The 230,686-nt window shown below is 66.6% G+C and carries 194 protein-coding genes and 9 pseudogenes (1 of these 203 running past the window's edge); 123 read left to right on the top strand and 80 right to left on the bottom strand.

All coding sequences use genetic code 11. The annotated features are described in order from the left end of the window. The 3 genes in view from ACZ6DL_RS20265 to ACZ6DL_RS20255 are tightly spaced (at most 4 nt apart) and all read right to left on the bottom strand, a layout consistent with a single transcriptional unit that may run on beyond the window. Positions 1–160, bottom strand: partial view of a winged helix-turn-helix transcriptional regulator gene (locus ACZ6DL_RS20265; protein WP_466053101.1) — the start only. It extends 527 nt beyond the left edge of the window; only the first 160 of its 687 coding nucleotides appear in the window; the start codon lies at positions 158–160; the stop codon falls past the left edge of the window. Between the two features lie 4 nt (positions 161–164). Further along, positions 165–860, bottom strand: a complete 696-nt coding sequence (locus ACZ6DL_RS20260) for an alpha/beta fold hydrolase (RefSeq protein ID WP_466053100.1) — start codon at positions 858–860, stop codon at positions 165–167. Beyond that, positions 857–1,801 (bottom strand): LLM class flavin-dependent oxidoreductase, encoded by a 945-nt coding sequence (locus ACZ6DL_RS20255; RefSeq protein ID WP_466053099.1) that lies wholly within the window; start codon positions 1,799–1,801, stop codon positions 857–859. The genes ACZ6DL_RS20260 and ACZ6DL_RS20255 overlap by 4 nt, the downstream gene beginning before the upstream one ends. A 100-nt stretch (positions 1,802–1,901) precedes the next feature. On the opposite strand from ACZ6DL_RS20255, the gene ACZ6DL_RS20250 reads away from it, so the two are divergent. Continuing rightward, entirely contained in the window at positions 1,902–2,330 is a 429-nt protein-coding gene (locus ACZ6DL_RS20250) for an organic hydroperoxide resistance protein (protein WP_466053098.1), read from the top strand. A gap of 186 nt (positions 2,331–2,516) precedes the next feature. Here ACZ6DL_RS20250 and ACZ6DL_RS20245 read toward each other — a convergent pair whose 3' ends face one another. Next, a complete protein-coding gene (locus tag ACZ6DL_RS20245) occupies positions 2,517–3,029 on the bottom strand; it encodes a hypothetical protein (protein ID WP_466053096.1) in 513 nt (170 codons plus the stop codon). 499 nt (positions 3,030–3,528) lie between these two features. Continuing rightward, positions 3,529–4,155, bottom strand: coding sequence for a hypothetical protein (locus tag ACZ6DL_RS20240; protein WP_466053095.1), 627 nt, complete (start codon positions 4,153–4,155; stop codon positions 3,529–3,531). A gap of 831 nt (positions 4,156–4,986) precedes the next feature. On the opposite strand from ACZ6DL_RS20240, the gene ACZ6DL_RS20235 reads away from it, so the two are divergent. The 5 genes from ACZ6DL_RS20235 (at position 4,987) to ACZ6DL_RS20215 (ending at position 9,033) form a co-directional block, all read left to right on the top strand. After that, positions 4,987–6,171, top strand: coding sequence for an NAD(P)/FAD-dependent oxidoreductase (locus tag ACZ6DL_RS20235; RefSeq protein WP_466053094.1), 1,185 nt, complete (start codon positions 4,987–4,989; stop codon positions 6,169–6,171). Then, positions 6,168–7,064, top strand: a complete 897-nt coding sequence (locus ACZ6DL_RS20230; protein ID WP_466053092.1) for an RNA polymerase sigma-70 factor — start codon at positions 6,168–6,170, stop codon at positions 7,062–7,064. Before ACZ6DL_RS20235 ends, ACZ6DL_RS20230 begins: the two co-directional genes overlap by 4 nt. Before the next feature lie 245 nt (positions 7,065–7,309). Next, a complete protein-coding gene (locus tag ACZ6DL_RS20225; protein WP_466053090.1) occupies positions 7,310–7,696 on the top strand; it encodes a hypothetical protein in 387 nt (128 codons plus the stop codon). A 65-nt stretch (positions 7,697–7,761) separates the two neighbouring features. Next, entirely contained in the window at positions 7,762–8,034 is a 273-nt protein-coding gene (locus ACZ6DL_RS20220) for a winged helix-turn-helix transcriptional regulator (RefSeq protein WP_466053088.1), read from the top strand. Between the two features lie 135 nt (positions 8,035–8,169). Next, positions 8,170–9,033, top strand: coding sequence for a class I SAM-dependent methyltransferase (locus ACZ6DL_RS20215; RefSeq protein ID WP_466053087.1), 864 nt, complete (start codon positions 8,170–8,172; stop codon positions 9,031–9,033). A 454-nt stretch (positions 9,034–9,487) separates the two neighbouring features. Here the strand turns inward: ACZ6DL_RS20215 and ACZ6DL_RS20210 are convergent, their stop codons facing one another. Beyond that, the gene (locus tag ACZ6DL_RS20210) at positions 9,488–10,153 is read right to left on the bottom strand and encodes a YdcF family protein (protein WP_466053085.1); all 666 of its coding nucleotides are present in this window, start codon (positions 10,151–10,153) and stop codon (positions 9,488–9,490) included. A gap of 407 nt (positions 10,154–10,560) precedes the next feature. Between ACZ6DL_RS20210 and ACZ6DL_RS20205 the strand changes: the two are divergent. The 3 genes and pseudogenes from ACZ6DL_RS20205 to ACZ6DL_RS20195 form a co-directional block, all read left to right on the top strand. After that, positions 10,561–10,716, top strand: a pseudogene (locus ACZ6DL_RS20205) (zinc finger domain-containing protein); the annotation flags it as partial. Between the two features lie 187 nt (positions 10,717–10,903). Beyond that, positions 10,904–11,056 (top strand): annotated as a pseudogene (locus ACZ6DL_RS20200) (recombinase family protein); the annotation flags it as partial. 89 nt (positions 11,057–11,145) lie between these two features. Continuing rightward, positions 11,146–11,433 carry a hypothetical protein gene (locus tag ACZ6DL_RS20195; protein ID WP_466053287.1) on the top strand — a complete coding sequence of 96 codons (288 nt, stop codon included), beginning with the start codon at positions 11,146–11,148 and terminating at the stop codon, positions 11,431–11,433. A gap of 45 nt (positions 11,434–11,478) precedes the next feature. Here ACZ6DL_RS20195 and ACZ6DL_RS20190 read toward each other — a convergent pair whose 3' ends face one another. From ACZ6DL_RS20190 to ACZ6DL_RS20180, 3 genes are all read right to left on the bottom strand, one after another. Continuing rightward, positions 11,479–11,661, bottom strand: a complete 183-nt coding sequence (locus ACZ6DL_RS20190; protein ID WP_466053084.1) for a hypothetical protein — start codon at positions 11,659–11,661, stop codon at positions 11,479–11,481. A gap of 55 nt (positions 11,662–11,716) precedes the next feature. Further along, positions 11,717–13,960: an Imm49 family immunity protein gene (locus ACZ6DL_RS20185; protein ID WP_466053082.1), complete on the bottom strand. Its 2,244-nt coding sequence runs from the start codon at positions 13,958–13,960 to the stop codon at positions 11,717–11,719. A 245-nt stretch (positions 13,961–14,205) separates the two neighbouring features. Next, positions 14,206–14,814 carry a DUF4158 domain-containing protein gene (locus ACZ6DL_RS20180; protein ID WP_466053080.1) on the bottom strand — a complete coding sequence of 203 codons (609 nt, stop codon included), beginning with the start codon at positions 14,812–14,814 and terminating at the stop codon, positions 14,206–14,208. Between the two features lie 303 nt (positions 14,815–15,117). On the opposite strand from ACZ6DL_RS20180, the gene ACZ6DL_RS20175 reads away from it, so the two are divergent. Continuing rightward, on the top strand, positions 15,118–15,540 hold the full coding sequence (locus ACZ6DL_RS20175; RefSeq protein ID WP_466053079.1) for a DUF6924 domain-containing protein: 423 nt from the start codon (positions 15,118–15,120) through the stop codon (positions 15,538–15,540). Positions 15,541–15,691: 151 nt separating this feature from the next. Here the strand turns inward: ACZ6DL_RS20175 and ACZ6DL_RS20170 are convergent, their stop codons facing one another. Next, positions 15,692–16,201: a MarR family winged helix-turn-helix transcriptional regulator gene (locus ACZ6DL_RS20170; RefSeq protein ID WP_466053077.1), complete on the bottom strand. Its 510-nt coding sequence runs from the start codon at positions 16,199–16,201 to the stop codon at positions 15,692–15,694. An 86-nt stretch (positions 16,202–16,287) separates the two neighbouring features. Here ACZ6DL_RS20170 and ACZ6DL_RS20165 point away from each other — a divergent pair, with 86 nt between their 5' ends. Next, the gene (locus tag ACZ6DL_RS20165) at positions 16,288–16,659 is read left to right on the top strand and encodes a VOC family protein (RefSeq protein WP_466053076.1); all 372 of its coding nucleotides are present in this window, start codon (positions 16,288–16,290) and stop codon (positions 16,657–16,659) included. Between the two features lie 47 nt (positions 16,660–16,706). Here the strand turns inward: ACZ6DL_RS20165 and ACZ6DL_RS20160 are convergent, their stop codons facing one another. Further along, the gene (locus ACZ6DL_RS20160; protein ID WP_466053074.1) at positions 16,707–17,834 is read right to left on the bottom strand and encodes an NADH:flavin oxidoreductase; all 1,128 of its coding nucleotides are present in this window, start codon (positions 17,832–17,834) and stop codon (positions 16,707–16,709) included. A 109-nt stretch (positions 17,835–17,943) separates the two neighbouring features. On the opposite strand from ACZ6DL_RS20160, the gene ACZ6DL_RS20155 reads away from it, so the two are divergent. Continuing rightward, complete coding sequence (locus ACZ6DL_RS20155; RefSeq protein WP_466053072.1) at positions 17,944–18,438, top strand: MarR family winged helix-turn-helix transcriptional regulator; 495 nt, start codon at positions 17,944–17,946, stop codon at positions 18,436–18,438. A 106-nt stretch (positions 18,439–18,544) separates the two neighbouring features. Here the strand turns inward: ACZ6DL_RS20155 and ACZ6DL_RS20150 are convergent, their stop codons facing one another. After that, the gene (locus ACZ6DL_RS20150; protein ID WP_466053070.1) at positions 18,545–19,567 is read right to left on the bottom strand and encodes a DUF6492 family protein; all 1,023 of its coding nucleotides are present in this window, start codon (positions 19,565–19,567) and stop codon (positions 18,545–18,547) included. Positions 19,568–20,360: 793 nt separating this feature from the next. Between ACZ6DL_RS20150 and ACZ6DL_RS20145 the strand changes: the two genes are divergently transcribed. The 8 genes from ACZ6DL_RS20145 to ACZ6DL_RS20110 all read left to right on the top strand — a co-directional run bounded on the left by ACZ6DL_RS20145 (position 20,361) and on the right by ACZ6DL_RS20110 (position 28,449). Continuing rightward, entirely contained in the window at positions 20,361–21,245 is an 885-nt protein-coding gene (locus tag ACZ6DL_RS20145; protein WP_466053069.1) for a hypothetical protein, read from the top strand. A gap of 365 nt (positions 21,246–21,610) precedes the next feature. Then, the gene (locus tag ACZ6DL_RS20140; RefSeq protein ID WP_466053067.1) at positions 21,611–21,973 is read left to right on the top strand and encodes a hypothetical protein; all 363 of its coding nucleotides are present in this window, start codon (positions 21,611–21,613) and stop codon (positions 21,971–21,973) included. 976 nt (positions 21,974–22,949) lie between these two features. Next, entirely contained in the window at positions 22,950–24,029 is a 1,080-nt protein-coding gene (locus ACZ6DL_RS20135) for a glycosyltransferase (protein WP_466053065.1), read from the top strand. Between the two features lie 124 nt (positions 24,030–24,153). Beyond that, on the top strand, positions 24,154–25,158 hold the full coding sequence (locus tag ACZ6DL_RS20130; RefSeq protein WP_466053064.1) for a phytoene/squalene synthase family protein: 1,005 nt from the start codon (positions 24,154–24,156) through the stop codon (positions 25,156–25,158). Positions 25,159–25,167: 9 nt separating this feature from the next. Continuing rightward, the gene (locus ACZ6DL_RS20125) at positions 25,168–25,521 is read left to right on the top strand and encodes a lycopene cyclase domain-containing protein (protein WP_466053062.1); all 354 of its coding nucleotides are present in this window, start codon (positions 25,168–25,170) and stop codon (positions 25,519–25,521) included. After that, complete coding sequence (locus ACZ6DL_RS20120; protein ID WP_466053060.1) at positions 25,518–25,850, top strand: lycopene cyclase domain-containing protein; 333 nt, start codon at positions 25,518–25,520, stop codon at positions 25,848–25,850. Before ACZ6DL_RS20125 ends, ACZ6DL_RS20120 begins: the two co-directional genes overlap by 4 nt. Continuing rightward, on the top strand, positions 25,847–27,442 hold the full coding sequence (locus tag ACZ6DL_RS20115; RefSeq protein WP_466053058.1) for an FAD-dependent oxidoreductase: 1,596 nt from the start codon (positions 25,847–25,849) through the stop codon (positions 27,440–27,442). The genes ACZ6DL_RS20120 and ACZ6DL_RS20115 overlap by 4 nt, the downstream gene beginning before the upstream one ends. Continuing rightward, positions 27,439–28,449, top strand: coding sequence for a DUF5914 domain-containing protein (locus tag ACZ6DL_RS20110; protein WP_466053056.1), 1,011 nt, complete (start codon positions 27,439–27,441; stop codon positions 28,447–28,449). The genes ACZ6DL_RS20115 and ACZ6DL_RS20110 overlap by 4 nt, the downstream gene beginning before the upstream one ends. Positions 28,450–28,697: 248 nt before the next feature. On the opposite strand, the gene ACZ6DL_RS20105 is transcribed toward ACZ6DL_RS20110, so the two are convergent. Continuing rightward, positions 28,698–29,891: a PucR family transcriptional regulator gene (locus ACZ6DL_RS20105; protein WP_466053055.1), complete on the bottom strand. Its 1,194-nt coding sequence runs from the start codon at positions 29,889–29,891 to the stop codon at positions 28,698–28,700. 164 nt (positions 29,892–30,055) lie between these two features. Between ACZ6DL_RS20105 and ACZ6DL_RS20100 the strand changes: the two genes are divergently transcribed. Then, positions 30,056–30,904 carry an alpha/beta fold hydrolase gene (locus tag ACZ6DL_RS20100; RefSeq protein WP_466053054.1) on the top strand — a complete coding sequence of 283 codons (849 nt, stop codon included), beginning with the start codon at positions 30,056–30,058 and terminating at the stop codon, positions 30,902–30,904. Positions 30,905–31,024: 120 nt separating this feature from the next. Here ACZ6DL_RS20100 and ACZ6DL_RS20095 read toward each other — a convergent pair whose 3' ends face one another. After that, complete coding sequence (locus ACZ6DL_RS20095) at positions 31,025–31,489, bottom strand: hypothetical protein (protein ID WP_466053053.1); 465 nt, start codon at positions 31,487–31,489, stop codon at positions 31,025–31,027. A 102-nt stretch (positions 31,490–31,591) separates the two neighbouring features. Here ACZ6DL_RS20095 and ACZ6DL_RS20090 point away from each other — a divergent pair, with 102 nt between their 5' ends. Then, a complete protein-coding gene (locus ACZ6DL_RS20090; RefSeq protein ID WP_466053051.1) occupies positions 31,592–32,161 on the top strand; it encodes a hemerythrin domain-containing protein in 570 nt (189 codons plus the stop codon). Between the two features lie 110 nt (positions 32,162–32,271). Here ACZ6DL_RS20090 and ACZ6DL_RS20085 read toward each other — a convergent pair whose 3' ends face one another. Together ACZ6DL_RS20085 and ACZ6DL_RS20080 are read right to left on the bottom strand one after the other, a co-directional pair. Next, positions 32,272–33,402 (bottom strand): FAD-dependent oxidoreductase, encoded by a 1,131-nt coding sequence (locus tag ACZ6DL_RS20085; protein ID WP_466053049.1) that lies wholly within the window; start codon positions 33,400–33,402, stop codon positions 32,272–32,274. A 100-nt stretch (positions 33,403–33,502) separates the two neighbouring features. After that, positions 33,503–34,558, bottom strand: coding sequence for an alpha/beta fold hydrolase (locus ACZ6DL_RS20080; RefSeq protein ID WP_466053047.1), 1,056 nt, complete (start codon positions 34,556–34,558; stop codon positions 33,503–33,505). Positions 34,559–35,026: 468 nt separating this feature from the next. Here ACZ6DL_RS20080 and ACZ6DL_RS20075 point away from each other — a divergent pair, with 468 nt between their 5' ends. After that, positions 35,027–35,503: an SRPBCC family protein gene (locus ACZ6DL_RS20075; RefSeq protein WP_466053045.1), complete on the top strand. Its 477-nt coding sequence runs from the start codon at positions 35,027–35,029 to the stop codon at positions 35,501–35,503. Positions 35,504–35,578: 75 nt separating this feature from the next. Here ACZ6DL_RS20075 and ACZ6DL_RS20070 read toward each other — a convergent pair whose 3' ends face one another. After that, a complete protein-coding gene (locus tag ACZ6DL_RS20070) occupies positions 35,579–35,782 on the bottom strand; it encodes a hypothetical protein (RefSeq protein WP_466053043.1) in 204 nt (67 codons plus the stop codon). 163 nt (positions 35,783–35,945) lie between these two features. Here ACZ6DL_RS20070 and ACZ6DL_RS20065 point away from each other — a divergent pair, with 163 nt between their 5' ends. Further along, entirely contained in the window at positions 35,946–36,386 is a 441-nt protein-coding gene (locus ACZ6DL_RS20065; RefSeq protein WP_466053041.1) for a hypothetical protein, read from the top strand. Positions 36,387–36,839: 453 nt separating this feature from the next. Here the strand turns inward: ACZ6DL_RS20065 and ACZ6DL_RS20060 are convergent, their stop codons facing one another. Next, on the bottom strand, positions 36,840–38,264 hold the full coding sequence (locus ACZ6DL_RS20060; RefSeq protein WP_466053281.1) for an ice-binding family protein: 1,425 nt from the start codon (positions 38,262–38,264) through the stop codon (positions 36,840–36,842). Next, positions 38,265–38,453 (bottom strand): annotated as a pseudogene (locus ACZ6DL_RS20055) (IPT/TIG domain-containing protein); the annotation flags it as partial. A 1,283-nt stretch (positions 38,454–39,736) separates the two neighbouring features. Here ACZ6DL_RS20055 and ACZ6DL_RS20050 point away from each other — a divergent pair. Continuing rightward, positions 39,737–39,898 (top strand): hypothetical protein, encoded by a 162-nt coding sequence (locus ACZ6DL_RS20050; RefSeq protein WP_466053039.1) that lies wholly within the window; start codon positions 39,737–39,739, stop codon positions 39,896–39,898. Between the two features lie 315 nt (positions 39,899–40,213). On the opposite strand, the gene bla is transcribed toward ACZ6DL_RS20050, so the two are convergent. After that, positions 40,214–41,128, bottom strand: a complete 915-nt coding sequence (gene bla / locus ACZ6DL_RS20045; RefSeq protein ID WP_466053279.1) for a class A beta-lactamase — start codon at positions 41,126–41,128, stop codon at positions 40,214–40,216. A 179-nt stretch (positions 41,129–41,307) separates the two neighbouring features. Between bla and ACZ6DL_RS20040 the strand changes: the two genes are divergently transcribed. The 6 genes from ACZ6DL_RS20040 (at position 41,308) to ACZ6DL_RS20015 (ending at position 48,481) form a co-directional block, all read left to right on the top strand. Next, complete coding sequence (locus ACZ6DL_RS20040) at positions 41,308–42,183, top strand: LysR family transcriptional regulator (RefSeq protein ID WP_466053037.1); 876 nt, start codon at positions 41,308–41,310, stop codon at positions 42,181–42,183. Beyond that, entirely contained in the window at positions 42,180–43,079 is a 900-nt protein-coding gene (locus ACZ6DL_RS20035) for a serine hydrolase (protein WP_466053035.1), read from the top strand. The genes ACZ6DL_RS20040 and ACZ6DL_RS20035 overlap by 4 nt, the downstream gene beginning before the upstream one ends. A gap of 609 nt (positions 43,080–43,688) precedes the next feature. After that, positions 43,689–45,080: an aminotransferase class V-fold PLP-dependent enzyme gene (locus tag ACZ6DL_RS20030; protein WP_466053033.1), complete on the top strand. Its 1,392-nt coding sequence runs from the start codon at positions 43,689–43,691 to the stop codon at positions 45,078–45,080. Between the two features lie 383 nt (positions 45,081–45,463). Further along, positions 45,464–46,177, top strand: coding sequence for a lysophospholipid acyltransferase family protein (locus tag ACZ6DL_RS20025; protein WP_466053277.1), 714 nt, complete (start codon positions 45,464–45,466; stop codon positions 46,175–46,177). Then, on the top strand, positions 46,174–46,959 hold the full coding sequence (locus tag ACZ6DL_RS20020) for a PIG-L deacetylase family protein (RefSeq protein WP_466053031.1): 786 nt from the start codon (positions 46,174–46,176) through the stop codon (positions 46,957–46,959). The genes ACZ6DL_RS20025 and ACZ6DL_RS20020 overlap by 4 nt, the downstream gene beginning before the upstream one ends. After that, positions 46,841–48,481, top strand: coding sequence for a CocE/NonD family hydrolase (locus tag ACZ6DL_RS20015; protein WP_466053029.1), 1,641 nt, complete (start codon positions 46,841–46,843; stop codon positions 48,479–48,481). The genes ACZ6DL_RS20020 and ACZ6DL_RS20015 overlap by 119 nt, the downstream gene beginning before the upstream one ends. On the opposite strand, the gene ACZ6DL_RS20010 is transcribed toward ACZ6DL_RS20015, so the two are convergent. Continuing rightward, positions 48,456–49,325 (bottom strand): hypothetical protein, encoded by an 870-nt coding sequence (locus ACZ6DL_RS20010; protein WP_466053027.1) that lies wholly within the window; start codon positions 49,323–49,325, stop codon positions 48,456–48,458. The genes ACZ6DL_RS20015 and ACZ6DL_RS20010 overlap by 26 nt on opposite strands. After that, complete coding sequence (locus tag ACZ6DL_RS20005) at positions 49,322–50,404, bottom strand: glycosyltransferase family 4 protein (protein ID WP_466053276.1); 1,083 nt, start codon at positions 50,402–50,404, stop codon at positions 49,322–49,324. The genes ACZ6DL_RS20010 and ACZ6DL_RS20005 overlap by 4 nt, the downstream gene beginning before the upstream one ends. A 109-nt stretch (positions 50,405–50,513) precedes the next feature. On the opposite strand from ACZ6DL_RS20005, the gene ACZ6DL_RS20000 reads away from it, so the two are divergent. Continuing rightward, a complete protein-coding gene (locus ACZ6DL_RS20000) occupies positions 50,514–51,494 on the top strand; it encodes an alpha/beta fold hydrolase (RefSeq protein ID WP_466053025.1) in 981 nt (326 codons plus the stop codon). 381 nt (positions 51,495–51,875) lie between these two features. Here the strand turns inward: ACZ6DL_RS20000 and ACZ6DL_RS19995 are convergent, their stop codons facing one another. The 3 genes from ACZ6DL_RS19995 to ACZ6DL_RS19985 form a co-directional block, all read right to left on the bottom strand. Continuing rightward, positions 51,876–52,223, bottom strand: coding sequence for a DoxX family protein (locus ACZ6DL_RS19995; RefSeq protein WP_466053023.1), 348 nt, complete (start codon positions 52,221–52,223; stop codon positions 51,876–51,878). Positions 52,224–52,505: 282 nt separating this feature from the next. After that, positions 52,506–53,120 carry an HAD domain-containing protein gene (locus ACZ6DL_RS19990; protein WP_466053021.1) on the bottom strand — a complete coding sequence of 205 codons (615 nt, stop codon included), beginning with the start codon at positions 53,118–53,120 and terminating at the stop codon, positions 52,506–52,508. Beyond that, the gene (locus ACZ6DL_RS19985; RefSeq protein WP_466053020.1) at positions 53,111–53,881 is read right to left on the bottom strand and encodes a hypothetical protein; all 771 of its coding nucleotides are present in this window, start codon (positions 53,879–53,881) and stop codon (positions 53,111–53,113) included. The genes ACZ6DL_RS19990 and ACZ6DL_RS19985 overlap by 10 nt, the downstream gene beginning before the upstream one ends. Positions 53,882–53,914: 33 nt before the next feature. Between ACZ6DL_RS19985 and ACZ6DL_RS19980 the strand changes: the two genes are divergently transcribed. Continuing rightward, entirely contained in the window at positions 53,915–54,355 is a 441-nt protein-coding gene (locus tag ACZ6DL_RS19980) for a hypothetical protein (RefSeq protein WP_466053018.1), read from the top strand. Positions 54,356–54,449: 94 nt separating this feature from the next. Here ACZ6DL_RS19980 and ACZ6DL_RS19975 read toward each other — a convergent pair whose 3' ends face one another. Next, a complete protein-coding gene (locus ACZ6DL_RS19975; RefSeq protein WP_466053016.1) occupies positions 54,450–55,022 on the bottom strand; it encodes a TetR/AcrR family transcriptional regulator in 573 nt (190 codons plus the stop codon). A gap of 282 nt (positions 55,023–55,304) precedes the next feature. Between ACZ6DL_RS19975 and ACZ6DL_RS19970 the strand changes: the two genes are divergently transcribed. Both ACZ6DL_RS19970 and ACZ6DL_RS19965 read left to right on the top strand, forming a co-directional pair. Beyond that, complete coding sequence (locus ACZ6DL_RS19970; RefSeq protein WP_466053014.1) at positions 55,305–56,255, top strand: DUF3626 domain-containing protein; 951 nt, start codon at positions 55,305–55,307, stop codon at positions 56,253–56,255. A 65-nt stretch (positions 56,256–56,320) separates the two neighbouring features. Further along, positions 56,321–56,725 (top strand): hypothetical protein, encoded by a 405-nt coding sequence (locus tag ACZ6DL_RS19965; RefSeq protein ID WP_466053012.1) that lies wholly within the window; start codon positions 56,321–56,323, stop codon positions 56,723–56,725. Positions 56,726–56,813: 88 nt separating this feature from the next. On the opposite strand, the gene ACZ6DL_RS19960 is transcribed toward ACZ6DL_RS19965, so the two are convergent. From ACZ6DL_RS19960 to ACZ6DL_RS19950, 3 genes are all read right to left on the bottom strand, one after another. Beyond that, entirely contained in the window at positions 56,814–58,175 is a 1,362-nt protein-coding gene (locus tag ACZ6DL_RS19960) for a DUF4328 domain-containing protein (protein WP_466053010.1), read from the bottom strand. 254 nt (positions 58,176–58,429) lie between these two features. Further along, positions 58,430–59,113, bottom strand: a complete 684-nt coding sequence (locus ACZ6DL_RS19955; protein WP_466053008.1) for a hypothetical protein — start codon at positions 59,111–59,113, stop codon at positions 58,430–58,432. Further along, positions 59,113–60,039: a hypothetical protein gene (locus ACZ6DL_RS19950; RefSeq protein ID WP_466053006.1), complete on the bottom strand. Its 927-nt coding sequence runs from the start codon at positions 60,037–60,039 to the stop codon at positions 59,113–59,115. The genes ACZ6DL_RS19955 and ACZ6DL_RS19950 overlap by 1 nt, the downstream gene beginning before the upstream one ends. 89 nt (positions 60,040–60,128) lie before the next feature. Between ACZ6DL_RS19950 and ACZ6DL_RS19945 the strand changes: the two genes are divergently transcribed. The 3 genes from ACZ6DL_RS19945 (at position 60,129) to ACZ6DL_RS19935 (ending at position 61,648) form a co-directional block, all read left to right on the top strand. Beyond that, on the top strand, positions 60,129–60,581 hold the full coding sequence (locus ACZ6DL_RS19945; RefSeq protein ID WP_466053004.1) for an Rv0361 family membrane protein: 453 nt from the start codon (positions 60,129–60,131) through the stop codon (positions 60,579–60,581). Further along, a complete protein-coding gene (locus tag ACZ6DL_RS19940; RefSeq protein ID WP_466053002.1) occupies positions 60,542–60,964 on the top strand; it encodes a hypothetical protein in 423 nt (140 codons plus the stop codon). The genes ACZ6DL_RS19945 and ACZ6DL_RS19940 overlap by 40 nt, the downstream gene beginning before the upstream one ends. Positions 60,965–61,282: 318 nt before the next feature. Continuing rightward, the gene (locus ACZ6DL_RS19935) at positions 61,283–61,648 is read left to right on the top strand and encodes an HPF/RaiA family ribosome-associated protein (RefSeq protein WP_393237582.1); all 366 of its coding nucleotides are present in this window, start codon (positions 61,283–61,285) and stop codon (positions 61,646–61,648) included. A 301-nt stretch (positions 61,649–61,949) separates the two neighbouring features. On the opposite strand, the gene ACZ6DL_RS19930 is transcribed toward ACZ6DL_RS19935, so the two are convergent. Further along, on the bottom strand, positions 61,950–63,191 hold the full coding sequence (locus ACZ6DL_RS19930; RefSeq protein WP_466053000.1) for an epoxide hydrolase family protein: 1,242 nt from the start codon (positions 63,189–63,191) through the stop codon (positions 61,950–61,952). Between the two features lie 85 nt (positions 63,192–63,276). Here ACZ6DL_RS19930 and ACZ6DL_RS19925 point away from each other — a divergent pair, with 85 nt between their 5' ends. Further along, a complete protein-coding gene (locus tag ACZ6DL_RS19925) occupies positions 63,277–63,714 on the top strand; it encodes a MarR family winged helix-turn-helix transcriptional regulator (protein ID WP_393237576.1) in 438 nt (145 codons plus the stop codon). 434 nt (positions 63,715–64,148) lie between these two features. Here ACZ6DL_RS19925 and ACZ6DL_RS19920 read toward each other — a convergent pair whose 3' ends face one another. Next, positions 64,149–65,321 carry an MFS transporter gene (locus ACZ6DL_RS19920; RefSeq protein ID WP_466052998.1) on the bottom strand — a complete coding sequence of 391 codons (1,173 nt, stop codon included), beginning with the start codon at positions 65,319–65,321 and terminating at the stop codon, positions 64,149–64,151. A 62-nt stretch (positions 65,322–65,383) separates the two neighbouring features. After that, positions 65,384–66,169, bottom strand: coding sequence for an SDR family oxidoreductase (locus tag ACZ6DL_RS19915; RefSeq protein ID WP_466052996.1), 786 nt, complete (start codon positions 66,167–66,169; stop codon positions 65,384–65,386). Positions 66,170–66,232: 63 nt separating this feature from the next. Here ACZ6DL_RS19915 and ACZ6DL_RS19910 point away from each other — a divergent pair, with 63 nt between their 5' ends. The 5 genes from ACZ6DL_RS19910 (at position 66,233) to ACZ6DL_RS19890 (ending at position 90,123) form a co-directional block, all read left to right on the top strand. After that, on the top strand, positions 66,233–67,198 hold the full coding sequence (locus tag ACZ6DL_RS19910; RefSeq protein WP_466052994.1) for a helix-turn-helix transcriptional regulator: 966 nt from the start codon (positions 66,233–66,235) through the stop codon (positions 67,196–67,198). A gap of 574 nt (positions 67,199–67,772) precedes the next feature. Then, the gene (locus ACZ6DL_RS19905) at positions 67,773–69,173 is read left to right on the top strand and encodes a hypothetical protein (protein WP_466052993.1); all 1,401 of its coding nucleotides are present in this window, start codon (positions 67,773–67,775) and stop codon (positions 69,171–69,173) included. Between the two features lie 976 nt (positions 69,174–70,149). Continuing rightward, positions 70,150–70,800 (top strand): hypothetical protein, encoded by a 651-nt coding sequence (locus ACZ6DL_RS19900; RefSeq protein ID WP_466052991.1) that lies wholly within the window; start codon positions 70,150–70,152, stop codon positions 70,798–70,800. Positions 70,801–70,809: 9 nt separating this feature from the next. Next, positions 70,810–86,895 carry a helix-turn-helix domain-containing protein gene (locus ACZ6DL_RS19895; protein WP_466052989.1) on the top strand — a complete coding sequence of 5,362 codons (16,086 nt, stop codon included), beginning with the start codon at positions 70,810–70,812 and terminating at the stop codon, positions 86,893–86,895. A gap of 210 nt (positions 86,896–87,105) precedes the next feature. Further along, positions 87,106–90,123 (top strand): Tn3 family transposase, encoded by a 3,018-nt coding sequence (locus ACZ6DL_RS19890; RefSeq protein ID WP_466052987.1) that lies wholly within the window; start codon positions 87,106–87,108, stop codon positions 90,121–90,123. 146 nt (positions 90,124–90,269) lie between these two features. On the opposite strand, the gene ACZ6DL_RS19885 is transcribed toward ACZ6DL_RS19890, so the two are convergent. Further along, positions 90,270–90,914 carry a class I SAM-dependent DNA methyltransferase gene (locus tag ACZ6DL_RS19885; protein ID WP_466052985.1) on the bottom strand — a complete coding sequence of 215 codons (645 nt, stop codon included), beginning with the start codon at positions 90,912–90,914 and terminating at the stop codon, positions 90,270–90,272. A gap of 345 nt (positions 90,915–91,259) precedes the next feature. On the opposite strand from ACZ6DL_RS19885, the gene ACZ6DL_RS19880 reads away from it, so the two are divergent. Continuing rightward, positions 91,260–92,171: a recombinase family protein gene (locus ACZ6DL_RS19880; RefSeq protein ID WP_466052983.1), complete on the top strand. Its 912-nt coding sequence runs from the start codon at positions 91,260–91,262 to the stop codon at positions 92,169–92,171. A 229-nt stretch (positions 92,172–92,400) separates the two neighbouring features. After that, complete coding sequence (locus ACZ6DL_RS19875) at positions 92,401–92,817, top strand: SRPBCC family protein (RefSeq protein ID WP_466052981.1); 417 nt, start codon at positions 92,401–92,403, stop codon at positions 92,815–92,817. A gap of 140 nt (positions 92,818–92,957) precedes the next feature. Here the strand turns inward: ACZ6DL_RS19875 and ACZ6DL_RS19870 are convergent, their stop codons facing one another. Both ACZ6DL_RS19870 and ACZ6DL_RS19865 read right to left on the bottom strand, forming a co-directional pair. Next, the gene (locus ACZ6DL_RS19870) at positions 92,958–95,687 is read right to left on the bottom strand and encodes an outer membrane protein assembly factor BamB family protein (protein ID WP_466052979.1); all 2,730 of its coding nucleotides are present in this window, start codon (positions 95,685–95,687) and stop codon (positions 92,958–92,960) included. 323 nt (positions 95,688–96,010) lie between these two features. Then, entirely contained in the window at positions 96,011–97,390 is a 1,380-nt protein-coding gene (locus tag ACZ6DL_RS19865; RefSeq protein WP_466052977.1) for a DEAD/DEAH box helicase, read from the bottom strand. 397 nt (positions 97,391–97,787) lie between these two features. Here ACZ6DL_RS19865 and ACZ6DL_RS19860 point away from each other — a divergent pair, with 397 nt between their 5' ends. Both ACZ6DL_RS19860 and ACZ6DL_RS19855 read left to right on the top strand, forming a co-directional pair. After that, a complete protein-coding gene (locus tag ACZ6DL_RS19860; protein ID WP_466052975.1) occupies positions 97,788–98,345 on the top strand; it encodes a TetR/AcrR family transcriptional regulator in 558 nt (185 codons plus the stop codon). A 65-nt stretch (positions 98,346–98,410) separates the two neighbouring features. After that, entirely contained in the window at positions 98,411–99,301 is an 891-nt protein-coding gene (locus ACZ6DL_RS19855) for an alpha/beta hydrolase (RefSeq protein WP_466052974.1), read from the top strand. Between the two features lie 124 nt (positions 99,302–99,425). Here the strand turns inward: ACZ6DL_RS19855 and ACZ6DL_RS19850 are convergent, their stop codons facing one another. From ACZ6DL_RS19850 to ACZ6DL_RS19835, 4 genes are read right to left on the bottom strand one after another with little or no spacing between them, the layout of a single operon-like run. Further along, positions 99,426–99,683 carry an HPr family phosphocarrier protein gene (locus ACZ6DL_RS19850; RefSeq protein WP_466052973.1) on the bottom strand — a complete coding sequence of 86 codons (258 nt, stop codon included), beginning with the start codon at positions 99,681–99,683 and terminating at the stop codon, positions 99,426–99,428. A gap of 21 nt (positions 99,684–99,704) precedes the next feature. Next, on the bottom strand, positions 99,705–101,729 hold the full coding sequence (locus ACZ6DL_RS19845) for a PTS fructose transporter subunit IIABC (protein WP_466052971.1): 2,025 nt from the start codon (positions 101,727–101,729) through the stop codon (positions 99,705–99,707). 11 nt (positions 101,730–101,740) lie between these two features. After that, a complete protein-coding gene (gene pfkB, locus ACZ6DL_RS19840) occupies positions 101,741–102,691 on the bottom strand; it encodes a 1-phosphofructokinase (RefSeq protein WP_466052969.1) in 951 nt (316 codons plus the stop codon). After that, the gene (locus ACZ6DL_RS19835; protein ID WP_063051310.1) at positions 102,688–103,455 is read right to left on the bottom strand and encodes a DeoR/GlpR family DNA-binding transcription regulator; all 768 of its coding nucleotides are present in this window, start codon (positions 103,453–103,455) and stop codon (positions 102,688–102,690) included. The genes pfkB and ACZ6DL_RS19835 overlap by 4 nt, the downstream gene beginning before the upstream one ends. A gap of 145 nt (positions 103,456–103,600) precedes the next feature. Here ACZ6DL_RS19835 and ACZ6DL_RS19830 point away from each other — a divergent pair, with 145 nt between their 5' ends. Next, entirely contained in the window at positions 103,601–105,301 is a 1,701-nt protein-coding gene (locus ACZ6DL_RS19830; protein ID WP_466052967.1) for a putative PEP-binding protein, read from the top strand. A gap of 170 nt (positions 105,302–105,471) precedes the next feature. On the opposite strand, the gene ACZ6DL_RS19825 is transcribed toward ACZ6DL_RS19830, so the two are convergent. Next, positions 105,472–106,032, bottom strand: coding sequence for a TetR family transcriptional regulator (locus ACZ6DL_RS19825; protein WP_466052966.1), 561 nt, complete (start codon positions 106,030–106,032; stop codon positions 105,472–105,474). A gap of 181 nt (positions 106,033–106,213) precedes the next feature. On the opposite strand from ACZ6DL_RS19825, the gene ACZ6DL_RS19820 reads away from it, so the two are divergent. Then, positions 106,214–107,443, top strand: a complete 1,230-nt coding sequence (locus ACZ6DL_RS19820; RefSeq protein WP_466052964.1) for an alpha/beta fold hydrolase — start codon at positions 106,214–106,216, stop codon at positions 107,441–107,443. Positions 107,444–107,696: 253 nt separating this feature from the next. Here ACZ6DL_RS19820 and ACZ6DL_RS19815 read toward each other — a convergent pair whose 3' ends face one another. Beyond that, entirely contained in the window at positions 107,697–108,587 is an 891-nt protein-coding gene (locus ACZ6DL_RS19815; RefSeq protein WP_466052962.1) for a LysR family transcriptional regulator, read from the bottom strand. Positions 108,588–108,712: 125 nt separating this feature from the next. Here ACZ6DL_RS19815 and ACZ6DL_RS19810 point away from each other — a divergent pair, with 125 nt between their 5' ends. The 4 genes from ACZ6DL_RS19810 (at position 108,713) to ACZ6DL_RS19795 (ending at position 111,920) form a co-directional block, all read left to right on the top strand. Beyond that, the gene (locus ACZ6DL_RS19810) at positions 108,713–108,937 is read left to right on the top strand and encodes a nuclear transport factor 2 family protein (RefSeq protein WP_466052960.1); all 225 of its coding nucleotides are present in this window, start codon (positions 108,713–108,715) and stop codon (positions 108,935–108,937) included. A gap of 95 nt (positions 108,938–109,032) precedes the next feature. Beyond that, positions 109,033–110,217, top strand: a complete 1,185-nt coding sequence (locus tag ACZ6DL_RS19805; RefSeq protein WP_466052958.1) for an NAD(P)/FAD-dependent oxidoreductase — start codon at positions 109,033–109,035, stop codon at positions 110,215–110,217. A 122-nt stretch (positions 110,218–110,339) separates the two neighbouring features. Beyond that, positions 110,340–111,326, top strand: coding sequence for a sigma factor-like helix-turn-helix DNA-binding protein (locus ACZ6DL_RS19800; protein ID WP_466052957.1), 987 nt, complete (start codon positions 110,340–110,342; stop codon positions 111,324–111,326). Positions 111,327–111,371: 45 nt separating this feature from the next. After that, complete coding sequence (locus ACZ6DL_RS19795) at positions 111,372–111,920, top strand: hypothetical protein (RefSeq protein WP_466052955.1); 549 nt, start codon at positions 111,372–111,374, stop codon at positions 111,918–111,920. Between the two features lie 446 nt (positions 111,921–112,366). Here ACZ6DL_RS19795 and ACZ6DL_RS19790 read toward each other — a convergent pair whose 3' ends face one another. Further along, positions 112,367–112,729 (bottom strand): cupin domain-containing protein, encoded by a 363-nt coding sequence (locus ACZ6DL_RS19790; RefSeq protein ID WP_466052954.1) that lies wholly within the window; start codon positions 112,727–112,729, stop codon positions 112,367–112,369. A gap of 331 nt (positions 112,730–113,060) precedes the next feature. Next, complete coding sequence (locus tag ACZ6DL_RS19785) at positions 113,061–114,302, bottom strand: lipase family protein (protein ID WP_466052953.1); 1,242 nt, start codon at positions 114,300–114,302, stop codon at positions 113,061–113,063. Between the two features lie 233 nt (positions 114,303–114,535). On the opposite strand from ACZ6DL_RS19785, the gene ACZ6DL_RS19780 reads away from it, so the two are divergent. The 3 genes from ACZ6DL_RS19780 (at position 114,536) to ACZ6DL_RS19770 (ending at position 116,324) form a co-directional block, all read left to right on the top strand. Further along, entirely contained in the window at positions 114,536–114,727 is a 192-nt protein-coding gene (locus ACZ6DL_RS19780) for a hypothetical protein (RefSeq protein ID WP_466052951.1), read from the top strand. A gap of 331 nt (positions 114,728–115,058) precedes the next feature. Continuing rightward, entirely contained in the window at positions 115,059–115,328 is a 270-nt protein-coding gene (locus ACZ6DL_RS19775; protein ID WP_466052949.1) for a hypothetical protein, read from the top strand. Positions 115,329–115,517: 189 nt separating this feature from the next. Continuing rightward, positions 115,518–116,324 (top strand): DUF6624 domain-containing protein, encoded by an 807-nt coding sequence (locus tag ACZ6DL_RS19770; RefSeq protein ID WP_466052947.1) that lies wholly within the window; start codon positions 115,518–115,520, stop codon positions 116,322–116,324. Between the two features lie 605 nt (positions 116,325–116,929). On the opposite strand, the gene ACZ6DL_RS19765 is transcribed toward ACZ6DL_RS19770, so the two are convergent. The 12 genes from ACZ6DL_RS19765 to ACZ6DL_RS19710 all read right to left on the bottom strand — a co-directional run bounded on the left by ACZ6DL_RS19765 (position 116,930) and on the right by ACZ6DL_RS19710 (position 130,022). Further along, positions 116,930–117,958 carry a hypothetical protein gene (locus tag ACZ6DL_RS19765; RefSeq protein ID WP_466052945.1) on the bottom strand — a complete coding sequence of 343 codons (1,029 nt, stop codon included), beginning with the start codon at positions 117,956–117,958 and terminating at the stop codon, positions 116,930–116,932. A 362-nt stretch (positions 117,959–118,320) separates the two neighbouring features. Continuing rightward, a complete protein-coding gene (locus tag ACZ6DL_RS19760; protein WP_466052943.1) occupies positions 118,321–119,676 on the bottom strand; it encodes a carotenoid oxygenase family protein in 1,356 nt (451 codons plus the stop codon). Between the two features lie 151 nt (positions 119,677–119,827). Then, a complete protein-coding gene (locus ACZ6DL_RS19755) occupies positions 119,828–120,046 on the bottom strand; it encodes a MerR family DNA-binding protein (protein WP_466053274.1) in 219 nt (72 codons plus the stop codon). A gap of 110 nt (positions 120,047–120,156) precedes the next feature. Next, positions 120,157–121,410: a glycosyltransferase gene (locus ACZ6DL_RS19750; protein WP_466052942.1), complete on the bottom strand. Its 1,254-nt coding sequence runs from the start codon at positions 121,408–121,410 to the stop codon at positions 120,157–120,159. Between the two features lie 134 nt (positions 121,411–121,544). Beyond that, positions 121,545–122,549, bottom strand: a complete 1,005-nt coding sequence (locus tag ACZ6DL_RS19745) for a zinc-dependent alcohol dehydrogenase (RefSeq protein ID WP_466053272.1) — start codon at positions 122,547–122,549, stop codon at positions 121,545–121,547. Between the two features lie 91 nt (positions 122,550–122,640). Beyond that, the gene (locus ACZ6DL_RS19740; protein WP_466052941.1) at positions 122,641–123,435 is read right to left on the bottom strand and encodes a sugar phosphate isomerase/epimerase family protein; all 795 of its coding nucleotides are present in this window, start codon (positions 123,433–123,435) and stop codon (positions 122,641–122,643) included. Further along, entirely contained in the window at positions 123,432–124,553 is a 1,122-nt protein-coding gene (locus ACZ6DL_RS19735; RefSeq protein ID WP_466052939.1) for an alcohol dehydrogenase catalytic domain-containing protein, read from the bottom strand. Before ACZ6DL_RS19735 ends, ACZ6DL_RS19740 begins: the two co-directional genes overlap by 4 nt. Further along, positions 124,550–125,527 (bottom strand): ROK family protein, encoded by a 978-nt coding sequence (locus ACZ6DL_RS19730; RefSeq protein WP_466053270.1) that lies wholly within the window; start codon positions 125,525–125,527, stop codon positions 124,550–124,552. The genes ACZ6DL_RS19735 and ACZ6DL_RS19730 overlap by 4 nt, the downstream gene beginning before the upstream one ends. Positions 125,528–125,535: 8 nt before the next feature. After that, on the bottom strand, positions 125,536–126,195 hold the full coding sequence (locus tag ACZ6DL_RS19725; protein WP_466052937.1) for an HAD-IA family hydrolase: 660 nt from the start codon (positions 126,193–126,195) through the stop codon (positions 125,536–125,538). A gap of 17 nt (positions 126,196–126,212) precedes the next feature. After that, positions 126,213–126,947: an SDR family NAD(P)-dependent oxidoreductase gene (locus ACZ6DL_RS19720; RefSeq protein ID WP_466052936.1), complete on the bottom strand. Its 735-nt coding sequence runs from the start codon at positions 126,945–126,947 to the stop codon at positions 126,213–126,215. Then, a complete protein-coding gene (locus tag ACZ6DL_RS19715) occupies positions 126,940–128,118 on the bottom strand; it encodes a sedoheptulose 7-phosphate cyclase (protein WP_466052934.1) in 1,179 nt (392 codons plus the stop codon). Before ACZ6DL_RS19715 ends, ACZ6DL_RS19720 begins: the two co-directional genes overlap by 8 nt. 911 nt (positions 128,119–129,029) lie before the next feature. Further along, the gene (locus ACZ6DL_RS19710) at positions 129,030–130,022 is read right to left on the bottom strand and encodes a helix-turn-helix transcriptional regulator (protein WP_466052933.1); all 993 of its coding nucleotides are present in this window, start codon (positions 130,020–130,022) and stop codon (positions 129,030–129,032) included. A 94-nt stretch (positions 130,023–130,116) separates the two neighbouring features. Between ACZ6DL_RS19710 and ACZ6DL_RS19705 the strand changes: the two genes are divergently transcribed. The 12 genes and pseudogenes from ACZ6DL_RS19705 (at position 130,117) to ACZ6DL_RS19650 (ending at position 142,766) form a co-directional block, all read left to right on the top strand. Beyond that, positions 130,117–131,343 carry an FAD-dependent oxidoreductase gene (locus ACZ6DL_RS19705; protein ID WP_466052931.1) on the top strand — a complete coding sequence of 409 codons (1,227 nt, stop codon included), beginning with the start codon at positions 130,117–130,119 and terminating at the stop codon, positions 131,341–131,343. Between the two features lie 463 nt (positions 131,344–131,806). Beyond that, entirely contained in the window at positions 131,807–132,253 is a 447-nt protein-coding gene (locus ACZ6DL_RS19700) for a DUF6294 family protein (RefSeq protein ID WP_466052929.1), read from the top strand. A gap of 876 nt (positions 132,254–133,129) precedes the next feature. Beyond that, positions 133,130–133,622, top strand: a pseudogene (locus ACZ6DL_RS19695) (YflT domain-containing protein); the annotation flags it as partial. 7 nt (positions 133,623–133,629) lie between these two features. Further along, the gene (gene dnaK, locus ACZ6DL_RS19690; protein ID WP_466052928.1) at positions 133,630–135,513 is read left to right on the top strand and encodes a molecular chaperone DnaK; all 1,884 of its coding nucleotides are present in this window, start codon (positions 133,630–133,632) and stop codon (positions 135,511–135,513) included. An 8-nt stretch (positions 135,514–135,521) separates the two neighbouring features. Next, positions 135,522–136,037: a nucleotide exchange factor GrpE gene (locus ACZ6DL_RS19685; protein WP_466052927.1), complete on the top strand. Its 516-nt coding sequence runs from the start codon at positions 135,522–135,524 to the stop codon at positions 136,035–136,037. Between the two features lie 6 nt (positions 136,038–136,043). Beyond that, positions 136,044–136,949 (top strand): DnaJ C-terminal domain-containing protein, encoded by a 906-nt coding sequence (locus tag ACZ6DL_RS19680; RefSeq protein ID WP_466052926.1) that lies wholly within the window; start codon positions 136,044–136,046, stop codon positions 136,947–136,949. Beyond that, a pseudogene (locus ACZ6DL_RS19675) lies at positions 136,946–137,274 on the top strand (chaperone modulator CbpM). Before ACZ6DL_RS19680 ends, ACZ6DL_RS19675 begins: the two are co-directional and overlap by 4 nt. After that, the gene (gene clpB, locus ACZ6DL_RS19670; RefSeq protein ID WP_466052925.1) at positions 137,256–139,889 is read left to right on the top strand and encodes an ATP-dependent chaperone ClpB; all 2,634 of its coding nucleotides are present in this window, start codon (positions 137,256–137,258) and stop codon (positions 139,887–139,889) included. Before ACZ6DL_RS19675 ends, clpB begins: the two are co-directional and overlap by 19 nt. Before the next feature lie 14 nt (positions 139,890–139,903). After that, a complete protein-coding gene (trxA, locus tag ACZ6DL_RS19665; protein WP_466052924.1) occupies positions 139,904–140,356 on the top strand; it encodes a thioredoxin in 453 nt (150 codons plus the stop codon). After that, entirely contained in the window at positions 140,353–140,619 is a 267-nt protein-coding gene (locus ACZ6DL_RS19660; protein WP_466052922.1) for a ubiquitin carboxyl-terminal hydrolase 14, read from the top strand. Before trxA ends, ACZ6DL_RS19660 begins: the two co-directional genes overlap by 4 nt. Then, complete coding sequence (locus ACZ6DL_RS19655) at positions 140,597–142,312, top strand: FAD-dependent oxidoreductase (RefSeq protein WP_466052920.1); 1,716 nt, start codon at positions 140,597–140,599, stop codon at positions 142,310–142,312. The genes ACZ6DL_RS19660 and ACZ6DL_RS19655 overlap by 23 nt, the downstream gene beginning before the upstream one ends. 13 nt (positions 142,313–142,325) lie before the next feature. Beyond that, entirely contained in the window at positions 142,326–142,766 is a 441-nt protein-coding gene (locus ACZ6DL_RS19650) for a DUF1931 family protein (protein ID WP_466053269.1), read from the top strand. Positions 142,767–142,857: 91 nt separating this feature from the next. Here ACZ6DL_RS19650 and ACZ6DL_RS19645 read toward each other — a convergent pair whose 3' ends face one another. Next, positions 142,858–143,118 carry a hypothetical protein gene (locus tag ACZ6DL_RS19645; protein WP_466052918.1) on the bottom strand — a complete coding sequence of 87 codons (261 nt, stop codon included), beginning with the start codon at positions 143,116–143,118 and terminating at the stop codon, positions 142,858–142,860. Further along, positions 143,115–143,360, bottom strand: a pseudogene (locus ACZ6DL_RS19640) (polymorphic toxin type 37 domain-containing protein); the annotation flags it as partial. The pseudogene ACZ6DL_RS19640 and the gene ACZ6DL_RS19645, both read right to left, overlap by 4 nt. Before the next feature lie 263 nt (positions 143,361–143,623). On the opposite strand from ACZ6DL_RS19640, the gene ACZ6DL_RS19635 reads away from it, so the two are divergent. Further along, positions 143,624–144,517, top strand: a complete 894-nt coding sequence (locus ACZ6DL_RS19635; protein ID WP_466052916.1) for an SDR family NAD(P)-dependent oxidoreductase — start codon at positions 143,624–143,626, stop codon at positions 144,515–144,517. Positions 144,518–144,621: 104 nt separating this feature from the next. Further along, positions 144,622–144,861: a hypothetical protein gene (locus ACZ6DL_RS19630; protein ID WP_466052914.1), complete on the top strand. Its 240-nt coding sequence runs from the start codon at positions 144,622–144,624 to the stop codon at positions 144,859–144,861. A gap of 352 nt (positions 144,862–145,213) precedes the next feature. On the opposite strand, the gene rbsD is transcribed toward ACZ6DL_RS19630, so the two are convergent. From rbsD to ACZ6DL_RS19605, 5 genes are read right to left on the bottom strand one after another with little or no spacing between them, the layout of a single operon-like run. After that, on the bottom strand, positions 145,214–145,600 hold the full coding sequence (gene rbsD, locus ACZ6DL_RS19625) for a D-ribose pyranase (protein WP_393242029.1): 387 nt from the start codon (positions 145,598–145,600) through the stop codon (positions 145,214–145,216). A 25-nt stretch (positions 145,601–145,625) separates the two neighbouring features. Next, positions 145,626–146,570, bottom strand: a complete 945-nt coding sequence (locus ACZ6DL_RS19620) for a ribokinase (RefSeq protein WP_466052912.1) — start codon at positions 146,568–146,570, stop codon at positions 145,626–145,628. Next, positions 146,567–147,337: an ATP-binding cassette domain-containing protein gene (locus tag ACZ6DL_RS19615; protein WP_466052911.1), complete on the bottom strand. Its 771-nt coding sequence runs from the start codon at positions 147,335–147,337 to the stop codon at positions 146,567–146,569. The genes ACZ6DL_RS19620 and ACZ6DL_RS19615 overlap by 4 nt, the downstream gene beginning before the upstream one ends. 9 nt (positions 147,338–147,346) lie before the next feature. Then, the gene (locus tag ACZ6DL_RS19610; RefSeq protein ID WP_466052909.1) at positions 147,347–148,315 is read right to left on the bottom strand and encodes an ABC transporter permease; all 969 of its coding nucleotides are present in this window, start codon (positions 148,313–148,315) and stop codon (positions 147,347–147,349) included. Further along, entirely contained in the window at positions 148,312–149,307 is a 996-nt protein-coding gene (locus ACZ6DL_RS19605) for a sugar ABC transporter substrate-binding protein (RefSeq protein ID WP_466052907.1), read from the bottom strand. Before ACZ6DL_RS19605 ends, ACZ6DL_RS19610 begins: the two co-directional genes overlap by 4 nt. Before the next feature lie 166 nt (positions 149,308–149,473). Between ACZ6DL_RS19605 and ACZ6DL_RS19600 the strand changes: the two genes are divergently transcribed. From ACZ6DL_RS19600 to ACZ6DL_RS19580, 5 genes and pseudogenes are all read left to right on the top strand, one after another. Beyond that, complete coding sequence (locus tag ACZ6DL_RS19600; RefSeq protein WP_466052905.1) at positions 149,474–150,478, top strand: LacI family DNA-binding transcriptional regulator; 1,005 nt, start codon at positions 149,474–149,476, stop codon at positions 150,476–150,478. 214 nt (positions 150,479–150,692) lie between these two features. Beyond that, positions 150,693–150,812 (top strand): annotated as a pseudogene (locus ACZ6DL_RS19595) (RNA polymerase sigma factor SigF); the annotation flags it as partial. Between the two features lie 288 nt (positions 150,813–151,100). Further along, the gene (locus ACZ6DL_RS19590) at positions 151,101–151,514 is read left to right on the top strand and encodes a hypothetical protein (RefSeq protein ID WP_466052904.1); all 414 of its coding nucleotides are present in this window, start codon (positions 151,101–151,103) and stop codon (positions 151,512–151,514) included. Next, positions 151,511–151,648 (top strand): hypothetical protein, encoded by a 138-nt coding sequence (locus ACZ6DL_RS19585; protein WP_466052902.1) that lies wholly within the window; start codon positions 151,511–151,513, stop codon positions 151,646–151,648. The genes ACZ6DL_RS19590 and ACZ6DL_RS19585 overlap by 4 nt, the downstream gene beginning before the upstream one ends. Before the next feature lie 269 nt (positions 151,649–151,917). Continuing rightward, positions 151,918–152,658 carry a TetR/AcrR family transcriptional regulator C-terminal domain-containing protein gene (locus ACZ6DL_RS19580; protein WP_466052900.1) on the top strand — a complete coding sequence of 247 codons (741 nt, stop codon included), beginning with the start codon at positions 151,918–151,920 and terminating at the stop codon, positions 152,656–152,658. Between the two features lie 127 nt (positions 152,659–152,785). On the opposite strand, the gene ACZ6DL_RS19575 is transcribed toward ACZ6DL_RS19580, so the two are convergent. Then, positions 152,786–153,424: a TetR/AcrR family transcriptional regulator C-terminal domain-containing protein gene (locus ACZ6DL_RS19575; protein WP_466052898.1), complete on the bottom strand. Its 639-nt coding sequence runs from the start codon at positions 153,422–153,424 to the stop codon at positions 152,786–152,788. 163 nt (positions 153,425–153,587) lie between these two features. Here ACZ6DL_RS19575 and ACZ6DL_RS19570 point away from each other — a divergent pair, with 163 nt between their 5' ends. Together ACZ6DL_RS19570 and ACZ6DL_RS19565 are read left to right on the top strand one after the other, a co-directional pair. Next, a complete protein-coding gene (locus ACZ6DL_RS19570) occupies positions 153,588–153,833 on the top strand; it encodes a hypothetical protein (RefSeq protein ID WP_466052896.1) in 246 nt (81 codons plus the stop codon). A gap of 179 nt (positions 153,834–154,012) precedes the next feature. After that, a complete protein-coding gene (locus tag ACZ6DL_RS19565; protein WP_466052894.1) occupies positions 154,013–154,333 on the top strand; it encodes a HEAT repeat domain-containing protein in 321 nt (106 codons plus the stop codon). A 254-nt stretch (positions 154,334–154,587) separates the two neighbouring features. Here the strand turns inward: ACZ6DL_RS19565 and ACZ6DL_RS19560 are convergent, their stop codons facing one another. Further along, positions 154,588–155,406 carry an alpha/beta fold hydrolase gene (locus ACZ6DL_RS19560; protein WP_466052893.1) on the bottom strand — a complete coding sequence of 273 codons (819 nt, stop codon included), beginning with the start codon at positions 155,404–155,406 and terminating at the stop codon, positions 154,588–154,590. Between the two features lie 291 nt (positions 155,407–155,697). Between ACZ6DL_RS19560 and ACZ6DL_RS19555 the strand changes: the two genes are divergently transcribed. After that, positions 155,698–156,309, top strand: coding sequence for an AraC family transcriptional regulator (locus ACZ6DL_RS19555; protein WP_466052892.1), 612 nt, complete (start codon positions 155,698–155,700; stop codon positions 156,307–156,309). 559 nt (positions 156,310–156,868) lie between these two features. On the opposite strand, the gene ACZ6DL_RS19550 is transcribed toward ACZ6DL_RS19555, so the two are convergent. Both ACZ6DL_RS19550 and ACZ6DL_RS19545 read right to left on the bottom strand, forming a co-directional pair. Continuing rightward, positions 156,869–157,657 carry an oxidoreductase gene (locus ACZ6DL_RS19550; RefSeq protein WP_466052891.1) on the bottom strand — a complete coding sequence of 263 codons (789 nt, stop codon included), beginning with the start codon at positions 157,655–157,657 and terminating at the stop codon, positions 156,869–156,871. Positions 157,658–157,893: 236 nt separating this feature from the next. Continuing rightward, a complete protein-coding gene (locus ACZ6DL_RS19545; protein WP_466052889.1) occupies positions 157,894–160,128 on the bottom strand; it encodes a trehalose-6-phosphate synthase in 2,235 nt (744 codons plus the stop codon). A 17-nt stretch (positions 160,129–160,145) separates the two neighbouring features. Here ACZ6DL_RS19545 and ACZ6DL_RS19540 point away from each other — a divergent pair, with 17 nt between their 5' ends. Both ACZ6DL_RS19540 and ACZ6DL_RS19535 read left to right on the top strand, forming a co-directional pair. Then, positions 160,146–161,102 carry a carbohydrate kinase family protein gene (locus tag ACZ6DL_RS19540; protein WP_466052887.1) on the top strand — a complete coding sequence of 319 codons (957 nt, stop codon included), beginning with the start codon at positions 160,146–160,148 and terminating at the stop codon, positions 161,100–161,102. 649 nt (positions 161,103–161,751) lie between these two features. Then, entirely contained in the window at positions 161,752–162,546 is a 795-nt protein-coding gene (locus ACZ6DL_RS19535; protein ID WP_466052886.1) for an antibiotic biosynthesis monooxygenase family protein, read from the top strand. A gap of 293 nt (positions 162,547–162,839) precedes the next feature. Here the strand turns inward: ACZ6DL_RS19535 and ACZ6DL_RS19530 are convergent, their stop codons facing one another. Both ACZ6DL_RS19530 and ACZ6DL_RS19525 read right to left on the bottom strand, forming a co-directional pair. Continuing rightward, positions 162,840–163,394 (bottom strand): pyridoxamine 5'-phosphate oxidase family protein, encoded by a 555-nt coding sequence (locus ACZ6DL_RS19530; protein ID WP_466052884.1) that lies wholly within the window; start codon positions 163,392–163,394, stop codon positions 162,840–162,842. A gap of 153 nt (positions 163,395–163,547) precedes the next feature. Continuing rightward, positions 163,548–164,336 carry an IclR family transcriptional regulator gene (locus ACZ6DL_RS19525; protein WP_466052882.1) on the bottom strand — a complete coding sequence of 263 codons (789 nt, stop codon included), beginning with the start codon at positions 164,334–164,336 and terminating at the stop codon, positions 163,548–163,550. Positions 164,337–164,472: 136 nt separating this feature from the next. Between ACZ6DL_RS19525 and ACZ6DL_RS19520 the strand changes: the two genes are divergently transcribed. Beyond that, positions 164,473–165,180 (top strand): class II aldolase/adducin family protein, encoded by a 708-nt coding sequence (locus tag ACZ6DL_RS19520; RefSeq protein ID WP_466052880.1) that lies wholly within the window; start codon positions 164,473–164,475, stop codon positions 165,178–165,180. Here the strand turns inward: ACZ6DL_RS19520 and ACZ6DL_RS19515 are convergent. After that, positions 165,169–165,624 (bottom strand): MarR family winged helix-turn-helix transcriptional regulator, encoded by a 456-nt coding sequence (locus ACZ6DL_RS19515; protein WP_466052878.1) that lies wholly within the window; start codon positions 165,622–165,624, stop codon positions 165,169–165,171. The genes ACZ6DL_RS19520 and ACZ6DL_RS19515 overlap by 12 nt on opposite strands. A 102-nt stretch (positions 165,625–165,726) precedes the next feature. Between ACZ6DL_RS19515 and ACZ6DL_RS19510 the strand changes: the two genes are divergently transcribed. Genes ACZ6DL_RS19510 through ACZ6DL_RS19495 form a run of 4 tightly spaced genes read left to right on the top strand, consistent with a single transcriptional unit; the run spans position 165,727 to position 170,015 of the window. Continuing rightward, positions 165,727–166,563 carry an aldehyde dehydrogenase family protein gene (locus tag ACZ6DL_RS19510; protein ID WP_466052876.1) on the top strand — a complete coding sequence of 279 codons (837 nt, stop codon included), beginning with the start codon at positions 165,727–165,729 and terminating at the stop codon, positions 166,561–166,563. 42 nt (positions 166,564–166,605) lie between these two features. Continuing rightward, positions 166,606–168,174 (top strand): bifunctional 3-(3-hydroxy-phenyl)propionate/3-hydroxycinnamic acid hydroxylase MhpA, encoded by a 1,569-nt coding sequence (mhpA, locus tag ACZ6DL_RS19505; protein ID WP_466052875.1) that lies wholly within the window; start codon positions 166,606–166,608, stop codon positions 168,172–168,174. A 33-nt stretch (positions 168,175–168,207) separates the two neighbouring features. Further along, positions 168,208–169,080 (top strand): fumarylacetoacetate hydrolase family protein, encoded by an 873-nt coding sequence (locus ACZ6DL_RS19500; protein ID WP_466052873.1) that lies wholly within the window; start codon positions 168,208–168,210, stop codon positions 169,078–169,080. Between the two features lie 8 nt (positions 169,081–169,088). Beyond that, complete coding sequence (locus tag ACZ6DL_RS19495) at positions 169,089–170,015, top strand: VOC family protein (RefSeq protein WP_466052871.1); 927 nt, start codon at positions 169,089–169,091, stop codon at positions 170,013–170,015. 132 nt (positions 170,016–170,147) lie between these two features. Here the strand turns inward: ACZ6DL_RS19495 and ACZ6DL_RS19490 are convergent, their stop codons facing one another. Beyond that, entirely contained in the window at positions 170,148–170,417 is a 270-nt protein-coding gene (locus ACZ6DL_RS19490) for a hypothetical protein (protein WP_466052869.1), read from the bottom strand. 401 nt (positions 170,418–170,818) lie between these two features. On the opposite strand from ACZ6DL_RS19490, the gene ACZ6DL_RS19485 reads away from it, so the two are divergent. The 28 genes and pseudogenes from ACZ6DL_RS19485 to ACZ6DL_RS19350 all read left to right on the top strand — a co-directional run bounded on the left by ACZ6DL_RS19485 (position 170,819) and on the right by ACZ6DL_RS19350 (position 205,355). Continuing rightward, a complete protein-coding gene (locus tag ACZ6DL_RS19485) occupies positions 170,819–172,480 on the top strand; it encodes a bifunctional 3-(3-hydroxy-phenyl)propionate/3-hydroxycinnamic acid hydroxylase (protein WP_466052867.1) in 1,662 nt (553 codons plus the stop codon). After that, positions 172,473–173,399, top strand: coding sequence for a VOC family protein (locus ACZ6DL_RS19480; protein ID WP_466052865.1), 927 nt, complete (start codon positions 172,473–172,475; stop codon positions 173,397–173,399). The genes ACZ6DL_RS19485 and ACZ6DL_RS19480 overlap by 8 nt, the downstream gene beginning before the upstream one ends. A gap of 1 nt (position 173,400) precedes the next feature. After that, entirely contained in the window at positions 173,401–174,234 is an 834-nt protein-coding gene (locus tag ACZ6DL_RS19475; protein WP_466052864.1) for a fumarylacetoacetate hydrolase family protein, read from the top strand. Continuing rightward, positions 174,231–175,202 (top strand): TAXI family TRAP transporter solute-binding subunit, encoded by a 972-nt coding sequence (locus ACZ6DL_RS19470; protein ID WP_466052862.1) that lies wholly within the window; start codon positions 174,231–174,233, stop codon positions 175,200–175,202. The genes ACZ6DL_RS19475 and ACZ6DL_RS19470 overlap by 4 nt, the downstream gene beginning before the upstream one ends. A 20-nt stretch (positions 175,203–175,222) precedes the next feature. Further along, on the top strand, positions 175,223–176,221 hold the full coding sequence (locus ACZ6DL_RS19465; protein ID WP_466052860.1) for a hypothetical protein: 999 nt from the start codon (positions 175,223–175,225) through the stop codon (positions 176,219–176,221). Beyond that, positions 176,218–177,315 (top strand): alcohol dehydrogenase catalytic domain-containing protein, encoded by a 1,098-nt coding sequence (locus ACZ6DL_RS19460; protein ID WP_466052858.1) that lies wholly within the window; start codon positions 176,218–176,220, stop codon positions 177,313–177,315. Before ACZ6DL_RS19465 ends, ACZ6DL_RS19460 begins: the two co-directional genes overlap by 4 nt. A gap of 30 nt (positions 177,316–177,345) precedes the next feature. Continuing rightward, positions 177,346–178,020, top strand: a complete 675-nt coding sequence (locus ACZ6DL_RS19455) for an MBL fold metallo-hydrolase (protein WP_466052857.1) — start codon at positions 177,346–177,348, stop codon at positions 178,018–178,020. A gap of 238 nt (positions 178,021–178,258) precedes the next feature. After that, on the top strand, positions 178,259–178,396 hold the full coding sequence (locus tag ACZ6DL_RS19450; protein WP_466052855.1) for a hypothetical protein: 138 nt from the start codon (positions 178,259–178,261) through the stop codon (positions 178,394–178,396). A 1,337-nt stretch (positions 178,397–179,733) separates the two neighbouring features. Then, a complete protein-coding gene (locus tag ACZ6DL_RS19445; RefSeq protein ID WP_466052853.1) occupies positions 179,734–180,003 on the top strand; it encodes an acyl carrier protein in 270 nt (89 codons plus the stop codon). Next, positions 180,000–185,915, top strand: coding sequence for an aminotransferase class III-fold pyridoxal phosphate-dependent enzyme (locus ACZ6DL_RS19440; protein ID WP_466052851.1), 5,916 nt, complete (start codon positions 180,000–180,002; stop codon positions 185,913–185,915). Before ACZ6DL_RS19445 ends, ACZ6DL_RS19440 begins: the two co-directional genes overlap by 4 nt. Then, positions 185,912–186,769: a nucleoside/nucleotide kinase family protein gene (locus ACZ6DL_RS19435; RefSeq protein ID WP_466052849.1), complete on the top strand. Its 858-nt coding sequence runs from the start codon at positions 185,912–185,914 to the stop codon at positions 186,767–186,769. The genes ACZ6DL_RS19440 and ACZ6DL_RS19435 overlap by 4 nt, the downstream gene beginning before the upstream one ends. Further along, positions 186,766–187,020 (top strand): acyl carrier protein, encoded by a 255-nt coding sequence (locus ACZ6DL_RS19430; RefSeq protein WP_357962707.1) that lies wholly within the window; start codon positions 186,766–186,768, stop codon positions 187,018–187,020. The genes ACZ6DL_RS19435 and ACZ6DL_RS19430 overlap by 4 nt, the downstream gene beginning before the upstream one ends. Beyond that, entirely contained in the window at positions 187,017–188,765 is a 1,749-nt protein-coding gene (locus ACZ6DL_RS19425) for an AMP-binding protein (protein ID WP_466052846.1), read from the top strand. The genes ACZ6DL_RS19430 and ACZ6DL_RS19425 overlap by 4 nt, the downstream gene beginning before the upstream one ends. Further along, positions 188,762–190,171: a cytochrome P450 gene (locus ACZ6DL_RS19420; protein WP_466052844.1), complete on the top strand. Its 1,410-nt coding sequence runs from the start codon at positions 188,762–188,764 to the stop codon at positions 190,169–190,171. The genes ACZ6DL_RS19425 and ACZ6DL_RS19420 overlap by 4 nt, the downstream gene beginning before the upstream one ends. Continuing rightward, a complete protein-coding gene (locus ACZ6DL_RS19415; RefSeq protein ID WP_466052842.1) occupies positions 190,168–192,915 on the top strand; it encodes a PEP/pyruvate-binding domain-containing protein in 2,748 nt (915 codons plus the stop codon). Before ACZ6DL_RS19420 ends, ACZ6DL_RS19415 begins: the two co-directional genes overlap by 4 nt. Then, positions 192,912–194,204 (top strand): aminotransferase class I/II-fold pyridoxal phosphate-dependent enzyme, encoded by a 1,293-nt coding sequence (locus tag ACZ6DL_RS19410; RefSeq protein ID WP_466052840.1) that lies wholly within the window; start codon positions 192,912–192,914, stop codon positions 194,202–194,204. The genes ACZ6DL_RS19415 and ACZ6DL_RS19410 overlap by 4 nt, the downstream gene beginning before the upstream one ends. A 1-nt stretch (position 194,205) precedes the next feature. Next, positions 194,206–195,612, top strand: coding sequence for a nucleotidyltransferase domain-containing protein (locus ACZ6DL_RS19405; RefSeq protein ID WP_466052838.1), 1,407 nt, complete (start codon positions 194,206–194,208; stop codon positions 195,610–195,612). Next, positions 195,609–196,343 (top strand): HAD family hydrolase, encoded by a 735-nt coding sequence (locus ACZ6DL_RS19400; protein WP_466052836.1) that lies wholly within the window; start codon positions 195,609–195,611, stop codon positions 196,341–196,343. The genes ACZ6DL_RS19405 and ACZ6DL_RS19400 overlap by 4 nt, the downstream gene beginning before the upstream one ends. Next, entirely contained in the window at positions 196,328–197,269 is a 942-nt protein-coding gene (locus ACZ6DL_RS19395; protein WP_466052834.1) for a diacylglycerol/lipid kinase family protein, read from the top strand. The genes ACZ6DL_RS19400 and ACZ6DL_RS19395 overlap by 16 nt, the downstream gene beginning before the upstream one ends. Next, complete coding sequence (locus tag ACZ6DL_RS19390) at positions 197,266–198,063, top strand: SDR family NAD(P)-dependent oxidoreductase (RefSeq protein ID WP_466052832.1); 798 nt, start codon at positions 197,266–197,268, stop codon at positions 198,061–198,063. The genes ACZ6DL_RS19395 and ACZ6DL_RS19390 overlap by 4 nt, the downstream gene beginning before the upstream one ends. 192 nt (positions 198,064–198,255) lie before the next feature. Then, positions 198,256–199,509 carry a lipase family protein gene (locus ACZ6DL_RS19385; protein WP_466052830.1) on the top strand — a complete coding sequence of 418 codons (1,254 nt, stop codon included), beginning with the start codon at positions 198,256–198,258 and terminating at the stop codon, positions 199,507–199,509. Positions 199,510–199,917: 408 nt separating this feature from the next. Continuing rightward, a complete protein-coding gene (locus ACZ6DL_RS19380; protein WP_466052828.1) occupies positions 199,918–200,484 on the top strand; it encodes a DUF8020 domain-containing protein in 567 nt (188 codons plus the stop codon). A 222-nt stretch (positions 200,485–200,706) separates the two neighbouring features. Then, positions 200,707–201,369 (top strand): YcnI family copper-binding membrane protein, encoded by a 663-nt coding sequence (locus ACZ6DL_RS19375; protein WP_466052826.1) that lies wholly within the window; start codon positions 200,707–200,709, stop codon positions 201,367–201,369. Between the two features lie 238 nt (positions 201,370–201,607). Beyond that, the gene (locus ACZ6DL_RS19370) at positions 201,608–202,051 is read left to right on the top strand and encodes a hypothetical protein (protein WP_466052824.1); all 444 of its coding nucleotides are present in this window, start codon (positions 201,608–201,610) and stop codon (positions 202,049–202,051) included. 388 nt (positions 202,052–202,439) lie between these two features. Then, a pseudogene (gene sigC / locus ACZ6DL_RS19365) lies at positions 202,440–202,973 on the top strand (RNA polymerase sigma factor SigC); the annotation flags it as partial. Positions 202,974–203,098: 125 nt separating this feature from the next. Further along, positions 203,099–203,734 carry an ATP-binding cassette domain-containing protein gene (locus ACZ6DL_RS19360; protein ID WP_466052822.1) on the top strand — a complete coding sequence of 212 codons (636 nt, stop codon included), beginning with the start codon at positions 203,099–203,101 and terminating at the stop codon, positions 203,732–203,734. Positions 203,735–203,748: 14 nt separating this feature from the next. Continuing rightward, positions 203,749–204,573 (top strand): metal ABC transporter permease, encoded by an 825-nt coding sequence (locus ACZ6DL_RS19355; RefSeq protein WP_466052820.1) that lies wholly within the window; start codon positions 203,749–203,751, stop codon positions 204,571–204,573. Continuing rightward, positions 204,552–205,355 (top strand): metal ABC transporter solute-binding protein, Zn/Mn family, encoded by an 804-nt coding sequence (locus ACZ6DL_RS19350; protein WP_466052818.1) that lies wholly within the window; start codon positions 204,552–204,554, stop codon positions 205,353–205,355. The genes ACZ6DL_RS19355 and ACZ6DL_RS19350 overlap by 22 nt, the downstream gene beginning before the upstream one ends. 56 nt (positions 205,356–205,411) lie before the next feature. On the opposite strand, the gene ACZ6DL_RS19345 is transcribed toward ACZ6DL_RS19350, so the two are convergent. Beyond that, the gene (locus tag ACZ6DL_RS19345; protein ID WP_466052816.1) at positions 205,412–207,049 is read right to left on the bottom strand and encodes a class I adenylate-forming enzyme family protein; all 1,638 of its coding nucleotides are present in this window, start codon (positions 207,047–207,049) and stop codon (positions 205,412–205,414) included. Then, positions 207,046–208,845 carry a CoA transferase gene (locus ACZ6DL_RS19340; protein WP_466052814.1) on the bottom strand — a complete coding sequence of 600 codons (1,800 nt, stop codon included), beginning with the start codon at positions 208,843–208,845 and terminating at the stop codon, positions 207,046–207,048. Before ACZ6DL_RS19340 ends, ACZ6DL_RS19345 begins: the two co-directional genes overlap by 4 nt. A 123-nt stretch (positions 208,846–208,968) precedes the next feature. Here ACZ6DL_RS19340 and ACZ6DL_RS19335 point away from each other — a divergent pair, with 123 nt between their 5' ends. Continuing rightward, positions 208,969–210,144, top strand: a complete 1,176-nt coding sequence (locus tag ACZ6DL_RS19335) for an acyl-CoA dehydrogenase family protein (RefSeq protein WP_466052813.1) — start codon at positions 208,969–208,971, stop codon at positions 210,142–210,144. A 7-nt stretch (positions 210,145–210,151) separates the two neighbouring features. On the opposite strand, the gene ACZ6DL_RS19330 is transcribed toward ACZ6DL_RS19335, so the two are convergent. Next, positions 210,152–211,204: a hypothetical protein gene (locus ACZ6DL_RS19330; RefSeq protein ID WP_466052811.1), complete on the bottom strand. Its 1,053-nt coding sequence runs from the start codon at positions 211,202–211,204 to the stop codon at positions 210,152–210,154. 109 nt (positions 211,205–211,313) lie between these two features. Further along, entirely contained in the window at positions 211,314–212,540 is a 1,227-nt protein-coding gene (locus ACZ6DL_RS19325) for an MFS transporter (RefSeq protein WP_466052809.1), read from the bottom strand. A gap of 240 nt (positions 212,541–212,780) precedes the next feature. Here ACZ6DL_RS19325 and ACZ6DL_RS19320 point away from each other — a divergent pair, with 240 nt between their 5' ends. Beyond that, positions 212,781–214,739 carry a cytochrome c oxidase assembly protein gene (locus ACZ6DL_RS19320; protein WP_466052807.1) on the top strand — a complete coding sequence of 653 codons (1,959 nt, stop codon included), beginning with the start codon at positions 212,781–212,783 and terminating at the stop codon, positions 214,737–214,739. 43 nt (positions 214,740–214,782) lie between these two features. Here the strand turns inward: ACZ6DL_RS19320 and ACZ6DL_RS19315 are convergent, their stop codons facing one another. Together ACZ6DL_RS19315 and ACZ6DL_RS19310 are read right to left on the bottom strand one after the other, a co-directional pair. After that, positions 214,783–217,041 (bottom strand): heavy metal translocating P-type ATPase, encoded by a 2,259-nt coding sequence (locus tag ACZ6DL_RS19315; RefSeq protein WP_466052805.1) that lies wholly within the window; start codon positions 217,039–217,041, stop codon positions 214,783–214,785. A 14-nt stretch (positions 217,042–217,055) separates the two neighbouring features. Then, a complete protein-coding gene (locus tag ACZ6DL_RS19310; protein WP_466052803.1) occupies positions 217,056–217,814 on the bottom strand; it encodes a zf-HC2 domain-containing protein in 759 nt (252 codons plus the stop codon). A gap of 2,049 nt (positions 217,815–219,863) precedes the next feature. Between ACZ6DL_RS19310 and ACZ6DL_RS19305 the strand changes: the two genes are divergently transcribed. The 4 genes and pseudogenes from ACZ6DL_RS19305 to ACZ6DL_RS19290 all read left to right on the top strand — a co-directional run. Further along, positions 219,864–220,142 (top strand): helix-turn-helix transcriptional regulator, encoded by a 279-nt coding sequence (locus tag ACZ6DL_RS19305; protein WP_466052801.1) that lies wholly within the window; start codon positions 219,864–219,866, stop codon positions 220,140–220,142. Further along, positions 220,139–220,675: a hypothetical protein gene (locus tag ACZ6DL_RS19300; RefSeq protein ID WP_466052799.1), complete on the top strand. Its 537-nt coding sequence runs from the start codon at positions 220,139–220,141 to the stop codon at positions 220,673–220,675. Before ACZ6DL_RS19305 ends, ACZ6DL_RS19300 begins: the two co-directional genes overlap by 4 nt. Beyond that, complete coding sequence (locus ACZ6DL_RS19295) at positions 220,675–221,343, top strand: GOLPH3/VPS74 family protein (protein ID WP_466052798.1); 669 nt, start codon at positions 220,675–220,677, stop codon at positions 221,341–221,343. The genes ACZ6DL_RS19300 and ACZ6DL_RS19295 overlap by 1 nt, the downstream gene beginning before the upstream one ends. A 280-nt stretch (positions 221,344–221,623) precedes the next feature. After that, positions 221,624–221,869 (top strand): annotated as a pseudogene (locus tag ACZ6DL_RS19290) (IS110 family transposase); the annotation flags it as partial. Positions 221,870–222,403: 534 nt separating this feature from the next. Here ACZ6DL_RS19290 and ACZ6DL_RS19285 read toward each other — a convergent pair. From ACZ6DL_RS19285 to ACZ6DL_RS19270, 4 genes are all read right to left on the bottom strand, one after another. After that, a complete protein-coding gene (locus ACZ6DL_RS19285; protein ID WP_466053267.1) occupies positions 222,404–222,742 on the bottom strand; it encodes a hypothetical protein in 339 nt (112 codons plus the stop codon). A 263-nt stretch (positions 222,743–223,005) separates the two neighbouring features. Further along, the gene (locus ACZ6DL_RS19280) at positions 223,006–224,487 is read right to left on the bottom strand and encodes a serine hydrolase domain-containing protein (protein WP_466052796.1); all 1,482 of its coding nucleotides are present in this window, start codon (positions 224,485–224,487) and stop codon (positions 223,006–223,008) included. Between the two features lie 251 nt (positions 224,488–224,738). Further along, a complete protein-coding gene (locus tag ACZ6DL_RS19275) occupies positions 224,739–224,963 on the bottom strand; it encodes a hypothetical protein (protein WP_466052794.1) in 225 nt (74 codons plus the stop codon). Further along, positions 224,947–229,125 (bottom strand): DUF4062 domain-containing protein, encoded by a 4,179-nt coding sequence (locus ACZ6DL_RS19270; protein WP_466052792.1) that lies wholly within the window; start codon positions 229,123–229,125, stop codon positions 224,947–224,949. The genes ACZ6DL_RS19275 and ACZ6DL_RS19270 overlap by 17 nt, the downstream gene beginning before the upstream one ends. Before the next feature lie 204 nt (positions 229,126–229,329). On the opposite strand from ACZ6DL_RS19270, the gene ACZ6DL_RS19265 reads away from it, so the two are divergent. The 3 genes from ACZ6DL_RS19265 to ACZ6DL_RS19255 all read left to right on the top strand — a co-directional run bounded on the left by ACZ6DL_RS19265 (position 229,330) and on the right by ACZ6DL_RS19255 (position 230,538). Further along, a complete protein-coding gene (locus ACZ6DL_RS19265) occupies positions 229,330–229,569 on the top strand; it encodes a hypothetical protein (RefSeq protein WP_466052790.1) in 240 nt (79 codons plus the stop codon). Next, positions 229,566–229,727 carry a hypothetical protein gene (locus ACZ6DL_RS19260; protein ID WP_466052788.1) on the top strand — a complete coding sequence of 54 codons (162 nt, stop codon included), beginning with the start codon at positions 229,566–229,568 and terminating at the stop codon, positions 229,725–229,727. Before ACZ6DL_RS19265 ends, ACZ6DL_RS19260 begins: the two co-directional genes overlap by 4 nt. A gap of 502 nt (positions 229,728–230,229) precedes the next feature. After that, positions 230,230–230,538, top strand: coding sequence for a DUF6802 family protein (locus tag ACZ6DL_RS19255; protein WP_466052787.1), 309 nt, complete (start codon positions 230,230–230,232; stop codon positions 230,536–230,538). The last annotated feature ends 148 nt before the right edge of the window (positions 230,539–230,686 follow it).

Genomic DNA, 230,686 nt, shown 5'->3' with positions numbered 1-230,686 from the left:
CGAGTAGGCCGGTGCCGAGGCCGCGCAGACTGGCCTGGAGATCGCCGAATCGTTTGGGGCCCGTCAGCAGCTCGCGGATCAGCAGCAGGGTCCAGCGCTCGCCGACGAGGTCGAGGGTGCGCGCGGTCGCGCAGTACTGGTTGTAGGTTCGCTGGTCCACTTCCTCACTCTAGACTTCGTGCTTCCGGATTATGAACGAGCTCGAGAAGCATTCGCGCGAGCGGTTCAGGATGGGTGAGCATCACATTGTGCGGGCCGTCCAACGCGAACGTCGGGTAGCCGAGGGCCGCGCCGAATTGTTCGAACGGGTAGGTCTGTGGCCTGCAGTAGATGGCGGTGCCGGGAATCCGATCGACCGCACCGCTGAGATCGGTGCCCTCGGTGAACGTACGCAACGACTGGGGGAGCAGGCGAGCAGCCAGCCGGTCCGCGTGGTCGGTGTCGACGATGCCGAACGCCGCCGGGGGTGGAGCCGGGATCTGCCATCCGTCTCCCCGCGCCTCGGCCGCCGCACGGATGGTCTGCACGAACGGGCCGGGGGCAAGGCTGAACATGCTGGCGCCGTCTGTACCCGCCCAGCCGTCCACGAGGACGATGTGACCGACGGCATCGGGCCGCAGGTCGGCCGCCTCCCGGACGACCAGGCCCGAGTAACTGTGTCCGACCAGCACAAGCTCGTCATCCGGTGCTGCGTCCAGGGTGGCGGCGACGATGGCGGCGTGATCGTGTAGACCGTAATCCCCGACCGAGCTGAGATCCGGGGTGAGAGTGTGCGCCCCGGCGGCGCGCAGCATCGGGGCGACACGCTCCCAGGCCCACGGGCCGTGCCAGGCGCCGTGGACGAGAACGAAGGTGGTCACAGTGAATGCTCCTTACGAAGGAGGGGCAGCACCTGGTCGGCGAATTCCTCCAGGCCCTCGTCGTGGTCGTCGGTGGCCAGGCGGATGACCAGATGGCGTGCGCCGGCCGCGACGTAGCCGGACAACCAGTCCGCGGCTTGACGTGCGGTCCCGGCGAATACCGCCTGGATCGATGCGATGAACTCGAGGGGCGCGTTGTAGTACCGCTCGATACTGGTCCGCAGGCGTTCGCGCGCCTTGTCCTGGTCCTCGTCCAGGCAAAGCGTCGCGTACAAGGCGGGGGTGACCGAGCGCGCTGCCGTCCGCTCGATAAGTGCCCGCTCGGTCGCGTAGGTCCTTGCCTCGGTGGGGTAGGGCAGCCAGCCGTCGGCGTGGCGGGCTACGCGCCGCAGCACCGGTCCTCCGCTGCCTGCCAGCCATATCGGCGGTCCGTCCGGGCGCGTCGGTGGAGGTGCCAGCCGAACGTCTTCGAAGGTGAAGTGCTTGCCGCGGTAAGACACCGCTGTGCCCGACCAGAGTCGCCGCATGATGTCGATCGACTCCTGCATACGGCCGATGCGGCGGGCGAATTCGATACCGAGCGCGGCGAATTGGGCCTCGGTGTTCGGGCTGGGAAACCCGCCGCCCATGCCCGCGACCAACCGCCCGTTCGATAGCCGGTCGAGTGTGGCGAGTTGGTGTGCCAGCAGGATCGGATGGCGCAGCGCTGGAAGCAGTACCGCGGTGCCGAGCGTGACCCGCTCGGTGGCCTGGGCGACGGCGGCCAGCAACAGCAGCGGATCCGCGCGCGGCCTGGTCACTGGACTCTCGCCCGCCCACGCCGAGTCCAGTCCCAGCTCTTCAGCCCGGCGGGCTTGCGCGACAAGCCGTCCTGGTTCGTGTTCGCCTCGCACAGTCTGATCGCGTGTCGGCATCAGATAGCCGATCTCGAGCCGCGCCATGTCACCTCCTGATCGTCGTGAGGTTCATGAGCTTAGCTATTGACTTCCTGTTTTTGAAGTGCGAAGTTCATAAAACAGTAGCAGTGAAAGGAGAGTGTTGATGACAAAGGTGCTTTACCGGGCGCAGGCACGTGTGGCCGGAGGCCGGAATGGTCACGGGCGCACGTCCGACGGACAGCTGGATCTCGATCTGCGCCAACCGAAGGAATTGGGTGGTGACGGTGCGGGTACGAATCCGGAGCAGCTCTTCGCGATCGGGTACGCCGCATGCTTCGGAACCACGCTCGCACTCGTCGGGCAGCGCAGCGAACTCCGCGCCGACGACGCGGAAATCGACTCTTCGGTCGCCTTGATCCCGACCGACGGCGGCCGATTCGAACTCGGCGTCGAGCTGCGGATCTCGCTGCCGTCGGTCACCGGCGAGCAGGCGGTCGGACTGGTAGAGACGGCCCACCAGGTCTGCCCCTACTCCAACGCCACGCGCGGCAATATCGACGTGACACTGGTGGTCAATGGCACCCGGCTGTGACATCGGCCCCGCTCGATTTTCGACGAGGGGAGCGGCGCTCGACCGCTGATGCCTCGTCCTGAGCGGGGATGGGTTCGGCTCGACCCGGAAGTCGAGCCCCGGCCGGCGTCCAGCCGCTGACCGACGACGACAGCGACGCCCTCAGAGTTGTGCCGCAGCCGATCAGACCTTCGGAGTATGCGGTGGTTACTTCTTCCTCAGTCCGTCCAGGGCCTGCTGGGCTTGGTTTCTGGCGATCGCGCCGAGTTCGTCCAGGTTTACCGAGGGCTCGCCGTGCTGGCGCAGGATGGGGATTCGTACTCGCACCGAGACGTTGCTGTCCTGCACGCCGACGACGTAGTCCATTCCATTGGTGTAGCTGGAATCCGATACAGCGGTGTGCCAGTAGCCCTGGGCGCCGATTCCGGTGATCTCGCCGGAACCTGCCCCGGACCCGGTAGTGGTGTCCTGGCGTTTCCAGTCGTTATAAGCGGGTGCGGCTCCGGCCGTTGTGAACTCGACGCGGAGGTCGATGGCCGCTTGATTCCAGTGGACACCGTCGCTCGCGAGGCTCTTGTAGCTGAATTGACATGACAGGCGGCCGGTGTCATAGGCGCTCGGCTGGGTTTCGTGGTGGTAGGGCGGCTGGTCCGGTGTGGACGACCACTTGTGCACAGGGGCAGGGTCGACCAAATCGCACGCATCGGCGATCCCGTTCATCGAATAGATTCCCGGTTCCGGTTCCGCACGCGGAGTAGTCGTGGCGGTAGATGATGTCACCGGCGCTCCGGCGGGCCCCTGGACAGCGGAGGACCGACTGCCACTGTCGCCGTCGGCGATGGTAATGCCGATCACCACACCGGCGCCCAGCGCAGCCACCGACGCCACGACACCGGCGGCGATCAGGCCTGGCTTACGATGACCGGCAGGCGAGGACGGGCCCTGCGGAACCGGTGGCTGATATCCCTGGCCAGGTGGGCCGGATTCGGTGTCGGGGCGTGTCCAGTCGCCGCTCGACAAGTGTGGTTGCCGCGCACTGATATCGGAGTCGTCCGGAATGGGGTGGCCGGGTGTGTGCCGCGGGTCTGTCATCTCTCGCAGCCCTTCGATTCCTCGACGCGCTCCCCGTCGAGACTCCTCAACTCAGCGCCGATCGTACTTTGCCGGTGGCCGTGTAGTCACCCGACCGTCCTCGTCGGCCCGTTCGATTCGATGGTTGCTAGTTCTGTCGCAGTCCGGCCAGCACCTTGCGGGCTTGGGATCTGGCGACCGAATCGAGTTCGTCTCTGTCCACCACCGGGGAGTTCTTCTCGCGCGAGAGGTCGATCTCCACCCGCACCGCGACACCGCCGTCCCACACGCACATCACGTATTCGGCGTCCACGATGCCACCGAAGTTGTCGGCTTCGAACTGCCAGTAACCTTGGGTGCCGATGCCGGTGAACTCCCCGGATGTCACCACCGATCCGTCATCGGCGAGGTCGGCGGTGCTGCGTTTCCAGTGGTCGTACGTTCGCGAAGCCGAACCGTCCATGACGTCGGCCCGGACCCTGACCGCCGCGGTGTTCATCGGAAAGGTGTCGTCGGTCGAATTGCCATAGTTGATGTTGCAATTCAGGATGCCGAAGTTGCCGGACGACGCAGTTTCCTCATGTTCGGGAGCGCCGAGCGGCGCGGAGGCCCACCTGGTCAATGGCGTGCGATCGACAAGGTCGCACGCATTGGTGATGGCCTTCATCGAATAGGTCGCCGGTCCCGGCGGCGCAGTGGCCGAGGCACCGGCGGGAACGGTATCGCTGTCTCGATCACGCACGGCGACACCGATCACCACCCCGATCGCCAGCACCATCGCTCCTAGCCCGGCAACACCGGCAACAACCAACGCCGGCTTGCGGCGACCCGCGCGCTGCGTCGGATCCGCCTGTGGCAAAGGTTGTTGCGGCGGCCAGTGCCCCCGCCCGGCGTGCTGGTGCCCGACGACCGGCTGACCGGAGGGCGAAGCCGCCATGTGAGAGTGGACGCCCGAATCCGGAACCGGCAGGCCATCTGTCGCCGAATCCGGTGGCCGTGGAACGGAATCGGCGTTGCCCGCCCCCACCTGATCACCCGAATCGTACGGAGCACCAGTCATTCCCGTAGCCCCTCCGGTCCTGGACGGACCCCCGCCACGTCGTCGAGTCGGCCCTGATCGTAGCTGTTCGATCGAAACCGGTCGAATACGCCTACTGCCGCGTCCAGAATGGTGATGCCGTAACTGCCCGGCGCTGTTCCCGCGGGCCCCCAGTCGAAGTCGATTCAACGCTATGCGTTTCACCGTGCCCACTCGTGTTGATGATGGCGGCACGCCTGCTGACTAAATGTTCGCTCTTTCCGAAAGGGCCCCATCTGGCCGAGCGTGACAGCTGGTCCCGGGTGATCGAGGCGGCCATCGAGGCCCTTCCGGGGGTGGTCGACGCGTCACTTGCGTTCCAGTACAGCCCGAACGGCCCCAACTCGTACTACACACCGGTTTGGGTTGCGGTGGGTGCGGTAGGTGCTCGGCTTGGCTGCCGATGAGGTTGGTCGGTGTGCTCGAGGTCGGGTTGGGGGTTCGTACCGGATAAGGTGGTCGCGGATGAAGTGGTGCACGTCACACGGGTCCGTGTCATGTCTCGGCGATCCGTGGTGTCTCGAGGGCATGACCCAAGAAGGAACCCTCCACAGCGTCGTCGTCATCGGTGGCGGCTACGCCGGAACACTCGCGGCCAACCGTCTGCGGATGCGCACCGATACCACCGTCACGCTGGTCAATCCCCGCCCGGAGTTCGTCGATCGAGTCCGGCTGCATCAGTTCGTCGCCGGGACCGGCGACGCGACGATCGACTACGCCACGCTGCTCGGCGAGGGCATCCGGTTGGTCGTCGACAGCGCCACGCGCATTGACATCGCCGCCCGTACTGTGCGGCTGGCGTCGGGTCGTACGCTGGACTACGACCATGTCATCTACGCTGCCGGCAGCACCGCGGCGATACCAGCCGTGCCCGGTGCGGCCGAGTTCGCTTTCCCCATCGCCGAATTCGAGTCCGCGCAGCGGCTGCGCGCCAAACTCGACGAACTGCCCCTCGATGCTCCGATCACGGTGGTCGGTGGCGGGCCGACCGGCATCGAGACGGCCGCCGAACTGGCCGAACAGAAACGCACGGTCACGCTGGTTTGCGGCGGAACCCTGAATCGGTCATTGAGCCCGCGCGGTCGCCGGTACGTCACCAAGTGGCTGTCCCGGCACGGTGTCGCCGTGCTCGAAACCGGCCGGGTGAGCGAGGTCGGGCCGGATGCGGTCGTCTTGACCGGCGGTGCGGTGCGTGCGAGCGCACTCACCATCTGGACCGCGGGTTTCGGCGTCCCAGGATTGGCCGCCGCGAGCGGGCTCCGAACCGACACACTCGGCAGGCTGCTCACCGATGAGACGCTGACCAGCATCGACGACGACCGCATCGTCGCAACCGGCGACGCCGCCGCACCCTCGGGCCAACCGCTGCGGATGAGCGGCCAGGGTGCCGGGCCGCTCGGGGCGCAGGCCGCCGACACCGTGCTGAGCCACATCGCGGCCACCAAACCCGCAGTGATCGACCTGGCCCTCACCGGGACGTGCATCAGCCTCGGCCGTAGTGTCGGCGTCCGGCAGCTCGCCCGCAAGGATGACTCCGCAGTGAACCTCTACATCGGCGGCCGCGCTGGCGCCAGGATCAAGGAGCTGACCTGCAAGATCGGGGTCGGGAAGATCCGCCGCGAGGCCCGCGAGCCGGGTTCGTTGCGCTGGCCCAAGGGCGGCCCGCGACCCGCACAGCCCAACTCCGCCGCACCGGAAGTCACCTCCGCATGACGACCGACGAGCATGCCGAACGATTTACCCTGCTGCGGCCGCTGCTGTTCACGATCGTCTACGAAATCCTCGGCTCGGCGACCGAGTCCGACGACGTGCTGCAGGACAGCTACTTGCGGTGGTCCCAGGTGGACCTGGCGACGATACGCGACACCAGGTCGTATTTGGCACGGCTGGTGACCCGCCAGGCGCTCAACGCGGTGCGCGCCGGCGCGCGCCGGCGTGAGAACTACATCGGGCCGTGGCTGCCCGAACCGCTGCTCCTCGACGAGAAGGACGCCTCGGCGGATCTGATACTCGCCGAATCGGTGTCGATGGCGATGCTCGTGCTGCTGGAAACACTGAGTCCCGACGAGCGTGCGGTCTTCGTGCTGCGGGAGGTATTCGGCTTCGACTACGACGAAATCGCCGCGACGTTAGGCAAATCCGTGATGACGGTGCGCCAGGTGGCCCACCGCGCCCGCTCCCACGTGCACGCGCGACGCAAACGTTTCGAGCCGGTCGACGCGGCCGAGCTCGCGCAGATCACCCAGCAGTTCATGACAGCGGCGACCACCGGCGACACGCAAGGCCTGCTCACGCTGCTCGCTCCCGACGCCACCTGGACCGCCGACAGTGGCGGCAAGGTCACCGCGGCGCGCCGACCGGTGGTTGGCGCAGAGAAAGTGGCCGCGGCCCTCGTCAACATCTTCCACAGGAGGCGACGGACGTCGGACATGCGGATCGAGATGGTCAACTACAACAACACGCCCGCGATGGTCGCCTACAGCGGCGGCCATCTGGAAGGGGTCTTCCTGATCGAGATCCTCGACGGCAAGATCGCCAACGTCTACGCCATCCGTAACCCCGACAAACTCGCCACCGTCGCGGTTCCGCGCCGGATCAGCCGGTAGTCGACCCGCCGCTGTGAAGTGACCCGCGTGGGCGGGTGAAGGTACCTCGGCGCCGCTCTCGATCTCGTCGGTGGAGTCGCTCTGGCAATTCTGCGAACGCCACAGCGTGATCTGGCGGCGTGGATCGAGAGCCCCACCCACCAGGTGCTGGTGGCACTGGCCACCGTTGAAGCGCTAGCCCTGCAAACGCCGAGTCCCGAGCGAATGAGGTGGCCCCTGAGCGAGAGTGCCTCTAAAATAGAGGCATGCATGAAAGTTTGGTTCTTCCCAGCTGGCGCAGTGGCGACATGAAGCGGGTCACGAGTCTGTTGTGCACGGACTCGACGTTCTCCAGTCCAGTCGCCGACTACCGCGGACGCGCGGACGTGGCGCACATGCTGGGGTTGATCGCGACAGTTCTGGAAGGAGTGGAACAGACCGGTAGGTGGGGTGGCGAGCGGGATCGCTTGTTCGCGTTCACCGCTCGGGTGGACGGCCACGAGCTGCAGGGCATTTTGCGCGAAGAGTTCGCCACCGCAGGTGGGCTCGAACACGTGACGCTGTTGTTGCGGCCCTATCGCGTGCTGCGCACGGCAATCGCGAAAATGGCGCAGCAGCTGAAGGTTTCGCCGTTGACCGGGCAATCGGCATAGTGGTGGAACCCACGGCTCCGCGCCCGGGGCGTCCGGTTCGAGGGTCGACGTCCGGGCGTCCGATCATGGCCCTGTTCGACCTGATCGGGCGGCGGTGGATGTTGCGGATCATGTGGGAACTCGACCGAGCCGATCATCCTCCGACCTTCCGGGAGCTGCGCACGGCATGCGGCGACATCTCGTCCAGTGTGCTTACCCGGCGGCTGCGCGAGCTCGTCGAAGCGCGCATCGTCGAACACATCACCGGTTACGCGCTGACACCGCTCGGCCGCGGGCTCGTCCGCCATCTCGAACCCGTCACAGAGTGGGCGGAAACCTGGGCGGAGCAACTCCATTGATACTGCCGTACCGCCTGGAAACTTCGACCACGGCGTACGCGGGGACCAAACGGATCGTGCTTGCGTGCTCCTTTGCGGTGTGAGCGTGAGTGAGTTCATAGAGCAAGCGCCACATTCGCAAGTAGGTTCTGGAATATGGACAACGACGGACCCAGCCGGACAGCGCTCATCACCGCGTACGCCCGCGCCTACCACCAGATCGCTGACCGCCCACAGATCTTCACCGACCCCCTGGCGGCCCGTCTGCTCGGCGTCACCGCAGAGGAACTGGCCGAACTGGGCACGCCCACAACCGATCACCTCGGTGGCGCGGTCAGCGATCGGCACCGCCGACTGTTTTTCGCCGCACGCGCGCGCCTCGCCGAGGACGCCGTGGCCACGGCCATCGCCGCTGGAGTGCGGCAGGTCGTGATCCTCGGCGCAGGCCTGGACACCTTCGCCTATCGCAATCCGCTCCCGGACGTGCGCGTCTTCGAGGTCGACCACCCCGCCACCCAAGCGTGGAAACACGAACGCCTTACTACCGCCGGAATCGACCGCCCTGAGACGTTGACCTTCGTGCCGGTCGATTTCGAAACCCACACGCTGGCAGAAGGATTGGAATCCACCGGATTCAAACGGACGGACCCGGCCGTATTCGTGTGGCTCGGCGTCGTCTTCTATCTGACTCCGAACGCCGCCCACGCCACACTCGAATACATCGCCGGTCAGGCCCGGCCGGTCGAGGTGGTCTTCGACTACCTGCAGCCCGCGGACAGTGACGAGGGCCGTGCGCACCAGCAAGCCCGTGCCGATCGGCTGGCCGGCGTCGGCGAACCCGTGTTGAGCTACTTCACGCCCGACGACATCGCCGCACAGCTGCGCGCCCTCGGCTTCACCGACCTCGAAGACCACTCCGCCCACGACCTCGTCACCCGCTACCTCGACGGATCCGAAGGATTCGGAGGCGAACCGCCCCGCGCACTACGCGCGATCCGCATACTGCGCGCGGGCCGCTGAGGATGCCCGCCACGTCGACCAGCACCACATTCGTCGCGACGGCCAGCATCTCCGGCATCAGCGTCTGAACTGCATTGCGTCGAGTCACGGTCCGCGGTCAGAGCCCCCGCCCTGTCCGCACAACGTCCCTCGCCGGTAACAGATAACGAATGGCGACAATGGATTTCGCGCGACTGCCCACGACAATCAGAATGCCGGTGCCGCGTCGAGCTACGGTACGTAATCCGGAAGGCAGGTCGAATGCGTCAAGCCACTCGAGTGGCTCGCGCAGCCGTTCACCGCAGAAGGTGCGCGACGAAACCCTCGCGCAGCGCAGTCATCTGACCGGAGCCACACAACTCATCGACGCCGGTCAAGCCCATGCTCGGCTTGCCGATAGTGCGCTGCGGATCGCCCGGGTCTCCTGAACGCAGCGGGTATCGACCAGGAGGATCCGGCGAGGCGGGGTGTCCGGCTACTGAGCCGGCAGCAGCCGGCCGGTGAAGCCGGCGTCGACGAGCCTGGTGTAAGCCGCCATCACATCGGTAGGTACGTCCTGCTCGATGGCACGTCCCTGCTGCGGGTAGACCCAGATGCGCTGGGTGTCTCCCACCAGCCCGGTGATCACCCGGTCGACGTCGCCGATGCTGTCGATGTACTCCGGCAGGGGCATGGGCTGTGATCCACAGATCACGTCGAGCTCGGGCCACTGCTTACGGCAGATTGCGTAGCTTCGCCGCTGTTGATAGGGGCGGGAAATCAGCATCGCGGAGGTGATCGCTATCCCGCGGTCGGCTAGGAGCGCTCGGGTCAATCCGATGTTGTCGGGTGTGTGCCTCGCCGCGGGTTCGACCAGAATCGCCGAGTCGGGGACACCGAGGCGAAGGGCGTGCTCGCGGAAGTGCACAGCTTCACCGCGGGGAAAACGTTCGACAGTGGTCGGTGCGTTCGCGCCGGTGAACACGATGAGAGGAAACATGCCTCGGTGGTAGAGGTGCGCGGCGTAGGTGGCTACGCCCGGGTCGTGTCCGCCGAGACCGATTCCGACGTCGACGGGGCGTACCGGGTGGTCCATCTGGTTGTAGCGCCACAACGTTTCCACGTCGGCGCGCAACTCCTCGGGCAAGGTCGTTGCAGGCATGGGTGCGTGTCCTCAGGGTGGATGGACCGTAAGGTCTGGCGTGTGACCGCGACCTGACGACTGTAGGTGAGGATCAATGTGGCCGGGCGCATTCATGCGCGAAGTAGCCGACGTCGCGGCCGGGACGTCGGCCCTCGACGCGTGATCTTGTAAAAAACAGCGGTAGCGAACCTGGTGTCCGGTCCCCCTTCCGGGACAACGGTCGGCATGGAGGGAGTCCCGGTCTGTGTTTCCGGGGTTCCCTCGGCGCCACGAGGCGGGGATGTCGCCGGGTGTCTCGCATAAATGACCGGATGTGCGAGTTCTGAGAATCGATCGGATCGACGGGAGTTCCCCCAGGTCGAGATTCGCAAAACATCTCTCATATCCCGCGTGTTCTGCGACTACATTTTTGCGAGAGTTCTGGAGTGCAATTGACTCCCGAGCAGGCCGCGACGGCGGTCGAGCGCCATCGGTGCCCGAGGTGCGACGCCCCGGCAGGCAGCGCGTGCCGAACACGCGCCGGCAAGGTCGCCGCCGCCGAGTACCACGCTCCACGGTTCATTCTGGTGCCCGCGGTGCGCGAGGATCTGGCGGTGCCCTCCCCGCCCGATCGGCGGCCGGGCTCGGTGTGGAAACCGGGTCCGGCGGTGGAGCCCGCGGCACCGATCGCGACGGCCGCGCCGATCCGCATCGGGTACGCCCGCTGCTCGACCGCGCAGCAGGATCTTCAGATCCAGCTCGACGCGCTCGGGGGCGAACTGTCGCAGCGTGTTCTCCGAGAAGATCTCCAGCCGGATCAAGCACCGGCCCGAGTTCGACAAGGCGCTGACGTTGGCGCGCGACATCAAGGCGGCCGCGCCGGATCAGGCGGTGATCCTGTCCGTGCACGAACTCAAGCGCCCGGCCCGCAACGCCGCCGAGTTGATGGAGCTGGCGGCGACACTGGACACCGGCGGCATCCAATTGGAGTTGCTGACCGGGCCGATGGCCGGGATCTACGACCCAACGGCATGGGCGCGATGCTGTTCGCGGTCCTGGCAGTGGCCGCCCAACTCGACCGCAACTACATCCGGGAGAAGACCCTCGAGGGACAGCAGGCCGCCGCCGCGAAGGGCAACCACGTCGGGCGGCCGAAGGTCATCGACGACGACGTGCTGATCCTGGCCCGCGCGCTCAAGGACAAAGGCGTGCCGATGAACGCGATCACCGGGCGTCTGCGGATCAAGACCGGCAAGAACGCTGGCGAGCATCCCTCGGTCGCATCGCTCTACCGTGCCCTGGCCGACGCTGCGCGCTGACCGTGTCCGAGCCTGGGGTTGCCCTGCATGTCGAGCATTCGCAACTCAGGTAAGCCGTTCGAAGATCTGACGGAGCAGACCGGGCTCGCGGTTGTCGAGCGCGATCTGGTGCAGCAGAAACAGCACCGCCATCTCGCCATTCGGGATCAACTGGTCCAGGAACGGACGACCGACGAACATGTTGTCTACGTCGGGATCACCGGGGCAGTAGCACCATTGCGCGCGCATCGCCGGTCGCAATACCTCGCCGAGGTACCAGCTCGATGCCGTAACTTCGCCAGTGCTACCGGGACCCCCCATTCATGTCGCTGGGCCAGCCAGCAAACTCCCAGAAGCCGTCGACGCCGAGACGGAGCGCAGGGAGCGGGTTGCCGTCATCGTCGTGCGTCGAGTTGGGGTAGCGGATGATGTCGTCGGCGAGGGGGAGTGTCCACGCACGATCGAGAAGGGCTGGCGGGAGGTAGTCCGAGGCAACGGTGAGCGGTAGACCGCGATCGGTAGCGAAGCAGGCCAGTGCGAGCAGATGCCAGGCGACGAAACCGGCTGATATCGGGCTTCTTTCGTTCGTTCCCGAGAAGCTTCTGTACTGCCACAGGGCGTCGAGAAACGCGGTGTTGAACTCAGTTGCCGTACCACTGACGGCAGCCTGTAGCGCCTGGATCGCTGGAGCCGCGCAGAGGGTAGCGTACTCGTCGCCCGCCGCCTTGGCGGCACTCTGGGCTGCGTGCAAGGTGTCGTGGACTGCCGGGGCGCCGCAGTGGATTTGTTGCCACGCCAGCCCCCACAGGCTCGCGTAGTCATTCGTCTCAGCGAGCGGGTAGCCGGGGCGGTCTGCACTGCCCAGCAGAAACATCAGCAGCCGTGGGTTGCGTGTGACAACGCTGATCCACAGGGCGGACAGAAAATCCGAGGCCGGCAACAGTGGTGACGTGCCGCCCGTAGCCGGGATCTGGTATACGTCGTCATCGATGATCATCGAGACGTAGCCAGCACCTACTGGCTGGCGCGCCGACTGTAACCGGGCCACCAACGCGTTGGCGGCCGAGTCGGCGTGGGAACGGACAATTCCCGAGCCTTCACCGAAATCGCCGCGGCTGAAATACCCTGCGAGACCTAGGAAATGGGGGGCGATGTCCTGCAAGGCGGTGAGCGGGCTGTCGGTCAGGCGCTCAGCCAGAATGGTTCGGGCGGTCAGCTCAGAATCGACCACTTGGCGGTACACAATATCGGTGACAATATCGCTGGTATCGACGAAACCGTCGTAGTCGGTTGTCGAGGTCATGTGGTCCCTCAATGTCGCAACGCTCCGCGGGTCCCGATCCATCGATTCGGTCGTCACAGCCGCCTCGGAAAGGCGGGACCATGTAACGTGGTCGGGCCAGTCGACTGCACGGTATCGAGTCGGGCGAAACCCCGGGATCGGCGTGATGCCGGTGATCTCCACCGCAGCCTGGAACGGAACCATGAGTGTTTGTTGCATTTCCTCGCATGCGAATGCGAGGTAATCCGCCTCGGGCAGCGACGTGTGTACCCCTTCGCCCCACACCGTCACCATCTGTGGCGAACTATCCTCCTTCTGTTGCCGCATCATGATGTCGGCGACAAAGAGAGACGCAGACTCGTCATCGTCGAAGTCCCCGTCCACCACGTCGGAGTTGTATTTCTGCTGCAGCCAGTCGCGCTGCGCTTCGTATCGGTTGTAGGCCAGCAGGGTCCGGGCTCGGTCGACGGCGGGCGGCAACGGTCCGGTGATCGCCCGATCCAGTGGGACCACCATCCCGTTGTCGTCGACTGTGTAGGCCTGCGGTGACAGGGGACGGGCCGCGTCACGGACTTCCTGCTCCACGGTCTGATACAGATGCTCGAGCAGTTCCGGATCACCTGGAGCGACGATCAACGACGTGTAATCCGGAATGAACGCCACCGGCCGATGCCGGTACCTGCGGGTACACGCCGCCAGCCAGCCCGGAACCAGCAGCCACGACGGGAGATAGCTCGGGTCGTCGACGACGATACGGACTATGGCACCCTCGTCGAACTCGGTGGTGATGACCGTTTCAGCGAGATTCTGCCGCGCGGCCTCGAACACCTCCTCCTCGCCCACGCCCCATTCGACCAGTTGCTGTTGTGCCGGGAGTGTGATCCGGCCCGGCTCGTCGATTGCCACCATCTCGTCGATGAACGGAAACGCCGGCCTCTGCAACCGGGAATCGGAATCTTCGAGCATGTGCGTGCAGGGCCGCAGAACAGGTCGCAACAGCGGACGGACCTGGTCCCAGCTCGACAGGGCCAGAGCTGGAGCGAGCATCGCGGTGACGAACCGCTCCACCTCAACCTGTCGTTCCTCGGCAGTGAAATCCCGCACCTGCTGGAAGATGTTGCTCAGATTGAGCACCATGCCGTCGTTGTATCGGATGACGAACTCATCCGAGTCATACGCCACTGCACTGGCGCCGACCTTCATCATCTCCTGATAGACCTGCAACGCGAACTGCCGTTGCGCAGTCTGCTCCGAGGGTATCGACATCCACACCTGCCTTCACGCCACATCCACTGACCCACCCCAGAAACGAATCCCCACCCCGTCGGGGCGAACATTCCGCGCTAGCATCCCAGCACGACCTCACGCATCCACCTTTCCACCTCTGGAAACCGACTGGCGGGGCGGGGCCCAAGAAGTCGACAGTTGGACATGCGACCTCACCAGTCCGGAACGACGACCTCGCCGAGGCCCATCGCGGGGGACTGTGGATCTAACGGCTCCTCTCCGTGTCAAGCCTCGATGAGTAGAGAGGTACCAACTTGTTGAATCGGAGCCGGAGTTCGTGGCCTGCAGCCATGATCTTCAGGCTGCGGTCGGGGTCGCTCGGCAAACACCTGTCGGCTGCTGGGGGCCTGCAGCAGCACCCCGCGGTGACGAAGCCACGCCAGAGCACCATCGAAAATGGTGTTGCGGCCATCGCCCGTCGTCCAAGCCCGCCGATCCACATACAGCCTCAGCAGCTCCCGGAAATCGGCGTAGTCACCCCAACCATCGACCCGGGCGATCTCCCACCGATGCTCCAACCGGGCCTGATCCCGCCGCACGTACGTCTTCACGCACGACACATCCGCGATCCCGAGCTGCTCGGCCAGATACTCCACCACGACCAACGGAACATAGATCGGATCCGCCAGGAACGTGCCAAGAAAACGCACTGTCGTCAACTGCAACGCAAAACCCAAGCGCGAGCTGGCATCTCGCCTCTTCGCGATCAGCTTCCGGTCCGCGTCGTCAAGGACGAAGAACCGCTCCAGCTCCTCCTCCGACGGAGGACCACCGAACCTGCCGTACAGCGCGACCTGCCGAGCAGTCAGGAAGCTATCCTCATTCAACGACACGAATCATCGACATACGCAAACCATCCGTGATCACATGCGTATGCGATCCGACCCGAACAGGTTCCGCTACCGCTGTTTTCTACAAGATCACGCGTCGAGGGCCACGTCGCGGACCGAGAGGTCTGGGTGAGGCTCCGACGGCGAGACTGGCAGCACCCGGCGAAATCCGTTCGCTCACCTTCTCCGGGGATGCGCAGAACCTCATCGTCACCGGCAGCTCTGGAACGGTGCAGACCTGGCGGATATTCACCCGCGGCGGCTGACAGCGTTGGTGTTCGGCTGCCGTAGTGCACAATCGGGCGTATGACACGATCTCTGCCCGAGGGCGAATCGCTTCTGGTGCGTACGGACTTCACCGACGACGTGGCGTGGGCCCAAACCCTCGCGGCGGTCATCGCGTCCTACGACGAAGACACGATGACGGAGCTGACGCCCGTCGACGACGTGTCCTTCGACGGGCTGACACTCGCCGACCTGGCTGATCTGGTCGATGGCCGGACCTATGTGTTCCTCGCCGACGCCACCACGATGACCGCCCCCGAGCATCCACTGCTGGCGGTCGATACCAGCGACGCGGAGGTCCAAGGGGACGGCAACCCGGTGTTCCGGATCGCGCCGATCGCGATGGCCGAGGTCGAGGTCAACTTCTTGCTCGCCAATATGGACTTCGAGGACTTCGCGAACGGCGTCGGCGACGACGGTGTTTTCCGCGGCTTCGATCGGTGAACGCGGCAGGCTTCATGGCCGGCCACCGCGAAGATATGGATGGACGACTGCTCTGGCGGGGTTGGCCGGAAAAGAACATCAGGTGCGAATGCGCGGTGTCGCACTAGGGACTGTCTCCCAACGGATTTCGTAGCAGGGGTGTGGCGGGCGCTCACCGGATCGTTTCGTCGGCGAGGCGTTGCAGGTAGCCGGCGAATTGGCGGCGGTCGTGTTCGTTCCATGTCGCGGTGAGCTGGTCGAAGCATCGGCGTTGCCAGTCGTGGGACGCGGCCAGCAACTCGTGCCCGCTGTTGGTGAGTTGCACGACGACTCGACGGCGGTCGTACGCTGAGCCCTCGCGCGCGAGGTATCCGGCCGCGGCGGCGTCGCGCACCATGCGGCTGGCGCCGGAGTGGTCGAGGCCGAGGTGTTCGGCGACATCGGTGACGGTAGTTTCCGCGCCGGTCCGTCGCGCGGTGGCGACAGCTTCCACGACCTGGATGTGCTGCACCCGCCACCGGTCATCGTCCGGTGCCGGGCTGGAGCGGGTGAATGCCTGGTTGCTCCAGCGGCGTGACCAGAAGCGGACCAGCCGAAACAGTGCCGGACCGCCATCGACGGCAGGGCCGGAGCCGTCTTCTGCGCGGCCGGCTGGGGTGTTTCGAGTGTGACGTGTGCCCACCCTCGACATTGTATGCGATACGCACCTATATTTGCGTGCGTATCGCATACAACGGATCTTCTGGTCCCACTACGCAGGAGGTGGCGATGTCCATCGTTCTCAATCACACGATCGTCCCGGCGACAGACAAGCATTCCGCAGCAACGTTTTTCGCCGAGCTTCTGGGGCTGTCGGTATCGGCTCCGAGCGGCCCGTTCGTGCCGGTGCGAGTCAACGACGATCTGACATTCGACTTCGTCGACCGTGGGCGGGTCGAGCCCGGCCATTACGCCTTCCTCGTCGATGACGACACCTTGGACGCCGTGCTGGGGCGGCTGGCGACCTGGCCCGCAGTCGAGTACGGCCCCGGCCCTGAACGCGGGTGGGACCGGCAGGTCAATCACCTGGCAGGTGGCCGCGGGGTCTATGTTCGCGACCCCGACGGTCACAGCTACGAGTTGTTCACCGCTGTTCCATGAACCCACACCATCCACTGCCGGCGGACCATCCGTAGGTACTCACTCGGCTAGCTCAGTGTCTTCAGTGCCGCCGCGTCATACGGCTTCAGCTCGCCGATCCGCCCCGCCAGGACCTTGGAGGCCCACTCCGGGTCCTGGAGCAGGGCGCGACCGACGGCGACCAAGTCGAATTCTTCGCGCTCCAGGCGATCGAGGAGGTTGTCGATGTTGCCGAGTTCGGCGCCCTCGCCGGTGAACGCGCGGAGGAAGTCGCCGTCGAGGCCGACCGAGCCGACGGTGATGGTGGGCTTGCCGGTGAGCTTTTTGGTCCAACCTGCCAGGTTCAGCTCGGAGCCGTCGAACTCCGGGAGCCAGTAGCGACGGGTGGAGGCGTGAAAGGCGTCTACGCCGGCTGCGGCGAGCGGAGCAAGGATCGCCTCCAGCTCCCGCGGGGTCTTGGCGAGCCGCGCGTGGTAGGCCTCCTGCTTCCACTGCGAGTAACGGAAGAGCACAGGGAAGCCGGGCGAGACGGCGGCACGCACCGCGGCCACGACCTCGGCGGCGAACCGTGTGCGGGCCGCGGTGTCGCCGCCGTAGACATCGTTGCGGCGGTTGGTTCGCGCCCACAGGAACTGGTCGAGGAGATAGCCGTGCGCACCGTGCAGTTCGACGCCGTCGAAGCCGATGCGCTCGGCGTCCGCGGCGGCCTCGGCAAAGGCGCCGATGACGTCGTCCAGGTCACCCTGGGTCATCGCCTTACCGACGCCCTCGGTGCCGTCGAGGCGAATACCGGAGGGGCCCACGGCGGGCGCATCGGGGTAGGGTGCGTCGCCCTGGTTGCGGACCATGCCGATGTGCCATAGCTGCGGCATGATCGTGCCGCCTGCCGCGTGTACGTCCTCGGCGACCTTCGCCCACCCCGCCAACTGCTCTTCGCCGTGGAACCGTGGCACCCGATCACTCTGCCCGGCGGACTCGTGGCCGACGTAGGTGCCCTCGGTGATGATCAGGCCCACGCCGGCGGCGGCGCGGCGGGCGTAGTACGACCGCACGTCGTCACCGGGAACGCCGTCGGGGGAGAACATGCGCGTCATCGGCGCCATCACGATGCGGTTGGGGACGGTCAGGCCGTTCAGCGCGACGGGTCGGGACAGGATCTCGGCTGTGCGAGAGGCGTCGGACGCGGTGACGATCACTGGCTACTCCTTAGGGGTACGACTGCGATGGTTGAGAACTTCAAGCAATGGCAACACGCTAGGGGTAGATATTTGAGATAGTCAAGTTTCTGCGGATAGGCTGGCTGTCATGGCAGAAGCTTCCCGCGTCGATACGGCCCAGCTGATGGAGCTGCTCTCGGTGTCGCTCGGCGTCTACTACGGCGACTTCACCGTCGCGGCGGCGAGTGAGAACCTGACGGCGAGCCAGGGCAAGGCGCTGACCGTGCTGCGCCGGGGGCCCGTCGCGATGCGCGCTTTGGCCGAGACCTTGGCCTGCGACGCCTCCAACGTGACCGGGATCATCAACCGGCTGGAGAAACGTGGCCTCGTGCGACGGGAGACCAGCGAATCCGACCGGCGCGTCACCAATCTCGTCATCACGTCCGAGGGCGAGCAGGTAACCGACACGATCCGGTCGAAAATGCGCGCCACCCAAGACGGCCTGAACAGGCTCGGCGACCAGGACCGGGCCTGTCTGTACGCACTACTGGAACGGATTTTCGTGTCCCGGCCGGTCACCCGATCGGACTCACCTACGCCGGTCGCAGATCACCGCTGCCCAGCAGTCCCTCCGCCCCGGTGATCTCCAGCCTGTTCGCCGTTTGTCCCCGGGCGAGGTCTTCATGAGCCGGACCGGAGCGCGTCGGCAGCCGGAAAGATACTCCCGCCACGAGGCGACCATAAGTACTTCACCTGAGACCTGCGGTTCGACCCAGACGCTCGGCGCCGCTCAGGGATCGAGTTGCGGGGGCGATGTAGAGCACACCTTGGTCGAGGTCGAGCATCAGCGGCCCTGAGGTTGCTTGCAGTTTTCTGCGTAACTGATCGGGGATGTAGTCCATGGTGGCGATTCGATTGCGGTAGTTGAGGAAACTGTGGCATCCGATCGCCTTGACTCCCGCTCGGTGGATGCTGGCCACAGCGTCCGGCAGTGTCCACAAGGCTTGTTCGGCCGGCTGGATGATATCGATGGCGTCGAGGTGCCGCGACCGGATCTGCCCCCCGAAGAATCTCGCTGCGAAGTGGCGGTAGAGCACATACTCCGAAGCACCGGTCCACTTCTCGTGCTCTATCGTCGCCAGGAATGCCTCCCAGAACGGTCTCTCGTGCTGATCCTCGACTCGCCGCATCAGGTCCGCGAGTATCTGCCTGTCGAACACCATGTGATGCTGCATCCCGCTGTAGGGGTCGACCGGCCGCCACTCGGCAAGTAGCCGAGTCGAGGCGGTGATCGCGGAGTGGCGGTCGGGGATCGCGTGCCGACGGGTGTCGAGGCGCCATTGCAGCGGGTATCCGAATGCCAGACAGGATTTGCCATCGTTTTCGACGAACACGACATCGTCGACGATCGCGTAGTCCGCATCGAGCACGAGGAGGTGTCGGCCTGTGCTCGGCAGGATGCGGAAGCAGTGCAGTTTGAGCAGCTGCTGGAAATACCACGACGAATTGCGGTGATGGCCACCCGATCTGCGTAGGGTCGCCTCGATGGCGGCCGGTGTCGGCGAGACCGCTTCCTCATCGATCCACTGCACCACGTGCTCGGTCCGCACCTGTGCGAGCAGTCGCGCGGACCCGACGATGTTCACCGATCGGATCGGATTACGACAGTGTGCCCTCAACCCGGTGATACAGGCGTCGAGGCTGAGCAGGTCCTTGGTCGCTACCGGGATCATGACGTCGATTTCCGGTAGGCGCGCAGTGTCGGTGGCCACGTTCACACTCCGTAGGCTGGGGCGGCACTGGTAACCATAGCCAGGATTCGCGCTCGGAAAGCGCCGGAACTCCAGCGTTTTCATCGCTGGCAGTCAGGGATGGCTATTCCTGCGCCTGGACCGCTTCGATGACACGATTCGACGGTTGATTCGGGATTCGACCCAGACAGTGACATGAAAACGACCGGCAGGAAGAACTTCGCGGTCGGCGGAGTGACCTCGGCGGACGTAGTCGCTGAGGTGAGGCCTCGAGCAGCATGATTCCCGGCGAACTCGGCCCACTTCGCGGGCTCGGTCGCGGGCTCGGTGTAGGTAGGATCCTCGGTGATGACGGGAGTTGGATGACCGAGGTTCACGATCGGAGCCAACCGGCAACCCGGCATTTCACAGAACTTCCCACGCGTCGTCGTCGCACACCGATGGCACTCGATGCCACTGCTCCGACACCCCAACCACTCGTGCGGGATGGAGGACCTCGGAAACTGCTCGGCGACAACGAAAGTGACGATCGGCTCGCTCGCCGGTACCGAGGCGGCGTTGCCCGCGGCTCTGCTGCGCGGCAGGCGGATCCGGATCAGCGGTAGCGGCGCGGGCTCGGTTTCGAAGGCCGCGATGATCGCCGAGCTTCCCGAGGTCCTTGTTCCTCATATTTCTCTACATCGCGGCTCGGCCAGTGGCAGCAGGTTCGTACGAGAACGCGTGGGCGGGCGGGGCGCAGGAGGGCGACCGCAGCGACCGGAGCTGACGTCAGAGACAGAGCTGCCGGACAAGCGTGGCTCATTAGGCTGGCTGGGTGGAGTTCACAACGGATTTGGAGCGTGGTGGGTGGCTGCTGGCGCGCGTCGGCGAACACGGGGTCGGCGGCGTCGCTGGTACCGGCTTCGAGGCTTATGCCCGAATCCTGCACCCGGTCGAGGCGACCCACCGCGACGTCACGGTCACCGACGAGTGGGGCAGTCCCGAGATCGTGGAGGAGGCGATGTGGCCGTGGGCCGAGGTCGCCGCGCGCAACGGCAGAGTGATGCATCCGCTGGTGCAGTGGCGCAACCTCACCGATGGTGAGGACGAAGCGGCGATGTCGTTCGATGACGGCTGGAGAGTCGGCCAGACTGTCGAGGGGTGGTTCGACCCGAGCCTGCTGGCCGCGCTCACTGTCCACCTTCGCGCGGCCACCGAGGCACCGGAAGAGGTGACGGCCGGAATATGGAATGGATTCGGCGAGCTGAACACATCCTCGGGTGCGGTGTTCGTCGCGTCCACCGACGGTGATCCGCAGAACCTCGAGCGCGCGCGAACTCGAATCGACGCCGAGCTGGCTGCCTCTGTCGCGCCGCAGGTCAGACGGGCGGTCGAGGCAGGGCCTTTCCTCCAGTGGCCGGGACGCGACTTCATGCTGTTCGACACCAGTCTCTCCGAACTCGCCGACCCCAGCTGGGTACACGCCGCGGGCCTGGGATGGACGACCGACTTCCCCGGAGTGACGCCCCAACTGCTCTGGCCCGCCGACCACGCATGGGTGGTAGCCAGCGAGATCGACTTCGACTCCACGATCGTCGCCGGCTCACGGGCTCTGATCGACGCGGTTGTGGCCGACGATCGTTTCGAGGCCTTCGAGATCGCCGAGGAATCGGATCTGAGCTGGGACGGCGACACGATCAACCCCGCGCCGAAGGACTGAGATGTCGGCGAGAGCTCGACCAGGGCGTGCAACCGAGGTCCACGACGAGCTCGCGAACAGGGCGGCAGCACTCATGGCCTGGTCGTAGAGGTCACGTTCGGCCGGGACGGGGGCTAGGCCTGCAGCGTTGCCTGCGCAAGGCGGGCGTGACACGCGTGAACTGTGGTAACGGGTACCCGGGCGGGTGCGACCGTAGTGTCGGCCGCTGTCACGAGCGTGGCCCTGCGGTCATCGTGACAGCGCCCGGAGGGCGTAGAGACCCTGGAGCCCCGCCACTGCATTGTTGGGCAAGTCCCTGGGTGTCGCCTCCGGGTGTCTCCTGACACCGTGGCACCGGGTTCTGCCCATTTCAAATGGAGGACAACATGCGCGAAAGGAATGGCATCGCCGTTTTCGAGGTCGGGGAAGACCACCCGGATCATCCGGCGTTTCGCGAGCTGCGCAGCATCTCGCTAGGTGACGTCCGGTTCCCATTCGGCTTTTTCATTGTCGACGAGGACGGACAACGATACGTTCGGCCGGCAACAGAAGAAGAGCGCAAAGAACTTCTCTTCAAAGTGTTCCCCGACGGGCCGAGCGAAACTGTTCTCGACTCGAACTTCTGCTATCTCCACGACGGCAAGTGCGTTGCTCACCTGTGTGCCCAAATAGAGCCCCCGTCGCGTTGTTTCAGAGGCTACGACGAGTCCAGACGACAGTACGGCTGCTGGTGTGAATCTATCTGGTGACAGTCGAACGTTTCTGCGTCAGAACATCGGGCCACCGAGAACGCGTTCGTCGCGGTCGGGCCCGGGGGCGCCCAGAGAGCAGGTCGAGCCGGTCTCCCCTTCCCACCTTGAACAAGATCCGAAGCGCGAAACGCGTGGACACGTCCACCTGATCGGGTCCAAGGCTCGGTTTCGCGCAAGCTTCGGCGACTCGGCCGCCGATTCCAGGAACGACAGGAGCAGCGGAGCGAGCTGATTCGGCCGGCGACGGCTTGAAATGGCGGCGCGGGTTCTCGGCCTTGCGGTGCCGGGACTCGGCCATCAACTCCAGCAGGCTTGCGCCGGCCTTGCCGAGGTGTGAGCCAAGAGTGCTGAAGTTCGTGCAGATTCCATCCGGTCCCGGGCCCGTCGACCGCGGTCGCGGCGTCGAGCGGTTCGCGGGCCTGGTCGTAGGACAGCCAGGCCCTGTCGACCCCCCAATCCCACCGCTGACAACCGGCCCCGATCGACACACTCGACCCGGAACGGCGTGTCTTCTGCGCGTTCGGTCCGACGCCCCGCGGAAATTTGACACAATTGATCCGGATGCGCGCAGGGTGGGCACCCGATTGTTTTCGCGTTCAACCCCGACAACTGCCCGGCAGGAAAAGCATGGGCGCGGGTCGGCGATATCGAGCCGACGACTTGATACGGCGGCCACGCTCGAAACTACTTGCGATGCTCGAGAGATCAGCGAAGGAATCTGGGCATGGCTCGATACCTCTTGGCAGCGAGTCCGATACCCGGGCATGTGGCACCCATGCAGGCCGTCGCGGCCGAGCTGCGACGGCGTGGGAATCAGGTGCGCTTGCTCACCGGGGCAGCGTTCGGCGCATCCGCTCGAGCGCAGGGTGTCGAATTCTCGCCGCTACCTCGAGATGCAGAGGTCACACCCGCCGCGCGACCACGTGGTAGGGCCTCTGATCTGCTTCGGCGGTGGGAAACCGGGCGGGCGGAGTTGCAGTCCGCTTTTCTCGCGCCGATCCCGGCGCAGTACCGTGCACTGTGCGCTGAGCTGGATCGCACGGACTTCGATGTCGTTCTGGTCGATGTGATGTTCACCGGGGCCATTCCGCTGCTCTTGTCGCAGCGAGAACGTCCGCCGGTGATCGCCTGCGGCGTCGTTCCGTTGATGCTGTCCAGCGCGGATTGCCCGCCGTTCGGGATCGGCTGGCAACCGCGAGCGGGTCGTGATTACACGGCCATGAACCGGTTCGTGCAGCAGGTGCTGTTTCGTGGCGTCCAGGCGAAGCTCGAGGTACTACTGCGCGCGGTCGAGCTGGGGCCCGCGCCGGCCTTTCTGCTCGATTGGCCCCTGCTTGCCGATCGAATACTGCAATTCACTGTGCCAGGATTCGAATACCCGCGACACGATCTGCCGCCGTCGGTGGTATTCGTCGGACCGATTCCGACTCCTGTCGCCATGGATGTCGCTGTGCCTAGCTGGTGGCCTGCTTCGGATGATGCGAGAAAGATCGTCCATGTCACGCAGGGCACCTGGGACAATCGGTGTTTCGATCAGTTGCTCCGCCCGTCTCTGTCGGCGCTGAGCCAACGCCCCGATCTACTGGTCATCGCGTGTACCGGTGGCTCGCGCTCGCCGATCGGAACTCTGCCCGCGAACGCATATGCCGCCGATTTCATACCCTATGACCGGCTTTTGCCACGGGTCGACGTGATGATCACCAACGGTGGCTACGGCGGCGTGAACGAAGCGCTGCGCTACGGAGTGCCGTTGGTCGTCGCGGGCGATACTGCGGACAAGCCTGAGACCGCGGCCCGCGTCGCATACGTCGGTGCAGGCATCGATCTCCGCACCGCCCGGCCCCGGCCCGCTGCCATCACGGCGGCGGTCGACAGAGTGCTGGGGTCTGGCAGCTTCCGTGCCGCGGCAAACCGGTTGGCGCTGGAAATCGCGAATCGGTCCCCCTTCGACGCCGTCGCGGCCGCATTGACGGAAGTGGCCTCTGGCCGTCGCCGCGCGGTATCCGCACCCGCCATCCAGGAACGGCATCCGAGGGCAGGGGACGAAAAATGACAATCGCCGCGGCATCGCGCAAACCGCTGTGCCCGCCGGACGTGTTCTGCCACCGGCGACAGCGTGAAGTCTCCATCTCGCGTGCCCGCCGATACCCGCGATTCGTGCTGCTGAGGAGGTGGCCATGATGCGCACGGAGCTCGACGCCGCAGGAATAACGGACCAGGAACTGCGGCAGTCGTATCGGATCTGTCGCGAAATCAACGCTCGCGATGGGAAGACCTTCTTTCTCGCCACTCGGTTGCTCGCACCCGATCAGCGACCCGCTGTGCACGCGCTGTACGGATTCGCGCGGCGCGCCGACGACATCCTGGACGAATTCGACCCGCATTCGTCAACGGCCGACCGTGCTGCTCGATTGGACAGGTTGGCACGGCAATTCGAAGCCGCGAACACCGGCGGTGATCCGGTACTGGCCGCAGTCCTGCACACCGCCGAGACCTACCGGATACCGAACGATCTGTTCGGTGCGTTCCTGGCCTCGATGCGTATGGATCTTTCCGTGACCGACTATCCGGACCGCGCCGCGCTGGACCGCTACGTCTACGGGTCGGCGGAGGTGATCGGCCTGCAGCTGCTGCCGGTGCTGGGCACCAGGGACTCGGCGGCAGCCGCGCCGTACGCCGCCGCCCTCGGCAAGGCATTCCAGCTGACGAACTTCCTGCGTGATGTCGACGAGGATCTGGCTCGCAACCGCATCTATCTGCCCGCTGACGAGCTGGACGCACACGGTGTGGACCGGGAATTGCTGTTGTGGTGCCGCCGACATCGCCGAGGCGAGCCGCGAGTGCGACGCGCGTTGGCGGCACAGCACGCGATCACCAGAGAAATCTACGATTACGCGCTTCAGGGGATCGAATTGCTCGCGCCTCGCTCGCGGCCATGCGTGACGACCGCGGCGACGCTGTATGCAGAGATACTCGACCGCATCGAAGTGGCGGACTTCGAAGTGTTCGGACATCGTGCCAGAGTTGGAATCGGTCGCCGACTACAGGTCGGCGCGGCGGGCCAGCTGCGAGCGTGGTGGATACGGCGATCCGCGAGACCGGTTCGGCCCCGCGCTTCGAACGTCCCCCTGGACGGGTCCGCCATATCGCTCGATTCCGCCGATCCGCGCGAACACACGTGAGGTGTTGGTATGGACCACTGGCGTTATCTCCTAATCCTCGTCGCCTGCCTGGTGCTGACCGCTCCGCTGGAGTTCCTCGGCCCGGGTGTCTACCGCAGGCCGCGGCTGCTGCTCGGCGTCCTGCTGCCCGTGGTCACGGTGTTCGTGGTCTGGGACCTGGTGGCGATTGCCGCCGGTGTGTGGGATTTCAACTCCCGCTATGTGCTGGGCGTGGTCTTGCCCGGGGCGATTCCGCTGGAGGAGTTGCTGTTCTTCATCGTTGTCCCGCTGTGCGGGTTGCTGACCTACAGCGCGGTCGAAACGCTGCTCGGGGCAGTCCGTCGCCGCGGTAGCAGAAGCGCGACGAAAGGGCTGCGACGATGAACTCGGTGGGCTGGGGGTATACGCTGCCCGCCTTAGCGGCGGTCGTGGCGGTGTGTCTGGTCGAGTGCGCGCTGTTGCGAACCGGGCTGTTTCGGCGACCCGGCTACTGGTTGACGATGCTGATCGTCCTGGGGTTCCAAATCCTCGTCGACGGGTGGTTGACCAGGCTCGACGCGCCGATCGTGCGATACGACCCGGACCACATCCTCGGACTCCGGTTCCCCTGGGATATCCCGGTGGAGGACTTCTTGTTCGGTTTCGTCTTGGTCACCTCGGTGCTCCTGGGCTGGGAGCGGACCCGGCAGCGGCAGAGCGAGGTGCGGCGATGAGACTCGATGCATCGGCTTCTCGGCACGGCAGGGATCCTCGGCGCGTGCACTATCCCGCAGCCGCGGGGTACATGGACGTCGGCCGTGGCGGTCGGCGTCCGCGGGCCGTCGTCGTCGGTGCCGGGATCGCGGGCCTGGCGGCTGCGACGGGGTTGGCCGAAAGGGGATTTCATGTCGAGGTCATCGAACGCGAGCGGTACCTGGGTGGGCGGGTCGGCGGCTGGACCGAACATCTTCCCGATCGCAGCGCGGTCGGAATGAATCGTGGCTTCCACGCCTTCTTCGCGCAGTACTACAACCTTCGCAAACTGCTCGCCCGCACCGATCCGCGGTTACGCAGGCTGCGCCGGCTCGACGACTATCCGCTCATCGACGCCGAGGGCCGCCGCGACACCTTTCGCCATCTGCCGAGGACTCCACCTTGGAATGCGCTCGCCTTCGCGCTGCGCAGCCCGACCTTTCGGTTGCGCGATCTGATTCGTATGGACCCACGCGCCGCCGCGCCGCTGGCCGCGGTCTCGGTCCCGGACATCTACCAGAGGATCGATCACCTGGATGCGGATACGTTCCTTCGTCGCGTCAACTTTCCCGACGCGGCCCGCCACCTCGCATTCGAGGTTTTCTCGCGCAGCTTCTTCGTCGCTCCCCAGCACATGTCCGCCGCCGAACTGGCGACGATGTTCCACATCTACTTCCTGGGCTCCAGCGAGGGCTTGCTCTTCGACGTGGCAGAGGACAATTTCGATGTCAGCCTGTGGGCGCCGCTCGCGGACTACCTCACCGCGCCGCAAGTGCCCGAGCGGCCGGGCACGGTCCGCGTGAACACGGGCGTGTGCGTCGACCGAATTGATACCGACGACGCGATCGGGTTCCGCGTGTTCGACGACACCGACGCCGAGATGACCGCCGACGCAGTGGTCCTGGCCGTCGATATCACCGGGTTGCGCCGGATCGTCGCCGCGTCCCCCACGCTCGGTGATACGCCATGGCGTGCACAGGTAGCCGGAATGGGTGTGGCGCCGTCCTTCGCGGTGCACCGTCTGTGGTTGGATCAGCCGGTGCGGGCCGACCGCCCGAGCTTCCTCGGCACCGGAAACCTGAATCCGCTCGACAACATCAGCGTGGTGGACAGGTACGAGAAGCAAGCAGCGGTTTGGGCACGCGGTAGTGGTGGAAGCGTCATCGAATTGCACGCCTACGCCGTTGCGGATGAGATTCCGCGCGACGCGGCACGTGACGAGGTGCGCGAACGGCTGCTCACCCGGCTGCACCACATCTATCCCGAGACCGCCGAGGCCCGCATCGTGGGGGAGAACATACTGTGGCGGCAGGATTGCCCACGGTTCGCGCCCGGAGACTTCGCTCGACGGCCCGGTGTTTCGACTCCGCATCCGCGATTGGTGCTGGCCGGCGACGGCATACGCGTCGACTTGCCGGTAGCTCTGATGGAACGCGCCGCGACCACCGGCTGGATCGCGGCGAACACGCTGGTTCGTCAGTGGGCTGGTGCCGGGCATTCCTTGCAAACGGTCCCGCACCAGGGTCGATCGGCGATCCTGCGCACGCTCGCCACTCGCAAGGGGACACGATGAGCAAACGCGCCGAGTTCGGCAAATGGCCGAAAAACGTTCCGTTACAGCGGTTCTCGCCGCAGGAATGGTCTCGCCAGCGGCCGACCCACGGGGATGCCGACCCTGGTCTGATCGCGGCCGCGCTGCGCTGGTCACAACAGCGTCCCTCGGGGAACTGGTACACCTTCGCCGCCAGTCGCAGTATCGGTCGCGACCGTCCGCTGAGTACGACCATCGGCGGGATCGAACTCGTGGCCTGGCGTGACGAGCGGAACGTCCTGCACGTCGGTCCGGGAGCATGTCCGCATCTGGGAGCACCACTTGCCGAGGCGCAGGTCGATGACGTCGCACTGATCTGCCGATGGCATGGTCTGCGGGTAGAAGCGACCGGATCCGCCCGATGGTGTCCATACCCCAGTTACGACGACGGCGTGCTGGCCTGGGTGCGGCTGGACACGATCGGCGAGCAGACACCCACCGACACACCGATCATCGGCCCCCGCCCCGCCGACACCACCGTCCACGCGGTGACGCGCTTGACCGGCGTATGCGAGCCTCGCGACATCATCGCGAACCGGCTCGACCCTTGGCACGGCTCCTGGTTGCATCCATACTCGTTCACCCACCTGGAGGTGACGCAGGCCCCGCCGCGGCACGACATCATCGAGGAGAATCATCGGTTCCTGCTCACCGTGACCTTCCGAGTGACCCGCCGGCTCGGGGTGCCCGTCGAGGCCGAGTTCACCTGCCCGGATCCGCGCACCATCGTCATGCGAATCATCTCCGGCGAAGGAACGGGAAGCGTCATCGAAACCCACGCGACCCCGATAGGTTCCGGCCCCGACGGCCGAGCGCGTACCGCGGTGATCGAGGCCGTGATCGCGAACTCGCAGCGGCCGGGGTTCCGGTACGCGCGCCGGGTCCTGCCGGTGCTGCGCCCGCTGATGACTCACGCCGCGACGCGGCTGTGGCGTGACGACATGGCGTACGCCGAGCGACGCTATCAACTGCGTACCCATCGTCGGTAGGCGGACCGGTACCCGGTCTTCCGATCGAACCCGCGGGCCGACTCAGGCCGGCGATTCGGACGAAGTCGGCGCGGAATTCTGCGGTGGGGAAGGTGGGGCCGGTTCGAGGGCGCACCGTCCCGGCTTCCGAGTCACCGGAATCCCCTCCACCGGCAGCATCACCGCCCACCCACCGGCGATCAGCAGCGCAGGGGAGAACTGCACCGAATCGGGCTGGTCGACGGGGTCTCGGCCGGGACCCGGCGGTGTCACAGTGGTCGTGTTGCGAGCACCGGCAGTGCTTCGAGCGCGGCGCCGAGATCGCGAACTGCCGCGGGATTCGTCAGCGATCGGCCGGTCAGTTCCTCGATTCGCCGCAACCGGTACCGCACGGAGTTCGCGTGCAGGTAGAGGCGTTCACCGGTCCGCGCGGCGGAACCACCTGCGTCGAACCAGGTTTCGAGCGTCTCTAGCAATCGGGTCCGTTCCTCGTATGGCAGCGCGAGCAGCGGGCCGAGCCGGAGGCGGACCATTCGTTCGGCTTCGGCGGGGGCTGCCGCCATGAGCATCGCGAGGGGGTTGTCGTCGAATCGCGCGACGCCGAAGGCGCGTGTACCCAGCCCACTCACTGCCAGGCGGGCGAAACGCAGCGCTTGTGGCGTGTCGGTGAGCGCCTCGTAGGGCGGGCTCATACCGACGCGCGCGCGAGACTTGCGAAGTGTGCGGATCGCCGAATCTTCTCGGTGCTCGGGCACAGACAGAACACCGATCTGCTGGTCGGGCAGCAGCCGCCAGGCAGAAGTGATCTGCGCGCAGCGCAGTGCGGTCTCGATCCCCGGCAGCGCCTCGCGACCTGCGGCGGGGACGTCAGCTGCTACCACCACATAGCGTCCCGCCGGTGGCAGTCCGAGGATTCGGGTGGCTTCGCCCAGGGTGGCAGGGTCGGCGATGACGCCGGTGAACAACGCTTCTACGAGTACCGAGCGCTCGTGCTCGCGCTGGAGCATCAGTTCCGAACTCATCTCCCGGTAGGCGGCGGCGACGGCGACGGAGTACTCGCCCGAGAGCGCCCATACTTCCGCGGCCAGGTCGACCAGCATCACGTCGGTGACCGAGGGATGGCGGCGGGCTTCGGCGACCAGTTCCGACCACAGGAATTCGAACCCGATGCGGAAGGCATGCAGGGTTTCCGCCAATGGCACGCCTTGTCGGGCGCGCAGTCTCCCGGTTTCCTTGGGCGGTTCGGGATCCAGCGGTGCGGTGGAGGTGAAGTGGCGCACCATGAGGGTGAGATTGCGGGTGCAGGAGGTGTGGATCGTCTCGAACGGCACTTGGGTCTGGTTGCGATAGGTGTCGAGTTCGGCGACGAAGCGCTGAGCCAGGCGCAACCCCAGGTCATCGATGCGCTCGAGCAGGATCGCGGCGACGTCGACGATCGCCCGTGGAGGCGTTGTTTTCGACATCTCCGCAGCTTACCGAGGGTCCGACTGTTCCAGGGAACAACAGTTCGCGGGCGATGTTGTTCGTGTGTCCATGGGTGGGGGCGACCGCGGGTGCGACGATTTCGTCCGTCTCGGTCCCGCGCTACACAAGCTCATTCACACGAGCGGATCCACAGGAGTATCCGATGTTCACCTTCGCCGGCAGTGACGGCACAACCATCCATGTACACGAGTGGCGTCCCTCCGGGAGCGCAGCCCGCGGCGTCGTCCAAATAGCGCATGGCATGGGCGAATACGCCGGGCGCTACAGTCATCTCGCCGAACGATTGGCCGGCCTCGGGTTCGTCGTCTACGCCAACGACCACCGCGGCCACGGCCACAGTATGACGGGCGCCCCCGGCGATCTCGGCGACGACGGGTGGAATCTGCTGGTCGAGGACATGGCCACGCTGACGGCGATCCTGCGCGACAAGCACCCGGGGCTGCCGGTGATCCTGTTCGGGCACAGTCTCGGCTCGTTCGCCGTCCAGCAGTATCTGCTCGACCACGCCCATCTCGTCGACGAGGTCGTGCTGTGTGGCACGACAGCCGTCGACGGGCTGTTCGCGAACATCGCCGCCGCTCGGGGTGACCTGCAGGCCTTGTTCAACCGGGACTTCGAGCCGACGCGCACGTCGGCCGACTGGCTGAGCCGCGACGAAGCTCAGGTCGACGCCTACCTGGCCCACCCGTGGTGCGGATTCGAACTCGACCCCGCCAACATGTCGCTGCTGGCCAGCGTCGCTACCGAGCGGCTGGCGGAACCCAGGGGAATCCGTAGCGATCTGCCTCTCTACGTGATGGTCGGGAACGCCGACCCGCTCAACGACAAGCTGCGGCTGAGTGACCTTCAAGTCCAGCGTTACCGTGATGCCGGTCTGACCGACATCACCTACCGGATCTACCCGAATGCCCGACACGAGATTCTCAACGAGCTCAACCGCGAGGAAGTCGAGAACGATCTCATCGACTGGATCACCCGCGGCGGATCCTGATCCTGCTGCTAGGGGACCTCTAGCACAGGCGCGGCTCCGCGCTGCGAGGCCGCGAATCCTTCGTGTCGCCACGGACCCGCCGTCCGAAGCCGCACCGCCGATCCGGCCGTGAGCGTGCGGTCAGGCATCACCGCGACGACGGCGGCGTGGAGTCGTCGCGGCCGCGGTCATCGAAATACCGGGTACTCGGTCCTTGCTCCTCAGGGACCTTCGGCCTTGTGCGCTGAACCGGGACGGTGAAGGTATGTATGCCGACCGGTTCGATTGCGAAAAATGGCAGCCAACAGCTTTGGCGCGTGTCCCGGGGGTGGGCAGTGAAACATCACGGATCGCAACGATTTCGGGGTACGCGGCGAACAGGCGCGCGAGCGGCTCGCCGCGTTCCTCGACGACATGGAGCAGGTACGCGTCCGCGCTTCGAACAACAGCGCGCCCGTGCCTTGGAGCGCGAACGCGCTCGCGCCGCGCGGTAGCGCCCGGGACGGTCGCGTTGATGACGCGGATGACGTTGGGTGTCAGCTGTCGCGCGTCGACCTCGAAGACCGGTGGATCGCTCGGCGGTGCGTCAGCGGCGGGGCGGCTCACCGATGGATTATCGTCGGCTTTCTGACAGACGTGCCAGCCGCCTCGAGCGCCGGTCTGCCCCGGCGTTCAGTACTGACCTCGAGTACGTATCAGGGAGGAATCGTGGACATCACCGAGCTGATCCTCGATGACCACCATGAGCAGCGGCGGCTGTTCGCGATCCTGGAGCAGATCGACCCCACGGAGACCGACGCGCTCTCCGCGATCTGGAGCAGGCTGGCGGCCTTCCTCGAACTGCACGCGCAGGCGGAGGAGGAGATCTTCTACCCCGCACTGCTGCAGGCGGGCTTCGCGGCTCGGCGCGCGGGCGGTGTGGAAGACGAGACACTCGACGCCATCCACGACCACAACGAGATCAGGGACGCGATCGCCGAAGTGGCGCGTCATCAGGCCGGCACCGAGGCCTGGTACGCGGCTGTCGCGGCGGCGAACTCGGCCAACAGCGATCACATGGCCGAGGAAGAACGCGAGGGACTCACCGACTTCCGCAAGCTGACCGGATTGTCGCGCCGCCATCAACTGGCCGTCGCCTTCGCCGCTTACGAGGCGCGGAACTACGCAGGCGTCGAGCCCGTCGACAAAGATCCCGTCAGCTATGTCCGGGCGGCGGAGAGGAAGCTGCCGACCGCTGCGAGCGGGTCGCTGAATGTCGGCACCCTGAAGCGGAACTGACCCGGCAGTCCGGCCGCGGCAGTCGGTGGCCGGACTGCCTCCAGCGCCGGACCCCGAGTCGAGGGTGGTGTGAATCCGTGGCAGACCGCGTGCTCGAGCGGCAAGGACGGCTAGTTCTCGGTGCGGCGATAGGGCGGAACGACCTGCTCCCGATCGGCGGCGATCTGCCGCCGCCGGGCCGCCATCGCATCCGCGGGGGAGGAGCCGGTGGACAGCGCGCGAAAGATGGCCGCCGCGTCCTCGATCGCGTCACGCGCCCCGACTCCTTCAGCGGGTGTGATGGCGTGATCGGCGTCGCCGCACAGGATCACCGGAAGCCGTGGAGCAGCGGCGGCGGCGAAGGGGACGTTGCGCGCATTCGAGACATGCACGGTCTCCGTCTCGGCCAACAGAAGATCTACCACGTCGGAGACGCCCGGGGCGACCGTTCGAATGAGTTCCGCCCACTCCGCTACCGGATGGAAGCCGATGTTCTCGGCGGGAAGAGGCGGGCGGGTGACTCTGGCGAACCAGACGGAAAGTCCTTCGTCCCAGAAGTGGCCGAACGCGCCCGCCGGGCGGCCGTCCGCACCGATCCGGCCGTCGAAATGCAGCACCGTGCTCTTGGTGCGCAACGCTAGGGCACGCTCGGTACGGCCGTAGAACACAATCTGCCCGGCGTACTCGGGTGTTCGCTCCGGCTCGATCCGGCGGCGGGCGAGGGAGTCGATGCCGTCGGCCGCGATGACGACGTCATCGGTAGGCAGCCGGGTAGGGCCGCTGTAGAGCACACCTTGGTCGACATCGGTTACCGCGGTGCCGTAATGGAATTCCGATGCTGTAGCGGCGGCGAATTCGGTCAACACCGACATGAGTTCGGCGCGCAGGTACAGCCGGTGACCACGGCTCGGCCCGAAACGCGCTTCGCGCGGCTGGTATTCGACCCGAAGGGCATCCACTGGATGAGCGACCTCGTCCAGCCGGTCGGCGGGCACGCCGAGGCCGGTCAGCGCGGCATGCGCTCGGTCGTCCAGCACCAGGAACGCACCGGCGCCGACCGATGGCTGACTTTCGTAAACCCGGGCCGGAATGCCGTCCCTCCCAAGAGCTCCGGCGAGAGCGGTCCCTGCGATTCCTCCGCCGATGATGGTGACCATGCACTCAGCGTAGAGCGACATCTGATGAGCCACCGCCGATCCCCGCATCGGCAGCGCAGCAAGACTGTTGCCGAGGAGGTCGGTGCCACGGAAGGGGGTGGACACGGCGGCACCTTCACGGAGCCGGGCCGGGCTACATCCGGAGGGCGGCGTCATGCGGCACTGCGCCGTGAGCCCGGTGCTCATGCCGCCGCTGTTCGGGCTGCTACCGAGCGAACCGGGCGATGTCTTCCGCGACGCGCTCTGGTGCTTCGAAGGGGAACGCGTGACTGAGCCCGGGGTAGATCAGCAATTCCGAACCGTTGATGTAGCTATGTAGCACGCTGGAGTTGGCAGCGGGTTCTTGCTCGTCGTTTTCAGCGCCCAAGATGAGGGTGGGCAGCCGCAGGGCGGGCAAACTGCTGACGACGTTGGTGGCGGGGTCGACGAGCCAGCCGGTCATCGCGGCGCGTTGACGGTTGAGGCCGGTCAGAGTCACCCCGACCCGGTTGGGGCGCAGAGCTGTTCGTCGACTCCACGCGGCCAGGGCATCGGGGTGGCCGCTGAAGTACAGTGGAATGACCTGGTCGGCAGGCACAAGCGGGTCGAATGCCGGCATGCCCCGGACCAGACCGGGCAGGTCGGGCAGCACCTGCTGTGATCCACCGGGGCCGGTACCCATCAGGATCAGCGCGCCGACGTCGTCGGGATGGTCCACGGCCATGCGTTGCGCGACGAATCCTCCGAGGGAGTAGCCCACGACAGTGGGTCGGTTCAGGTGGAGAGCCCGGATCAGGCCAGAGGCCTGATCCGAGAGTTGGGGGACGGTCGAAACGGCCGAGGACCCGGCTGGGGTCCGTCCGACGCCGTCGGAGTCGAAGATGACGACGTGATTGGTCGCGGCGAGTCGGTCGAGCAGCGCCGGGTCCCAGTCGTCCATGCTGAATCCGAGACATGGGGTCAGCAGGAGGGTTGGTCCGTGTCCGAAGCTGCGGTAGGCGATCGGCAACCCCGCGACGGTGACGACGTGGGTGGGTGCTCTCAACGACGGTGACCGGTCGAAGTGCTCAGCCGTTGTCGAGTCGATGTCGGTGTGGGCGGGCCGTCCGGCCGTGGGGGCGGCGTCAGCAGCGGCGGGAGCGATCAGCAGCATGCTGGTGGCCAGGGCCGCGATGACGGCGAGGGCGGGTGTCGGGTGTCGCGAGGTGAGCCGGCCACGGCGGGGCGTCCGCCCGCGGTCCGGCGTTGCCGGTGTTGGCTGCGGTGGGTGGAAAGCGGACATGTCGGCTCCTTGTGGTTCCGGACGGGCGGGGTCGAGGCTGTGCTGCGGTAGGGAGCAGCCGGATGCCTTGAATTCGTTCTGCGTGCTGCTCGCCTCACGACCTCTGCCTTTCCGGCTGAGGGGTCGTGCTGGCTATAAGAGACGCCGACGACCCGAAAGGATTCACTGCGGCTTTCCGATGTCTGCTGCCAGGGGAAGCAATCCGGCGCAGACAGTGATCATTCCGCCGCGGCATACTGACTGGCGGCCGATCCCAATTGATCTTCCTGGCAAGGGGTTTCGTCGTTGATTGGTAGCATTCGGACGGCTGACGGGCACCGTGTCGGTGACGGGCGAGGACACCTCGTAGAGGACGGCGTCCCGGTACGCACCGAGGAGAACTGGACTGGAGCCCAGGTCGAACCCCTCCAGCACCTCTTCGGCCGCGCTGCGTGGATCGCGCCGCCGAAAACGAAGAAAGGGCACGACATGCCGCACTACCGAGTGCAGTCCACAACCCCTGCCCCCGTCGGCACGGTGTGGGGGCTTCTGATCGACGGTCGAAGCTGGCCCCGATGGTCCTCCGGGCTGGACGAATTGGTCGAAGAACGCTCCAGCGACCTCGATCCGCACGGCCATGACGACATCGGAGCGGTTAGGGCGTTTCGCACCGGCCGCGTGGTCACCGGCGAACGACTCACAGAGCTGGTGACGGATCGTCGCATGGCGTACGAGGACGCCTTCAACTTCGCGATGAAGGACTACCGAGCTGTAATCGAACTCGAGCCCACCGCTGCGGGCGGCACGAACATCGTCTGGCACGGCCGCTGGCGTATGCGGCCCGGTGTCGGCTGGCTCATGCCCTTCGTGCTTCCGCGTGTGATGCAGCGCATGGCCGACGACCTCGCAGCCTATGCGGCCAAACCGCCCCGTAACCCCATCGAGGAATCCGGCTCGCTGAGATAGGCGCGGCAATTCCTCGGCCGAACAGTGGATCCGACGCCGCACTCGTCGTCGGTGCACCGCGAATGGCCCAAGAGTTCACTGCCGACGTCCACTCTCGGCACCACCCTGGCCGCAGTCGAGGCCCGGTTCGGCGGTCGCGGCCATGGTGGCGCGCACCGCCGATGCCACGGCGCGCTCGTGATCGGCGCGAGCAGTTGTGACCACCTGAGGGAGCTGCTTGCCTCGCCAGGCGCGTCCGCCGTCATCGGCGAGCAGGCCCGCGTACTCACCGCTGCCCACGCCTACACGGTCGAGCGGTCGATCGCCGTGATCCGCGCCGATTGAGATCACCGCCGATCCGACGACCGGGTCGGACATGCGCCTTCACCCCCGGGGCCGGGGGTCCTGGCTGGGCCGCCTCACCACAAGCGGTCCACCACCCGGTCGGTGGCAGAATCGTGCGATGACGGCTGTCAGAAGCGATCGCCACCGGACACTCTCGGCTTTCCTGGGTTCCCGCAGCGACATCGAGCTCGACGAGCTCATGGACACGGGTCGGTCCGACAGCGTGGGAGTGGGCGGCGGCACGGCGGTCCTGGATGTCGACGGCGTGTCGGTGTTCGCCAAGCGCATCCCGCTGACCGATCGGGAACTCGCCCACCGGGGCTCCACCGCTAACCTGTTCGACCTGCCGGTGTTCTGCCAGTACGGCGTCGGCGGCCCCATCGCCCGCAACGAGTACGTACTCCAGTGCGCCACTAGCCACATCCCAGACGACGTGCCGCCAGTCGTGGCCGCGATCCTGACCTGGTACGCACCTACCGCCGCGAAGATGAACGCCTTCTACTGGAAGTTGTTCGGCGGCGACCTCCACGCGGAATACCCGGGTTCGGTTGAGGGGTAGTGACATCCGGACGAGATCCGGCGTCGCTTGGGGCCGATCGGCGGGTACCCAGCCGCGACCAGCCACCGCCGTCCAGGTCGTGATCGATGCGGCGGCCGTCGAGGCAACGGACCGCTACCCTGCATGGGCGCGGTGCGGTGAGTAGTTCGGCGAGGGTGCGCCATTCGCGTTGACCAGGCAATCTCGCGGTGGCTGAAGCTCGTTGGTGGGTACGGTTCGCGACTGATCAGCCGACCCGCCCGAGTAACCCGATGACGTTTGCGGAAACGTTGCTGGTCGGGGAGTGGGGGTGGCCGACTCGGGAGGGAATAGCGCCGGGGGACTCCGTTCCATTCGCCTTCACTCCGCAACAGCGGACCCGGGATACGTCGCGGCTACCCGCACCCCGATACGCGCCTGTCCGCGCGCCGAAGCGCGCGGACAGGCGTCGAGATCCTTTCGGTATATCGGAGCTCAGCCGATGGTGTTGGTGTCCAGGGTGATCGCGCCGTTGAGGGCAAGGACGCTCCCGTTCACGGTGGTTCCGGCTGACACCGTGTCCGAGGTGAAGGTCAGGATGTTGCCGGCGAAATTGGTGTTGGCGCCCAGTGTGGCCGAGCTACCGACTTGCCAGAACACGTTGTCTGCGTTGGCACCGTTGATGAGGTTCACGGTGCTGTTCGCCCCGGTGATCAGTGTCGACCCGGCCTGGAAGATGAACACCGCATTCGGATTACCTTGCCCGTCCAGAGTCACGGTGCCGTTGAGACCGATCCCGCCGGTGGCCTTGTACACCCCGGAGGTCAGGGTTTGTCCCGCCAGATCGGCGGTCACGAACGCGGTGGGCGTGCGGCTCGCCGCGTCGAGGTAGGCAGCCTGCAAATCGGTGTGCGCCTGCGCCGCGACCAAGTCCCCGGCATGGATCGCTCCGCCGGTCACCGTTCCCGGCGGGAATCCGGTCACTGAGGTGCCCGGGCTGACGCCCAGGTTCCCGGTGATGGCCGTGGCTCCGGCGTTGGTGACTGTCGAGGCACCCAGCACCGCGAACGACGAGGCTGTCCCCAAATTGACCGGCGCCAGACCCGAAACGTAGGTGTAGGAGACACCGTTGCTGGTTCCGCCGGGGGTGGTGACGGTGACTTGCACTGTCCCAGCTGCATGGGCTGGGGTGAGCACGGTGATCTGGGTGTCGGAGTTCACGGTGAACAGGGTTGCCGGTGTCCCACCGAAACTCACCGCGGTGGCGCCGGTCAAGCCTGTGCCGGTCAGCACAACCACTGTTCCACCACTCGGCGGCCCCGAGCTCGGAGTGACGCTGATGAGGGTGGGCACCGCGATGTAGGTGAACGAGACACCGTTGCTGGTTCCGCCGGGGGTGGTGACGGTGACCTGCACTGTCCCAGCTGCATGGGCTGGGGTGAGCACGGTGATCTGGGTGTCGGAGTTCACGGTGAACAGGGTTGCCGGTGTCCCACCGAAACTCACCGCGGTGGCGCCGGTCAAGCCTGTGCCGGTGAGCACAACCACTGTTCCACCACTCGGCGGCCCCGAGCTCGGAGTGACGCTGATGAGGGTGGGCACCGCGATGTAGGTGAACGAGACACCGTTACTGGTGCCCACCGCGGTGGTGACGGTGACCTGCACCGTTCCAGCTGCATGGGCAGGTGCCACCGCCGTGATCTGTGTCGGCGAGTTGACCGTGAACGAGGTTGCCGGTGTGCCACCGAAACTCACCGCGGTAGCGCCGGTCAAGTTCGTCCCGGTGAGCACGACCGTCGTCCCACCGGACGCCGACCCCGAAGCCGGATTGATGCTGGTCACGGTAGGAAGCCCACCACCATAGGTGTAGGGCACCGGGTTGCTCGTGCCGTCCAGCAGTGCCTGTACGGTGACGTTCACCGTTCCGGTTCCAGGCGGGGCGATGGCCGTGATCTGGGTATCGGAGTTGATGGCGAATGTCGTTGCGTTCGTGCCGAACCGGACAGTCAAGGGACCGACATTGGCGAATCCGGAGCCGGTGATGATTACAGAGTTGAGACCCGCTGGAGGACCGAAAGAGGGGTTCAGCGAGGTGATGACAGGTGCCATTTTCTTACCTTCTATTCAGGAAAAACGTGAAAAGAGTTCCCACGCAGCAGCACAGGCCTGATTCTTGCTATGCCGCTAATACCAGTAGTCCTCCAGTGGAGGCACTTTGGCAATGCATTCCCAGTCCGTTTTCGTCCGGTTTTGTCCGGTTTCGACTCCGGCAGTTAGCTGTTGGGAAACTGGACACCAGGGGTGACGTTGTCACCTGGTTTTGGTGGGCAGCTTGGTGTCGTCGATCCATCGGCCATCGCTTCCTTACCGATGGCGCGGAAGCTCGGACGCATGGTGCCTGATGAGGCGAGCAGCGCTTGGGCGCCGACTTCGCGAACCGTATCCGGTGGGTAGATGTTTCGAGGCAGGCTCGCCCGAGGCCGCCGACGCGGCTACTGAGATCCTCGATATCTGGGAGGCACACCGGCAACGGGAAGCGCCACCAGCATGCCTGGCCAAAATGTAACGGAGAGGTCTGATCGGGCAGATTTCTGTCACCTGCTATTCGGCAGTACGGGATGTTTGCTTGATCTGAAAAGTGGGCGCGACGGCATGGGGGGCAGATATCAGCTTCCGCGCCGGAACCTCGAGGCCTTACCAAGGGTCAAGAAAGGCCCGTTCGCGGCTGCATATTTCATACGGGTCGGCGGTCTACGAGGAGGTTCACACTGCCCACATGGGAGATCTTGAAATCCGGATGGCGGGCATTGGAGATCTCTCGGCAATTCTGACAATCCACCATCAGCTTGCATCCGACGGCGCACAGCGAAAGCGCTGCGCGAGCTGTTCGAAAGCATTTGGCACCAAGGCACGGTCTACTCGGCGATTCCGCACGCGGTGCCGTTCCTAGCCCGGTTGGCCGGGGCTGGTATCCACACCGCCGCTGTACTAGGTCTGCTCGCCGCAATTGCCGCCAGCACAGATGATTACGGACTCGCAGAGCGAGGTGCCGCCCGGCACGCGGTCGGTCAACAGTAGGAGCTGCTGCGTCCCTTCGCGCAGGTCGCCGATGTCGAGATACGTCGAACGGCGCTCAACGCATTGATCCATACGCAGCGCACCGAACTAGTTCTTCCCTTGTTGGTCGGGCGCGCATGGATACACCACGGCGGTGAACCAACGGCACTTCTCCCCATGCCGGCAGAGGTACTGGGCCGAACCCATCAATCGACCGATTACCGGGGAGCATTCTCGCGGTCATCGCAGAACGGGCTACCTGACGGCTGACCCATGGAGGGTTCGTGGACGCCCCCTCCTCTGAGCGCCGAATCGGCCACTCCGAATCGTCAGGCATGGACGTATCGGAGGACGACCGGATCGCCTACGCCGCAGCCGCCCGACAGTCCGGCGCCATCTCCAGCTACCTACCTACCTACCTACCTGCACCTGACTCCTACGACCCCGAACTCGACGACTACGACCTCAGTCTGGATGACGCTGTCACCGATGACTGACTACCGATACCAGCGACGCTCACAGGGGCGGTACCCTGGCGTCGGGCCGGATGGACGAGCAAAGGCCTCCGGATACTCCTCCGGCCGATTCCCGGGGCACGGAGGATTTTTGGCCGAAAGCCTGCACTACGTCGTAGGTCTGTGGCGAATCAACCGCTGACATCTGGTCTTGGACGAGGCCTGCCGTCCCCGACTTACTGGAAATTCCAGCCCGTTGTGGCAGATCGGATGACCGACCCGGCCCACTATCACGCTGCCGACCGGTGGGGTGGTGGATTGCTTCACTTGATCTTGGAGATTCGCCCTGGACGACGACTAATACCCCAGCACACCAACCGCGGTGCGGGCGGCCTCGGCGACGAGAGGGTTGTCGGCTTCGGCGTTCTGCTCGGATTTAGCGGACAGCACGGCGATGACGAGCGGGGCGCGTCCGGGCGGCCAAGCGATCGCGACGTCGAGCGCGCCGCCGTAAGCGGGGCTGCCGGTCTTGTCGCCGACGGTCCAGCCGGCGGGCAGCCCGGCACGAATGCGTGCGTTCCCCGTCTTGGCGGCGACGAGCCACGACTTCAATCGCGCTCGCTCGGGTTCGGCGAGAACGTCGCCGAGGACGAGGTTGCGGTAGTCGGTGGCGAGGGCGGCGGCTGTGGTGGTGTCCCGCTCGTCGCCGGGAACGGCGGTGTTCAACTCGGGCTCCCAGCGGTCCAGGCGAGAGGCGGTGTCGCCGATGGACCGCAGGAACGCGGTGAAGCCTTCCGGGCCGCCGAGAAGCTTCAGCAGCTGGTTGCCCGCCGTGTTGTCGGACAGGGTGATCGTGGCATCGCACAGCTCGGCGACGGTCATGCCGGTGTCGACGTGTTTCTCGGTCACCGGCGAGTTGGCCACGAGTTCGTCCCGGGAGTAGTGGATCACCTGATCGAAATAACCCGTCGCCAGAGGATGGTCGCGCAGGAGGGCCCCGCAGGCGAGACCTTTGAACGTGGAGGCGATCGGGAATCTCTCCCCGTCTCGATGGACAACGGTGCGGCCGGTGCCGGTGTCGATCGCATACACACCGAGCCGTGCGGAGTGTGTCGTCTCCATCTCGGCGAACGACGGAATCGTGGCAGCGGGTGTGGTGTCCGAGGCCGCCGGCGCATCGGCGCCGGACCCGCACGCGGCGGTGGCCAGGGAGAGCGCGGACACCGCCACAGCGGCGAGGAAGCGACGACCGAACGAGGAACGGTGAGCAATGTCGGAAAGGGTCACTGCCGCACCACATCATCGACGCCGCCGCCGACGCCAATATCCGGCCACGGCGTGGGCGAGTCGACTTGGATATCGTCGCAGGTTCGCCCGCGATTCGGCGCCGGTCGGAGTGCTTGGTGGGCCGGCGGAACCGATGTCAGCGAATCCGCTGGTTCAATGACCGCATGGACCTGATCCGCCACCTTCGGTTCTTCGTCTCCATCGCGGAGGAAGGGCACTTCGGCAGGGCGGCGGCCGCGCTGGACATGACCCAGCCACCGCTGTCGCAGGGACTTCGGCGGCTCGAACGGCATCTCGGCGTCGACCTCATCCACCGCACCCGGCAGGGGGCCGTGCTCACCTCGGCCGGTCTGCAGCTGCTCCCGCGCGCTCGGCTGCTCGTGGACGACGCCGAGCGCCTGCTCGCCGAGTCGCACCGCATCGCGAGCGCCCACGGCGCCGTGCACTGGGGCGCGACCGCGGCGTTGCCCGACCGGGTGGTCACGGCGTGTGTGGGCGCGCTGCGCACGGCGGTCGTCCCGGATACCGCGGTGTCCACGACGGTGGGCGCCACCGTCGACCTGGTCGCCGACGTGCGCTCGGGACTGTGCGACGTCGCCGTGGTCGAGCATCCCGCGCTGGTCGACGGTGTCGAGGTCCGCCCGGTCGTCAAGATTCCGCGGTGGCTCGTGGTGCCGTCGGATCATCGCAGCGCCGGCGCCGAACGCCCCACCTTCCCTATGCTCGCCGGACTGAGTTTCGCCTGCCCGCCACGTGCCACCAATCCTCCTGCCTTCGACACCGTTGTGGATCTGTTGCGCGAGCGGGGCCTGGACGCACCGATCGTGCCCGCGCCCGACGATCGGACGGTGTTCGCGGCGGTGGCGGCCGGAACGAGCTTCGGGCTCACCGCCGTGCCTCCGTCGTCCGCGCCCGGCGTGACCTGGCTGCGCATCGCGCCGCAGGCGGTCGCCCTGCGAGTCCGCGTCGTCCACCGTCCGGACGCTGATGCCCATGCCGATGCCGTCGACCGGGTGCTGTATCGGGAGCGGCTGCGATGAGCACCGCCGAAGACAGGATCCGCGCCGTGTTCGCCGACGCGGGATGCAGCGGGTGGCTGCACGCCCGCCGGTGCGACGGGTCCGCGACCGAGATCTCCGTGGGCGGCGACGAGCGGGTAGTGCTCGCGTCGGTATACAAATTGCCGCTGTTCGTCGCGTTCTGCCGCCTCGTCGACGCCGGGCGCCTCGATCCTGCCACCCGGCTGACGGTGACACCGTCCGATTGCACGCCGGGGCCCACCGGCATCGCCGTCATGCGCGACCCGGTGACCATGAGCCTGCGCGACCTCGCGACGTCGATGATGACCGTCTCCGACAACGCCGCGGCCGATGTCCTACTCGGCGCGACGGGCCTCGGCGCGGTGGAGGGCCTGCTGGACGATCTCGGCCTCACCCGCACCCGGATCGTGGGCGGCACCGCCGACCTGCACCGCAGCCTCGTCCGCGACACCGACACCCACACCACCGCCGAAGCGTTCGCCGTGCTCGCCGAGAATGACGACGCATGGTCGGTGTCGGCGTACGACCCGTCGTACACGAGCGCGACGACACCGGAGGAAATGACCCGTCTCCTGCGCGCGCTGTGGAGCGGCGCGGTGCTGTCCGATCAGCAGACCGAATTCGTCCGCACCGTCATGCGCCACCAAGTCTGGCCGCACCGCGTCACCGCCGGATTCCCCTACCGCACTGTGGCGGTCGCAGGCAAAACCGGAACCATCGGGGTCATCCGCAACGAGGTAGCGGTCGTCGAATTTCCCGGCGAGCACCCCGTCGCGGTCGCGATATTCACCCGGGCGGCCCGCGCGGACCCCCACCTGCCCGTTGTCGACGCCGCCATCGCTGAAACCGCCCGCATCGCCGTCACCGAACTCCGCCTTCCCTTACCGCAAGGATGACGTCACGATTCCGGGCACGTTGCGCACGCTGGGTGTACGACATGTATTCGATTCTCGCGCTTCGAATTTCGCCGACGCAGGCCACGAAGCTGTGCACTTCGGAATCAGCAGCGATCTGATCCAGGTCACCTCGGTGTCGCGGTTACGGGCGACCCGGACCACATCGTCACCAGCACGTTGCTGCGACAGCACCTGCGGCAGTCCGCTCAGCCCGCTACCGTGCCCCGGACGAAGCCGGCGAAGCGGTTGGCGAACTCGGCGCTGCCCAACCCCTGTCGCCGATCGTTCCGGAGCGGATGTAGGCCAGCCGATCGCGGACGAGGGTGGCCCGGCCGAAAGACCGTCGCAGGATATGGCAGGTACTGGACGACCCCGAGGGGAACGAATCCTGCTTGTTCCGGTGCCGGGTAAGGGCGACACGCCTCACCGCCGCATCGGCGCTGATCGGTGCACCGGACCTCTACCCTGTGATCGGTGGCGACCACTCCTCGAGTTGCTCTATCCCACCACGACGTGAGCGCGTCGAGTTGCCCCGGCGCGCGGCCGGCGGACGACGCGCCCGTGCCTCGGCATATGACGGCGGCGCAATTCCGGGAACACGGTCGCGCCGTGGTGGATTGGGTGGCGGACTATTGGGAGCGAGTGGAGTCGCTGCCGGTGCTGTCGACAGTGGCCCCTGGCGCGGTGCGCGCACAACTGCCGCCGTCTCCGCCTGAGGTCGGCGAGCCGTTCGCCGCTCTGCTCGATGATATGGATCGCGTCATTGTTCCCGGCCTGACGCACTGGCAGCATCCTGGGTTCTTCGCCTACTACCCGACGGGTGCGTCGGGTCCCGCGGCGCTGGCCGATCTGCTGATCTCCGGATTGGGTGTGCAGGGGATGCTCTGGCAGACCGGCCCGGCCTGTACCGAGCTGGAACAGCATGTCCTGGACTGGCTGGCCGGGTTGATCGGCCTGCCCGAACGCTTCACCTTCGCGGGCAGCGGTGGCGGTGTGGTTCAGGACGCCGCCTCCAGCGCGATGCTCGTCACGCTGCTCGCGGCGCTGCACCGAGCCTCGGATGGGCAGGTCGCTCGTGACGGCATCGACCGTGGCCGCTATGTCGTCTACACCTCGACCGAAGCCAACTGCGGTTTCGAAAAGGTCGCGCGCGTCACGGGTCTCGGCTCCTCGGCCGTGCGTTTCATCGCCACCCGTGCCGACCTGTCGATGGACCCGAAGGCGCTGCGGGCGGCGATGGAACAGGATGTGGCCTGCGGTCGAACCCCCGTCCTGGTGATGGCGACGGTGGGCACGACGTCCACCGGCGCGGTCGACCCGGTGCAGCTCATCGGTCCGGTCTGCCGCGAATACGGTGTGTGGCTGCATGTGGACGCGGCGTATGCGGGTGTCGCGGCGATATGTCCGGAGCTGCGGTGGATCCACGCGGGTGTGGCCGAGTTCGCCGATTCCTACGCGACCAATCCGCACAAGTGGCTGCTCACCGCGCTGGACTTCGACGCCTGCTACGTCGCCGATCGTGGTGCGCTGACCGGTGCGCTGTCGGTGTTGCCGGAATATCTGCGCAACAGTGCGAGCGAATCCGGCGCGGTGGTGGATTACCGGGATTGGCAGGTGCCGGTGGGACGTCGGTTCCGGGCGTTGAAACTATGGGCGGTGATCCGCTGGTACGGCGCGACCGGGCTGCGCGAACATATCCGGCACAGCGTGGCACTGGCCCAGCAGTTCGCCTCGTGGGTCTGCGCGGACGATCGTTTCGAAGTGCTTGCGCCGCATCCACTGTCGCTGGTCTGTTTCCGATTGCGCGGCGGTGACGAGGCGAATCGGGCACTGCTGGACGCGGTCAACGCGACCGGACGAGTGTTGTTGTCCCACACAGAGGTTCGTGGGGTGTTCGCGCTCCGGTTGGCCGTGGGCGCCACCGCCACCCGCCAGGAGCATGTGGCCGCCGCGTGGACGCTGTTGAGCGAGTGGGCGGATATCGTCGATCCACCGCGGTGAGTGGTCTGAGCCGGGTAGGTCGGTGCGGCATCCCGAGCGAGTGGGGGACCGCCGCTGCCGAGGGACGCACTCGAATATTGCGGCTCTGGTTGCGGGTATGGGATACGCCGCCGGATCGGGGCTCGGCGGCGTATGTCCCTGTCCGGGAGTGTCAGTTGATGGTGAAGGTGCCGGCGAGTGAGGCCTCGGTTACGCCGGGGCAGGACTGCTCGGTGGTGACTGTGTAGTCGTCGGAGGCGGTGTGCCCGGTGTAGGTGCCGGACTCGATGATGATCGGGAAGGCCGCCGGGCCGGATCCATCGAATGCCCCGGCATGCTCGGCGCTGATCCGTAGCGTCTAAATTCGAATTGTGAATGAAATCGTCTATCCTGTTGCGGTTTCCATGGTGAAGGCCGTCCAGCGTGTATTGCGTCTGCGGACTCGGATAGTCGATGAATCACACCTACCCCGTGTCGGAGGTGCGGTGGTGGCCAGCAATCACGTGTCGTATCTGGACCCTTTCGCTATCGCCCTCGCCGCGGACAAGGTGGGCCGGATGGCCAGGTTCCTCTCGACGCGGGAGCATTTCGACCATCGGGTATATGGCGCTGCGATGCGCAGTATGCGGCACATCGCAGTGGGTTCCGGCGGGGATGGCGAGGCGTACCGCGCCGCGACCGCCGCGCTCGCCGCAGGGGAGTTCATCGCGGTGTTTCCGGAAGCGACGATCGCACGATCGTTCACCGTCCAGCGGTTGCGGACCGGAGCAGCACGGTTGGCGGCAGGGTCAGGGGTGCCACTGGTGCCGGTGGCCGTGTGGGGCACACAGCGGCTATGGACCACGCACCATCGTGAGCTCGATCAGTGGGGTCTACCACTCACGGTGATCGTGGGTGAGCCGATGTTCCCCGCGGCCGACGACGACCCGGAATACGTCACCGTCCAGCTGCGTGATCGTATGAAGGAACTGCTGGACCGGGCACAACGGGAGTACCCCGACTCCGGGACGGGACAGTGGTGGCAACCCCGTCATCTCGGGGGGTCCGCACTCACCCCGGCGGAGGCTGTGGCCCTGGACGCTGCGGAGAATGACGCACGACGTCGGCGCGAAGCGTGACATCCCGAACCCCCGTCGAGTGGCTCGGCGCGCCGGATACGCCGTGGGTCTTCGTGCACGCGCATCCCGACGACGAATCACTGTTGACGGCGGGAACGATGCGCAGGGTCAGCGAGGCCGGCCGGCGCACGGTCGTCGTGTTCGCGACCGATGGCGCCGCGGGACTCGCGGATTCGCCAACAGGTCCGCAGCTCGCAGCTCGTCGCGAGGAGGAGGCATTGGCGTCAGCCGCAGTCCTGGGATGTGACCGGGTGGAATTCCTGCGGTACGCGGATTCCGGGCTCGACGGTCGCGTCCCGGGCGGCTTCTGCGGCGTACCTGTCGCCCAGGCGGCCGAGCGGCTTGCCGCACTCTTGATCGAGGAGCGGGCCGGGGTGGTCACTTCTTATGACGCATCCGGAGGTTACGGACATCCCGATCACGTGCAGGTTCATCAGGTGGTCGCGGCGGCAGCGCGGCAGGCCGCCACACCGTTGTTGCTGGAGGCGACAGTCGATCGCGATCAGCTACTGAGGGTATTGCGCTTGGTGAATGCTGTCGGATTGTTGCCCTCGGGGGTGGCGATGGATCGGTTCAGCTCGAGCTTCGTCCCCGGCGCGGACATCACCCACCGGGTCGACGTGCGACGCTATGTGAGCGTCAAGCGCGCCAGCATGATGGCCCATGCCAGCCAGGCGGGCGGCGGTGACGGCTTGCGCACCCTGCGCTTGTTGGGGCGGCTACCTATGCCGCTGTTTCGCCGGGTCTGCGGCACGGAATGGTTTGTCCAGCGCGATGTTTGATCTCCGCATAGAAAGAGACCTCTGCGTTCCGATGCCGGATGGTGAACGCCTGCTCGCCGACCGGTACCACCGTGCGTCGAGTGCACCCGGACCGACCATCCTGGTGCGATCCCCAATGGGACGCCGACCGCTCGGCATCATCTATGGATTGTATTTCGCGCGCGCAGGATTTCAGGTGGTGGTGCAGGACGGCCGCTCGGCCGAGGATGTGTTACCGCTGAGCACCGAGCGTGCCGATGGGTTGGCGACGATCGAGTGGCTTCGAGACCAGGTGTGGTTCGACGGACGGTTGGCGTTGCACGGAATGAGCGCGATGGGGTTCGCGCACTGGGCTATCGCGGCCGACATCCCCGAATTGCGTGCCGTTTCGGTTCATGTCGCGGCCTCATCGGTTGCCGACACGATATTCACCGGCGGTACTACTGCGCTGGAGTCCGTGCTGATCTGGTGCTCGAATCACAGCTTCATCACCGCGCTGCGGGCGCCCCGTCGGGCGCGTCGGGCAATCGCGTCGGGCCGCCCGGCCGCGGAGTTGGATGTGCTGACCGGTGGTCGAACAGTCTCCTTCTATCAAGCCGTGATCGCCGACCTCGGCGCGGGCAGCCCGTTGCGGGAACTTCTCGACCACGGTCGTGCGCCCGCGGAATGCGCCGGAACTCCGGTACATCTGGTCGGCGGCTGGTACGACATCTTCCTGCCGGGCCTCGTCCGCGACTACGCCGCATTGAGTGCGGCTGGTGGTGCGCCGCGACTCACCATCGGCCCATGGGGGCATTACAACCTCCGGCAGTTCGTCGTCGCGAATCGGGAAGCCCGGCAGTGGTTTCACGCCCACCTGCGTGGAGGTGAGGATCGCCCGTCTCGCAAACCCGTTCGCCTGTTCGTCACCGGGGTCCGGCGCTGGCGCGAATACGCTTCCTGGCCTCCACCCGGAACCGGTCCCGTGCGATGGCACCTGCGTGAGTCCGGGCGGCTGTCGCGTGTGCCTGCCGAGCAGGCGGGAAGCGATCATTTTCGATACGACCCCGCGGACCCCACGCCCGCTCCCCGTGGTCCCGTGATCGTCGGGTTCTCGCGGCCACAGGACTGCCGGCAGATCGAGCGTCGACCCGATCTGCTGACCTACACCAGCGACCCGCTCGGCGCACCGCTCGAGATCATCGGAACGGTGGTCGCCGAGCTTCGGTTGCGCATAGCCACCGCACATCCGCCGCTGAGGCGTGGCGTCTGCGATGTCATCGTGCGCGTGTGCGACGTTCATCCCGGCGGGCGATCTTTCAACATCTGCGAAGGCGTTCGGCGGGTCGAGCCACACACCGATGAGGACGACGTCCGGGTCGAGTTGTGGCCGATCGCGCACCGGTTCGCCACCGGACATCAACTGCGCGTGCAGGTGTGCGGAGCAGCGGTTCCGCGCTACATGCGGCAGCCGGGCCCGGCCGCTTATGAGCTCATTCGCGACCCGAGCGGTCGTTCGTCGGTGATTCTGCCGACGGTCACCACCGGTCGCGGAACGTGTTGAGGGCGACGGCCTCGTTACGGCCCGACCTGTTCACTGTGTGGTGCAGCGCGCCTACGAACGCGCCCGCCGCCTCGATCGGAACCCCGCGAACTGGTATCACCAACCGCGGCACACCACGGCGCGCCAGGTGCCCGGAGATCCACACGTCGTCCTGCCATCGCATTTCCGGCGGCCAGCCGTCGAAATCGTGGACATCGTCGTCCAGCGCTCCAGGCGGAATCAGATATCCCCACATACCCATCAGCACATCGACTGGGGTGGCCTCGGACACCGCGGTTCCGCATACGTGTCCGAAATAGCGGGGGTCGCGATCGAACCGCGCGCTCGATCCCCGCACTCCCACAGCGGCTTCCGGCTCCATCCGATGCGCCGCGAGCAGATCCGCAACAAACGTATCGGGATAGATCGCGTCATCGTCGACCACCACGATGACGGCGTCCGGCTCGGCCAGCAAGGTGGGCAGCAGCTTTGTCACTGGGCCCAGATCCGTACACCGCAGCACCTCCACGCCCGATGGCAGTGCCGACGGGTGTGGGTAGGGGGCACCTGTGCGCAGCGAGTGCCGCGGCCAGGCGAGTACCACCCGATCGGCGGGTTCGGTCTGGTCGAGCAGGCTGCGCAGCACAGGACCCAGGTACTGCACACGGTGCGGCACAGTCGACAACGTGATGATCACGCGCTCGGCGCGCGCAGGCACCGTGCGCTCAGGCGGATCGCGGTGCAACAGCCGTGCGGCCCGCGCGAGGTCATGCGCGAAACCACTGATCGTCGTGTTGACGAACCGCTTTCGGAAATGTTCGGCGTTGCTCCACCCGATGCGGGCGACATGTGCTGGCGAGATCATCCGAGCGTGTCCTCCCCGTTGGCCGCTGCCATGACGCGCCGTGCGGCGTCGTCGTAGCAGGTGCGTAGCCGATCCAATACGACGGGCCAACTGAATTCGGCAGGGGGTACCGATCGATTATGGGCGCTGATGCGTTCGCGTAACGTCCGTCGCCGGCCCAGCGACACCAGCGCGGTGACGAGGTCCTCGGTGGAGCGGCCCAGCAGGCCCTCGCGGCCGTCCTCGACGAAATCTGCGACGCCGGTGCCGGATCGAGCGATCACTGGAACACCGGCCGTTCGAGCCTCCAAGGTTGCCAATCCGAAGGCCTCGCGACGTGTGACATTCAGGTACACATCCGCCGACGCCAGAATCTCGCGTACCGCCCGATGATCCTGCGAACCCACCAAATGCACCCACTCGGCCATGCCATGCCTGCGCAGATAGCGGAGCATCGCACCGCGGCGCGGGCCCGAGCCGACGATCGTCGCGCGCACCCGCACCTCACCGGCCAGGCGGTCCTGCGCCAGCCGCAGCACCTCGAGCAGCTTCAACGGTTGCCTGCGCGTGACCAGCCTGCCCACCGAAACGACATGCAGATCGGCGCCACTCGCGGACGGCGCCCTCCACAGATCGGTCGCGACCGCGTTGGGCACTACGACGGGGGTACTGGACAACGCCCGCCCGACCTGGTCGGCGACGACTGTACTCACCGCCGTGAACACCATGCCGTCGTGCCAGCCGCCCAGCCGCCCGATCACGCTGTAGCAAGCCCGGACCGGGGGATCCCACATGCTGTGCACCGTGATCACGAGCGGGATACACAACCGAAGCGCGTAGTGCGCGGAGTACAGCGCCAGCGGTGACGCCACACTCACGTGTATGTGCACGACGCTGGGCTGCAGTCGCCGAAGTATGCTGCGCACGTCGGTCATTCGGCGTGGCCGGTGGACCCGGAACGGCAGATCCGAGTCGCTGCCGCCAACGGTCGCGGTGATGACGTGAACTTCCTCGCCGACAGCTGCCTGTGCGCGAGCCAGGGACTCGACCAGCACCTCGATGCCCCCGACGCGGGGCGCGAAAACATCGGTCAGATGCACTATCAACGTTGGCCCCTGCGCCACGGTCAGTCCCCCTGGAAGTCAACAACCTTCGGACGAATAGTGCTGGCGGACAAGCGATGTCGAGAAATGACGGATAATCCTCGACATGGACGAGATGCGGGTCATCACCGAGGACGGCGTCGGACTGCATGTCGAACTCGACGGAGACCCGGCCGGTCCGCACACCCTCCTCTTCGTCAACGGTATCAATACCGGCTTGATCTATTGGGGCCGTCAGCGCGCGACTCTCGCCGACCTGGGCCGCATCGTGCTGTTCGACCACCGTGGGCACGGCCGCTCCGACGAACCGGCGACCGGCCGTGCCACGGTCGCGCAGCTAGGGCGCGACATCGGAACGGTCATCGACGCTATCGCATCCGAGCGTCCGGTAGTGATCGTCGCGCACTCACTGGGAGGGATGGCGGTGTCCGCCTTGGCCGAACAGCGTCCGGAGCTGTTCGGACGCCGGGTGGCCGGAGTCGCACTCCTGGACTGTGTTCCCCGAGGGTGGGGTGCGATCGCCCTGCGTCTACCTGATTTCGTCGTCGGTCCGGTGGTGCGGATACTCTGGTGGGCGATACCTCCGTTGCGTCGCCTGCTCACCGACACCAGCGAACGCCGACACCCTGACCTTGTCGGACGTCGGGCTGCGCCGAGCAGGCGCACGACGTTCGTCTCGCTACATCGGGCCCGCAGACTGATCGCTTCCCTGCGAACGATGACGTTGCTGTCATTGCTGGCCGATGCCTCGATCTGTGATCACAGCGCTGGTCTGTCGGCTCTCGGCCGCGCACGGGTCCTGGTCATCGCGGGCGCCGAAGACCGCATGATTCCTTTGCGACACAAGGTGCGCGCCGCCGCCCGGATACCCGGTGCCGAGCTGGTCATCGTGGCCGGGGCCGGTCACCTCAGCTCGATCGTCGAACCGGCTCGCGTGGATGGGCATCTGCGCGCCTTCATGAGCGCACTCCCGGTCCCGCACGGCCGGGTGAACGGCCAAGGAGGCGAGGACGCTCACGGTCATGCGGATCCGCGACCAATACTCACCCGAGACGGTGTCGTTCCCACGCGAGACCCGCGATCCTGAAGACAGCCATACCACCGGCTCAGCATCCGCTACGACCGCGAGGCCACCCACTTCCTCGGCTTCCTCACCCTCGCCGCAGCGCAGCAGCTGTACCTTCGGGGTTCGCGGGCTGCGATTGCGGCTTGGATTCGTCGTAGCGTGCGGAGGCCTTCTTCGCGGCGACGCTCACCATGCCATCGAAGACTGTGGAGCCACGCCAGCGGCCGTCCTGACCGCGGCGCCCCGGCCGGGCGTCGCTCCAGGCGGCCGGCGTCGCATCCGGGTGTAACAACTACTCACCGAGGCCGTGCGCCCGGCCCGGGCCGATGGTGCGTTTCGGGAACCTTGGATGTGGGGGACATCGACGTCGCAGCCCGCTGCGTACGGGTCCGGTCGCTTTCCCTAAGCGGCGATGCCCAGACCCAGTGCGACCGCGACGGGAATCAGGTAGAGCATCGGAAACGCCACGGTCTTGTACGAGCGGGCCCGCAGCACGACGATCACCGCGCCTGCGAAGTACAAGATCAGGCCGATGGCTGCGGCGACTCCGATCGCGGGAACGAAGAGGCCGGCGATCAGCCCGAGCGCTCCAGCTGCCTTGGCCGATCCCAGTGGCGTCCACCACGATTGCGGCACGCCGTATTCCACCAGCGGGTCCACGACGAACGCGGCCCGGCGCAGCAGTGAGACCGCCGAGAAGCCGACCCAGGCGGCAGCGACGATGGTGACGACGATGTATGCGGTGTTCATGGGAATCTTCTCGGTTTCTCTTCGGTAAGTTCTGGCCCGGATGGGTTCGCCTCGATGACGACGCAGCGCGCCGGGGTGTGACATCCGGCAGCGCTCGTCGATGATCGACGCCGTCGCCGACCTCGCCACGGTGCTGCTGCAACACAACCCGGACCTGCGCATCCTCGTCACAAGCCGCGGACCTCTTGCCATCGCCGGCGAGGCGACGCTGCGCGCCACTCAGCGTCCCCGCCCCCGACCGCGCGCCGTCACTGCAGGGCCTGGCCCCGTTACGACGCCGTGTCACTGTTCACCGAACGCGCCACCACTGCGGTATCGACATTCGCCTGACCGATGCCAACAAGTCCGAGCGCGAAACCAACACCCCACACGGCCGCTGCAACACTTCGAGGGGACCGTTCGCAGCCAGTCTCCGATCACGACGAGATCCGTGTCATCGAGACCGCGGGCGGCATCGACGAGGTGGAGCAGGGCATGCCCGGGATGGTTCGCGCTCACCCAGTGCCGGTCGGCATCGGTGATTTCGTCATCGATCCAGGCGAATGGGCGTCCGGCCGCCCAGTCCACCAGATTTCTTGTCTTCCAGTGCAAGCCGATCCGCCGGTCTTCTCGATATTGACCTTCGTCGGTGGACCGCGACCACGCGACCCGGGGCAGCGGCGGTAGTCCGATCCGCGTCGCGATCTCCGTATTCGCCTCCTCTTCCCAGGCAGTCGCCCAGACGAGCACACATGGCAGCGCCGAAAGCGCAGGCCCGGCCGCGCATTTCAGCCGCGCGAAGCGCCACTCCGGATCCGGGGTCGGGGGTCGCGGGCGCGGATTCCCGCCGATCGGTAGCAGCGGTCCGTCGATATCCAGGAAAAGTAGTGGAAGGGCCGTGCGGTCGTTCACCCGCATCTCCTGCCGTTGAGCGAGCTGATCAGTATCCAACCGGCGATGCCGATGCACCAGGCGCTCATGGCGATGTCTATGCCGAGACCGACCCCGGTCTGCAAGCCGTAGGCCAAGGCATGCGTCGTCATGTCAACCGGCCCGATGCCGATGAACATCCAGGCGAACGTACGGAAGGCGAGCATGAACAACCCGTCCCACCAGCCGAACAACAGTCCCCACAGCAGGACACCGAGGCCGAAAAAGGCCAAAAGCAGCCAGTTGCCGAGCGTCGTGCCGGACTCCGGTAGGAACCACTCGCTCCCATCCGTCACCTCCACGCCGACCACCTCCCCGTGCCAAAGTCGCAGTGTGGCCGGTTGACCCTCCCGTACCTTGCTGTAGAAGCTCGACGACACCTCGCGGGTCTGCCGTGTCCCGTCGGTCCGCTGCCAGGTGACTTCGCAGTGGGTTGTCGTGGTCGTGCTCGTGTGGCCGTCGGCGTCGGTCTGTGACGTCGTCGTGGTGTAGGTGCGCCGACCCGCAATGGAACCCCGCTCGCCGGCCAAACAGTCGCCCGCACTCTTTTCACACGTCACGGCCGCCCGGAACTCCCGGGTCTGCCGGTATGGGCCTGCGGCGGAGGCGAGCGCTAGGACAAGCACACCCAGACCGAGCGCGACGATGATCGACTGCCGAAGAGAACGCTCACCCAGGGATGTTCCGTACAGCAGTCGACGGAGCCTCACCACCCACCCCCACGCGATCCCACGCGACGTGGCGACCATGTCCGCCCTGCTCGGTTCGGCCACTGTTCATCTGTGCAGCTTCCGGTGAAAGTCATCGGCGTCGACCTCCTTTACAGGAGACAACCACCACGCATGCCGAAAGGTTGGGTCACTCATTGCGCGCCATCCGCCCCGCACAGCCCAGCCGTCGAGCGGGTCGCGGCCTTCTACCCGGAGGTCGCCTTCGCCTTCATCGTCGCCGACGAACGGCCCTGTCACGTGCCGCTGCCGTTTGTCGCCGTTCTCGTAACGATCCCGGTCCTCGTCGACCGCGGTTGCGGGCAGCCTGACCGCGTCGAGGTCGCACCTGACGCTCCCCACCTCGACGCCGGTGAGCTGACCTGCTGCCCGAGTGATGCCGGCTCAGACGGCGGCATCACTGCCACGCACCGAGGCCACCCGCAGAAACGCAGTCATCTGCCGCATACCGCGCGATGCGATGGGTCGAAAATGGTCGTTTCCAGCCCTAACTAGATGCGGCGCCAGTTCTGGGCATGACTCGGTTCGGATACGCGCGGGTCGGGCAGGATGACGACTCCCAGATCGATGCGCTCACCACGGCAGAGGTCTACCGGGTCCACTGGTCTAGCAACACCGCCAGGCGGGCGTCCCGCTGAGCCGGCCGCAGACGTCCACCGCGGTCCAGGGTCGCCAGCCCGTGCAGGGCGCTCCAGCCGACCTCGGTGAAGGTCTCCGGATCATGCTCGCCCGCGAACGGTGCGAAGGCGGCGAACATGACGGCGAACGCGTCCCGCAGCGGCTGCGAGGCGTTCTCGCCGAACGCGAGGTTCACCTTCATCAGAAACATCGCGTCGTAGAGCGCGGGCCGCGTCGTCGCGAAGTCGAGATAGGCCCGCGCCACCGCCGCCAACGCTGCGCGCGGCTCGCCGCCCGCGGACTCCAACGCCGCGCGGCTCCACGCGGCCATCTCCGCGATGCCCTCCTCGGCGACCGCCGTGACGATCTCATCCTTGCCCGCGAAGTGCGAATACAGCACAGGCTGGCTGTATTCGATCCGCTCCGCCAGCCTGCGCACAGTCACCGCGTCCCAGCCCTGCGACTCGGCCAACTCCCGAGCGGTGTCGATGATCAGCCGGTGCCGTTCGGCCCGTTCCCGTTCTCGCCGCGTCTGGATCCCCATAAACCGACTATAGCATCGCTTGACAATCTAGTGGCACTAGATTTCGCGACACGCTCGTCAGTAGCGACAAGGTGCCCTGTTTGCGTTCCGGACGTCAGGACACGGCGACTGCCAGATCACGGCCCCGCTACGCGGTCTTGTCGTTCGGGGGAGCGCCGACCTGTGGGCTTCGAGGGTGAATGGTGGGAAATCGCCTGGCAGCTGGGCGCATCTGGGGTACACCTCTGCTGGACCTCACCACGACGCGGAGCTTGCGCTTAAGAGATCCGGTAGAACATCGACATGGACGCCTCCTCTGCTGGCACATGGGAGTCATCGGCCGGCGAGTACGAGAAGACCGTCAGTGCTGCTGAAGCCGCTCTCGCTCACGTCGCCGCACTGTCCACCGGTGCTGCGCTCGATCGTGAACTGCGCGTCACGGTGCACTTCCACCCCGATGTGGTGTTCCGGGAGGAGACCGTGCTCGCCGCCCTCGCACGCGAGGGTGTGTACCGGTCGCAGTTCGAGACCGGGCTGGGCAATGGCGGGCTGACCGCGCATGCTGGTGGGGCGCGCTGGTTGTGGGAAAGCCGCATGTTCGGCGGCTGCTACGACTCGGCGCCTGCCTCGGCCCGCCCGAAATACGGCTCGCTGAACCACCGGCCTGACCGCTACGGCGGCTCACCCCGCTTCGGCTCGTGCTACCTGCGCCTGGCCGCCCACACCCTGGAGCGCACCACGTTCTGCTTCCCCGACAGCGTGTTCGAACCCGACGCCTTCGGCACCGCCGCCCGGATGAACCTCATCGGCATGGTGGAGACGACGACCGTGACCGACCCGCTCGACCACTACATCGAAGCGCACCTGCACGGCCCGCTTTTCCTGGACCGCGATGTCGAAGAACTGATCCTCGACCCGAGCTATCGAGACACCCCGATCCACGCCACCGCCACCACACTGCCCTGCCCGCTCGGCTGGCACGACGGTTACACCCTCGACGTCGACCGAATTCGCGCGCACCCCGGCTACCGCGGCCCCTCGGTGGTCGAGCTGGGCGAAGCAATTGCCGACGAGCACGGAACAATAACCCCGCGAGTCCTCGGTGCTGCTCGATCCTGGGCCGACCCCCAGGAACTGAAGCAGGTCTGGCACTACCTCGCCCGGTTCGGCAGACAGGACCGCACCTCCCACCCCACCTCATCGAGACACACACAACCCTGGATGATCACACGTGGCCGTCCAACTTCTTGGTAGACGCGCCCGGCTACGAACTATGGATGAAGTACTACTCCCGAATCGCGGACTCTACGATCGCTCGTGTGCGTGCCCCGAAACTTCGAGCATCCGATGCGAGCGGACAGACGCTGGATGATCCGACCGACACCCAAGTGCACGACCTCTTCGCGTGCCTGAACGCACGCTGGCCGTTCGCGATCGTGGAAAGGCTCGATCGCGAGCCGACGGGTCAGTTCTACTTCCGAATTCACCTCGATTACGTCGGTGACCAGGACCCGAATGCCGACGAAGAGGTTGATATCGACTATGACGTCCAGTTCCGCGACGGCGGCCCGGACAAGCACTACCGCGCCAGGGTTACCGGCGCGTACACCATCGCCGGAAAGGATCTCGCGTACATCGTGTACACCGTGTATCGCGCGTGGCGGAACGAAGATCCCCAGCTGGAAACCCTGCTGTCGTGGGAATTGCTGACATCCGACAGCTGAGCCGATGCATCGGCAAGCCTGAAGGTTGGTCGACGCGGCTGTTGGCGGTGGAGCAACCACCATCGGAGGGCGAAGTCCGGCTGGAGTGCTAGGAAGTCGGCGCCTGCCAGGCGGGGTATGGCTGGTCCGCTGCCGCCTGTTGCCCGGCGTCGATCTGCCGGATGACCGGGACGAGCAGAGCCGCGGTCAGCGCGAAGAACGCCGTCGTCGCCCACCACAGGATCGGCTGCTGGAGCAAGAGCGCGAGCCAGGTCCATGTCCAGGTCGTGAGCCAGCTCAGCCACCAGAACGCCACCAGCGGGCTGTAACTCGTCGAGGCGGCGTCGCCCGCCACGGGCGTGCGGCCGGCTCGGTGCACGTCGCCGACGACAAGCGCGGGGAGGACAAGATTTCCGAGGGGAAGAAACCAGCTGCCGATGGTCCAGCCACGCCTGAGCGTATGAGCACTCGGATCCAGATGTTCGGCATTGATTCTGGCCCGCCACAACCAGCACAGGAATAGCACGCCTGCGAGCGTCATGGTGAAGCCCCAAGCGAGGATTCCCAGGAGCGTGAGCGGTGCCCACGCATCCATTGCGGCCTCGTATTCGGCCGTGCCGGTCGGAGCGTCACGCACCGTCTGATAGTGAGGCGAGGCGATGGCGATCAACGCGGGCCCGGAGACGACAGTACAGCTCAGCGCCGCCGCGACGAGGCCGAGGCCGCCGCCCGGCGCGAGCTGCGGCACGGGGCGAACGCCCGGGACCGATGGCGCCGCAGCCGGTGACACGGCAGCCGGTTCCGGCTCCGGATCGGCGGCGAGGTGCTCGGCCCGCGCGGCTTGCCAACGCCCGATCCGGGTCAGCAGCACGGTGAGCAGACCGGTGGCGGTGGTGAGCAGGATCAAGCCCGTGCAGTGGACCAGCAACCCGGCATCCGCGGACCCCGCGGAATCCTCGAGTCCCCGTCTGACACCGATCGAGAGCAGGTAGGCCAGGAAATACAAAGTGGCTGCGAGGATGAAGGAAAACCACCAGGCGACGACGTACCTTGTCGTCGAGGAGGGAGGCAGGCGCATGGCGTTCCGGGGTGTGGCCGGATCGCTCGCCCGCTGGATGTCGTCGACCAGAATGGGCGGAATCACCCAGTTCACCACCGGGAGAAAACCTACGATGGCCCACACGCCGGGAAGCCGATGCCTCGCCGAACACAGCAATTCCGCATTCCGCCGGGCACGGTAGACCCAGGCGATGAACAGCAGACCCGTGAGCATCTGCAGGCACATGGCGATCCACGTGATGGCGCCGACGGCCGCCACCCACTGCTGCACCGAATCCTCGGTGCCGCCGTACCCGTCCGCTTCCCATTCCTGAAGCCGCGTACTCAGCTGCCAGGTCAGCACCAGCTCGACCGCGCGCAGACCCGTCACCGCCGTGGCCGCGGCGACGATGACGAGCCCCAGTCCGCGCACCGAGCGAAACGACGATGGGGTACCAGATGCGGAAAAGCTTACTGCGCGTCCGTGTTCGGTGTGGTTCGTGACCATGTACCCCCCGTAACGTCAGCGAAAGTAACCTGACAGTATGGCATGGTCTTGATGGGTGAGACTATGACGCGGAAGCGAGTCGAGCGTTTACCGGCGGCGCTGCGGCCGGATCAACCGGAACCATATTGCGCGACGAACTTTCCGCTTCACAGCCGGATCGGATGGCTGGACAGCGGCGGTCACGCAATGCGGTAGGACAAGAGTTTGTCCAACTCAGGGGCCAGGTCTTCGATGTCGAAGTCCCGTTCATAGGTGACGACGACCTTGTCGGGCGGCAGGTCGGGAGAGACCCAATAAGTGACCCCGCTGTAGGTCTTGCCGACGCGAAGCAGCCGGGTTGCGTCGATCTCTCGGTCCCAGCCGGGAATCCCGTCCGGCAGACCCGCCTCGGCGGCATAGGTACGCATGGTGCGGGGGGACAGTAGCCCGTAGGACTCCCAGTCCTCAGCGGTGTAACCGGCATGCACTTCCCGCAGGAAGACGCGGATCGGGGTGGGTATGCCCGCCCAGAGCGGTGGCGTGAAATCGCGGGCGGAATCCGGGTCCCAACCGATCCACACCACCCACGGTTCATCGACGCCCGCGGCGGCGTAGACGAGCACGCACTCGCCGCGCAGCACGCAGACGCGCACGTCGGCGAGCTGTTCATCGAGCGCCGCGGTGAAATTCGGAACCAGGCCGACCAGATCGCTGTTCCATAGGGAACGCGCGAGCCGCGCCCGGTCGGCCGGGTCGTCGGATTCCGCGATCGGGCGCCACCGGGCCGGGACCGGAGCGCTGTCCACCGTCGTGGCGTCGACGAAGACGACCGGGCTGTCCTCGTCGAGGGCGGTGACGATGTCCTCGGGGTCGATCCGGGGCACTATCCGCCTCCCTGAAATTCGAGAAGATCCTGGATCACGCGCATCAGTTCCGCTCTGACCCGGTTCTCCAGGGCCACCTGCGCGGTCTGCCAGTTCGGGTCGACCCCGAGTATGTCACCTACGCTGCGTGATCCCTTGGCCCGGTTCGCGGAGAAGGACAGCCATTGCAGATCGAGCGCGGCATTGGCGACCATGATCATGTATTCGGGCGTCAGGGCGAGGAATCCCGGCATGTGGAACAGTTCGGCCAGGGGCACGACATGGTCCAGCGATACCGCTGAGCCGCCTTTGGCGTCCTTGCCTATCCGGCCGCCCGGATAGGCCGGGTCGCGGTCGCCGACAGCAGGCCGGGACTGCCCTTGGAGCGGACCGGTGACCTTGCTCTTGCTGGGCGGACTGATCTCGCGCATGACCTCGTACAGCTCGCGGGCGGGTGATTGCCTCGGCACGGAGTATCCCTGCTTGCCGCCGCTGGGGTAGGGCAGTGTGTAGCCGGGCGGGACCTTGTTCTTCGCGGCGTTGGCGCTGTCGATCTGACGCGGGGACGCCTGGGCCGCCAGGCCGGCATCCGCCAGTCGCTGCACGGTGCCGACGCACCTGCGTAGGTTGTCTTTCGCGGTGGCGTATTCCTGATTCAGCCTGCGGGCCTCGGCGTTGTACGCTTCGTACGCCGTTCGCTGGCGCGGATCGAACACATTCGGGCGCGCATTATGTTGCGCGATTGCCTGTTCGACACGCTCAACGGCTACTTCTTGCGCTTCGCACAACCGTTTCGGGGGCTTGGGAGCGGGCTGCGTAGTCGTCGGCAGCGGCGGAGGAGGCGGTTGAGCGCTCCCCACCGGAGCGCCGATCAACACGGCGCACACCAGGAGCGCCGCCGTCATCACTATGCCGAGGCGGCTGGATTCAGCAGGCCGATGCGCCATGGTCCCCTCCGTAATCCCAACGGTAGCATCGTGTTCCGATGGTGAGCTACGGTGAAGACTATCGCCATCGACCGGGGGAGCAGGCAGTCGTGACCGATTCACCATCACCTCGGTTCGAGCTCTCTCGCACCGGGTTCATCGCGCTCATCACGGTTTTCGCGCTGGGCGGGATCGGTGGCGCTGCCGCGCTCGTGATCCAGCAGGCGCGAACGGAACTCACCGATGATGCGCAGATACGCTCGGTGCTCGGAGATTTCGCGGACGCCGTGGAGTCGGGCAGCACGCAGCAGGTGGTCGAACTGCTCTGCGCCGAGGAGGCCGCGATCTTCTCCGACCGGGTCTCCGGTGGCGAAGAAGCCGAGCAAGGCGGCTCGACCGGTGACCACCAGCGGCGCTCGGTCGACATCTCCGGCATCGTCATCCGGGGTGACATCGCCTCGGCTCGGGTCGCGCGCCCGCCGAGCGAGCCCCGGCCACTGTATCTCCGTAAAGAAGACGACCAATGGAAGGTGTGCGCGCCTGCCGCGGATCAGTTCGGATAGGCGATCTGCAGGACGCCTACACACTGGTCTTCGGTGGCCTGCTGCTCGGAGCGCGCGCCGGTGACCTGGGCTGGGACGGCGGCGGGTGTTCGTGGCCGGGCTGGCAGTGTTCGCGCTGGCCTCGCTGCTGGTCGGGTGTCACCGACCGGCGGCTGGATGATCGCCGCACCGACGCCCTGCAGGGCGTCGGTGCGGCGATCGTCGCCCCTACCTGGCACCTGCAACAGCACCGCCAGGCGATCCCCGAGTCGGTCACCCCGGCACGCATCCGAGAGAACTTCGACATCTTCGACTCGCCCTCACCGACACCGAACTCGCCTCCATCGACGCACTCGACACCGGCCGACGAGCCGGGCCCGAACCCGACCGGATCACCCGCCTGACCAGGAGTCGCCACCGCGACCGGGGATGTTCCCGAGCGTTTCCAGGTCGTGCTCGAGGCGCGGCGGACGGTTCCGGTTCAGCGTCCGCACCGAGACGCTCGTGGCTGCGGAGACCGCGCCGGGGGCGTGGACAGTTGGCGGGTGGGGCATCGCTTCGCCAACAGTTGGGCGACCCAGATCGCTCGGTCCGATGATCATCGGGGATTAGGGGTGAGTACGGGGGTATACGCGGAGCAGGCTAGGGCGGTGGAGTCGACGATCAACCCCATCCGCCCTCCGTCCGAGCAACAGCTGCCACCTACCGGAATGGATACGCACATGCAGATTCAGATCAACACCGACAGCAACATCGACAGCGGCGAAAAGCTGATCCGGCACGTGGAGGAGGAGATCGAGTCGGCACTCGAGCGCTTCATCGACCAGATCACCAGCGTCGAAGCCCACCTCAGTGACCAGAACGCGGGCAAAGGCGGACCGGACGACAAGCGTTGCGTGCTGCAGGCTCGCCCAACCGGTCAGCAGCCGGTCGCGGTGACCCACAACGCCGCGACGATCGATGACGCCTGCCGGGGCGCGGCCGAGAGTATGGCGCATCTGCTCGCCAGCCGGTTCGGGCGGCTGCACGAGACAAAGGGGGGCGACTCCATCAGGCACCCGCACAAGAACCACCCGCACACGAACTGAGTCAGCAGCACCGGGCTGTTCGGTACTCCGGGCGCGTGCCGCCAAGCGACCGCCATGGATCCGCCCTGCGCTCGGATGGTCGGTCCAGGGCGGACCCTTGACCAGCGCGGCAGAACCCATTGTTCTGTCGCGCCTCCGGATGACCTTCCGAAGTCGAGACGACCCGATGAGATTCCTCGCGGCAGCGGTCCAAGACACCCGGCGCGGCACGGCCAAGCCGGTCATCACGGCGTTGTACGAAGCGGTGAAGGCCCCGAAATCGAGGTCCAGCAGCTCCCCTTGGTGCTGAGTTCGTCGTGTATCAGCGCCGTCCCCGGAAGGTGCGGCGTAGGTCGTCGGTCCATTGGTCGGGGATTTCCCAGGGTATGAAGTGGCCGCCGTGGTCGTGAACGGTGAGGTTGACGTGGTTGTACCACTGGGCGCGGTCACCGGCGCGGAAGTGTTCGACGCGTTGGGCGGTGCTGACGCCGGGCGGGTTCTCGTACCCGACGAAGGTGATACCGGTGGGGGCTTGCACGACCGGGAGACGGTTGTGGGAAGGCGTCCAGGGGTAGCGGTTGTGGTTGGCGTAGAGGCGTATCGAGGTGCCGATGGTGTTGGTGGCCCAGTAGATCGTGGCGTGCGTGAGGAGGTCATCTTTGCTGAAGACGGTTTCGATGTCGCCGCCGTTGTCGCTCCATTTGAACCACCGTTCCAGCATCCAGGCCAGCATGCCCGCCGGGGAATCGGACAGGGCGTGGGCGAGGGTGCTGGGTGCGAGGAGGTGTGCGGCCAGGTGGACGGCGAAACGCTTGTCCAGCTCCACGATTCGTGCCCGCACCTCCGCGGGCAGGTCGTCGGGGATCGGCTGTCCGCCGCTGAAGTCCCAGGCACGATCGCCGTTGAAGAAGTCGAGTTTCAGTCCGGATCCGATGTGGATGGCATGCAGCTCGTCGGCGTACTTGTGGCCGAGCTGCGCGGTGACCAGTGCGCCCACGTCGCAGCCGGCGGCACCGTACTTCTCGTAGCCCAGAACTTCGGTCATGAGCGTGTGCCAGAGGTCGGCGACCTTCCAGAAGTTCAGATCCGGGCGGTTCGTCAGCGGGCTGGAGAACCCGAAGCCGGGAAACGAGGGCACGATCACGTCGAACGCTTCGGCCGGATCACCGCCGTGCGCCCCGGGATCCGCCAGCAAGTCGGCGACCTTGGACCAGTGCCAGAACGTCCAGGGCCAGCCATGTGTCAGAATCAGCGGCGCCGGATCCGGGCCTACGCCAGGCCTGCGCATGAAATGCACTGGTACATGGTCGATTTCGACCTTGAAATGCTGGTAGGTATTGATCTCGGCTTCGGCTGCGCGCCAGTCGTACCCGCTGCGCCAGTAGTCCACCAGCTCCTGGAGGTAGCTGCGAGGAACGCCGTAATACCAGTTTTCATCGCCCACGTCGTCGGGCAGGCGGGTCAGATCCAGGCGCTGGAGCAGGTCGGTGAGGACGCTGTCGGGGACCTCGATCTTCGTCGGCGTCAAGGGGAACGGTCGGACATCGTGGGTTCTCTCGGTCATCTGGCCTCCTGCGCCGTTTGGGCTTCGACCTTACATAAGTAGCTTATTTAAGCAACTTTTATAAGTCCGAGATATAGTTGGTCGCGTGGACGACATCGACGATTTCGACGTGAACGCCTTCGCCGAGGCGATCGAGGACTTCAACCGCGTCTATATCCGCATCCCGGTACAGGAGAAGCTGCCGTTCACCACACTGTCGGTGCTCGACACCCTGGCCCAGCGGGGTGCGGCGCGGCTGACCGATCTGACCGAGACCGAGCAGCTGACCCAGCCGGGCATCACTCAACTCATCGCGCGCTTGCAGCGCGACGGGCTGGTACAGCGCCGCCGTGACCCTGGCGATGGACGGGCCGTGATCGTGCACCTCACCGAGGCAGGCCGGCAGGTGCGGCAAGCCCGCCACGACGACCGGGTCCGGTACTTGGTTCCGATGGTGGCCGAATTGAGCCCCGCCCACCGTCGGGCACTCGCCGCCGCGCTGCCCGCCCTCACCCGGCTCGCCCAGCTGGGACGAGAGCGCTGACCGCAGGGTCGAGCCGCGACCTATCGCTCGCTCATCGGCAATTCTCCGGTTCCGGCTGGAACCCGCGAAGACAACGCCATGGCCGCACTTGCGGACGAAGCGTTGACATCGCAGCCCTGCCCGACGAGCCGACCGATGAAAGCCGTCCCTGGGTGATTCCCGAACCCGCTGGCCGTAGGCTCGCTCACCCACGCAGAAAGGTAAGAAATCACCACGACCCGAGGCATTGTCGGCGCCCACGGTTGTGCGCGTCTCACGCGGAGGTGCTGCAAGATCAGTGCGCTGCGGGTCCGCCGCGGATAACGAGGATCGCCGGGCCGGTTCCGCAGGCGAGCCGGCCGAGCACGATGCAGTCCGCCGAGGGCCACGCGGCCGCCACGCACCACCACCCGGTCGAGCGGGATTCGTCAGCGATGAGATCGGTCATGGATAGGTCACTTCGGTCTGGGTTTCGGGATGCTCGCGGTCGACACAACGGCGGCTGTGGCGGCGAGGGCGGCCAGGAGCAGGAAGGTGGTGGCGTATCCGAAGAGGGATGCCAGGGCGGTGGCGGCGAACGGCGCCGAGGCCATGGTGATCATCAGCGGTGCGGCAAGCAGGCCGGTGAGGCGCCCGTAGTGCCCGGTTCCCCAGCGGTCGCTGACGGCGGTGGCTTGCAACAGGGTGAACACTCCGCGTGACATGCCGGCGGCGATCGCAGCTGTGATCAACGTCCACGCGGTGGTGAAGACCCCCAGTAGGGCGGTGGTCGCGGCGATGGCGAGCAGTATCACCACGGTGCGGGTGCGGACGCTGGTGCGCGCGGCGAACGCGGAGTACCCGATACGGCTGGCGACCTGCCCGGCGCCGCCGAGCCCGAGCGCGACCGCCGCCAGGCCGTTGTCGAGACCGCGTTCGGTCAGCAGCGGAACCAGGGTGACCACCACCGCGAACGACGCGAACCCCGCGGCGCTCAACGCGAGCGCCAGCGTCACGAAGGAGCGGCTACGCGCGATCGGGCCGGGGTCGGTGAGATGCGCGTGCTCGGGTTCCGCGTCCGGGCGGGGTGGCCACGGCAGCCGCAGCCCGAACCAGTGCCCCGGCACGGTCACCACGGCCAGAATCACCATGAGCACCAAATATGTTGCCCGCCAATTCAAGTGCATGGATATCGCGGCGGTCAACGGGGCGAATACCGTCGAAGCCATGCCCGCGACCAACGTGAGCACCGTGAGAGCACGAACCCGGTTGGGACCGTACCAGCGGGTCAGCGCGGCGAAGGCGGGGGGATACAGCACCGCTGCCATAGCGATCCCGGTCGACAACCAGCCGGCGAAGAACCACACCGGGTGCGATGCGGTCGCGATCAGGATCAGCGCCGGGATCGTCAGTATCGACCCCGCGCTCATCACTCCACGGGGACCGTGGCGGTCGATCCAGCGCCCAATCGGGATCCCAGCGAGCGCGGCCACGAGTTGTCCGGCGGAGAAGGCGGCGGTCAGCGTGGTCGCCGACCAGCCGGTGTCGGTGGTGATGTGCCCGAGCAGCACGGGGAAGGCATAGAACAGTATTCCCCAGCTGGTGATCTCGGTGACGCACAGCACCACCAACACCCGACGCAGCCGCACGGCACCAGTCGCTTGCCGTGCACCTTCAGCGGATCGTGGGATCGCGACTTTCGGATGGTCCGTCAAGTCAGTCCGCCGTCCGCACGGATGTTCTGGCCGGTGACCCATCGGTTGTCCGGATGGACCAGCAGGGCCACGAGGTCTGCGATGTCAGTGGGTCGGCCGATGCGTCCGAGTGCGGTCATCGCCGCCGCTCCGCCCACAGCGTCCGGTTGAGCGCCGGAGCGGAGCAGGTCGGTGTCGGTCGGACCGAGCGAGATGGTATTGGCGGTGATGCCGCGGTGTCCGAATTCGCGTGAGGCGACGCGGGTGAGCTGTTCGACTGCCGCCTTGCTCGCCGCGTAGAGCGCTTCCCCGGGACTGGGCCAATGGGTGCCGACCGTGGAGAGGGTGAGGACCCGTCCACCGTCGCGCAGTCGCGTCGCTGCCTGCTGAAGGGTGAGGAACGTGCCGCGGGCGTTCACGGCCATCACACGATCCCATTCTCCGATGCCCGCCTCGGCCAGTGGCGCGCTGGCGAAAACACCCGCGTTGGCGACCAGGATGTCGAGCCCGACACCGGCCTGCTGGAATATGGCGTCTGCGGCGGCGAACGCTGCGGTGATCTGGTCGGGATCGCCGAGATCGAGCCGCACCGCCGAGGCGTGTCCGTCGCGTTCGGCGATCTCGGCAACCAAGGTCTCGGCAGCTTCGGACCGCGTGTGATAGGTGAACACCACCGTGGCACCCGAAGCCGCCAACCTGGCGGTGATGGCGCGACCGATACCGCGCGAACCCCCGGTGATCAGGGCGCCGCGACCGGCCAGCCACCGGGAGGAAGTGACGGCGGGATTCATCGAAGTGGTCATGTCGGTAACAGTGGCATCTATCGCGGCACGAATCGCTCCGCGATAGATGAGAGGCTGATCGGCATGGTCGATACCAGTGTCCGGCTTTTGCGGCTGCTCGGTTTGCTGCAGACCCAGCGTTGCTGGACCGGGGCCGAGTTGGCTGGTCGTCTGGGCGTGAACACCCGCACGATCCGTGTCGATATCGCCCGGCTGCGTCGGCTGGACTATGAGATCGACGCCGCGCCCGGTGTGGCAGGGGGGTATCGACTCCGTGCCGGTGCCACGCTGCCTCCCCTGCAATTCGATGACGACGAGGCCGTCGCAATCGCGGTGGCTCTACGCACCGCGGCGCGCGCGGGCGTGGCCGGTATCGGTGACGCCGCCGCCCGGGCGGGCGCCAAACTAGAACAATTGCTCCCACCTCGGCTGCGGCACCGGCTGCACACGGTGCATTCGGCAACCGAACCAGTTCCCGATGGCGGCAACCCCTTGAACGCCAGCGTTTTTCGGGCTGTCGCCACGGCGATCGAGCGCACCGAGATACTCCGATTCGACTACTGCGATCGGCACGCGACGACCAGTTGTCGTCGCGTCGAACCACACCGGATGGTGCACAGCGGCGGACGCTGGTACCTCGTCGGCTACGACCTCGATCGCCACGACTGGCGTAGCTATCGCGTCGATCGCATCGACCCGAAGACACCGACCGGGCCCGGCTTCACGATCAGAGAACTTCCCGGACCGGATCTGGCGGCCTTCGTGACCCGCGGGCGGATGGCAGCGCTGTGGAACTACACCGCACGAGTCACGGTTCACGCGCCCGCCGACGCCGTCGCAGCCCGCATTCCCACCGGCATCTGGACCGTTGAACCGATCGATGCGCACACCAGCACGCTGGACGCTGGAGCGCAAAGCCCCCAACTGCTCGCGGCATACCTCGCCGCAATGGACCTGGACTTCCACCTCGACACCGAACAGGCACCGGAACTTGCAGCCGCCGTCACGATAATCGCCGCCCGCTACGCAACAGCCACGCGCGAGACTTGAGCGACCGTTCGCGATGCGACTGTCGACCCACGGCCTTCGGTGTGCCGCGCCGACCCTGGGACTGATCGCGAACGACGAGGTCGGCGCTGTTGTGGCTGGAGGGGTTGTCCACGCCGACCACATCGAGGGTGTAGGGCGCCGCCACCGCCCCCGCTTTCCTCATCCCGAATCCGGTAGGCGCAACGATCGAGGCCATCCTGACCAGCAGAACAACCCATTGGCTGCTGTCGCTCCGCCGTCGCAGTGATCTGCGGTTCCCACCCGCAGGCGCGCCCAGGCCTGCGGGCGCGCTTTCTCTCGCCTGGTGTCGGTGACGGGCCGAGACCCGGGCCCGGGGGGATGGTTGCCAGATGGCCGGGATCGACTGGTGGATCACCGACCGGAGGGCTTGCCATGGCTGGCAAATACCGGCATTGCGCTGGAACGTGAAGTGCGAAATCTTCTGCTTGGGGCGTTCCAGATTCTGAGGACGTATCTATCCAGGCGATGTGTAGGGACTGCTCGTGGTCGAGGTCGCGCATTGGGCCCTCCGGGATTTCGGCGCGTTCGTCGTTCCCGGAGCACGGAGAGCGCCGTGACGCGGGCGGGGGAAGACGAGCTGGCCGGGTTGGCCGATCGGATCGCGGGCGGGCTGCGTGAGGTGGCCCCGCCCGGGTGGCGGCGGCTGGAGGCGTGGTTCGCGATGACCGTGGTGGCCGAATCGGCGCTGCTGGTGGTCGACGAGGGTGTCCGGTCGTTCCGGTGGCCGGTACCGAATGCGGTGTGGGATGCGGTGCGCCGGCATCGGGAGCTGTCGGCAGAGGCCGACGGCGGGCCGTGGTGGCGATTGCTGGTGCGCATCGATGTGGACGGTGTCGAGGTTGCTGCCGATCACGGTGCGGTGCCGTTCCCTGGTGAGCAATTGTTCGCGCCGGAGGCCTACCTGGCCGATTTGGAACGCTATTCGCGGGATCGGCTGCCGGTGTGGTTGGCGGCCTACCTCGGGCGTGGCGAGGGGCGAACTCGGTCGCCGCGCGCCGCCGCCGCCGCGACGCGCGCGGATCAGCGGGCGGGTGTGCGAGCAGTGGCCGTGGATAACGAACTGCCGGAGCTGGCCGTGTTGTGGGCTCGGTGGGCGGTGCTGGCGGCAGCCTTCGTGGCGATCGGGTCAGGGCAGGGGCCACGGATCGGTCCGGCGGTGGGCATCTTCGAAGGCGCAGGACGCAGTGGTTCGACGCTGACGCTGCTGCCCGGCGACCGGGCAGTGCTGTCGGGTGGTGTATGGGATGCGCCGGTGCTGGACGCCGCGTACAACGCGGGTGCGGGCATGCCGGATTTGTTTGCCGGAGCGCCGGATTGGGTGGCCGACCCGGTGCTCAATCCGCGCGCGGCAACCGGTTTGCTGTCGTTTTGTTACTGGTGGGAGGCCGGACGGTGGTACTGCGGTGAATCCGCGCCGATACCAGAATGCGCGCCGGCGATGCCGGCAGTATGGACGGTCGGCACGGTGGCGGGTGTCGTCGGCAACCTGCTGGACGATCGGTCGGGTAGTAGGTCGGACGCGGCGCAGTCGTTGGTGTCGGCGGCGCAGGCCGGTGCGGTGACTCGCGAGGCGATCGTGCAGGCTTTCGGTGACGGTGACGGTGACGGCACCGACATCGATGGTGCGATGTTCCAATTCGTGCTCGCGGATCTGGACGCGAACCACGCCGATGGTATCGGCGAAGCGGATGCCATCGAACTGGTCCGGGAACACATCCGACGACGAAGTTATGACACTGCGGGATACCCGCTGTCGACGTTGCGGGCCGATCGAACCAGCGTGGGCTGGGTAGTACGTTCACCGGTGCCCGACGGCGGAATTGCGTTGGACCGCGCGGTTTTCTACGTCGCCGACGACGGCGTTGTGGAACGCTCGACAACGTCGGTGCCGCTGTCGGTGTTCGTCGCCGGTTTCGAGCGACGGTTCCGGCTGCGCGGCACCGGACGAGCCTGAACGAAGGGGGGATCGCGACGTGAACGGTGAACTCCGGTTGGATCCTGACCTCCTGCGTGATCGGGGAGCGCGGTTGGCCGCGCTCGGGGACCGCGTGGGGCAAACCTATGAGGGACTGCGCGATTCCCTGGCCCACGCCGAAGGCAGTTGGGGTGACGATGATCTGGGCTTGGCGTTCGCCAAGGAGTTCAAGCCGCATGCGGACCAGTTGCTGGCCAACCTGCGGGCAATGGAGGAGAGCCTGCACAGCACCGCCGCTGGAATAGTGGACGCCGCAGGTCAATTCGAAGTGCAGGACAGGTACGGCGCCGGCCGGGTCGGCGCTACTGCTGACGCCCTGGACCCGATCGGCGAGCCGGCGCAGCCCCGCGCGCACGCCAGCGCGAGCGCGTTCTCGCCCGCCGGCGCACGGGCACCCGTGACATCAGATTCCACAGCACCCTTTTCGGCCGCGGGAGACCCTGCGTATCCGGCGAATCCGGCGGATCCGACGAATCCTGAGCACGCCACCGACAGGACCAACCTCCCCGAACCATCCATCCCCGGCGGAGTGCGGACACCGGACCCGTCCGCGGGACACTCCACGCCCGAGGGTGGTCCGCAACGGGATCTTTCAAACCGGGCAGCGGGTCGAGAAGCGGACCGGGGAGTAGTCGGACCGGGGAGCGGCAACTCCGGCAAGCCTGCCGGAGACTCCGGTCGCCGCCCTCCTACCTCCGCGGTATTCGCCCCAACCACCGCCCGGGGTTCGCCTCGTGCGTCAACCGGTCAGCAGGCAGGGGTCGGCCCACCGGGCGGCGCGGGACGGCCGGACACCCCGTGGTCCGGACAGCCACCCAGAACGGCCGGACCACCCGCCGGTGCGGAGCCGAGGCCCTCGAGTCCTCGGTACGGTTCTCCGCCGCGGCCGCAGAAGCCCGCTGACGAATCGCGGCGCAGGCGCGATCGGCGCGGCTCCGGCGCGGTAACGCATCCCGTGATCGGCTGGCTGGCACGGACGCTGGCCGAGCACCACGATGTGCGGGTGGTCGGATTCGATACCCCCGGCTTGCAGGTGTCGGCCGTGCGAGAATTCCTGGCCGCTGTCGATCGGGTGCTCACCGACTACCCGGTGATCGCTCTCGATGCCGTCGCGGTGGCGGAGCTCGGTGCCGAAACCGGACCGGTGTGGTGGAGTGTCGAGCCACTCGATACGCCGGGCACAGGCACCGGCCGGTCGATCACCCTCGACCAGCGGACCGCGCGGGAATCGAGGCGCGCGGCCGGAACGACGGAGTCCGACGCCGAGTCGGCGGAGCCGGAAATCTACCGGGCGACGCTCCGTGAATTCGGCCGGGCACTCGACTTCGCCGGTGGCGGGCTCGCACGCGAGCAGGCACAGCGCGCCCTGATCGCGGAGTACTTGCGTCTGGAGGCGGAACCGAACAGCACTCTCGCCGAGGTGGTCAGCGGTTACCGGCGATGGCGTGCCGAGTTGGTCGGGGACGCCACGGACGCACCCGGTTTCGACGTGAGCCGGGCCCTCGGCGCCGCGTTCGCCGATGTCGTGCTGCGCGGCGATCAGGCGAGTGTTCAGGCGCGAGCGTTGCACGCGGTGCTGATCGACGCGACGGCACCGCGGGAGTAGGCGGTGCGGGTGGACGGTTCGTGGTCGCTGAACCCGGTCGTGGAACTGCGCACATTGTTCGAAGGTTTGCCCACTCCGGTGCGGCGCCCGGTCGAACTGGGGGTTTTCGGGGGAGACCTGCCGCGCGCCGACGTGTCGGGGATGCGGTGGATGGCCGCGGAGCTACGGGCCAAGGCCGCCGCCATGAACGGTCACGCGGAGGACGCGGAGGAGATACTGGCGCAGGAGGATTCGCTCGGCGTGCTGGGCGACCGAGTGCGCGAGATTTTGCATCTGCACCGCGAGGGCGCGGCCAGGCTGCGCGAGGAAGCGCTGGCCTTGGCCGATCAGGCGCACGCCGCCGCCAACGATGCGGAGAAGACGCTGTGCGTAATGTTCGCGTTCGGCATCGAGCTGGCCTGGCGCATCATCGCGACGGTCTCGGCAGCCGCCGCGGCCGGCCCGGCCGGAGAGGTTGCCGCGGCTCCCGCGGTGGAGTCGATGCTGGTCGAGGGCCGGGGCAAAGTCGCGCTGATGCGCGCGGGCCTGGAGCAGGCCTACAAAGTGAGCGCGGCGACGACGGCGGCCCGACTCTCTGCGTTGGGCCCGTACCGGTTGGTTCTGGCCGTCGGCAAGGCCGCCGCGCTGCCCGCCGGGGTGGATCTCGCGGCGCAGCTTATGCAGGTCGCGTCGGGGGACCGGAACTCGACCGTCAAGGGCCCGAACGGGGAGAACCCGAGGGGTATCGATCTGAAGTCGATCGAAGCCGCAGCAGTGTCGGGCGCGGGGGGTGCGGTGGGCGGCGTAGCCGCAGGCAGGTTCGCGCCGAAGGTCTTTCCTCGTCTGGAGACCAGCCGCTCGGCGTTCGGGCTGGTGCAGGGGGTCGCGGGCGCGGTGTCGGGTCTGGGTGCGGCGGCATTGATCACCGGCTGGCCGGAGAACTTCGAAGATGTTCTGGCGTCGCTGCTCAGCGGTGGACTCGGCGGAGTCGTCGATGTGCACGGTCGCGCCCACTCGGATCTCGGTTCCCCCCTCGGGAAAGTGGTCGACGGCAGCGGAGGCTACGTCTCTCCGGATCCTTCGACGGTGAGTCTCAGCAAGGATGCCGTGACGCGGCTGGCGGGGGCTCCCCAGGGAGTGAAATCGCTGACGCCCGCCCCGCCTGTCGCGGTGAACAGCAAGGGCGGTTCCGCGCCGCAGCCCGTGAACTCGGCCTCGCCGGGCAACGCTATGGGCGCCGGAGAACCGCAGCCCGAAGAGATCCCCGTCTCGTCGGGTCCGTCGGGAGCGACGGGCGATGGGCAGCATGAGCTGGACGAGGCGGGAGACCTGGCGCGTCGCCTCGCCGATTCGGGACCGGGTGAGCAAACTCCGGGCCCGGATGAACACGTGAGCGGTCAGGCGGGGGCGGATGCGCAACCGGGGGACTCCGATTCGCCTGCGGGGCAGGGCGAGCGGGCAGCGGCGGACCGTGCCGAGGATCGAGCGCCCGGTGTAGACCTCTCCGCCGGTGCCGATGATCCCTCCGGTGACGGCGCGCAGGCCGACGGGAATGCGCAAGGCCATGCTGGCGCTGCGCGGCTCCGTGATGGCGATGGGGCGCATGGCGGCGGCGCGCAGACTGGTGGCGCCGGCGAAGCGCGAACCGGGGACGGTGGGACAGCTGGTGGTGGCGGCGCCCAAGCCGGCAATGGGCAGGCGGGTGGCGGCGCGCACGGTGGTGGCAATGCGCAGGCCGATGGTGGTGTCCACGGTGCTGGTGGCGCACCGGCTGGAGGTGGTGTGGCTTCCGGTGCGGTCCTGTCGGGCACGGACGGCGACCAGTCCGGTTGGCAACGGCAGCGATCGGCAGAGCATGGCGAGGAAGAAGCGCGCGCGGTCGGTGGCAGCCGGAGGGCCCGGGCTCCGGTCGGTGACGGTACGGCTGGGCACGAGCCGGCCCACGCGCGGCCGGGATCGGCGAAGGTCGATTCGCGGGTGGAGGTGGGCGATGTATCCGGCCGCCATGGTGGGGGTGGTGAGGCCCCGCCCCGGGTTACGGCGCCGAAGCAGGCGGACCTACCGCCGGGGCACGGGCCGTCTGTGGGGAACTCCGAGGGTGCGGCCGCTGATGCTCGCCCGATCGGGTACGAGGAACCGAGCCGCCCGGCGCAGGAGTTGGCACAGCAGCTGGTGGGGTTGCCTTCGGCGGATCCGGCGACGAAGCAGGACCTCGGCCCCGAGCAGCAGACGCAGTTCAAAACCGCGGCGCAGAAGGCGCTGACACTGTACCGGCTGCGGCAGGAGGAGCTGGCCGGTGAGTCGTGGGAGCAGCGCAGACACGCGATGGAGCACGGCGATCGGGTGGAGTCGCTGCTGCGGTACATCGATGCGATGCGCGAGGGGACCGGAAAGACACCGCGGTGGAATCAAATCAAGGCGTTCCTGCTCGGTGAGCATGGGTTCATGCGTCAGATGGGCACAGGGCAGGGCAAGTCCATGGTCGGTGCGCTGGACACGTTGTGGCAGTTGTCGCGAGGTGAGCCGGTGGAGCAGGCGAGCGGTGAACCGGTGCGGGTACATCATGTGATCACCACAACGGAGGTGCTGGCCAACGAGGGAGTTCGGGAATTCGCACCGATGCTGCGCAGTCTCGGGTACGAGGTAGCGCGCTGGGATCCACACGATCCGCCGGTCGAGCCGGAACGTCCGACCGTGTACTACATGACCTACGACGAGCGCGCGACCGCCGAGCTGTTCGACCGGCCGCCACCGGGAAAGACCGCGACCATCGATGAGGCGGACGCGGTGCTGGTGCACAACCAGACGGTGCATTATCAGTCCGAGGGGCAGCGGGAGATCGCCTCGGGGGTGGAGGCCGCCGGGGTATACCGGGTGCGGGACTTCTTGAAAGCCGTCTTGCGCAGCAGGATCACGGCGTCGGAGGACCTGTCGGTGCACCTGGAACAGGCACTGCACGATGGGCCGTTGACGGCGGAGGAGGCGGGGGCGGTACGAGCGCTGACGGCGGAGGAGGTCGGGGCGGCACGGACGCTGTCGGCGCGGTCGCTGCGCGAGCAACCCGAGCAGTGCCTGGATACGGTGAACCGGCTGTGGGAAAGGTACGCCGGGCGGAATTTCACCGCTGAGGAAACCGAGATGGCTCGTGCTTTCCTCGACGTCAAAGCCGGTCGGCTGAAACTGAATCGGGATTTTCAGATCTTCGGAGCGGGTCTCGAGAAAAAGGTACAGATTCTCGACGAGTACGGCAAGCCGCGAAGCGATCCGAAGATCGGCACCGAGAGTAGGTGGTTCGGGGGGCGCCACAAAATGGTGGAGGCGATATTCGGTGCTCCGGTGTATTCCGATGGGACGGGATCGAAACAGGTCACCGTGGAGGATGTCCTCGGCAGGTACGAAAAATTGCATCTGATGTCGGGGACGCTGGAGCGGACCGCGGCGGAGATCAAGGAGAATTTCCCGGTCGAGGGTGGCTTGGCGAAGGTGGAGGACTTCGGCCGTTCGAAGCTGGCAGGGGAGGAGGATCGGATATTCCTGACCGAGCCGGAGAAATTGCGTGACGCGGTGGGCCGGGTGCAGCAGTTGCAGGGCGAGGGGCGGCCGGTGCTGGTGATCTGTCCCTTCAACGATGTGGCTCGGAATTTCTCGCTGATGCTGACCAAGGCGGGCGTGGAACACAATGCGATCGACGCCCGGTGGTTCGCCGATCACGGCGACAACAATGCCGCCGAGGAACACCTGCTGTCGGTCAAGGACACCGCGGGTGCTCGGGGCGCGGTGACTGTCGGCACGGGGATGCTCGGCCGGGGTTTCGACGTGTCGATCAGCGACGAGGTCGACCAGTTGGGCGGGGTGCACGCGCACATGCTGGGGCGTTCGCCGACCAATCCGGACGAGGACCATCAGTGGTCGGCGCGCGCGGGCCGCAACGGCCGCAACGGCAGCTTCTGTTTCAACGTCGCCGCGTCCGACCGCCTCTACAGCGAGGCTCAGCATCACGGTGCGCGGGTCGCGGTCACCCACTATCGGGCCGCGGTGGCCAAGCACGCCGAGGCCACCGCCGAATACAGCGAAGCCACCCGTCAGGTGGGTAACACGGACGCTGCACAACCGGGGCAGGCCGTGCAGGCGGCGCGAACCAAGGTCGCGGCTGCTGCGGCCGATGTCGCCGCGGCCGAGCGGGAGATGCGCAGCTTGACGTCCTCCTTGCAGAACGATGCGGCCGACCGCACGTATCTGCAACGTGCGATGCGCCGCGCCAACCAGGCCCACGCCCCCCCGGCCGCGAGAGATCTGGCTGCCACCTCGGCAACCTCGCTCCACAACACCAACCCCGCGGGCCTCCTGCACACCTGGCCGGGCGCGGCCCATACTGCGGCGGATAGTTACCAGACCAGATCGGACACCCGCCACGTCGGGGTGGATGTGGACCGGGCAGCGATGGATGCCGTGCACACCGGCCCTGACGCCTTCCAACCGCACCTGCGGGGGGACCGGTTCGGGCGGCTGGCCGCGTGGCTGGGAATACCCGCATCGATCCAGGCGGCCGTGTTCGACACCGACGATGACGACGACCCGTTGAGCCGACTGCTGGAACGAGCAGGCGTCTCCTCCGCTGCCGTGGAAGCGCTGAACCAGCACCTCGACCACGCCCCGCCCACGGCGGTGCTGCAGGCGGACGCCCTCACCGACGAGCAAGCGTTGAATCATCTGACGCCGCGGCGCAACCGGCTGGCCGCCGAACTCGGCTGGGAACCCGCCCAGGTGGCGGGCGCAGAAGGAGTGCGCCAGGTCGGCGCCGCCGTCGACACAGCCCGCAAAGAGCTGGCGGACCTGCTGGACCTTCCCGCCACCGAGGTGAACAGCGCCACTGCTCGCGACGAACTCGCCGACGCGGTCGCCCGGATGCTCGGCCCCGGCGAAACCGCCGACGACCCGGCCACCGACCTCCTCGTTCTCGCCGCCTCCACCTACCTGGCCGTCATCGCCATGCTCGACCTCACCGTCGCTATCCACCAGCGCAGCCCGAAGAGCTGCGTCAACAACGGCGTGACGATGATGCGGGTGCTGTACCCCCACAACGAGCACGCCTACCACATGCCGGACGACATGCCACTGCGGGGCCACACCGAGGAGGACACGGAGCGCGCCTTCGGCGGTGCCTTCCGGACTTTCGGGTCGCTGGAGGAGGCCGCCGACTCGCTGAAAGAGCGGCCCGGGGGCAGCCAGGCACTGGTCTACAAGTGGCTGAACAACGGGGAAGTCGAAAGCCACCTGGTGCTACTGGTCAACGACAGTGTCCGGGCAGATGCCCCGAATCTGGTCGTCCTGGATATAGCGGCCGCCCTCGGAGAGGCTCCGATCACCCCCACGGATCTGGCCGAATCCCGTGCGCTGCTGAACAAAGCCGTCCCCTTTCAGCAGTGGCAACACAAACAACAGCCCTACATGGACCAGCTCGACCAAGCCGACCGCGACATCTTGGCAATAGAATTCGACCATACGGGCGAACCCCTCGCTCGCCTGACCACGCCGCAGCGTCTGGTCGTCTCCTCCCCGGAGCCGGGCTGGTCCCCACCATCCCAATGGTCGAGCCGCAGCCCACCATTTCGCCAGGGCCGGTTCGCACTGGCAGGCTATCGACCACCTGTTGATGGTGAGCCTCCGGACAACATCCGCGCGTCCACTCCCACCCTCGCGATCCAACGGGAATCCGACTTGTCGCGGTCGGGTCAACACGGTGTTCCGATCGGCAGCCGGGCACTATCGGACCCGGCCGCAGTCCGATCTCCGCTGCCCGACATCGGTGGGACGACGGCTGCCGACAGTGACCCTCCCGGACATCAGCCCACCGGACCGGACCCGATCGCCGGTGATAACAGTAGCTACCCAAGGGAATCCACTCCGCGGCCCGGCGGCCCGGCACGAGGTGAATCGGCCGTGTTCTCACCGGACATGTCCGGGCAGCGGGTGGGCGCAATGGTGGCGGAACTGCTGGGCGATCCTTCCCCCGGCGCGGCGCGGTTGCGGGCCGCCGCCGCTCTGCTGGTGGACTACGCGCTGACGGTCGCGGCCGGAGACGAAGTCCGGCTGTCGTGGGCGACGCGGGACGGGACCGGACGCGAGGTCTTCGGTTCGGTCGAGGGAATTCGGGCGCCCGAGCCGCGAGCCGTGCCGGCGGACAGCTGGGGCGGAGCTCGTTTCGGCGAGTTCGCGTGGGCGGAAACAGGCGGATCCTGGTCGGTGCGATTGTCTGGCGAACGGAAGCGCTTTCGCCGGGTCGCAGAGGCGCTCCCCGCGCACTTCGCCGCTCTCGCCTCCGAGTTCGGTGCCCATCGGGTGAATTCGGTGATCACCGACGCGGTGGAGCTGGCGGCGCGCCGCCGTGGCGGCTCACTATCGGTCCGGGCGAGCGGCGAGCACCTGCGAGTGCGTGTGCTGGCCGACGTCCTGCCCGAGGAGATGATTCGCGACCAGGACGTACTGTTCGACCAGACCATCACGCGGCACGGAGTGAGCGGCGGTCCACAGGGATTCATCGGCAGTCGGCCGCGGGAAGAGGACGCGTCCGGCGACGACGCGTCCGCCGGTCCCGACTTCCAGGACTTGGTGCTCGCGGGCAGGGCGTCCGGAACAGCTGACCGCTCGTTGGTCGAGGATACGCCGGGGGTGCGGGTCGAATCGGTAACCTTCGGCAACGGCACCCGCGTCTTCGCCGAGACGTACACCGACCCTGTCGCAGCTCTCGAGCAGGTGCTGCAACGGAAAGTCGCTGAGATCATGGACGCGCCGGTCGCGCGTACGTGCCTGATTCTGCAGGACGACACCGTCTATCGGGAGATCACTGCCGGGCAGCCGGGCGACAGCCTGCCGGCACTGGACCGCGAGATTCTCGGCTCGCGCATGGCCGGGCGACTCGGCCTCTTCGACGCGGTGACCAGGACGAACCGCGCTGCGCGAGAGTGGAGTGTAAGCCCGGACAACGAGGTGCGAGGCGGTCGCGCCCCGTCCGCGATCAACGCGACGCCGACAGGTGCGTTCGCCGCGATGTTCGTGCGGCCTATCGACGGCCGTGAGGAGTGGCAGCACCACGGCATTCCGAGGCCGGAGCTCTCGGCCATTCGGGAGCGGGTGGCGTACCTGCAATCGTGGATTTCGGATCTTCCGGTACCCAACGAATACAAGCCCGCGCTGCATCACATACACGGCCGATACATGGACGCGCTGGCGGAGGTCGAGTGGCGCGGCGCGCAAACCCCGGGCGAGATATCGCATCGCGCCGGGCTCGACGTCGAAGCGCAGGCCAAGGCGCGGCTGGTCGAGGCGTTCAACCGCGACTACCCGCACATGCCGATCTTGGGGTTCGAACATCCAGATGTTCCCGCCCACGTTGTCGAGGAGATCCTCGGCGCGCTGGACGAGATGTTCACCAGGTTCCCGGGTCGTACCAACATCCGGGGACTATGGATCGATTACCTGGGTAACGAGAACGCCGGCGCCGCGTCCTTCGCCCAGCGCGACTCCGAAACCACGTTTCGAACCCTGGGGATACAGTTCAGCTTGCGCAATGCCAGCAGGCCGGCATGGACTGTCGAACGCGGTATCGAGATGCGGGAGCGCGGTTTCAATCCGATCGGTGACAGACCGTTCCACCATGATGCCGTCCACGAATTCGTCCACGCGATCGATGCGGTGGAGCTCCTGTCGGTAACCCTGCGGCAGGTGCTGGACGAGACCTGGTCCCAGCTCCACGAATTGGGCCTGATCCGAGAAACCGAGCAGACCTGGCTGGCCCGGCTGCCCACGTACGCCTTCGTCGACGGAACAAAGGCGACGCTTCGTGAATACGAGGCCCTTGCCGTCGGGTTCGCCGAGGCGGACATCCACGGCGCGGCGGTCGGCACGCCGCAGTGGGTGATCCACCAGTACGTCACCGCCGGTCGGCCACCACAGATCACGCCGGACCTCGTCGTCGAACTCCCGGCGCAGGGGAATCGACCGTCCTCGGCCTCGGCAGGCGACCCCGGATTCATCGGCAGCCGTCCCCCGGAGCAGTCCGATCCGTCGTTGGACGCTTCGCGGGGCGCGTGGCTCAAGAGGTTGCGGCTCGAACAGGGGATGAAGCAGAAGGACGTGGCGCAAGCGGCGGGCCTTTCCAATGCCGCGCTGTCCAATATCGAGAACGGGCGACGGACGTCACTCGGCACTTTTCAGCAGGTCTGCCGCGCGCTGGGGGTCGGGGGCGAGGCGCTGACCGAGGCCACTCGGCGGTTCTATCCGGATGTCGAACTCGAAACCGATGCCGCTGCGCATGATTCGCCGGGCGGCTGGGTCGCCGGGCATCGTAATACCCGGGGCATGACGAAGGCGGACCTCGCACGCGCGGTCGGAGTGACGCCGACGCGGATCGGGGAGATCGAGAACGGGGACCGCCCGCCACCGAATCTCTTCTTCCGTATCGCTCGGGTATTGGGAGTGGGTGAGCAGGCGCTGGCGGAGGCTACTCGTAGCCTCTATCCGGATCTTGTGCTCGATCTCGATCCGACGGCGCACGATCCCGGCTCACCCGGTAACTGGATCGTGGCGTTGCGCCACCACCAGGACGTGACCCAGGCCGAGGTGGCGCGAACCGCGGGCACGTCGGCGGGATACCTCGCCGGAATCGAGGGCGGAGAATACATTCCGAGCTCGATCATCTTCCGGCGGATCTGCCGGGCTCTGGTCGCGCCGGAACTCCTCAGCACCGCTACACACCATTTCTATCCGGATCTCGTGCTCGATCTCGATCCGACGGCGCACGATCCCGCGGCACCCGGCAGCTGGTTCGTGGCGCTGCGGCACGACCGGGATATGACCAGGACCGAGCTCGCGAAAGCGATCGGGCCCGGTTGGGGTCATCTCGCCCATATAGAGACCGGAAATTATGTACCGAGGTTCGCGGTTTTTCGGCGAATCTGCGAGGTATTGGGGATCGATGACGCATCGCTCGCGGTAGCAGCCCGGCACTTCTATCCGCACGTCGATCTCGATCTCGAGCCGGCGGCACACGACCTCGGCGGGTGGATCACCGCGCTGCGTAACGACCGGGACATGAGCCGTGCCGAACTCGCCCGGGCGACCGGTCTGTCCACGAAGTACCTGGCACAGGTGGAGACCGAGAATCAGCGCCCGCGGTTCGAGACGTTCCGGCGGATCTGCCGGGCGCTGAGCGTCTCGGGTGGCCTGCTGATCCATGCGGTGCGGGATTTCTACCCGGATGTCACCGCCGATATCGATCCCGCCGCACACCGATCGCTGGGGCGTTGGATCGCGGCGTTGCGTCACGACGAAGGGATATCGGCGGCCGAACTCGCGCAGCGAGCGCGGATGCCTCGCAAAACCGTCTCCAGTATCGACAATGATCTCTATCTTCCGCGGCTGCGCACATTGCGGCAACTGTGTCGAGCGCAGGGCGTCGGTGGCGAGTTGTTGCTGGAGATCGTCGAGCGGTTCTACGCGGATCGCTACGAGCCGTCCGGCTATCGAGACGAAGAAGAACTGTTCAAACGGTATCTCGTGACTCGGGTGGGTTCGCCCGAAGAGAAGGCGATTCAGGACAGGATTCTCGAGAGATTCGCGTGGGTTCCGGAGGCGGTGGCGCGTCGCGAACCCGCAGACATTCGTGACGAAGCCGTACAGGCCGCTTGGGTGGGGATGCTGGGCGCGATGACCAACCACGTTCCGTCTGCCTCGTTCGCCGCCCATGCCTGGGCAAGTTGCCGCGCGGCGGTATTCCGGTACCGTCTCGCGCTCCGATTCCCCGAACTCGACAATCGCACCCGTAAGCTCGTGAGCACGGTGGAAGCGCAGATCCATCGGATGGTCTCCGAAGGCGCGGCGCTCGAGGACAGCGAGATCGCGCGGCGAGCGGGATTGAAGGTGGCCGACGTCGGGCTGGCTCGGGAGATCCTGGCTCGGCCCATTCTGCGGCTGGATGCCCCGATCAGCGGCAACGACGGGTCGCGGCACTGGACCGTAGCCGATCCGGTTTCCCAAGGGTTCTCCGACCGTGACTTCGCGATGACGGTCCGTGCCGCCTTGGCCGACATGGCCGACCCCGCCACTGCGGAGCGGCTGGTCATGCTTCATCTGGTCGAGGGCATGTCGCTGGCCCGCGCTGCCCAGCAGGTGGGGTTGCCGGTTGCTGCTGCGGGAGATGTTCTCGCCGATATGGTGGTCCGATTGCGCAGCGCGTTCGAGTATCGCGAACCCGCCGACCTCATCGCGAGCGAGCAGCAGGCGAGGGCGGAGCCGGATCAGTCGCCGATTACATCGGCGAGGCGCGACGATTCCGAGCCAGGGGAGGGCACGACCAGGCCGGGCGGGTTCATCGGGAGCAGGCCACCCGAACCGGGTGAGTCTGCACATGGGCCGACTTCGGAGGAGACGCCGCGGACGACGCCTTGGTCGCGCGAGTTCATCGACGGACTATCGCTCACACCCAGCGAGACCGAAATTCTCGCGCATGTGCGAAAGGGCATTACGCACGCCCAGATTGCGATTATGCTCGATCTTTCCGAGCGTGATGTGCGGGCGAAGCTGGCCAGTGTCCGTCGCAAGCTCAGAAATCAGCGGATGCGGCTGTTGCGGCTGTTGACAACGGGCCGCCCTGCCGACCCGTCCACGACATCCGAATCCGACCGTCTCCGAGCGGCCATGTACGCCGCCCTCGTCGGCGCCGACCAGCCGGATCCGCGACAACTGATTGCCGAGGCGAGCCAAGAGCAGCTGGAACGCACGGTGCAAGGACTCGGCTCGGATCGAAGAGCGCTACGCCAAGTCCGAGCGGGAGCACGCAGCCAGGTGATCCGCAACATGGCGCTGCTCGCGGCGCGTCGATCGGTGAGTGCGCTCGCGGCCGAACACAACCGGTCGCAGGCGGTGTTGGCCACCGCGCTGGCCGAGGCGAGTCCGGCCGACCTGCGGACGGCACTGGACGAACTCACTGCCGCCGAATACCAACTCCTGATCAACCGGTTCGGGCCGGTGGTATCACCTGCCACCTTCGATCCGGAGGATTCCGTGCGTGGCTTGCGCGCGGTCGATATCGTCCGACACGTCGCGACGCGGATCGCGACCCGCGCGGGATTGTCCACCGACGGCGAAACCGATTCGGACAGAGGCGAAATCCAGCGCGGACAATACCTCGCGGAGAACGAACTTCTTGCCGCGGTGCAGCACACGCACTCCGCGGCAGCCCAGACATATACGACGAACGAATGTCTGGACGCGGTCGTGGAATGGATGGACCGGCAGGACCCGACGCAGGCGGATGTGGCCGTGGCATACCGCTGGGGATCGTTGCCCGTGGATCACGGTTTCGATGACGAACAGCGGCGGCTGGCCGACGAGGCGCTACGCGCGGGCGGTATCGACGACGCGGATAGGTTGCAGCGTTGGGGGCATCGCCTGTCGGCGGGTTCCGCACAACGCCGTGCGATCGAGAACGGCGAGTGGTGGGACACGCTGAGCGACCCCGCCGAGCCCGGTGGGCTGAGCAGCACGCAACGGGCGCTCATCCAGGTCTACCCACACCAGATCGGTAACGCCGACGGCCTTCCCGCTGTGATCCGCGACCACGCAAACCGGCTGTCGATCCGCCGCGAGCTGGACGAGTTCGTCGCCCGCAGGCCGGTCGGGGTGGGAATGCTCGACTGGATGCGGACCGAACTCACTGCCGCCGAGAGGAAACAGTTCAGCAACCTGATCCATGTCCGAAATCACCTGCGACAGCTGGACCTGCAGGCCGCCGAGATGCCGGGCAGTCCTCCGGTGCACCTGCTGTGCTACGACTCCACCGCCTTCCACGGCAAGGGCAAGGTCGTCGCCGCGCTCGGCAATGTCGACACCGCGCACACGGTGAACTGGCATGTGCCCGGTACGAATACGACGTCTTCCTCGCTCGCCTACCAGTTCAAGCCGCTGCGCAACCTGTATGCGGAGACGCTGCGCGTCGATCCGTCGCTGGAGCTGGCCTCGATCATCTGGATCGGATACGACGCGCCGACCGGGCCGCTGAACACCGGCTATGTGAAAGCCGCCTTCCGACGCCGCGCACGGGTCGGCGGAGACCGGTTGCTGTGTGACATCGCGGCACTGCATGCCACTCGGCGTCGCGCCGGAACCGCCGCCCCCGGCAGGCTTGTCAACCGGCTCTACGGGCACAGCTACGGTTCGGTCACCACATGTTATGCCGGCCGCGGCGGCAGGCTCGCCGGTCTGGTCGGCTCGATCACCCTCTCGGGGTCACCGGGAGCGGGTCCGGTCCGCCACGCCGAGGAATTCGGCCTCGGCTCAGGCGCAGTCTATGTCCTCGCGTCGTGGCGCGACCCGGTAACCATGTTCGGAGCGGACAAGCCCGGCGCATGGAGCCGCTTCAACCCGAGGCTCGGACTCGGCATGGACCCCGCCACCGAGGCATTCGGCGGCAAACGAATCGGCGCCGAGTTCCCCGACTCACCGGCCTTCGCCGGCGTCGAGGACGTGCATCAGGGCTATCTGCACCACGACTCGGCGACGGGGCAGCCCAGCGAAGCATTGATCAACTCCGCGCAGATCACCGCCGGACGCGGCGCGACCCTGGCATCGGTGGATCGCCGTCGACCCGGCCGCAGAATGATCGCGCGACCGGTCGACTCCGAACACGGACGATACGCCGACGGCAACAGCGATTCCCGGCACGGCAAAGGCGACCCGAGCTCGGGCGGATACATCGGCAGCAGACCATCCGACAACTCCGATTCCACGGACGAACGGGGCTGGCGAGGATCTTCCAGCGCCGAGTCGAACGACCCCGCCGCCCAACGAAATCCCGCCGCGGAGACGGCGCATCGATCGACGTCAGGCAAGGCGGTGCCGGGGGGCACGCCATGGTCGCGGGACCCGGGTAACGCGTCGCGGCAGGGGGTGGGCCGCCGCAGTGGGACGTCCGATCCGGCAGTGCGCCGCGCGGGAGGTCATGCCGAGCAATCACCCGATCCATCGTCGGACGGTGACGGCCGTGCGGTTGGCCGGGAGCCGGTGGGCTCGCTGGGAGAGATGAATATACCGACGGAGTGGCTGCCGTCGGCGCAGGTGCCCCGCACGGTCGTATCGCTGATCCGCGGGATGCTGAAGGAGGGGCTGACCAGGGTGCTCGAAGACCCGTCACTGGGACCCGCGATCATCACCGAGATCGGGCGGCGGTTCGCGGAAACTGATGTGCCGCTGAAGATCGGTGGAACCAGCCGGCGGCTGACGGAGTTGTTCCCACCGGATGAGCTTGCCTACCTGCGGTATTCGTTGGAGCGATCGATCGCCTCGGCATGCCTGCAGTACAAGTTGACCGAGACGGCGTTGCAGCAGATGATGCACCGTCCCGAGCGAGTCACGGCGGCACTCCGGTCGACGTATTCGCACGTCGAGCCGGGCTATATTGCGTCGTGGCTGGACGACGATTACGTGATGCACGGCCGGGACGGATACCCCCGCGACAGCGGCCGGCACGCGTTCATGCAGGCGGCGGTAGAGCACCTGACCGTGGTCTGGGAGCTGGTGGACGGGCCGGCATGGCAGGATCTCGCGGCGATCAAGGATGAACGCACCCGGGACCGGGCACCCATCCTGAATTCGATTCCGCCGCACCGCCGGGCCGAACTCGATCTGCCGGCCCATTCCGTCGACGAGTTCGACATACCGGGCAACAACACGGTGCTCAGCGCCGCGACCAACATGGGCAGCGTGCTTATCGTGCTGCGCGGGTATCTCGAAAGCCTCGCCGAGCATGCCGACGTGATCGAGGGCTGGCCGTGGGCCCGCATTCAGCACGGCGTCCTGGAATTCGCCAGCCGCTTGAGTGTGATGGCCGGGGTCACGTTCACCACACTGGGAGACTTCACCGAGCCGCGCCACCCGCCGCGGTTCGCCGTCGAATTCGACATCGCGAGCCGGACGATCACGTCGGTCGCGATCACCGGACCGGCGAAACAGGCACGCGCTGCCGACCGTGGGGGTGTGTGCCCGGGTTTCGTCACGTTCTACCCGGCCGGCGAAGCCGAGGTGTCCACCGGTCAGCTCCGGCGGTCGCTGGCAGGAGTAGACGTCGAGCCGCACCGCTCGAGCTCCGGCTCCAACATCGCGATGATGGTCGGCGGATTCCTGCTTCCGCTCCTGGGTCGAGACTATCCGCAACTTCGGCTCACCAGGCCCACACTCACCGACCTGATGACCGGGCAGTCCGTCGATCCATCCTTACATCCGGCCATCCCGCCGACAGCCGCTCAGGACAGCGTGACGACCGGCGACAGGGGAAGTACCGGACCGTCCGGTCGCATCGACAGCCGTTCGCCGGAGGATGTCGACCGAGCCGAAACACCGCACCCTTACCGCGACCTCCTGGCCACTGAGTCGGCGTTGCGGGCGGAACTGGCGGTATTGCTGCAGGTGGATCCGAACCAGGTGCGCCAGGCAGCGGTACGCCAGGGATTGAACATGGTGTTGGAGCGGTTGCGGCATTTCGATCCCGCGAACTGGGAACGAGCGAAGCGGGCGGGTGATCTGACCCGGATCGGCCGCTGGATCGGGGAGTGGGTGCAGCTCGATGCAGATTTCCAGGCTGCGTCGGCCGACAGGATCCACAACGGAGGGGATCCGGCCCGCAAAGCCGAACTGGACAGCAGAAAGGACGAACTGGACAACAGGAGAACAGATCTCGCTAACGATCTGCGCCAAATTATAGGTCTTGCCGACAAGGCCTGGTTGACCGATACACCGGTCACCACCGACCCGCTGGCCGAATTGCGGCGAATCGCCGCCGAGATTCGATCTACGGAATTGGCGAGATTGATCGTAGCGGTCGCCCGGTTCCTCGACCCGGGTGAGCCCGGGCCGATTCCACTCCCGGTCGAGAGCCCGGTCACCGCACCGGCCCCGTTCGATGCGATGTGGACTGTGGAGCCTACCGTCGATTCCGTCGACCCGAGCGACGCGACCGAGCAGTGGCACGCTCTCCGCGCGTCGCTGGCCGAACTGATCGAGACAGACCCGGACGAAGTAGAGGCAGTGCCGCTGCAATGGGCGCTGGATCTGGCGCTGGATCGTTTGCAGAGTGCGGATTTCGAGCAATGGCGGGATGCGGTTGACGCCGACTCGGCGGCCCGCCTGCTGCCTTGGATCAGGGACACGATGCTGTGGAAGCGAGACGTCGCCACCGCGATGACACAGATGGCCCGGTTGGGACGACATGATCCGGCGGTCTGGGATCGCCTGCAGGGCAGGGCTGATCGGATCGAACAGGAGCTGATGGAAATAGTCGGCGGGGCGGATTCGGCGTCGGAATCGGGCGTCACCGATCCGGTCACCGAGCTCTGGCGGCTGGGTCGGCACACCGACGCCTCTCGGATTCTGACGCTAGTCACCGCCGCTGAGTCGTTCCTGGTACTGGACGAGTTCGGGGTGGCCCCGCGGCCCGACCCGGATACGGTGGCGCGATTGGCGCGTGCGGACCCGGACATTGCCACCGCGCTGTTGGATGGCAGCCGGTCTCCCACGACTAACACGGACCATCGGGTGCTCACGGTGGCCTCGTGGCTGGGGTATCCGATCGGCGCCGAGACGAGCGCTCGAGCGCTCGGTGACTGGCGAGCGGTGGCAGACCATTTCGTCGACAATGAAACACCCGACGTCGGGACAATCGATAGCGCACCCGATTCCGGAGCGAGCGGATTGCCTCGTGCGGGCACAGGTGGTGCCACAGCGGCCGATCCGACGCAGAACCCGGCGGCTGCGCCAGGTGAAAGCGATCGTCCACCAGGCCTCATCGGCAGCCGGCCACCGGAGGGATTCGAACCGACAGATCCTGCGCGGGAGGATCGCCGATCACCGCGAGGGTCACGCAGGGGCAGCACCCCGCCTGAGGCGTACGCACCGGTCGATCCCGTACACCCGCATCCCTGGCGGAGAGCTCTCGGCGCCGACCATACCGGCCCGCTGCCGGATCCCTGCGCCGAGACGCCTCATCGACCGGCGGGAGCCACGCCGTGGTCGGGGAGCCCAGGCAACTCGCCTCATCAGCCGGCGGCCGTGCAAGACGACTCCTGAACCCTGCCTCGCACTCGATGGGGAGATGTCGACCTGACTTGGCGCCGTCGCCGGTCCCAGGTGGGGTTCCGGTAGTAACCGCCGAAAAACCAACGGATATGGGTATCGCCGCGGCTGGCCGCCGGTGAGTCCCTGATTCGGCCTGCGATGTAGGCGGACTACTGGTTGGCTTGGCTCCCAACGCTATTGGTTGGTGTGGGAGGTCGGTTCGTGGCGACGCGGGTGTTCGCGGATGAGGAGTTGGCGCGTCTGCGGGAGTTCCCCGAGATCGGGCGTGAGGAGTTGTTCCGGTTCTTCACGCTCTCGCCGGCAGATCTGGCGTTCGTCGATCCGGGGCGCGGGCGTGGTCCAGCGGATCGGCTCGGTATCGCGATCGCGTTGTGCACGTTGCCGTGGTTGGGGTTCGTGCCCGATCGGGTGGTGACCGCGCCGCCGGTCGCGGTAGCCCGGCTGGCCGAGCAGCTGCGCGTCGACGGCACCGAGATTCGTTCCTACGGCCGCCGTGCGCAGACCCGCACCGATCACCTGCGCCTGGTCGCCCAGTATCTGGGCTGGCGCGCTGCCGGTGCGCTCGAACTCAAGGAACTCGACGAGTTCCTGCTCGCGCGGGCAATGGAACACGATTCCCCGACCCTGCTGTTCCGGCTCGGGTGCGAGTACCTGATCTCGGCGCGGGTGATCCGCCCGGGCCCGGTGAGCATGGTCGAACGCATCGCCCACGCCCGCGAGCATGCCCAACGCGAAACCTACGACCGCCTGGCCCATGAGTTCACCCCGGCCCGGTGCGCCGAGCTGGACGCGCTGCTGACCGTCGACGCCTCGCTGGGGGTGTCGCGGTTGCGGTGGCTGTCGACCGGTCCGGTGGAGGCGTCTGCGGCCGCGGTGCGCGCCGAGGTCGACAAGCTGGCGTTCCTGCGCGGACTGGGCGCCGATCGCCTCGACATGTCGGTGCTGCCCGCCGAGCGGCGCCGGTTCCTGGCCACGATGGGCCGCCGACTCACCCCGCAAGCCTTGGAACGCCGCGACCCGCAGCGCCGGTATCCGATCCTGCTCACCGTGTTGGCCCAGTCCGGCACCGACGTCCTCGACGAGGTCGTGGCGTTGTTCGACCAGGCGATCTCGGCGAAATTCGGTGCCGCCGAACGCCGGATGCAAGCCGAGCTCGCCGAACGCGGCAAGTCCGGGGAGGACCGCCAGGCCCTGCTCGACGACCTGCTGGCGATCGTGACCGATCCGGCGGTCGCCGATGAGGAGATCGGCGCGCTGATCCGCGGCGAGAAGATCGGCTGGGAACCCCTGCGGGCGGCGCTCGCGCAGGCCAAACCCCGGCTGCCCCGCGATCACGGGCATCTCGCGGCGCTGGATTCCTCCTACAACTACCTGCGCCAGTTCACCCCCGCAGTGCTGGCGACGGTGGGTTTCGCGGGTGGGACCGCGGCCAGTGAGCTGCTGATCGCGGTCGCGATGCTGCGCGAGCTCAACGCCACCGACCGGCGCAAGGTCTTCGACGAGGCACCGACCGGGTTCGTGCCCACGAAGTGGCGCGGCTACCTCGATCAGGCGCGAAAGTCCGGTAGCGCCACCGCGTATCGGCACTACTGGGAGCTGTGCGTGCTGCTCGGGCTACGCGACGGGCTGCGCAGCGGCGATGTGTACGTGCCGGGCTCGCGCCGCTATGCCGACCCGGCCGCCTACCTGCTCACCGGGCAGCAGTGGGAACCACAACGCGAGGAGTTCTGCCGTTTGGTTGGGCGCTCAGCCGATCCCGGCGTCGCCCTGGCCTCCGTGGTCGAAGAACTGCACGTCGCGGTCGACGAGCTGGAGGCGCTGCTCGCCGAGGGCGAGGGCCCGGTGCGCCTGGACGGCGAGTCCGGAGACCTGATCATCTCCCCGCTGACCGCCGAAGACGTTCCGGCCGAAGCGATCGCGCTCAAGGCCGAGCTGACCGAGATGCTGCCATTCGCGCCGATCGTGTCGCTGTTGATCGAGCTGGACAAACACACCGGCTACCTGGACTGCTTCACCCACGCCGGCGGCCAGGCCACCCGCACCCCGGAGCTGAAACGCAACCTGATCGCGGTGCTGCTCGCGCACTCGACCAACCTCGGGTTGACCAGGATGGCCGAGGCATGCGGCATCTCCTACGACATCTTGTCCTGGACCGACGAATGGTACGTGCGCGAGGAGACCCTGCGCGCGGCGAATCTGGTGCTCATCGACTACCACCAGAAGCTGCCGCTGACCCCGGTGTTCGGTGCCGGGACGCTGTCGTCCAGCGATGGGCAGCGGTTCCCGACGCGGGGGAAGTCGACGACCGCGCGGCCGATGAGCCGCTACTTCGCCAACGAGGGCCTGTCGACCTACACCCACGTCACCGACCAGCACGCCACCTACGGCACCAAGGTGATCGTGGCGACCAAACGCGAAGCCCACTACGTGCTCGACGAAATCCTGGGTAATGCCACCGATCTGCCGATCACCGAACACGCCACCGACACCCACGGGGTCACCCTGGTCAACTTCGGGCTGTTCGACCTGCTCGGCATGCAGCTGTCCCCACGGATTCGGGACCTCGGTCGTATCACCCTGTACCGGCCGGGCCCGCGCGCCGACGCCGAGACCCGGTTCCCGCACGCGGGCCCGTTGATGACCCGCAAGGCCAACCTCGACCTGATCGCCGAGCACTGGGACGACCTGCTGCGGCTGGCCGGATCGTTGAAGTTCGGGCACGCCACCGCCTCCCTGCTGGTCGGCAAGCTCTCGGCGTCGGGGCGCCAGAACACCTTGGCCGCAGCGTTGAAGGAGTACGGGGCGTTGCGGCGCACCATCTACGCCGCGAAATACCTCTCCGATCCGGACTACCGGCGCAAGATCGCCCGCCAGCTCAACAAGGGCGAATCCCTGCACGCGCTGCGCCGCGACCTGCTCTACGCGCACGAGGGGATGATCCGGGCCCGCCAGCTCGCCGACCAGACAGAGCAAGCCTGGTGCCTGACCCTGGCCACCAACGCCGTGATCGCCTGGACCACCGAGTATTACGGGCTCGCCGTCGAACAGATGCGCCGGGCCGGGCAGCGCATCGACGACGAGGTCCTGGCCCACATCAGCCCCGCCCACAGCGCCAACATCAATTTCTTCGGCGCGATCGAGGTCGACATCGACGCCGAACTCGCCGCACTCGGCCCAACCGGATATCGGCCGTTGCGGGTCCGCGACACCCTGTTCTGATCGCTGCCTCGGGCGGGATCCATAGGGCTTGCAGGTGTAGAGCGCGTCCGTGGTCACGACGGTCGCGCCGAGGGCATAGCGCAGTGTCGGCGTCCATCTCGGGCATCGGCTCCGGATCCGACTGGCGAGCCCGACATATGCAGAAGTCAGGACTTACTGCGTGCGAAAAGAATCGCTTGCTGAGCTTTCGCGTCCGGGTCGAGCAGCATCTGAGCCTCGACCACGAATCCGGCATCGCGCAGCCAGGATGCCACCTGGTCAGGCTGACGGCGGTGGACATGAACATTCATCGGGTGACCGCCATAGCCGTCCGTCTTCAACAACGACTCGTCGCCGACGTGAAACAGGAGCTGCAGCGGTCCGCCGGGACGCAATGCTCGGCGGAAGTGCCCGAACACGGTCGGCACCTCGTCGTCAGGGATGTGGATCAACGACTGCCAGGCGAGCAGGCCTGCCATCGAAGCGTCGGGGAGGTCCAGGTCCGTCATCGAGCCCACCTCGAACCGCAGGCCGGGGTGGTCGCGCCGGGCCACGTCGATCATCGCCGGGGAGAGGTCGACACCGAAGGCGTCGACACCGAGCTCATGTAGGTGGGCGGTGACTTCACCGGGGCCGCAGCCGACGTCCGCGACCGGCCCGCCGCCAGCGACCCGCACGCTGTCGGCGAACAACGCCAGAGCCGCGCGAAGGTACTGGTGTCCGGCGAGGGCGCCGCGCACTTGGTCGGCATAGCTGACCGCGACCGTGTCATAAGAGGTGCGGGTGTCGGCCAACCAGTCATTCGTGGTCATGACCGGCACGATATTCCATGATCACGACCTCGTGGACGGCCGACGCAGAGAGAACCGATCATCGCCCTGAACTCCGCCGCGTTTCCGCGGACCGCAATGCAGGAGAGCACACCATGGCGCTGGCCACCGAACAGCGCCGCCGTAACAAGCCGGCATCCGTGCTGCGATAATGTCGTCAAATGGCCCTTTGACGACACCCATCGGGGGCGGCTCCCGGGCCGCGTGGATCGTGCGGAAACAGCACTCCCGATCCATTGCCGTCCGTTCCGTATTGACGACAGGGTTTGACGACAGATAGAACGGTGAACGGAGAGCAACCGGATCGAAAGAAGGGGCGCTGCGGTCATGGCCGAACTCGTCTACACGCGGGTCTCCACCGACGAGCAAAGCACCGTGCGCCAGACCCACCTGCTCGCCGAGGCCGGTCTCGTCGACGGCGCGCACGGTGTGCGACTGTTCGCCGATCCGGCCACCTCATCCAAGATCCCCGCGCTGCACCGCGACGGCTTCCGCGAGCTCGCCCGATACGCGCGCCCCGGCGACCGGCTCACCGTGTCCGAGCTCTATCGGTTGTGCCGCGACCTCGCCGACATCCTCGCCGTGCGCGACTGGTGCCAGCGGCACCAGGTGAAACTGCGGGTGCTCTCCGGCGCGCTGTCGGGCATCACCGACCTGGCCGCCGCCGACGCGACCACCACCATGCTGGTCAACGTGCTCATCTCGGTCGGCCAGTTCCAGCGCGACCTGCAAAACGAACTCACCCGCGAGGGCCTGGCAGCCGCCCGCGCCAACGGTGCGATATCGGGGCGCCGCCCCCAGGTCGCCACGAACGGGGACCTCGAACAAGTCCGCCGCCAATATCGAGAAGGCGCCAGCATCGCCGCCCTCGCCCGACAACACCGAGTCAGCCGCGTCGCGATCCGCACCGCACTCGCCGACCTGCTGCCCGACCGGCCCGAACAACCCGCCCCCACCGATATCGACGAACCCCGCCCGATCCGAATCGAGATCCCGGGCAAGCTCGCCCACCACCTCACCGCCCACACCGCCGACCTCGGCGAAACCGAACGCCACGCCCTACGCGACGGCCGGCAGATACGGCGAGGCCAGGGCTACAGCCTGCACGTCACTGCCCCACCACACATCCACCAGGCACTGCTGGCCGCCGCCGAACCCCTCGCACACAGCACCGCGGCCGCCGACCGCAAGGCATATCGGATCTACCGCGACCGCCTCACCCAACAACCCCCGGCCTGACCGGCACCCAGCGCGCGTAACCCGCCTCTACCAGCGGGTTACGCCATATCCGCCCGAAATTCGGCCGATACTACGGCGACCCCATATCCGTTGGTTTTTCGGCGGTTACTACCGGAACCCCCAGGTGACGGAATCCAGGGGGTAAGGATGTTGGCCAGCACGGTTCGCCGTTGCTGTCCGATACCTTCGGCATGAGTGTGGACAAGATTTCGCGCGGTAGGTTGGCACCATGGCCTCCATTCGGCATGAAGTCATCATTGATGCGTCGCCACAACATGTTTGGGATGTCGTGCGCGACGTGGGCGCCGTTCACAAGCGGCTACTGCCCGGCCGAGTTCTCGATACCCGCATCGACGGAGTACAGCGGTTCCTGACGTTCCCCGACGGACATGTCGTCCGGGAGCTGATCGTTTCGAGCGATGACCAAGCCCGCCGGTTGGCCTACTCCGTGGTCGAGGGATCCAGGCCCGCACTGGATCACCATCATGCCTCATTCGAGGTGCGGGACGAGGGGAAGCAAGCTCGGCTCATCTGGATCAGCGACATCCTGCCCGACGCCTTCGCACCAGAAATCCGGATCCGGACCGAGTTGGGTATCGCGGAGATGAAGAGGGCGATCGAGGCCACAGCCACGCACGGCTGCTAGCCGAACCGGGCGTCCGACATTCGGGACCGTCCCGTGTCATCAGCGGTTCCTGCCCGGTATTCGTTGCGCCGGTGCCGCGATATCGGCCGTTGTCCGGTGCAAGAGCAGCGACGTACGCGGGATCTCGAGGCAGTCCGGTTTCAGCGTTCGAGAGGACGGAGCCCGATCAACGTCCGGGCACTGGCGTAGGTGTAGCGCCCCTTCCCGTGTGCGGCGAGTTGACCGGGTTCGGTGAGGGCATCGGGATCGGCGTTCACAGCGAGAAACGGAATGTCCCACGCAATGGCGCCGGTACGCGGGTCGACCGCCCAGAGTCCGGTGTGGTCGGAAAGGACAACGGTGTGTCCATCCCATCCCTGGAAGGTGCCGAAGCGAGTGGTCTCGGTCCGCCACAGCCGGTGCCCGGTGCGTAAGTCCAGGCCGGTTGTGGTGTGCGCGTCGATGTCTCGCAGCAGTGCGATGTCGCCGAGAATTGCCGCCGCGGTGCCGGTCGCGGCATTGATGTTGTATTCGTTGGTCTCCCGGGGTACGGAAATCAGGTCGGAGCTGCGCCATCTCGGGCTGCCGGTGCGGCGGTCATGGGCGCTGTCGCCGAGTAGGACGGGGATGGTTTCGTCGGTGGGGAGGTCGATCGAAAGGGTCTGGGCGACTTCGCTATCGGTGGCGGCAATGGTGCGGCCCGTGCGGTCGAGGATGGTGCTGCCGGTGATCCTGTAACCGCGGCATTCGGTTCGGGTGTGCACGACCAATGCGCCGCTGGTTGCGTCGGAGTCGGAGCATCCCTCCTGGGTCGCGCTCCAGGTCGGCTTCCCGCTGGTGAGGTCGAACCCGGCGAGATCGATGCCGAGGGTGAATACACCCTGGCCGTGGGACACATCCAAGGCGTCGGCGGGCAGATCTTCCCACGCGGTACCCATGCTGAACGCCTGGGACCAGTACGCATCCGGATCGGCGAGCGTTCCCGCATGGACGCGCACGTCATCGGATTCGACGTCACCCTCGGCGACATACACGCGATCGTCGAGTGTCGCGATGGCGAAGGGAAGCCAATTCGTCGGCGTGCGCGCGACCTCGCCGGTGGCAACGTCGTATCCGATCATTGCTTGGTCGGAGGTGAAGCATACGACCTGGTCGTCGACAGGGGTTGGCCCGCAACCGCGCAGGTCCGCGGCGGGGGTCCGCCAGCGCTGTGCACCGGTGCCGGCGTCGATGCCGACCAGCACAGGATCGCGCAAGTACATGCCATCGTCCGGCACACCGACCACCGTCACCAGCGTATCCCCCGCGTCGACAAATCCTGCTCCACCGGTATCGAATTCGGTGCCCGCCCTGGGGTCGCGGAACTCCGCGCGTGCTCGCCCGTAGGCGGCGGCGCTTGTCGACCACGCGAGGCCCGGAGCGGAATCCGCGGTGCCGGTGATCTTGCGCGTGCTGTCCTCGGGTTGTGAGAGGACCACCACCGCACCGGCGCTGGTGATTACGGCCGCCGTGGCGGCGAGCACGAGGTTGCGAAGCCCGGGGACCGTTCTCATCGCGACACCTCGAGGCCCGGATGCAGAGCGATCTCCTCGAGTAGCGCGAACGGCAGAGGCTCGGCGGGGGCGTCGGCGGAGGTGACCTGGATCCGTGTCCCGGACTGGCGGGTGACGCTGACAGTGCGGGTCGTTCGCGGCGACGGCGACGGGCTCCATCAGCGTGCTTCGCCATTCGCGGGTCTCGACCACCGCCCCGTCCGGCAGCCGCCGTGCCTCCACATGGGTCGCGCCATCGTTCGATGAAGTATCAGGCTCCTGCGGGAGGGGCTGTCCGGTGCTGATCGCGACGCTCAACTGCGATTGCCGGCCGGGTGTGGTTACTCGAACCGCCTGGCACACCCCGCCCGTGCCCGCTGGTAGCAGCACCCCCAACGGCCGGTCGAGGGTCAAGCCGTCGAGCGGAATCTGTGCCAGCACCGCGTCCCACCGGCGGGCCTGGGCCTGATCGATCACAGCGGAGGATTCCGAGCCGATATGGCAGGACTCGGGCGGGCTCGGTGTTCCGGGTGGAACAGGCGCGCTGACGCGGAGTCCGGGGGCGGTGACGAGCGCGACGAGATCATCGTTGGTCAGGGGGACGGCTCGGGCACGGCCGGTTCCGTCCGTGGCATCATCGGTCGCGTTCGCGTGGGCGACGGATCCGTCGGGCAGATAACCGGTGGCGGTGCGCGAAAGGGTACGAATCCCATTCGTCTCGTACCAGGTGTCATCGGTATCGACGATCGTGCCGTCGGGGAGGTGTCGCCTCTCGTCGAGGTTTCCGGCGACGCACCGCGGGATCGGCGTGGTGGACTTCCGAACGGTCACCGACAGCATGCCCGCTCGATCGCCGCGCAGCAGCGTGGCGTGCGCAGTGGTCCAACCGCCGAGTCCCTTATCCTCCGCGGGATCGCCGAGGATCGGTTGGAACACCAGCGAGCGATCCACCGATGCGAAGGCGATCTCGACATCACCGGGGAGCGCATCCTGTAGCGCCTGCGTCATCGCAACGGCCTTGGGGCCGGAAAACCACGGATAGGACGGATTGTCGTATCCGTGCGTGTCGAAGTAGGCCATCCCGATGGATTGCCCTTGCTGTGGGGGCTCGACGACATCACAACCCGGGATCTCCACCGGAAACGTGACCGGCGGAGTGACATAGGAGTATTCGGCCGGATCCGGCGGCTCTGCCGTGGTGGGGGTGACCGGTGCGGTCGTCGACTCCAGCTCCGGCTCGTGCAGCAGCCCGGCGATGAGAAAACCGGTCGCCACGATCGATACGCAGGTCAGACCCACCGTCCATCGGGTGACAGCGGGGGAAGGCGCGGTCGGGTCCTTGTCGTCACCGGTTTCCATGTCCTGCATTGTGTCTGCCCTTACCGACATGCCCCACTCGTAGAGGAGTATCGGATGACAGCCATTTCTCTTCACCAGCAGCTCGAGACGCTCGTACGAGAGCTAGCGGTCTGTCAGCAACGACACCACGCCCGCAGATTTCGCGGCTACCCAATCGCACGGCAACCCATCAGGCGCGACTGCCTCGCGCTCGATGGGTTGCCCGCCGCTACCGGCGTCATCAGCCACGTTCACCAGCATTCGATGACCGGTTCGCCGGAGACGCTCAGCGACCCGGCGATCTCGGCATGGGCTTGTCCGGGGAAGCGACCGAAAAACGGGCCCTATGCGGCCGTTCCGCGCGCGGAGTGAGCGCGCGGCTTGGCGCGCGACCCACCTTGCGCCGCACTGCCGTTGCGACGGCCGCTGCCTTGGCGCGGTCGGCCACCGCCCCTGCGCGGTCCGCCACTGCTACGGTACGGGCCGCCGCTGCTGCGGCGGTCGTCTTCACGTGCCGCCCGCTCGCTGTAGGAGGGGGCGACGAATGGGGCAATCGTGCCGACGAGCTCGGCTACCACGGGCGAATCGGCGGTGACCCGCTGCGGGGTCACAGTGATCTTGGCCTTGCGCATGAGGTCGGCCAGGTCGCGTCGTTCGCTGGGCAGCACCAGGGTGATCACTTCACCGGAGTTGCCTGCCCGCGCGGTACGGCCCGAACGGTGCAGGTACGCCTTGTGTTCGGCGGGCGGATCAACGTGCACGACCAGCTCGACACCGTCGACGTGCACGCCGCGCGCGGCCACATCGGTCGCCACCAGCACCAGGGCATCACCGGCGGCGAAGACCGCGAGGTTGCGGTCGCGGGCGCCCTGCGAGAGGTTGCCGTGCAGATCGACGGCCGGAATTCCGGCGAGGGTCAGCTGCTTGGCCAGTTTGCGAGCCTGATGTTTGGTGCGCATGAACAGGATTCGCCGACCCGAGCCGGAGGCCAGCCGGTGTACGACCTCGCGCTTGGCTTCGACGCTCGCGGTTTCGAAAACGTGATGTGTCATGGCGGCGACCGGGGAGTTCGCCTCATCGACGGAATGCAGCTTGGCGTCCGGCAGGAAGCGGCTGACCAGCTTGTTGACCCCGTTGTCCAGGGTGGCCGAGAACAGCAGGCGCTGACCGTCATTCGGGGTGGCCGCGAGAATGCGGGTCACGCCTGGCAGGAACCCGAGGTCGGCCATGTGGTCGGCCTCGTCGATCACGGTGACCTCGACGGCATCCAGCGAGATCAGACGTTGGTTCATCAGATCCTCGAGCCGGCCGGGGCAGGCGACGACTATGTCGATACCGGCGCGCAGCGCCCGGACCTGCCGGTTCTGCGGGACCCCACCGAAAATCGTGGTGACGGTCATGCGATAGGCCGCGGCGAGGGGTTCCAGCGCGGCCGTGATCTGGCTGGCCAATTCCCGAGTCGGCGCCAGCACCAGGCCGGTCGGGCGGCTCGGTGCGCGTCTACCGGCGAGACCGCCGCCGAGACGGTTGACCATCGGGATGGCGAAGGCGAGCGTCTTGCCGCTGCCGGTTCGGCCACGGCCAAGCACGTCGCGGCCGGCCAGCGAATCGGGCAGGGTGTCGGTCTGGATCGGAAAAGGTTCGGTGATCCCGGCGCGAGTCAACGCCTTCACCAGCGGGGCGCTCACGCCGAGCGCGGCGAAAGAGATGTCAGCAGAACTCATAGGTGGTGCGGTGCCTTTCGGACATCAGGTGGTGCCCGAGCCGTCTGTGGACCTTCCGGGTCCGCGCCGGGGGCACGAAATGGCGAGATTGCCGATGGGCAAAATCGATCGCCGTAAGAAGAGCGGATGCGGCAAGCGCTGGTTGCGAATGCGATCTACGACGCTTGGCGTGACTTGTCACGCACTCGATCGACAATAGCCTGTGATGGGCGGTTCGTACGCATCGGGTGAGGTTTCTCGCCTCTGGCCAGGGTTGGGCCGCCAGTGTCATCTCCGCCAGAGGATAAATGGTCGCCACGCCACCGACCTGGTTCGCGGGCGTTATCGGAAGTCGTACGGTGGTCGGATGCTTGACGGTCAAGACTTGCCGAGTGTGGGGCGGCCGCGGAACCGCACAGTGGACAGAGCACTGCTCGACGCCGCTGCGCGGCTGATCGCGCAGCGTGGGTACGGCGCGCTCACCCTGCAAGCGGTGGCCGAAGAGGCGGCGACGACGCGACCGGCGCTGTACCGGCGTTACGCGGACCGGGCCGAGTTGGTGGTCGCGGTCTTGATCGACCGCTACGGGGTACATCCCGGTTCGGAGGATCTGGGCGGTATCGAGGCGGAATTGTTCGCGATCCAGCGCCACCAGATGGAGTTGTTCACCGACGAAGTCTTGGGCAACGCATTGCCCGGCCTGCTCGACGACTTGTCGCGCAACGAGGCGCTCGCGGTCAGTTTCCATGAGCGATTTCTGCGGCCTCGCCGCAGATCCACCGCTTCCATCCTGGATCGGGCGGTGGCAAGGGGCGAGATAGCGCCGGGGACCGACCCGGAATGGATCTGCGATCTGATCACCGGGCCGATGATGATGCGTGCGCTGTTTCCGGCCGTCGGCCCCATCGATGAGCGTCTGGTACGGCTGACCGTGCGATCCGCGCTGGACGCCGTCGGATTCGCCAAGTGTGATTGACGCCACTCGGGAGCGCCACTACCCTCGCATCATTACGTTCCATTCTGTAATGAAAGGGGCTCGCCGTGCGCGCCGATGTGGAGTTCGCCAGTAAGGGTGTGACGTTGCGGGGGTGGCTGTACCGCCCGGCAGAGACAGTGGCTGACGCACCGCTGGTGGTGATGACGCACGGTTTCGCGGGAGTGAAGGAGTGGGTCGCCCCCTTCGCCGAAGTGCTGGCCGACGCGGGCCTCGCATGCCTGGTCTACGACCATCCCGGGTTCGGAACCTCCGACGGCGAGCCTCGTTTCGAGGTGGACCCGGTGGCGCAGATCGACGGATACCGGGATGCGATCACCTTCGCGCAGCAGCTCGAGGGCGTGGATGCGGAACGAATCGGGGTATGGGGGACGAGCTACGCGGGCGCGCATGTGCTCGTGGTGGCGGCCACGGACCGCCGGGTCCGCGCCGTGGTGTCGCAGGTGCCCCTGACTCGAGGCTGGGCGACCTTCACGCGATTGGTTCCGGCGGTGCAACTGCCCCTCGTGCACGAGGCGATCGCCGACGATCGGGAGCAGCGCTTCGCCGGCGCATCGCATGCCACGATCAAGGCGGCGTCGGACGATCCATCGGAACTGGTTGCCATGCCCGGCGCAGAGGTTTACCGGTGGCTCATGGACAACGGGCCTCAGGTTCCCACTTGGCGTAACGAAGTGACGGTCTCGAGTATCGATAAGTTCCAGTCCTACGCTCCCGAAGCCTTCATCAGCCGGGTCTCACCCACCCCGCTGCTGATGATCGTTGCCGCGAACGACACCCTCACACCGACCGAGCTGGCGTTGCAGAGCTACGCCGAGGCGTTGGAACCCAAGCAGCTCGAACTGATCGAGGGGGGCCATTTCTCGGTGTACGAGGAACAGTTCGGCCAGGCATCGACCGCCGCGCGCGACTTCTTCGTTCGCCACCTGCGCAAGTGACCCCCCGGGCAGTGGGTGATCGGCACGTGCCGCGGCCTGATCGCCCTCCGGGATCCGCCGCCGGCGCCACTCGGCGTGTTGCCCTGCCCGGAGCCCCTGTGCTCGAGGAACGATCGTGGGCCGCTCAGGCGTCGAGGTCGGCGGCAACCAGTGCGGCGACCTTGTCCAGAGCGGCTTGGTCATCACTGCTGACCACGACCGGGGTGCCCTGAGTGGCGCCGAGAGTCATGATCATCAGCGCCGAGCCCGCGTCGACCGGATCGCCGCCGGCGAGCGAGAGGGTGACGGTAACGCCCGCGGCCTGGACAGCTTCGGCGATGATGTTGGCGGGACGGGCGTGCAGGCCGATGGACGAGCCGACTTCGACGGTTGTCTGCAGCATGGGAACTCCTTTTCGGGGGGATTATCCAGCGGTGACGGTGGCGGGGGAGGACACGGTGGATCGGGTGCGGACCAGTTCTTTGGCGACCGTCACGCAGAGCGCGCCGACGAGCGTGCCCGCGGCGAGCGCGGCGAGGAACCACAGGATGTGGCCGACGGCGAAGAAGACGAAGATGCCGCCGTGCGGTGCGCTGAGCGTGGTTCCGGTGGCCATGATCAGCGCTCCGCTGACCGCGCCGCCCGTCATCATGGACGGGATGACGCGCAGCGGGTCGGCAGCGGCGAACGGAATGGCGCCCTCGGAGATGAACGACGCCCCCAGTAGCCAAGCCGCCTTGCCGTTCTCGCGTTCGGCGGTGGTGAACAGCCGGGGTCTGATCGTGGTGGCCAGCGCCATCGCCAGCGGCGGCACCATGCCCGCGGCCATCACCGCGGCCATGATGCGCAGTGACGCGGTATCGGTGACGGCCAGTCCGGCCACAGCGAACGAGTAGGCGGCCTTGTTGACCGGACCGCCGAGATCGAAGCACATCATCAAGCCGAGGATGACTCCCAGCGCGACGGCGGACGTGCCGGACAGCCCGTTGAGCCAGTTGGTGAGTCCGCTGGTCACCGCGGCGAGTGGCTTGCCGAGCAGAATGAACATGGCCGCGCCGACGATCAGCGACGCGAACAGCGGGATCACCACTACCGGCATCAGGCCCCTGGCCCACCGCGGCACCGCGAAGCGCGCGATCCACAGCGCCGCGAACCCGGCGATCAGCCCGCCGACCAGACCGCCGAGGAATCCGGCCCCGACGAACACTGCGACCGCTCCCGCGGTGAAACCCGGTGCGAGGCCGGGGCGGTCGGCGACGGCGAAGGCGATGTAGCCCGACAGCGCGGGCACGAGGAAACCGAATGCAAGCGAACCGAGTTGGAACATCACCGCGCCGAGATAGGTGGCCAGACCGCCATCGGGCAACGCCGTCAGCGAGTTGTCCAGGACGATGGCCTTGGCATTGTCGGCGATCTCGTAGCCTCCGAGCAGGAAGCCGAGCGCGATGAGCAGGCCACCCGCCGCGACGAACGGAATCATGTAGCTGACGCCGGTCAGCAGAATCTGGCGCAGTCGGGTCCCCCAGCCGAGGGCTTCCGGTTTCTCGGCGGGGAAGGGCTTTTCGTCGGGCGCGCGGCCGGCGACGGTATCGGCGCCGGGATCGTCCGCGGCGCGCAGGGCGTCGGCGATCATCGCGTCCGGCTCGTTGATCGCCCGTTTGACCCCGGAGGCCACCACGGGCTTGCCCGCGAACCGGTCGCGCCCGCGCACGCCGACGTCGGTGGCGAATACCACCGCGGCGGCGGACGCGATGACCGAGTCACCGAGGGGGGTGCTGCCGCTGGACCCCTGCGTTTCCACGTGCACGGTGATACCGGCGCGTTTACCTGCGGCGACGAGGGCATCGGCGGCCATGTAGGTGTGTGCGATCCCGGTCGGGCATGCGGTGACCGCGACGATGGTGCGCTCGGCAGCCGGTGCCTCGTGCCCGCGTGCCGTACCCGCGGGAGTGTTCGCCGCGGCGGTGATGGTGCGCGGCGTCGTAGCGGTAGCCGGTGCGTCGAGCACACCCTCGACCGAGGCCACGATGTCGGCGGGCGTCGCCGCCGCGCGCAGCTCGCCGATGAACTCGGGCTTCACCAGCGCACGCGCCAGGCTGGACAGTAGTTTCATGTGCTCGGCCCCCGCGCCCTCCGGCGCGGCGATCAGGAAGACGAGGTCGGCGGGACCGTCCGGGGCTCCGAAATCGACCGGCGAGGCGAGCCGGGCGAACGCGAGAGTTGCTTCGGTGACGGTCGCGGCGCGGCAGTGCGGAATCGCGATCCCACCGGGAAGTCCGGTCGCGGACTGGGCTTCCCGGGCGAGCGCCGCGTCGCGCAGTGCCGCCGCCTGCTGCGCACGGCCGGTTTCGGCCAGGCGTTCGGCGAGTGCGGCGATCACCAGCTCCTTGGCGGGGCCGAGATCGGCGTCGAGGGTGATCAGATCCTCGGAGATGATCGAGTCGGCCACCATGGCCTCCTTCAGATGTTGTGCAGGGCGTCCAGTGCCGTGACGGAGACGGCGTCGAGATCGATGTCATGCGGTCCGGGTACGCCGGTACCGGGAAGTGCTGCGGCAGCGCTGCCGTAGGCGACCGCGCGGCGCAACTGTTCGGCGGGCTCGGCACCGTCGAGGTCGGCGAGCAGGTAACCGGCCAAGGCCGAATCCCCCGCACCGACCGTGCTGCGCGGTGTCATGCTCGGTGCTGGCGCATACCAGGCGCCATCCGGGGTGACCAAGACGGCCCCCGCCTTGCCGAGAGTCGCGAGAACCGCCCGGACGCCACGTTCGACCAGCGTCGCGGCGGCACGCGCGGCGGCCACCGGATCCTCCAGGTCGGCGGGGTCGGCGCCGGTGAGCTGACCGAGTTCCTCGACGTTCGGTTTCAGCAACCTCGGCGGGTGGGAACCAAAGGTGGCGGCGACCGCCCGCAGCGGCGCATCCGAGGCGTCGATCGCCACCGGAATGCCGCGCAGCCGCCGCAGCAATGCGACGTACCAGTCGGCGGGCACTCCCGGCGGGAGCGAACCGGACAGCACCACCCAGGACGCGGCTCGGGCGAGGTCGTCGAGCGCCTCGGCCAGGGAAGCCGCGCAGGCAGCGGTCAGCGGGGGACCGGGTTCGTTGATCTTCGTCGTGGTTCCGTCGGTTTCCGCGATCGTGAGATTGGTCCGCGCCGTCCCTGGCATCGGGACAGCCCGGTAGGCGATGCCGGCGCTGCCCAGTTGCCGCAGCAGCGGGTCTTCGGTGTTGCCGGGCAGCACGGCCACGGTGGCGTGGCCCGCCGCGGCGACCACTCTCGACACGTTGACGCCCTTACCGCCGGGATGCGAACTCACAGAGGCGGCGCGGTGCACGGCGCCCCGGTGCAACGCCTCGGTCAGGGTCACCGTGCGGTCGATGCTGGGGTTCGCGGTCAGCGTGACGATCACGCCGTGACCACCTCGAGGCCGGACGCGCTGAGCTCGTTGCGCACCGAATCCGGCACGCCGGTGTCGGTGACCAGGGCGTCGACGTCCTCGATCTCGGCGAATCGCACCAGATCCTCGCGGCCGATCTTGGTGGAGTCGGCGACCACGACGACGCGGTGCGCGCTGGCCACCATGGCGCGCTTGATCGCGGCCTCGTCGATGTCCGGAGTGGACAGGCCGTGCGCGGTGGTGAGCGCGTTGGTTCCGAGGAAGCAGACGTCGACCCGCAGTTCGGCGAGCATGCGTTGGGTCTCCGGGCCGACGGCGGCCTGGGTGACGCCCCGCACGCGCCCGCCGAGCAGGTGCAACCGCACCGCGGCGTGCCCGCTGAGCCGCGCCGCGATCGGCACCGAGTTGGTGACCGCAACGAGCTCGCGGTCGGTGGGCAGCAGGGCGGCGATTCGTGCGGTGGTGGTGCCCGCGTCGAACAGGACGCTGCCGCCGGTGGGCGGCAGGAAGTCCAGAGCAGCCTTGGCGATGCGGTCCTTCTCCGCCGCGCGGGTGTGCTCGCGTTCGCCGGTGCCGAGTTCGATCGCGGTCAGCGCGGCGGCGGGCACCGCGCCGCCGTGTACACGTCTGATCAGGCCCATCCGGTCGAGGACCGCGAGATCGCGCCGGACCGTCTCGGTCGTGACGCCGTATTGGTCGGACAGCTCGGTGACCGACACGCGCCCTCGTTGCCCGACCAGCGTCGCGATGGCCTGCTGCCGTTCCTCGGCGTACATCCGACCTCCCGATTCGATGTTGGTTTATGTTGTTTTATATCTGACTGTGTTGCTTTGTCAATGGTTTGGCGTAGTCTGGATCACATCGATGGTCTGGCAGGTATGGAATCGGGGTCGCCGGTTCAGGCGTGGAGGTAGGCGAGGGATGACGAGATCTTCGCAGGTAGAAGTGGGATCAGTAGTACTGGACGGCACACCGGCAGTGCCCGGAGTGGCGTGCGCGCCCGCAGTCCGGCCGGTCGCTCGACCACGCGTTGACGAGTCGACTGATCTGATCCCCGAGTCCGGTCGGGCATCCGAGCAGGCGGCATTCGTGGCGGCGGCGACGACCGTCGCGGATCGTTTGCGGGGGCGCGCGGCGCGGGCCGGCGGCGCCGCCGCGGAAGTGCTCGCCGCGAACGCCGCGATGGCCACCGACCGCGGTTGGCTCGGTGCGGCGGAGAAGCTGATCGCGGCGGGCACACCGGCGCGTGCGGCGGCGGTCGCGGCCACCGACCGATTCGCCGGGATGTTCGCCGAGCTCGGCGGAATGATGGCCGAACGCGTGACGGACCTCCGGGACGTCTGCGATCGGGTCGTCGCCGAACTGGCGGGCGCACCCGAACCAGGCATCCCGTTGCCCGAGCAGCCCGCGATCCTGCTCGCCGACGACCTCGCGCCCGCGGATGCGGCGGGGCTCGATCCCTCGCTCATCATCGGCTTGGCGACGTCATTCGGGGGGCCTACCAGCCACACGGCGATCATCGCGCGGCAACTCGGCATTCCTTGCGTCGTCGCGGTGGCCGGTCTCGATGCAGTCGCGGCGGGTACGCACGTCCTGCTGGACGGCTCGTCCGGGCGCATCGTCATCGAGCCCGAGTCCGAGGTTGCGGCACGCGCGGTCGAGCAGTTCCGTTCCCGGGCGGCTCGTGATGCCTCCTGGGCCGGACCGGGGGCCACCGCGGACGGCCACCGGGTGGAAGTGCTGGTCAACGTCCAAGACGGCTCGGGTGCGCAGGCGGCGCGCCGGACACCGGCCGAAGGCGTCGGCCTGTTCCGCACCGAATTGTGTTTCCTGGACCGGGAAACGGAGCCCGCGGTAGCGGAGCAGGAGCGCGTCTACCGCGAAGTGTTCGACGCGTACGCGGGTGCGAAGGTGGTGATCCGGACCCTGGACGCCGGATCGGACAAGCCGCTGCGGTTCGCCGACCATCCCGACGAGGCCAATCCCGCGCTCGGGGTGCGGGGTATTCGCATTGCCGCGCGCGATGCCGGAATCCTCGACCGGCAACTCGACGCGATCGCGCGGGCCGCCGTCGGCCGTGTGCCTGCGCCCGGGGTGATGGCGCCGATGGTCTCGACGGCGGCCGAAGCGGCATCATTCGCCGAGAAGGTGCGCGACCGCGGACTGATCCCTGGCGCGATGATCGAGGTGCCGGCCGCCGCGCTCACCGCGGAGGCGATTCTGCGCCACGTCGATTTCCTCTCCGTCGGCACCAATGACCTCGCGCAGTACACGATGGCGGCCGACCGGATGTCTCCGGCGCTGGCCGCCCTCACCGATCCCTGGCAGCCGGCGGTGCTGGCTCTCGTGGCGCGTGCCGCGGCCGCGGGTCAGCGCCTCGGCAAGCCCGTAGGGGTGTGTGGTGAAGCAGCGGCCGATCCGGCCTTGGCTTGTGTGCTGGTCGGCTTCGGCGTCGGATCGCTGTCCATGGCGGCCGGCGCGGTCGCCGCGGTGGGAGCGGGGCTCGCCGAGGTGACCCATGAGCAGTGCGAGCGCGCCGGGGCCGCGGCGCTGGCGGCGACCGACCCGGCCGCTGCTCGTGCGGCCGTGCGAGCGATTCTCGACCAGGTGTCCGGCGCCTGACCATCTGCGGCACCCTGAGGGTTCGATCTTCACCGCGTCGTGCTCGGCGGTGATCCGCTTATCGCGCCGCGGACGGTGTGTGTTCGCCGCGAATGTACGCGAATGGACCTCCGCCGCAAGTCATTACGCGTGAACGCATCAAGTAGCCGGCGGGCGTTGACCGCTCTCGGTCAACGGCGCGCCGGTTCGATGCCGAGCGCGCGTTGGAGCTGGTTTGCCCACCAGCGCAGCTGAGCGGTCGAGTCTTGCGCTGCCGCACCGGCGAGGCCGGCGCTCCGACGGAAGTCGCTGCCGTAGAGGGGCTCGGTTGCCATCGCCTGGTGGAGGGCCGCGACCGCGAGTCGTGTCTCGTCGAGAGAACTTCCGGGAGGCCGGCTCCGATGCAGGGCGTCGACGACCGGGTCGAGCATGCCGGCACCACGGTCGCGCCATCCGGCCGCGTGCAGCGCCACCGCAAGTTCGCCGTAGCCGCCCCGATAGACGGACTCGAGCGACTCGACGAGCTCGAGGACATCGGCGCCGTGCTCCAGCCATGCGGCGATGACGTCTCGGAGCGCGGCTCGAAGCCCGCGTCCACCATGGCGAAGCAGTTCGGCGAGCAGCTTCTCGCGATTGCCGAAGTGATGGGAGACGCCGGCGTCGGTCATCCCGACCCGCGCTGCCACCGCGCGCACCTGTACAGCGGCGACGCCTCCCTCGGCCAGCAGCGAAGCCGCGGCGTCGAGGATCAACCGACGGGCTTCGTCCGGTGATCTGCGCGTTCTCGAATTGTTCACCTCGGAATCCTACCTTGACTAGCCAAGGTTTCCTTGCGTACCGTTACCTCGACGGCTCAAGGTAAATCGGAGAGGGTGTCTCGATGGTCGAAATCATGAAGCCGAGAGGGAGATTCGGCGCGGAGGTGGATCGGCGATGACAGACATGACCCTCACGCTGCGCGACGTCACACTTCGAGCCACGGTGACCGGCGCGGGCCCCACGGTCCTGCTGCTGCACGCGGGCCGAGAACGTCGCGACGTCTGGGCACCGGTCACGGAGGGGATGACCGAGTGCGGACTGCGGACGGTGGCCTACGATCTGCGCGGGCACGGCGAGAGTTCCGGACGGGCGACCACCTTGCGGGCGATCGCCGACGACGTGATCGAGATGGTGGCTCGCGAACCGGCGCCGATCGTCGTGGTGGGCGCCTCCCTCGGAGGGTTCGCCACCGTCGCCGCCCTCGCGGAGTCGTCCGTCGCGCGGCGTGTCGCCGGCCTCGTGCTCGTGGACGTCGTTCCCGATATCGATGCGGATCGCGCCCGCCGCTGGCTCGACGACCACGGACTCCTCGCCCGCGATCCCGAGCTCGCCGACGACATTCTCGCGTCCCGCTCCGAACTCCACACGATCGTCGCGGCATCGGACCTGCCCATCCTGCTCGTGCGGGGAGGACCACGGTCTCCGCTCGGCGACGCCGACGTGGACCGGCTACGCACGGCCAACAGACGCGTCACCGTTACCCGCGTACCGGACGCCGGGCATCTGGTCGCTCGCGACGCCCCAGAGGAACTCGCCCGCATCGTTTCGGCGCACGCCACCAAGTGGCTCGGTACCGACGACGTCGTCCACCGGGCGTTCGAGCTGCAGCGCATGCTCGGCGCCGAACGGATCGATCACCCAGGCGGGACCCTGTTCGAACACCTTCGCCGCGTGCACGCCCTCACGGTCGAATGGAACGCCGCGCCACGAACCCGGCTGGCGTCGATCTGCCACGCGTCATACGGCACCGACGGGTTCCGGCACGCCCTGCTGCCGACCACGGATCGCCGCCGGCTGCATCACGTCATCGGCCCCGACGCGGCGGCGCTGGTGTACCTCTACGGCGCATGCGATCGCGCGCGCACCTATCGCGAGTTCGGCCGACGGCCCTTGCCCGTGACCGACAGATTCACCGGTGGCTCGAAGACGATCGAAGGAACCGAACTCCGCGATTTCGCCGTCCTGACCATCGCCAACGAACTCGACATCGCCCGCCACGCCCAGCAGGCACCGTCGGTTCGCAGCGATATCCGTGACCTCGTCGCCGCGCTGGCCACGTACGCGCCGGACGAGGCGGCGGTAGCTCTCGCCGATGAAGCGCTCGCTCGAGCGAGCGCCGAGTGAGCCCACCGGGCTGCTCGAAGCCGTCTTGGCCCTTGGCCCGTTCTCCTACTCCGACATCGCCCGCAGCCACTTTCCTCCGAAGATGGCCCGTGGCCGTGCGGCACCCCGTCGCCGTCGTGATAACCCATGCTGTTGCCGGTGTGGGTCTGTCCTATCCGGCGGCGGGGCGCGAGTCGTGTCCGGCCGGTGGGCAGCGATCTTCTTCTGCCGCGCCGTCGGCGTGCGGTGTCGTCGAATAGCGGGTTCTGTTGGCTCACAGCTGGATTGGGCCGAAGTCTGCGGCGGTGCGGGCCAGGGCGCGGATCGCGGCGCTGTCGGCGGTGGAGCGCCAGGTCAGGGCCCATTGCAGTTCGGGGGCGTCGGGCATGGGCAGGAAAGCGATGCCTGGGGGGGTGTTGTAACGGGCCGCGAGCTCACCCAGCGGGTGGACGCACTGCCCGGACGCGACCAGGGAAAGGATCTCGTGGAAGGTCCGTGCGATCGGCCCGCGCGGGATGCGACGGCCCTGCGGTGTGTGGGTGGGGACCATGGACGCAACCCAGTAGTCGGGGGCGTCGGGACCGAAGTCGACAACACGGTTGTCGGCGAGATCTTCCAGGGACGCGGAGCCGCGTTGGGCAAGTGGATGGTCGGTGGCGACGGCCAGTACGCGGCGGCCGGTGAGCACGGTGGGGCCGACGGTGAGGTCGGGTTCGAGGACGGGTAGCCACAGCACGTTCACATCGTGTTCCCCGCTGCGGAGCGCGTTGAACGGATCGGCGCCGTTGACCTCGCCGAACGTGACGCCGCTACCCGGATAACGGGTGCGGAACGTCTCGAACAGGGGCCGCAGTTCGTGACCGGCGTGCCCGAATACTCCGATCTTGAGGGTCTGGCCTGCGCTGAGCCCGGCGGCTTCGGCGCGGGCGAGTGCGGCTTGGAGCAGGTCGTGGACTTGCTGTAGGTCCTCGCGCAGGCGCCGACCGACCGGTGTCAGCTGCACGCGGCGACTGGTGCGTTCGAACAGTGCCGTGCCGATGCGTCGTTCTTGGGCGCGGATGGCCTGGCTGACGCGGGCCTGGGACACGTGCAGGCGTTCGGCGGTGCGGCCGAAGTGCAATTCCTCGGCCAGCGTCAGGAAGATCTCGATATCGCGTAGCTCCACGAATAACTCCAGAGTTATCAATCGGTCCACAAAGCTTACGTTGATCGGCTGTCGGTCTGCCGCGAAGCTGGGTTTGTCACCGCGGCACAAGCCCCGGTGGACAGACCGACAGAGAGGCCAACCCGATGAGCGACCCGCTGGTGATCGTGGACCGGGGCGAGATCACCGCCCTGTGTGGCGAGGTCACCGACGCGGTGACGATGCGCGACTTCGACCGTGTCGCACGTCTGTTCACACCCGACGCGGTGATGCGGTGGCCGCACATCGACAAGGAGTTCGTCGGGCGGCACGAGGTCCGCTACCTCGACTCGACGCCATTGCCCGGTGCGCCGCTGACCAACCACCACTGAAACCGAAAGTCCTCCACCCCGCCTCACCGGCAGTCACGGGGACGGGTCCCACCGGTGTCCTGTGCCCGAAGCCCTCACCAAACGAAGGAAAGACAATGAACAAGTACGAAGTCGTCGTGGTCGGTGGCGGATACGCCGGCGTGATGGCCGCCAATCGCCTGACGCAGCGCGACGACGTCAGGGTGACCGTGATCAACCCCCGCCCGGTCTTCGTCCCGCGGCTGCGGTTGCACCAGTTGGTGGGCGACACCCACGAGGCGGTCGTCGAGTACCAGGACATCCTGGCCGAGGGTGTCGAGCTGGTGGTCGACAGCGTGAAGCGGATCGACGCGGCCGAACGCACGGTGGTACTGACCGACGGCGGCACGATCGGCTACGACTATCTGATCTACGCGGTGGGCAGTGGCAGCCCTACGTTGCGGGTGCCGGGTGCGGCCGAGTTCGCTTACCCGGTAGCGACTTTGGAGGCGGCACAGCGGTTGCGGTCGGTACTCCTCGACACACCCGTGACGGCCGCGGTGACGGTGATCGGGGGCGGCCCGACCGGAGTCGAGACCGCCGCCGAGCTGGCCGAGCAGGGGCGCGCGGTCACCTTGGTCTGCGGTGATGTCCTCGTTCCGTACCTGCATCCCAAGGCGCGGCGCACGGCCCACAAGTACCTCGCCGAGCTGGGAGTGACCGTCATCGAGGGCTCGGAGGCGGCCGTCACCGCGGTGACCCGCGAGGCCGTGCAGCTCGGTGACGGCCGGACGCTGGCGAGTGACGTGACGATCTGGACGGCGGGCTTCGGGGTGCCCGATCTGGCCGACCGTAGCGGGCTGCGCACCGATGCCGCCGGGCGTCTGCTCACCGACGAGACCCTGACCAGCGTTGACGACGAACGCATCGTCGCGGCGGGCGACTGCTCGGCGCCGTCGAATCTGCCGTTCCGGATGAGCGCCTACGTCGCCTACTGCTTGGGCGCGCACGCCGCCGACACCCTGCTGCGCCGGATCTCGGGTGAGCAGCCCTCGGCGATCGACCTGTCGTTCATCGCCATGTGCCTCAGCTTCGGCCGGGAAGCCGGGATCTACCAGCTCGGTCACAAGAACGAGACCGGCATGCGGCTCTACTTCAGCGGATCCATGGGCAAGAAACTGAAGGAAATCGCCTGCGAAGCCGGCATCAAGCACCTGGCGACCGAGGCCCGCAAGCCCGGTTCACACCGCTGGTTGAAAGACGGCAAGCACCGGCCGACGCTGCTGGCCCAGCGCGAGAACACGACTGTAGCGGTCGGGTAGGGCACCGAAAGCCGTCATCTCCCCGGCGATGGTGACTCGGCCACCCTGTGCGGCGATGCCTGCTCGCGGATGCCGCACAGGGTGGCCGGATTCCGGATCCGACGACAACCGGAGAGGACTACATGAACACCACACCCGACCCCGGTGTTCGGCAAATCACGGACCGTGACGGTGGTGACGCTGCCATCATCGAGTCGACCGAAACGTTTCTCGCGCACCGTAACCTGCTCTTCACCGTCGCCTACGAAATGCTCGGATCCACCGCCGATGCCGAAAACGTCCTGCAGGAAACCTGGCTGTGCTGGCGCAACATCGACTCCGGCCAGGTCGGCGACCCACGCGCTTACCTGATTCGGACCCTCACCCGCCGGTCCCTGCACCGACTGTGGTCGATGAAACGCCGCGGAGAATCCACCGCCGGCCCGTGGCTGCCCGAGCCGCTGCCGACCGCTGCGGACACCGCCAACCATGTCGAACTCGCCGAGAGCATGTCGAGGGCATTGATGCTGGTCCTAGAGATGCTCTCGCCGACCGAGCGCGCTGTGTACGTCCTGCGTGAGGCGTTCGACCTCGGTTACGAGGAGATCGCCGACGCGGTCGGCGCGACCACCGCCGTGGTCCGTCAGATCGCGTATCGCGCCCGCCGCCATGTCACCGTCCGCCGCCCCCATCGGCTGGTCTCCGCGGACCGGGCCCGTGAGGCGGCGGAATCGTTGCAGCGTGCACTCGAAACCGGAGAACCACAGGTCCTGCTCGAGGTCCTGGCTCCCAACGTCGTCCTCGTCTGTGACGGTGGCGGCGTCGAACGGGCCACGATACGGCCGGTCACCGGCGCCGACAAGGTGGCCCGCTTCCTCGTCGGCGGGCTCGGGACGAGCGCGGTATCGCTCACCGGCGAACCCGTCACCGTCAACGGCACTGCGGCGTTGGAGGTTCATGTCGACGGTGAACTCGACGGCATCCTGGCGATCGGTATCGAAGGAGACCGCATCACCGGCCTCTACTTCGTCCGCAACCTCGCCGAGATCGTCGGCAGTACCCCGGCGCCCGTTGTCCGCGCAACGCCGCTGGACGGCGGGAAACCCGATTCGGGGTCGGTAGCCGATTAATGTCTGGAACGGACATCAGCCGAGCAGCAACGACCAAGGAGACGCATGTTCACCCGATATCGTCTGGCCGGAGCCGTTGTTCTCACAAGCGCGTCGCTCGGGATCATCCCGTTCGCCGCACCGGGCATCGCCGCACCGCCCGATACCAGAATTACGGATCCGATCATCACCTGCACCGAAAACGGCACAGTCAACTGGGCGGGTTCCGGGTTGGGCGAGAAGCCGTCGAAGGTGGAATGGACGGCCACCACCGAATTCACCGACTGCAGCGGGCCCGCGGTCGAGGAGGGCGAGCCGTACCCCGTCAGCATGGACGAGCAGGGCAGCGAAGTCGCCTCGTGCGACGGGAAAGTCAACGTTCATCAGGGCACGGGCACTATCACCTGGTCCGATGGCAGCACCAGCAGGATCAGCAGCAAGTCCGCGGGCAACCAGAGCAAGTCCAAGGGGTCCGGTCCTGCGACCTTCCCGATCGTCATCGAGTCCGGCACCTACGCCGGGCATACCGCGTCGGATGACAACACAGTGAGCACCGAGCAGTCCTGCCCCGGGGTGACCGAGGCGTCGCTCGCCGGCACATTCACCGTCAACTGACTTTCCGAGACAGGTGCGAGCGCCGCCGAGCCCGGGTTCGGCGGCGTTTGCCATGCGGTTCCCAGGGCCCCACATTTCTCGAGTGCGCCCCTCGGCAGCGGCGGACTCGGGCCGACTCGGCTGAGGCTGCGCCGACCTGCTCGGCCCAGTCGACTCAGCGGGATGCGGCGACGATATCCGCCCCCTGGCTCAACAGCGTCCACGCGGCGGCCACATGCTCCTGGCGGGTGGCGGTGGCGCCCAGGGCCAACCGGAGCGCGAACACCCACGAACCTCTGTGTGGGACAACAAAACTCGGTGGTCGGCGCGGACGATCGTTTCGAAGTGCTCGCCCCGCATCCACTGTCGCTGATCTGTTTCCGATTGCGCGGCGGTGACGAGGCGAATCGGGCGCTGTTGGACCAGTGCCACACCCACCCACCTCTATCAACGGCTCCGTCGCCCGGCTACCGCTTCGCGTAGTCGGCGAAGCCCTGCCAGTCGAGCATGACGCAAGGTTCGTCACCCACGGTCCACGCGTCGTGGCCGGGTGGGATGATCATGAAGTCGCCAGGCCCGTATTCCTGTTGCTCGCCGTTGTCCATGGCGACCACCATCCGGCCGGAGATGCAGTATCCGGTGTGGGCCGACTGACAACTGTCGGTCTGGGCTATCGGCTTGACATGAAGCGACCACCGCCAACCGGGTTCGAAGATCGCCCGGCCCACCGGGCCACGATTCAGGTTGACGAGATCGACTCTGCCTTTGTCCTGCTCGAAAGGCCTGCTCTCCTCCGGAGATTCGAAACTCTGGCGTACCAGATCAGGCATGGCCGTTCTCCTTCGCAATCAATCCGCCGATGAGTAGCAGGTTGTAGACCCAGAACGGTGATCCATCGCCGCGGCACCGCGTCCATTTTCAGGACCGCCTGGCTCGCTCATCGTTCGTGGGAGGCTTCGCAAACTGTCGTGGCCAACTACTTCGAGACACTGCCTAGGCGTGGCGGCCGACTGCCGAGACCTATGCTGGACCTCGTCGACTGATCTGTTGCCGCCGAGGTGCCCGCCGGAATCGACCGCCACGTCCTGCTCCGCTGTAGCGCTTTCGCGCTGTAGCGGATTGAAGCTCTCGTGCCACCGAGTGCGGGGCCGGGGCGTCAGTTCATGCGGAGGTGGGGTCGAACTCGGCGGTGACGCGGTCCACGAGTTTCTTGGCTTCAGGGCTGTCGTGGTCGGTGGGCAGTTCCACGGGCTGTCCGTTGATCGGGACGGTCACGGGCCGACGGTTCGCCAGTACCTTCCCGTCACCATCGCCGAGCGGTACACCGGCCGAGGCCAGGATCCGGCCCATCACGGAGTCGGCGCCGACCGGCGGGAGGGCTATGACGCCCTGCGGCCACTGCACGCCTCTGATTTCGAAGAACTCATGGTAGCCGCCTATGTGCTGGTACCCGACCTGGTTCAAGTACAAATCGTCTGGCGTCGAGCCTTGCGTTTGATTTATCTCATCGTTGAACGTGCCTTGGAACACGCCGCTGGTGGGGTCGAAGTGTGCATATTGGCCCGATACGGACGCCTGCGTCTTGAGCAAGTCGAACACAACCTTCATACCATCGGGAGCAGGCTGATTGTTCTTGGAGTAGAGAGCCTTGGCGCCATCGATGTCGGGCGGGTTCCACATGTGCGGGACGATGTCGAGGTCGTTGGCGTAGCGCCGCACTCGTTGCAGGCGTTGGGTGGTGTAGTTGACGAATTCCTGATTGCAGAAACTCGGCCCGGCGGTCGAGAGCACGCCGATTTTGGCTTTCTCGGAATTGTCCCATAGCCATTGGGTGTCGCGCAGGAACAAGGCCAGCGTGAGTGACAGGGCACCGCCGAGGCTGTGGCCGGTGACGGTCAGGTCGATCGCCTTGTCGCCGAGCGTGCTCAGGAACTCGGGCAAGGTGTGACCAGCGCCGGGACGGGGGCCGGAGGGTTTGAGATTTATGAGGGTTTTCACCCCGATGGCCGTGCCGATCGTGTGCAAGGCGGCACTGTTCGCGAACCACGGCGTCTGGAGAATGAAGGAGTCCTCGACGAGCCAGTCGAACACCAGTGCGTCGGTGCTGCCGGCCATGGCGATCACGTACCGGGAGCGATCCTCGATGCTTCGCACCATGTACAGGGCGTTGACCGCGTACAAGTCGGTGTCGAACAGCGCGACTCCCGGACCCCAGACGATTTCCCACCCTCCGATGACCTCCCGGTTGGTGTCGAGATACTGCTGGATCTTCTGAGAGAGCGTGCCCTCCAGGTCGCTGTCTTCTTTGCTGATGCTGTTGACCAGATTCGCGTATTCGCACAGCTGGTACGCGATCTTGTCCTGCAGAGTCGGCTCATTGATCGTCGTGGATTGTGCAGTCATGTACCGCTCCTTACCGTATGAGTTTCATCCGAAACAGAGAGGAGAAAGCGGTGACGCGAATTCACACGCCGCGTCCGCATCAGGGACAGAACATCCCGGACCGGTAGCAGTGGATACGAGTCTAGACGATCCGCCACAAATGCGGGCGAATCACCCGCTTGTCCGGGACCTGACGTCGTCGCCCGCCGACGGGGGCCCGGTCCGCGGTCATCGGAGACGCTGGTGGCCTTCCCTTGGAGCCCGAGCACGAGGTCCACGAGCGGGCGCACCGCTTCCGGGTCCGCGTGCTCGGGATGACGGCGGCGCGTGACACCGGCGATGTGCTCGGCAAGCGCGACAGTCCGTACCAGGCCACCGACGAACTGGATGGCGGCGACCGCTTGCCGCAGTCACCGGCGCGAGCGAAAGCCTTGATGTGTCAGTAACGGCGGTAACTTGCCGCGACTGTGGCCGGCCATTCTGGGGTGGTGACGGACGAGCCAGTCGAACATCTTCGCGACTCTCCAGTTCACGGCGACGTCGACTCGTTCGAGCACTCTTTCCGGCTCGCCGCGAGCATTCCGCCAGCTAACCTGTTCCACTTCCATGGAAGTGGAACAATTGGCTGCACGCTCCGCGCCACACACCGTTGGACGGTTTTCAGCTTGCGACGTAGGCCGATCCGATTGCCACTCGTTCCAGAAATCGTTCCACTGGCCAGCACTGGGAAGCGATCCGAAACCCGCGTGCGGAAACGATTTTCGGTACGGTCTCGTCGTGATGATGGATCAGCATCCGGCAGGTGGCTGGGATCTCGGCTACGCGCGGGTCAGCTCGACCAAGCAGAGCCCCGACCGTCAACTGGCCGCGCTCGCCGACGCCGGGATTCTGCATCCGCGGATTTACGTGGATAAGAAGACACGGCTGCGGCGCCGGGAACACAAGTCGCTGGCCGCGATCGAGAGAAAGACCGGTATTTCGAAGACCTCCCTGCACCGTTACCTCGGATCAGCACCGGCCAGCCTCGACGTATCGGCCACCGGCTGACCCATGGAACCTGTTGCGACACAAGCGGCCGCCTCCTCAATTACGAGGCAGATCCGGCCACAGTCCCGATGGAAAGGCGACCCGCTGCTTGTATGTCCTGGGTGCCGGCTTGGCGGCAGCATCACTCGGGTCGGCGCAGCGCCGCTGTCCGGTGTCTCAGCGTTCACCTATCGGAGTAGTGAGGCCTGATTGAGCAACGGCCTGACCAGGGTCCTGGGCAGAATTGTGGAAGATCTGAAACGCCTGACAAGGAGGGGAGCTGAGGGTGTTGCGCACATGCCCAAAAACGCAGCTCGTTTTGTCAGGCACGATGTCGATGTGAAGGTGCGGGCCGATCAGCTCGGTGGGCGCGAGGTGGACAAAGCGGGTGAAACGCTGACAGCGCCTGAGCACAGGCAGGCGGCGACTGTCGACCCGCACACAGTCGACCGTGGTGGGAGACCGGACGATACCGCCGACAAACGCCCGCAGGAGATCGAGCGCCTTTCTACCGAACTATTGGAGCGAGGTGAACGTGATCAGGAAGTCCGCCGGAACATGAGTCATCCGGCGAGTAAGACAGAAATTGAAGCCATGCGGATGGTTGATGCGGATAATATTTCGTGGCTCAGGGGCGTTATCGCGAAACACGGTTGGCCAGGAACGGATCGGGTGGGTGAGGATGGAGCTAGAGCGGCCTGGCTGATAGTTCAACACGCTCCGCTGGATCTTCAGCAGCAATGCTTACCCTTGTTGCGACAATCGGTAGCCGAGGGTAAAGCGGATCGAGTACATCTGGCATATCTTGATGATCGTGTTCGCACGCGCGAGAAGCGCCCACAAGTATATGGCACCCAATCGTTTGGACTAGGAGGTCCGATTCGTCTTCTTCCTATGGAAACCCCAGGGCGGGTTAATGACCGCAGAGCCGAACTCGGGCTGCCGCCACTCGAGGAAGAAGATATCGCCAATGCTTGGACCATTGAAGAAATTTCAGCGCTTTCCATCACCTACTGACCGCCTCGACTTTCGCACTTTTCAGGTCGTGTCTGCCCAGGTTGCCGTCGGCGACTGCGATCTACAGAGTCCGCGCAGGTCATCTCGGCCCGGCGCTGCGCCGAGTCGGCAGGTTCAATGACGACGAACAGTCATGGCTGGAGACGGCATCACGGCCGGGTCCTACTTCCTCATTGCCCGATTGTCTGACCTCACTCTGCGCAGCGGCGCGGCAGCCCATCCCAGCGCAACCAGGTTCGGTGGCCGGCCGTTCGTCCCAAGACCCGGTCCTGGTGGCGCGGGTGGAACCTTCACCCAGGGGCACGGTGACCGTGAGAGGCAAGCCATTGTTGAGCCGCACCAATGACGCAGGCGGGCAGCCGATCAGGGGTCTTCTCACCCGGCACCTGGACCCGATCCAGGCCGGGATCAAGTCCCGCCGCCAGTATTAGGTGGCCGAATTGAGTGTGTACAGCCAGTCGGTGACGACGCGTTTGGATCCGGCGAGTATGGCCGCAAGCTCACGACTGATGTTGGGTATCTACCGCTGTATCCACGTACAGTTGCTACCTTGGCCGGACGCCGCTTGCCAGCGCCTTGCAACACAAACACTGCTGAGACACGGCCTAGCAGCGTTCATACTGACGCGCGTAGGGCTGCGACTCCGGTGAAACATCGCGCCAGGGTGGCTGGGGGCAACCGCCGACGAAGACCGCGAAAGCGGGGCCGTTGCGTGTTTCGATCGCGTAGTCGACCACGGCACCGGGCTGGGCCAAGTAGGGAAGATGCCGTTCGGCGAGTTGTGTTGCCTGCGTAGCGGTGAGTTGCTTTCCGACAGGAGGGTATATCGAGACATCCACGGTGCGGCCTGCTTTGCCGGGCGGGTCGTATACGGAAATCTCGACGAAGAACGGGGTGGGTTGATCGGTCAGGAGCCACTCCCACATCTCGAGTTCATCATTGGACGGGAAGCGGGGTCGGTTGTACGGGTAGCGGAATGGGCGGTCCTGGTGGAGCCACCCGGGTTCCAGGCTCGAGTAATTCTTGAACCCGCTCTCCTCATGAACGGTCAACACCGTCCAGTAGTTGGATGCCAGTTCGGGGAAGTCCTGGATGATTCGGCGCATCGCCGCGGTGGCATGGTGGGGTTCGGCCTCGGAGCCCGCTGAGACGCTGAGGGCGTTGTACATCTGGTCTACGTCGATGCCGCGTGACGACCAGTGCAGCTGTGCGCCGGGGGGCGAGACTCTCACCCAGGTGTGTGCCGAGTTCGCTTCCCTGCTCACGTCCCGACCGAACCGCCAATTCGCAGAATAAGAGTCCGTCATCCGGTCGAGATCGACCTCGGTCTGGTCGCCTTGGTAGCGCGGCGGAAGCTGCTGGGCGCCCATGGCACGCACCACGGAGGCGGCCTCGTCCGGTGTGGCGTCATCCTCGAGCTGCACATCGAGCCGGGAATGGTACGTGCGGGACTTGCCCTCGTAATCGAACCAATGTGACGCATCGACCACCCCGGGAAGGGCCCGGATGGCAGTTTCGATCACGCGTGACCAGCTGTCACGCTCGGTCTGGTCGGGTCCTTGTGTCGGAATAGTACATCCTGTCAGCAGGACTGCCGCCATCATCAATATGACGGTCGGGGTAATCAAGCGCATAACGTTTCATTCTGGTGTCCTGGGCGCCAGGCGATGCTAGCGGATTTCGGTCATGACGTTGGTCAGATCATTGCCAGCGACATCGCCAAGGTGGTGGCCGACCGACCCGGCGCGGCCACGGCGGCGGCGACACCACGAACTCGCCACCCCCACCGAGCCGGATTCGTCCTGGCCCGCGTCGTCGAATGGCTCGAAACATCGGGGAGACACGACCCAACGGCGGTTCACCGGGTGCTGTCACCGTTGCCCGGGGGTTCGCGTTCAAAGCCGACAACGTGAAGATCGGTTGAGGACGTGGTGGTGGAATGCTCGGTCCTCGGCAAGACGCTGGCCACGTCGGGGCCGCCGATGTTGGCAGTGCGTCATTCCCGATGCCTCGGGATCCAATTGCCGTGGAACCCGTTGGGCACGCGAACCGGAAGCCGCACCTCGGCGATCGGCCCGCTTCTCAGGTCGGCGGCGTCGATGATCGCCAGATGACTGGTGTCGCGGGTGCGGTCGTGGACGAAGGTCATCAGGTATCCGTCATCGTCGCCTTCGGTGTCGGCGCGCGATACGAATACCGCTTCCCCACAGGTGTTTCCGGCGGGCAACCGCAGCACCTGACGCGAACCGCCGGGGGTGAAGTCGTATTTGTAGATCAGGGAGTGCGACGGTCGTGGGTCCAAGGAGAAGCTCGTGACGTACCCGAAACGGTGGGGAAGCCCGACGTCGGCGTCGGCGACCCGCGGATACTCGATATCGGCATCGTCGAGCGGTTCTTCGGTGACCGTGCCCGAATCGAGGTGCAACGTCCAGCGATGCAACCGCGGCAGACCGCCTGTGAGATCGGCGGGGCCGTCGCGCCACAGGGTCGGCATGCGGCCGCCGACGACCACGATGGTGTTTCCCGCGTCGAAGGCGTTCATCGTGTGCCACATGTAGCAGGGCTCGACCTCGAACCAGCGCACGTCCCGGCCGTGTCGGCGCATGACCCCGAAGCGGGCGCCGTGCGTATCGTCCCACCGCCACGGCAACCCCGCGGCCGCGGAGACCGGGTCGAACACAACCGGCAGGTCCAAAAAGACCACCGCCGTGGCGGTGATCGCGAAGTCGTGCATCATCGTGGCCCGGGGAACGGCGATCTCTTTCGCCTGCAGCAAATCTCCGTTCGCCGCCGCACGGTAGTAGGTCAGGAACGGGGGACGCTGCCGGGCTCCGAAGAACACCAGTTCTCCCGTCGTCGGGCAGATCTTCGGATGTGCGGTCATCGGTGTGCGCAGCGCGTCGCAGAAGGTGAACGGTCCCACTGTCTCGAGCTCGGGGGTGATCTCGTAGGGGAAACCGCCCTCCTCGAGCGCCAGCACGCGGCCCGCATGGGCAACCACGTGGGTGTTCGCCGTGGTGACGCGGAAATCCATCGTGCCGTCGACCGTGTCGAAGGCCAGCTCGAACCGCGACTTCCCCGGATTCGCCGCCAACGGGGTCCGCACATACCGGTTGCGGTACCAGGCGGCTCGGCCGTCGGCGAGCGACACCGCGTGCACCATGCCGTCGCCGGCGAAGTAGTGTGTCGAGGTTCCCGTGCGCGGATTCGGTCCGTTGCGCACGAACACGCCATCGAGGTCGCGTGGAATCTCCCCGATCACCTCGGTCGGCTCCACGGTCACTTCCTCGGTCACCGGCGTGTTGTTACCCACCAGATGCAAGGGGCCTTCGTCGCGATTTGTCGCTGTCATCGCTGTACTCCAGTTCGTCGGTCAGGACGCCAGGGTGCAGCGACAATCGGCGCAGAAACAGTCTTGTTCTTCTCGACGCTGTCAGCCGGTCGCGGCAACCGCAGGTCACAGCGGTGCAGAATTCTGGTCCGCTGGAGCCGATCGGACGGAATCAGCGAGCGATTCGGCCGTTGCGGCGCGCTCGCTGTTCGAGGCGGCGCTGTTCTCGGCCGAGGAGTGCGCTCAGTTCGCGCAGGGCGACGATCTGTTCGTCCATCTGCCTGCGCCTAGCCGCGATCAAAACCGCGCCATCAGCACAGTCGATATCGCGAGCGCGCACACCTTCCATGACCTGACCGATCTCGACCAAGGAGAACCCCAGCGTCTGCATCCCTCGCAACAGCCGGACATGTTCGACAAGTTCGTCGGGGTAGTCGCGGCAGTTGCCCCGCGGTGCGGCCGAGTTTTGACCGTCGTGGAGACAGGCGACGCGGCCGGTGGTCAAGGCGTCCAGGACGGCGGTCCCCCGTGCATCATATTGTCGTAGTCCGAAACCAGTCGTTCGATCAAATAATTCTCGGTTACCCGCTGCCTCCCTCTGCGGCCGAATTCCAGCCGGAGCGGCCGATCTTCACACAGGCGTACGACCGAGGCAATGAATTCGTCGTCGTCATCGATTCCGACGAGGAAGCCGTTTACGCCGTGGATCACTTGGCCGTCGAGCCCTCCGATTCGTGAAGCGACGATAGGTTTGGATTTGTACATCGCCTCTGTGACGGCCAACCCGAATCCCTCCTCGATACTTTTCTGTACGACGATGTCCGCGCGGCGCTGGAGAGCGTTCACCCGATACTCGTTCGAGTCACGGTCATTGCCCACCATGGCCATCGCCACGATATGAGTTCGCGCGCGGACATCGCTCGGTAGTGCGTGGAACACTCGGAGCACTTCGTCGAGTTCCGCACGGCCCTCTGGGTCGTCGACCACCTCTCGGGGATCAGGCCCGGCAAGAACCAAGTGCACGTTTCGGCCGAAGTGTTCGGAGCACCGTAGTACGCCGGCAATCCCTTTGAGTGGATCCCAGCGACCCACCTGGAGCACGACGAGTGCCGACGAGGGAAGGGAGTGAGCCTGCCAGACCCGACTGATTTCCGTCTCCGCCGGGCCCGACTCATGAAGTCCGAGTTCGGTGAGGCGTGTGTTGACCTGATCGGCTGTCATCGGGGCATTCTTCGGTGAGTCGGCCCATATCGCGGGGCGGGCCTCCTCGACCACCTCGACAGGCGCATCCTTCAAGTATTCACCATGGGTGACCACCACTCTCTCCACTGCTTGCAGATCAGCCGAGAAATAGCGCCAGACCAGTGATTTCACCCCTGAGGGATCCGATCGTGACCCTACGTGACAATGCCACACGACCCGAATGCCGTGCAGGGCCAGCCCCGGCGCCAAACCCAGCGTTTGAGGGTCGTGCAAAACCACCGCATCTCCAGGTCTGACCATCGCCACGATATCGGCAAGAGCAAGAGCCAGTGTTTCTCGGTACACGTCTCGACCTGCGCCGGCAGTCAACAGATCGGATGGGGCGCCACGTCCGTGCAGCAAGTGATGGAGATTTTTGGTGAAGGAATAGAATTGGGGGCCACCCCTTATCACAGCCCAGCCGAGGTCGTTCCGCCCACCATTGGAGCTGAATATGACGGCGCGAATGAGTTCAGCGACACCCCCGCCGTTGGCACTGGTGTTGATGTGCACTATCCACGGTGCGCGACGGTCTCTTGGTTCGGCGATCCATTCAACGGCTACTTCTCGACTGTTCAATGCCCGGTCCTGTCAGTAGAGGGGGCGCCACCCACCCCGTAGGTTCGTCTCCAACACGATTTCTCCCACTAGCGCCATGGATCCAAGAGGATCTTCGGCGCTCGCCGCGGTGCCGCCAACTCAGCGAACGCCAGTGCCGCGTGCTCCAGCGGTTCGACTCGATCGATCAGCGTGTGGGCGTCGAGTGTGCCCGATCCGAAAAGCTCCACGGCGTCCGGATAGTAGTCCAGGCCGTGCCGGATGCCTCGGATGCTCAACCCGGCAAGTACAAGCTTATTGACGTCGATTCCGTCGGCTATCTCATCGCTGATTCCGATCGCCGCGATCCGGGCACCGACCGCAGAGCCACGGATCGCCATCGCCAGGGCTTCCGGGCTCCCCGATGCCTCGACGACCACCGAATAGGATCCTTCTTCGAGCTCTGCCGGGTCGAATCCATCCGATGCCCCCAATCGACCTGCCAGTTCCAGCCCGTTTTCATCGATCCCGATCACAGACAACCGGGCGACCCTTCCTTTCAGCATCTGCAATGCGAGCAATCCGATTGTGCCGGTCCCGATGATCATGACAGTGTCCGAATGCCGTATGGACAACGCGTCGATTCCGGCCAATACCGTAACGGCAGGCTCGATCAGTACCGCCGCGTCGGCGTCGACGGTAGCGGGAAGGACTGTCAATGCGGTCGCTGGAACCCTGACATAGTGAGCCGCAGCGCCCGCGCAACCGTACAGCCCTACTTCGACCATCCTGGTGCACTCGTTGCGCCGCCCCGTTTGGCAACCGCGACAGCTGCCGCACCAAATCATGGTCTGGCCCACGACTCGGTCCCCTGGAAACACCGAATCGACACCGCAGACCGCTTCCACTGCGCCGGCCCATTCGTGCCCGTATCGCAGCGGGAAGGTAGAGCGCCCGTCTCGGATATAACGAGCCGCGCCACGCAGAAGTTCTGAGTCGGTGCCGCACAGACCGACGCGCGCCACTCGGATCAAGACGTGTCCCGGCACCGGGTCCGGTATCGGAACTTCGACGAGCCGCACATGCTCGGGTTCCGTTATCACCGAAGCCCGCATCATGCCTGTGGGCCAATGTCCCGTCCACGGTCGCCCGGTCGCTTTCATGTCTACTCACCGTCCTCGTCGCTCGCAGGTGCACACGGCAAGCTCATCCTTCGGCTCTGCCGAGAAGGTCGCGCATCGCGGCGACGTCGGCATCCAACCTTCCGGCCACGTGTGCGTAATCGTTCTCCAGCAGTAGCGCTTTCGGCACGAAATGCGCCAGTACGTGATCGCGCACAAGAGCAGCGAGCTGCTCTCCGGTCAATCGCCGCCTCCGAGGCTCTTTGACATGTACCTCTGCGCAGACCCTCGACTGTGCCAGCAGATCACCCAAGAGCCTGCCCGGGTCATGACCGGCGTCGATGGCGTTTCCGGTATCGACTACCAGGCTGAGATTCGGCCGATCGACCGCATGGTAGAGCCGGATCGCCTGCGCGCTTCCCAACGCACTCTCCGATGCGACACCCATACCTCGGGCGGCGGCCGACTCCGCGACCGGCCGCAAGAAGGCGGCAGTAGCCATGAGCTGGCCGGCATCACCGATCGTGCTGGCACCGAAGCTCGGTATGTGGAGCGTTTCCGCCCCCAGGGCGGCCGCTACGTCCAGCGCCGTCATGGCCAGGCTCAGACAGTACGGGTTGACGCGGTTGTCTTCCGTGAAGATGCCGACGTCGTTCGCGTGGTTGAAGGCCAGGACCGGGACTGCCACGTCGGAGAGGAGGGGCAGCAAGCGGGACAGGCAGGCGCCGTCGCTGAGGACCGTTCCGCGCTGCGCGCCACCGAAGTCGAGATGAACTCGCCTGACACCGGCTCCGATCGCCTGCTCGATCGCCGCGGCTCGATCGATGCTCAGGCGCCACTGCGGCAACGCCAGCTCGACTTGCTCGAGGTCATCTGTCATGGCTGCCAATCGGGCCGGATCGTGATGGCAGCCTTCACCACTCGCCGGCTTGCGAATCGCCGCCTTGTCCCGTTGGCCAATCGAGCCAGCATCGCCTCCGCCTCGGCGATATCGACGACGTGGGTCACGAGCGGCCGATACAGTTCCGGGTGCCGTAGTAGTTCATCGACGGCTTCGATGAGATGCCGGTTCGCCACTCCCCGGTGACCGAAGACCGTGAGCGGCCCGGCGTTCGCGCGCGGGAAGGTTCGAATTATCGGCTGAGCCGGCTGTCCGCCGCAATTGGCGGCTCGGACAGGACCGACCGTGATCGCACCGTGCCTGGTAGTGATCGGGTCTCGATCCGATCCGGCATGCACATCCACATATAGCGCCGCGTCGCAGTGATCGATGATCGAAGCGATCACAGACGCTGTCGCGGTACGTGGGGTTGCGACGACCGCGGCGAGGGAATCCTTCGCCGTGCCGAGAAGATCCATGACCTCGGGATCTCCACAACGGAACGATATCTCGGGCCCGGCCTGTGCTCTCGACCAGGCGAGTCCTGCTTCTGTGTGGTGCACGTGCACGACGACCACACCAGGGTCACGATGTCGCCAATACCTGGCCGCCAAGTGTCCGATAGTGCCGTCGCCCCAGACGAGGAGAACCTTCGGCAGTTCCGACGCGGCAGCCATGGCTATTTCTCGGCCGTAGAGCACAGAAGCCAACGGTTCGATCAGCGATGCCAGCTCGACCTCCGGAACCCGGGGTAGCTCCAAAACCAAACGTGCAGCGACAGCCTCCGCAGGGATCAGTACGCGCTGGGCCCAGAACCCGCGAACGTTGTGCCCGAGCAGGAATCGCGCGTCGGTTGGGTGGGTCGGGTTCACGGTGACCACAGCAGACGGCTCGTACGGTCCGCTGCCGGACCCCGCCGCGACGACCGTGGCGATTCCTTCGTGCCCCAGAACATCCGTTGGGTCCGACCGCAGTCCCCGAAGGATCTGCAGATCGGTGCCACAGATACCGGCGACAATCGGCGCGAGCAGTAGCTCACCTGGGCGGGGGATCGGTGTCGGCAGGTGCTCGAAACGCACCCCATCGCGAGAACGCACCAGCGCGGCATGCCGGCTCACCGGACCACCTGCAGCTCACCTGTCAACATCCGGACCGCGCCGTGCAGGTTGTCGACGTCCTGGGCACCACACAAGCGAATGTGCCCCTCGAGCCATCGTTCGTCGCGGCCCCTGTCGACATAGGAGCGTTCCTCGCTCAGTTGACCGAACAACTCGGCACGGTAGTGCTCGCGAAGGTTCTCGACGACGCCGCCGCCGATACCGACAAGGTCGAGGTGGGGCACGATGCACCACAGCGTCCGCAGTAGTTCGGCGATCGGCGCGATGGCGATCCGGAGTACCTTCCTCGCAGTTGCGTCACGATCGGTCAGCCGGTCGGCGAATCCGTCATCGAAGTCGGTTCCACAGTCCAGCCCCGCTTGCTCGGCGAGGCGACGAATCCCCGGGCCGGAGGACACCGAGCCGATGTGGCCGATCGCGCCGCACTCGCAGGCAGGCAAGGCCGGTGGTTGTATCCCAGCGGGGAACTGGGCAAGGCAGTGCCCTACCTCTCCCTGCATGCCCCAGCCGTCGACCGGGATGCGCCGGCTGTTGATATCGGCCAGGCGAAGTCCGATTCCACTACTGACCGTGAGGTATCCGGCTTGCCGCGTGGCGTCCGTTGCGTACCGCGCGCAGAAGTCGGCGAGTCCGGCCGTCACGTCGTTGACTGCGTACCAACGGACGTCCGGCCGCACGCGGGTGAGTTCCGCGAGTAGATGGAACGGCTCCCTCGCGCTACCCCACAAGGGTGCCGAACCGTAGATAATTCCCTGCTCCTCATCCATCGCGGCTCCACACGACAGGGCCGCACACGCGCCGACGGGGACCTGCTCGGCGAGGAGCTCGATCAATCGCCGTCGCAGCGTGGAGACATCTTCGTTCGGACAATTCAACAAGCTCGGCGACCGCATGCGGCGAGTCGATGGTGAACCGGTGACCTCGGCACCATGCCGTAGACGTATCCACGTGCCGCCCAGGTCGACCGCGTACATGACGGCCGTCATCGTCGCTCCGATCTGTCGGTGAATATGACGTCGCCGCACAGTTGGTGCGTCGTGACCACGGATTTCGAGAAGTCGGCTACTCGCGGGATCAGGTGATCGAATTCGGCGAGATCGCCGACCGCGATTGTTCGGGCACCGCTGGCGATCCCGGCTCGAATTCCCGCGTGGGAATCCTCGAACACCAGACAATCGGCGATGTCCACCTCCAGCATGGCCGCCGCGTTCGAGTAGCCTTGTGGGTCCGGCTTTCCCCGGACGATGTCCTCGGCGCTGACAAGGATCTCGGGGATCGGGATTCCGGCTGCCGCCATGCGATTCAACGCCAAAGTGCGACCTGCCGAGGTGACCACCGACCATGCGCTCGCCGGGATCGATCGCAGGAGGGCGGTCGCGCCGGGTATCTCTGCGATGCCCTCGACCGTGGTTTCCTCCTCGGCCACTATGCGCGCGGTTTCCCGACGCGCGATCACACCGTCACCGATGAACTCGGAGACGGTGGTCCCGGTCGGACGTCCATGCGCGAAGGCCATAACTTCGTCCGCATCCAGCCCGTGCCGCTCAGCGAAGGCGGTCCAGGTGCTGCGGACGACGGCGGTCGAGTCCACGAGGGTGCCGTCCATGTCGAACAGTAGTGCCGAGGCTTTGTATTCGAACACGTTTCACATCCCTGGGTTCACGACAATGCACGAGATTGAGAAACAGGAACTCCGTCGTGGAGAGAATGCCAGCTACCTCCTTTGGCGACGACGAAGACGTCGCCGTGCATATCTTTCGCACGGCTCTCCGCAAGATTGCCGGCGAAGGGCTTGAAATCAGCGGGTGTCATGTAGTCGCTGTAGTCGAAGTCGGCGGGTCGCCGGGCTCGAATACCCGGCGTATCGACCATGCCCGCCGGCAGCACCTGCACGAACCGGATCTCGTCTGCGTCCTCTTCCTGCGCTACCGACTCGACGAGCGACGCGGCCGCCGCTTTCGTCGCGGCATAACCTGATCTCGCGGGTCCCGCGTTGTACACGACCTCGGAAGACACGCTGAGGAATACGCCCGGTCCAGCCTGTCGCAGAGTCGGAATCGTACTCTTCAGAACCATCCACAAGCCATGAAGGTTGATCTTCAGTTGATCGATCCAATCGCATTCACTCACATCAGGGAAGTACTGCCGTTTGGACGTGTAATAGATGGACGAGTAACAGACCAGGTCGATGCTGGGCGGCAATGTTTTCTCGATAACGGTCCGTGCCGCCGCAGCGTCCCGGAAATCGAGCTGACACCAGCGAAGTGATGTCGCGCCGTCACCGACCGGTTCGGATCGGCTGTATACCGTGACATCTAAGCCGCTGCCGGCCCAGGCGTCCGCAATGCCGCGCCCGATGCCGGTCGATCCGCCGACGACTATCGCATTACCCATGGACCGCTCCTAACGTACTATTTGCTCGGCTCCCGGTTTGCTGTATTCGAGACCGGGCGCCTGCCAGCCAATGTATTGCGGATCGAATCTCTTCATCTGTGATGTCGTTCGCGAACTCGTACCGGCCTATGCCGGTCACCAGCGGTATCCTCTGCTTTCCGTCGCGGTGTCGTATGGTGTCCGCCAGAGCTTGCAGCAAAAGACCTCGACTTTCGAGGATCGGATCCCACAGAGGAAGTCCCAGGTCCGCCATCGTCCGATAGATCCGGGTTGCCTCATCATCGGCGAGGTAGCCACGTCGCAGGGATATCGCTGTGGTGAGCGCCATATCGAGGGAAACCGCTTCCCCGTGCAGCAAGGAGGGCAGAGCTCGCATTTCGATGGTCGGGCTGAAACTGTGTCCGAAGTCGACGCATCGCTCGAGTTCCGCTTCCCAGAGGTTCGGCTGAAGTTCTTCCAACATGAGGTGAACCGCTTCGGTCAGAATCCATTTGGCAGCGGATTCGAGGGCGGGTGTGGTTCCTCTGAACCGATCCTGCAAGACATTTCTACCGACGCTCTCGAGTGTGACGAAAAGATTTTCTGATCGAACCAGCGCCATCTTCAAGATCTCGGATATCCCGTTACTCAGATGCCGCGCGGGAAGCGTCTTCAGGAAGGTTCGGTCGAGGAACGTTGTTTCAGCAGGAGCGTACGTGCCGAGTCGATTCTTCCCCGATCTGTAGTTGACACCGGATTTAACTCCGACTCCGGCATCGACCAGCCCGATGAGAGTTGTGGGGATCCTGATATAGGGAGTACCGCGTCGGTAGATGCTCGCCGCGAAGCCGACGATATCCATCAGGACGCCACCGCCGATGGCCACGACCGGTTCGCGTCGGCGATCGATGCCGAAGTCTTCCATCGCGTCGACCACCTGAAGCGCCGTACCATAGCTTTTGCATGCCTCCCCGGACGGTAATGAGACAACAGTCGCCCGCATGTCATGCAACTCGAAATACCTTCTGATGCTCTTGCCATGCAGATCATCCACATTGCGGTCGATGACGACGAGTCGCCGCTTTCCTCTGTAGGATGCCCCCGCTATCCCTTCGGCTGCCGCAGTGCTAGTCGGGCGAAATAGGTCATCGATCATCTCTACCGTGTAGCAGACCTGTTTGACCGCGCTCACGGTCCATATTCGACCACCGTTGTCGGCATAGCACAGTCCGTCGTGATCAAATCCTTCATCTTGCATATTGGTCCCCGCCTCTATCGACAACCCGAAACGCGCGCCGAACAGATTCGATCACAGGGGAGCCCGCCTGGACAGCGCTCCGCTCCATTTAGCTCCCAGCGGTGCGCAGGAGCTGGATTGCGCAAGCGGACGATTTTCGAGAATCGCCAGGTTATATGGATCGAATCGCGAGTAGGACCGAAGAAATTATCGACAGATCGGGAGAACGCATGTCACCCTCCTCGAGGTCCAAATCAAATACTGATCCGCTACCTGAATCAAGGCCATCCCAGCCCATGGTAGCGCAGCTATTTCGGTGGCAAGGGCCGATCGGCAAGACCTCGTCCGAATGTGACCTGCATCACAGTGATCTCGCGGCCCCTGCCGCGTCGAGCAGAGGGGGCCGTCACTGCACTTGGTCACGATGATCACCTCATCGGTCGTCTCGATCGCCAGGGTCTGATTTGGTTCCCAGCCAAGCTTTTTCAGTGGCGAGCGCGGAACGGCCGAAGTGCTCTGTGCTGCAACCGTCTCGGACCGGGTGCGTAATCGATGCTGCATTGGTACGAACGCGGCTTGAACCGAGGGCATGTTCCGGAGAACACATTGACGGCCGAATGCCGATGCTGTAGTTGCTCCTACAGCTACTCGGAGTCGGATCATGCTGTCTCGAAACGCTTTCAGCATTGCTACACGCCGGTACTTCTGTCAATAATTCGAGGTCATCCAGTGGGAATGACTTCGACTAGCTCAATCGGCACGAACAAGTTTTCTTCGATGACTTCGTGAGCAAGAGTCGAGCAATCAACTCCGGAGAACCGCGGGAACATCGACTCGGTCACTTACGAGAATAGGTCGAGTTTCTCTCAGGTGTCGGCGATAGTGGCCCATCGGCGTGCGAGTTCGCGGAATGCGTGGACGAGCTGGGGTGGATGTAGCTCGGTGAGTTCGGTGTCGAAGGTGGCGAGGATGCCGGCGATGCCGGCCCAGGACCAGGCGCCGAGAGTGAGTCGGCAGTGTTCGGTGTCGAGGTGTTCCACGACGGAGCCGCCTGGTGCCCAGCGGGCCACGATGTGAGCGGGCAGGTTGAGCCGTGCGGTGCCGGTGCATTGCCAGGCGGCGGGGGTGTCGCCGCGGTCGTGAGTGCTCATCACGAAGTTGGCGAGGTCGTTGCCGGGAAGCGCGCGGGCGGAGAAGTGCTGCGTGGTGGGGCGGGGGTTCAGTCGATCGACGCGGTGCACCCGCCATTCGTGGTCGGTGAGGTCGTAGGCGACCAGGTACCACCGGGAGGCCCAGACGACCAGGTGGTGCGGCTCGATGCGGTGGGCAGGTGAGAAGTCGGGGTCGCCGGGTTCGGGGCGTGTGCCGTCGGGACGCAGTGTCTCGGTGACGAGTAGGTGGCGGTGGCGTACCGCGGTTCCGACGGCGAGGAGAGCGGCCGGGTCGATGGGAGGCGCGGGGAACTCCCAGTAGTTCCGCAGCCGGGTCAGGCGCAGGGATTCCATGGATGCGCGCAGCACAGGGGGCATGACCTGGTGCAGAGTGGCCAGTGCCCGCGCTGCGTCGTCCCCGAGGCCGAACATCGTGCTGGGCGCGGTCTGCAGGGCCACCGCGACTGCGAGGGCCTGGTCGTGGTCGAACAGCAGCGGCGGCAAGGTGTGCCCGGCGCCGAGCCGATAGCCGCCGTCGGAGCCGTGGATGGTGGTGATCGGGTAGTCGAGCCGACGCAGTGTTTCTATGTCGCGGCGGACGGTTCGTTCGCTCACTCCGAGCCGGGTGGCCAGCTCGCGCAGCGGCCACAGCCTTCCTGATCCGAGCAGAGACAGCAGTCGCAACGCCCGGTGTGAGGTGTTCGCCATCGTCCCATCATGACCAATAGTGGCCACTCGGTGTCCACTACCGATGTCAGGGTGGGTTCTGTTCAGCGTGCAGTGGCAGAGAGGACGGTCGGGTATGCGGGTGGTCGTGGTCGGTGGCGGGATCGGCGGGCTTGCACTGGGGGCGGGCCTGCGTCGCCGGGGGTTCGAAGTTGCGGTATTCGACCGCGACACCGACGTGGCGGCGACAGGCGGCTACCACATCACCCTGGACGAGCGGGCGCAGTCGGCGCTGAAAGATCTAGTGGAACCGAAGATCATGCAGCGGTTGCTGGCATCGGGTTCGGCGCTGCGGCTGCGCGAGCGTGACGTGTTCTGGGACCGTCGCGGCCGACTGCTCGGCCACGGGCCGGATCTGAGTGGCAGCGGCAGTGTCGACGTGGATCGGATCACCCTACGGATGTTGTTGGCCGAAGCGGTGGGTGATGACCTGCACCTGGGATGCAGCGCGTCCGGCGTCGGCCACGACGACCACGGCGCGCCCCAGGTGCTGTTCACCGACCGGGCGCCGATCTCGGCGGATCTGGTGGTGGGCGCGGACGGCACCCACTCGGTGGTAGCCCGCCACCTGGCGGGAGGCCCGACAAACAGACCGGCGGGCATCATCGGGTTCTCCGGCCGCACCCTCGTGCGAGACCTCAGCTTCCGCGAGCAGCAGCGACTGGGGCCACGATCGGGGCTGGCGATCGGCCCGCACGGGGCAGCGCTCTATATCGGCTTTCTCGACCCGGTCGGCAACGCCGCGCTCGACGCTCCCGAGCTGCGGACGTCGATCACCACCGGACCGACCTATATTTGGGGCGCGATGTTCCCTGAATCCGCCGGCACCGACTCCCTGCGTGGCGGTGCGCTGCAGGCCGCTCTGCTGGGCCGGTTTCGCAAGCGGGGCTGGGCCGAGCACACGCTCGAGGTCATCGCACGTGCCGACCCGCACAGCGTGGCCGGGTTCCGCTTCAACGCCGCCTCCACCCGCGCGGGCGATCTCGCGCCCTGGCCCGCAGGTCGGATCACCGCGCTCGGCGACGCTGTCCACGCCACACCACCCACCGCCGGAATGGGAGCCGGCGCCGCCATCCGCGACGCCGCCAGCCTGCTCGAGCACATGAACGGCGCCGCCGGCACCGCCACCCTCACCGACGCCGTGGAACATTTCGAGGCCGACATGCGTCAGCGTGGCAGCGAAGTCCTCACGCTGGCCATGAAGACCGTCCGATGGATCCTGGCCACCGACACCACACTCGGCGCCGCAGTCACCGCCGTGAGCACCCCGATTCTGGCCGCAGCCGCCCGGCTACATCATTGACGAGCCGCGCGACGTCCGTGCCCTGCACTCGAACCAGGGTCTCGCGCACGCACACGGGCCGGTCGCGGGTGGGTCCGAGCTGGCCATCAGGAACCCTTCGAACCCGTCTGAACTCCAGTGGGATGCCTCTCTGAGATCGGCAAGTTCGCGCGGGCGGTTTCGCACTTGCATCCTGGCTCGCGCATCCCTGGCTTGTTGTGGATTCATGACCAAATGTGCTGCAGCACAGCGGGAGTTGCTCTAGGCACCGAAACTGTGAGGAACTCTTGCTGCCGGGCCCGCAGGGGTGCGACACGAAGGCGGGCAGCCTGTCGGGTCGGTAGTCGATGGTCGGTCCGGGCGTGCGCGGGTCGTAGTCCGTCGAGGAGCAGTGCGCGAAATCGCGCCAACGGTTGAGCATTCGCCTGCGATACTTTCTAGGAGCACGGCATGCTCACCAACTCTTGCCGATCAGGGGGCAACGATGGTCACACAGACTCATCGCAGAATTTTCACACTCGTGGCGGGCATTCTGCTGGCCGTTACCGCCGTCACCGGCAGCGCCACCGCCCAACAAGACCCCAAGCCGCCCAAGGTGTTCTGGTGGGATCGCGACATGCACGCCGGGGACTGCACGATGTTCGCCGGTGCACACTGGGTGCTGAAGTACGATGGCACAGCGCATTTCACTGCGAAGGTCACCAGCGGCGACGACAACGACGCGTGGCTCATGCACGCACGCTTGGTGAGCGGAGACGGTCGGCACTTGGGTCACCTCGTCGCGGGCGAGCAGCGACCGGTCGATGACAACACCAGATTCGTGATCAATCTGCCCGACTCGGACCGACAATACCCCTGGGAGTTCCACGCGACGTTCCGCCCAGAGGTATTCGACGACATCGGGCGCATCGAATTGCAGAATCACTGCTGAGTCCTCAGCCCACTCCGTGTGGTCGCTTCGGCTCCGCCGGCCTGGCCCGATGTGAGCAGCATCGACAATGGTCCCGAAACGGAGCGGGCTATGTTGATTGTGCAGTTCTGAGCTACTGGTCATCCACGTCGTTTCGATCCCAAAAGAGCAATCCGTCCGCTGCGGTAAAACCTCGTCGCGTGGATCAGGCGATCGCCGCGTCAGCGCCTCGGAAGCGGCACAGCCTCGGGGACGTGAGAGCGGCCAGTGAAACTTGGCTCTGGCGCATTCGGTGACGGGTCTACTACAGAAGTTCTACGGCAATGACGGCATCGTGCTCAGCGGTCCAATCGAATCGATCGTTGGCCGAGGTGACGATGTTCGTGTACCGGCCGCCTATGAGGGCTACGCCAAGCGTAGGGGGCGGCCTCGCCAGGTGGTGTCGCCGACCCCAGCGTCGGCCATGAGCAGGATGACGATGCCTCGTCGGTGAAGTCCTCGCGCGGGTGGCCGCTGCTCCGGCGCAAGGGGGCAAGGAGCTGTGACTCCCGGTGCTCCCGTGACTATACTGTGGGGCGTAATCGGCTTCCTACTTTCCACTTGCGGGGACCTTGTCACACCGCTCAGCTGTGAAGATCCTTCGTATCGGGAGTTCTACTCAGGGAAGCACCGGAGTAGTGGCTGATGCCCGGAGTGCGCGCACCGGCCGCCTCGAGCGGGTTCCGGCGGGCATTTGTGCCCCAGGGTGTGGACGCCACCGTCTCCCGTTATGTCGACGCCCACAGGCGGATGAGGACTGAGCCGTCCGTGAGTTCAAGCGGTTGACCGACCGGCAGGACGCCGAACTGGCCCGCGCCGGCTCGGCGAACGCCGAATCATCGACGCCCAGGGGGCGTGATGTCAGAGTCCGTTCGTGGAACCTCCGCGGTACATCCGAGCCGACCTGCCCGTCAGGTAGTAGCAACGTTCGACAACTACGCCGACGCTGAGAGCGCCATCGACTACCTCTCCGATCAGCATTTCACGGTGGACGAATCGGCCATCGCCGGTCGCGACATCGAGCTGGTCGAGCAGGTCGTCGGCCGATTGAACTACGGCTGGGCCGCTCTGCGAGGTGCCGCCACGGGCGCGCTGACTGGCGCACTGTTCGGCTGGATCTTCGGAACTACTCGACTGGGTCCAGCCGCTGCTCGCGCCTCGTGCTCGCCTGCTACGGGCTGGTGCTCGGCGCTGTTGTCGGCGCCCTGCTCGGCCTGCTCATGTACGCGCTGCAGGGCGGTCGGCGCGACTTCACCTCAATCCAGTCTTTGCAACCACACGAGTCCTCGCCGACGTCGAGGTCGCGGACGAAGCCGTCCGCCTGCTCGCCGGCCGGACCGATCGAAAGGAATTGAGTCATGGCGACCGCTGTAGGTATCGACCTGGGCACCACGAACTCGGTCATAGCAAGCTGGCAAGGCGGCGAGCCGGTGGTGATCGCCAATGTCGAGGGAGCGCGGACGACGCCGTCGGTGGTGGCGTTCACCGAGAGTGGGGAGCGGCTGGTGGGTCAGCTCGCCCGGCGGCAGGCGATCTTGAATCCGAAGGGCACAATATACTCGGCGAAACGCTTCATCGGACGTCATTACGACGAGGTCTCCGAGGAGGCCAAAGCGGTCAGTTTCGACGTCGTACCGGGTGACAACGGTGAGGCTCGATTCGAGGTGCGGGGCAAGAAGTACGCGCCGGAGGAGATCAGTGCCCTCGTGCTGCGCAAGCTCGTCGACGACGCGAGCAAGTTCCTCGGTGAGAAGGTCAAGGAAGCGGTCATCACCGTTCCCGCATACTTCAACGACGCGCAGCGCAACGCCACCAAGGACGCCGGCCGGATCGCAGGGCTCGAGGTTTTGCGGATCATCAACGAGCCCACCGCCGCGGCACTGGCGTACGGCATGGACAAGCAGACCCACGAGACCGTACTGGTCTTCGACCTCGGCGGCGGCACCTTCGACGTGAGCCTGCTCGACGTCGGCGAGGGAGTGGTCGAGGTTCGTTCCACGGCCGGCGACTCCCATCTCGGCGGCGACGACTTCGACCGACGGCTGGTGGACTACCTCGCCGACGAATTCCAGCGTGCGGAGAACATCGATCTGCGCAAGGATGCGCAAGCGTTGCAGCGCCTCTTCGAGGCAGCAGAGAAGGCCAAGGTCGAGTTGTCCTCGGTAACGCAGGCCCAGGTCAACTTGCCCTTCGTCACCGCTGACGCGAACGGTCCCAAGCACCTCACCACCACGATCATGCGATCGAAGTTCGAGGATCTGACGGCGGATCTGGTGGAACGCTGCCTCGGCCCGGTGAAGCAGGCGATGAGTGACGCCAAGGTCACCGCCAACGACATCGACGAGGTGATTCTGGTCGGTGGTTCGACACGTATTCCGGCGGTGCAGGCGCTGGTTCGCCGGCTCACCGGCGGCAAGGACCCCAACATGAGCGTCAACCCGGACGAGGTCGTGGCGCTCGGTGCCGCAGTCCAGGCGGGCGTGCTCAAGGGCGAGGTCTCCGATGTGCTGTTGCTCGATGTCACTCCGTTGTCCCTCGGCGTCGAGACTCAGGGCGGGGTGATGACCAAGATCATCGAGCGCAACACGACGATCCCGGTCCGGCGCAGTGAAGTGTTCGCCACCGCGGAAGACAACCAGTCCGCAGTGGATGTCGTGGTGCTGCAGGGCGAACGCGAACGGGCCGCCGACAACCGGGTGCTCGGTCGGTTCCGGCTGGAAGACATCCGCCCCGCACCCCGTGGCGAGGCCCAAGTCGAAGTCACGTTCGACATCGACGCCAACGGCATCCTCAACGTCACCGCCCGCGACAAGGACACCGGTAAGGAGCAGAGCATCACCATCAGTGAGCAGGGCAACCTGGACCAGAGTGAGGTCGAGCGCATGCTCGCGGAGGCCGAACGGAACCGGGCCGAGGATGAGGCGCTGCGCAAGGCGGTCGACGCGCGCAACGCGCTCGATTCGGTTGCCTATCAAGTGGAACGGCGACTCGCCGAACTCGGCGACAGTGCCCCACCGCACGACAGGGCACGCGCCGAGATGCTGATCGCCGACGCCAGGAAAGCCGTGAAAGACAATGCTCCCCCCGCGGAGGTAGAGCCACTCACCTCGGAGCTGCAGCAGCTGCTCTATGGGCTCGCACCGGTCCAGTCCGGCGGCGGAGACGGACACCGGGCAGGCGGCGGAGACGCTGCGTCGTCGGATGACAACGACGTGATCGACGCCGAATTCGATCGAAGCTGAGGCACACGATGGAAAGGTCTGCAGATCATTCGACGACCGAGTCGGCGACCGACGGGGATCCGGCCGAGACGGCGCCTGATCGCACCGACACGGCGGCCGAGCTGGCTCAACTCGAGGACCGCTGGCGCAGGGCCCTTGCAGATCTGGACAACCTGCGCAAGCGGTTTGCCAAGGATCTGGACCGTGCCCGCGCCGCGGAGGTGACGAAGGTTTCCGCTGCGTGGCTCCCGGTGCTGGACAATCTGGAGCTCGCGCTGGCCCATGCGGGCAGCGATCCCCAGGCCGTCGTCGAGGGCGTGAAGGCGATCCGGGACCAGGCGGTGCAGGTGCTGGCGCAGTTCGGCTTCGAGCGCCACGACGAGGTCGGTGTGCCGTTCTCCCCGGAGCTACACGAAGTGGTCAGCGTGGTGGCCCAACCCGAACTTCCCCCCGGGACCGTGATCGAGGTCTTGCGCCCGGGCTACGGGGAGGACGGTCGGCAGTTGCGTCCCGCCTCTGTGGTCGTCAGCCGACCCGAGGGGTGAGCACCGATGGCGCGTGACTACTACGAAGCGCTCGGTGTCCCGCGCGGCGCCGGCGTCGACGAAATCCAGCAGGCGTACCGCAAGCTGGCGCGCAAGTATCACCCGGACGTGAACAAGGACCCCACTGCGGAGGACAAGTTCAAGGAGGCCAACGAGGCCTACCAAGTGTTGTCCGACCCGGACACCCGGAAACGCTATGACCGATTCGGTGAGGACTTCCGGCGTGTGCCCGAGGACTACGACGAACGGGTCCGGGCAAGCGCCGGTGGGTACGGCGGCGCGGGCAGAAGGGTGCACTTCGGTCAAGGTTTCGGTGGCGAGGGCGCGGTCGACTTCGAGGACCTCTTCGGGCAGATGTTCGGCGGCGCCGGCGGGTACGGGCCGATTCCCGGCGCCGATCAGGAAGCGGAACTGGAACTGACTCTGGAACAGGCGTATCGGGGCGGCAAACGCACACTCAGACTCGACGGACGCCAGTACGACGTCGACATTCCCGCCGGCGTCCTGGACGGCCAGAGAATCCGGCTGGCCGGGCAGGGCGGGCGGAGCAACGGTGACGCGCCGCCCGGGGATCTGTACCTCGTGGTGCGGATCAAGCCGCATTCCCGGTTCCGGGTTCAGGGCCGGGACATCTACGTGGACCTGCCCGTATCGCCATGGGAGGCGGTACTCGGGTCGACCGTCGTCGTTCCCACCCCGGGTGGCGAGGCGAAAGTCAAAGTGGTACCGGGCTCGTCAACGGGAAGGAAACTGCGGTTGCGCGGAGAAGGAATGCCCAATCCGCGTGGGGCCAACGGCAACCTCTACGCCGAGATCAAGGTGATGGTGCCGTCGAAACCGACAGCACGTGAGCGCGAGCTGTTCGAGCAGTTGGCCACCGAATCGAACTTCGATCCGAGGAAAGAAACATGAGCACCCCGACCCCGGTCGCCCGGTACGTATTGGTTCGCCGTCCCGGATTGTCGCCAGATGCCTTCGCCGAACGTACCGGGCTGCACCCGGACCTGGCACGAAGGCTTGTGGCGCTCGGCCTGCTCGACGCCCACCGAGACGCCGGCGGCGAGATGTGGTTCGAACCATCCGAAGTGGCCCATGCCGCCCGCATCCAACGGCTGCGGACCGGTCTGGGCCTGAACTACTCGGCAATCGGGCTCGTGCTCGATCTGCTGGATCGAATCGAGAAACTCGAAGCAGCTTCCCGCAGAAGGAGGACACCCCATGGACACCGGCAGCCTGACTGAAAGGTCGCGAGAAGCCCTGCAGGAAGCCCAGAATGTAGCGACCAGAATGAGCCACACCGAGGTCGACGGAGAGCACCTGCTGCTCGCGTTGGTCGATCAGCGGGAGGGGCTGGTACCCCGACTGCTCGAGCAGGCCGGCGCCGACGTCGATGCCCTGCGATCCGATCTGGAACGTGAACTGTCGCGTAGGCCGAAGGTCAGCGGCCCCGGCGCGACGCCCGGTCAGGTGATGATCACCCAGCGCCTGGCCAAGCTGCTCGACGCCGCGGAACGGGAGGCGAAGCGACTCAAGGATTCCTACGTGTCAGTGGAGCATCTCGTGATGGCCCTCTCCGAGGAGGGGTCGGCCACTGCGGCAGGCCGGGTCCTCGCCAGTCATGGGGTCACGCGAGAGTCCTTCCTCACCGCCTTGACCACAGTGCGCGGCAATCAGCGCGTCACATCGGCGACTCCGGAGGGGGCCTACGAGGCGCTGGAGAAGTACGGACGCGATCTCGTCTCCGAGGCACGGGCAGGCGAACTCGATCCGGTCATCGGCCGAGATGCCGAGATCCGGAGGGTAACGCAGATCCTGAGCCGGAAGACGAAGAACAATCCGGTGCTGATCGGCGACCCCGGCGTCGGTAAGACCGCGATCGTCGAGGGCCTCGCACAGCGGATCGTCCGCGGCGACGTGCCCGAGGGCCTGCGCGACAAGACGATCTTCTCGCTCGACATGGGTTCCCTGGTGGCCGGCGCGAAGTACCGCGGCGAGTTCGAGGAGCGACTGCAGGCGGTGCTGTCGGAGGTGAAGGCGGCCGAGGGACGCATCCTGTTATTCGTCGACGAGTTACATACCGTTGTGGGCGCGGGATCAGTCGGTGGCGACGGGTCTCTCGACGCCGGCAACATGCTCAAACCGATGCTCGCCCGCGGCGAACTACACATGATCGGTGCCACCACTCTCGACGAGTATCGCAAGCACATCGAATCCGATGCGGCACTGGAGCGCCGCTTCCAGACCGTTCTCGTCGATGAACCCAGCATCGAGGATGCGATCTCGATTCTGCGCGGACTTCGGGAACGCCTCGAGGTGTTTCACGGCGTGAAGATCAAGGACGGCGCCCTGGTTGCCGCCGTTACCCTCTCGCACCGGTACATCACCGACCGCTTCCTTCCGGACAAGGCGATCGATCTGGTCGATGAGGCATGCGCTCGGCAACGCACCGAAATCGATTCGATGCCCGCCGAACTCGACGAACTCACCCGGAAAGTGACCCGGCTGGAGATCGAAGAGGCCGCGCTGTCCAAAGAAACGGACGCGGCCAGCAAGGCGCGCCTTGAAGAGCTGCGCAAGGAGCTGGCCGACCTGCGGGCCGAGGCCGACGCCAGGCACGCTCAGTGGGAGGCCGAGCGGCAGGCGATCCGGCGGGTGCAGGAGCTGCGGGGAGAGCTGGAACGGTTGCGCCACGAGGCCGAGGAGGCGGAGCGCAACTACGACCTCAACCGGGCCGCCGAGTTGCGATACGGCGAGATCACCGAGCTGGAACGCAGACTCGAGGCGGCGGAGGAGCAACTGGCCACCCGGCAGGGCCGGACTCCGTTGCTGCGTGAAGTGGTCACCGAAGACGAGATCGCAGAGATCGTGGCCGCATGGACGGGTATCCCGGTCGCCCGGCTGCAGGAAGGCGAGCGGGAGAAGCTGTTGAAGCTCGATGAGATTCTGCACGAGAGGGTCGTCGGCCAGGACGAGGCGGTGCAACTGGTCGCAGACGCGGTGATCCGGGCGAGGTCGGGTATCCGTGACCCGCGCCGGCCGATCGGTTCGTTCATCTTCCTGGGCCCTACGGGCGTGGGAAAGACCGAGCTCGCAAAGACACTGGCCAGTGCCCTCTTCGACAGCGAAGACAACATGGTGCGCCTGGACATGAGCGAGTACCAGGAGCGGCACACGGTGAGCAGGCTCATCGGTGCGCCTCCCGGGTACGTCGGATACGACGAGGGCGGCCAGCTCACCGAGGCGGTGCGCCGCAAGCCGTACTCCGTGGTGCTCTTCGACGAGATCGAGAAGGCCCACGCCGACGTCTTCAATACCCTCCTGCAGGTGCTCGATGACGGCCGGATCACCGATTCTCAAGGCAGGCAGGTCGATTTCCGGAACACGGTGATCATCATGACCTCCAACATCGGATCCCAGTATCTCCTCGAGGGAGTCACAGCCGATGGCGAGATCAAACCGGATGCCCGGGAGCGGGTGCTGGCGGAACTGCGCGCGCACTTCCGTCCGGAGTTCCTCAACCGGGTCGACGACATCGTGATGTTCACCCCGCTCACGCTGCCCCAGATCGAGCACATCGTCGAGCTACAACTCACCGATCTTCGCAACAGGTTGTCGGAGCGGCAGGTAAACCTGGATATCACGCCGGAAGCGCGCCGGCTCATCGCCGAACACGGTTTCGACCCGGTCTACGGTGCGCGGCCGCTGCGGCGATACATCGCCCACGAGGTCGAAACCAAGATAGGTCGTGCGCTGTTGCGCGGCGAGATCGAACCCGGCGCCACCATCCGTGTCACGGTGGACGGCGGCGAGCTCGCCGTAGCGTACGCCGAACCCGCCGTCGCGGCGGCCTGAGAAGAGGTGCCGTCATGGGATCCGAAAAAGTGAAGTGCCCGAACTGCGGCAAGGTCAACAAGGTAGCGGCGGCCGGGGAAGGAAAACCGCGCTGCGGGAACTGCCACGAACCGCTGCCCTGGATCGCCTCGGCAGGGGACGACGACTTCGCGGAGGTCGCCGAGAAATCCTCGGTGCCTGTGCTCGTCGACCTCTGGGCAACGTGGTGCGGCCCGTGCCGCATGGTCAGTCCGGCGCTCGAGCAGCTCGCCAGGGAACGCGCGGGTCGGATCAAGCTGGTGAAGATCGACGTGGATGCTGCGCCCAAGACGGCTGAACGGTTCACCGTCCGCGCCGTACCGACTCTGCTGGTGATGGACCGGGGCGCTGTTCTGGCTCGGCAGGCGGGCGCCGCTCCGGTACCACAACTGCGCACATGGCTCGATCAGGCGCTCTCGGAAAATGCAGGCAAGGAGACGAAGCCATGACTTCTGTGAATGTGGACCCACACGTGACCGCGATCCGGCCCGTCGTACCCCGGACCCCGCAGGGCTGCGAGGAATGTCTTCGCCTCGGCACCCCGTGGGTACATCTGAGGCTGTGCCTGACGTGCGGACACGTCGGTTGCTGCGACTCCTCGCCGGGCAAGCACGCGAGCGCGCACGCTCACGCCATCGGCCATCCGATCGTCCAGTCGATGGAGCCAGGTGAAGATTGGCGCTGGTGTTATGTCGACCAGAACTTCGTCTGAGGACGCCGCTCCCGTCCGCGGCACTCCGCCGGTCGACGACGAGACTCCGGACGAGCTGGGAGCATTCCCGCGGCTGACGGGTGACCAGGTCGCGACGCTCGAGGTCGGTGGCACGCGTCGATCGGTTCGCGCCGGCGAGGTGCTGATCCGAGAGGGTGAACCCAGCAACGACTTCTTCGTCATCCTCTCGGGCAAGGTCGCGATCATCGACGAGGGCGACGGAGACGGCGAACGCCGGATACTGCGCGTGCACGGTCCCGGCCGATTCCTGGGCGAGCTCGGGTTGCTGGAAGGCCAGGTCGCGTTCTTCACCGCCGAGGCGATCGAGGACGGCGAGACGCTCGTCGTCCCGGCCGAGCGGGTGCGCGAGCTGGTTTCCCACGATCCCGTGCTCAGCGATCTGATCCTGCGCGCCTATCTGGTGCGCCGGCACCTGTTGATCGGGCTCGGTTCGGGGTTCCGGATCATCGGCTCCTGCTATTCACCGGATACATTGCGGCTTCGGCAGTTCGCCATGCGAAACCGATTGCCCCACAGGTGGATCGATGTGGAGCGGGACGAAAGGGCAGAGCAACTGCTGCGCAGCCTGGATGTCGCCCCCGAGGACACTCCCGTCGTGATCTGGCACGGCGAGAAGGTGCTGCGCAATCCGACGAATGCGGAACTCGCCCGCATCGTCGGGCTACCGGTCCCGGACTCGGTCCGGGACGTGTGCGACCTCGTCGTGGTGGGTGCGGGACCGGCAGGCCTCGCCGCGTCCGTGTACGGCGCCTCGGACGGGTTGAACACGGTGACACTGGAGTCGTTCGCCGCAGGTGGCCAGGCCAGTACCTCCTCCCGGATCGAGAACTACCTGGGCTTCCCGGCAGGGATCTCCGGCGCCGAATTGGCGGAGCGGGCCGTGATCCAGGCCGGGAAGTTCGGCGCCCGCATCCTGGTGTCGGCGGAGGTGACCGATTTGGGGTCCGAGGACGGGCACCACGTGCTCCGGCTGGCGGACGGCGGCACGGTTCGCGGCCGGACCGTCGTACTCGCCACCGGGGCGCGATACCGCAAGTTGGCGGTTCCAGGGATCGAGGTACTGGAGGGGACGAGCGTGTACTACGCCGCAACCCATCAGGAAGCGCGGATGTGCGGCACCGACCCTGTGGCCATCGTCGGCGGCGGCAACTCCGCCGGACAGGCCACCGTTTTTCTCGCGGACCGTGTTTCCCACGTTCACCTGCTCATCCGCAGCGGTGACCTCGGAAAGAGCATGTCCCGGTACCTCGTCGACCAGATCGAGCGCCATCCGCGCGTGACCGTTCACCGGAATACCGAGATTCGCGAGGTCCACGGTGAGAAGTACCTCGACGAGATCGTGGTCGAGAACAATCACACGGGCGAACAGGACACCCTCCGGGTACACGCCCTGTTCGTCTTCATCGGGGCGGTGCCGCACACCGGGTGGCTGGCCGACACGATCGCACTCGACGACCACGGCTTCGTCCTCACGGGCGTGGACGCGGTCCACACCCGTGAGGACGGCAACCGGCGGATCGGCGACCGGCCAGCGAGGACGCTCGAAACCAGCCTGCCCGGCCTGTTCGCTGCGGGCGACGTCCGCAACGGCTCCGTGAAACGGGTCGCATCCGCTGTCGGTGAGGGAGCGATGGCGGTTCGCCAAATCCATGAATACTTCGACAGGAGCTGACGACATGCCAGTGATGGGTACCGTGAAATTCCAGCAATTCTTCCGGGCAGCCGCCGGCCTGCAAGTCGACCGGAACGACCTCAAGCGCTATACGGATTTCATCGACGACAAGATCTACGATCTGATCCTCATCGGCAAGGCCTCGGCAAAGGCAAACCTGAGGGACGTGATCGAACCGTGGGACCTGCCGATCACCAAGGGGCTGCAGGAGAGCATCCACCGGTTCGAGAAACTCGACCAGGAGATCGAACTACATTCTGTGCTCGATCAACTGACGGCCCGGCCGCCGTTGGACATGGCCCTCTCCGAGGCGACCGAACAGCGACTGCCGCTGATTGCCGGGGGCTTGAGCGTGGCGCTGGCGCACACATTCGTCACGATCGAACCGGACCGCAAGAACCCCGGGACCGCCGAATGGAACATCGCCTTCGACATCTTCCATCTCCTGCTCTGACCATGGCCCGGGGCTCGGCGAATCAGCCGAAAACCGGATCGGGCTGCTATCCGAAGACTTCCGCGTGCCACCAGCGATCGGAGTCGCTGAATCAGGGGCCGACCCGGTCCGCGTCGAGGACCTGTAATTCCTTCAGATCGATGTTGTACCTGCGATAGAGCGCTAAGATCTCGCGCAACCCGTCTTCATCGACCGCATCGAGATCTACGGTGAGGCACAAGGTACGCACCCGTCCTTGGTAGGACTCGATGCAGGAGGTCTTGTCGACCCACCCGGAGAACGCCGCCTCGTCTTGCGGCGAATAGTAGGTGACGCCGGTGGCCTCGATGACCGCGGTGCCGGTGCTGTTCATCGCGACTTCCCGCCTGGATACACGTTTGTATAACCACCTTTCTTCTCTTGCACATCCCAGTGCGGGCCGCCGTGCGCTGTCGAGCCTTGACCGGTTGGCACCCACACACGCCCATCCGCGTCGAGCCAGCCGGACCCCTTACCGTTCGGGTTCGGGACCCGCTTGTCACCGTCTTTGGGTGGCACGGATCCTTCCGCCTCGCCGGGACGGCCCGGGGCCTTCGGCCCATTGGGGTCATACGCTGAAATCCCGAACCTGCACGGCATCGCTGGGAGGGCTCACCGATGATTCGTGCGGTCGCCGAACGCGGTCAGAAATTGTTCATCGACGCAGTTGTCCCAGTCGTCGAGCGACCACCAGCCCCAGGGTGCTTCGGGCTCCGTCACCAACCTTGTCGGCCGACCGGTCGCCATGTGTTCGATCCGCTCGGCGGCCGCTACCGGTCGACCCTTCCAAGTCAGCTCCACTCCACTGAGCTGGGGCTCCGCGTCGGCATGTGGCCTCGATGCGGGTCAAGGTGGCTGCCCCAGTTGACGACGGTATGCGGCATTACCGCATGCTGGCTGATGCCGCGACAGTGCCATGCAAGGTCGCCGCCAGCGCATTCGCAGATGATCACTGCATGCCCAAAACAACCGACGCCGCTGCCACGGATAGCACCACCACAGTGAACGTTGCTCTCATCACCGGGGCCGGCCGGGCCCTCGGCTTGGGATTCGCCGTTGCCCGTGAACTCGCTACCCGCGGCTACCATGTAATCCTCTCCGGCCGCGACCTGAGCCGGACCACAGACCTGGCAAACCAACTCACCGCCGACGGACTCTCCGCAGACACCGCGCACCTCGACGTCACCGATCCGGCGAGCATCGCCGACAGCGCCGAATTCGTCCGCGCGACCTTTGGCCACCTCGACGTACTGATCAACAACGCTGCTGGCGGGTTCGATATCGACCAATCGTTGCTGGAAGCCGACATGGCCCGCGCCCACCTGGCGATGGAGGTCAACTTTTTCGGGCCGTGGCGCACCTGTAATGCCTTCGCACCCCTGCTGCTGCGGTCCGCCCACGGCCGAATCGTCAACGTCTCCAGCGAAGCCGGATCGCTCACGTCGACGAACGGCTTGACCAACCCACAGATTGGTGGTCTGATCCCGGGCTATTCGCTGTCGAAGAGCGCACTCAACGCGCTGACCGTCAAAATGGCGGGCGCCTTCGCCGGTACCAACGTCCTGGTGAACGCCGTTTGCCCTGGTGAGACGGCTACCCATCCGGAGACAGGCGACGAGCAGCACGCGCGCAGCCCGAAGGAGAGCGCGAAAGGCGTCGTCTGGGCAGCAACACTGGGTTCGGACGGACCAACCGGAGGGTTCTTCCATGACGGCGTCCAGCTGCCCTGGTAACCACGCATCCGCCGAAATCATCCGCTCATCGGCTACTTGAGACTGGATTCAGGACCGGGTCCCGGCCAGGATCTGGTTCAGGTGCCCGGTGAGATGCTCCCTCGATGCGGCTGCCCGCCATCGTGATCGGTGTGGCTCTCTCACGGCTTGCCTCTCACCGGGTGCCGTGGGGGAGTGATCCTAGCCCAAAGCACCGACGCACGGCCTGGTTCCGCGAAATCTCCCCGTTCGCCCACCTCGCCGCCGCACCCGACCGGGTTGTAAGCGCCACGCTCACCACCATCGCCGCCGCCATGGCAGTGATCGGACTGTACGGCTACGCCCGCCGCGACCTGAGAGGCTGACCCTCACCTCGACGGGCTTTTCGCATGGTCCAGCGGCAAGGAGGGGGTCGTTGTCGCCCGAACTGTCCGCCGCCGCATGACCAGGTAACGGGCTGAGCCCGCCGTGAGATTTGTCGGGCCATAGTGCCGTTTGGTGTAGGTCTCACCTGGCGCCGGGCCAGATGGTCACGGGGTCGGTGCGGGGTACCGGTCTCAGCTTTCCGAATCGGACGGCCTCCCTCACGGCAGTGCGATCTGGTCGCGGGACACCCCTGGTCGGAGTTCTTCCGGCTTCCGGAACAGCTCAGCGGGAATCCGTGCAGAGCCCGGCCGTGAGCCATCTCTACCGCTTCCTCCGACTCATTTCCGAGCGCTACAGCCAGGGCACCCCGGCCCGCAGCAACACATTGGCGTACGGCCGGGCCTCGCCGGTGCGCACCACGAACCGGCAGGCTCCGATGCGCTGTTTGAAGTCGTCGTGGTCGATCAACTCGGCGTTGAGGCCGCTGAGCAGGGTAGCGGCCTCCGGATTGGTGTCCGCGACGTCGCGACTGCCCCAGGCGGCTTCGACAGTTACCTCTCCCAGGATCAGCTCGAGGATCGGCTCGAACCGGGGAAGTCCGTAGCTGATGCCCAGGTCTATGACCGGCACGCCGACGGGTGCCGGCAGACCGGAGTCGCTGACGGCGAAGAGGTCGGTATGGCGCAGCGCCGTGAGTGCGGCGAGCAATTCGGCGTGAATGAGTCCGCTGGTGCGCAAAGTTCGATTCCTTGTCGAAGAGGGGTCAGACGAGGGGCTGGGCTATGGGGATGGCCGCGAGCGCCGTGACGATCTGGTCCCCGGTGGGGTAGGAGGCGTGGGTTCCCGGTGTCTGGACGGCGAGTGCACCGGCCGCGGTGGCGTAGGCCACGGCGCCACCGAGCGGCATACCATCGGCGAGCGCAACGGCCAGCGCGCCGACGAAGGCATCACCCGCACCGGTGGAATCCACCGCATTAACCTGTGGCGCAGCCTGATATCCCCCGGAAACCAGCACCGGGGCATCGCAGCGGTGCGCCCACACCGAACCGGCGGCCCCCAGTGTGGCGACGACGGATTCCACCCCCCGCAGGCACAGCGTACGGGCCAAGTGAAATGCCTGCTCGGGGGTCCGCGCGGTGGTTCCCGTCAGCGCCGACAGCTCGGATTCGTTGACGATCAGCGGATGGCAGCGGCGCAGCAGCTCATCCGGCAGCGCCGTCGCCGGAGCGGCATTCAGGACGAACCGGCGCGCCCGCCGCGCGGCCCATTCGACCACGCTGGGTGGCACTTCCAACTGTGCGACGACGACTTCGGCCGACCGCAGCAAGTCGGCCTCGGCTCCGGTGTCGAGTTCGGATTCGGATTCCCAGCCGAAGTTGGCACCGGGATCGACCACGATCTGGTTCTCGCCGTCGGCGACGGTGATATAGGCGGTTCCGGTCCGCGCGTCCTGCACCTCGCGCAGCGCAGTGAGCTCGACACCATACTCGCGCAACGTTTTCCGAAGTCCGGGATCGGCATCACGGCCGATTCTGGCAATGAATTCGACCCGGCCGCCCGCTCGTGCCGCCGCTACGGCCTGATTGGAACCCTTGCCGCCCAGATTGGTTCGCGAGCGCAATGCCAGCACGGTTTCGCCGGGCCGCGGCAGCTGTTGCACCTCACAGACGATGTCCTGGTTGACCGAGCCGAGGACGACAACCGTCACGACTCGGCTCCGTCCGGGGTGATCTCCAGATTGCCGGGTGCGGCACCGGTGATCAATGCGACCAGCCGGTCGCCGTCCACTTCGGCGATCCGATGTGCCGCAACGGATCTGCCGCGTCGCAGGACCACGACGTTGTCGCAGATCCGCATGACCTGTGCCAGATCGTGGCTGATGATCAATACGGTGATCCCCCGCTCGCGCAGGCCGCGCACCAACTTCTCCACCGCGGCGGTCTCCCGTACGCCCAGCGCGGCGGTCGGCTCGTCCATGATCACCATGGATTTGCCCCAGGCCACCGCGCGGGCGATGGCGATGCTCTGGCGTTGTCCGCCGCTCATTCGGCGCACGGTGGTGCGCACCGAGGGTACATCGACATCCAGATCGCGCAGGATCTCACCGCTGCGGGCGATCATCGTCCTTCGGTTGACGATGCCGAGCGGATATACCAGCTCGCGGTTGAGAAAAAGGTTCTGCCATACGGCTAGATCGTCGATGAGTGCGAGATCCTGATACACGGTCTCGATGCCCATCTTGCGGGCATCCTCCGGTGAGCGCAGGCGCACCGGTTCGCCCTTGAACAGGATCTGCCCGGTATCCGGTGTCTGCACGCCGGTCAGGCAGCGCACCAATGTCGACTTGCCCGCGCCGTTATCGCCGACCAGTGCGGTGACCTCACCCTCCGGGATCGTCAGCGAGACCCCGGCCAGCGCACGCACCGAGTCGAAGGACTTGGTGAGCACGCGCGCCTCCAGCAATGGAATCGTCATGTTCTTGATCTACTTTCGGAAGCGGGCGATCCCGGCGGCCAGCAGCAGCACCGCGCCGACGGCGACCGGCTGGTAGTACTGCGAGATGCCGAGAATGGTGAACCCGTTGATCAGCGAGGTGAACAGCACCGCACCGCAGACGGTGCCCAGCACCGATGCCTTACCGCCGGACAGTGACGAACCGCCGAGTACCACCGCGGCGATCGAGCTCAGCAGGTAGGTGGTCTGTAGCGACGGATCCGCACCGCCGTTGCGAGCAACCAGCATGACACCGGCTATGCCGCACAGCAATCCGGACATGGCATAGGCGAACAGCCGGATCCGGTTCACCGAAATGCCGGTGTCGCGCGCAGCCTCCAGTCGCCCGCCGGTGGCGAGCAAGTGGATGCCGATCCGGGTGCGGAAGACGATGCCCGCCACGACCAATGCGCCGACCAGTGCCAGCAGCCAGAACCAGCGCACCGGTCCGATGCCGTCGAGTGCCAGCCGTTGCAGGAAGGGGGAACTCACAGCCTGGGTGTTGCCGTGCGTCAGCAGCAGGGTGATTCCGTTGAGCACGCTCAGCATGCCGAGTGTGACTACGAAATCGGTCATATGCAGTCGGCCGACCAGCAGGCCGTTGACGATGCCGACCACCAGTCCGGCGAGGATCGCCGTCCCGATGGCGACCGCCATCGGGTAGCCGTGGCTGGCTAGATACCCCAGAACGGCCGCCGCCCAAGGCAGATTGGCGCCGACCGACAGATCGATGCCGCCGACGGTGATCGCGAACTGCTGACCGAGCGCGAGCACTGTGAGGATGGTCGAGGCGACGAGCAGATCGCCGATATTGTCCGCCGTCAGGAAGTTCGGGGTGGCGATGAAGAACGCCAACCACAGCACGACCAGGGCCAGCGGTGCCGCGAATTCGGCGACCTTGGCGAGGATCTCCGTGCGCCCCTCACGCGCGCGGAGATCTTCGGTTGCCTCTGCAGTCACTTGTTCAACAGCCCTTCCACCGGGTTGTCGAAAGCGACGATCGGACGCGGGAACGCCGCGATCTGCTGGTCGACATTGTCCTTGCCGATGAAGGCGATGGGGGAGACCACGCGCTCGGGCAACTTCTTGCCCTGGTGTTCGGCCAGGCAGCTCTGCACCGCGAGTTGACCTTCGGCATACGGGTATTGGGTCACCGTACCGGTTAGGCTGCCCGCCTTGACGGCGTCGAGGGCGGCTTGGATGCCGTCGACGGAGATCACCTTGATCTGGCCGGTCCGGCCCGCGTTCTTGATGGCCTGCGCCGCGCCGAGGCCCATCGTGTCATTGGCTGCGAAGATGCCCGTAATATCCGGATGCGCCTTCAGGATCGCCTCGGTGACCTGCAGGCCCTTGTCCTGTTCGTAGTCGGCGGGCGCCTTCTGCACGATCTCCAGCTTGCCCGCGACGGCATCGGTGAAACCCTGGTCGCGGTTGATGCCGTTCTGCTCGCCCGCGATGCCCTGCAGGATGGCGACCTTGCCGGTGCCGCCGAGCGCCTCGAGCATCTTCTGCCCGGCGATGCGGCCCGCATCGAGATTGTCCGAGCCGATGAAGCTCGCATACGACACCCCGGCCTGCGCGGAGGCCTTCGCATCGATCTGGGTGTCGAGATCGAGGATAGGAATGTTCTTGCGCGCCACCGGCGTCAGCGGGGTGATCACATTCGTGGAATTGACCGGCACCACGCCGAAGCAGTCGTAGCCCTGCGCGGCCAGGGTGGAGATCTGGGCGTTCTCACCGTCGGCGTCGGTCTCGGACTGTCCGGCCTGCACCGTGACCTTCACCCCGAGCCTCTGTCCCTCCGCGAGGGCACCGTCACGCAATGCCGCCCAATAGGGGTTGGTGAAGTTCCGGGTGACGATCGCGATCTTGAAATCGCCATCGCCCCCGTCCTGACCACCGCGACCGCAGGCAGCGGCGGTAAGCGCGCCGATGAGGACAAGCGGCGCCATTGCACGCCTGAATCGAGCATTCATCGTCAGTTCGACCTATCCATCTCAGGTATCAACTCGTGTTGATCAACGCGAGTTGATGAGTAGTGTGTGACCCGAGTCACCGGCTGTCAAGTCACCTGTGAGAAGTGCTTGGATGGACGGTCGGAGCAAGGAGAGATTTCCGATGACAGTCACACGAGCCGACGTGGCACGGCTGGCCGGTACGTCACCGGCGCTGGTGAGCTATGTGCTCAACGGCGGACCGCGGCAGGTAGCGCCTGCGACCAAGGCCCGGATCGAGGCGGCCATCGCCGAACTCGGCTACCGGCCCAACATGTCCGCGCGCAGCCTGCGCATGAACCGCGGACATGCGCTGGGCATGGTAATTCCGGACGGCGCCAACCCGTTCTTCGCCGAACTGTCCGCGGTGATCGAGGCGGCTGCCTTCGCGCGGGGGTATCCGCTGTTCGTCGGCAATGCCGCCGGTGACGAAGAACGCGAACGTGCCTATGTCCGCACCTTCATCGATCGTAGAGTCGAGGGGCTGCTGGCGATTTCGTCGTCCTGGAAGACCGGCATCGCCGACGCCTGCGAGGAGGCGGGCATGGTTTTGGTGGCACTGGACCGCGTCATCGATCCGGCGCGTTGCGCGCACGTCATGTGCGATTCGGTCGCAGGCGCGGAACGAGCCGTAGCCCATCTCATCGAACACGGCCACCGCGAAATCGCGTGCCTGAGCGGCCCGCACGTGTCCACTGCCGAGGACCGCGTGCAGGGCTACCGAAACGCTCTGGCGGCCGCAGGACTTGCCGAAGGACGTATCGTGCGAACGGATTTCGGCGGCGCTGCGGGCTACCGCGCACTAGCCGACATCATGGCCGATTCGCACCGCCCCACAGCGATTTTCGTGACCAGCGACCTGCAGGCGATGGGTATGCTCCGCGCCGCCTACGATGCCGGGCTGCGAGTCCCCGACGACCTCGCGGTGGTCGCCTTCGACGGAATCGAATACTCCCGCTACACCCGCCCGGGCCTGACCACGATGGCACAGCCCACCCGACTCATGGGCGAGACCGCGATTGATCTGCTGATACGACAGCTCGACGAACACATGCCCCGCCCCGGAGTGGTAAATCTCGAAGCAGTACTTCACACGCGGGGTTCATGCGGTTGTCCCGACGAATTCTGAGGGCTGACGGTCGAGGGTGAGGTCCTTGGCTTCCAGGATGGCGGCCAGGTTCGAGACCTCAATGGAGGTCTCACCCGTTTCACAGCGTTCGATAGAGGAGGCCTCGGCGTTGCGGATCGGATTTCGTCGCGCCTTCCGGGGCGGCCCCCACGCTTACCGGCACCGCCCGGGATCGGCAGTCCAGCCGGAGGCGCGGGTGCCCGGGTCACTGGGAACGTTCCTGTCTTTCGCGGTACCGACCATCATGGAAGAGATCCGCCGCCATTTCCGTGACTTCACCCGGGCGCTGCGAGTACCACGGCGAGTCAAGGAAATTCAGCAAAGCCTCGACCCATAGTCGTAGGAGGCCGACAACGATGCGCCAGAGGCGTCGAGGACGGATTGTCGTCAGTGACGAGGCCGCCCGGTATCAGTAGGGGTGAAGCTCCGCCGGAACCACCTGAACGGTTATCGAAGAGTGTCCGTTGTGTGGCTGTGCCGCGCTGTCGGCGCAGCCCCGCCTTTACCGGCCGGAGGTCGAATGCGGGGCAGGTTCCGTCTAAGCGTCCATCGGCTATTTTTCCAGTTCAGGGCTAGTGCATCGGCGTTAGGGTGGAGGGGGGAGAGTGCGAGGAGTCGAAAGATGAGCACCACCATTGTGATCGTGATCGTCGTCGCGGTTGTCGTCATTTTGCTTCTGGCCGGTGTGTGGGTGTTGATGCGCAAACGGCGCGAACACCAGCGGGTCGAAGCCGAAGGCATTCGTAGCCGCGCGGCGGAACAAGAACTCGAGGTCGGTCAGCGGGAGGCGCGGGCGAAGGAAACTGCCGCCAAGAGCCGGGCGGCAAAAGCCGAAGCCGAGGTCAAGGCGGCGCAGGCCGAGCAGCTTGCTCAGCAGGCGCACGTGCATCGCGGTGCGGCGGCGGAATCGCGAACCGAGCTGGACAAAGAGTGGGAGCGCGCGGATAAGGTCGATCCGGACTCGAAGGCGGGTGAGACGCCACGCGGGGCTGATCCTGAACGGCCGTCGCCGCCGAGAACCGGTGGCGTTGCGTGAACTCCACACCCCTGGACGCGCTCGTACGCGACAATGCCCTCGTCCGTGAGAGCACACTGCTCGAACGCCCCATCGGCATCTCGCCGACTGAACCGGCCACCGACGCACACGGACAGCAGGTCGCCTCAACGTAGCCGATCCGTAGGTTTCAAATAGTCTCCGGCCCGCAGCCGCCGATGGAACAAGTCACCGGCGTAGTAAGCCCCGGCCGTCGGGACGCCTGATAGGCGGTGGGTGGAAACGGCGTGAAGAGTTTCCTGGACAGTTCATGGTCATGGGCGACGACTTCGCCGCTGCGCGAAACCGGTCGCGCCAGCTCAGGGTCTAGATACGTTGTATGTCTACGATGTAGACTTACAACGATAATAGATCAGAGTTCCGACCGAGAGAAGGCGCCGAGTCGATGAGCCGTGTCAAGGCCGGACCAAGCGGTTCCGCGGACGCCTCAGCGGACCGCGCCGCCCTGGGGGGCCACGCGGGCAGCCCGCTGACGCGGTCCGCGATGTTGGCGGCCGCCCTCGAGATCATCGATCGCGATAGTGTCGAACACCTGTCGATGCGGCGCCTCGGCCAGGCGCTCGACCGCGACCCGATGGTGCTCTACCGGCACGCGGCCAACAAAGCCGCACTTCTCGACGGAGTCGCCGAAATCGTGCTCGAACAACTCACCGTCGACCCCACCGACCCGGACTGGCGCCGTCAACTGCGCATCATCGCCCGCGACTTCCGCCGACTGGCAGTAGCCCACCCGAACGTGGTTCCCCTGCTGGTCACCCACCCGCTGTCCACCCCGCTCGGACTGCGGCCGCTCGGCATCCTGCGGCCGCTGGAACGCACCCTCGACCTGCTCACCCGGGCCGACTTCAGCAGTACCGACGCCCTACACATCTACCGCGCGCTGTTCGGATTCCTCTATGGTCACGTCCTCAACGAGCTCCAGGAAATCATCGAACGCCCCGAAGAGACCGACGACGTGCTGCGTCTCGGCTTGTACCGCCTACCCGTCGGCGAATTTCCCTTACTTCGCGGCCTCGCCTCGGATCTGGCTGCCTACGAAGGCGGAGTCGAACTCGAACGCGGCCTCGACATTCTGATCAGTGGTCTCACCGAGACCATGACACCAGCCGCCACGCGGCCGAGATAGGAACGCCACAATCGACCACAACCACCCAGGGGCGGCCGGTGCCGTCCACCTCTCGCCCGCGGCTCGAGCGCGACGCAGCGGGCACCGGCGGGGTGTGGCGGCCGTGCGGCAACGGCCTCGCACCGAGCTACCGGATTTGCTCACAGCGCTCGGAGTCCGGATCGGCCCGATTCATCGAGTGAGGTGAGCAGGATGTCCAGGCCCCGCGTTCGAGTTCGGCTTCGCCGTCGTAGGCGGCCAGGACGGGCGCGAGTTCGCGCAGCAGTGGGAACTCCGCTATCGGTAGGCGATGCAGACCGAGCCGCGGTACGTCGTCGGTCTCCTCGGGACGCTCCACGTTCTTCTGCAACTCGTTGAGAACGTGCCCGTACCGGAAGCCGAACACCGCACGGTAGACGTGCAGCGCGTCGGCGCCGGAGAACCCGGTACGGGTGAGCAGCTGGAGGATCTCTTCCCACAGGCGGATCACCGCATACGGCCGCAGCCCCAACGGTGTGGCCGACGGCCCGGTTACCGGCAACGGCACCACCCGCGGATACGCCGGCGCCAGTCGCCGGAAATCCCGGGCGAGGGCGCGCAGTTGCGTCGCCCAGTCCGGGGCGGCGGGATCGACCGACAGCTGCGCCAGCACCAGTTCGGTCACCCCGTCGAGCACAGCCGCCTTGTACTCTCGTAACAGCGGACCTACCAGCGGGGGCCAGATCCTCGAGGACGGGGCGGGGTCGCTGCCGCGCAGGTGATCGGCATCCGGTGGGCCGCCCCTCACGAACTCTGCTTCGCCTCCTATTGGATGATCGTCGCGCAGGATTGAGCCGTTTCCGCCGGACGGCGGATACGCGTCGACACGATGGCGGGTCGAACAGGGGCGCGCTACCTGAGTGGGCCGACACACCGGCTGCCATCGTCAGTCAGATCACTATGCTCGCGCTATGGCCCTGATGGTGCATCTGACGCCGGAGAAGAACGCGCGGCGAATCCGCCGTGCGGGCATCGCGGCGAACGGCTTTCGTCGCGGAGTGTTCTGTATGCCGGTGATGCCGTCCTACGTGCTGTCGCATCAATGGTTGCGCGAATTGCGCCGCGGCGGACAGCGGCTGATCGTCGCGGTGGACTTCCGGATTCCCGACGACGAGCCGTCCTCGTCGGACACTACGGTGCAGCGCAGACAGAATTGACCGCTGCTGAGGCCGTTTCGGTCATTCTTCGCGCCGGGGACGCGCGAGGGTATGAGATCCTGGTGCCTCGCGCGATCGTACCTGTCGAACTACGTCGAATCCGGCGCGTGCGGCAGGTAACGGGGTGGCGGTATCAACCGAACGCTCATGGTCGACGTCCTTGCGCCTGTCCGGCGTGCTTGGGGCGCGGTGAATTCAAGGCCGCTGACCTTCGTCGCCGGTTCGCCACAGACGAGCCGGAGTCGACCAAACCGCAACTGCTGGCCCGATTGCGTGAGGCCGACAACGACGACGATCTGATCGACGCCCTCTACGGACTGGCTCGAAGGAGTCGCGGCGACGTCGTTGACGTCGCACACCTGATCGATCACCCCAACCCGGAAGTCCGTTGCGGCCTGGCATCCGCCTTACGCCGGTACCGCGGCAGCGAGGCGCGGGCACTGCTGGCGCGGTTAACCGCAGATCCTGATTCCGATGTACGCGACGCGGCTGCGCAGTGACGGCTGCCCCCGGCGGACTTGTTCTCCTACAGAAGGATCAGCGAATCGGCAACGGCCGCGTGAGAAGTTGGTGATATGGCGAGGTCTCCGATAGTCGGTTGAACGACCAAGCACAACCGGAGACCTCTTGAACAGCGTAGCGGCAACGCGCCGTGCGGATCTGACCGATGCCCAGTGGGCGAAACTGAAACCGCTGCTGCCTGCAAGCCGGACAACGGGTTCCACCCAACGCCACCGGGCTTGTGAAACGCTGCCTATCGTGCGCCGTCGAGGATCAAGCGGGCGAGCGTGTCGGGGTCCTCGAGCATCGCGAGATGCCCGACTCCGCGAAGGTATTCCAGCTCGGCACCCGGCACCGCCTCGTATTGGTGCGCCGATGCCGGGTCCCAGCGAGGGTCGGAATCCCCGAAGATCACGAGGAGGGGCTTTACGGCGTGGATGAGGCGCTGGGGCACGGGCCGCGTGGCGATGTAGTCGACGTTGGCGGCGAGAATCGCGCGGAAAGCGCGATAAGACGTCCTGCGCATGTCGGCCACAGCCTCGTCGGGCACCGTGATCGGGGCCGCCGCAGTCGCTGCCAGTCCGCGCCGGATCATCGAATCGGTACGGATCGCCCACACGAGCGGCCCGAAGGGTGGCGAGGTGAGCACCCGGATGATCGCCGGCTCGGGGAGAAGCGCTTCGTGACTCGGCCCAGTGCTGACCAGGACCAGTTCGCCGACCAGGTCTGGACGACGCTCCACGAGGGCGGTAGCGACATACCCGCCGCTGGAGTGACCGACCACCCTCAGATTTCGGACGCCGAGCTCGTCCAGCGCCGTCGCCACCCGATCCGCTTGTTGTGCAACGGTGTACGTCGGCACCGGCTCGGACCGGCCGCATCCAGGAAGGTCGATCGTGATCACCCGATACGTCGTGGCGAGCGACGGCACCACCGGTGCCCACGTCGAACCGGTTGCGCCCGAGCCGTGGATGAGTAACAGGGGCGGTGCGGCCGGGTTCCCGACGATGACGACGTGTAACCCGCGGACGGTCGTATCCTCGTATGTCCGGGTAGGACTCGGTTCGCTCATGCCGGCAGTTTCGTCGCGGGCTCGTCACGCTGTATTGAACGAATGTCACGTTATCGCGCTCCGGCTAGCCTTGGATCCATGACCGTAACGGGCCGATTCGACTGGAGTGGGGTCGACGTCGCTGTCCCGGTCGGACTACCGACTCCGGGAGTTCAGATCGCGGGTTTCCGATACCACGAAGATGCCCCCGTCGACATCACGATTATCCCGCATCCCCTGGTAACGCTCCTGCTCGATCTCAGCGAGCATGGAGTCGTCTACGACGTTCTCGGGCGCCGGGTCACGGGGAACGTGATCGTCGGCCTGCATGCCGGCGCTGTAAACATCACGAGCGCAGGGGTCGGGGACGTCCTGCAGATTCGCATGTCCCCCGTCATCGCGGCAGCGATCCTCCGGGACACCGACATCATCGGCGGCGCCGTGACACCGCTGCCGGAACTGTGGGGCAGCTCCACCGCCCTTTTGACCGAGCGACTCCGTTCGACGCCGTCGTGGGACGACCGGTTCACGATCGCCGCCGCGTTCCTTCGAAGCCGGGTCCCTCGCGGGTTCGGTGTCGCACCCGAGATCGCGTACGTCTGGGACCGGACCGTCCGCACTAGAGGCCGGCTCCGCATCGAAACCCTTGCTGCGGAAACCGGCTGGACCCGCCAGCGACTCTGGTCTCGCTTCCGGACCCATATCGGAGTCTCGCCCAAGCATGCGTCCGAACTCGTCCGCTTCGACCATGCCGCCCATCTCCTAGCGGGAGGGCGCCCGTCTGCGGAGGCCGCCGTCGAGGCCGGCTATGCCGACCAATCTCATCTGCACCGTCGAACCAAGGCGATTACCGGTATGACTCCCACCGCCGTCGCGAGGGCGCCGTGGCTCACGATCGATGAAGTCGCTTGGCCGACGAGATGATAAGGCGTATTCGTCGGCGGCCAACCGTGCTTACCTGCGGCGCGCGGGATCAAGGCAACTATCCCGATCAAGGTGGATCAGGCCGCGCATCGCGTGGCGAAGGGCAACGCCGGTGGACGGCCGCCGGCGTTCGACCGGCGCCTCTACAAACTTCGGCACGCCGTGGAATGCACGATCAGCCGCCTCGGCCCTCGCTCAATCGGTCGATCTCGAACACAGCGCCCTCCCTGCTGACCCTCCGAACACTCACCCCCTCAACGGATCCCGCGTCACCTCACACCGACACACCGGCGGCGGCCGCGACACCGAAAGATCACACCGCAGACCGCCGCGAGTGACGTTGTGTATCGACGCTCCGCCGGACACCGACAAATCTGCCGGACCGGGCCGGTCAAGCGCCGCAGCCCCGCACGGCTACCGCACTACTCTCATCGGCAGTGACAAGGCTGCGTGGCCCTGGGATGGTGCCGAGCGGTTGGCCCCGCAACCGGACAGTACCGTTGCGCCGCGCATATAGCAGATACGCCGCTGTGCCGGCCTCGGTCGGCTCGTGCAGGTGTCAGACAGTCTTGATGGTGCCGCCGTCGATGACGAAGTCCGCCCCCACGATATTGGCAGACTTATCGGAAACGAGGAAGGCGATCAGTGCCGCGACCTCTTCCGGCTCGGAGATCCGGCCGGAGGCGATATTGAAAATATCACCGAGGTTCTCCAGTAGTGCGGCATGAGAAATACCCTGTGCAGCAGCGACATTTGTTCCGAAACTTTCCGGACCGCGCCACAGCGGACTACCCACCACACCGGGCGATACGGTGTTGACGCGCACCCCGTGCGGGCCGAACTCGTCGCTGAGTCGTTTGCTGAGGGCAGTCAGCGCAGCCTTTGCCTCGCTGTAGCCGATCGGGCCGGGGGTAGGGGTTTGGGCGAAAATCGAGGAAATGTTCACAATCGATCCACGCCGTTGCAGTAGGCTAGGCAGCGCTGCCCGGGTGGCCCATACGGCGCTGAATAGATTGAGGTCGAAGAGATTTCGCCACTGATCGTCGGTGACATCGAGAAAACCGCCCAGCCCCAGCAGATCCGCATCACCCGCGCCCACGTTGTTGACCAGGATGTCGATGCCGCCGAGCTCGGCGAGTGCACCGTCGATCAGCCGCGTCGCTCCTTCCGCAGTGCTCAGATCAGCTGACACCGCAGCGATGCTTACCTTTTCCAGTTCAGGCGTGATGGTGCGGGCGCCACCGACGACCCGCACGCCTTCGGCAGTCAATGCCTCGGCGATGGCCAATCCGATACCGCGGCTCGCTCCGGTGACAACTGCTGTCTTGCCGGTCAATTCGAGATCCATGCAGATTCTCCTTCCTGCACTGCCAGTCGAAGGCAGCCGGTGCCGGGCTCAGCCGCACCGTCGCTTCGGGTCGGCCCGGGGTAGGCCGGGCAGCATGCGGGGATGATATCCGATCATTTCGATCGAGATCGGCAAATCCGAGCGAGACACGTTGAGACAGAGCATAATTCGGCACATCGGGTTGTCAGCGGTGTCGACGACGGTCAGCCGGGCTCTCTAAAAGCAGCGCCACGTAGTCATCCAGGGTCAACCGTGGTTCCAGGTCGACCACTCGGTCGTGGCAGTAGGTGCGGCTCACGGCGCTGACTTGTGCCACAGGTGATCGGCACTGCGGCCGGGCCGGGTGTGTGGGCGCGGATGGCGCCGATGATGCGGGTTGCCCAGTCGATGGGCCGGTCGTGGCCCAAGAGGTGGGACAGACGTTTCGCGCGAGTGCGGCGCTCGGTGCGGTCGAGGGACAGGGCGCGGGCCAGCGTGGTGGTGAGGTCCTCGAGGGAATTCGGGTCGGTGAGCAGGGCGGCGTCGCCGAGTTCAGTTGCGGCACCGGCGTAGCGGGACAGCACCAGCACCCCGGGCCGGAAGCCGGGTCCGGTCACCGCCGACTGAGCGGCGACGAATTCCTTCGCAGTCAGGTTCATGCCGTCCTGCAGGGACGTTACCCAGAACACGTCCGCGGCCAGGTAGTGGTCGATCACCTCCGGGAGCGGCAGATTATGCGGGATGTAGTCGATTGGTTGCCAGCTGCCGACACGCCAGGCGTCGTTGATCTCGGTGGTGCGTCGTTCGAGAGTGCGGCGAGTGGTGTCGTATGCGGAGATGCCTGGTTCCGGTGGTGGGCAGACGAGCCGGAACACCAGTCGGCCGTGCAGGTCCGGGCGGTGGTCGAGCAACGCCGCTATGGCGTCGACTTTGTGTACGGGGGCTTTGGTGTAGTCGAGACGTTCGACAGAGAGCACCAATGCGTGTCGGCTGGGTCGTATGCGCGAGGCGCGGCTGCTGGCGAGTGCTTCGATGGCTGGACGGTCGATACCCAGCGGATGGACACCCAAGGCCGGCAGTGTGGGCTGGCCGACCAGGGTTTGTCGAAAGTTGTCCGCGAAGGCATCGGTGTGAAAGCCAGCCCAGTCCAAATGTCTGAGCGAGCAGAGGATTTCGTCTGCGGCGGGCAGGGCGGCGAACACCTCCGGCGGTGGGAACGGCGTGTGGTGGAACAGTCCGACGCGCAGATCGGGTCGGATCCGGCGAAGCAGGCCGGGAACGAGCCAAAGGTTGTAATCGTGTAGCCAGACGGTCGCGGCGGGTGCTGCTCGATCGCCTATGCGCTCGGCGAAGCGCTGGTTGATCACACGGTAGTGGGCCCAGTCCGCAGCATCGAAGCGCATCCGGTGCGGCTGGGACATGAGGATCGGCCACAGTGCTTCCTTGCATGCGCGATGGAAGTAGCCGCTCCATTCGTCGGCGGTCACCGGCAGCAGTGATAGTGGAGCCTCGTGCTCGCGTGTGTCGACATCGTCCTCGCCAACCCGAGCGGCGACCCAGATGCCCGGCAGCCCCTGGGCGAATAGGGCGGTCAGGCTGGGTAGAATCCCGTTGGGGCTGGGCGGTGATCGTCGCTCGGCGCGGGGCAGTGGTGGTCGGTGATAGCCGACTACCAGGCAGGACCGGTCGTCGGTGCGGTTGTCCGGTGCGACCCACCCCAGCGCGTGCAGCGCTGTGAGAATCCCGCCCGCGCCAGGCTGTTCGGGGCGATGGACGCGTGGATTGGGGGGAACGGTCCGGTAGAGGGCGGCCTTGGGGCCGCCGACTATCACGCCGTGCGCGCCCAGTTGGAACAGCGATACATCGTTGAGCGAATCACCGGCCACCAGGACGCGATCCATTGACCAACCGAACTTTTCGGCCAGCGCCGCCACGGCGTTGCCCTTCGATGCGTTGGGCGGCATGACGTCGAAGTAGCGGTCGGCGGAGTACAGCCACCGGCAGCCCAGCGCGTGGACAGCGGCGGTGAGTTCTTCGGTCAGCTGGTCCGGTGCCAAGTGGTACGAGCAGCGCCCGTCTTGAGCCACCCGCTGGTACGCCAGTTGCTCGAAGCGGATCAACGCTTGTCGAACTCGTTGTGTCCCAGGCCATCCGGCACGAAGTTGGTCTTGAATATCCCCGATGGGCTGCAGGTTGGTGCCGTCGACGACGGTCGCGCCGACATCGGCGATAATCCAGCATGGTCTCGGCACCAGTGGGTTACACAGCACATCGGCTACCGACGCCACGCCGCGTCCGGTGGCGAAAACCACCGTCACTTCCGGATGGCGGGTAAGCGCTGCACACAGTCGCCGCTGGTCGACGATCTCCCCGCCCAGCAACGTACCGTCCAAGTCGGTGACCAAGATTCTCATCACCAATCCCAAGCTAACACCCACAGCATGAATTCTTTGCCCGCCATATTCATCCGACCGCCCGCATCCGGCACCCACGCCGGTACGGTCATCGGATGGACACAGACGAGCCTGGTCGTCGGGAAATTCTGGTGGTGGGAGCCTATTTCGTGGACCTGATATTCCACGGGCTTCCCGAGCCCATCCGACCCGGCCGTGAGGTCTTCGCAGACGGGTTCACAATGATGCCCGGTGGCGCCTACACCCTGGCCATCGCCGCGCATCGACTCGGGCACGATGTTGTGTGGGCGACCGACTTCGGCACCGACCCCTTCAGCGCCCATGTCCTTCGCGCGGCACGCGCGGAGGAATTGGACGAGAGTGCCTTCCGGTATCAGCCGAACCCGCTGCGCAGTCTGACCGTCGCCATGTCCACGCCGGAGGACCGGGCGATGGTCAGTTTTCAGGACCCGAGCTCCCCGCAACCGCTCCCGTCGCTGCTACGGCAATACCGACCACGTGTCCTGATGGTGCCACAACTACGCTACGACGCCGACACGGTAAGCGGGCTGGAGCTCGCCCGCCACCTCGGCATCACCGTGGTGATGGACTGCCAAGACGTCGGCGTCGATGTCGGCACCCCCGGAGTGCGGGCCGCGCTGGCTTCCACCGATGTCTTCGCGCCCAACGCCGAGGAAGCACTGCGGCTGACCAGGGCACCGACCATTGATGATGCGATGTCGCGGCTGAACGAGATTGTGCCGACCGTGGTGATCAAACTCGGCAGCGCCGGTGCCACCGCAACACAAGACGGCAAACGTTTCGACGTTGTTCCCCAACCTATTTCGGCTCTGGATACCACCGGCGCCGGTGACTGCTTCAACGTCGGTTTCGTTCATGGCCTGCTCGCCGGATGGCCGCTGGCGACATGCCTTGCCGCCGCCGTGGCGTGCGGAACGGCAGCGGCCACCGGCCTGGGGTCCGACAGGGCTCCGGGGACCGCCGACCTCGAGCGGTGGATCGCGCGAACCACAATATCGAGTCGCGCGGCTGCGGAGCGCGAACAACGCTGACCAACGGTTCAGCCTCCCGCAACGCAGTGAAATGCGTCGCATACCGCGAGCTGGCGGGCGACATGCGCCCGGAACATCGCTTTTCAAGAGGCTGTAGCTGGCACCGCTTCGCTGGGCGAGCGAGCGTCTTCCTCACGGCAAATACAAAGGACCTACAGGGAGCGACAGCGGTTTAAGGGACCGCTGCCTCGAACCAGATCGGTGAGGGGAACGCGATAGCATCCGGCGCGGGACGAGACAGATGCAGAGCAGTGTGGAAGACCGTCGGTCTCTTTCCCCTGCGGGTCCCCACGGACACCGCGGCCGCCTCGAGTGCGTACCGCCGCTCCGAGGCGTCGGTGAATCGACGTTGCGGAAATGTGCGTGAGGCAGCCTTCTCAGTGACCAGGCCCTGTGAGGCAGAGCATTCGGCGATTTCCTGATAGGGGGCCGGTACGCAGCACGAATGCCGCGACCCACATCGGCTCGTCGGCATTGGACAGCAGCGGCCGGAAGCTGCGCGCGGACAGGCGGGAGCTGCTCGTTGGTGATGCCCGGTGCCAAAGTCCTGGATACCAGGACGCTGGTACCGAAAAACGGGACTCGATCGGAGAATTGTCGATCGGGTGCGCGCACCGCCGCCACATCCGGACGAGAACCGAGGACTTCTATGATCACGCTGAATGACTTCGACCCCCGAACCCCATTCCTGGGACAACTCGCCGAAGAAGGGGGGCGGCCGGTGATGATTGTCAATACCTTTGTCGCGCCCCCGGACGGCATCGATGCGGTGATCGAGGTATGGCGAAGGGATTCGGAAGTGATGAAGACGTATTCCGGTCTTGTTTCCGCGCAGCTGTACCGGGGCACTGGTGGCAGTCGGGTGCTGACGAACGTCGCGGTATGGGAGTCCGCTGAACGTCTCAAGGATGCTTTCGCCAGCCCGGAATTCCAACAACTTCTCCCGCAGTATCCGGATGGATCCGCGTCGTATCCGCACCTCGTTCGGCCGGTTGCCGTGTCGGGGATCTGCGCGGGTGCTCCTTGGGGGTATTCGTTCGATGCCTCGACTGACCGTGCCGCGGGCAGCGTATCGACGATCGACTTCTTCGAGCTCTGCCCGGAAGTGACCTTCAAGTCCCAGCTTTCGGCAACCCACGGCCCATTCACGCTGCTCGATATCGTTATCGCCCCTGAGGGCGGTGTGGACACTGCCATTGCTGCGTGGCGCGAGACCACTCGGTTCATGCGACAGCGCGCCGGACTCCTCCGTGCAGACCTCTACCGCGGATCGGCCGGCAGCAACGTGTTGATCAACCTGGCGGTGTGGGAGTCCGCTGCAGCGCTGCTCGAGGCGGTGGAAAATCCCGGGTTCGCCGAGGTGACGGGTGGCTACCCGCCGGGGTGCACGTGCACGCGCCAAGCGATAGCTCCTGTCGCAGTCGCCGGAATCTGCGTGTCCTGACATCATCTGTCAGCGGGGCGGCTTGCGTTCGGGACTGGTCACGAGACGCCAAGGCAAATGCCTGAGCACAGGTCGAGCATGAGCGAAGGAATGTTTGTGCTCGACCGCCCGGGGGTCAGATCATCGCGAGGGCAAGGCGGCTGACGCGCCGATCCTGGGCCGGTTGCGTCGCTGGGCGGCCATGGCCCGCATTGTCCGGCAGGGGGTTGCGCGGGAATGGTCGACGTGTGGCCAACTGGGCACATCGGACGGAAGCCCCGTGCCCAGTTGCCGCCCGCCCGGTGAGCGTGATGTCAGCGCTTGCGGCCCATTATCGCGTTGTAATCCTGCGAGTCGATGATCTCGCGTCCGTCCACGCTGAATTCGAGGAGTACGCGCCACAGCATGCGGACCTGGTGATCGGCCCACAATGCTCTGGTCGGTGTGATGCGATAGAAGACCTGTTGGCCTTGGTCGGGCAACTTGACGTTGTCGTACATCGATGAGTCGGCGAGCCAGGGGAATTGGGCGAGGCTCAATTGCACGGCGTGCTGGATCTCGTCGGCATCGGTGACCAGCGTGGCGCGGCCCTGCATTTGCAACGAGCGGGTCAGGCGGCGCCCGGCGTATCCGTCATCCGGCAAATCGCTCACGACGTAGCTGACGTTCGGATTGGCCTGCAGATAGGCGTGCTTGCGGTTGTACTGGAATGTGTGAATGTAGGCAATGAGCCCGTCACCGGCGATGTGCATGGCCGCTGCCGAGGGGAAACCGTCGGCATCGATCGTGGCCAGGGTTGTGAGCTCCTCTGTACGCAGCAGCTCGGCGATCGTGTCCCGGATCTGTTCGCGGGTGGGTTCGGCTTTCATGCGACGCGAACCTCCGTCGCGGCGGGACCGATCAACCGGGTTCTCGGGTCGAAGTCATGCAGCACGATCATCCAGGTCTCCTCTTCGATGGGGTGACTAACTCCGCCCATCGTAGAAATTCCTTCCTGGAAATCGGTATGCACGTCCTGATATTCAGGAGTCGCGAAGTTCGAGCTGGCGTGAGATCGCCGCGGCCGCGTCTTTCACTGCCGACTGGACATCGCGGAGCCGAGTGCGGGGCACGCGGGCGGCGAGGGCGGCGACGCTGACCGCGGCGCAGACCGAACCCGCGGCATTTCGTACTGGTGCGGCCACGCCGAGGATGTGGGGGTCGAGTTCGCCCTGCGACACCGCGATTCCGGCTTCGCGGATGCGAGACAGTCGTGTGCGCAATGCTGCGGGATCGGTGAGAGTCTTGGTGGTAAAACGTTCGAGCGGGGCTTGTTCCAGTACCGAGGTGACCTCGTCGGGGTCGGCCCAGGCCAGCAGGACTTCGGCCGCCGCGCCCGCGTTGATCGGCAGGACCTGGCCGCGCTCATAGGAGAGTCGAACCGCGTGCTGGGCTTCGACGAGATCGAGGCAGACCACCGAGCGACCGGAGCGTCGGGTCAGCAGCACCGTTTCGTCGACATGTGCGGCCAGCATCCGCATCACCGGCAACGCGGCCTCGGATAGCCCGAGGCCGGCACGGGCGAGGCGAGCGAGTTGAAAGATCCTGGGACCGAGACGAAATCCGCCGGGGGTTTCCTCGACGAATCCATTGCTGGACAGACTCTGCAGGTACCGATAGCCGGTCGAGCGGGCGACGCCGAGTCCGGCGGCGACTTCGGTGCCAGTCCATACCGGCTTCTCGGCCGAGAACAGGAGCAGGATGTCGAGCGCGCGATCTGCCGTGGAGTTGCGTTCCCGGTAGGTGCTCGGTGCGGCGTTTCGTTCGGTCATGGACACACGCTAGTCACCCGAATGGTGTCCTGTAAAGCAGGATGTATGTGCCGCTATATAGGATGTTGAATCTACGGTGGGTTGTGTAGCAGCAGCGATGGATCTCCCATACGCTCGGCATGGTTGAAGGAGGCCCATGGAAGACCCTAGGTACGCGGTGGTCCAAGCCAGTCACGCGTTGGCCGCCGCGGGGCTCGGCGACATGGTCTGGGGGCATGCTTCGGTGCGTGACCCAGGCGGTGACGGGGTGTGGATGAAGGCATCCGGGTGGGGGTTCGAGGAAATCGATCTCGATACGGTCGTCCTGGTCTCGCCGACCGGTGAGGTGCTGGCGGGGTCGGGGCGCCGGCATCTGGAGTTCCCGATCCATACCGAGATCATGGCTGCCCGGTCAGATGTCGGCGCGGTGGTGCACACGCACGCACCCGCACTTGCGGCCTTCGCTTCTCTGGGGTGTGAGCTGTTGCCGATTTCGCACGACGCGGTGCCCTTCGCGTGCCCGCAGGTGCCCCGATTCGAGGAAACCGGGGCGCTGATCGCGACGACGGAGTTGGGGCGCGCACTTGCTCGCGGGCTGTCCGGTGCCAACGCGATCCTGATACCCAACCACGGCGCGGTGACGGTGGGATCCGACATCGGTACCGCCGTCATGTACGCCGTGCTGCTCGAACGCGCCTGCCGGACACAGCTTCTTGCCGCGTCGGCGGGTGGCCCGGCGGTGTGGTCTGACCAAGCGGAGACGGAGTTCAAACGCGAGCAGGTCTGGAACCATGCTCAACTCGATGCTGGATGGCGATACCTGATCAGGCGGAGCGAGGCGGGGCGGCCGGATTCAGGGCTGTGAGCCGAGCGCTTCGGCGAGCGCGCGCAGGTCCGGCAGTGCCGCAGCGATGCGGGCGCGGGACTGCTCGCTCAGCGTCGCCAGCGCATCGGAAACCCCGGCGTCGAGACGATCGGCGAGTTCGGTGCTCGCGGCTCGCATCTTGGCGGTGGGATGGAGTTGGATCACCCGGCCGTCCGCAGGGTCGGCGCGGCGGTCGAGGAATCCGTCCTTGGTCAGGTTCGAGACCAGTGTGCTGACATTATTGGCCTGCATGCGCAGTGCCTCGGCGATCTCGCGGACGGTGATGCCGGGACGGCTATCGACCAGTTTGAGGACCTCTACCTGGGCGAGCGGCCGTGGATTTTCGCCGCGGGGCGTTCCCTGACTCTGTCGGAGTGCTCGATGCAGCGTCCAGCTCGTTCGGGTGATCTCGGCCGGCAGGTCGCCGTGGTCGGTGGGAGGCACACCCCAGTTTACCTCTAGTGGTAGATCATCCCCCCTCGCGATGTGTCCTGCGTTACAGGATGCTGCTTTTGTTATGCAGGACGCCATCGTAGCGTGGCGCTCATGCCGATAGATTCCATCGCCGCCCTCGCCCTGACCGACAGCGGCCGAGCCGCGCAGCTGGCGCCGGGGATGTATTCGATGGCACTGCCCCAGCCCATCGGTGTAGCCGCGGTGATCGTTCCCTGGAACTCGCCGATCATCCTGGCGGTGCGCTCGTTCGCGCCCGCGTTGGCCGCGGGTTGCACCGTCGCGATGAAGATGCCCGCGCAGACCACGCTGACCAACGGGCTGCTCTACGAACTCATCGCCGAGGCGATGCCCGCCGGTGTCGTCAATGCGTTCACCGAGTCGGGCAACACTGGTGCCCCAGTATTGGTTTCGGACCCGAACTCCGATGTGATCAGCTACACCGGCTCCACCGTGGTGGGGCGCGCCATCATGGCGGCCGCGGCCGAGCGCGTAGACCGGCTCGTCGACGAAGCGGCCGGATACGCGAAGGTACTGGTCCGCGGCGGGCTGGTCGAGCCTACCGGCACGAGCGCCTTCCTCCGTCCCGCGCTGATCGAAGTGGCCGACGTGACGATGCCGGTGGTGCGGGACGAGACCTTCGGGCCCGTAGCGACTTTCGAGATCTTCGATACCGAGCTCGACGCGATCGAGCGCGCCGACGCCACCCAATACGGGCTGGCCGCCTCGATCTGGACTCGGGATGTCGATCGCCCGATGCGGGTCGGACGCCGGATCGACGCAGGCACCGTGTGGACCAATACCTGGGGCGTCATCCACGACCAGATGGAGGAAGGCGGCTTCAAGCACAGCGGTGTCGGCAGGCTCAACGGACACCGAGCGATCGAGGAGTTCCAAGAGATCAAGCACATTGTCCACCAGGGCAACTGAGAACCGTTCAAGCGAGGATCAATGCTCAATCCAGATCACGACGTGGTGATCGTCGGCGCGGGACCGGTCGGGCTGGCCACCGCGCGAATGCTCGCGCTCCGCGGCCATGATGTCGTCATCGTGGAACGCTGGCCGCAACCGTATCCGCTGCCACGCGCAGTGCATTTCGATGACGAGATCGGCCGGATATTCGGATCAATGGACCTGACCCAACAGGTCCAGGCCATCTCGGACCCAGTTCCCGACCATTACGAATGGCGAAACGCAAACGGCGAGGCGCTGCTACGCATCGACTGGTCGGGCACCGGGCCCAACGGCTGGCCCACAGCCAACTTCTTCTCTCAGCCGCAACTCGAACAGGTACTGGCCGACGCTGTCGAGACTATGCCCAACGTCACGCTGATTCGGGGCGCTGAGGTCGTCACCGTCGACGAGCATCCCGGCCGGGTCGTCGTCGGTGTCGCCGATACCGGGCCGGCCTCGGAACAGTGCGTGCCCAGGTCGACCATCTCCCGGACACTGACCGCTCGCTATGTCGTCGGCTGCGACGGTGCCAACAGCCTGGTGTGCAAGCGTATGGGCGCGACGATGCACGATCAGGGCTTCTTCTTCGATTGGCTGATCGTTGACACGATCCCGACCGACGACATCGTCTGGTCGCCGCAGAACTGGCAACTGTGCGATCCGGCACGCCCGACCACGATAGTTTCCGGGGGGAAGGGTCGGCGCCGCTGGGAATTCATGCGGTTACCCGGCGAGGATCCCGCCGAACTCGGCACCGTCGATCGGGCCTGGGAGCTGTTGTCTTCGTGGGGCCGGACTCCGGCCAACACTCGATTGGAACGGCACGCGATCTACACCTTCGCCGCCCGCTGGGCCGATCGCTGGCGCGACGGACGAATGATGATCGCCGGCGATGCAGCCCACCAGATGCCACCGTTTGCCGGCCAAGGCATGTGCTCGGGCCTGCGCGACGCAGCCAACCTGGCCTGGAAACTGGATCGAGTCCTGCGCCGGGTATCGCCGCCGGATCTGCTCGACACCTACACCAGTGAACGAAGCGCGCATCTGCAGCACGCGATCGCGATGTCGGTGGAGCTGGGAAAAGTGATCTGCGTGCTCGATCCGGAACAGGCGGCGCAGCGCGACGCCCGCATGATCGCCGGAAACGCCGATCCCGCAGTGGTATTGCCCATCACGGCGCGTCCCATACTCGGGGCGGGAGCGGTACGAGCGAGCGGGGAACTCTCGGGGACGATGACCCCACAGTTCCCCGTCGCTGTCGATGGCGCCGCGGTCCTGCTGGATGCTGCCACCGGCTACGGCGCGCTGTTGATCCTCGCCGCAGAACGACCAGCTGCCGACCTGCTCGACGAGCCACTGCGCGCGTCGCTGGCCACGGCAGAGGTGGCGGCACTGTCACTGGCAGCCAGCGGCAACCCCGACCTGCGCGATTGCGACGGAGTCTGGACGGCATGGCTGGCTGCCAATTCCATTGCCGCCGTTTTGATCAGGCCTGACCACTACGTGTTCGGCACGGCCGAGGCCATCGAGGGGGCCGCAACCCTGGCGGCCGACTACATCGCCTGCCTGACGACCAGCGTCTCCTGACGCACAAACATCACACAGAGGAGAACAACTGTCATGCGTATTGCGAACTTGCGGGGCCGCGGAGCCCTTGTCTACGGCGAGCGGGGCCAAGAGCGCGCCGTGGAGATCGCCACGGCGTCGGGTGGTCGGTTCAGTGGCGACTTCGCTGAGCTGTATGCCAACTGGGACACCGTGCGGGAATGGGCGGCTGCTCTGACATCCGAAGAGATCGACGGCCACTCGGTCGCGCTGGACCGCTCCGAGTTGGGCGCACCATCACCTGCCCCGCGGCAGGTCTTCGCGGTCGGACTGAACTACCGGGCACACGCGGCGGAATCCGGATTCGATGCGCCCGAGCATCTGCCGCCGGTCTTCACCAAATACGTTTCCAGCTTCAGCGGCCCCGACACCACGGTGACCATCCCCGAAGAGGGAAGTGTGGACTGGGAAGTCGAACTCGTGGTGGTCATCGGACAGACACTGCGGTGCGTCGAGCCGGCGCAGGTGTGGGCTGCGGTAGCAGGGCTGACTGTCGGTCAGGATATCTCCGAACGGACTTCCCAGTTGCGCGGTCCCGCTCCGCAGTTCGGGCTTGCCAAGTCCTTCCCCGGGTTCTCGCCCCAAGGTCCGTGGCTGGTGACACCGGATGAGGTCGCCGATCCCGACGATCTCGCGCTCGGGTGCTCCATCAATGGTGAAGAAGTACAGAAGGGCCGCACCAGGGACCTGATCTTCCCGATCCCGTCCCTGATCGCTGCCTTGTCACAGACGGTCACGTTGTTCCCCGGCGATGTGATCTTCACCGGCACACCGGCCGGAGTTGGCGTCGGCCGCGAGCCGAAACGGTTTCTGCAGCCTGGTGAACGTCTCGATTCCTGGATCGAAGGAATCGGTGCATTGCAGCAAACCTTCGTCGCGACGCGGTAGGAGCCGACATGGCACTGCACGGACTGGGCAAAGTCACCATCGGAGTCCCCAACCTCGCCGAAACCATCAGCTACTACACCGATTTCGGCCTCGATCATCTCGGTGAGGGACGATTCGCAACCCGCGACGGCGGTGAACAACTCCAGGTAGTACACGCGCCGCTGCGTAAGCTGCTCGACCTAACCGTCGCCGCCGACGACAGCGATGACATCGCTTCGGTGGCCGGCAAGCTCGCTGCGATCGGGGTGTCGAGCGACAGGAATCCGTTGTCGGTGCGTGCCGTCGAACCGGTCACCGGCACCGTGGTGCGCGTGCTGGTGCGACCGCGAATCATCACCGAGCCGGCCGTAGCGCCGACACCGTACAACGGCCCCGGCCGCATCGACCGGTGGGGCCGGGCACCGTTTCTGTCGCGAACCGAACCGGTCCGGCCCCGAAAGCTCGGGCACGCGGTGCTGGGGAGCACCGACCTCGCCACGACCATGCGTTTTTTCGTCGACGGACTGGGTTTCAAGGTCAGCGACTACATGGGCGACAAGGCCGCGTTCTTGCGTTGCTCGGTCGAGCACCACAATGTGCTGGTGCTGGCCGCGCCGGTCAACTTCATGCATCACACGAGTTGGCAGGTCGACGACATCGACGAGGTGGGCCGGGGCGCGCAGTCGATGCTCGAAGGCCATCCCGAACGTCACATCTGGGGTCTGGGCCGCCATTTCGCCGGCGCCAACTTCTTCTGGTACCTCAAGGACCCGGCGGGCAACTTCTCGGAGTACTACTCCGATATGGACACAGTGCCCGAGGACGAGCTCTGGAGCCCTGCGGTACTCGAAGGTTTGCAAGGCCTGTACGCCTGGGGTCCACCGCCACCACCGTCGTTCCTGGAACCTGATGACCTGGCCGCACTGATGAGCGGCGCGCACTCCACTCGAGGGTGACTGTCAGTGAATCTGGGTTATTGCCAATGGGTCTGAGCCATGGTCAGCGATGCGGGACCGGACGCGCGTCCAACACATGACGAGCGGCTGGCCTACTGACGCGGCGTCCGTCGCGACATGTCGATGTGACCCCTACGGCTTTGCCGACGAGGTGGTCGGCGTTCCGACCGGGACCGCGGAGCCCCGTACCTCTGCGTGGTCGGGCAGCTCGATGCCGTTGATCGCGCGTTCGACCAGCAGCCCATCGCCACTGGGCGACCGGGTTTCGAGGTAGAGGTCGGGGGTGTCGTTCAGGCGGGCGAGGATTGCGCGGGGCCGACCAGCCAATTCCGCTATCCGCTCGCTGTCCGAGGGAGTGCGGGCCGAGTGCGGGACCTCCTCGAACAGGGCCGGAGGCGGCATCGCCGGGCGGCCACCGCGCCACCGATGCCGACGCGCTGGCTGAACGCGCCGAAGACCGCTTGGTCGCGCGGGGTGAACGACTCCGCGACCAACATGCGCCGCTTAGGTCCCATCTCGGTCGGGCCGAAGCCCAGTTCGGCATCGACGAGGCCGTTGACCACATTGGCGCCGCCAACTCACCGCCTCGCTCGGCTGCTGTGGCTGGTTCACGATGCCGGCCACCACCTGGTCGCCGATGTTCATCGGGCCGTTGGGGACGCCTTTGTCCAGTTTGACCACGCCGAGCATTTAAGTATAGCACTATAGCTATAATATTAGAGTCTTATCGCAAGTGCGAGGTGGCTCGTGCACAAGCGGCCTACGCCCATCAGTGTCCTGTCTTGTAGGACGGAGCTTTTGTAATGCAGGACAACGTGCATAGGGTTGGCCATCGAGTTCGTCCGACAACGGGAGAAGGTGAGGTGATGGCGCCGGTGAAGTCGCCAGACGAAACCGAGGTGGTGATCTGCGGTGCCGGACCGGTCGGTCTGACGGCCGCGGCCCTGCTCGCCGCACGGGGCGTCGACGTGGTCGTGGTCGAACAGAATCACTCGACCAGCGACGAGCCCAAGGCGATCAGCATCGACGACGAGTCTCTGCGGGTGTACCAGCGCGCGGGCATCGTCGAGCAGGTGCTGCCGATCGTGGTTCCGGGCACGGGCACTCGCTACTACGACCGCCACGGGATGCCGCTGTTTCATGCGCGCGGTCCTCGACCGTTCCGTTTGGGGTACCCGTTCAAAAACCCCTTTGCTCAGCCCGATCTCGAGCGCGTATTGGTCAAAGCGCTGGCACAGATGCCCAATGTGTCGTTGCGTTTCGGTGTCGAAGTGACCGGATTCGACCAGTTGGCCGACTCGGTGCGAGTCCACGCTCGCTCCGGCAGCGGCCCGGTGACCATCGACGCTGCCTACGTCCTCGGCTGTGACGGCGGTCGATCGGTGACTCGACTCAGCCAGGGCATCGAGATGACCGGGCGTAGTTACCCTGATGTGTGGTTGGTCGCCGACACCCTCGACGATCCACACACCGAACGCTTCGCGATGCATCACGGAGATCCGGCCCGGCCGCACGTCATCGTGCCCGGGCTCGACGGCCGCTGCCGTTACGAATTCCGGCTCTTCGACGGTGAGGGGACACCCGCCGAGGCGCCGTCATTCGAGCTGATCCGCGCGTTGGTCGCGCCCTATCGCGACTTGACACCGACGCAGATCGAACGCGCGGTGAACTACCGGTTCAACGCGGTCATCGCCGACGAGTGGATGGTCGGGCGTTCCTTCCTGCTCGGCGACGCGGCGCACATGATGCCGCCCTTCGCCGGACAGGGACTCAACTCCGGAATTCGTGACGCGGCGAACCTGACCTGGAAGATCGCTGATGTGCTCGCCGGCAGACTCGCCCCGTCGGTGCTGGCCAGCTACCAGAGCGAACGCGCTGCCCAGGTACAGGCAACGGTGCGGATGTCGGAGCGCATGGGGCGTGTCGTGATGACCACATCGGCACGATTCGCAGACCGGCGCGACGCATTGATCGAGCAAGCACTGGGTACCGAGGAAGGCCGCGCCTACCTCGAGGAGATGCGGTACCGACCCTCGCAGCGCTTCACCGAAGGTTTGGTCCTCGGCGCCGATCGACATGCCGGTGTCGGGGTCACGGTGGGGCAACCCCTGGTCTTCGACACCGCCGACCACAGTGTCGCCCGGCTCGACGACGTGCTCGGCATGGATTGGGCGCTGATCGGCGTCGACGTCGACGAGCAGGATTGGGCAGCGGTGGAGCCGGTAGTCCGGCAGCTCGGAACGACTACGGCGCTGCTAGCGCTGGGGGAGTACCTCCCACGGACCCGAGGTCGGGTCCTGATCGATGTCGACGGGGCAGCCGCCCGCGAATTCGAACCTTATTCCCATCAATTCGTGCTTCTCCGACCAGACCGGGTGGTCGCGGCCGCCTGGCATCCCGCCCGGACCACCGACACGGTGACCGCCATCTCGACCTGGACAGAAAGGGCTTTGAGCCATGGATAAACCACAGCGGATCGTCTTACAGGAACGCGAGGCAGCGGGCACTCTGACCCGTACCACCGTGTCCCACATCGGATTCCGCGTGCCCGATGTCGCCTCCTCGGCAGCGTTCTACGGCCGGGTGCTCGGATTGCAGGTGCACGAGCAGCTGACTGACGGACTTCGCTTGGGCTGGGGCGCCGGACATCACGTCATCGATCTCATCGAAGGCGAGAAGGGGCTGCACCACTACGGTTTCGAGGTCCGCGACCTCGACGGCGTCGAGGGCATCGCCAAGCGGCTGGCCGCCGCCGGTCACACCGTCTCGCCACTGGACCCGACCTATCTCGACGCGGGACGCGGCAACGCCACCGGCATCGTGGTCACCGACCCCCACGGCACACACGTCCACTTCCACACCGCGGTAGCACGCGAGGGCGAGAATGCCGCCGACACCGGTCGCCGACCGATCAAGTACCAGCACATCACTCTGGCCACCGACGATGTGGTGCCGATGGTGGAGTTCTTTGTCGACACCGTCGGATTCCGCATCTCCGATCAGCTCGAGGACGGCCGATTCGCGTGGCTGCGCAGTGACCGCGACCACCACACCCTGGCTGTGGTCAACGTCGGTGCAGGCGGCGACATCGACCACTACTCCTTCGACCTGGCCGAATGGGAGGACTTCAAGGCGTGGTGTGACCGGCTGACAGACGAGAACGTCGATGTCAGCTGGGGTCCCGGTCGCCACGGCCCGGGCAACAATCTGTTCATCTTCTTCGACGACCCGGCGGGCAACCACATCGAACTGTCCGCCGAGATGGAGAAGTTCCACGACGACCGCGTGACCTATGTGCCGCGCCGGTGGAAGCCGATTCCCATTTCCGTGAACCTGTGGGGCGGCCAGCTCGCCTCCTGGCGCAAGACCAGCGAAGGACACTGACATGGCGTACGTGACCTACGAACATCGCGGCGAACGCCGCGTCGGCGAAGTCCAGGGTTCGGCTCTGGTCCCGCTGGACGGCCTCACCGAGATCGGCGGCAACACCACCTCGGAAGCGCTGGCCGACGCCGAACGTGATCCCCATGGGCGAGTCGAGATCGATGCGGTCCGGCTGTTGCCGGTGGTGCCCAACCCGTCGAAGGTGTTCTGCGTCGGGCTGAACTATCGCGAGCACGTCACCGAGACCAAACGTGAGCTGCCGACCTATCCGGTGCTGTTCCCCAAATTCGCCGACAGTCTCATCGGTGCCTACGACGACATCGTGCTGCCGCCGGAGTCGACCCAGGTGGACTACGAGGGTGAACTGGCGGTCATCATCGGCAGGCCCGGCCGTCGCATCGCCGAAGCCGACGCAGCCGAGCATGTACTCGGGTACAGCACGGCCAACGACATCACCATGCGTGACTTCCAGTACAAGACCCACCAGTGGATGCAGGGGAAGGCTTGGCAGGCGAGCACGCCGCTGGGCCCCTCGTTGGTGACGCCGGCCGAGGTCGACCTGTCGACGGCGGGTATCCGCACCGTGCTCAACGGCGAAAAGGTCCAGGAGTCGGATCTGTCGATGCTGATCTTCTCCATCCCCCGGCTGATCGCCGAGATCTCGACCTTCACCACCCTCGCCTCCGGCGACGTGATCTTGACCGGCACCCCCGGAGGCGTCGGCTATCGCCGCGACCCGCAGTTGTTCCTGCGCGACGGTGACCAGGTCAGTGTCGAGATCGATGGCGTCGGATCGGTCCGGAACCTGGTTCGCAGCGAGGTGTTTCCGGCATGAGCACTCGGCCCGCCGAACCCCGGATCGACCGATCGCTGCGACTGCAACTGCAAGGTGATTGGGGCACGGCCAATCTGCACCGGGTGTGTGGCTGGATCTCTCAGGAACTCACCGACCGGGCAGGCCCACATACTCGGGTCGGCATCTGGAACGGCCGCGGGTTTTCCGACAACGTGCGTGCGGTCGGACGCGGTGAAGTCGACATCGCACTGACCACACCTGCCGCGTTCACCGCTGTCGCGCTCGACGGCCGCGGCACCTACCGTGACGAGCACTATCCCGATTTGCGCGCGCTCGGCGTTGTGCCCCAACGTGATCGACTGGTCTTTGCCGTGCACGGCGATCTCGGGGTCACCTCGTTCGCCGACCTGCGCGAGCTGAAACCGGCGCTGCGAGTGGCGACCTCTGTCAACGACGGGGTCAACGCCGTGGGCCTGGCGGCACACGAACTGCTGATCCGGTCGGGCGTGGATGTCGAAGGCTGGGGCGGGCAGTTCCTCGGCGACGAACGGCCCTTCGAATCACTCGATCATGTCCTTGCCGGCCGCGCCAACGCGATCGTGCACGAAGCCGTCATGTTGCCGCACTGGCAGCAGTTCGGCGCCGACTACCGCTTCCTCGAAGTCGAACCCGAGGTGCTCGCCTCATTCGACCGGGACTTCGGGTGGCCCTCCGCCACCGTCGCCGACGAATTCTTCCCCGGTCGCAGCGCGTTCCAGACCTTGGACTTCTCCGATTTCCTGGTCGTGACCCGAACGGATATGGCCGAGGACCTCGCCTATGCCGTCGCCTGGATTCTGGGGGAGACCCGCCACCTCATCGAGGCGCAATACCGGCACCTGCCGCCCGAGCGCAGCCCTATCACCTACCCTCTCGACCCACCGACCATGGGCATCGCCCCGATTCCGCTGCACCCCGGCGCGGCCGCCTACTACCAGGCACTGCCTGCTGCCGAATTCGTTTCCTGACGAGACAAAGAGGTCTCTCCATGAGTGTTGTCATCGAAGACATCGTGACCATGACGTCCGCGGTTCCCCTGCGCAGCATCCACCGCGACGAACGGAACCTGCTCTCCCCACCACACCCGGGCAAGATGCCGATGAAGCTGTGGCGCGACCATCCACCGCTGACGGTCGTCCACTTCCCCCAGCATTACCAGGCACAGCCGTTCGCGCCACCGCGCGGGGTCTACGAGAACGACCAGATCCGCATCGAATGGCAGACGATGGACAATCGCCAGCCCTTCTATCACCGCAATTGCGATGTCGATGAGATCTCCTACCAGATCGACGGCGAACGTACCCTGATGACCGAACTCGGCACCATCGAACACCGACCCGGCGAGTTCTCCCGCATTCCTCGCGGCGTCGCCCACGACAACTACGGACGCAACGAAAGCCATCTGCTGTTCTACGTTCCGGCGCCGGTCACCGAAACAGGCAGCGCTGTGCGCACATCGACGGCAGTGCTGCCACCGTTTCCCGGATGGCAGCCGGCACCGCTCAACGAGGCCGTCACCCAGTGCATGGGTTCACTGGGCCACGACATCACCGTTTTCCCCATCGACGAGCACGCGCTACTCGACCGAGTCAACGACGAACCGGACCGGATGTCGGTATTCGTTGTCGGCCCGGGGTCGAATCCGCTCTTTGCGACCGACCAATTCAAGTTGGGCACAGAGACATTTACGCCCGAGCGGGGCGACGTGCGGCGCTACCGACGCACCCTTGACGCTGACGAGGTCCAGTACCAGGTCAGCGGTGTACGCACACTGGTGACCCAACGCGGGATCATCGAACTCGGCCCGGGCGACTTCGTGCGAATCCCGCTCGGCATCGCCCACACGAGCGTCGGTCATGAGGACGGCGCCTACCTCAGCGTGCTCTCGAATCGCGAACTGCCCCAGGTTGCCGAGACCTCGCGCACCGCACAGACCTGGACACCCCAACATCTCGATGCCCTCGCCGGGGAAAGTAGCTCCCGATGACCATGCTCGCCGCCCGTGCCACCCAAGGCTCGAACACCCTGGCCCTCGAACAGATCCCGATCCCTCAGCCAGGACCACTCGACGTCGTGGTCAAGGTAGTCTCCGCCGGGCTGGCACCAGGCATGATCGCCCTGCTGAAAATGGGTGCGTTCAAACACCTTCCGACGACTCTCGGTCACGAAGCCGCCGGCACCGTCGCCGCAGTGGGCGAGCAGGTCACCGACATCGCGGTCGGCGATCGAGTGCGGGTACACCCCAACCTCAACTGTCGCAGCTGCGACTACTGCCGCACCGACCGCGACATGATGTGCCCGCAACAGGCGATGATCGGGCACGCGGGCTTCGGCACGGTGGCGATGCCTCTCTACGAGCGTTACCACGACGGCGGCCTCGCCGAATACGTCCGTGTGCCGCACTGGCTGATCGACCAGCTCCCGGGCAATGTCAGCTTCGATGTGGCCGCCAAGGTGCACGATCTGGCGAATGTCGTACGGATTTTGAAATGCGCGCAGTTGCCGCTGGGCTCGACAGTTGTCACCACCGCCGCCACCGGGACGATGGGCACCGCGACGATCAAGCTCGCCGAGCACTTCGGCATCGCCCGACTGGTGCTGGTCGGCCGATCCGCCGAACGGCTGGCCGCAGTCACGCCGCTGGCAGGCAAGGTCGAGGTCGAGACTATCGCCCTGGATGAGCTGCCGGCCGATTGGGAGAGCACCGGCGGCCTCACCCGCCGACTGCGCGAGCTGGCCCCGGCCGGCGTGCACGCCGTCGCCGACTATATCCCGGCAGGCGCGGCCACCGGCCAAGCAATGGCGGCGCTGCGCACCGGCGGCACCATCGCCCACATGGGCGGCAACACCACACCGTTGTCGCTGCCGCCCTTGGCGTTGATGGTGAACTGCTGGCGCTTCGTCGGCACCCGCGCCTGCACCCGGTCCGACGCCGAACAGGTCCTGGCTCTACTTGGATCCGGCGCGCTGAACGTGGACGAACTGATCACCCAACGCTTCCCTTTGGCCGACGCCGACACAGCGGTCCAAGCGATGGTGAACCGCAAACAGCCGATGTGGATGACCGTGGTCAACCCCTGAGCAGTCAGTCTCTACGGAAGGCGAAACGCTATGAATATCACACACTTCGGGCATGCCTGCGTTCTCGTGGCGCTCCCGAGGGCGGGCGCCTCGACGCGAATCCTGTTCGATCCGGGTACTTATTCGCAGGGTTTCGAGGACTTGGCCGACCTCGACCTGATCCTGATCACCCACGCCCACCCCGACCACCTCGACGCTCCCCGCCTCGCGGCGCTGCTGGCGGCCAACCCCGCCGCCCAGTTGATCGTCGGCGAGGGCACACTCGCGGCACTGGACAACCCCGACTACCCCGAACAGATGCGTCGACCCGCGCACGTGGCGCAGCCCGGCCAGAAACTGTCGGTGCTCGGCCACGACATCGTGGTCACCGGTGGTGAGCACGCCTGCGTCCACTCGGCGTTGCCCACCTCGGAGAACCTCGGCTATCTGATCGACGATGCCGTCTTCCACCCGGGTGACGCTTTCGATGAGATCGCTGTCGCGGTCGACGTGTTGTTGCTGCCGATCGGCGGGCCGTGGATGAAGATCGGCGAGGGCATCGACTATCTGCGGTCGATCGTCCCGCGCGTCGCGGTGCCGATTCACCAGGCCGGTCTGGCGACCGCACACCAGAACATGCATTGCCAGTTGCTGAAGAACCTCGCACCCGAGGGCACCGAAGTACTGGTCCTCGAACACGCGACCTCGCACCCGATCTCGCCCTAGCGGTGTCCTGACTCGCGGTCGGCCTCGCCAACATCGAGACCGGCCGCGAGCCGAAGCCAGGTCCCTCGGGCTATCGACCGTGCTGAGGCCCCCGCCCGGCGGCCGCAGCATGACGAGAGCCCGGCCTGGCTCGGCCGACGGCGAGTTGTCGACCCTCCTCGCCCGGCCTCCGACCTTCCATGACCGGGTCCGGTCATGGAAGGTCATCCGGCTATTCCCTCTCATCAGGAGACGCCCGATGTGGCGCACTTCCGCCACCGGATCCGTCGACGTCTATGGCGCCTACGCCGCTTACCAGCGTCAGCACTACGAGATCGACCACACGCACTGGGACTGGACCGTCCCTGACAACTGGTACCGGCAAGCGAACTCATGACCGCGCTCCCCAAACCCATTGATGTCGGATGCGCGCCACGGAACCGCCTAGGCCGAAGTGGACGCAGCTGTCCTGGCTGCCCCCCGCCTGCGATGTTTCGAGCCGACCCACACGGCAGTTGCCGAGTTACGGGTGTTCCCAGAACTGCTGGGGACTCCCGCCGTCGCCATCAGCCGCTAGGCAAAACGGGTAGTGAGCTCGGTCGAGATCTCGTAGTGACGCTGAGGAACGAGCGTTCATCGAGTTTTTACGCCGCATCCAGCCAGTCACCTCGGCGTTGTGCTGGCGCTCGCACGATCCGCAGGCGGGCGCGACCGCCGTTTTGCGTGCCTGCGAACTGGCTCTCGGACTCTCCGGACACGACGGTGGCGCAGGCGCCGAGCAGATCGGACTGACGCGGTACCCGCCTAGCGGCCGTACGCAGCGATGGCAGTTCCAGCGCCCATGACCGTGAAACCTTCCGCTCGGTTGCCGTGTATCCAGGCATGGCCGGGGTCTTGCCGCCGCGATCCGAACGTCTGCGCCGCGAGACGACATAGCTCACGACAGTGCCGGTCCAGCCGCCCGGCCGCGGCTCGGGCGAACCACCGGATCGAGCTGGTACATGTTCCGGGGCCCGTACTGGGTCGATTGTGGCCGGTCACAGCATTTACGCATACTACCGACTGGTAATGAGAGGCGTCACATGCCGGCGGCGGTCCAGAAGTTAGCTGGTCTCCGGGGAGGTGAAATGCGTTGGCGCACAGCGCAAAAAACGCCGTTACGTGACTTCATATTCTGGCCGGGATGGGGTAGGACGAGAGTGCATGATAAATACCGATGGGTCGGTATTTATTATTGCTCGGCCGGCAGATGAATGCCGCATGAACAGCGCAGTTTCCGACGGCGGAGACTTTATTGTGTCGCGCGGTGACAGTTGAAGTAAATCTACCGCGGACGCGGTTCTGTCAAATCGTCTCAGACGGCGGGTTTCCCGCCATGCTTTCCGTGGTGCGCGGCTTTGTTTCCGGAAACATAGTCGATAAAGTTAGCCGAAAAATTGCCTTCTGGCGAAACGTCTTGTTCGGCCGTGGGTTTCGAATTGCAGACCACATAGGGCGCGTGTACAGATGTGAGAACGCGGGGCGGTGTCGTGGCACGCCGCACGCGCATGGCGGGACAGCGAGATCCGACAGTCCCGTCCGCCGATATCGGAGGATGAGTGAACGCGGACTCGGCAAGTGTAAAAACCTATGCTGAACTGGGCATTTATGATTCGAAACGGCCGGGTGGGCGTAGATCGGCGCAGATGTTCCGAGCCGGTGTAAAGGTTCGTCGCGCGGTGGAGGTGGCGCTGAATGAATGAATTCGATGCCGTGACCGAACGAGTTCTCACGATGTTCTCGCGCGGTCTGCATGCAGTCGAAATAGAGCAGGACACACCGTTGCTGGATTATGGCTTGGACTCGGTGCGGTCGGTGGAGTTGGTGATCGAGCTCGAGCGCGAGTTCGGCATCGCGATCTCCGACGAGGAGGCAGCGACGCTGCATACCGCGCGCGCGGTGATCGCATGCGTGACGTCGAAGACGATCCGTACCGGTCCCACCCGGGCCGAGGCGCGGGCGTGACCGCGCGTGCCGGGCGGCGGGAACAGTCGCTGCCCCCCGATTCCGACTCGTTCGGTGACTTCACCGCCTACAACCGACCCGGCCTGGCGGGACTGCTGCGAGCCTGTCACCTGGACGTGGTGTACACCGCCGCGGACGGCGACCATCTCCTCCGCGCGGACGGCACCAGGGTGCTGGATCTCGTCGGCGGTTTCGGCGCCGCGCTCTTCGGTCACAATCATCCGGCGCTGGTACGGGCCGCTACCGCGACGCTGAACCAGCAGGTGCCGTTCGTCGCGCAGGGCAGTGTCCGGCCCGGCGCCGCGCGGTTGGCGCGGCGGCTGTCCGAGTCGGTCGGCGCGTGCACCGGCCGGGAGTACGTGGTGACATTCGGTTCCACCGGAGCCGACGCGGTCGAGGCGGCGATCCGGCATGCCACGGTCGCGCACGCGCGCGCCCTGTCCGAACTGGACGCCGAGCTACGGCGGACGCTGCGCCGGCTCCGCCGCGACCACCTGCACGATGTGCGCCCGTCCGCGCCTGACGGGGACGCCGAAGCGCGGACCGCCGCGGCCGTGGTCACCGAATCGCTGGACCGGATCGCGCGGCTGCGTGAGCGCGGGCCGGTGTTCGTCTCCCTCGCGGGCGCGTTCCACGGAAAGAGCGCCGGCGCTTTCGCGCTCACCGAACAGGCTGATACCCCGGCGGACCTGGTGGTGCCCGGACCGCCGCGACGGCGGCTCGACAGCTGGGTGCCGGACGAGGTGACCGGCGCGTTCGCGGACGAGCTGTGCACCGTGGGCGTCATCGGCTTCGGCGCCGACGGCGCGCCCGTGCGCACATGGCGGCGGCTGTCGTCCGTCGCGGCGGTGTTCGCCGAGCCTGTCCAGGGAGAAGGCGGTGTGCGGGAGATTCCCGCCGATACCCTGCGCGCTCTGCGCGCACTGGCGGATCGGCACGCCGCGGCGCTGGTCTTCGACGAGATCCAGTGCGGCATGGGTCGCACCGGCACGTTCCTCGCGTCGGCGCCGTCGGGTGTGCGCGCGGACTACTACCTGATGTCGAAATCGCTCGGCGGCGGATTGGTGAAGATCGCCGCGCTGCTGGTGGACCGTGCGCACGCCGTGGCCGATTTCGGTCGCTACCACACCTCGACCTTCGCCGACGACGAGCTGTCGGCGACGGTCGCGGACGCCGCGCTGGACCTGTTGCGCGACAACCAGCTCCGGATCAGCGATGCGGGAGCGCGGTTGCGATCGCAGCTGGACGAGGTGGCCCGCCGCTGGCCGCGCGAGATCGTGGCGGTGCGTGGGCGCGGACTGTTGCAGGGCGTTGAACTGCGGGCACCGGAGCCGGAATCGGCGCTGCTGCGCGAGATCTGCGCGCCCGACATGTTCGGCTACGTGGTGGCCGGATATCTTCTGCACCGGCACGCGATCCGAATGCTGCCCACCCTCTCGGCGCCGACCACCTTGCGCGTCCAGCCCTCCGCCTTCGTCACCGAATCCGACATGGCACGGCTGGCGACGGCGTTGGACGACGTCGCGGCACTGCTGCACCGCGGCCGATACGACCTGCTGCTGGCGCACCTGGCCGCACCGGTCATCACGAAGACCACTGTCACGGACCGGGCTCCGCTGCCCCGGCGCGCCGACACGCCACCGGCGCGGGACCCGCACGCGCCGACGAGGGTGGCGTTCCTGGCGAACCTGCCCGAGACGGCGGACCTGCGCCGGTTGGCCCCCGAGCTGGAGGCGTGGACGGACGCCGAATTCGCCGCTTTGCTCGAACGCCTGCGCCCCGTCGCCGATCCCTTCGAGGTGACCAGACGGACGATCGCATCGCCCACCGGCGCCGAGGTCGAGATGATGTTGTTCGCGCTGCCGCTGACGGCCGCACAGATCGTCGCGCATCAGCGTGCCGGCGAGCGGACCTACGTGCGCGACTTGGTGTGGCACGCGGTGGAACAGGCGGTCGCGGCCGGAGCCACGGTGATCGGGCTGGGTGGCTACACCTCGATCGTCACCGATGCCGCTCGTGAAGTGGCGGAGGACGCCGTCACGGTCACCTCCGGCAATTCGCTCACCGCGGCGTGCGCCTACGAGATGCTCAGCGCGGAACTGGCCGCACTGCCGCCGGGGCAGCGGCGGGTCGGCATTCTCGGCGCACTGGGCAACATCGGCGCGGTCATGGCCGAACTGCTCGCCCCGCTGGCCGATTCACTGATCCTGGTGGGCAGGACGGGCGCCGGCACGCGATTGCGCCGAGTGGCCGCCGAGCTACCGGGCGAGGTGGTCGTGAGCGAGGATCTGACCGCACTGCGTGACTGCCGGGTGGTCGTGACCGCCACCAACTCGGCCGAGCCGCTGATCACCGCGCGGCATCTCGCCGCCCGCCACCCGGTGCTGATCTGCGATCTGGCCGTTCCTGGCGACGTGGACCCGGCCGTCGCCGAGCAGCCGCACCTCACCCTGCTCGACGGAGGCCGCATGGCGCTGCCGCTCGGCCAGACCCCTTCCCTACCCGAAACCGGGTTGCCCGCCGGAGTCGTCTACGCGTGCATGGCCGAGACGCTGCTGCTCGGCTTCCAGCCGCGTACCGCGAGCCCGTCCTACGGCGCGCTCACCGTGGCCGGTGTCCGCGCGGCGCGGAGTCTCGCCGCTCGCCACGACCTGCGCCCGGTTCTACTGCCGACAGGAGCCACCTCCGTGATCACTCCGACGACCTCGTCCGCCCCGATGTTCCTGGGCGCGGCCGACTTCGCTCCCACTCGGGCGGGCGGCAAAGCCGGCACCCTGCACGACTTGCTGACCGACGGATTCGCCGTTCCGCCCGGGTTCGTCGTGCCCGCCGATCTGGACCTGGACGGCGTCGGCGACGACGATCTGTCCGGCTGGGTGCGGGCGATCGGCGGGTTCCCGGTGGCCGTGCGCTCCAGCGGCGTCCTGGAGGATCTCGACGACGCCAGTTTCGCGGGCCAGTACGAGTCCTACCTGGACATCGCGGACGCGGCCGCGCTGCGCACGCATATCGAGCGGTGCCGGGCGTCGGTGCGCAACGAACGCGTACGAGCCTACCTGTCCCGCCACGGCATGGCCGACGCCGAGGCGACCGTGGCCGTCCTGGTGCAGCGAATGGTCGAGGCGCGTTGTGCCGGTGTCGGATTCAGTATCGATGTGCTCACCGGCATCGAGGAGCACGCGGTGCTGGAGACGTGCCACGGCGTAGGGGAGCGTCTTGTCTCCGGACAGGTCACCCCGACTCGCTACGCGCTGCGGCTGTCCGACGGGGGTGTGGTGGCGCGCGAGGCGGGCGACGAGGACGTCCGGCTCGCCGACGCCGACACCGAGGCGCTGGCGGCGCTGTTGCTCGCGGTGCAGGCACGCAGGCATCGGCCGCAGGACATCGAATGGGCGATCGATGACGACGGCGGCTTGTGGCTGCTGCAGTCCCGTGCGGTCACCGCGATCAGCTGGCGCACCGACATCGACCAGTTCTCCGATGCGGACCTGCGCGACGGCGGTGTCTCGGCCCGAGTGTGCACGCCCATGATGTTCTCGTTGTACGACAACGCCTTCCAGTACTCGATGCAGCGGTTCTTCGAGGGTTTGGGCTTGGCCGGGCCGGGCGAGGAGCCGGACTGGATGGCGATGTACTACGGCCGTGCCTACTGGAACGTGAGTGCGGTGAAGAAGTGCTTCCAGCGCATACCCGGCTTCGACGAGCAGCATTTCGACGACGACCTCGGTGTCCTCAACGAGTACGGCCCGGAGGGGCCGATCCGCACGCCGAACACGCCGCTGGCCATCGCCCGCGCGCTGCCGGTCGCGCTGGCGGTGCAGCGCAGCTATCGCGAACAGCTCACCGCCGTCGACGCATTCGCCGCGAGCTGGCCCGTCAAGTACCAGGCGTGGCGCGAGCGGGTGCGCGCGCTGCCGCGCACCGACCAGGCGACCTTCGCCGCCGACCTGGCCGACTGCCTGCTCACCCTGCACGCCGCGACCGAGCGCACCTACTTCACGACGATCTATCACAACTCCAGCGTGCAGACCGACTTCAAACAGCTGCTGGACAAGATCGACGCGGCCACCGGTGCGACCAGCTCCGCCATCGACCTGATGGGTGGCCTCGCCGAGATCAGCCACATGGCGCTGCAACGCGGGATCGTCGAATTGTACCGGGTGGCCGGAGAATTCGGCCTGGACGGTCCGGAATGGGACGAGGCGCTCGCGGCTTTCCTCGCCGAGCAGGGCTTCCACGCCGACGCGGAACTCGACCTGACGTGCCCGCGCTGGTCGGAGGACCCGGGGCGGGTGCGGTCGATGATCGCGGGGATGCTCGAACACGGCACCGCGCCGGCCGACCCCGCGGCCACACTGGTGGAGCAGCGCAGGCGCTACGAGTCCGAATCGGCCGCGGTGCGCGCCCGGGTTCGTGCCCGGCCCGCGACACGGGTGCGGTACGCCAAGGCGCTGGACAAGCAGATCGAGCGGATGCGCCGCTATCTCGTCGCCCGGGAACGGATGCGGGAGTTTTCGTCGCAGTGCTACGCCGTCGTGCGCGCGTACGTGGTGGAGGCGGGCACCCGTTTGACCGCCGCGGGTGTGCTCGAGCACGCCGACGACGCGTTCCAGCTGACCATCCACGAACTCACCGACTTGGTCGAGGGCCGAGCCGACGCCGCGCACCTCGCGCCTGTGGTCGCCTACCGCCGTGCGATGTACGAGGGTTATCGCGATCTGACGCCGCCACACGAACTCGGTGGCGGTGTGACGGTGGCGGCGGTGCGCGCCGACGGCGACGGCGACCTGCGTGGCCTCGGATGCAGTCCCGGTGTCGCCGAGGGAACGGCCCGGGTGATCACCGCGCTCACGGGCATCGACCAATTGCGCCAGGGCGATATTCTCGTCACACGTTTCACCGACCCGGGGTGGACTCCCGCGCTGGGTTTGGTGGCGGGGGTGGTGACCGAGGTGGGCGGCATGCTGTCGCACGCCGCCGTAATCGGGCGCGAGTACGGCATTCCCGCCGTACTGAATGTGGCGGGGGCGACGAGCGCCGTGCGATCGGGTCAGCGGATCCGAATCGACGGCAGCGCGGGAGTGGTGCGGATCCTGGACGCGGACTCGGTCGAGGCCCCGGCGGGGAACGAACCATCCGCGGACCCCGGGCGAGCGGAGGCCGCCGCTCGCGCGCAGCCGGATGAGGTCGCGCCGCCGACCCATGTACACCGCGAAATATCCACGTCGGCGAAAAATCCCGCCCCATCACCCCGCGTGGGGCGCGGCTCCGGAAAGGACACGACACTGACCGCACGTAAACGTCTGATCTGCCTGGCGGGCGGTGACGGCTCGGGCAAGACCACCCAGGTGGCGCGGATCGCCGCCGAATTCGAGGCGCAGGGCCACAGTGTCGCCGCGGTGACGATCTGGGACGCCTTCCTCGACCCGAAGGTCTCCTCGAAACTCCCGTGGGGAAGTCCCGCCGAGATCTACGGCTACCTCCAGCTGCTCACCCCCCTCAGCCGCGCGCACTTCCTGTTCCACGCCATGCAGCTGTCGCTGGACCTGGCGGCCGAGCGCGGCGCGGATATCGTGCTCGCCAACGCGTACTGGTACAAGTACTACGCCACCGAGGTCGCCCATGGCGGCGACCCGGCCGTCCTGCGCAGCCTGGCGGCGGGGTTCCCGGAACCCGACCGCACCTTCTACCTCGCGGTGCGGCCGCAGGACGCGCTGAGCCGCAAGCGATTGCGCAGCGACTACGAGAGCGGCTACGGCGACGAGGAGTCGTTCCTGGCCTTCCAGCAGCGCAGCCATGAGGCACTCGACGCGCTGTCGGACGAATTGGGCTGGATCCGGCTCGACGGCACGGCGGCGCAGGCCGAGATCACCGGCGCCGTGCTCACCCAGCTGCGCGAGGACGACCGATGAGCGGCCCGTACACCCGCCGGGTGGCCCTGGTCGGCATCGACGGCGCGGGCAAGTCCTCGGTGCTGGCCGCGCTTCGCGCAATGGCGGTGCGGTCCGATACCGGTGGGTTCGCGTCGATGACCTGCCCCGACTTCCACGACACCCGCGATGTTCCGCTCGCTGATCTGTCCCGGCAGCTCCGGGCCTTCAGCGTCGGCTGTGACGAGATCGGCGACGTGGCGATGAAGGCCACCGCCATGTACCTGCAGATGACCCTGTTCGGACCGGTGGAACAGCACTTCCTGCGCACCTGGGCCCCGGATGTGCTGGTGTGCGAACGGCATCCGCTGATCGAACTGCTCGTCTACGGCCCGCTGTACGTGGCGCTGGCGGGCACCGACGGACGCTGCCGCGAGCGGCAGGACGAGATCGCGGCGGTGCTCGAGCGGCACCGGCCGGGCACGTTCGCCGACATCCTGGCGTGGCAGCACGCCCAGGCCGCACGGCTGGGCAGCTCGCCGGACCCGTGGCTGCTGCTGTCGGAGATCGCGGAACTGGTCGGTCGCGATATCGCGGGCGCGGTGTCCGGCTTCGCCGAACGGTTCCGCACCACGCTGCCGGACGCGGTGCTGTGGCTCGACGCGCCGCCGGAACAGGCCGCGATGCGCTGTGTGCGGCGGTCGGGGCGCGGGCCTGTCGAAGCCCATGAGACCGCCGAGCGGCTGACCGCCCTGCGCGCGGGCTACGAGCAGGTGCGCCAGACCCTCGCGATCGCGTTCCCGGAGGTGGCATTCCACCGCATCGACACCGGCGACGACGTCGACCTCGAGGAATCGGTGCGCGCCTGCGTGACGGAAGGGAAGTTGCTCGGATGAGCACACGCGACGATATCGGCTCGGCCGATCTGGAAGCGCGGGTCCGCGCGATTGTCGGGGAGGTGCTGTGGGTGCCCGCGGCCGACCTCGACCCGGCGGCGCCGTTGATCGACTACGGCCTCGACTCGCCGACCGCCATCGAACTCACCATTCAGCTGGAACAGGCCTTCTCCGTGAGCATTCCGGAGGACGTCGCCGTCCGGCTGACCACGGTCGCCACGATCGTGCGCTATGTCGAGGACCGGAGATGACCACATCATCAGGGACACTGCGCCCGCGACACCCGAGCATCGTGCACGCGCTGCTGTCCGGCGGCGAGCGAGGTGCGGCGGCGGCATCGACGGTCATCATGCCCGAGCGCGCCGGCGCACGGCACGACGACGAGATCCGCTGGCGGCATGACGATCTGGCGAGCGCCGCGTGCCGGGCAGCGGCGGGTCTGGCCGCCCGCGGCGTGCGCCGGGGCGACCGCGTGTTGCTGTGCCTGCCGACGTCGGCGGAGTTCGTCACGGCCTTCTTCGGTGCGTTGCTGCTCGGCGCGGTGCCCACCGCCATCGCCACTCCGGGTGGCTTCGGGGCCGCCGAAATCTTCCTGGACCGGTTCACCCGGCTTGTGGACTATCTGGATCCGACGGGCGTGGTGAGCACTCCGGCGGTGTTCCCCATGTTGCCCGTGCCCGCTTCGGTGGCGGCGATCGACGCGTCGGCACTGCACGCGCTGGCACGCACACCGGACGTTCCCGCGCTCACGCCGCATCTGCCCGCACCGGACGATCTCGCGTTCATCCAAGCCACCTCCGGCTCGACCGGCGCGCCGAAAGGGGTGCAGGTCACCCACGCGAATCTGGCCGCCAACTGCGAGCAGATCGCCCGCGCCGCCGCCATCGGACCCGGCGACACCTGGGTCGGCTGGCTGCCGCTGCACCACGACATGGGCCTGATCGGCGGGTTCCTCACGCCGCTGTTCCGCGGCATCGACGCGGTGCTGATCCCGCCGAACCGGTTCCTGCGCCACCCGGCCGATTGGCTGCGCGCGGTGCACAGGCATCGCGGAACGCTCACCGCCGCACCGAATTTCGCCTACGGCTACGCCGCGGCGCGGATCGCCGACAGCGAACTCGACGGAGTGAATCTGTCCGCATGGCGGTTCCTGTTCTGCGGCGCGGAACCGATCCATCCGCCCACGGTGCGGCGGTTCGTCGACCGGTTCGGCGCCTGGGGGCTGCCCCCCGACGCGCTCGTCCCGTGCTACGGGTTGGCCGAGGCGTCGCTCGCGGTGACGGTGTCCGATCCGCGCGCGCCGATCGCGTTCGACTCGGTCTCCCGCCGCGGACTGGCCGACCACGGCATCGCGGTGGATGTCCCCGCCGGTGACGGCGACGCGCTCGACATCGTCGACTGCGGTGCGCCCGTGGCGGGTACGGAGGTCCGCGTGGTGGGCGAGGACGGGACACCGTGCGGCGCGGATCTGGTGGGCCGGGTGCAATTCCGGGGACCGTCGACCACGCCGGGCTACTTCCGGTTGCCCGAAGCCACCGCCGCCACCCGGGTGGAGGGCTGGTGGGACACCGGTGATATCGGCTACCTGCGCAACGGCCGGTTGCGGATCACCGGGCGACGCAAAGACCTGATCATCATCCGCGGCGCGAACTACCTGCCCACCGACTTCGAGATCGCCGCCGAACAGGTGCCGGGAGTACGGCCGGGCGGCGTGGTCGCGGTGGGACGAACCGAGCCGGGCGGCGGGTCGGAAGAGTTGCATTTGATCGTCGAATCCGCCGTGGCACGAGCGGAGTTCGACGCGCTGGCCCGCGCGGTGCGCGCCGCGGTGAGCAAACGCACCGGGGTGCTGGCCGCCGGGGTGCGGATCGTCGCGCCGCGCAGCATCCCGAAGACCACCAGCGGCAAGGTCCAGCGGATCGCGGCGCGGGTCCTGCTGGACGCCGATGCGGACGAACAGGTCGGCGCCGCGCGCGGGCAAGGCGCGGCGCGATGACACCATCGACGGCAATCGGCGAGCGCCGCCTCGACGGTCCGGCCACCCGGCATCCGCTGGGCGCCTACGCCCGCTATCGGACCGACCCGCTCGGCTTGTTCTACGAGTCCGCGCTCCACTACGGCAGTGTCCGGCTGCGCCTCGCGCACCAGTACGTGCACCTGCTGGCCGAACCCGATCACATCGAGCAGGTGCTGGTCACCCGCGCGGGGCGCTACGAGAAGGGGATCAGCTACCGAAGCCTGAACCACCTGCTCGGTCCCGGCTTACTGACCAGCGGCGGCGAGTTGTGGAAACGCCAGCGCGCCCTGATCAAACCGGCCTTCGCGCGCCGTCATGTGGAGACCGAGATCCCGCTCATGGTCGAGTGCGGACAGCGCATGCGCACCCGCTTGGACGCCCGCGCCGCCGATGGCGCGGCCTTCGACCTGGTGCCCGAGCTGATGGGATTCGCCGCCGACGTCGTCTGCCGCGCGGTACTCGGCGCGGATCTCGACGGCGTCCTTCCGCAGATCGAAGACGACGTGCGCCAGGGCGTTTCGTGGGTCATGCGGCATATGGCCGCGCCGATCCAACTGCCGCCACACCTCCCGACTCCGGGTAACCGGCGCCTGCGGGCAGTGCGGCAGCGACTGCATCGCGTGGTGGACGAGGTGATCGGCAGGCATCGGCACACCGACGACGACGCGCACTCGCTGCTCGCCCGGCTGCTCGACGCCCGCGACGACGCGGGACACGCGATGGACGACGAGCAACTGCGGCACGAGGTGCTCACCTTCTTGCTCGCCGGTCACGAGACCACCGGAGCGGCGCTGGCCTGGACAATCTACGAACTGGGCCGAAACCCGGCCGTGCTCGACCGGGTGCGCGCGGAGCTCGACGCGCTGCCCGACGCGCCGGACGAACCGGATGCCGTGCGGGCCGCGCTGCCCCGGCTGGAGTACACCGGCCGCGTGATCGATGAGGCGATGCGCCTGCATCCTCCGGCGTGGGCGTTCAGCCGCACCGCGCTCGAACCGGACCGATTCGACCGATTCGACCTGCGACCGGGCGCGATCGTCGTGATCAGCCCGTTCGTCAACCACCGACTGCCCCGGTTCTGGGACGCGCCGCTGACCTTCGATCCCGACCGGTTCACCAAGGAGCGGAACCGGGCGCGGCCGCCGTTCCGGTACTTCCCCTTCGGCTGGGGCGCACATCTGTGCGTCGGCCAGCAGATGGCGCTGATCGAGATCCGCGTGGGTCTGGCGATGGTGCTGTCGCGCTACGACATTCAACTGGTGAACGGGATGCGGGTGCGCGAGCACCCCGAGATCTCCAACACCCCCGACCCAGTCCTGGTCCGGTTGACCCGGCGCGAGCGCGCCGCCCCGGCGACCCGGACCAGACAGGAGGCCGCACGATGACCAGTGCCACCACCGGCGCGATACTGCGCGCCGAAACCCTCGCGACGGATCCGGCGGCCGCCGCGAACGCGGGAGCCAAGGCCGCCAACCTCGCCGAGCTGCGGGCCGCCGGGTATGAGGTGCCGCCGTTCGCCGTGCTCGGCACCGACACGTGCGCGCGGCTGCTGGCCCCGGCCGCCGATGCCGTCGCAGGCCTGCTCGCCGAACTCGATTCCGACGATCCGGCCGCCTTGCGGTCTGTGTCGTCTCGGATCCGTGCCCTCGTCGAGGGCCGACCGCTACCCGGTGACATCGCCACCGAACTCGAGGCCGTGGTCGCCGAACTGGCCGCCGCCGGTCCGGCCGCCGAGGGCGAGGTGCGCTTCGCGGTGCGATCGTCGGTGCGCGGGGAGGATTCGGCGACCGACTCCTTCGCCGGACAGCTCGACACCGTGCTGAACGTCGCGGCGGCCGAGTTGCCCGCCGCGATCGGGACGGTACTCGCCTCCGCCTGGTCGGAGCGCGCGCTGTTCTACCGGTCGCGCCGTGGCCTCGGCGACGTGCCGGTCGCCTGCGCCGTGGTGGTGCAAGTACTGCTGGACAGTGCCGTCTCGGGGGTGGTGTTCAGCTGCAATCCGCAGAGCGGCGATCCCTCCGAAGCCGTGGTGGCGGCCGCGCTGGGACTGGGCGAAGGCGTGGTGGCGGGCACGGTGGACTGCGATACCTATTTCGTCGACCGCGCCACCGGCGCCATCACCTCCCGGGTAGTCGCCGACAAGCGCAACCGCGTGGTGGCCGCGCGTCACGGCGCGGGCACCACTGTCGAAGAACTCGCCGACCCGGTGACCGCCGCGGCGCTGTCCGACGCGGAGATTCGCGAGTTGGCCGAGGTCGCGGGCGCACTCGCCGACCACTTCGGCACGCAGCAGGATGTCGAGTTCGCCTACACGCCCGACGGACGATTGCACCTCTTGCAGGCCAGGCCGGTCACCGCGACCGGGGCGCGCGAGACCGTCTTCGACAACGTCAACGTCGCCGAGTCGTATCCGGGACTGTCGAGCCCGCTGACGTTCTCGGTCCTACGCGCCGCCTACGAGCGGGTCTTCCGGACCTGTCACCGCGATTTCGGCGCCACCGCGCGGATCGTCGACCGCAACGCCGCCGATCTGTATCCGTATCTGGTCGGCACCGCGCGCGGCCGGATCTACTACAACATCAGCAACTGGTACCGCCTGTTCCTCGAGATCCCCGGCATGGAATTCGCCATCGAAGGGTGGGAGGCCGCGCTCAATATCGAGAACCGATACCAGCGGCCGCCCACGTCGCCCCGTGGCGTCGCCCGGCTGCGCGCGCTCGCGCTGCGCCTGCGGATTCTCTCGATCATCCTGCTCGGGTGGCTGCGCCTGCCGCGGCGACTGCGCGCGTTCTTCAGCGCGCTGACCGCGGCGACCGCAGACCTCGACCGCAGGCTGGAGCGGGACACGCCGGAGCGCGAACGCGACGCACACGCGTTGCTGGCGTGGACCGAACGCTTCTTCGACGAACTCGTGCCCGCCTACTCGGTGCAGATCTTCAACGATTTCCTCGCCCAGCAGATGTTCCACCTGGTCGGACTGCAGTTGCGGCAAGCCGGCCTCGCCGAGGAGGTGGCGCTCACCCTGCGCAACGAGTTGTTCTGCGGCGAAGACGGTGTCGACAGCGTCGATCCGGTGCGGTCGGCACTGGCGCTGACCGCGCGGGTGCGCGCCGACGCGGCGTTGCGTGCGCTGTTCGACGGCCCTGCCGCCGCGCCGCAGGTGTGGACGGCCCTGTCGGAAGACCGGTTCGCGACCTTCCGCGCGGCATGCCTGCGCCACATCGCCGAGTTCGGTGACCGTACCGTGGACGAACTCAAGCTGGAGACCGATCCGCTCAGCGAGCACCCCGAACGACTGGTGCCCATGCTGCGGAACTACCTGCGCGGCGGGCAGAACGCCGACGACATGATCGCGCGCGAGCAGGCGATCCGGCAGGCGGCCGAGCGGACGGCGGCCGAACTGTTCGCGGGTGAACGCTTGCGGCGGTGGGTTTTCCGGTTCGCGCTCCGGCTCGCGCGCGAACACGTGAAGCAGCGGGAGAACATGCGACTGGGCCGCAGCCGCGCCTTCGGTCTCGTGAAGCGGGTCTTCCGGGAGTACGGCAGGCGGCTGCACGCCGACGGCCTGCTGGACGATCCGCGCGACGTCTTCTGGCTCACCTACGAGGAGATCGCCGCACTCACCCGCGGAACGGCGGTGGACGCCGACACCACGCGCACCGTCGCCCTGCGCAAGGCGGATTACGACCGCTGGCAGCCGCAACGCCTGCCCTCCCGCATCGTCACGACCGGAATCGCCGCCGCGGGAATCAGCGATCCGGCACTGGAGGAACCGGGCCGGGATGCCGCGGAAGGAGCGCGCGTACTGCACGGCATCGGCTGCGCCCCAGGTCGCGTCGAAGCGCCCGCGCTGGTTCTGCACACCCCGGATCCGGAGGTCGCGATCGACGGGCAGATCCTCGTCGCCGCGACCACCGACCCGGGCTGGGTGTTCCTCATGGTCGCCGCGGGCGGCCTGGTCAGCGAACGCGGCAGCCTGCTGTCCCACACCGCCATCATCGGACGCGAACTCGGCATCCCCACGGTCGTCGGCGTTCCCGGAGTCACCGGCCTGATCGCGAACGGTGAGGTCCTGGTGCTGGACGGCCGCGCGGGAACCGTGACCCTCGGGCAGGAGCAACGACCATGAGCGCACCCGATCTGACCCACGGCGAGAACTTCAGCCTGGAGCACTACCTCGACCCCGCCGCGCACACGTTCGACCAGCGCTTCGCGGAGTTCCGGCCCTATGCCCAGCACGCTCGCGGCAGCGGTTTCGTGTTGCGGGAGGTGGCCGGGCCGTCCGGCGCGGTCGTCGCGATCCGCGATCCGGCGACCGGCGCGACCGACGAGCTGATCATGCTCGGATCCAACAACTATCTCGGCCTCGGCAACGAACCGAGCATCGTCGAGGCGGCCATCGCCGCCATTCGCGAATACGGTGTGGGACATGGCGGCCCGCCCTTGCTCAACGGCACCACCACCCTGCACCGGCGGCTCGAGGAACGGTTGGCCGAACTGAAGGGCTGCGAGTCGGCCATGGTCTTCTCCTCGGGCTACGCGGCCAACGTCGGCTGGGTGACCGGCCTGCTGCGCAAGGGCGACGTGCTGCTCTACGACGAACAGAACCATGCCAGCCTGTATGACGGCATCCAGCTCGGCCGGGTGCGCTCGATGGCCTTCGCGCACAACGATGTGCGCCATCTGCGCCACCGGCTGATGCAGATCCGCTGGCGCAATCCGGGGGCGAACGTGGTGGTGGCCGTCGAAGGCGTGTACTCGATGGACGGCGACATCGCGCCGCTGCCGGAGATCCGCGCGCAGTGCGACGCGTTCGGAGCGTGGCTGGCGGTGGACGACGCGCATGGCACCGGAGTGCTCGGCGCGCGCGGGCACGGCACCGCGGAGCATTTCGGGCTCGGTCCGGGATCGGTGGAGCTGACCATGGGCACGTTCTCGAAGGTCTTCGCGGGCACCGGCGGCTTCGTCGCCGGATCCCGGGACCTGGTGGACACCCTGCGCTTCTTCGCCCGCTCCTACATGTTCTCCGCCGCGCTCGCGCCCTCGGTGGTAGCGGCGGTGCTCGCCGGAATCGACTTCCTGGCCGCGCATCCCGAACGCGTGGCACGACTACACGACAACGTCGGATATTTCGTGAGCGGGCTGCGCGCGATGGGATTCCCCGTCGACCCGCAGACCGCGATCATCCCGCTACTCGTACCGCCACGGCTGGCCGTCGCCGACGTGGTCAGCGCCCTGCACCGGGAGGGTGTCTTCGTCAACGGCGTCGAATTCCCGGCCGTGCCCCGCGACCAGCAGCGCCTGCGGATCAGCATGATGGCCACCCTCACCCGCGACCACCTCGACCGCGCGCTGGACCGCATCGACACCGTCGCCCGCCGCTTCGGCTTCCATCCCCACCAGGAAGGGATCGCTTGACATGACCGACACCGTGATAGCCGCGGGCGGGACGGACGCCGAACGGCTGCTGGTGCACGCCGCGCTGGCCGCACCCACCGGAGAAGAACGCGCCGAACTGGTCGAGCTGGCCCACCGGGTCACCGACTGGGCGGCCTTCTTCGAGCTGGCGCAGCTCAACGCGACCGTTCCGCTGGCGCGGCGCTCGCTGATCGCCGCCGAGGTCTACGAGCTCGTGCCGCCGCTGGTCCGGGTACGGTTCGACGCCACGACCGAGCGGATCGCGACCGCGAACGACCGCCGCCTGGCCGCAGCGGTGGAGCTGTTACGGCGGTTCGACGAACGGGGCGTGCGCTGCGTGGTGCTCAAGGGCATGCTCTTCGCCACCGAGATCTACCGCGACCCGCGCTACAAGCGCATGAACGACCTGGACATTCTTCTGGAACCGGACCAGATCGACACAGCCGTCGAGATCTACCGGGAACTCGGCCTGTTCGCGACATCGGAGTTGCTGGGCAAGGCGCCCAAGATGCGGCTCGAACGATCTCACCACCTGCCGTCGTTCGTCTCGCGCGACGGCGCGCTCGTGGTGGGCACGCACTGGGGACTGATCACGCCCCTGGCGCCCTACACGGTGGACTACACCGCGATCTGGAACCGCGTGCGGCCCATCGACTTCCACGGCGTACCCGCGTGGGCGATGGCGCACGAGGACAACCTGCACCATCTGGGTATCCACCTGCCCTACTACAAGACCGGCGTTCGCGAACTCGGCGACATCTGGAACCTGGCCCGATACGCGGGGACGGACCTGGACTACGACCTGCTTGCCGACCGGATCGCGGCGGCGGGCAGCGAGAGTTTGATGTACCACGCCCTCGCGCTCGCACACCGCCTGGTGCCGAACCCCGACTTCGCGGCGCTGCTGGACCGGATCGCGCCGCGCGTGGACCGATTCACCCGCGCCGACACCACGCGCAAGGTCGCCGACGCGCACACGCTACTGCGCAGCCGTTCCACCCACACCTCCCGGATCGAGAAGGCCTACACCGAATTCAATATGACCGCCGACGCGCGGGAGAAACTGGACGGCTTCGGGCGGCTGTGGTCCGGGTTGCTGCTGGTCCCCGGTGCGGAGGCGGCCCGGATGAGTTCGCTGCGCGACCCGGGCGCTCTGGCCGCCGTCGGCGCCCGGCTGATCGCGCCCTACCGGCTGACCCGGGTGTTCCAGCGTGACCTCGGCCGGTGGCTGTTCCCCGCCGCACTGGCCAAGACGGTCTACGACCTCGGCGCGGCATATGCCGGTGAACTCCGGTCCCGTACCGGACTCGGCGGTGCGCGGTCCGCGCCACCCGGCATCGACGCTTACGCCGCTCGCCTCGGGCTGACCAGAGCCGATCTCCAAGCGGTACTGGACAGCCAGGAATGAGTTCACGAGCGACCGTCCTGTGGGATCTGGACGGCACGTTGATCGGGCAGCGGCGGCGCGCCTTCGCGACACTGATGCCCGTGGGCGCTGCCTGGGCGTTCCGCGATCTGGTTCCACCGCATCGTTTCCTGCCGCTGCTGCGCCGCACGGTGGGTGACGTGCGGGCCAACGACAGCGACCACACCAACACCGAGCTGATGGTCCGGCTGCTCGCCGAACGCCTCGGCACCGGCCGCGACGTCGTCACGGACCGCCTGACCCGGCTCGCGGAGGTCGAATTCGCTCGGTTGCGCGCGTGTTTCCCGCCGCGCCCGGCGGCGGTGGCGACGGTGCGCGGGCTGGCCGAGGCAGGGGCGCGGCAAGTGGTCGCGACCAATCCGCTGTGGCCGCGCAGCACCGTCGAGGCCAGGATCCGCTGGGGCGGAATCGATCTCACCTCGTTCGCCTTCGTCACCAGCGGTGACACCATGCACCGCGCCAAGCCGCGGCTCGAGTTCTATCGCGAACTGCTCGACCAACTGGGCGCCGTCGCGGCCGACTGCGTCATGGTCGGCAACGACCCGGCCCACGATGGCCCCGCCGCGCAGCTGGGCATCCCCGTCTTCCTGATCGGCGCGCGCGCCACCGACATACCACCAGCCGTGACCCGGACCGGGCTGGTCACCACGGGAGACCATCGCGCACTACGCCGATGGCTCGGCATCGAGGAGGATTCGTGCTCGTCGTCCTGAACCCGCGCGCGAACGCGGGCACCGCGCTGCGACGCTGGGAGCCGGTGGAATCCGCGCTGCGCGCCCGTCACTCGGATCTGGCGGTCGAACTGCCCGCCGACGCCCGGCACGCCACCGAACTCGTGCACGCGGCCGTCACCCGGCCGGATCCGCCGTCCGTGCTCGTCGCCGCGGGCGGCGACGGCATGGTGAACCTGGTGCTGAACGCGCTCATGAACCCGGCCACCGATCGCCCGCGCGCCCCCGGCTCCGCATTGGGCGCGGTGGGACTGGGCAGCTCGAACGACTTCCACAAACCCGTGCCCGACAGCGGGCGTATCGCGGCCGTTCCGGTGCGAATCGACGCCGCGCGCACCGAACTCGTCGACGTGGGCAAGGCCTGCGTACTGCTGGCCGACGGCACGCGCGCGGTGCGCTACTTCCTGCTCAACGCGAGTATGGGACTGGTCGCCGCGGGCAATCATTCGTTCAACCAGGCCACCGGGGTGGTCGGCCGGCTCAAGGCGCGCAGCGTGGAGGCGGCCATCCTCGCCACCGCGCTGACCACCATCGCCACCCATCGGCCGTTGCCGGTCGCGGTGCGTGGCCGCGACTGGAGCCATGCGGCCCCGATCACCAACATCGGCGTGCTCAAGAGCGTGCACTTCGCGGGCGGCATGCGTTACGACACGGCGGTCACGCGCGCCGACGGCCGGTTCGACGTGAACATCTGGGCCGAGGCGGGAAGGCTCCGGACGCTCGGCTTGGTCGCGGGCCTGTACGCGGGCCGATTCCGGCGGTCGCGGCTGGCGGTATGCCATCGGGATTCGGTCGTGGAGCTGCGACCGGATCGTCCGGCGCCGCTGGAACTGGACGGCGAGATAACGATGGTGGAGTCGGCGCGGCTGGAGGTCCTGCCGCGCGTACTGAAGGTGTGTGCCGCGTGACGGTCGTGCTCATCACCGGAGCCGCCAACGGCATGGGCGCGGCTACCATGCACCATCTCGCGGCGCTCGGGTACACGGTCGAAGGATGCGACCGAGTCGCCGCGTCCGGAATCGCTCGGGTCGACGTGCGCGACGAAGAGGCGGTGAACCGCTGGGTTCGCGACGTGCACGCCAGGCACGGCAGCATCCAGGCAGTCGTCACGTTCGCGGCATACGGCGTCGTCGGCGCGGTCGAGGAGACCACACCCGACGAGGCCGCGGCGCTCTACGACACCAATGTCCTCGGCACGCACCGCGTACTGCGCGCGGTGCTGCCGTTGTTCCGCGCCCGAGGGGCGGGCCGCGTGATCGTCGTGAGTTCGGGTGCGGGCGCTGTCGCCGAGCCCTACGGTGGCTGGTACTCGGCCACGAAGGCCGCTGTGGAGCGGATCGGCGAAGCCGCGCGCACGGAGGCCGCCGGGACGGGCGTCCATGTGTCGGTACTCATCCCCGGGTGGACCGTCACCCCGATCATCGACACGGCGGTACACGTGTCGCGTCCGATCGCCGCCTACGACCACGACCGTGCCGCCGTGCTGACCCTCGTACGCGGCTACCTGGCCGCGGGCCAGCCCGCCGCCGCCGTGGCCCGCAAGGTCGTGACGATCCTGGCCTCGGACCGGCCACGGCAGACCTACCTGTGCGGCCGTGACGTCCGCTTGTCCTTCTGGACCCGGAGGCTGCTTCCGAGCCGCGTATACGAGCGAATGGTGTGGCGATACTACGGTTTTCGACCGAAGCCTGTCCTCCGGTGATTCGCCCGCCTTCTTGTGCGGCCAGGCAGGTTTCCGCGGGTGAGACGTTCGGCCGCCGACCATCCGCACGCCCGCGAGCCGCGAGATGTGCGTCCATTCGGCGTGTCGCTCGAGATTTGCTCACGATGTCGGATTTGAATGCAAGCTGGCTGGTCGACGAAACGCCGCGAACTACCCGTGGAGGTCAAGGTCATGATCCGGCAGTTTCTTCTTTCACGCGGCAGCAGGCGCAGCGGTTCATGTCGGTCCTGTAGCGCGATCGGGGGTGTGGCACTCGCGCTGCTCCTGGCGACGACGGCAACGGCGGAACCGCTGTATCCGCGACCCGATCCGGACCCCTTCTATGCCGCCCCGGCGGATCTGGCGGCCCATCGACCAGGGGATGTGCTCGGCGTGCGGGCAATGCCGCCGCTGGCGATCTTCCCCGGCTCCGCCGTCACGCTGGTCAAATTCCGGTCCACCAATTCGCGTGGGGCGCCGATCGCGGCCACGACCACGGTTCTCACCCCCTTCGGCCACCGGTCCGGCGGGCCGCTGCTGTCGTATCAGCACTTCATCAATGCGCTCGGTACCAGCTGCGCGGTATCGCACGAGCTGTACGGCGACGATCCCAATCTGATGGCGACCACGCCGATCTTGAACGTGGCGCTGGCGCAGGGCTGGCAGGTCGCGCTGCCGGATCATCTCGGACCGCAGGTCGCGCTCGGGGCCGCGCGTTTGGGTGGCCAGATCGTATTGGACGGCATCCGGGCAGTGAAGCGGCTGCCCGCACTCGAACTGCAGGACAGCCCCACGGTGATGACCGGCTACTCCGGCGGTGGCCTGGCCACCGCATGGGCTGCCGCGTTGCAGCCGACGTACGCACCGGAGCTGAAGCTGGCGGGCGCGGCCATCGGCGGTGCCCCGATGAACCTGGTGTCGATGGCGGAGGCGCTGGGGCTGAACCCGCACCCCTCGTTCGGGTTGGCGATGGCGGCGGCGATCGGTCTGGAGCGGGAGTATCCGGACCGGCTGCCGATCAGCTCGTATCTCAACCCGCGCGGCCTCGAGGTCGGTGAGGCCATGGCGAACAGCTGCAGCAACGATATCCTCGCCGCGGGTATCGGCGGCAGTGCCGGCGAGTACCTCACCAGCACCTCGATCCTCGACAGCCGCGAAGCCCGATCGGTGGTCGAGGAGAACAGCCTGGAACTCTACGCCGGGGTGCCGGATACACCGATCCTCGAATGGCATTCGCCGGACGACCAGCAGATTCCGGTCGCTGCCATCGAAAACACCGTCCGCCGTTGGTGCGCGGCAGGGGTGCGGGTGCAGACGCTTCGGGTGCCTACGGTTGGACAGGAACCCGCCATCGAGCATCTGGCCCCGGCCGTCCTGGGCGCACCCGCGGTGATGCAGTGGCTCGACGCCCGGGTTCGCGCGGAACCCGCCCCCACCAACTGCTGACCAGCGCGCGTTTACCGACAAGCCGTGCCGGGCGAGTCTCGGCTAGGGTTCTCAGCCCAACTGTTCGGTGCCGACCGTCCGCGCTGTCACTGCGAGCCGATGTCGCCTTTCGAGTTACTGGCCGACAGCGCTGCGGCGGTAGGAGGTGGCTGTGAGCGACTGGCTTGCAGCCGGGGCGCTGGAGTTGCCAGGGCCGACCTCCGACATGTGTTGTGTGTCACATCAGGAACTGGTTCGACGACTTCTCCGACCTTTTGACGGCTGCGATTCCGCGCTGCCACAAGGAAATCGGGAGTTGAGACGACAGTGATGTTTCGCAAGGGCGCTGCGGTGGCCGCCATGGCCATCTCGGCATTGTGTGTCTCGGCGGGAACTGCGACGGCGGATCCCACGCAAGAAATTCCGGACGTGCACTTTCAGGCAAACGTGGTCGACCGATCGGTTGTGCTCACCATGGATGCCGGGGCGTTGACCGTCGGCGATGGTCATCTGCAGTTCATCGATCGCAGCGGCACGTCCGTCGCGACTCTTCCGTTGACCTACGTCCACGGCGGCAGCGCGATGCCGATCGCAGCGCAGCTCGACGGCGACACCGTCACACTGACCCCGAGCACCGATCCCGCCGACGCGCACCCGATCAGCGCGGCGACGGCGCAGGAGATCGATGCGCTGTCTCATCCGAATTACAACGCGGCCCTCGGCAACTTCAGCATGTCGATGATGGCAGCGGCGACTGTCGGCAGCCTGCTGGGTAGTGCGATCGGTGGCGGCATCGGATGCGTCGCCGGCGGCATCGTCGGCGGTGCGACCGGCGGTGTCGTGTCGATCGGCCTGCTCGCGGTCCCGGCGGCGATCGGCGGTTGCCTCATCACCGGCGCCGCACTGGCAGGCATGGGCGCGGTGGCCGGCACCGTCATCGTGGGTGTCCCGGCGTTGATCGCAGCCGGTATCCAGTTCTGGAACGACACTCACTGAGCGGTTGACAGATCCGGAAGTCGTGGTCGGGTGCCGGACCCTCCGCGACGCCCGAGCGGAACGACACCGTGGACAGCTGATCCGCCACGTCTGCTCGCGGTGGGCCCTCTTCGCCACGGCGGCGCTCACCGGAGATGCGAGGTTCCGCGTCAGCCGTGGCATATCGTCGTCGGCGAACATCTGTTGCGCTCGTTTTCTCGCCGTGAAGGAGAGGTCTCGACGATGAACAGTTCTTGGTTGGTGCGTGCCGCGTCGGCAGGCGCTGTCGCGGCCTTCGTGGCGACCGTGCCGGCCGCTCCAGCGCTCGCGCACATCACTGTCTCTGGGCCTGAAGCGTCTCGCGGTGGATCGGGGGTCCTGGTTTTCCGGGTGCCGAACGAGTCGGGCACCGGTAGCCCCACGGTCGAAGTTGCGCTGCAGATTCCCGGGGTGACAGCGGCGGATACCGAAGCTGTGCCGGGATGGAAAGCTGTAGTGCGGAAAGACACTGGACGCAACGTCACCGACGTCACCTGGACGGCTGATGCCGGGGGTGGCATCGGGCCGAGTCAGTTCGGGCAGTTCTCCGTGCTCGCGAACGGGTTGCCGGACGTCGAGACGGTGACGATCCCCGCCGTGCAGACCTACGCGGACGGTCAGGTCGTGCGCTGGGACCAGAAGGCGGACGGCGACGGGTCCGAGCCGGAACGTCCAGCTCCTTCGCTGACCTTGGCTGCCAAGCAGTCCGGTGGCGTCGACAACCATGGTGACATCCAGTCGGCGGCGTCCGGTCCGAGCTCGTCGAGCGATACGACCGCTCGCTGGCTCGGTGGGATCGGCATCGTGCTGGGCGCTTTGGGCCTGCTCGCGGCACTCGGCATGGGGGTGGCTCGTCGCAGGTCCTGATCATGCTCGGCCGCTGCGTGATCGGTCTGCCCGGCCCTGCGGGCGAGATCGTGGTGGAAGCCCCGCGGGACAGTTCAGGCATGTGAGTGTCATGATGGACGGCGTTATGAACACTGTGCCCGCGCCCCGGAACGCGCGCGCGGCACGTGCGGTCGTGTTCGCGGGGATCGCGGTGTTGTTGTCGGCGCTGGGGCACGCGGCCTCGGCGGGGCACAGTGTGTCGGTGTCGGCTTCGACGGTGGCGTTCGCCGCGACGGGTTCGATGGCGTGGGCGCTGGCCGATCGCCAGCGTGGCTTCTTCGCCATCGGCGGTGGGCTGGCGCTGATGCAGGCGGTCTTGCACGTGTGGTTCGGCATGGCGTCGATGTCGACCGCGCACGGCGCTGCGACGGAAACCGTTGACTTGCAGAGCGACCCTGTGACGATGTTCGCCGCGCACGCCACGGCCGCGCTGGTGTGCGCTGTGTGGTTGTGGCGCGGGGAAGTCGCCTTCTTCGCGATCCTGGCGGCGCTGTACACACGGATCCTGGCGCCTCTGTTTCTGGTTCTGGTGCATCCGTCGGTCGACAACGACCCCCGAACCGTGCCGGAAGTCGACCACCGCATCGAGGCCTTCCGCGAGGGTGTACTGCGTCATGTGATGGCGCGGCGTGGGCCTCCGGTGGCCGCGGTCCAGTTCTGAGAGTTCGCCATCGGGAGCACCCGCGTCTTGTGCTGCCGCAGAGGCAGACGCTGTCCGACCGATTGTCGATCGGCGGTATTCAGCGATGCCGGTATTCCGGGCGAACGTAGCCGTTCGTGTCATCGATGCGCGTGCGCAAGCCGTCAGGGTCTGCCGCGACGCCGGTGAGCACGCCCGGCTTCCCGTCCAGCGGCAGTCGGTCCTCTGTGCCGGTGTGCGCACCACGCGTCCGGCTGCCGGTCTCTCCGCACCACCGAATGGCGGTGTCGTGAACAGAAATTGTGCGAATGTTGTCTCTTTCTCTGCTGTCGGCTGTCTGCCGCGGCGACGGTCCTTCTCCTCGATCGCTTGCAAGCGCTGAGCGCCTTCCCCTGTGCCGGACGCGTCGATGTGGAGGACGCGGATGTCCGACGAACTCCTGACCGCGCTGGCGTTGTCGGCAGGTGCCGGCAACCGAAAAGCTTTGGAGCAGTTCATTCAGTCGACGCAGCGCGATGTGTGGCGTTTCGTCGCGCACCTGACCGATGTTCAATCCGCTGACGACCTGACCCAGGAGACGTTCTTGCGGGCTATGGGCAGTCTGCCGCGGTTCGCCGGGAATTCGACCGCACGAACCTGGCTGCTGTCGATCGCTCGCCGCGTGGTGGTGGATCGGTTCCGCAATGTCGCCGCCCGTCCGAGGACGACTCAGGTGCCGGAATGGTCGCAAGTTCTCGAGCAGCGCCCTGATCAGCGTGCACCGGATTTCGCCGAAGAGGTGGCGTTGAACGACCTGCTGTGCGGTCTGCCGCAAGAGCGGCGCGAGGCGTTCGTCTTGACCCAAGTCTTGGGTATGTCCTACGCCGAGGCGGCGCAGACGGTGGGTTGTCCGGTCGGCACGATTCGTTCCAGGGTGGCCCGTGCCCGCGAAACTCTTGTTTCGGTAGTGCGAGGAATCGATGGGCCCGCCGACGAAGATCATCTCGCGGAACCGACGGGAGTGGTGGTGCGACTACTTCCGGGCACACCGGTCGGCGTGCGGGTGACGGCCCGAAAGGAGGTGGGGTGATGGCAGGGCTGAGCCTGCGCTTGCGGGGAGTGTCGTGTCGGCACGGACGTGTCGACGTGGTCAGTGATGTCGACCTCGACATACCTGCCGGTCAACGGGTCGCGTTGACCGGCACCAACGGCTCCGGCAAGACGACGCTGCTGCGCGCGGTGATCGGCCTGCACATGGCTGTGCGGGGCGAGATTTCCGTCGGAGGTCGTGGTGGCCGCACCTCGGCGGACCGCGCGTGGCGGCGGCGGGTGTGCGGGTGGATTCCCCAGCGGCCCGCCGCGGGCCGATTTCCGCTGCTGGCCGGTGAGCTCTTGGCCACTAGCGGAGACGCCCGTCACGCGCAGGCGATGGCGACGCGGCTGGGCGTAGGCGAGTTCCTCGGCCGACCACTCGATACGCTCTCGGGCGGGCAACTGCAGCGTATGCACCTGGCCCGCGCGGCAGGGTGCGTGGCAGCCGGTGCGCGCGTCGTTCTGGCCGACGAACCCACGGCCGCACTCGATTTCGCGGGCCAAGAAGAGGCCGCCGACGTACTCACGGAGCTACCTGTCACGCTCATCGTGGTCACCCATGACCGCGCCATGGCGCGACGTTGCGACCGAGTCCTGGAGATGGCCGCGGGCCGACTGCGGGAATCGTCGTGAACGGGCCTGCGCAGGTGTTCGATCTGCTCGGAATGGGGTCGGTGCAGCGTGCCGGTGTGGCGTTGTTGGTGGGCTCGGTCGGGCTGCCGGTGGTCGGCGTCGCCATCGTGGGACTGGACATCATCCCGGTTCGGTTCGCGATGATGCACGTCGCGCTGCTGGGTGCTGCGGTCGGCATGCTGACCGGATGGGATCCGGCGTTGTGCGGCCTGCTCGCGTGCGCGGCCGCCGGGGCTGGGATCAGTCCATTGGCCCGCACGCCGGAAACGCTCTCCGGTGCGATGGGGCTGCTGATGAGTCTGGCCGTCGCGGCGGCGTTGCTGGTGCTGGCGGTGGCGGGAGTGAACGCTTCGGCGGCCTTTTCGCTGCTGTGGGGTTCGATTCTCGCGGTCCGAGTCCAGGACGTCGTCATGTTGGCGGTACTCGCGGTGGTGGTGCCTGTGCTGTTCTGGTGGCGAAGACGTGATCTGGCGCTGCTGTTGCACGATCGCGAGCTGGCGTTGGTTTCCGGTGTGGCGGTGGGGCGGCTCACGCTGATTCTGCTGGTGCTGATCGCGGTTGCGGTGGCCGGAGCGATCCGGCTGACCGGTGCGCTTCTCGTGGATGCGCTCACATTGCTGCCGGCGCTCGCTGCGCGGCGGTTGGGCCGCTCGCTGATTTCGATCATCGTCTGGAGTGTCGGTATCGGCGTTGCCGTGAATCTCGTCGGATTCCTTCTGGCGCTGGCCTTCGACCTTCCTCCTGGGCCGGTGCTGGTCCTTACCGCGGGCGCAGTTGCTTTCGCGGCTCATCTGATTCCTGAACGGAGAACACTCTCATGGCACGCTTTCGACCATTGACCGCCGGTTTGAGCCTGACGACGAGCGCGGTCGCGGCAATCGTGTTGCTGAGCGGCTGTTCCAGCTCCGAAGGCGAGCGACACGACCACCATGGCCACGCTCATCCGGTGGTCGTGGCGACCACGACCTGGGAGGCGGCGTTCGCCGAAGCGGCGGGCGCCGAGGACGTGAAAGTCATCGTTCCGCCATCGGTTCATCATGCTCCGGACTACGATCCCAAGCCGTCTGATCTGACCGCCGTGGCGGAGGCGGATTTCGTGCTCTACGCGCCGTTCGAGCCGTTCGCGGCCAAAATCGAGGAAGCTGCGGGATCGAGGGCCGAATTGATCGAAGTCGATCTGGACAACTCGGCGGACAAGGTGAAAGCCCAGGTGCAAGCGCTGGGCCTGCGCTTCGGCACCACCGAGGCGGCGCAGGCGTGGACCGCGACGTTCAGCAGCGAGTACGACAAGCTCGGCGGGGACGTCCGCTCGGCATGGCCGGGCGGGAAGCAGCCGACGGTCATCGCCCAGGTGTTCTCGACGTGGGCAGCCGACCTGGCCGGTGCGCAGATCGTGGGTACCTATGGTCCTGAAGCCGTCACGCCCGGTCAGCTGGCGGAATTGACGGCGAAGAAGCCGCGGTTCGTGCTCGACAACGCGCACATGTCCACCGGCACCGTGCTGCCGGACTCGGGTGTAGCACAGGTGTCGATCGTGAACTATCCCGAAAAGGGCGAGGACCTGCTGTCTGTCTATCGGAATGCCGCGAACACGCTGAAGAAGGCGTTCTCCCGGTCCTGACAGAACGGGCCGGGAGGAAAGCGGGGCAGCCGTTGAAAAGGCTGCCCCGCAGTATTTCAGTGCCGGGCCGTCGTCATCCGAGTTCGCAGTGCCGCTCGATCGGGCTTGCCCGCCGGGGTCAACGGCAGGGCATCCAGCAGCAGGAGCGATTCGGGGTGTTTGCCGCGCTCCATGCCGTTGGCCGCCAGGTGAGCACACAACCCTTCCAGGTCGACCACGCTGCCCGGCCGTGGCACGACGCAGGCGGCGAGTCGTTCACCGAGCACGTCGTGGGGAACGCCGATGCACGCCACGTCGCGGACATCGGGATGCGTGGCCAGCATGCGTTCGACCTCGGCGGGACTGATGTTCGCGCCGCCGCGGATGACGATCTCCTTGAGCCGTCCGACCACGTGCAGGCGGCCTGCGGGGTCGAGTACGCCGAGGTCACCGGTGCGTACCCAGCCGTCGCTCGTGCGGTAGCGCGAGTCCAACTGAGGGTCCGCGACGTAGCACAATGGTGTCATCGGACCCCGGGCGACTATTTCTCCGGTTTCACCCGGCGCGGCGATCCGGCCGGTGTCGACTCGGTCGATGCGGATTTGTGCCACGCGCGGGTCGGGCCGCCCGACCAGGACTCCCGAAATTCCATCCTGGGCATGAATTTCGTCGATGTCCGTGTGGCAGTTGACGCCGTCGGCCGATCCGTAGAGGTTCACCACTGTGCATCCGAAAGCTCGTCGTGCCTCCCGAGCGGTGGTGGCGTCGAGTTGCGAACCACCGAGCACCAGTGCCGTCAGTGCGGAGGTGTCGGTCTCGGCGGCACCGTTTTCGAGCATCATCCGGATCATGGTGGGGACGCCGAGCACATGCGTGGGACGATGCCGTTCGATCGCCGCCAACGCTTCCACCGGCGAGAAGTGATCCAGCAGAATCAGGGCGCCGCCGTGGCGGGCCAGCGTCACCGCTGTGCCGTTGCTGCCGAATGCCGTAGCGAGCGGTACGAGAAACAGGCCCCGGAGCGGTCGGTCGTCGGTCAACAGTGATGCCATGAAATTGCCGCGGCCGCCTGCCAGTGCGTTGTGGGAGTAGGCGACCATTTTCGGTTCCGACTCCGATCCGGAGGACACCAGGATGCGAGCGGCTGCGTCCGGATCGGGACGAGCCGGGACGAAGTCGTAGTCCTCGGCGGTGAACAGCTCCGCAAAAGGAACACAGTTCTCCGGCGCGGAATCGGTGCCGACGGCGACGACGAAACGCAATGTCGGCGATCGGCCGAGCAACTGCGCGAGATCTGCGGCGTGGGTGTGTCCACGGAACTGGGTGGCGGCCAGGACACCGACGGCTTCCGATCTTCGCAGCAGCGACTCGGCCTCGCGCATGCCGCGACCGGCGGGGAACGGTAGGGCGACCGCGCCCAGTGCGCTCAAAGCGAGGTCTGTGATCACGGCGGCGCGGCAGTTCGGCAGCTGGACGCCGACGACATCGCCGGCATGGACGCCTCGGGCGGCCAGACCGGTGGCCAGTTGCCGGGCCGAGGTGTCCAATTGCGCGTAGGTCACCTCGCCCTCGTTGTCCGCCAACGCGGTTCGGTGCGGATGCTGGCAGCGGCGTGCCCGGAACAGCGAATACAGGTCCAGGTCTGGGTAGCTGCCGTCGGCCGCCCAGGTTCTGCGTAGCGTGCGGGGGACCAGATCGTGTAGCGCCACGCTCATCGGAACCTCCAAGGCGACGACACGGCGACGGCGCCGTGTTCGTCGCGTGTCATGGCACCTGCGAAGCGGGTGTCGGTGGGAAGGGTTGTGAGATCGGTCGTTACGGGGGTGCTGATGATGCCTCGGCTGTGAAGCATCGCGCGAGCGTCGTCGGTAGACAGCGCACGCACTTGTGCCGCGGTGTCGGCTGCGGCGGCTGCGTGCTCGTCAGCGGGTGCGAGGAGCCCGTCATCGGTCGGCAATGGGCGACGGAATCCGGCGGGGCGGCGTAGGGGATGACCATCGCGCGCCCGGTGCACAGCCGGTGTGGTGAGCAGCTGGGCGGCGGCGAGGAGTGAGGATTCCACGCGCACGCCACGGCCGGTGCGTTCGCGGGTGAGCAGTCCGGCAAGGATCGCTTCGGTGCCCAGCATGCCGCCGAGCACGTCGAGCAGGGTCATCAGGGACGGTATCGGTGGTTCGTCGGCTGGGCGGGCCGCCTCTCCGACAGCGGTGCGGGCTTGCACCATGAAGTCGGTGCCCATGGGTGCGCCGGGGAGCCGCCCCGCCCAGCCGCTGGTGTAGGCATAGATCAGGCCGGGGTTGGCGGCCGATAGCCTGTCGGCGTCGAGTCCTAATTGCTCAGCTTTGCCGGGCGCCCAGTTGTGGAGGAAGACGTCGGCCTCTGCTGCCAGTTCGAGTAACCGTCGTCGGTCGGAGAAGGACTTGATGTCGATTTCGACCGCGTCCTTGCCCCGGTTGAGGGCCAGCCAGCGTGCGGAGATGTCCGAGCAGGTGGGTGGCATACCACGTAGCGGGTCACCGCCTGGCGGTTCGATTCGCACGACGGTCGCGCCGAGGAGTCCGAGCAGGTGCGCGGCGAGTGGAGCCTGAACTCGACGCCCTGCCTCGAGCACGGTCAAGCCCGCGAGAGGACGCTCGTCGCTACATCGGCCGCGTGCCGATACCGCCGCGGCGATCCCCGGGTGTGGGGCCAGTTCCCATGGCAGCGTCGATTCTCCGCCGTCGTGCAGTTCCGTCGAGCGTTCGGCGAGGGTGTGCAATCGGCAGACGTCGGCACCGGATTCGGCCGCGGCGGCCTGTACCTGCGCCCACGTGCTGCCCAGCGTGGTGTGATGCAACTCGTCGGGGATCGGAGCGCAGGCGGTGGCATAGCGGAACTGGAAGGGCCGCCATCCTTTTCGCGCCGCTTGCATGGGTGCTCGCATGGCCTGCCAGAATTCGGCCCACACCGCGACGTCCAGGGCTTCGAGTTCGAATCGAACGCCGTCGGCAGTGGTGAATGGCGGCCCACCGGGTGCCAATGGGCTGGCTTCGTCGTCCTCGGCGCACGCTGCGGCGAGGTACTGCGAGACGGTCAGCAGCGCCACGCGGTCGAGCGAGACGTCCGCCGCGGTGACCGACGTGCCCCTCGCGCGGCCGATGAGCGCGGCCAACAGGCCTTGGACGGCGAGTACGCCGGAGGCGGTCGAGATGTAGTCCACGGCCAGTCCGCGGGGTGAGCCGTCGCGACGTCCGTGCACGAGCATCAGTCCCGCGGCGGCCTGCATGGTCGCCTCATCGCACACCTCATTGTCCGGCCTGCCCCAAGACAAGCGGGCCTCGACCGTCGTGCCGTCGACATCGGTGAGAGTCAGCGCGTCATGGTCGTCCGTGGAAGGTTCAGCGCCCAGCAGCCGCAGGTGCTGCGCCGCGATCGACACCGGACCCGGCGGTCCACCGGTCTCGAGCCGCGCCCCCTGCAATGGTTTCGTCGTCAGTTGGTTGTCGGAGGTCCGCGTAGCGCCGAGTGTCATGGCTCTCCTTCTCGAACAGAGTGACCGCCGCGGGAACTCGGGGGCGATCGCCGCCGACCACTCCCGCGGACAACAGCAGTCGCAGCGCGGGGACGTCGAGTTCCCGGCAGACCAGGAGAAGCCATGGACCCGTTCGCATCTCACACCCGTATGCCCGCCGGCGGGGACGACGGCACCTCGCTGCGTGAGCGTGTGGAAGCCTTTGTGGCACAACGAGTGATGCCACAGGAGATTCTGCTGGACGCGGGTGGCGCCGACGCTGCCGCAGTGCGGTCACAGTTGACCGATGCCGCGCGGGCGGCCGGGCTGTGGGCTTTGCCGCTACCGAGGGATCTGGGTGGGCAGGGACTTCCTTTCGGCGAGTACGTGTGCTTGGCCGAGGCCGAGGGCGCCAGTGACCACGGGCCCGCGGTGCTCGGCTCGGCCTCGCTGTTGGATGTGCGGATGTTGCAGCGTCATGCCGGTGACCGCGTTCGGGAGAGCTACCTGAAGCGACTGGTTTCCGGGGAGATGCATGCCGCGTACGCGATGACCGAACCCGACGCACCGGGCACCGATCCGACGTTGACGGCCACCCGAGCGACAGAGGCTCCGGACGGTGCGTGGATCCTGTCCGGTCGCAAATGGTTCGTCAGCGGGGCCCAGGACGCCGATGTGATCACTGTGCTGGCTCGCACCGACGGGCGGGCTTCGGATCGGGATGGATTATCGTTGCTGCTGGTGCCGACGGACGCTCCGGGCTTCCGGCTCGTGCGTGAACTTCCCGTACTCGGTGTGGGTGGGCAGTGGGAGATCGCCCTGGACGAGGTCCGGCTGCCGAAAGACCATCTGATCGGCGAGCGGGGTCGCGCGTTGCCGATCGCGCGGCAGCGACTGCAACTGGGTCGGACGTTGCGCTGTCTGCGCTGGCTCGGCCAGGCGCAGCGGGCCTATGACCTGATGCGCGAGCGAGCTCGTACGCGCAGTCAGTCATCGGGAACGCTGTCGCAGCGCCAGCTGGTGCAGCAGCATGTTTTCGAGTCACTGCTGGCCATCCGGAGCACCCGGCCGCTGGTGCACAAGGCGGCCGCGCTCCTCGACGCAGGTCATGACGCTCGCGTGGAATCCGGTTTGGCGAAGGTGGCGGCGGCTCGGACACTGCAACAAGTGGCCGATTCCGCGATACAGGTGTACGGGGCTGCTGGGCTGGGACCGGATACCGCACTGCCGGGGCTGCTGCGGATGGGGCGGATGGCGCGCTTGCTGGATGGTCCGGACGAACTGCACATCACCTCCGTGGCCAGGTCGATATTGCGCTGAGGCCGCGTCAGGTGTCGAAGGGAGCGACCAACCCGGTCTGCATGGCCAGAGCCGAGGCGAAGAAGAAATCGCCCCAGATCAGCTCATGGCTGGTGGCAAGCCCGCGGCCGAAGTCATAACAACCTCCACCCAGCCTGCCGGGTTGCTGGGTGCCTGGACCGCTCAGGAAGTCGGTGACCAGCCGTCGCGTGATCTCGATGGCTCGCAACTGCATCGCCTTGGATTGTGCTGTGAGTGGTTGTATAGCAGCAAGTTTCAGAAGTGCAACCGCCTCGATCACGGCGGACGAGGTGTCCGTGGGCGCGTCAGGGCGGTTTTCGGCCCTGGGCACCAGTGGTTGGTCGGCGCCGAGGAGCGTGCAGGCATCGACGAGGAATTCCGGTGACAAGTACCGGCAGGCGTCGGCCAGCGCGAGCAGGAGCCAGGCCCGGCCCCGGCTCCACCCGCGCTGCGGTCGCGGCGAGGGCAGCCACGTGCCCTCCGACCAGCCCCATGCCGGTGTGCCGATCGGTGTCGTCCGCCAGAGGTTCAGGTGTGTGGCGAGATGTTCGCGGGCGATGTCCGGGCTGCGTGGGTCCATGTCTGTGGCCAGAAGTGGGACCAGGCCCGGAATTCCGTCCACCCGAGCGAGGAGGCGTGGACCACCGAACGCCGAACCCCATGGCAGTACCCCGAGACCCTGATCGAAGTCGGAACGGCACTGGCGTGCGGCGCGCTCGCGCAGCGCCGAGGCGCTTGTGTCTCCACCGCGCCCGGCTGCCAGAGCCGTTCCGTACCAGAGGATCAACCCGCGGGTGGAGGTGTCCGACGTCACCCAGCCTGCCAGGCGTTGTGTCGTTTCCGCGGCGGCGCTGCGATGCTCGTGCCGACCGCTTGCCAATGCACGCAGCCACAGCAGGCCGGCCCAGAAGCCGCCGGTCCAGGATCCGCGTGAGGTGGTCGTCCATTCGCCGGAGGTACTGTCGGCGTAGAGCGGAAACCGTGCGCCGACAGCGGCGTATGTGCTCGATACGCGGTCCATGACGGCTTCGAATGCCGCGCCTGCCCAATCCGTCACCATGGTGCGCCCCCATACGATTCCGCCGCATGTAGACCCTGTGGGGAATCTCGTGAAACAGTCTGTGGCCGAGTGACTTCAGGTCTACCGCAGCGTGTGTCGTGCACAGTCGTCACGCCTGCACCTCGACGCGGGGCGCTCGATCGCGCACTGTCCACAGCGCCGCGACCGCCGCCGCGACCACGAATTCCGCCGCCACGATCAGCCAGCTGTCGCTGTATCCGATCGATGGCACTACGGCACCGAAAAGCGGTGGACCTACCGCGAACCCGGCGAAGAACCCCGCCGACACCAACGCTGAGTTGCGTCCGGCTCGTCCAGGAGCCGAGCGTTGGATCACCAGCACCATGGACACGGCGTTACCCGCCATCCCGAAGATGCCGACGGCGATCACCGCGACCCACACGACCCCAGCCATCAGTGCGGAGGCGGCCAGCAGCAGCGCCGCGATCCCGGATCCGAGCGCCAAGCCGGCCGGCAGGACGACGGCGGCGCGCGGGTTCCCAGCCACACGTGCCCAGCCGATGCGGCCTGCGATACCCGCTATGCCGAGCACGGCCACCAGGGTCCCCGCCGCGGCCGCGCCGAGGCCGAGCCGTCGCTCTCCGAACAGCGCCAGGTAGGTGTTGATCGATGCCATGGCGGCCCCCAGAAACAGGGAATACACGGCCAGCCAGTACACAATGCCGTCGGTCCCGCGTTGTTCCGGCTGGGCAGCGATGCTCGAGCTGGACGTGCCCTGGTGCTGTCGCGACGGGTCGGCCGGCAGGGAATGCCACACCCACAGCACGACCAGCAGCGCGATACCCGCCGCCGTCCACACCGCGGTACGCCAGCCCGCCGAAGCGGCCAGCGCGGTGAGCGGTAATCCGGCGGCAATGGCGCCGAGCTGGACGCCGGACTGTTTGGCGCCGGTCACACCTGCGCGATCGGCTGGCGGGATCGCCTCGAGGATCGCTTTGTTCGTTGCGGGGTTGGCCAGCGCCTGCGGCACCCCGCCCAAGGCCACCGCGGCGAGGAGAACGGCGTAAGCCGGTGCGGCGGCGATGACGCCGAGGGCGACCGTGACGGTCAGCAGCAGTGTGATCAGGCATCGTCGCGGCCCCAGCAGATCCACCGCTCTACCGGCCAGCGGTGACATCAGCGCAGCTGTCCCGAAACCTACGGTTGTCGTCAATCCCAATGCGGTGGTGGATATGCCGAGATCCGGAACGAGGCGCGGGCCCAGCGCGCCGATGACGAACAACTGGAGCATGGAGAAGGCCATGGTCGCTGTCAGTACGCCGGTCACCGAGGCTGTCGTCAGCCGGTCCTGTCCTATCGCGGGGTGTGTCTGCACTGCCGTCCTCCCAGCCACGCCACGCCGCCCGTCAGCGGCCTCGAGGTCAGATAGTCGGGTGGCGTACGGGTTCGGTTCCGTCGGGGGCGGACGGTCCAGCCGATCGGAGAAGGCATCGGCGGTGCAGTGGCTTCTGGTTCGCTGACGTCGGGAACTTCGCGTCCGCACGATCCGACCACTATGCGCGAGCTGTCTCTTCCGGAGGCAGTACTTTCTGGTTGGAGGTCGGGTGGATCCACGGTGGACGTGAATCGCTGGGATGTCCGTCATGTTCGGATCGTCGCGGCGGTGGTGTCGCTGGCGCTGGTCACCGGCGCCGTGCTGGCGATGGGCGAGGTTCCCTACCGCGCGGCCGGCACGGCTTATCCTGGGCTTGCGTCCGCGTTGGGCTACGCGCTGTTGCGGACGGTGGCCGCGCTCGCGGGCGCGGTGGCACTCGGCTCTCTGGTCTACGCGGTGTGCTGTACGCGGTTCTCCACGCAGGGCCGGATTCTGGTCGACGGCTATGCGGGCTTGCGGCTGGCCGAGCGCGCCGGTTTGGTCTGGTTCGTCTCGGCGCTGGCATTGATTCCGGTCACAGCGGCGAATTCGGGTGGGTTGAGCCTGGCGGGTCTCGTGCGCACCGGCGCGCTCGGTGCACTGCTGGATGCGAGCGAGAAACCCAAGGCATGGGTTGTCGTCGCGGTGCTGGCCGCCGGGGTGAGTCTCGGCGCACGGCTGACATTGTCCTGGATCGGGGCCGCCTTACTGACGTTGCCTGCCGCCGTGGCCGTGCTGCCGCCCGCGTTGGCCGGCAACGCGGGTGAAGGACCGAACCACGATTACGGCACCGGCGCGATGATCCTTTTCCAGGTCGCGGTGTCGGTGGGGCCGGGGTTGTTCTGGTGCGTGGCCGAGCAACTGCGGCGCGGCGGTTCGGACACAGCGGTCGCGGTTCGGCGCGCCGTTGTCATCGGGGCCCTGTGCACAGTGACCGCCGTAGTGAGCGGGCTGGTGCTCGTGGTCGTGTTGTTGCCGTGGTCGTGTGTCTTCACGACGGGGTACGGCAGGTTGGCCCTGTTCGCAGCGGTGGGGCTGGTCGCGTCGGGGTGGACGTTGTGGCGTTCTTACCGCACTCGGGCGCCGAATGGTGAGAAGGTGTTCGTATTCGCCTGGAGCGCAGCGTTTTCCGCGCTGATACTGAGCGTGCTGGTGGCGATGGCGGTGCAACCGGCGCCCGCGTTCGCCGACCGGTCGTTCACGGCGCAGGAGGTGTTCCTCGGTTTCGAACTGACGGATCGGCCCACTTTGTGGCGGCTGCTGGTGTCGTGGCGCTTCGATTTCGTGCTCGGAACGGCGGCGTTGGTCGGCGTTGTGGCGTACGTCCTCGGCGTGCTGCGGCTGCGTCGCCGGGGTGACCGGTGGTCGCGATGGCGCACTCTGTCGTGGATGGGTGGTTGTCTGGCTCTACTGATCGCCACGTCCTCGGGCATCGGTACCTATGGTCTCGCCATGTTCAGCATGCACATGATCACTCATATGGCCCTGAATATGTTCGTACCGGTACTTCTTGTGCTCGGCGCGCCGGTGACGCTGTTGCTGCGGGCTTTACCCTCAGGTGCACGGGCTGCGGTACACGGGCCGCGCGAGTGGGTGCTGGCACTGTTGCATGCCAAGCCGACCGCTGTCCTGGCTTACCCGGGCACAGCGATCGCGCTGTTCGTGGTCTCGTTGTACGGGTTGTATTTCACCCCGCTGTTCGAGAACCTGATCCGCTACCACTGGGGCCATGTCCTGATGAACGTCCACTTTCTGATCGTCGGATATTTGTTCTACTGGGGGATCATCGGCATAGATCCGGGTCCGCGCAGGTTGCCTCATCTGGGACGGCTGGGGATGTTGTTCGCGGTGATGCCGTTCCACGCGTTCTTCGGCATCGCGATCATGTCGACGAATTCCGTGGTCGGCCAGCGGTTCTACGGCAACCTGCAGTTGCCGTGGGCGATCGATCTGCTGGTCGATCAGCACGTCGGGGGTGGCATCGCCTGGGTTTCCGGTGAGGTCCCGATTCTGCTGGTGGTGGGCGCGTTGCTGACGCAGTGGTCGGCCCAGGATCGGCGCACCGCGGTGCGCACCGACCGCAAGGACGACGAGTACGGCGATTCCGACCTCGCCGCGTACAACGCGATGCTGGAGCAGCTGGCACGCAGCCGTCGGTGATTCTTCCCGAGGTGTTCCACCGTGAAGACGCGCCCGGCGCCGATCAGCCGCCCAGACGTGTTCGGCGCAGGCGCAGGCTGTTGGAGACCACGAAGAACGACGAGAATGCCATCGCCGCGCCCGCGATCAGGGGGTTCAGCAAGCCGAGCGCGGCGATCGGGATGGCGACGATGTTGTAGCCGAAGGCCCACACCAGGTTCCCTTTGATGGTGCGCAGAGTCGCGTGCGCGAGCTCGATCGCGTCGGTGGCCGCGGCGAGGTCTTCGCGCACCAGGATGACGTCGGCGGCGGCGATCGCGACATCGGTGCCCGCGCCGATCGCCATGCCGAGGTCGGCGGTGGCCAACGCCGCACCGTCATTGATGCCGTCGCCGATCATGGCGACTCGATGTCCGTGCTCCTGCATCTGCGCGATCAGCTCGACCTTGCCCTCGGGCAATAGTTCGGCCACGACCTCGTCGATGCCGATTTCGTCGGCGACGGACTGCGCGACGTACGCGTTGTCGCCGGTGAACATGCACACGCGCAGGCCGAGTCGATGCAGTCGGGCTACAGCGGGAGCCGCGCTGTCTTTCACGGTGTCGGCCACCGCGAGAAGCGCGACTGCGAGCCGGTCCACCCCGACCAGCACGACAGTGCGACCGACGCGTTCTTGACGGCGGAGCTCCCGCAGCAGGGCCGGGGGCACGTCGATGCGTTGCTGGTGAAAGAGCCGGAGCCTTCCCACGTGCACTTGTGCACCTTCGACGGTGCCACGTGCACCCAATCCCGGGAGTGCCTGGAACGATTCGACCGTCGGCAGGGTGTTGTGCGCCTGTCGTGCGCGCCGAGTGATCGCGGCCGCGACCGCATGTTCGGAAGCCGATTCCACGGCCCCGGCCAAACGCAGCACCTCGGTGTCGGTGAGTGCGCCCTCGACGGTTACGGCGACGACATTCATCACCCCGTGGGTGAGGGTGCCGGTTTTGTCCAGCACCACCGTGTCGACGCCACGGGTTGCTTCCAGCGCTTGATGGCCCTTGATGAAGATGCCCAGCTGCGCACCACGGCCGGATGCCACCAGCAGGGCAGTGGGTATGGCCAGGCCCAGCGCGCACGGACAGGCGACGACCAACACCGCCAGCGCTGCCGCGGCGGCACGCTCACCTCCGCTTCCGGTCATCCACCACACGCCGAAGGTCGCGCCTGCGAGCAGGAAAACGCACGGCACGAAGACCGATGACACGCGATCGGCCACGCGCTGCATGCGCGCCTTGCCGGTCTGCGCCTGCTCGACGAGCCGGATCATGCCCGAGAGTTTGGTGTCGGCACCTACTGCGGCGGCCTCGACGATCAACCGTCCGGTCAGCGCGGTGGTACCGCCGATCACCGCCATACCCGGCGCGATGTCGACCGGAAGCGATTCGCCGGTCATGGCTGAGGCGTCGATACTGGATTCGCCCGATACCACGAGTCCATCAGTAGCGATCGTCTCGCCGGGGCGGACCACGAACCGCTGCCCCTCGACGAGTTCGCCAATCGGAATGCGCATTTCGTGATCATCGCGGGTCAGCACGGTGACCTCGCGCGCGCCGAGGGCGGCCAGCGCCCGCAACGCGCTGCCCGTCGCGCGCTTCGCCTTGGCCTCGAAGTATCGCCCCGCGAGTACGAACGCGGTGACGCCCGCCGCGACTTCGAGATAGATGGCGTCACTGGCCCAGATCGCGGCCCACACTCCTTCCGGGGCGATTCCGGTCCGGGCGGGGTGCAGATACATCGTGTCCAGGGACCACAAGGTGGCGGTGAGGACGCCGACCGAGACGAGGGTGTCCATACTCGCGGCGCCGACTTTCGCGCCCGCGAACGCGCGGCGGTGGAACGGCGCGGCGGACCACAGCACCACGGGCAGCGCCAGCGCGGTGAGAATCAACTGCCAACCGGGAATCCTGGTGGACGGCACAGTCGCGAACATCACCGACAGGTCGGCCAGCGGGAAAAACGCCAACAGTGCGACCACCAGGCGCCGCAGGAGGTCCTTGACCTCGGCATCCTCGGGAGCGGCGCTGATCGCCACCGCGTGGTCGGTGATGGGCGACGCGCCGTATCCCGCGGCGTCGACTTCTGCGCAAAGGTCTTCGGCGGTGACATCGTCGGCGGCATCAATGGTGGCGACTCTGGTCGCATAGTTCACCGACGCGATGACACCGTCGACTTTGTTCAGCCTGCGCTCCACCCGGCTCGCGCACGCGGCACAGCTCATTCCGGTGACCGCCAGCGAGATCCGGTGGGGTGCCGAGGTTGTCGATTCGAGCTCGATGGTCATGTGAGTCCCTCTTACTATGCCGCGGGATCTTGGGTCGAGCGGAGATGATCTGCGCGTTTGCCCAATCGGGCGCCTGCGGGGAGGACGAATTCGGTGGGTGCGCGGCCGCCGACCGGGGGACAAGTGTGAGGTTGTCGCGTGCGGTGAACAATCGTGACCAGCACCAGCGCGACGACCAATACGCCGTGCGACGCGACACGCGGCAGGGGCACCATGCCGGCATGCAGGTCGTCGACTACGAAGGCGCTGAGTACGGCGACGACCGACGCGAGCACGGGCAGCACGCCCGCGGTGGCAGGCGGGCGTATCGCGCAGCAGAGCAGACCGACCCCGATGGCCAGGTTCCACGCGGTGCTTTCGTTGAGCAGATGACGGGTCATCTCGACACCGTGGTGGCTCATCCCGAAGTCGAGGCCTGCGATCTGGGCTACCGCGAGGCCGACCTGCGCGACGCCGAGCAAACCCAGCAGCAGTCGTGTCAATTCGACATGGGAGCTCGGGACGATGTCGCGCAGTGTCGAGGAGACCGATCGCCTCGGCCGTCGCAGTTCGGCTGCGGCGAAGATCGCGTCGGTGAGGTCGGGCGCGTGCGATCGGCTCCCGCGCACGAGCTTGGAGATCTCCACGGCCGTGACGTACCAGGAACAGCACTCTCGACACTGCTCGAGGTGCTCGTTCACCCGTGCCGAGGGGACGGCTTCTGGCTCACCGTCGATCCGGGCCGACAGTGCTGTCCGGCAGACTTCGCACTCCACGTGCAGATTGTCGTCCACTCCGGCACTCGAGTTCCCCGAGGGCCGCGATTACCGTCCGGCGGGTAACCGCAGCCTCGGAGCGGGCGGGGCTCGGAGGCATGGGCAGCGCCCATCCAGTGTGCCGTAGCCGGGCTCGACCTCGCTTCGGCCTCGGGGTACGCGGCGATGTCGCGTTCGGCGGCCCCGATCTCCGCGGCGAGTGGTTCGAAGTCGGGCGACGAGAACAAACCCGGGTTCGAGCAGCTGCCACCGCCGTGATCGAGACCGCTGTCGCACGGTCAGGTCGACATGATGCCGGACATCGGCGAGGTCTTCGGAAACGGGAAATAATGAGAAAGCCACCGCTACAATCGAATACGCGCTCTGGCATGTGCAGTGCTTCATCCCTGGGTGTTCGATCGGCCCGCATGTGCGCCGACAGCCGTAGAGCGTAGTTCGTAACCAACTGCTGGTCGCTCGTCTCCACTCGCAAAGGGGAATGCCGTTCGCTGCACCACGATCTCATCCGACACAGGGCAACATGGCTACCAGTCCGCTCGGGAAGTTTTCCATATCCGGGGCGGTCTATGTATGAAGGAGCTCCACAGATGGCGGCACGATCGTACTGGGTACGGGTATACAACTACACCGGGACCGAACTCACTCTGACGAACAAGGAACTGCAGCACGGGATCTGGAGCAACAACGGCGGAGCTACCCCGCCCGACGTCATCCCTGAAGGTCATCGAGCGGAATGGGGCAGCGAGTCCGATGGATTCGCCACGGCACAGAGGGCGAGGCTATCTACGCTTCCGGCGCAGGTGAATTCAAGATCTACTGGGACAACCCCTACATAGGCTCCGACCAGAGCGCCGTACGAACGCCGAAACAGTTCACCTCCGTCAAGGAGGACAGCCGCGGAGACAACGCCACCCTCGCGGTAGCGCTCGTGCAGGAGGATTGATGCGGCGTCACCATTCAGCATTGACCAGTAGGAGCCCTCTCTCGTTGGCTTGAATAGGTTCCGTGGGCCGGGCCGTGACCCCGACGCAGAATTCGAAAACTCGAGTACACCGCCGTTTGATGACGTCTTCAACTGTGACTTCGATGGCCTGCAGGGCGATACGGGCTGTCTGGTCCGGTATGTGATAGCGCAGCTGAGGTGGGAAGCTCTCGAGAGCGAAGGTGCCGGGTCACGATACGGAATCACATCGCCTCGGCGGTCAGAATTGGCCGGTGGATGATCGGTTCTCGACATCCGGGAACATCTGTCCGGCAATCCTGGCTTGCTGGTCCTGGCATGAGGTCGATGATCACGGTGCCCGCCCTTCTTGTCGTTGCAAACTACGCCGATTCGGCGATCCGGTATGCGATCCTGGGCAGGATACGAGCGCCCGATCGTTTGCTGAAGACCGAGATGGAGGGTTCCTCATGCGTGTCGTTTCCGTCCTTGCAACAGCTTTCGGGGCAACGGCGATATGGCTGACGCTGGCTTCGGCGCCGGCTATGGCCGAATTCGCAACACCAGTCGACACAGAGACGTTGGTGTCTTTCGAATTCCGCTCAGGCGGACCTCGCAGTGAATGTCGCAGCGGCAAATTCCTATGCGAGCCGAACGAATTCAAATGCGACAACGACAGATGCGTGCAGAAACAATGGCTGTGCGACGGCGACGACGACTGTGGCGACGGATCCGACGAACGGAACTGTCAGTAGGACCCACTCGCTCCGCTGAGCGGCGGAACTCGAGATTCTCGCCTCCGCGGAAGTCCTTGCAATCCTTGTGATCCTCGCTCCGGCGTCACACAGTCCAGGTGTTCGACGAGCGGTCCACATCGGTGGTGGTTCGATCGGTACCTCGCCCACCGGTCTGCCGCTACCGGGAATGGGCGTCGAGATGGTCGAACGCAGAGCACAGTGCCTATTCCCCGCCGATGGCCACGACCGGATCGCGCGGATCCGGTACCGGTCATCGGCGGGGTTCCGGTGGTCCAGGCGCCTCGCGGCTATCGACGCCTGCGGCGGCTCACCATCAGCGGGCTGCTTCCAGCATTGACGAACTGTTAGGTTTATGCAACAGTTTGTTGCATGAGTCCCGTGAGGCGTGGGAAAAATCTTCCCATTTACAACCGCATCGGGGTGTTGCGTGCCGAGCGGAGAATGAGCCGGGCCCAGCTTGCCGAGGCGATCGAGGTGAATCCGCAAACGGTCGGGGCGTTGGAACGGGGCGATCACTACCCGAGTCTCGATCTGGCGCTGCGGATCTGCGATGTGTTCGGGCTGCCGGTCGAGGCGGTGTTCTCGCGGGAGGAATTCGCGCCGCTGTCCACGGCGGTCTACCGGAACGACCGAGGGGATATTCGATGACGCACCCGAATCTGCTGGAGCGCTACCAGGCTCGCCGAACACGCCGGTTCGAGTTCCACGCCGAGCGCTGGGCACACATGTTGCCGCGGTGGCGGACGCGCCGCCGCCGTCGGCTGCTGGTGGTGGCCCTCGCGACGATGTTCCTGGCCCTGGCGGTCGCCGCACTGCTGATCGCGTGCGGTCTGGAGCGGGGACCCCTGCTGTGGGCGCCGGTCTGTCTGGTGTTCTTTCCGCTGTGGATATCGCTGCAGATCGTCTCGGGACGCCAAGCCGACGCGCCCGTCGGCGCCCTGGACGAATGGGAGATCGAGCAGCGCAACGCCGCTCGCTCGGTGGGGCTCACCCTCACACAGACGCTGGCGATGATCCCTGCGATCTGGCTGATCGTCGTGGGCGGGTTCACCGACCTCGACAATGTCCAGGCTGCCTACGCGGGCGGGGTGATGCTGCTGACCGCGTTGCTCGTCGGCGGCTGCACCCCGACGATGATCCTGGCCTGGACCAGGCCCGACGCGGAACCGGAGGACGAGTGATGAACCTGCTCGCCGGAGACCTGATGCTGCTGCTTCTCGACGAACGCACCGGGCATTCGATGGCCGACAGCACCCGTACCCCAAGGGTTCTCGCGGGAGCGGTGCTGCTGGACCTGATCGACGCCGGGGCGATCCGGGTGGCCGGGCCGGGCGACACGGCGAAACCGGGCCGGATCGTGGTGAGCGCGAACAAGAGTGCCGATCCGATACTGGGCGATGCGCTCGCCAGGATCGAGGCGGCGCGTCCGATGAAACCCCGAGTTGCGATTGAGAAACTGTCGAAGGGGTTGCGGCCGAAGGTGTTGCACCGGCTGGCGGACGAGGGCCTGGTACGCGTCGACCACCACCGGTCACTGGGTATCTTTCCCCGGACCGCCTGGATACCGAGGGGGCACCGCAAGGAACTCCGGGACCGGCTGACACTGCCGTTCGCTCACCCTGACGCCCCTGTCGAGCCTCGCGCCGCCGCCTTGATCTCGTTGCTGTCGGCGGCCGACGCGGCGCCGAAGATCTTCCCCGACCGCGACCGTCGAGTGGTGACGCAGCGGGCCAAAGAGATCGCCGCCGGGGACTGGGCTTCGAAGGCGGCCAGGGACGCGGTGCAGGCGGTCGACGCGGCGCTCACCGCCGCCGTCGTGGTGAGTGCCGTGGCAACGGGCTCAGCATAGGTCTCCGCGGCACAGGGACAGGGACCGCGGCAACCGGAGCGGCGACCGGGACAATTCGACGGCGGTGAGGCGTGTCGCCCGTGAGATGCTCCCGGCGGCGAGTGCCAGCCGTTGCGCCAGCGCTTACCTGTGCGAGGGTTGATCCCCACGATCCGGCATGCTTCCCGGCTGCTGTATTCCTGCCGCATGAGCTCGAAGTATGCGGCTCGCTTACGGCCTAACTTCTTGGGCCCCTGCGGCGTTCGGACCTTCCGAACCTCGAACTCCATCGCATCCCTTTGTGGTGCCTGCTACGTGCTGCGCGCTCGGCCTCGATACGACCGGCAAGCGGTTGTTCGACAAGGCACTGCCCAACGACGAGTCCGGGCTACGCGCGGTGTTCGACCAACTCGTTGTCCACGGCCCGCTGCTGATCGTGGTCGACCAGCCCGACAACATCGGCGCGCTGCCGCTCACCATCGCCCGCGCCTACGGCCACGACGTGGCCTACCTGCCCGGCCTGTCGATGCGCTGCATCGCCGATCTCTCGTCGAATAACAACAGTGCGATCACCGCCAAGTGGACCGTGACATTGTCCTGCTACTTCGAGAATCTGGACCGGACAGACGCCACCGGCCCAGAGAAAGTACACCGACACCGGAAAGACCAAGGATGCGGCCGAGATAGACGCCTGGAACAAGGCGCAAGCGGCCGCACCCAAGGGGCGGAAGATCAAGCACTGCCGCGTCGAGAGCTCATCGAAGAAATAGCAGGAAGGTTGTACATGGACGACGACGAACGACACGTCTGGGAGTTCGCGGTAGGACTCGGGTTGCCGGACGCGACCGGACCCGGCGCCCTCGACGGCGAGGGAATCCATCCGGTCGCGCTGGCGCTGGAAGAGAGCACCCACCGGGTCCGCGGGGTGAACCGTATCCCGTGCTTTACCAGCTTCGGACGGGTCACCGCGGTCGATGAGTTCGCTCAACGCGCGTGGGGCGACGCATGCGACCCGGCACACGTCCCTGTTGAATGCCGTCTCGTCGTCTATGTGACCGATGTGGAGCTGGACGAACTGGTGTCAGCGGTCGTAGCGGATTTCGGCATCGATGAGGACGGATACTCGGCGGTATTCGGCCGGAAGGTCACAGTCGGCCTGCGGGCCATCTCCCTGGAGTCGCCAGAGAACAGCTTCTACCAGCACCTCGTGGACCAATATCGGGATCCACGGATTGACTTCGATCCGGAAGCGCCCGGGTGACGAGGACTCGGTGCACATCGCGGCGATTCGCGCAGTGAACTCCGCTACCTGAGCCCGAGTGGCCGCTTGACTCGCTTCGTCCGCCTCTGCAACCCGCTGGATGATCCAGGATGCGAGGGTTGCCGTCACGACGCCGAGTAGAGCGATGCCACCAACCATCACCCCGGCTGCGATCAATCGGCCGGCGCCGGTGACCGGCGCATAGTCCCCGTACCAGCGGACCGAATAGTCGACGGCGAAAAGCAGCCAGGTGCCCCACAGCACTGCTTGGCCGATCCGTGCCGCCGGGCCGGTTCTGGCTGACGACTCTGGTGCACCGATTCTCAACACGCCGACCAGATGTTCGCTGCGATGGCGTGAATCAGGCCGGCCGAGCTCGGTGAGCTCGGCCGGCCTGATTCAACGCGCGATTCGGAAGTGGTTCAGAACACCGCCTCGACGAGCTTCTGGGTCGCCTGCTGGAACGGCACGGCCAGGGACAGTGCGGCGTCGTCGACGTAATTCAGTGCGGCGGTGAGTGTTTTGCTGCCGTCGGGGGTGCTGAACATCAGCGCCGCGTGGCCCGCCGCGCCTCCGTTATGGGTGATCACGGTCCCGCCGGAGGCTGTGTCCTGCACGAATACTCCGAGGCCGTAGCCCATGCCGGGGATGGGCGTCGCATGCGGGTTACACATCTCGGCCAGCAGCGGGGCCGGCAGCAGCTGGCCGCTGATCAGGGCGGAGATGAAGGTCTGCAGGTCGGCGGTGGTCGAGATCATGTCGCCGCCGCTGGAGATCCATGAGGGGTTGTGGCGGGTGACGTCCACCGTCTTCTCGACACCGCCGTCGACGTACCGGAAGTAGGCGTGGGCGTGCGGTTCGGCGATCTCGGTCTGGGTGCTCGGCTCCACGGTGCCCGACAGGCCCAGCGGTCCCAGGATCAGCCGCTGCATCTCCTCGGAGACCGGGCGGCCGGTGACCTTCTCGATCAGCAGCCGGGCCAAGACGTAATTGGTATTGGAGTAACTCCAGTCGGTGCCCGGCTCGAAACGAGCCGGCATGGACAGCGCCAGCCGGACCAGTTCCTCCGGCCGGTAGGTCTTGAAGCGGTTGTCCACCCACTGCTTGCCCGAGGTGGTGACGGGTATTCCGGGCACCATCGTCCCGTCTGTGTAGTACTCGCCGGTGAAGTTGAACACGCCGCTGGTGTGCTGCAACAGCATTCGCACCGTGATGCGCGGGTCGAGATCGAACTCGGCCAGGTAGTCGGCGGCCGGGGTGTCCAGGTCGATCTTGCCCTCGGCCACCAGCGCCAGCACCAGGGTCGCGGTGAAAGTCTTGGTGTTGGAGCCGATCCGGACATACCCGTCGACCGGCGGCTTCGCGGTCCCGCCCAACTCCGCCACACCGGCGCTGCCGACCCACTCACCGTGCTCGTCGCGCAGCCGCAGGGTGATCCCGGTGATGCCGGAATCGACGATCCCTTCCAGGATCTGCTGGAGTTCCGGGCGATCCGGCCCGGCAGCGTTGTCCGCAGCGTCGAGGGCAGCGGTGATCTTGGCGACCATCGCGGCCGCGGTGGGGCTGGGCTCGCCCGTGCGGGACCGGCCCGCCGCGTCGACGGCGATCAGGACGGTGCTGCGGAAGTTGTCGGCCTCGGCCGGATTCTGCGCCAGCAGGTGCATGGCCGCGGTCAGGGCAGGCAGCACTTGGTCAGCGAGCTCGGCGACGGACTTGCCGTTCAGCGTGATCTTACCGGATTCCGCGGCGAGCACATGCCCGACCAGGCCGGTCGCCGAGGTCAGGGCGATGGAGGCGTTGGTGGCGGACCGGTGCGGCGTCCCGGTGGCAGACAGCAGCGAAACGGCACCGTAGGCGGCGGACCGCAGGATGTTCTTGTCCTGTTCGGTCAGGGTAATCGACATGGCGCTTGTTCCTTTGCAACAGTGTGATTCGGTTGATATGCGAATACTGTTGCCAACCTGGCTGATACCGGCCTGACACCGATCTGACACGGCCGCTGACACCTGACTCGATCACCAGCGAACACCCCGCGCATGCGCCGGATGCCGTTACGGCGGGTTGGAGAAATGCACGTCATAGGCCGCGGCGGTCACAACCAGCCCCGTCGGCGCCCGGCTGGATGGCCCGTCAGATACGCGCCCAGCAGCAACTGCTACAACGCACGGTGAAGGTCGAGTCCGCCCAGGCTCGCCGCCGCAAGGTCAACGCGCTCGAACTCGTCCCCCTCGTCCGCGCCGGAGCCCTGTTCCACAGGGCAAGCTGCTGGAACGCCCCCCAGGTCGAGGTAGACGACCTGCTGACGACCATGTTCGACCACCGCGACCGACACGAGCGTGAAAGTTCCGTGAGCGGCGGCGAGTTCATGCCTGTTGCTCATCGGTTTGTGTGCAGATGGCGAGCAAGTAGACGATTCCGAGTTCGTCGCCCGCGGCGAGGACCGGTTGCGTGGGTGACACGGCCAGGACGGTCCCGCGGCCCCGCAAGGGGAACGTCCGCTCGAGCGTCAGCGTGCCCAGGTTCCACAGTCGCAGAGTCTGGTCCAGCGACACCGTCGCCAACCACGGTGTGCCGGGAACAACCGCGCTGCCGGTCACGTGGAAGCCGTGGCCGCGCAGGGTGGCGCGGGGGCGGAACGTCGGCAGGTCGAAGACGAGCACATCCCCGTCGCGGGTGACGACAAACGAGTCCTCACTGAACAGCGGCGCCCGCAGGTCCCCTTCCGGAATATAGAGCGTGCACCTGCCCTCGGCGAGATCCCAGCACCGCAGTTCCCTGTGCATCTGTCCGCCACTGCTGAGCCGACCGTCGGACACTGCGGCCAGATAGCGCATGTCCGTTGACGAGGCGAGGGACGCTACGCAGGTCTCGAATGCCGGCCCGCAGCGGGTGAACCTGCGCTGGCGCGGGATCTCCTGCCACCAGCTGCTGGATGCGCCTCCCAGCTCGTGCACTATGACCCGCCCCGCGTCGTCGCCGGTGGCGACGAGCCCGGCGGACTCGCTGATCACGCAACCGCCGCGGCCCTTGGTTCGCTCGACCTTCCAGCCGTCGTCGAGATGCACCAACCGGGCCTCGTTCGCGCGTGCGTAGTCGCCCGCGGCGGGGACGAAAATCAGGCGGCGGCGCCGATCTGCCTTCCATTTCGGCGGTAGATACCGGTCGAGTCGGACGGTGGTCACGCCGGAGTGCACGTCGATGTCGAGTACCTGTGGTCCCCGCGCGTACCCGCCGTCGGTGGAGACGACGATGTGGGAGTCGTCGACGAAGGCGCATGCGGTGATCCCGTTGTGCCCGGCAAGCAACTGCACGCGGTGCGCGCCGGTCCGCGCATCCCACAGTTGAACCGAGCCAGACGGGTCGCCGTGTTCGTCGCTGTCGCCACCGCTGACGAACAGCGACCCGTCCGGCGAGAACACACCGACGCTCACCCCTAGTTCATGGCGGGGCACGTGCGAAGCAGACCCGGTCTCGGGCGGCGGAAGCGGCCACGTCCGCACGGTGCAGTCCCGCGAACCGGTAATGAACAGCGGTCGGTTCGGGGAGGCATCGCAGGCCTCCACCCAACTTCCGTGCCCCGCGAGCGTCACCCTGATCGCCCCGGTCGCGGCGTCCAGGACATAGAGGGATCGGTTGCGCGAGCCCACCGCCACCCACCGACCGTCCGCTGACATCGCCACACTGGTGGGCGAGGGCACAGGGGTGGTCCACTCGACCTGGCTGAGCCCGCCGCGGGCGAGATTGACCGTGCCCGAGAGATTTCCGTGCATCTCGGTCCAGACAGTCGTTCCACGCACAGGGCAGGCGATCGCGGTGATCTCACCCGCGCACGGACGCCGGGCGAGTTCCGCGCCCGTCTCCCGGTCCCACACCGCCAGGCTGTTGCGATCCGACCGGTACCCGTCTCCCGACACAACCGTGGCGCCGTCAGCGGCGAAGCGGACGCACGACACCTCGTTCTCGTGGCCGAGGACCGCGTGGCGCGCCGACCAGTCCCTGGTGTCCCAGATGACGACCTGGCGGCGATACCGGTCGCGCGGAGTCTCACCGCTGTAGTCGTAGCTGCCGCCGCCGGTGACGATTCGGTGGCCGTCGGACGACCAGTCACAGCTGCGCGCGCTCAGGCCGGCGCGGCCGCGCAGAACGGCGACGCGTTGCCCTGTCAGAGCGTCCAAGACCGTCGGTGACCCGCCGCAGACGACCACGAGGTGGCGGCTGTCGGGCGCCCAGGCGCACTCGGCGTTCCCCGATTCTTCCCCGTTGATGATCCGCCGCAGGGCCCCGGTCTCGGCGTCGCGGACGTGGATGGCCCCTTGGTAGTCCACCGATGCGATCCAGCGGCCGTCCGGGGAGTGGCGGCAGGCGGTGATCCAGTTCGATGACCCGTCTCCGCCCTCGCCGGGCTTGCGATGGCCGTCGTATATCAGCCCGAATTGTGGTGATGCGGTGTCTTTGTTGAGGTGTTGCAGCCAGAGCCGGCGCTCCTGCCGCGCCGCCCAACGGCGTCCGGCCGCCGCGGCGACCGCGCTGGAGTCCGGCTCGTTGGCGGCGGCCTGAAAGGTGCCGGCGGGATCGTGGAGGAGATCGGGAAGGGAGCGTGCCACGAAGCGGGCGAACTCCGTGGTGGGCTCGTCGGGTCCGAAAGCGACTTCCGCCGCCGTGTACTCGGCCAGCAGTTGCGGTGCCAACCGGGCAGCGACCTTGACCTCGAGGTAGTCGAGGTCGCATAGCGTCGCGAGGCTGCGTTGCCGGTCGCCGGCCCGTAGGCGTTGCGGCAACAGTTCCTGGGCCTTGCGGAGGTTGGGTGCGGTCCGCGCCTGGTCGAGGAAGCCGGGCTGGACCTGGAAGTAGTCGCCGATGCGGGTGCGCACGGCCCGCTCACGCTCCGGGGTCGCCAGCACCCGGCGGTGCACCGCGGCATCCAGGCTTTCGTGCAGAAAGCTCAGCAGACCCGACCGGTTGGCCAGCAGCGGCTCGGCCGCGAGGTGGAAAGGTACCCAGCGCGCAGCCGGCAGCGGCTGCCCGTCTTCCCCGAGCAGGTCGAGCAGCTCGGCATGCGACATCCCCACCGCGGCGCAGGCCAGTACTGCCAGGGCGGAGTCGACGACAGTGGCGCCGAAGTCATCCGCCCAGCGCTGAATGATCAAGTCGAACAGTGCGGCCGCGTCCCGGGCACCCAGATAGCGCTCGATCATCTCGTCGAGCCGGTCGTGCTCGCCGAACTGCCGCAGCTCCTCGAGCATGCTGCACGTGAACAGCGGGACTGCGGACTGCTCGGCGGCGACGATGCGCTCGAGCCGGTCCCGGTCCAGTTCGCGGCGGTGCGCGGCGAGGAACCGCACGACCAGTGCCCGGCGTTGGGCGATGTCCAGGGGCTGGACGGTCAGCCGCGGCCAGGAGGGATCGAGTGCGTCGAGGACCGGCCCCGGCGTCGTGGAGACGATCAGCCGCACCCGGGGATCGGTGCGGGCGGGGATCCAGGTGAGGTCGTCGCCGCCGTCCAGTTGGTTGACCGCGTCGATCACCACAGCGAACGAGCCGCCCGCCGCGGCCTGCTCCAGGAAGCGAGGGAAGGCTGCCTGCAGTTGCGGAAGGCCGAACGGGACCTCCTCGGCGATACGGTGCCGGCGGCGCAGCTCCACCATGAGCTCGCGCAGCAACTGGGCGGGCGTCGTGACGGCCGATGTCACCCCGATGAAGTAGCCGAGCACAGCCAGGTCGGGGTCCCGTCGCTGCCGGTGCGCGATCCAGTTGGCCAGCAGCGCCGTTTTGCCGAGCCCGGAATCCCCGCACACCACCAGCGGTGGCTCGCTCCCGTGCAAGTGCGCGTCCAGGCGCGCGAAGTCGCGGTCGCGGGCGACGTAGACCTCGGTCAGCCGCCGACGTAAATCCCAACCAGCGTCCTCGAAGCGCTCCTTCGCGGTCTCGGCGCCAGGAAACAGCGTGTCGATGAGGCGGGTGAAGTCCTCGAGAACCCAGGAGCCGAGCTCAGCCGGGTCGCGGTATCCCTCTCGCAACCGGCATCGGCCATTCGCTGCCGCCTCGCGCAGCAACTCCTTGAGCTGCTCGAGTCTATTTCGCCTGTCCACGGACTCGCCGTCGCCGAGCGGACCGTCGGATGCCGCAGAGAGTGGTGCTCGAAAGTAGAAATGCCGACCTCCGATCCCCGCCCCACCGGCCCGTAACCCTTGCAAGATTTCGAACTCTGTGACCGATCGATCGCGCCGGTCGAGGACCCACGGTCGCTCGGTCACCAGCGGCGGCCCAACATCCTGCGGTATCCAGCCGTAGCGATCACCCAGCAGTCCGATGAAGTACGGCGCGCACCGCTCGACCTCGGTGAGGCAGATCGGCAACACCCGGCCTTCCGCGGTCGCCTCGTCGGTGATGCCCCACCGCAGGTCCACCTCCGACCAGGAAACCCCACGTGCGGCGGCGAGTTTGCGCAACTGAGGGAAGACGACCTTCACCAAGTGGTCGCGCTCGCCCTGCATGTCTCGGAACGTCGAGGACACGAAGACGCGCAGCTCGCGCTCCGCCATGCCGCCTCCCCTTGGAGCTGATCAGCGGGCTCACCCGGCTATGACACCGTGGGCACTTCGCGCCACCCGCCATCGGCCAATACGACCACTCCTGGTTCATTCTCACCCGGAAAATCATGAAAAGGAGTTCGTCCCTGTCGGTTTCAGGACACCACCTCGAGATCTCATGCTGGCGTCAACGGGATCTGGCGGCGGGCCTGCTCGATGCGGTCGCTCAGTTCCACATCCGACGGCACCGTGCACCTGGCTCCGCGGCGGGATACTCCCGGGATCAGCTGGTGCTATTCGGGCAGCGGTACCAGCACGCTAGCGCTGCTCATCGCGCGGCTGATCGATGACATCACCGCAGCCGCCGCCGACAAGCTCTACGGCGGCGGCCCTGGACTGGAGCAGATGTTGGAGGTGCCTGCCCGACGGCACCACCTTCACCCGCGCCGACCGTGACGCCCACGCGCTTCGCTCACCTGGCGTTCCGAGCGCCGGACCGGATTCTCGCCGTTGCCGCCGACCCTCTCTACGCTGCCGGTCTGGGCGAGAAGATCGACCTCGCTGAGCTGGCGGTCATTGCGCGATTGGGTATTTCGCTCGGCGGCGTGCTGTAGCGCGGCTCGGTAGCGCTCGGTCTACAACGGAGGAAACCTGCTGCGTCCGGGGACTCGGGGTTCCGGTAGTAATCGCGCGAGAATACGAAATTGGCTTGACCAGCGGCGACGTCGGACTGCCGGTGCCGGGTAGTGGCGGGGTTAGTCGCAACGGGCGCGAGCGTCAGGTCCGGGGCGGGGTGGTGCTGCTGCTGATGATCCGGTGGATGGTGGAGCGGCCGACACTGTATTCCGCGGCGGGGTCGGCCAGGCTCGCGTCGTCGGGGTCGTGGCAGCGGCGATGGATCGTTTTGCGTGCTGCGAGTGGCAGTTTCGGTTGTTTGCCTTTGAGGCGCCCCTGGCGCGGGCCTTGGCCATGCCTTCGCGGGTGCGCAGGTGGCCCAGGTTGGCTTCGAATTCGGCGACCAGTGGTACACAGGTATTGAATGGCGACCAAGACCTCGATACTCTGGGCCGATGCTGGCCGAGTTCTTCGAAGGCATGGTGCCCGAAAGCGGGGGCCATGGTCACGTCGGGTGATCTTCCGGGACTGGATCTACCGCATATCGACGCGCACGCCGAATTAGGCGGCCTCGGCGCCGTCGAACTGCACCATCCCACCCAGGACGTCGACCAAGACGGTCTGCTCGACAGCGTGACCATCACCGGCGACGATGCCATGCAGGTGTGGACCGACGTCGATCACGACGGCTTCGCCGATCACCTCAAGGTGGTGGAGAAGGACGGCGACTATACCGCCTGGGAATTCCATCGACACCCGGACGGAACCTCGGAGTGGATTCGGACGGATCAGGGGCGGCTGGGCACTTGAGCGGCGCCGCCTTCCCGTGGAGGGAGGGTGCGGCAGCGCCGGGTCGGGCAATGTCGGAACTGCGCTGACACTCGTTGCACGGCACCACGCTGATGAGTTGTCGATTCGGCGAGACAGCGACCCCCGTCAGCACTTTGCAGCGTCTGAA

Source organism: Nocardia sp. NPDC041819 (genome assembly GCF_055590505.1).
The sequence above is the reverse complement of the archived record's forward strand: the minus strand, read 5'-3'. Positions and strand labels throughout refer to the sequence as shown.

Bases quoted from the DNA above. Each gene is read 5' to 3' on its own strand.
- ACZ6DL_RS20255 (WP_466053099.1), bottom strand. From the start codon at position 1,801: ATGGCGCGGCTCGAGATCGGCTATCTGATGCCGACACGCGATCAGACT.
- ACZ6DL_RS20250 (WP_466053098.1), top strand. From the start codon at position 1,902: ATGACAAAGGTGCTTTACCGGGCGCAGGCACGTGTGGCCGGAGGCCGG.
- ACZ6DL_RS20245 (WP_466053096.1), bottom strand. From the start codon at position 3,029: ATGAACGGGATCGCCGATGCGTGCGATTTGGTCGACCCTGCCCCTGTG.
- ACZ6DL_RS20235 (WP_466053094.1), top strand. From the start codon at position 4,987: ATGACCCAAGAAGGAACCCTCCACAGCGTCGTCGTCATCGGTGGCGGC.
- ACZ6DL_RS20230 (WP_466053092.1), top strand. From the start codon at position 6,168: ATGACGACCGACGAGCATGCCGAACGATTTACCCTGCTGCGGCCGCTG.
- ACZ6DL_RS20225 (WP_466053090.1), top strand. From the start codon at position 7,310: ATGCATGAAAGTTTGGTTCTTCCCAGCTGGCGCAGTGGCGACATGAAG.
- ACZ6DL_RS20220 (WP_466053088.1), top strand. From the start codon at position 7,762: ATGGCCCTGTTCGACCTGATCGGGCGGCGGTGGATGTTGCGGATCATG.
- ACZ6DL_RS20215 (WP_466053087.1), top strand. From the start codon at position 8,170: ATGGACAACGACGGACCCAGCCGGACAGCGCTCATCACCGCGTACGCC.
- ACZ6DL_RS20210 (WP_466053085.1), bottom strand. From the start codon at position 10,153: ATGCCTGCAACGACCTTGCCCGAGGAGTTGCGCGCCGACGTGGAAACG.
- ACZ6DL_RS20195 (WP_466053287.1), top strand. From the start codon at position 11,146: ATGGGCGCGATGCTGTTCGCGGTCCTGGCAGTGGCCGCCCAACTCGAC.
- ACZ6DL_RS20190 (WP_466053084.1), bottom strand. From the start codon at position 11,661: ATGCGCGCGCAATGGTGCTACTGCCCCGGTGATCCCGACGTAGACAAC.
- ACZ6DL_RS20185 (WP_466053082.1), bottom strand. From the start codon at position 13,960: ATGTCGATACCCTCGGAGCAGACTGCGCAACGGCAGTTCGCGTTGCAG.
- ACZ6DL_RS20175 (WP_466053079.1), top strand. From the start codon at position 15,118: ATGACACGATCTCTGCCCGAGGGCGAATCGCTTCTGGTGCGTACGGAC.
- ACZ6DL_RS20165 (WP_466053076.1), top strand. From the start codon at position 16,288: ATGTCCATCGTTCTCAATCACACGATCGTCCCGGCGACAGACAAGCAT.
- ACZ6DL_RS20155 (WP_466053072.1), top strand. From the start codon at position 17,944: ATGGCAGAAGCTTCCCGCGTCGATACGGCCCAGCTGATGGAGCTGCTC.
- ACZ6DL_RS20140 (WP_466053067.1), top strand. From the start codon at position 21,611: ATGCGCGAAAGGAATGGCATCGCCGTTTTCGAGGTCGGGGAAGACCAC.
- ACZ6DL_RS20130 (WP_466053064.1), top strand. From the start codon at position 24,154: ATGATGCGCACGGAGCTCGACGCCGCAGGAATAACGGACCAGGAACTG.
- ACZ6DL_RS20125 (WP_466053062.1), top strand. From the start codon at position 25,168: ATGGACCACTGGCGTTATCTCCTAATCCTCGTCGCCTGCCTGGTGCTG.
- ACZ6DL_RS20120 (WP_466053060.1), top strand. From the start codon at position 25,518: ATGAACTCGGTGGGCTGGGGGTATACGCTGCCCGCCTTAGCGGCGGTC.
- ACZ6DL_RS20115 (WP_466053058.1), top strand. From the start codon at position 25,847: ATGAGACTCGATGCATCGGCTTCTCGGCACGGCAGGGATCCTCGGCGC.
- ACZ6DL_RS20110 (WP_466053056.1), top strand. From the start codon at position 27,439: ATGAGCAAACGCGCCGAGTTCGGCAAATGGCCGAAAAACGTTCCGTTA.
- ACZ6DL_RS20105 (WP_466053055.1), bottom strand. From the start codon at position 29,891: ATGTCGAAAACAACGCCTCCACGGGCGATCGTCGACGTCGCCGCGATC.
- ACZ6DL_RS20100 (WP_466053054.1), top strand. From the start codon at position 30,056: ATGTTCACCTTCGCCGGCAGTGACGGCACAACCATCCATGTACACGAG.
- ACZ6DL_RS20080 (WP_466053047.1), bottom strand. From the start codon at position 34,558: ATGTCCGCTTTCCACCCACCGCAGCCAACACCGGCAACGCCGGACCGC.
- ACZ6DL_RS20075 (WP_466053045.1), top strand. From the start codon at position 35,027: ATGCCGCACTACCGAGTGCAGTCCACAACCCCTGCCCCCGTCGGCACG.
- ACZ6DL_RS20065 (WP_466053041.1), top strand. From the start codon at position 35,946: ATGACGGCTGTCAGAAGCGATCGCCACCGGACACTCTCGGCTTTCCTG.
- ACZ6DL_RS20050 (WP_466053039.1), top strand. From the start codon at position 39,737: ATGGACGTATCGGAGGACGACCGGATCGCCTACGCCGCAGCCGCCCGA.
- ACZ6DL_RS20040 (WP_466053037.1), top strand. From the start codon at position 41,308: ATGGACCTGATCCGCCACCTTCGGTTCTTCGTCTCCATCGCGGAGGAA.
- ACZ6DL_RS20035 (WP_466053035.1), top strand. From the start codon at position 42,180: ATGAGCACCGCCGAAGACAGGATCCGCGCCGTGTTCGCCGACGCGGGA.
- ACZ6DL_RS20025 (WP_466053277.1), top strand. From the start codon at position 45,464: ATGGTGAAGGCCGTCCAGCGTGTATTGCGTCTGCGGACTCGGATAGTC.
- ACZ6DL_RS20015 (WP_466053029.1), top strand. From the start codon at position 46,841: ATGCCAGCCAGGCGGGCGGCGGTGACGGCTTGCGCACCCTGCGCTTGT.
- ACZ6DL_RS20010 (WP_466053027.1), bottom strand. From the start codon at position 49,325: ATGATCTCGCCAGCACATGTCGCCCGCATCGGGTGGAGCAACGCCGAA.
- ACZ6DL_RS20000 (WP_466053025.1), top strand. From the start codon at position 50,514: ATGGACGAGATGCGGGTCATCACCGAGGACGGCGTCGGACTGCATGTC.
- ACZ6DL_RS19995 (WP_466053023.1), bottom strand. From the start codon at position 52,223: ATGAACACCGCATACATCGTCGTCACCATCGTCGCTGCCGCCTGGGTC.
- ACZ6DL_RS19990 (WP_466053021.1), bottom strand. From the start codon at position 53,120: ATGCGGGTGAACGACCGCACGGCCCTTCCACTACTTTTCCTGGATATC.
- ACZ6DL_RS19985 (WP_466053020.1), bottom strand. From the start codon at position 53,881: ATGGTCGCCACGTCGCGTGGGATCGCGTGGGGGTGGGTGGTGAGGCTC.
- ACZ6DL_RS19975 (WP_466053016.1), bottom strand. From the start codon at position 55,022: ATGGGGATCCAGACGCGGCGAGAACGGGAACGGGCCGAACGGCACCGG.
- ACZ6DL_RS19970 (WP_466053014.1), top strand. From the start codon at position 55,305: ATGGACGCCTCCTCTGCTGGCACATGGGAGTCATCGGCCGGCGAGTAC.
- ACZ6DL_RS19950 (WP_466053006.1), bottom strand. From the start codon at position 60,039: ATGGCGCATCGGCCTGCTGAATCCAGCCGCCTCGGCATAGTGATGACG.
- ACZ6DL_RS19940 (WP_466053002.1), top strand. From the start codon at position 60,542: ATGGAAGGTGTGCGCGCCTGCCGCGGATCAGTTCGGATAGGCGATCTG.
- ACZ6DL_RS19935 (WP_393237582.1), top strand. From the start codon at position 61,283: ATGCAGATTCAGATCAACACCGACAGCAACATCGACAGCGGCGAAAAG.
- ACZ6DL_RS19930 (WP_466053000.1), bottom strand. From the start codon at position 63,191: ATGACCGAGAGAACCCACGATGTCCGACCGTTCCCCTTGACGCCGACG.
- ACZ6DL_RS19915 (WP_466052996.1), bottom strand. From the start codon at position 66,169: ATGACCACTTCGATGAATCCCGCCGTCACTTCCTCCCGGTGGCTGGCC.
- ACZ6DL_RS19910 (WP_466052994.1), top strand. From the start codon at position 66,233: ATGGTCGATACCAGTGTCCGGCTTTTGCGGCTGCTCGGTTTGCTGCAG.
- ACZ6DL_RS19885 (WP_466052985.1), bottom strand. From the start codon at position 90,914: ATGACCACGAATGACTGGTTGGCCGACACCCGCACCTCTTATGACACG.
- ACZ6DL_RS19880 (WP_466052983.1), top strand. From the start codon at position 91,260: ATGGCCGAACTCGTCTACACGCGGGTCTCCACCGACGAGCAAAGCACC.
- ACZ6DL_RS19875 (WP_466052981.1), top strand. From the start codon at position 92,401: ATGGCCTCCATTCGGCATGAAGTCATCATTGATGCGTCGCCACAACAT.
- ACZ6DL_RS19870 (WP_466052979.1), bottom strand. From the start codon at position 95,687: ATGGAAACCGGTGACGACAAGGACCCGACCGCGCCTTCCCCCGCTGTC.
- ACZ6DL_RS19865 (WP_466052977.1), bottom strand. From the start codon at position 97,390: ATGAGTTCTGCTGACATCTCTTTCGCCGCGCTCGGCGTGAGCGCCCCG.
- ACZ6DL_RS19850 (WP_466052973.1), bottom strand. From the start codon at position 99,683: ATGCTGCAGACAACCGTCGAAGTCGGCTCGTCCATCGGCCTGCACGCC.
- ACZ6DL_RS19835 (WP_063051310.1), bottom strand. From the start codon at position 103,455: ATGTACGCCGAGGAACGGCAGCAGGCCATCGCGACGCTGGTCGGGCAA.
- ACZ6DL_RS19830 (WP_466052967.1), top strand. From the start codon at position 103,601: ATGACGAGATCTTCGCAGGTAGAAGTGGGATCAGTAGTACTGGACGGC.
- ACZ6DL_RS19820 (WP_466052964.1), top strand. From the start codon at position 106,214: ATGACAGACATGACCCTCACGCTGCGCGACGTCACACTTCGAGCCACG.
- ACZ6DL_RS19810 (WP_466052960.1), top strand. From the start codon at position 108,713: ATGAGCGACCCGCTGGTGATCGTGGACCGGGGCGAGATCACCGCCCTG.
- ACZ6DL_RS19805 (WP_466052958.1), top strand. From the start codon at position 109,033: ATGAACAAGTACGAAGTCGTCGTGGTCGGTGGCGGATACGCCGGCGTG.
- ACZ6DL_RS19800 (WP_466052957.1), top strand. From the start codon at position 110,340: ATGAACACCACACCCGACCCCGGTGTTCGGCAAATCACGGACCGTGAC.
- ACZ6DL_RS19795 (WP_466052955.1), top strand. From the start codon at position 111,372: ATGTTCACCCGATATCGTCTGGCCGGAGCCGTTGTTCTCACAAGCGCG.
- ACZ6DL_RS19790 (WP_466052954.1), bottom strand. From the start codon at position 112,729: ATGCCTGATCTGGTACGCCAGAGTTTCGAATCTCCGGAGGAGAGCAGG.
- ACZ6DL_RS19785 (WP_466052953.1), bottom strand. From the start codon at position 114,302: ATGACTGCACAATCCACGACGATCAATGAGCCGACTCTGCAGGACAAG.
- ACZ6DL_RS19765 (WP_466052945.1), bottom strand. From the start codon at position 117,958: ATGCGCTTGATTACCCCGACCGTCATATTGATGATGGCGGCAGTCCTG.
- ACZ6DL_RS19760 (WP_466052943.1), bottom strand. From the start codon at position 119,676: ATGACAGCGACAAATCGCGACGAAGGCCCCTTGCATCTGGTGGGTAAC.
- ACZ6DL_RS19755 (WP_466053274.1), bottom strand. From the start codon at position 120,046: ATGCAGACGCTGGGGTTCTCCTTGGTCGAGATCGGTCAGGTCATGGAA.
- ACZ6DL_RS19745 (WP_466053272.1), bottom strand. From the start codon at position 122,549: ATGCGGGCTTCGGTGATAACGGAACCCGAGCATGTGCGGCTCGTCGAA.
- ACZ6DL_RS19740 (WP_466052941.1), bottom strand. From the start codon at position 123,435: ATGACAGATGACCTCGAGCAAGTCGAGCTGGCGTTGCCGCAGTGGCGC.
- ACZ6DL_RS19730 (WP_466053270.1), bottom strand. From the start codon at position 125,527: ATGTACGCGGTCGACCTGGGCGGCACGTGGATACGTCTACGGCATGGT.
- ACZ6DL_RS19720 (WP_466052936.1), bottom strand. From the start codon at position 126,947: ATGGGTAATGCGATAGTCGTCGGCGGATCGACCGGCATCGGGCGCGGC.
- ACZ6DL_RS19710 (WP_466052933.1), bottom strand. From the start codon at position 130,022: ATGGCGAACACCTCACACCGGGCGTTGCGACTGCTGTCTCTGCTCGGA.
- ACZ6DL_RS19705 (WP_466052931.1), top strand. From the start codon at position 130,117: ATGCGGGTGGTCGTGGTCGGTGGCGGGATCGGCGGGCTTGCACTGGGG.
- ACZ6DL_RS19700 (WP_466052929.1), top strand. From the start codon at position 131,807: ATGGTCACACAGACTCATCGCAGAATTTTCACACTCGTGGCGGGCATT.
- dnaK (WP_466052928.1), top strand. From the start codon at position 133,630: ATGGCGACCGCTGTAGGTATCGACCTGGGCACCACGAACTCGGTCATA.
- ACZ6DL_RS19685 (WP_466052927.1), top strand. From the start codon at position 135,522: ATGGAAAGGTCTGCAGATCATTCGACGACCGAGTCGGCGACCGACGGG.
- ACZ6DL_RS19680 (WP_466052926.1), top strand. From the start codon at position 136,044: ATGGCGCGTGACTACTACGAAGCGCTCGGTGTCCCGCGCGGCGCCGGC.
- clpB (WP_466052925.1), top strand. From the start codon at position 137,256: ATGGACACCGGCAGCCTGACTGAAAGGTCGCGAGAAGCCCTGCAGGAA.
- trxA (WP_466052924.1), top strand. From the start codon at position 139,904: ATGGGATCCGAAAAAGTGAAGTGCCCGAACTGCGGCAAGGTCAACAAG.
- ACZ6DL_RS19660 (WP_466052922.1), top strand. From the start codon at position 140,353: ATGACTTCTGTGAATGTGGACCCACACGTGACCGCGATCCGGCCCGTC.
- ACZ6DL_RS19655 (WP_466052920.1), top strand. From the start codon at position 140,597: ATGTCGACCAGAACTTCGTCTGAGGACGCCGCTCCCGTCCGCGGCACT.
- ACZ6DL_RS19650 (WP_466053269.1), top strand. From the start codon at position 142,326: ATGGGTACCGTGAAATTCCAGCAATTCTTCCGGGCAGCCGCCGGCCTG.
- ACZ6DL_RS19645 (WP_466052918.1), bottom strand. From the start codon at position 143,118: ATGAACAGCACCGGCACCGCGGTCATCGAGGCCACCGGCGTCACCTAC.
- ACZ6DL_RS19635 (WP_466052916.1), top strand. From the start codon at position 143,624: ATGCGGGTCAAGGTGGCTGCCCCAGTTGACGACGGTATGCGGCATTAC.
- ACZ6DL_RS19630 (WP_466052914.1), top strand. From the start codon at position 144,622: ATGCGGCTGCCCGCCATCGTGATCGGTGTGGCTCTCTCACGGCTTGCC.
- ACZ6DL_RS19615 (WP_466052911.1), bottom strand. From the start codon at position 147,337: ATGACGATTCCATTGCTGGAGGCGCGCGTGCTCACCAAGTCCTTCGAC.
- ACZ6DL_RS19605 (WP_466052907.1), bottom strand. From the start codon at position 149,307: ATGGCGCCGCTTGTCCTCATCGGCGCGCTTACCGCCGCTGCCTGCGGT.
- ACZ6DL_RS19600 (WP_466052905.1), top strand. From the start codon at position 149,474: ATGACAGTCACACGAGCCGACGTGGCACGGCTGGCCGGTACGTCACCG.
- ACZ6DL_RS19590 (WP_466052904.1), top strand. From the start codon at position 151,101: ATGAGCACCACCATTGTGATCGTGATCGTCGTCGCGGTTGTCGTCATT.
- ACZ6DL_RS19580 (WP_466052900.1), top strand. From the start codon at position 151,918: ATGAGCCGTGTCAAGGCCGGACCAAGCGGTTCCGCGGACGCCTCAGCG.
- ACZ6DL_RS19570 (WP_466052896.1), top strand. From the start codon at position 153,588: ATGGCCCTGATGGTGCATCTGACGCCGGAGAAGAACGCGCGGCGAATC.
- ACZ6DL_RS19560 (WP_466052893.1), bottom strand. From the start codon at position 155,406: ATGAGCGAACCGAGTCCTACCCGGACATACGAGGATACGACCGTCCGC.
- ACZ6DL_RS19550 (WP_466052891.1), bottom strand. From the start codon at position 157,657: ATGGATCTCGAATTGACCGGCAAGACAGCAGTTGTCACCGGAGCGAGC.
- ACZ6DL_RS19540 (WP_466052887.1), top strand. From the start codon at position 160,146: ATGGACACAGACGAGCCTGGTCGTCGGGAAATTCTGGTGGTGGGAGCC.
- ACZ6DL_RS19535 (WP_466052886.1), top strand. From the start codon at position 161,752: ATGATCACGCTGAATGACTTCGACCCCCGAACCCCATTCCTGGGACAA.
- ACZ6DL_RS19530 (WP_466052884.1), bottom strand. From the start codon at position 163,394: ATGAAAGCCGAACCCACCCGCGAACAGATCCGGGACACGATCGCCGAG.
- ACZ6DL_RS19525 (WP_466052882.1), bottom strand. From the start codon at position 164,336: ATGACCGAACGAAACGCCGCACCGAGCACCTACCGGGAACGCAACTCC.
- ACZ6DL_RS19520 (WP_466052880.1), top strand. From the start codon at position 164,473: ATGGAAGACCCTAGGTACGCGGTGGTCCAAGCCAGTCACGCGTTGGCC.
- ACZ6DL_RS19510 (WP_466052876.1), top strand. From the start codon at position 165,727: ATGCCGATAGATTCCATCGCCGCCCTCGCCCTGACCGACAGCGGCCGA.
- ACZ6DL_RS19500 (WP_466052873.1), top strand. From the start codon at position 168,208: ATGCGTATTGCGAACTTGCGGGGCCGCGGAGCCCTTGTCTACGGCGAG.
- ACZ6DL_RS19495 (WP_466052871.1), top strand. From the start codon at position 169,089: ATGGCACTGCACGGACTGGGCAAAGTCACCATCGGAGTCCCCAACCTC.
- ACZ6DL_RS19490 (WP_466052869.1), bottom strand. From the start codon at position 170,417: ATGCCGCCTCCGGCCCTGTTCGAGGAGGTCCCGCACTCGGCCCGCACT.
- ACZ6DL_RS19485 (WP_466052867.1), top strand. From the start codon at position 170,819: ATGCAGGACAACGTGCATAGGGTTGGCCATCGAGTTCGTCCGACAACG.
- ACZ6DL_RS19480 (WP_466052865.1), top strand. From the start codon at position 172,473: ATGGATAAACCACAGCGGATCGTCTTACAGGAACGCGAGGCAGCGGGC.
- ACZ6DL_RS19475 (WP_466052864.1), top strand. From the start codon at position 173,401: ATGGCGTACGTGACCTACGAACATCGCGGCGAACGCCGCGTCGGCGAA.
- ACZ6DL_RS19470 (WP_466052862.1), top strand. From the start codon at position 174,231: ATGAGCACTCGGCCCGCCGAACCCCGGATCGACCGATCGCTGCGACTG.
- ACZ6DL_RS19465 (WP_466052860.1), top strand. From the start codon at position 175,223: ATGAGTGTTGTCATCGAAGACATCGTGACCATGACGTCCGCGGTTCCC.
- ACZ6DL_RS19460 (WP_466052858.1), top strand. From the start codon at position 176,218: ATGACCATGCTCGCCGCCCGTGCCACCCAAGGCTCGAACACCCTGGCC.
- ACZ6DL_RS19455 (WP_466052857.1), top strand. From the start codon at position 177,346: ATGAATATCACACACTTCGGGCATGCCTGCGTTCTCGTGGCGCTCCCG.
- ACZ6DL_RS19450 (WP_466052855.1), top strand. From the start codon at position 178,259: ATGTGGCGCACTTCCGCCACCGGATCCGTCGACGTCTATGGCGCCTAC.
- ACZ6DL_RS19445 (WP_466052853.1), top strand. From the start codon at position 179,734: ATGAATGAATTCGATGCCGTGACCGAACGAGTTCTCACGATGTTCTCG.
- ACZ6DL_RS19435 (WP_466052849.1), top strand. From the start codon at position 185,912: ATGAGCGGCCCGTACACCCGCCGGGTGGCCCTGGTCGGCATCGACGGC.
- ACZ6DL_RS19430 (WP_357962707.1), top strand. From the start codon at position 186,766: ATGAGCACACGCGACGATATCGGCTCGGCCGATCTGGAAGCGCGGGTC.
- ACZ6DL_RS19425 (WP_466052846.1), top strand. From the start codon at position 187,017: ATGACCACATCATCAGGGACACTGCGCCCGCGACACCCGAGCATCGTG.
- ACZ6DL_RS19420 (WP_466052844.1), top strand. From the start codon at position 188,762: ATGACACCATCGACGGCAATCGGCGAGCGCCGCCTCGACGGTCCGGCC.
- ACZ6DL_RS19415 (WP_466052842.1), top strand. From the start codon at position 190,168: ATGACCAGTGCCACCACCGGCGCGATACTGCGCGCCGAAACCCTCGCG.
- ACZ6DL_RS19410 (WP_466052840.1), top strand. From the start codon at position 192,912: ATGAGCGCACCCGATCTGACCCACGGCGAGAACTTCAGCCTGGAGCAC.
- ACZ6DL_RS19405 (WP_466052838.1), top strand. From the start codon at position 194,206: ATGACCGACACCGTGATAGCCGCGGGCGGGACGGACGCCGAACGGCTG.
- ACZ6DL_RS19400 (WP_466052836.1), top strand. From the start codon at position 195,609: ATGAGTTCACGAGCGACCGTCCTGTGGGATCTGGACGGCACGTTGATC.
- ACZ6DL_RS19385 (WP_466052830.1), top strand. From the start codon at position 198,256: ATGATCCGGCAGTTTCTTCTTTCACGCGGCAGCAGGCGCAGCGGTTCA.
- ACZ6DL_RS19375 (WP_466052826.1), top strand. From the start codon at position 200,707: ATGAACAGTTCTTGGTTGGTGCGTGCCGCGTCGGCAGGCGCTGTCGCG.
- ACZ6DL_RS19360 (WP_466052822.1), top strand. From the start codon at position 203,099: ATGGCAGGGCTGAGCCTGCGCTTGCGGGGAGTGTCGTGTCGGCACGGA.
- ACZ6DL_RS19350 (WP_466052818.1), top strand. From the start codon at position 204,552: ATGGCACGCTTTCGACCATTGACCGCCGGTTTGAGCCTGACGACGAGC.
- ACZ6DL_RS19345 (WP_466052816.1), bottom strand. From the start codon at position 207,049: ATGAGCGTGGCGCTACACGATCTGGTCCCCCGCACGCTACGCAGAACC.
- ACZ6DL_RS19340 (WP_466052814.1), bottom strand. From the start codon at position 208,845: ATGACACTCGGCGCTACGCGGACCTCCGACAACCAACTGACGACGAAA.
- ACZ6DL_RS19335 (WP_466052813.1), top strand. From the start codon at position 208,969: ATGGACCCGTTCGCATCTCACACCCGTATGCCCGCCGGCGGGGACGAC.
- ACZ6DL_RS19330 (WP_466052811.1), bottom strand. From the start codon at position 211,204: ATGGTGACGGATTGGGCAGGCGCGGCATTCGAAGCCGTCATGGACCGC.
- ACZ6DL_RS19315 (WP_466052805.1), bottom strand. From the start codon at position 217,041: ATGACCATCGAGCTCGAATCGACAACCTCGGCACCCCACCGGATCTCG.
- ACZ6DL_RS19305 (WP_466052801.1), top strand. From the start codon at position 219,864: ATGAGTCCCGTGAGGCGTGGGAAAAATCTTCCCATTTACAACCGCATC.
- ACZ6DL_RS19300 (WP_466052799.1), top strand. From the start codon at position 220,139: ATGACGCACCCGAATCTGCTGGAGCGCTACCAGGCTCGCCGAACACGC.
- ACZ6DL_RS19295 (WP_466052798.1), top strand. From the start codon at position 220,675: ATGAACCTGCTCGCCGGAGACCTGATGCTGCTGCTTCTCGACGAACGC.
- ACZ6DL_RS19285 (WP_466053267.1), bottom strand. From the start codon at position 222,742: ATGGTTGGTGGCATCGCTCTACTCGGCGTCGTGACGGCAACCCTCGCA.
- ACZ6DL_RS19280 (WP_466052796.1), bottom strand. From the start codon at position 224,487: ATGTCGATTACCCTGACCGAACAGGACAAGAACATCCTGCGGTCCGCC.
- ACZ6DL_RS19275 (WP_466052794.1), bottom strand. From the start codon at position 224,963: ATGAGCAACAGGCATGAACTCGCCGCCGCTCACGGAACTTTCACGCTC.
- ACZ6DL_RS19270 (WP_466052792.1), bottom strand. From the start codon at position 229,125: ATGGCGGAGCGCGAGCTGCGCGTCTTCGTGTCCTCGACGTTCCGAGAC.
- ACZ6DL_RS19265 (WP_466052790.1), top strand. From the start codon at position 229,330: ATGCGGTCGCTCAGTTCCACATCCGACGGCACCGTGCACCTGGCTCCG.
- ACZ6DL_RS19255 (WP_466052787.1), top strand. From the start codon at position 230,230: ATGGTCACGTCGGGTGATCTTCCGGGACTGGATCTACCGCATATCGAC.